General features: G+C 33.0%; 257 protein-coding genes and 9 pseudogenes (2 of these 266 running past the window's edge). 92 read left to right on the forward strand and 174 right to left on the reverse strand.

Annotated features, from left to right (window positions below):
- The 9 genes from ACX9TM_RS13375 to ACX9TM_RS13415 form a co-directional block, all read left to right on the forward strand.
- Window positions 1–107, forward strand: partial view of a serine hydrolase domain-containing protein gene (locus tag ACX9TM_RS13375; protein WP_000598049.1) — the 3' portion only. Its footprint begins 919 nt before the window's first position; the window shows 107 of its 1,026 coding nt (coding positions 920–1,026); the start codon falls outside the window, past its left edge; its stop codon occupies window positions 105–107.
- A 225-nt stretch (window positions 108–332) separates the two neighbouring features.
- Window positions 333–965 (forward strand): VanZ family protein, encoded by a 633-nt coding sequence (locus ACX9TM_RS13380; RefSeq protein WP_000281843.1) that lies wholly within the window; start codon window positions 333–335, stop codon window positions 963–965.
- A gap of 191 nt (window positions 966–1,156) precedes the next feature.
- Window positions 1,157–1,309: a hypothetical protein gene (locus ACX9TM_RS13385; RefSeq protein WP_000353713.1), complete on the forward strand. Its 153-nt coding sequence runs from the start codon at window positions 1,157–1,159 to the stop codon at window positions 1,307–1,309.
- A 58-nt stretch (window positions 1,310–1,367) separates the two neighbouring features.
- Complete coding sequence (locus tag ACX9TM_RS13390; protein ID WP_000639421.1) at window positions 1,368–1,874, forward strand: DUF3189 family protein; 507 nt, start codon at window positions 1,368–1,370, stop codon at window positions 1,872–1,874.
- 199 nt (window positions 1,875–2,073) lie between these two features.
- Window positions 2,074–2,880: a DegV family protein gene (locus ACX9TM_RS13395; RefSeq protein WP_000831929.1), complete on the forward strand. Its 807-nt coding sequence runs from the start codon at window positions 2,074–2,076 to the stop codon at window positions 2,878–2,880.
- Window positions 2,881–3,134: 254 nt separating this feature from the next.
- A complete protein-coding gene (locus tag ACX9TM_RS13400; protein WP_063220386.1) occupies window positions 3,135–3,560 on the forward strand; it encodes an ester cyclase in 426 nt (141 codons plus the stop codon).
- A gap of 508 nt (window positions 3,561–4,068) precedes the next feature.
- The gene (locus ACX9TM_RS13405) at window positions 4,069–4,494 is read left to right on the forward strand and encodes a DUF4879 domain-containing protein (RefSeq protein ID WP_000472916.1); all 426 of its coding nucleotides are present in this window, start codon (window positions 4,069–4,071) and stop codon (window positions 4,492–4,494) included.
- A gap of 504 nt (window positions 4,495–4,998) precedes the next feature.
- A complete protein-coding gene (locus ACX9TM_RS13410) occupies window positions 4,999–6,222 on the forward strand; it encodes a MerR family transcriptional regulator (RefSeq protein WP_063220385.1) in 1,224 nt (407 codons plus the stop codon).
- Window positions 6,223–6,334: 112 nt separating this feature from the next.
- Complete coding sequence (locus ACX9TM_RS13415) at window positions 6,335–7,630, forward strand: MFS transporter (protein ID WP_000535184.1); 1,296 nt, start codon at window positions 6,335–6,337, stop codon at window positions 7,628–7,630.
- Window positions 7,631–7,669: 39 nt separating this feature from the next.
- Here the strand turns inward: ACX9TM_RS13415 and ACX9TM_RS13420 are convergent, their stop codons facing one another.
- Complete coding sequence (locus ACX9TM_RS13420; RefSeq protein WP_000035356.1) at window positions 7,670–8,374, reverse strand: hypothetical protein; 705 nt, start codon at window positions 8,372–8,374, stop codon at window positions 7,670–7,672.
- A gap of 510 nt (window positions 8,375–8,884) precedes the next feature.
- Between ACX9TM_RS13420 and ACX9TM_RS13425 the strand changes: the two genes are divergently transcribed.
- The 3 genes from ACX9TM_RS13425 (at window position 8,885) to ACX9TM_RS13435 (ending at window position 11,740) form a co-directional block, all read left to right on the forward strand.
- A complete protein-coding gene (locus ACX9TM_RS13425) occupies window positions 8,885–9,685 on the forward strand; it encodes a GNAT family N-acetyltransferase (protein WP_072770319.1) in 801 nt (266 codons plus the stop codon).
- A gap of 45 nt (window positions 9,686–9,730) precedes the next feature.
- Window positions 9,731–10,609: a glycerophosphodiester phosphodiesterase gene (locus ACX9TM_RS13430; protein ID WP_065382566.1), complete on the forward strand. Its 879-nt coding sequence runs from the start codon at window positions 9,731–9,733 to the stop codon at window positions 10,607–10,609.
- 285 nt (window positions 10,610–10,894) lie between these two features.
- Complete coding sequence (locus ACX9TM_RS13435) at window positions 10,895–11,740, forward strand: SH3 domain-containing protein (protein ID WP_000873741.1); 846 nt, start codon at window positions 10,895–10,897, stop codon at window positions 11,738–11,740.
- Window positions 11,741–11,873: 133 nt separating this feature from the next.
- On the opposite strand, the gene ACX9TM_RS13440 is transcribed toward ACX9TM_RS13435, so the two are convergent.
- A complete protein-coding gene (locus ACX9TM_RS13440; protein WP_000021743.1) occupies window positions 11,874–12,335 on the reverse strand; it encodes a DUF2306 domain-containing protein in 462 nt (153 codons plus the stop codon).
- Window positions 12,336–12,501: 166 nt separating this feature from the next.
- Here ACX9TM_RS13440 and ACX9TM_RS13445 point away from each other — a divergent pair, with 166 nt between their 5' ends.
- Window positions 12,502–13,032 (forward strand): DUF4269 domain-containing protein, encoded by a 531-nt coding sequence (locus ACX9TM_RS13445; RefSeq protein ID WP_000495197.1) that lies wholly within the window; start codon window positions 12,502–12,504, stop codon window positions 13,030–13,032.
- 44 nt (window positions 13,033–13,076) lie between these two features.
- Here ACX9TM_RS13445 and norG read toward each other — a convergent pair whose 3' ends face one another.
- The gene (norG, locus tag ACX9TM_RS13450; protein WP_065382533.1) at window positions 13,077–14,510 is read right to left on the reverse strand and encodes an efflux pump transcription regulator NorG; all 1,434 of its coding nucleotides are present in this window, start codon (window positions 14,508–14,510) and stop codon (window positions 13,077–13,079) included.
- Between the two features lie 152 nt (window positions 14,511–14,662).
- Between norG and ACX9TM_RS13455 the strand changes: the two genes are divergently transcribed.
- From ACX9TM_RS13455 to ACX9TM_RS13525, 15 genes and pseudogenes are all read left to right on the forward strand, one after another.
- Window positions 14,663–15,577 (forward strand): DMT family transporter, encoded by a 915-nt coding sequence (locus ACX9TM_RS13455; protein WP_000551623.1) that lies wholly within the window; start codon window positions 14,663–14,665, stop codon window positions 15,575–15,577.
- A 138-nt stretch (window positions 15,578–15,715) separates the two neighbouring features.
- Window positions 15,716–17,077, forward strand: a complete 1,362-nt coding sequence (locus tag ACX9TM_RS13460; RefSeq protein ID WP_072770320.1) for a family 8 glycosyl hydrolase — start codon at window positions 15,716–15,718, stop codon at window positions 17,075–17,077.
- A gap of 162 nt (window positions 17,078–17,239) precedes the next feature.
- A pseudogene (locus ACX9TM_RS13465) lies at window positions 17,240–18,164 on the forward strand (nucleoside hydrolase).
- Window positions 18,165–18,240: 76 nt separating this feature from the next.
- On the forward strand, window positions 18,241–18,699 hold the full coding sequence (locus tag ACX9TM_RS13470; protein ID WP_001102671.1) for a GNAT family N-acetyltransferase: 459 nt from the start codon (window positions 18,241–18,243) through the stop codon (window positions 18,697–18,699).
- A 30-nt stretch (window positions 18,700–18,729) separates the two neighbouring features.
- Window positions 18,730–19,077 (forward strand): divalent cation tolerance protein CutA, encoded by a 348-nt coding sequence (gene cutA, locus ACX9TM_RS13475; RefSeq protein ID WP_001160791.1) that lies wholly within the window; start codon window positions 18,730–18,732, stop codon window positions 19,075–19,077.
- A gap of 16 nt (window positions 19,078–19,093) precedes the next feature.
- Window positions 19,094–19,540, forward strand: coding sequence for an NUDIX domain-containing protein (locus ACX9TM_RS13480; RefSeq protein ID WP_000836832.1), 447 nt, complete (start codon window positions 19,094–19,096; stop codon window positions 19,538–19,540).
- Between the two features lie 199 nt (window positions 19,541–19,739).
- Complete coding sequence (locus ACX9TM_RS13485) at window positions 19,740–20,006, forward strand: heterocycloanthracin/sonorensin family bacteriocin (protein ID WP_001071389.1); 267 nt, start codon at window positions 19,740–19,742, stop codon at window positions 20,004–20,006.
- A 101-nt stretch (window positions 20,007–20,107) separates the two neighbouring features.
- Entirely contained in the window at window positions 20,108–21,124 is a 1,017-nt protein-coding gene (locus tag ACX9TM_RS13490) for a serine hydrolase domain-containing protein (protein ID WP_000288895.1), read from the forward strand.
- Window positions 21,125–21,155: 31 nt separating this feature from the next.
- Window positions 21,156–21,299 carry a hypothetical protein gene (locus ACX9TM_RS13495; RefSeq protein WP_000653680.1) on the forward strand — a complete coding sequence of 48 codons (144 nt, stop codon included), beginning with the start codon at window positions 21,156–21,158 and terminating at the stop codon, window positions 21,297–21,299.
- Between the two features lie 279 nt (window positions 21,300–21,578).
- On the forward strand, window positions 21,579–22,787 hold the full coding sequence (locus tag ACX9TM_RS13500; protein WP_000815119.1) for an L-lactate MFS transporter: 1,209 nt from the start codon (window positions 21,579–21,581) through the stop codon (window positions 22,785–22,787).
- 250 nt (window positions 22,788–23,037) lie between these two features.
- Window positions 23,038–23,664, forward strand: a complete 627-nt coding sequence (locus ACX9TM_RS13505; protein WP_000633409.1) for a cadmium resistance transporter — start codon at window positions 23,038–23,040, stop codon at window positions 23,662–23,664.
- Between the two features lie 250 nt (window positions 23,665–23,914).
- Window positions 23,915–24,340, forward strand: a complete 426-nt coding sequence (locus ACX9TM_RS13510) for a GNAT family N-acetyltransferase (RefSeq protein WP_000706722.1) — start codon at window positions 23,915–23,917, stop codon at window positions 24,338–24,340.
- Between the two features lie 278 nt (window positions 24,341–24,618).
- The gene (locus ACX9TM_RS13515) at window positions 24,619–25,062 is read left to right on the forward strand and encodes an NUDIX hydrolase (protein WP_000757601.1); all 444 of its coding nucleotides are present in this window, start codon (window positions 24,619–24,621) and stop codon (window positions 25,060–25,062) included.
- 30 nt (window positions 25,063–25,092) lie between these two features.
- Window positions 25,093–26,223 (forward strand): DNA polymerase III subunit beta, encoded by a 1,131-nt coding sequence (gene dnaN / locus ACX9TM_RS13520; protein ID WP_000394467.1) that lies wholly within the window; start codon window positions 25,093–25,095, stop codon window positions 26,221–26,223.
- 223 nt (window positions 26,224–26,446) lie between these two features.
- Complete coding sequence (locus tag ACX9TM_RS13525) at window positions 26,447–27,370, forward strand: hypothetical protein (protein ID WP_065382409.1); 924 nt, start codon at window positions 26,447–26,449, stop codon at window positions 27,368–27,370.
- Window positions 27,371–27,433: 63 nt separating this feature from the next.
- Here the strand turns inward: ACX9TM_RS13525 and ACX9TM_RS13530 are convergent, their stop codons facing one another.
- A complete protein-coding gene (locus ACX9TM_RS13530) occupies window positions 27,434–28,396 on the reverse strand; it encodes an MBL fold metallo-hydrolase (protein WP_065382410.1) in 963 nt (320 codons plus the stop codon).
- 296 nt (window positions 28,397–28,692) lie between these two features.
- Here ACX9TM_RS13530 and ACX9TM_RS13535 point away from each other — a divergent pair, with 296 nt between their 5' ends.
- Window positions 28,693–29,688, forward strand: coding sequence for an LAGLIDADG family homing endonuclease (locus ACX9TM_RS13535; RefSeq protein WP_065382411.1), 996 nt, complete (start codon window positions 28,693–28,695; stop codon window positions 29,686–29,688).
- 152 nt (window positions 29,689–29,840) lie between these two features.
- Entirely contained in the window at window positions 29,841–30,236 is a 396-nt protein-coding gene (locus tag ACX9TM_RS13540; protein WP_001169716.1) for a RidA family protein, read from the forward strand.
- Window positions 30,237–30,959: 723 nt separating this feature from the next.
- On the opposite strand, the gene ACX9TM_RS13545 is transcribed toward ACX9TM_RS13540, so the two are convergent.
- The 5 genes from ACX9TM_RS13545 to ACX9TM_RS13565 all read right to left on the reverse strand — a co-directional run bounded on the left by ACX9TM_RS13545 (window position 30,960) and on the right by ACX9TM_RS13565 (window position 35,451).
- Window positions 30,960–31,775, reverse strand: coding sequence for a YwqG family protein (locus tag ACX9TM_RS13545; protein ID WP_000799803.1), 816 nt, complete (start codon window positions 31,773–31,775; stop codon window positions 30,960–30,962).
- Window positions 31,776–31,853: 78 nt separating this feature from the next.
- Window positions 31,854–33,479: a DnaJ family domain-containing protein gene (locus ACX9TM_RS13550; RefSeq protein WP_100651690.1), complete on the reverse strand. Its 1,626-nt coding sequence runs from the start codon at window positions 33,477–33,479 to the stop codon at window positions 31,854–31,856.
- Window positions 33,480–33,568: 89 nt separating this feature from the next.
- A complete protein-coding gene (locus ACX9TM_RS13555; RefSeq protein WP_065382398.1) occupies window positions 33,569–33,934 on the reverse strand; it encodes a hypothetical protein in 366 nt (121 codons plus the stop codon).
- Window positions 33,935–34,215: 281 nt separating this feature from the next.
- On the reverse strand, window positions 34,216–34,587 hold the full coding sequence (locus ACX9TM_RS13560; RefSeq protein ID WP_063220379.1) for a YxiJ-like family protein: 372 nt from the start codon (window positions 34,585–34,587) through the stop codon (window positions 34,216–34,218).
- A gap of 12 nt (window positions 34,588–34,599) precedes the next feature.
- Entirely contained in the window at window positions 34,600–35,451 is an 852-nt protein-coding gene (locus tag ACX9TM_RS13565) for a patatin-like phospholipase family protein (protein ID WP_059303764.1), read from the reverse strand.
- 179 nt (window positions 35,452–35,630) lie between these two features.
- Here ACX9TM_RS13565 and ACX9TM_RS13570 point away from each other — a divergent pair, with 179 nt between their 5' ends.
- Complete coding sequence (locus ACX9TM_RS13570) at window positions 35,631–36,008, forward strand: PH domain-containing protein (RefSeq protein WP_000522476.1); 378 nt, start codon at window positions 35,631–35,633, stop codon at window positions 36,006–36,008.
- A gap of 120 nt (window positions 36,009–36,128) precedes the next feature.
- Here ACX9TM_RS13570 and ACX9TM_RS13575 read toward each other — a convergent pair.
- The 5 genes and pseudogenes from ACX9TM_RS13575 to ACX9TM_RS13595 all read right to left on the reverse strand — a co-directional run bounded on the left by ACX9TM_RS13575 (window position 36,129) and on the right by ACX9TM_RS13595 (window position 39,912).
- A pseudogene (locus tag ACX9TM_RS13575) lies at window positions 36,129–36,597 on the reverse strand (GNAT family N-acetyltransferase).
- A 1-nt stretch (window position 36,598) separates the two neighbouring features.
- Complete coding sequence (locus ACX9TM_RS13580; RefSeq protein WP_000999070.1) at window positions 36,599–37,120, reverse strand: YfiT family bacillithiol transferase; 522 nt, start codon at window positions 37,118–37,120, stop codon at window positions 36,599–36,601.
- Window positions 37,121–37,136: 16 nt separating this feature from the next.
- Window positions 37,137–37,664 carry a GNAT family N-acetyltransferase gene (locus ACX9TM_RS13585; RefSeq protein ID WP_063220378.1) on the reverse strand — a complete coding sequence of 176 codons (528 nt, stop codon included), beginning with the start codon at window positions 37,662–37,664 and terminating at the stop codon, window positions 37,137–37,139.
- Window positions 37,665–37,730: 66 nt separating this feature from the next.
- Window positions 37,731–39,050, reverse strand: coding sequence for an FAD-dependent oxidoreductase (locus tag ACX9TM_RS13590; RefSeq protein WP_000482023.1), 1,320 nt, complete (start codon window positions 39,048–39,050; stop codon window positions 37,731–37,733).
- 82 nt (window positions 39,051–39,132) lie between these two features.
- Complete coding sequence (locus ACX9TM_RS13595) at window positions 39,133–39,912, reverse strand: undecaprenyl-diphosphate phosphatase (RefSeq protein ID WP_072770057.1); 780 nt, start codon at window positions 39,910–39,912, stop codon at window positions 39,133–39,135.
- A 132-nt stretch (window positions 39,913–40,044) separates the two neighbouring features.
- Between ACX9TM_RS13595 and ACX9TM_RS13600 the strand changes: the two genes are divergently transcribed.
- Window positions 40,045–40,251, forward strand: coding sequence for a hypothetical protein (locus ACX9TM_RS13600; protein ID WP_000265477.1), 207 nt, complete (start codon window positions 40,045–40,047; stop codon window positions 40,249–40,251).
- Window positions 40,252–40,308: 57 nt separating this feature from the next.
- Here ACX9TM_RS13600 and ACX9TM_RS13605 read toward each other — a convergent pair whose 3' ends face one another.
- The 4 genes from ACX9TM_RS13605 to ACX9TM_RS13620 all read right to left on the reverse strand — a co-directional run bounded on the left by ACX9TM_RS13605 (window position 40,309) and on the right by ACX9TM_RS13620 (window position 43,548).
- A complete protein-coding gene (locus ACX9TM_RS13605; protein ID WP_001048941.1) occupies window positions 40,309–40,689 on the reverse strand; it encodes a nucleotide excision repair endonuclease in 381 nt (126 codons plus the stop codon).
- Between the two features lie 77 nt (window positions 40,690–40,766).
- Window positions 40,767–41,330 (reverse strand): GNAT family N-acetyltransferase, encoded by a 564-nt coding sequence (locus ACX9TM_RS13610; protein ID WP_000185966.1) that lies wholly within the window; start codon window positions 41,328–41,330, stop codon window positions 40,767–40,769.
- 32 nt (window positions 41,331–41,362) lie between these two features.
- Window positions 41,363–41,935, reverse strand: a complete 573-nt coding sequence (locus ACX9TM_RS13615) for a YybS family protein (protein ID WP_001103998.1) — start codon at window positions 41,933–41,935, stop codon at window positions 41,363–41,365.
- A gap of 182 nt (window positions 41,936–42,117) precedes the next feature.
- On the reverse strand, window positions 42,118–43,548 hold the full coding sequence (locus ACX9TM_RS13620; RefSeq protein WP_072770056.1) for a PQQ-dependent sugar dehydrogenase: 1,431 nt from the start codon (window positions 43,546–43,548) through the stop codon (window positions 42,118–42,120).
- A gap of 135 nt (window positions 43,549–43,683) precedes the next feature.
- Between ACX9TM_RS13620 and ACX9TM_RS13625 the strand changes: the two genes are divergently transcribed.
- The 4 genes from ACX9TM_RS13625 to ACX9TM_RS13640 all read left to right on the forward strand — a co-directional run bounded on the left by ACX9TM_RS13625 (window position 43,684) and on the right by ACX9TM_RS13640 (window position 46,402).
- Window positions 43,684–43,941 (forward strand): hypothetical protein, encoded by a 258-nt coding sequence (locus tag ACX9TM_RS13625; RefSeq protein ID WP_000587696.1) that lies wholly within the window; start codon window positions 43,684–43,686, stop codon window positions 43,939–43,941.
- Window positions 43,942–44,032: 91 nt separating this feature from the next.
- Window positions 44,033–44,215, forward strand: a complete 183-nt coding sequence (locus ACX9TM_RS13630; RefSeq protein WP_065382556.1) for a hypothetical protein — start codon at window positions 44,033–44,035, stop codon at window positions 44,213–44,215.
- Window positions 44,216–44,709: 494 nt separating this feature from the next.
- On the forward strand, window positions 44,710–45,660 hold the full coding sequence (locus ACX9TM_RS13635) for an ABC transporter ATP-binding protein (RefSeq protein ID WP_000859759.1): 951 nt from the start codon (window positions 44,710–44,712) through the stop codon (window positions 45,658–45,660).
- Between the two features lies 1 nt (window position 45,661).
- The gene (locus ACX9TM_RS13640; protein ID WP_000964516.1) at window positions 45,662–46,402 is read left to right on the forward strand and encodes an ABC transporter permease; all 741 of its coding nucleotides are present in this window, start codon (window positions 45,662–45,664) and stop codon (window positions 46,400–46,402) included.
- 382 nt (window positions 46,403–46,784) lie between these two features.
- Here ACX9TM_RS13640 and ACX9TM_RS13645 read toward each other — a convergent pair whose 3' ends face one another.
- From ACX9TM_RS13645 to ACX9TM_RS13660, 4 genes are all read right to left on the reverse strand, one after another.
- Window positions 46,785–47,444 carry a protein kinase family protein gene (locus tag ACX9TM_RS13645; RefSeq protein ID WP_000026539.1) on the reverse strand — a complete coding sequence of 220 codons (660 nt, stop codon included), beginning with the start codon at window positions 47,442–47,444 and terminating at the stop codon, window positions 46,785–46,787.
- A gap of 358 nt (window positions 47,445–47,802) precedes the next feature.
- A complete protein-coding gene (locus ACX9TM_RS13650; RefSeq protein ID WP_065382637.1) occupies window positions 47,803–48,243 on the reverse strand; it encodes an NUDIX hydrolase in 441 nt (146 codons plus the stop codon).
- Between the two features lie 216 nt (window positions 48,244–48,459).
- Complete coding sequence (locus ACX9TM_RS13655; protein ID WP_072770054.1) at window positions 48,460–49,575, reverse strand: NAD(P)/FAD-dependent oxidoreductase; 1,116 nt, start codon at window positions 49,573–49,575, stop codon at window positions 48,460–48,462.
- 126 nt (window positions 49,576–49,701) lie between these two features.
- Window positions 49,702–50,355 (reverse strand): YdeI/OmpD-associated family protein, encoded by a 654-nt coding sequence (locus ACX9TM_RS13660; protein ID WP_000110849.1) that lies wholly within the window; start codon window positions 50,353–50,355, stop codon window positions 49,702–49,704.
- Between the two features lie 143 nt (window positions 50,356–50,498).
- Here ACX9TM_RS13660 and ACX9TM_RS13665 point away from each other — a divergent pair, with 143 nt between their 5' ends.
- A complete protein-coding gene (locus ACX9TM_RS13665; protein ID WP_001147158.1) occupies window positions 50,499–50,681 on the forward strand; it encodes a hypothetical protein in 183 nt (60 codons plus the stop codon).
- A 20-nt stretch (window positions 50,682–50,701) separates the two neighbouring features.
- On the opposite strand, the gene ACX9TM_RS13670 is transcribed toward ACX9TM_RS13665, so the two are convergent.
- From ACX9TM_RS13670 to ACX9TM_RS13690, 5 genes and pseudogenes are all read right to left on the reverse strand, one after another.
- Complete coding sequence (locus ACX9TM_RS13670; protein WP_000202747.1) at window positions 50,702–51,469, reverse strand: arylamine N-acetyltransferase family protein; 768 nt, start codon at window positions 51,467–51,469, stop codon at window positions 50,702–50,704.
- A 190-nt stretch (window positions 51,470–51,659) separates the two neighbouring features.
- Window positions 51,660–52,163 (reverse strand): MepB family protein, encoded by a 504-nt coding sequence (locus ACX9TM_RS13675; protein WP_001058786.1) that lies wholly within the window; start codon window positions 52,161–52,163, stop codon window positions 51,660–51,662.
- A gap of 108 nt (window positions 52,164–52,271) precedes the next feature.
- Window positions 52,272–52,640, reverse strand: a complete 369-nt coding sequence (locus ACX9TM_RS13680; RefSeq protein ID WP_072770052.1) for a DUF4180 domain-containing protein — start codon at window positions 52,638–52,640, stop codon at window positions 52,272–52,274.
- 203 nt (window positions 52,641–52,843) lie between these two features.
- Window positions 52,844–54,291: pseudogene (locus ACX9TM_RS13685) on the reverse strand (serine hydrolase domain-containing protein).
- A 498-nt stretch (window positions 54,292–54,789) separates the two neighbouring features.
- Window positions 54,790–55,482, reverse strand: a complete 693-nt coding sequence (locus ACX9TM_RS13690; protein WP_000540712.1) for an HAD family hydrolase — start codon at window positions 55,480–55,482, stop codon at window positions 54,790–54,792.
- 264 nt (window positions 55,483–55,746) lie between these two features.
- Between ACX9TM_RS13690 and ACX9TM_RS13695 the strand changes: the two genes are divergently transcribed.
- The 3 genes from ACX9TM_RS13695 (at window position 55,747) to ACX9TM_RS13705 (ending at window position 58,365) form a co-directional block, all read left to right on the forward strand.
- Window positions 55,747–56,283, forward strand: coding sequence for a DinB family protein (locus ACX9TM_RS13695; protein WP_065382559.1), 537 nt, complete (start codon window positions 55,747–55,749; stop codon window positions 56,281–56,283).
- Window positions 56,284–56,484: 201 nt separating this feature from the next.
- Complete coding sequence (locus ACX9TM_RS13700) at window positions 56,485–56,667, forward strand: hypothetical protein (RefSeq protein ID WP_000273235.1); 183 nt, start codon at window positions 56,485–56,487, stop codon at window positions 56,665–56,667.
- A gap of 696 nt (window positions 56,668–57,363) precedes the next feature.
- Window positions 57,364–58,365, forward strand: coding sequence for an alpha/beta hydrolase (locus ACX9TM_RS13705; RefSeq protein WP_072770051.1), 1,002 nt, complete (start codon window positions 57,364–57,366; stop codon window positions 58,363–58,365).
- A gap of 315 nt (window positions 58,366–58,680) precedes the next feature.
- Here ACX9TM_RS13705 and pulA read toward each other — a convergent pair whose 3' ends face one another.
- The 5 genes from pulA to ACX9TM_RS13730 all read right to left on the reverse strand — a co-directional run bounded on the left by pulA (window position 58,681) and on the right by ACX9TM_RS13730 (window position 67,253).
- Window positions 58,681–61,239, reverse strand: a complete 2,559-nt coding sequence (pulA, locus tag ACX9TM_RS13710; RefSeq protein ID WP_072770050.1) for a type I pullulanase — start codon at window positions 61,237–61,239, stop codon at window positions 58,681–58,683.
- 483 nt (window positions 61,240–61,722) lie between these two features.
- Complete coding sequence (locus tag ACX9TM_RS13715; protein ID WP_000791446.1) at window positions 61,723–63,426, reverse strand: M4 family metallopeptidase; 1,704 nt, start codon at window positions 63,424–63,426, stop codon at window positions 61,723–61,725.
- Between the two features lie 340 nt (window positions 63,427–63,766).
- On the reverse strand, window positions 63,767–65,719 hold the full coding sequence (locus tag ACX9TM_RS13720; protein ID WP_001171090.1) for a bifunctional metallophosphatase/5'-nucleotidase: 1,953 nt from the start codon (window positions 65,717–65,719) through the stop codon (window positions 63,767–63,769).
- Window positions 65,720–66,131: 412 nt separating this feature from the next.
- On the reverse strand, window positions 66,132–66,647 hold the full coding sequence (locus ACX9TM_RS13725) for a DinB family protein (RefSeq protein ID WP_000379366.1): 516 nt from the start codon (window positions 66,645–66,647) through the stop codon (window positions 66,132–66,134).
- A 129-nt stretch (window positions 66,648–66,776) separates the two neighbouring features.
- Entirely contained in the window at window positions 66,777–67,253 is a 477-nt protein-coding gene (locus ACX9TM_RS13730; protein ID WP_000869612.1) for an AraC family transcriptional regulator, read from the reverse strand.
- A 251-nt stretch (window positions 67,254–67,504) separates the two neighbouring features.
- Between ACX9TM_RS13730 and ACX9TM_RS13735 the strand changes: the two genes are divergently transcribed.
- Window positions 67,505–67,972 carry a VOC family protein gene (locus ACX9TM_RS13735; RefSeq protein WP_000589640.1) on the forward strand — a complete coding sequence of 156 codons (468 nt, stop codon included), beginning with the start codon at window positions 67,505–67,507 and terminating at the stop codon, window positions 67,970–67,972.
- Between the two features lie 354 nt (window positions 67,973–68,326).
- Entirely contained in the window at window positions 68,327–69,631 is a 1,305-nt protein-coding gene (secY, locus tag ACX9TM_RS13740) for a preprotein translocase subunit SecY (protein WP_000490135.1), read from the forward strand.
- An 85-nt stretch (window positions 69,632–69,716) separates the two neighbouring features.
- Here the strand turns inward: secY and ACX9TM_RS13745 are convergent, their stop codons facing one another.
- Entirely contained in the window at window positions 69,717–70,634 is a 918-nt protein-coding gene (locus ACX9TM_RS13745; protein WP_000234340.1) for a DMT family transporter, read from the reverse strand.
- Between the two features lie 148 nt (window positions 70,635–70,782).
- Here ACX9TM_RS13745 and pdxR point away from each other — a divergent pair, with 148 nt between their 5' ends.
- Window positions 70,783–72,216, forward strand: coding sequence for a MocR-like pyridoxine biosynthesis transcription factor PdxR (gene pdxR, locus ACX9TM_RS13750; RefSeq protein WP_072770049.1), 1,434 nt, complete (start codon window positions 70,783–70,785; stop codon window positions 72,214–72,216).
- A gap of 425 nt (window positions 72,217–72,641) precedes the next feature.
- Entirely contained in the window at window positions 72,642–73,496 is an 855-nt protein-coding gene (mleBCA, locus tag ACX9TM_RS13755) for a BCA family alpha/beta fold macrolide esterase (RefSeq protein WP_065212646.1), read from the forward strand.
- A gap of 111 nt (window positions 73,497–73,607) precedes the next feature.
- On the opposite strand, the gene ACX9TM_RS13760 is transcribed toward mleBCA, so the two are convergent.
- Window positions 73,608–73,943, reverse strand: a complete 336-nt coding sequence (locus ACX9TM_RS13760) for a hypothetical protein (RefSeq protein ID WP_001257760.1) — start codon at window positions 73,941–73,943, stop codon at window positions 73,608–73,610.
- A gap of 11 nt (window positions 73,944–73,954) precedes the next feature.
- The gene (locus ACX9TM_RS13765) at window positions 73,955–75,124 is read right to left on the reverse strand and encodes a ParM/StbA family protein (RefSeq protein WP_000025622.1); all 1,170 of its coding nucleotides are present in this window, start codon (window positions 75,122–75,124) and stop codon (window positions 73,955–73,957) included.
- Between the two features lie 208 nt (window positions 75,125–75,332).
- Between ACX9TM_RS13765 and ACX9TM_RS13770 the strand changes: the two genes are divergently transcribed.
- Complete coding sequence (locus ACX9TM_RS13770; protein WP_001093141.1) at window positions 75,333–75,737, forward strand: hypothetical protein; 405 nt, start codon at window positions 75,333–75,335, stop codon at window positions 75,735–75,737.
- Between the two features lie 44 nt (window positions 75,738–75,781).
- On the opposite strand, the gene ACX9TM_RS13775 is transcribed toward ACX9TM_RS13770, so the two are convergent.
- The 7 genes from ACX9TM_RS13775 to sleB form a co-directional block, all read right to left on the reverse strand.
- The gene (locus ACX9TM_RS13775) at window positions 75,782–76,318 is read right to left on the reverse strand and encodes a DUF1697 domain-containing protein (protein WP_000145144.1); all 537 of its coding nucleotides are present in this window, start codon (window positions 76,316–76,318) and stop codon (window positions 75,782–75,784) included.
- 29 nt (window positions 76,319–76,347) lie between these two features.
- Window positions 76,348–77,403 carry an aromatic acid exporter family protein gene (locus tag ACX9TM_RS13780; protein ID WP_065382481.1) on the reverse strand — a complete coding sequence of 352 codons (1,056 nt, stop codon included), beginning with the start codon at window positions 77,401–77,403 and terminating at the stop codon, window positions 76,348–76,350.
- A gap of 104 nt (window positions 77,404–77,507) precedes the next feature.
- Window positions 77,508–78,020, reverse strand: coding sequence for a GNAT family N-acetyltransferase (locus ACX9TM_RS13785; RefSeq protein WP_002025890.1), 513 nt, complete (start codon window positions 78,018–78,020; stop codon window positions 77,508–77,510).
- 11 nt (window positions 78,021–78,031) lie between these two features.
- Entirely contained in the window at window positions 78,032–78,388 is a 357-nt protein-coding gene (locus tag ACX9TM_RS13790; RefSeq protein WP_065382480.1) for a hypothetical protein, read from the reverse strand.
- 106 nt (window positions 78,389–78,494) lie between these two features.
- Window positions 78,495–79,091 carry a YhcN/YlaJ family sporulation lipoprotein gene (locus ACX9TM_RS13795; protein WP_000854053.1) on the reverse strand — a complete coding sequence of 199 codons (597 nt, stop codon included), beginning with the start codon at window positions 79,089–79,091 and terminating at the stop codon, window positions 78,495–78,497.
- A gap of 26 nt (window positions 79,092–79,117) precedes the next feature.
- Complete coding sequence (ypeB, locus tag ACX9TM_RS13800; protein WP_000943732.1) at window positions 79,118–80,458, reverse strand: germination protein YpeB; 1,341 nt, start codon at window positions 80,456–80,458, stop codon at window positions 79,118–79,120.
- A 15-nt stretch (window positions 80,459–80,473) separates the two neighbouring features.
- Window positions 80,474–81,253 carry a spore cortex-lytic enzyme gene (sleB, locus tag ACX9TM_RS13805; protein ID WP_001249053.1) on the reverse strand — a complete coding sequence of 260 codons (780 nt, stop codon included), beginning with the start codon at window positions 81,251–81,253 and terminating at the stop codon, window positions 80,474–80,476.
- Between the two features lie 145 nt (window positions 81,254–81,398).
- On the opposite strand from sleB, the gene ACX9TM_RS13810 reads away from it, so the two are divergent.
- Window positions 81,399–81,731 (forward strand): YqzG/YhdC family protein, encoded by a 333-nt coding sequence (locus ACX9TM_RS13810; protein WP_000793370.1) that lies wholly within the window; start codon window positions 81,399–81,401, stop codon window positions 81,729–81,731.
- A 52-nt stretch (window positions 81,732–81,783) separates the two neighbouring features.
- On the opposite strand, the gene ACX9TM_RS13815 is transcribed toward ACX9TM_RS13810, so the two are convergent.
- The 5 genes from ACX9TM_RS13815 to kynU all read right to left on the reverse strand — a co-directional run bounded on the left by ACX9TM_RS13815 (window position 81,784) and on the right by kynU (window position 86,251).
- On the reverse strand, window positions 81,784–82,407 hold the full coding sequence (locus ACX9TM_RS13815) for a Pr6Pr family membrane protein (protein WP_000650955.1): 624 nt from the start codon (window positions 82,405–82,407) through the stop codon (window positions 81,784–81,786).
- A 16-nt stretch (window positions 82,408–82,423) separates the two neighbouring features.
- On the reverse strand, window positions 82,424–83,341 hold the full coding sequence (locus ACX9TM_RS13820; protein ID WP_000346250.1) for a serine hydrolase domain-containing protein: 918 nt from the start codon (window positions 83,339–83,341) through the stop codon (window positions 82,424–82,426).
- Window positions 83,342–83,460: 119 nt separating this feature from the next.
- Entirely contained in the window at window positions 83,461–84,300 is an 840-nt protein-coding gene (kynA, locus tag ACX9TM_RS13825; RefSeq protein WP_000661957.1) for a tryptophan 2,3-dioxygenase, read from the reverse strand.
- A 32-nt stretch (window positions 84,301–84,332) separates the two neighbouring features.
- A complete protein-coding gene (kynB, locus tag ACX9TM_RS13830) occupies window positions 84,333–84,962 on the reverse strand; it encodes an arylformamidase (RefSeq protein ID WP_000858074.1) in 630 nt (209 codons plus the stop codon).
- 2 nt (window positions 84,963–84,964) lie between these two features.
- Complete coding sequence (gene kynU / locus ACX9TM_RS13835) at window positions 84,965–86,251, reverse strand: kynureninase (protein ID WP_016124697.1); 1,287 nt, start codon at window positions 86,249–86,251, stop codon at window positions 84,965–84,967.
- Window positions 86,252–86,410: 159 nt separating this feature from the next.
- Here kynU and ACX9TM_RS13840 point away from each other — a divergent pair, with 159 nt between their 5' ends.
- Entirely contained in the window at window positions 86,411–87,022 is a 612-nt protein-coding gene (locus ACX9TM_RS13840) for a TetR/AcrR family transcriptional regulator (protein WP_000795497.1), read from the forward strand.
- Between the two features lie 35 nt (window positions 87,023–87,057).
- On the opposite strand, the gene ACX9TM_RS13845 is transcribed toward ACX9TM_RS13840, so the two are convergent.
- The 7 genes from ACX9TM_RS13845 to ACX9TM_RS13875 all read right to left on the reverse strand — a co-directional run bounded on the left by ACX9TM_RS13845 (window position 87,058) and on the right by ACX9TM_RS13875 (window position 94,053).
- Entirely contained in the window at window positions 87,058–87,495 is a 438-nt protein-coding gene (locus ACX9TM_RS13845) for an NUDIX hydrolase (protein WP_000062936.1), read from the reverse strand.
- A 515-nt stretch (window positions 87,496–88,010) separates the two neighbouring features.
- Window positions 88,011–89,108, reverse strand: coding sequence for an L-dopachrome tautomerase-related protein (locus ACX9TM_RS13850; protein WP_072770048.1), 1,098 nt, complete (start codon window positions 89,106–89,108; stop codon window positions 88,011–88,013).
- A gap of 719 nt (window positions 89,109–89,827) precedes the next feature.
- Complete coding sequence (locus tag ACX9TM_RS13855) at window positions 89,828–90,085, reverse strand: DUF3977 family protein (RefSeq protein ID WP_000873841.1); 258 nt, start codon at window positions 90,083–90,085, stop codon at window positions 89,828–89,830.
- A 114-nt stretch (window positions 90,086–90,199) separates the two neighbouring features.
- Window positions 90,200–92,050, reverse strand: coding sequence for a sigma-54-dependent Fis family transcriptional regulator (locus tag ACX9TM_RS13860; RefSeq protein ID WP_072770047.1), 1,851 nt, complete (start codon window positions 92,048–92,050; stop codon window positions 90,200–90,202).
- A 313-nt stretch (window positions 92,051–92,363) separates the two neighbouring features.
- Window positions 92,364–92,702 (reverse strand): NIPSNAP family protein, encoded by a 339-nt coding sequence (locus ACX9TM_RS13865; RefSeq protein ID WP_063536560.1) that lies wholly within the window; start codon window positions 92,700–92,702, stop codon window positions 92,364–92,366.
- Window positions 92,675–93,271: a GNAT family N-acetyltransferase gene (locus ACX9TM_RS13870; RefSeq protein WP_072770046.1), complete on the reverse strand. Its 597-nt coding sequence runs from the start codon at window positions 93,269–93,271 to the stop codon at window positions 92,675–92,677. The genes ACX9TM_RS13865 and ACX9TM_RS13870 overlap by 28 nt, the downstream gene beginning before the upstream one ends.
- Window positions 93,268–94,053, reverse strand: coding sequence for a DeoR/GlpR family DNA-binding transcription regulator (locus ACX9TM_RS13875; protein ID WP_072770045.1), 786 nt, complete (start codon window positions 94,051–94,053; stop codon window positions 93,268–93,270). Before ACX9TM_RS13875 ends, ACX9TM_RS13870 begins: the two co-directional genes overlap by 4 nt.
- Before the next feature lie 250 nt (window positions 94,054–94,303).
- Here ACX9TM_RS13875 and ACX9TM_RS13880 point away from each other — a divergent pair, with 250 nt between their 5' ends.
- Window positions 94,304–94,801, forward strand: a complete 498-nt coding sequence (locus tag ACX9TM_RS13880; protein ID WP_000838466.1) for a hypothetical protein — start codon at window positions 94,304–94,306, stop codon at window positions 94,799–94,801.
- A 64-nt stretch (window positions 94,802–94,865) separates the two neighbouring features.
- Here ACX9TM_RS13880 and ACX9TM_RS13885 read toward each other — a convergent pair whose 3' ends face one another.
- From ACX9TM_RS13885 to ACX9TM_RS13895, 3 genes are all read right to left on the reverse strand, one after another.
- Window positions 94,866–95,465, reverse strand: coding sequence for a class I SAM-dependent methyltransferase (locus tag ACX9TM_RS13885; protein ID WP_002041261.1), 600 nt, complete (start codon window positions 95,463–95,465; stop codon window positions 94,866–94,868).
- An 89-nt stretch (window positions 95,466–95,554) separates the two neighbouring features.
- Window positions 95,555–95,956, reverse strand: coding sequence for an Rrf2 family transcriptional regulator (locus ACX9TM_RS13890; protein ID WP_000877642.1), 402 nt, complete (start codon window positions 95,954–95,956; stop codon window positions 95,555–95,557).
- Window positions 95,957–96,041: 85 nt separating this feature from the next.
- Window positions 96,042–96,665 carry a DUF4085 domain-containing protein gene (locus ACX9TM_RS13895; RefSeq protein ID WP_065382545.1) on the reverse strand — a complete coding sequence of 208 codons (624 nt, stop codon included), beginning with the start codon at window positions 96,663–96,665 and terminating at the stop codon, window positions 96,042–96,044.
- A 220-nt stretch (window positions 96,666–96,885) separates the two neighbouring features.
- On the opposite strand from ACX9TM_RS13895, the gene ACX9TM_RS13900 reads away from it, so the two are divergent.
- On the forward strand, window positions 96,886–97,482 hold the full coding sequence (locus ACX9TM_RS13900; RefSeq protein ID WP_072770042.1) for a hypothetical protein: 597 nt from the start codon (window positions 96,886–96,888) through the stop codon (window positions 97,480–97,482).
- A gap of 77 nt (window positions 97,483–97,559) precedes the next feature.
- Here the strand turns inward: ACX9TM_RS13900 and lpdA are convergent, their stop codons facing one another.
- Genes lpdA through ACX9TM_RS13930 form a run of 6 tightly spaced genes read right to left on the reverse strand, consistent with a single transcriptional unit; the run spans window position 97,560 to window position 102,881 of the window.
- Window positions 97,560–98,939 (reverse strand): dihydrolipoyl dehydrogenase, encoded by a 1,380-nt coding sequence (gene lpdA / locus ACX9TM_RS13905; protein ID WP_063220362.1) that lies wholly within the window; start codon window positions 98,937–98,939, stop codon window positions 97,560–97,562.
- A gap of 15 nt (window positions 98,940–98,954) precedes the next feature.
- On the reverse strand, window positions 98,955–100,154 hold the full coding sequence (locus ACX9TM_RS13910; RefSeq protein WP_072770041.1) for a dihydrolipoamide acetyltransferase family protein: 1,200 nt from the start codon (window positions 100,152–100,154) through the stop codon (window positions 98,955–98,957).
- A gap of 27 nt (window positions 100,155–100,181) precedes the next feature.
- Window positions 100,182–101,216 (reverse strand): acetoin:2,6-dichlorophenolindophenol oxidoreductase subunit beta, encoded by a 1,035-nt coding sequence (gene acoB / locus ACX9TM_RS13915; RefSeq protein WP_000198898.1) that lies wholly within the window; start codon window positions 101,214–101,216, stop codon window positions 100,182–100,184.
- A gap of 17 nt (window positions 101,217–101,233) precedes the next feature.
- Window positions 101,234–102,232 carry an acetoin:2,6-dichlorophenolindophenol oxidoreductase subunit alpha gene (acoA, locus tag ACX9TM_RS13920; RefSeq protein WP_000921269.1) on the reverse strand — a complete coding sequence of 333 codons (999 nt, stop codon included), beginning with the start codon at window positions 102,230–102,232 and terminating at the stop codon, window positions 101,234–101,236.
- Window positions 102,233–102,262: 30 nt separating this feature from the next.
- On the reverse strand, window positions 102,263–102,409 hold the full coding sequence (locus ACX9TM_RS13925) for a hypothetical protein (RefSeq protein ID WP_162900592.1): 147 nt from the start codon (window positions 102,407–102,409) through the stop codon (window positions 102,263–102,265).
- Entirely contained in the window at window positions 102,402–102,881 is a 480-nt protein-coding gene (locus ACX9TM_RS13930; RefSeq protein ID WP_000233778.1) for a DinB family protein, read from the reverse strand. Before ACX9TM_RS13930 ends, ACX9TM_RS13925 begins: the two co-directional genes overlap by 8 nt.
- Window positions 102,882–103,046: 165 nt before the next feature.
- Here ACX9TM_RS13930 and ACX9TM_RS13935 point away from each other — a divergent pair, with 165 nt between their 5' ends.
- Window positions 103,047–103,892 (forward strand): oxidoreductase, encoded by an 846-nt coding sequence (locus ACX9TM_RS13935; protein WP_065382587.1) that lies wholly within the window; start codon window positions 103,047–103,049, stop codon window positions 103,890–103,892.
- A 76-nt stretch (window positions 103,893–103,968) separates the two neighbouring features.
- On the opposite strand, the gene ACX9TM_RS13940 is transcribed toward ACX9TM_RS13935, so the two are convergent.
- The 4 genes and pseudogenes from ACX9TM_RS13940 to ACX9TM_RS13955 all read right to left on the reverse strand — a co-directional run bounded on the left by ACX9TM_RS13940 (window position 103,969) and on the right by ACX9TM_RS13955 (window position 106,016).
- Complete coding sequence (locus tag ACX9TM_RS13940) at window positions 103,969–104,352, reverse strand: DUF4181 domain-containing protein (RefSeq protein ID WP_000528448.1); 384 nt, start codon at window positions 104,350–104,352, stop codon at window positions 103,969–103,971.
- Between the two features lie 271 nt (window positions 104,353–104,623).
- Window positions 104,624–105,460, reverse strand: a complete 837-nt coding sequence (locus ACX9TM_RS13945; RefSeq protein ID WP_000556966.1) for a PP2C family serine/threonine-protein phosphatase — start codon at window positions 105,458–105,460, stop codon at window positions 104,624–104,626.
- Window positions 105,444–105,757: pseudogene (locus ACX9TM_RS13950) on the reverse strand (hypothetical protein). The gene ACX9TM_RS13945 and the pseudogene ACX9TM_RS13950 overlap by 17 nt, the downstream one beginning before the upstream one ends.
- A 91-nt stretch (window positions 105,758–105,848) precedes the next feature.
- Window positions 105,849–106,016: a glycine zipper domain-containing protein gene (locus ACX9TM_RS13955; protein WP_000508401.1), complete on the reverse strand. Its 168-nt coding sequence runs from the start codon at window positions 106,014–106,016 to the stop codon at window positions 105,849–105,851.
- 217 nt (window positions 106,017–106,233) lie between these two features.
- Between ACX9TM_RS13955 and ACX9TM_RS13960 the strand changes: the two genes are divergently transcribed.
- Window positions 106,234–106,446, forward strand: coding sequence for a hypothetical protein (locus ACX9TM_RS13960; protein ID WP_065382618.1), 213 nt, complete (start codon window positions 106,234–106,236; stop codon window positions 106,444–106,446).
- 53 nt (window positions 106,447–106,499) lie between these two features.
- Here ACX9TM_RS13960 and ACX9TM_RS13965 read toward each other — a convergent pair whose 3' ends face one another.
- Both ACX9TM_RS13965 and ACX9TM_RS13970 read right to left on the reverse strand, forming a co-directional pair.
- Entirely contained in the window at window positions 106,500–107,336 is an 837-nt protein-coding gene (locus ACX9TM_RS13965; RefSeq protein ID WP_001084765.1) for an ABC transporter permease, read from the reverse strand.
- A complete protein-coding gene (locus ACX9TM_RS13970) occupies window positions 107,329–108,534 on the reverse strand; it encodes a quaternary amine ABC transporter ATP-binding protein (protein ID WP_000370606.1) in 1,206 nt (401 codons plus the stop codon). The genes ACX9TM_RS13965 and ACX9TM_RS13970 overlap by 8 nt, the downstream gene beginning before the upstream one ends.
- Window positions 108,535–108,705: 171 nt before the next feature.
- Here ACX9TM_RS13970 and ACX9TM_RS13975 point away from each other — a divergent pair, with 171 nt between their 5' ends.
- A complete protein-coding gene (locus tag ACX9TM_RS13975) occupies window positions 108,706–109,563 on the forward strand; it encodes a glycine betaine ABC transporter substrate-binding protein (protein ID WP_072770038.1) in 858 nt (285 codons plus the stop codon).
- A 43-nt stretch (window positions 109,564–109,606) separates the two neighbouring features.
- Here the strand turns inward: ACX9TM_RS13975 and clpP are convergent, their stop codons facing one another.
- Window positions 109,607–110,188 (reverse strand): ATP-dependent Clp endopeptidase proteolytic subunit ClpP, encoded by a 582-nt coding sequence (gene clpP, locus ACX9TM_RS13980; RefSeq protein WP_001092372.1) that lies wholly within the window; start codon window positions 110,186–110,188, stop codon window positions 109,607–109,609.
- 21 nt (window positions 110,189–110,209) lie between these two features.
- The gene (locus tag ACX9TM_RS13985) at window positions 110,210–110,896 is read right to left on the reverse strand and encodes an RNA polymerase subunit sigma-70 (RefSeq protein ID WP_072770037.1); all 687 of its coding nucleotides are present in this window, start codon (window positions 110,894–110,896) and stop codon (window positions 110,210–110,212) included.
- A gap of 142 nt (window positions 110,897–111,038) precedes the next feature.
- Between ACX9TM_RS13985 and ACX9TM_RS13990 the strand changes: the two genes are divergently transcribed.
- The 3 genes from ACX9TM_RS13990 (at window position 111,039) to ACX9TM_RS14000 (ending at window position 112,572) form a co-directional block, all read left to right on the forward strand.
- A complete protein-coding gene (locus ACX9TM_RS13990) occupies window positions 111,039–111,359 on the forward strand; it encodes a 2Fe-2S iron-sulfur cluster-binding protein (protein ID WP_001125388.1) in 321 nt (106 codons plus the stop codon).
- A gap of 4 nt (window positions 111,360–111,363) precedes the next feature.
- Window positions 111,364–112,026, forward strand: coding sequence for a ribose 5-phosphate isomerase A (rpiA, locus tag ACX9TM_RS13995; protein WP_001049991.1), 663 nt, complete (start codon window positions 111,364–111,366; stop codon window positions 112,024–112,026).
- Between the two features lie 111 nt (window positions 112,027–112,137).
- Complete coding sequence (locus ACX9TM_RS14000; RefSeq protein WP_065382634.1) at window positions 112,138–112,572, forward strand: GNAT family N-acetyltransferase; 435 nt, start codon at window positions 112,138–112,140, stop codon at window positions 112,570–112,572.
- 126 nt (window positions 112,573–112,698) lie between these two features.
- Here the strand turns inward: ACX9TM_RS14000 and ACX9TM_RS14005 are convergent, their stop codons facing one another.
- From ACX9TM_RS14005 to ACX9TM_RS14075, 15 genes and pseudogenes are all read right to left on the reverse strand, one after another.
- The gene (locus ACX9TM_RS14005) at window positions 112,699–114,066 is read right to left on the reverse strand and encodes a lytic polysaccharide monooxygenase (protein ID WP_072770036.1); all 1,368 of its coding nucleotides are present in this window, start codon (window positions 114,064–114,066) and stop codon (window positions 112,699–112,701) included.
- A 441-nt stretch (window positions 114,067–114,507) separates the two neighbouring features.
- Window positions 114,508–115,701 carry a macrolide family glycosyltransferase gene (locus ACX9TM_RS14010; RefSeq protein WP_065382519.1) on the reverse strand — a complete coding sequence of 398 codons (1,194 nt, stop codon included), beginning with the start codon at window positions 115,699–115,701 and terminating at the stop codon, window positions 114,508–114,510.
- A gap of 91 nt (window positions 115,702–115,792) precedes the next feature.
- Complete coding sequence (locus ACX9TM_RS14015) at window positions 115,793–116,473, reverse strand: formylglycine-generating enzyme family protein (RefSeq protein ID WP_065382518.1); 681 nt, start codon at window positions 116,471–116,473, stop codon at window positions 115,793–115,795.
- A 161-nt stretch (window positions 116,474–116,634) separates the two neighbouring features.
- Window positions 116,635–117,138 carry a DNA topology modulation protein gene (locus tag ACX9TM_RS14020; protein WP_000720556.1) on the reverse strand — a complete coding sequence of 168 codons (504 nt, stop codon included), beginning with the start codon at window positions 117,136–117,138 and terminating at the stop codon, window positions 116,635–116,637.
- Window positions 117,135–118,064 carry a phosphotransferase enzyme family protein gene (locus tag ACX9TM_RS14025; RefSeq protein ID WP_077393154.1) on the reverse strand — a complete coding sequence of 310 codons (930 nt, stop codon included), beginning with the start codon at window positions 118,062–118,064 and terminating at the stop codon, window positions 117,135–117,137. The genes ACX9TM_RS14020 and ACX9TM_RS14025 overlap by 4 nt, the downstream gene beginning before the upstream one ends.
- Before the next feature lie 24 nt (window positions 118,065–118,088).
- Complete coding sequence (locus ACX9TM_RS14030; RefSeq protein ID WP_001093456.1) at window positions 118,089–118,475, reverse strand: ribosomal maturation YjgA family protein; 387 nt, start codon at window positions 118,473–118,475, stop codon at window positions 118,089–118,091.
- A 65-nt stretch (window positions 118,476–118,540) separates the two neighbouring features.
- A complete protein-coding gene (locus ACX9TM_RS14035; RefSeq protein ID WP_000655262.1) occupies window positions 118,541–119,248 on the reverse strand; it encodes a class I SAM-dependent methyltransferase in 708 nt (235 codons plus the stop codon).
- A 21-nt stretch (window positions 119,249–119,269) separates the two neighbouring features.
- Window positions 119,270–119,623: an MmcQ/YjbR family DNA-binding protein gene (locus tag ACX9TM_RS14040; RefSeq protein WP_000994621.1), complete on the reverse strand. Its 354-nt coding sequence runs from the start codon at window positions 119,621–119,623 to the stop codon at window positions 119,270–119,272.
- A 15-nt stretch (window positions 119,624–119,638) separates the two neighbouring features.
- Window positions 119,639–120,043 carry a GNAT family N-acetyltransferase gene (locus tag ACX9TM_RS14045; RefSeq protein ID WP_000288973.1) on the reverse strand — a complete coding sequence of 135 codons (405 nt, stop codon included), beginning with the start codon at window positions 120,041–120,043 and terminating at the stop codon, window positions 119,639–119,641.
- Window positions 120,044–120,078: 35 nt separating this feature from the next.
- Window positions 120,079–120,495 (reverse strand): GNAT family N-acetyltransferase, encoded by a 417-nt coding sequence (locus tag ACX9TM_RS14050; protein ID WP_000680539.1) that lies wholly within the window; start codon window positions 120,493–120,495, stop codon window positions 120,079–120,081.
- 28 nt (window positions 120,496–120,523) lie between these two features.
- Window positions 120,524–120,895: a hypothetical protein gene (locus ACX9TM_RS14055; protein WP_000827997.1), complete on the reverse strand. Its 372-nt coding sequence runs from the start codon at window positions 120,893–120,895 to the stop codon at window positions 120,524–120,526.
- Window positions 120,892–121,056 (reverse strand): annotated as a pseudogene (locus ACX9TM_RS14060) (serine hydrolase); the annotation flags it as partial. The gene ACX9TM_RS14055 and the pseudogene ACX9TM_RS14060, both read right to left, overlap by 4 nt.
- Before the next feature lie 99 nt (window positions 121,057–121,155).
- Complete coding sequence (locus ACX9TM_RS14065) at window positions 121,156–121,668, reverse strand: GNAT family N-acetyltransferase (RefSeq protein ID WP_000617527.1); 513 nt, start codon at window positions 121,666–121,668, stop codon at window positions 121,156–121,158.
- Between the two features lie 79 nt (window positions 121,669–121,747).
- Window positions 121,748–122,749 carry an HAAS signaling domain-containing protein gene (locus ACX9TM_RS14070; protein WP_001048883.1) on the reverse strand — a complete coding sequence of 334 codons (1,002 nt, stop codon included), beginning with the start codon at window positions 122,747–122,749 and terminating at the stop codon, window positions 121,748–121,750.
- Entirely contained in the window at window positions 122,736–123,083 is a 348-nt protein-coding gene (locus tag ACX9TM_RS14075) for a PadR family transcriptional regulator (protein WP_065382288.1), read from the reverse strand. The genes ACX9TM_RS14070 and ACX9TM_RS14075 overlap by 14 nt, the downstream gene beginning before the upstream one ends.
- Window positions 123,084–123,975: 892 nt before the next feature.
- On the opposite strand from ACX9TM_RS14075, the pseudogene ACX9TM_RS14080 reads away from it, so the two are divergent.
- Window positions 123,976–124,703: pseudogene (locus ACX9TM_RS14080) on the forward strand (hypothetical protein).
- A gap of 116 nt (window positions 124,704–124,819) precedes the next feature.
- On the opposite strand, the gene ACX9TM_RS14085 reads toward ACX9TM_RS14080, so the two are convergent.
- Window positions 124,820–126,895: a HelD family protein gene (locus ACX9TM_RS14085; protein WP_065382287.1), complete on the reverse strand. Its 2,076-nt coding sequence runs from the start codon at window positions 126,893–126,895 to the stop codon at window positions 124,820–124,822.
- 319 nt (window positions 126,896–127,214) lie between these two features.
- Between ACX9TM_RS14085 and ACX9TM_RS14090 the strand changes: the two are divergent.
- Window positions 127,215–127,529: pseudogene (locus ACX9TM_RS14090) on the forward strand (CPBP family intramembrane glutamate endopeptidase); the annotation flags it as partial.
- Between the two features lie 54 nt (window positions 127,530–127,583).
- Here the strand turns inward: ACX9TM_RS14090 and ACX9TM_RS14095 are convergent.
- Together ACX9TM_RS14095 and recQ are read right to left on the reverse strand one after the other, a co-directional pair.
- Window positions 127,584–127,964, reverse strand: coding sequence for a gamma-glutamylcyclotransferase family protein (locus ACX9TM_RS14095; RefSeq protein WP_000274908.1), 381 nt, complete (start codon window positions 127,962–127,964; stop codon window positions 127,584–127,586).
- A 25-nt stretch (window positions 127,965–127,989) separates the two neighbouring features.
- Complete coding sequence (gene recQ, locus ACX9TM_RS14100; protein WP_072770035.1) at window positions 127,990–130,107, reverse strand: DNA helicase RecQ; 2,118 nt, start codon at window positions 130,105–130,107, stop codon at window positions 127,990–127,992.
- Between the two features lie 1,078 nt (window positions 130,108–131,185).
- On the opposite strand from recQ, the gene ACX9TM_RS14105 reads away from it, so the two are divergent.
- The 3 genes from ACX9TM_RS14105 to ACX9TM_RS14115 all read left to right on the forward strand — a co-directional run bounded on the left by ACX9TM_RS14105 (window position 131,186) and on the right by ACX9TM_RS14115 (window position 132,931).
- Entirely contained in the window at window positions 131,186–131,809 is a 624-nt protein-coding gene (locus tag ACX9TM_RS14105; RefSeq protein ID WP_000287728.1) for a hypothetical protein, read from the forward strand.
- A 178-nt stretch (window positions 131,810–131,987) separates the two neighbouring features.
- Window positions 131,988–132,344, forward strand: coding sequence for a hypothetical protein (locus ACX9TM_RS14110; RefSeq protein WP_000606231.1), 357 nt, complete (start codon window positions 131,988–131,990; stop codon window positions 132,342–132,344).
- A gap of 134 nt (window positions 132,345–132,478) precedes the next feature.
- Complete coding sequence (locus ACX9TM_RS14115; protein WP_065212623.1) at window positions 132,479–132,931, forward strand: hypothetical protein; 453 nt, start codon at window positions 132,479–132,481, stop codon at window positions 132,929–132,931.
- On the opposite strand, the gene ACX9TM_RS14120 is transcribed toward ACX9TM_RS14115, so the two are convergent.
- The 4 genes from ACX9TM_RS14120 to ACX9TM_RS14135 form a co-directional block, all read right to left on the reverse strand.
- Window positions 132,932–133,105 carry a hypothetical protein gene (locus ACX9TM_RS14120; RefSeq protein ID WP_000503004.1) on the reverse strand — a complete coding sequence of 58 codons (174 nt, stop codon included), beginning with the start codon at window positions 133,103–133,105 and terminating at the stop codon, window positions 132,932–132,934.
- Window positions 133,106–133,322: 217 nt separating this feature from the next.
- Window positions 133,323–134,153: a GH25 family lysozyme gene (locus tag ACX9TM_RS14125; RefSeq protein WP_063220353.1), complete on the reverse strand. Its 831-nt coding sequence runs from the start codon at window positions 134,151–134,153 to the stop codon at window positions 133,323–133,325.
- A 443-nt stretch (window positions 134,154–134,596) separates the two neighbouring features.
- Complete coding sequence (locus ACX9TM_RS14130) at window positions 134,597–135,331, reverse strand: N-acetylmuramoyl-L-alanine amidase (protein ID WP_000135290.1); 735 nt, start codon at window positions 135,329–135,331, stop codon at window positions 134,597–134,599.
- A gap of 289 nt (window positions 135,332–135,620) precedes the next feature.
- Window positions 135,621–136,070 carry a DUF6884 domain-containing protein gene (locus ACX9TM_RS14135; RefSeq protein WP_000820903.1) on the reverse strand — a complete coding sequence of 150 codons (450 nt, stop codon included), beginning with the start codon at window positions 136,068–136,070 and terminating at the stop codon, window positions 135,621–135,623.
- Window positions 136,071–136,313: 243 nt separating this feature from the next.
- Between ACX9TM_RS14135 and ACX9TM_RS14140 the strand changes: the two genes are divergently transcribed.
- Window positions 136,314–136,502, forward strand: coding sequence for a DUF4017 family protein (locus ACX9TM_RS14140; protein WP_000789485.1), 189 nt, complete (start codon window positions 136,314–136,316; stop codon window positions 136,500–136,502).
- 323 nt (window positions 136,503–136,825) lie between these two features.
- Here ACX9TM_RS14140 and ppaC read toward each other — a convergent pair whose 3' ends face one another.
- The 3 genes from ppaC to ACX9TM_RS14155 form a co-directional block, all read right to left on the reverse strand.
- The gene (ppaC, locus tag ACX9TM_RS14145; protein WP_000416873.1) at window positions 136,826–137,755 is read right to left on the reverse strand and encodes a manganese-dependent inorganic pyrophosphatase; all 930 of its coding nucleotides are present in this window, start codon (window positions 137,753–137,755) and stop codon (window positions 136,826–136,828) included.
- A 160-nt stretch (window positions 137,756–137,915) separates the two neighbouring features.
- A complete protein-coding gene (locus ACX9TM_RS14150; RefSeq protein ID WP_063220352.1) occupies window positions 137,916–138,581 on the reverse strand; it encodes a lytic polysaccharide monooxygenase in 666 nt (221 codons plus the stop codon).
- A gap of 246 nt (window positions 138,582–138,827) precedes the next feature.
- Window positions 138,828–139,331 (reverse strand): GNAT family N-acetyltransferase, encoded by a 504-nt coding sequence (locus ACX9TM_RS14155; RefSeq protein WP_001245258.1) that lies wholly within the window; start codon window positions 139,329–139,331, stop codon window positions 138,828–138,830.
- A gap of 105 nt (window positions 139,332–139,436) precedes the next feature.
- On the opposite strand from ACX9TM_RS14155, the gene ACX9TM_RS14160 reads away from it, so the two are divergent.
- Complete coding sequence (locus ACX9TM_RS14160; protein ID WP_000875112.1) at window positions 139,437–140,078, forward strand: HD domain-containing protein; 642 nt, start codon at window positions 139,437–139,439, stop codon at window positions 140,076–140,078.
- A gap of 64 nt (window positions 140,079–140,142) precedes the next feature.
- On the opposite strand, the gene ACX9TM_RS14165 is transcribed toward ACX9TM_RS14160, so the two are convergent.
- From ACX9TM_RS14165 to ACX9TM_RS14195, 7 genes are all read right to left on the reverse strand, one after another.
- Window positions 140,143–140,535, reverse strand: a complete 393-nt coding sequence (locus ACX9TM_RS14165) for a carboxymuconolactone decarboxylase family protein (protein ID WP_001999958.1) — start codon at window positions 140,533–140,535, stop codon at window positions 140,143–140,145.
- A gap of 72 nt (window positions 140,536–140,607) precedes the next feature.
- Window positions 140,608–142,098, reverse strand: coding sequence for an alanine/glycine:cation symporter family protein (locus ACX9TM_RS14170; protein WP_000429526.1), 1,491 nt, complete (start codon window positions 142,096–142,098; stop codon window positions 140,608–140,610).
- 130 nt (window positions 142,099–142,228) lie between these two features.
- Complete coding sequence (locus tag ACX9TM_RS14175; protein WP_000920973.1) at window positions 142,229–143,713, reverse strand: aldehyde dehydrogenase family protein; 1,485 nt, start codon at window positions 143,711–143,713, stop codon at window positions 142,229–142,231.
- Between the two features lie 17 nt (window positions 143,714–143,730).
- Window positions 143,731–144,627: a 4-hydroxy-tetrahydrodipicolinate synthase gene (gene dapA, locus ACX9TM_RS14180; RefSeq protein WP_001169456.1), complete on the reverse strand. Its 897-nt coding sequence runs from the start codon at window positions 144,625–144,627 to the stop codon at window positions 143,731–143,733.
- 22 nt (window positions 144,628–144,649) lie between these two features.
- Window positions 144,650–145,591 carry a proline racemase family protein gene (locus ACX9TM_RS14185; RefSeq protein WP_001025560.1) on the reverse strand — a complete coding sequence of 314 codons (942 nt, stop codon included), beginning with the start codon at window positions 145,589–145,591 and terminating at the stop codon, window positions 144,650–144,652.
- Entirely contained in the window at window positions 145,588–146,625 is a 1,038-nt protein-coding gene (locus tag ACX9TM_RS14190; protein WP_000842048.1) for a proline racemase family protein, read from the reverse strand. Before ACX9TM_RS14190 ends, ACX9TM_RS14185 begins: the two co-directional genes overlap by 4 nt.
- Window positions 146,622–147,797, reverse strand: a complete 1,176-nt coding sequence (locus ACX9TM_RS14195) for an NAD(P)/FAD-dependent oxidoreductase (protein WP_001215236.1) — start codon at window positions 147,795–147,797, stop codon at window positions 146,622–146,624. Before ACX9TM_RS14195 ends, ACX9TM_RS14190 begins: the two co-directional genes overlap by 4 nt.
- Before the next feature lie 180 nt (window positions 147,798–147,977).
- Here ACX9TM_RS14195 and ACX9TM_RS14200 point away from each other — a divergent pair, with 180 nt between their 5' ends.
- The 4 genes from ACX9TM_RS14200 to ACX9TM_RS14215 all read left to right on the forward strand — a co-directional run bounded on the left by ACX9TM_RS14200 (window position 147,978) and on the right by ACX9TM_RS14215 (window position 151,581).
- Entirely contained in the window at window positions 147,978–149,639 is a 1,662-nt protein-coding gene (locus ACX9TM_RS14200; RefSeq protein WP_000885732.1) for a sigma-54 interaction domain-containing protein, read from the forward strand.
- Window positions 149,640–149,747: 108 nt separating this feature from the next.
- Window positions 149,748–150,020 carry a (2Fe-2S)-binding protein gene (locus tag ACX9TM_RS14205; protein WP_000182617.1) on the forward strand — a complete coding sequence of 91 codons (273 nt, stop codon included), beginning with the start codon at window positions 149,748–149,750 and terminating at the stop codon, window positions 150,018–150,020.
- Window positions 150,017–150,349 carry a (2Fe-2S)-binding protein gene (locus tag ACX9TM_RS14210; RefSeq protein ID WP_000087064.1) on the forward strand — a complete coding sequence of 111 codons (333 nt, stop codon included), beginning with the start codon at window positions 150,017–150,019 and terminating at the stop codon, window positions 150,347–150,349. Before ACX9TM_RS14205 ends, ACX9TM_RS14210 begins: the two co-directional genes overlap by 4 nt.
- Window positions 150,346–151,581, forward strand: coding sequence for an NAD(P)/FAD-dependent oxidoreductase (locus ACX9TM_RS14215; RefSeq protein ID WP_001286092.1), 1,236 nt, complete (start codon window positions 150,346–150,348; stop codon window positions 151,579–151,581). Before ACX9TM_RS14210 ends, ACX9TM_RS14215 begins: the two co-directional genes overlap by 4 nt.
- 24 nt (window positions 151,582–151,605) lie before the next feature.
- Here the strand turns inward: ACX9TM_RS14215 and ACX9TM_RS14220 are convergent, their stop codons facing one another.
- Both ACX9TM_RS14220 and ACX9TM_RS14225 read right to left on the reverse strand, forming a co-directional pair.
- Complete coding sequence (locus tag ACX9TM_RS14220; RefSeq protein WP_000447747.1) at window positions 151,606–151,914, reverse strand: YxcD family protein; 309 nt, start codon at window positions 151,912–151,914, stop codon at window positions 151,606–151,608.
- Window positions 151,902–152,351 (reverse strand): hypothetical protein, encoded by a 450-nt coding sequence (locus tag ACX9TM_RS14225; RefSeq protein WP_000914478.1) that lies wholly within the window; start codon window positions 152,349–152,351, stop codon window positions 151,902–151,904. Before ACX9TM_RS14225 ends, ACX9TM_RS14220 begins: the two co-directional genes overlap by 13 nt.
- Before the next feature lie 258 nt (window positions 152,352–152,609).
- Here ACX9TM_RS14225 and ACX9TM_RS14230 point away from each other — a divergent pair, with 258 nt between their 5' ends.
- Window positions 152,610–153,374, forward strand: a complete 765-nt coding sequence (locus ACX9TM_RS14230; RefSeq protein ID WP_000447231.1) for a DUF1836 domain-containing protein — start codon at window positions 152,610–152,612, stop codon at window positions 153,372–153,374.
- Between the two features lie 128 nt (window positions 153,375–153,502).
- Here ACX9TM_RS14230 and ACX9TM_RS14235 read toward each other — a convergent pair whose 3' ends face one another.
- Window positions 153,503–154,618, reverse strand: coding sequence for an HD domain-containing protein (locus tag ACX9TM_RS14235; RefSeq protein ID WP_065382540.1), 1,116 nt, complete (start codon window positions 154,616–154,618; stop codon window positions 153,503–153,505).
- A 277-nt stretch (window positions 154,619–154,895) separates the two neighbouring features.
- On the opposite strand from ACX9TM_RS14235, the gene uptA reads away from it, so the two are divergent.
- Window positions 154,896–155,501 carry an undecaprenyl phosphate transporter UptA gene (uptA, locus tag ACX9TM_RS14240; RefSeq protein ID WP_000952913.1) on the forward strand — a complete coding sequence of 202 codons (606 nt, stop codon included), beginning with the start codon at window positions 154,896–154,898 and terminating at the stop codon, window positions 155,499–155,501.
- Window positions 155,502–155,667: 166 nt separating this feature from the next.
- Window positions 155,668–155,892, forward strand: coding sequence for a hypothetical protein (locus ACX9TM_RS14245; protein ID WP_000558689.1), 225 nt, complete (start codon window positions 155,668–155,670; stop codon window positions 155,890–155,892).
- Window positions 155,893–155,932: 40 nt separating this feature from the next.
- Here ACX9TM_RS14245 and dltD read toward each other — a convergent pair whose 3' ends face one another.
- The 7 genes from dltD to ACX9TM_RS14280 form a co-directional block, all read right to left on the reverse strand.
- The gene (gene dltD, locus ACX9TM_RS14250) at window positions 155,933–157,114 is read right to left on the reverse strand and encodes a D-alanyl-lipoteichoic acid biosynthesis protein DltD (protein ID WP_000782309.1); all 1,182 of its coding nucleotides are present in this window, start codon (window positions 157,112–157,114) and stop codon (window positions 155,933–155,935) included.
- Window positions 157,115–157,382: 268 nt separating this feature from the next.
- Window positions 157,383–157,916 carry a GNAT family N-acetyltransferase gene (locus tag ACX9TM_RS14255; protein ID WP_000061617.1) on the reverse strand — a complete coding sequence of 178 codons (534 nt, stop codon included), beginning with the start codon at window positions 157,914–157,916 and terminating at the stop codon, window positions 157,383–157,385.
- A 114-nt stretch (window positions 157,917–158,030) separates the two neighbouring features.
- Window positions 158,031–159,653, reverse strand: coding sequence for a peptide ABC transporter substrate-binding protein (locus ACX9TM_RS14260; protein ID WP_072770355.1), 1,623 nt, complete (start codon window positions 159,651–159,653; stop codon window positions 158,031–158,033).
- A gap of 20 nt (window positions 159,654–159,673) precedes the next feature.
- Window positions 159,674–160,675 (reverse strand): C40 family peptidase, encoded by a 1,002-nt coding sequence (locus tag ACX9TM_RS14265; RefSeq protein WP_000755417.1) that lies wholly within the window; start codon window positions 160,673–160,675, stop codon window positions 159,674–159,676.
- A gap of 39 nt (window positions 160,676–160,714) precedes the next feature.
- Entirely contained in the window at window positions 160,715–161,776 is a 1,062-nt protein-coding gene (locus ACX9TM_RS14270) for a dipeptide epimerase (protein ID WP_053082644.1), read from the reverse strand.
- 186 nt (window positions 161,777–161,962) lie between these two features.
- Window positions 161,963–162,289 carry a DUF3870 domain-containing protein gene (locus ACX9TM_RS14275; protein ID WP_000271313.1) on the reverse strand — a complete coding sequence of 109 codons (327 nt, stop codon included), beginning with the start codon at window positions 162,287–162,289 and terminating at the stop codon, window positions 161,963–161,965.
- 297 nt (window positions 162,290–162,586) lie between these two features.
- Window positions 162,587–162,943 carry an FtsB family cell division protein gene (locus ACX9TM_RS14280; protein WP_001228738.1) on the reverse strand — a complete coding sequence of 119 codons (357 nt, stop codon included), beginning with the start codon at window positions 162,941–162,943 and terminating at the stop codon, window positions 162,587–162,589.
- Window positions 162,944–163,227: 284 nt separating this feature from the next.
- Between ACX9TM_RS14280 and ACX9TM_RS14285 the strand changes: the two genes are divergently transcribed.
- The gene (locus tag ACX9TM_RS14285) at window positions 163,228–164,154 is read left to right on the forward strand and encodes an aldo/keto reductase (RefSeq protein WP_000559360.1); all 927 of its coding nucleotides are present in this window, start codon (window positions 163,228–163,230) and stop codon (window positions 164,152–164,154) included.
- A 19-nt stretch (window positions 164,155–164,173) separates the two neighbouring features.
- On the opposite strand, the gene ACX9TM_RS14290 is transcribed toward ACX9TM_RS14285, so the two are convergent.
- The 10 genes from ACX9TM_RS14290 to ACX9TM_RS14335 form a co-directional block, all read right to left on the reverse strand.
- Window positions 164,174–164,770, reverse strand: a complete 597-nt coding sequence (locus ACX9TM_RS14290) for a DJ-1/PfpI family protein (protein ID WP_000981423.1) — start codon at window positions 164,768–164,770, stop codon at window positions 164,174–164,176.
- Window positions 164,767–165,258: an ankyrin repeat domain-containing protein gene (locus ACX9TM_RS14295; protein ID WP_000400680.1), complete on the reverse strand. Its 492-nt coding sequence runs from the start codon at window positions 165,256–165,258 to the stop codon at window positions 164,767–164,769. Before ACX9TM_RS14295 ends, ACX9TM_RS14290 begins: the two co-directional genes overlap by 4 nt.
- Before the next feature lie 534 nt (window positions 165,259–165,792).
- Complete coding sequence (locus tag ACX9TM_RS14300) at window positions 165,793–166,023, reverse strand: hypothetical protein (protein WP_000789031.1); 231 nt, start codon at window positions 166,021–166,023, stop codon at window positions 165,793–165,795.
- Between the two features lie 369 nt (window positions 166,024–166,392).
- Window positions 166,393–166,656, reverse strand: coding sequence for a hypothetical protein (locus ACX9TM_RS14305; RefSeq protein WP_000432423.1), 264 nt, complete (start codon window positions 166,654–166,656; stop codon window positions 166,393–166,395).
- A 140-nt stretch (window positions 166,657–166,796) separates the two neighbouring features.
- The gene (locus ACX9TM_RS14310; RefSeq protein WP_065382403.1) at window positions 166,797–167,357 is read right to left on the reverse strand and encodes an AAA family ATPase; all 561 of its coding nucleotides are present in this window, start codon (window positions 167,355–167,357) and stop codon (window positions 166,797–166,799) included.
- Window positions 167,358–167,457: 100 nt separating this feature from the next.
- Entirely contained in the window at window positions 167,458–168,219 is a 762-nt protein-coding gene (locus tag ACX9TM_RS14315; protein WP_000490911.1) for a class I SAM-dependent methyltransferase, read from the reverse strand.
- A 227-nt stretch (window positions 168,220–168,446) separates the two neighbouring features.
- Window positions 168,447–170,186 (reverse strand): Xaa-Pro dipeptidyl-peptidase, encoded by a 1,740-nt coding sequence (locus ACX9TM_RS14320; RefSeq protein WP_000038291.1) that lies wholly within the window; start codon window positions 170,184–170,186, stop codon window positions 168,447–168,449.
- Between the two features lie 322 nt (window positions 170,187–170,508).
- Complete coding sequence (locus ACX9TM_RS14325; RefSeq protein ID WP_065382402.1) at window positions 170,509–171,351, reverse strand: peptidylprolyl isomerase PrsA; 843 nt, start codon at window positions 171,349–171,351, stop codon at window positions 170,509–170,511.
- Between the two features lie 189 nt (window positions 171,352–171,540).
- Complete coding sequence (locus tag ACX9TM_RS14330) at window positions 171,541–172,917, reverse strand: sensor histidine kinase (protein WP_001037254.1); 1,377 nt, start codon at window positions 172,915–172,917, stop codon at window positions 171,541–171,543.
- Window positions 172,910–173,557 carry a response regulator transcription factor gene (locus ACX9TM_RS14335; RefSeq protein ID WP_000865969.1) on the reverse strand — a complete coding sequence of 216 codons (648 nt, stop codon included), beginning with the start codon at window positions 173,555–173,557 and terminating at the stop codon, window positions 172,910–172,912. Before ACX9TM_RS14335 ends, ACX9TM_RS14330 begins: the two co-directional genes overlap by 8 nt.
- Before the next feature lie 121 nt (window positions 173,558–173,678).
- Here ACX9TM_RS14335 and ACX9TM_RS14340 point away from each other — a divergent pair, with 121 nt between their 5' ends.
- Complete coding sequence (locus ACX9TM_RS14340; protein ID WP_000591763.1) at window positions 173,679–174,095, forward strand: hypothetical protein; 417 nt, start codon at window positions 173,679–173,681, stop codon at window positions 174,093–174,095.
- A gap of 44 nt (window positions 174,096–174,139) precedes the next feature.
- Here the strand turns inward: ACX9TM_RS14340 and ACX9TM_RS14345 are convergent, their stop codons facing one another.
- The 11 genes from ACX9TM_RS14345 to ACX9TM_RS14395 form a co-directional block, all read right to left on the reverse strand.
- Window positions 174,140–174,637: a DinB family protein gene (locus tag ACX9TM_RS14345; RefSeq protein ID WP_000504411.1), complete on the reverse strand. Its 498-nt coding sequence runs from the start codon at window positions 174,635–174,637 to the stop codon at window positions 174,140–174,142.
- Window positions 174,638–174,736: 99 nt separating this feature from the next.
- Window positions 174,737–175,195, reverse strand: a complete 459-nt coding sequence (locus ACX9TM_RS14350; RefSeq protein WP_000651656.1) for a GNAT family N-acetyltransferase — start codon at window positions 175,193–175,195, stop codon at window positions 174,737–174,739.
- Between the two features lie 267 nt (window positions 175,196–175,462).
- Window positions 175,463–176,167 (reverse strand): alpha/beta hydrolase, encoded by a 705-nt coding sequence (locus tag ACX9TM_RS14355; RefSeq protein WP_048656226.1) that lies wholly within the window; start codon window positions 176,165–176,167, stop codon window positions 175,463–175,465.
- A 55-nt stretch (window positions 176,168–176,222) separates the two neighbouring features.
- Window positions 176,223–176,882 carry an HAD hydrolase-like protein gene (locus ACX9TM_RS14360; protein WP_061457349.1) on the reverse strand — a complete coding sequence of 220 codons (660 nt, stop codon included), beginning with the start codon at window positions 176,880–176,882 and terminating at the stop codon, window positions 176,223–176,225.
- A 2-nt stretch (window positions 176,883–176,884) separates the two neighbouring features.
- The gene (locus ACX9TM_RS14365; protein ID WP_065382460.1) at window positions 176,885–177,598 is read right to left on the reverse strand and encodes a 5'-methylthioadenosine/adenosylhomocysteine nucleosidase; all 714 of its coding nucleotides are present in this window, start codon (window positions 177,596–177,598) and stop codon (window positions 176,885–176,887) included.
- 17 nt (window positions 177,599–177,615) lie between these two features.
- Window positions 177,616–178,365, reverse strand: coding sequence for a WecB/TagA/CpsF family glycosyltransferase (locus tag ACX9TM_RS14370; RefSeq protein ID WP_000372664.1), 750 nt, complete (start codon window positions 178,363–178,365; stop codon window positions 177,616–177,618).
- A gap of 12 nt (window positions 178,366–178,377) precedes the next feature.
- Complete coding sequence (locus ACX9TM_RS14375) at window positions 178,378–179,961, reverse strand: M3 family metallopeptidase (RefSeq protein WP_001158171.1); 1,584 nt, start codon at window positions 179,959–179,961, stop codon at window positions 178,378–178,380.
- A gap of 290 nt (window positions 179,962–180,251) precedes the next feature.
- Window positions 180,252–181,112: a DegV family protein gene (locus ACX9TM_RS14380; protein WP_065382447.1), complete on the reverse strand. Its 861-nt coding sequence runs from the start codon at window positions 181,110–181,112 to the stop codon at window positions 180,252–180,254.
- Between the two features lie 477 nt (window positions 181,113–181,589).
- Window positions 181,590–182,042: a spore coat protein gene (locus ACX9TM_RS14385; RefSeq protein WP_000361676.1), complete on the reverse strand. Its 453-nt coding sequence runs from the start codon at window positions 182,040–182,042 to the stop codon at window positions 181,590–181,592.
- Between the two features lie 14 nt (window positions 182,043–182,056).
- On the reverse strand, window positions 182,057–182,257 hold the full coding sequence (locus ACX9TM_RS14390) for a spore coat protein W (protein WP_000342253.1): 201 nt from the start codon (window positions 182,255–182,257) through the stop codon (window positions 182,057–182,059).
- Between the two features lie 363 nt (window positions 182,258–182,620).
- Window positions 182,621–183,211: a spore coat protein gene (locus ACX9TM_RS14395; RefSeq protein ID WP_065382446.1), complete on the reverse strand. Its 591-nt coding sequence runs from the start codon at window positions 183,209–183,211 to the stop codon at window positions 182,621–182,623.
- A gap of 850 nt (window positions 183,212–184,061) precedes the next feature.
- Between ACX9TM_RS14395 and ACX9TM_RS14400 the strand changes: the two genes are divergently transcribed.
- A complete protein-coding gene (locus ACX9TM_RS14400) occupies window positions 184,062–184,493 on the forward strand; it encodes a GNAT family N-acetyltransferase (RefSeq protein ID WP_000027166.1) in 432 nt (143 codons plus the stop codon).
- Between the two features lie 314 nt (window positions 184,494–184,807).
- Here the strand turns inward: ACX9TM_RS14400 and ACX9TM_RS14405 are convergent, their stop codons facing one another.
- On the reverse strand, window positions 184,808–185,578 hold the full coding sequence (locus ACX9TM_RS14405; RefSeq protein ID WP_000638727.1) for a GNAT family N-acetyltransferase: 771 nt from the start codon (window positions 185,576–185,578) through the stop codon (window positions 184,808–184,810).
- 310 nt (window positions 185,579–185,888) lie between these two features.
- Window positions 185,889–186,668: a BC_2878 family exosporium-associated protein gene (locus ACX9TM_RS14410; RefSeq protein WP_000501707.1), complete on the reverse strand. Its 780-nt coding sequence runs from the start codon at window positions 186,666–186,668 to the stop codon at window positions 185,889–185,891.
- A gap of 252 nt (window positions 186,669–186,920) precedes the next feature.
- Between ACX9TM_RS14410 and ACX9TM_RS14415 the strand changes: the two genes are divergently transcribed.
- Window positions 186,921–187,241 carry a hypothetical protein gene (locus tag ACX9TM_RS14415; protein ID WP_001062733.1) on the forward strand — a complete coding sequence of 107 codons (321 nt, stop codon included), beginning with the start codon at window positions 186,921–186,923 and terminating at the stop codon, window positions 187,239–187,241.
- Window positions 187,242–187,295: 54 nt separating this feature from the next.
- On the opposite strand, the gene ACX9TM_RS14420 is transcribed toward ACX9TM_RS14415, so the two are convergent.
- The 5 genes from ACX9TM_RS14420 to ACX9TM_RS14440 all read right to left on the reverse strand — a co-directional run bounded on the left by ACX9TM_RS14420 (window position 187,296) and on the right by ACX9TM_RS14440 (window position 192,824).
- A complete protein-coding gene (locus ACX9TM_RS14420; protein ID WP_072769974.1) occupies window positions 187,296–188,831 on the reverse strand; it encodes an MDR family MFS transporter in 1,536 nt (511 codons plus the stop codon).
- Between the two features lie 24 nt (window positions 188,832–188,855).
- The gene (locus ACX9TM_RS14425) at window positions 188,856–189,563 is read right to left on the reverse strand and encodes a cytoplasmic protein (protein WP_065382621.1); all 708 of its coding nucleotides are present in this window, start codon (window positions 189,561–189,563) and stop codon (window positions 188,856–188,858) included.
- Window positions 189,564–189,581: 18 nt separating this feature from the next.
- Window positions 189,582–190,292, reverse strand: a complete 711-nt coding sequence (locus ACX9TM_RS14430) for a bactofilin family protein (RefSeq protein WP_063220341.1) — start codon at window positions 190,290–190,292, stop codon at window positions 189,582–189,584.
- 13 nt (window positions 190,293–190,305) lie between these two features.
- Complete coding sequence (locus ACX9TM_RS14435) at window positions 190,306–190,929, reverse strand: YhbD family protein (protein ID WP_000102257.1); 624 nt, start codon at window positions 190,927–190,929, stop codon at window positions 190,306–190,308.
- A gap of 158 nt (window positions 190,930–191,087) precedes the next feature.
- Window positions 191,088–192,824 (reverse strand): ABC transporter substrate-binding protein, encoded by a 1,737-nt coding sequence (locus ACX9TM_RS14440; protein WP_000470210.1) that lies wholly within the window; start codon window positions 192,822–192,824, stop codon window positions 191,088–191,090.
- 101 nt (window positions 192,825–192,925) lie between these two features.
- Between ACX9TM_RS14440 and ACX9TM_RS14445 the strand changes: the two genes are divergently transcribed.
- Window positions 192,926–194,140, forward strand: a complete 1,215-nt coding sequence (locus ACX9TM_RS14445; protein ID WP_001108464.1) for an MDR family MFS transporter — start codon at window positions 192,926–192,928, stop codon at window positions 194,138–194,140.
- Window positions 194,141–194,310: 170 nt separating this feature from the next.
- On the opposite strand, the gene ACX9TM_RS14450 is transcribed toward ACX9TM_RS14445, so the two are convergent.
- The 8 genes from ACX9TM_RS14450 to ACX9TM_RS14485 form a co-directional block, all read right to left on the reverse strand.
- On the reverse strand, window positions 194,311–194,982 hold the full coding sequence (locus ACX9TM_RS14450; protein WP_011110177.1) for a YjgB family protein: 672 nt from the start codon (window positions 194,980–194,982) through the stop codon (window positions 194,311–194,313).
- A gap of 275 nt (window positions 194,983–195,257) precedes the next feature.
- A complete protein-coding gene (locus ACX9TM_RS14455) occupies window positions 195,258–195,404 on the reverse strand; it encodes a hypothetical protein (RefSeq protein ID WP_000959548.1) in 147 nt (48 codons plus the stop codon).
- 320 nt (window positions 195,405–195,724) lie between these two features.
- Window positions 195,725–196,120 carry a hypothetical protein gene (locus ACX9TM_RS14460; RefSeq protein WP_000834883.1) on the reverse strand — a complete coding sequence of 132 codons (396 nt, stop codon included), beginning with the start codon at window positions 196,118–196,120 and terminating at the stop codon, window positions 195,725–195,727.
- 77 nt (window positions 196,121–196,197) lie between these two features.
- Window positions 196,198–196,440: a GlsB/YeaQ/YmgE family stress response membrane protein gene (locus ACX9TM_RS14465; protein ID WP_000638306.1), complete on the reverse strand. Its 243-nt coding sequence runs from the start codon at window positions 196,438–196,440 to the stop codon at window positions 196,198–196,200.
- Between the two features lie 180 nt (window positions 196,441–196,620).
- Window positions 196,621–197,586, reverse strand: a complete 966-nt coding sequence (locus tag ACX9TM_RS14470; protein ID WP_001223682.1) for a nucleoside hydrolase — start codon at window positions 197,584–197,586, stop codon at window positions 196,621–196,623.
- Between the two features lie 77 nt (window positions 197,587–197,663).
- Window positions 197,664–197,852 carry a DUF3970 family protein gene (locus ACX9TM_RS14475; protein ID WP_000621877.1) on the reverse strand — a complete coding sequence of 63 codons (189 nt, stop codon included), beginning with the start codon at window positions 197,850–197,852 and terminating at the stop codon, window positions 197,664–197,666.
- A 69-nt stretch (window positions 197,853–197,921) separates the two neighbouring features.
- Window positions 197,922–198,707: a class I SAM-dependent methyltransferase gene (locus ACX9TM_RS14480; protein WP_000031317.1), complete on the reverse strand. Its 786-nt coding sequence runs from the start codon at window positions 198,705–198,707 to the stop codon at window positions 197,922–197,924.
- A 195-nt stretch (window positions 198,708–198,902) separates the two neighbouring features.
- Window positions 198,903–199,271 carry a hypothetical protein gene (locus ACX9TM_RS14485; protein ID WP_000071475.1) on the reverse strand — a complete coding sequence of 123 codons (369 nt, stop codon included), beginning with the start codon at window positions 199,269–199,271 and terminating at the stop codon, window positions 198,903–198,905.
- 463 nt (window positions 199,272–199,734) lie between these two features.
- On the opposite strand from ACX9TM_RS14485, the gene ACX9TM_RS14490 reads away from it, so the two are divergent.
- From ACX9TM_RS14490 to coaW, 8 genes are all read left to right on the forward strand, one after another.
- Window positions 199,735–199,887, forward strand: coding sequence for a YqbF domain-containing protein (locus ACX9TM_RS14490; protein WP_000291905.1), 153 nt, complete (start codon window positions 199,735–199,737; stop codon window positions 199,885–199,887).
- A gap of 169 nt (window positions 199,888–200,056) precedes the next feature.
- A complete protein-coding gene (gene exsC / locus ACX9TM_RS14495; RefSeq protein WP_000148808.1) occupies window positions 200,057–200,491 on the forward strand; it encodes an exosporium protein ExsC in 435 nt (144 codons plus the stop codon).
- A gap of 293 nt (window positions 200,492–200,784) precedes the next feature.
- Entirely contained in the window at window positions 200,785–201,987 is a 1,203-nt protein-coding gene (locus ACX9TM_RS14500) for an MFS transporter (RefSeq protein ID WP_000269258.1), read from the forward strand.
- Window positions 201,988–202,140: 153 nt separating this feature from the next.
- Window positions 202,141–202,440, forward strand: a complete 300-nt coding sequence (locus ACX9TM_RS14505; protein WP_001279463.1) for a hypothetical protein — start codon at window positions 202,141–202,143, stop codon at window positions 202,438–202,440.
- Between the two features lie 169 nt (window positions 202,441–202,609).
- A complete protein-coding gene (locus tag ACX9TM_RS14510; protein ID WP_000757022.1) occupies window positions 202,610–202,972 on the forward strand; it encodes a hypothetical protein in 363 nt (120 codons plus the stop codon).
- A 341-nt stretch (window positions 202,973–203,313) separates the two neighbouring features.
- Window positions 203,314–204,513 carry an LL-diaminopimelate aminotransferase gene (locus ACX9TM_RS14515; RefSeq protein ID WP_139256941.1) on the forward strand — a complete coding sequence of 400 codons (1,200 nt, stop codon included), beginning with the start codon at window positions 203,314–203,316 and terminating at the stop codon, window positions 204,511–204,513.
- Between the two features lie 56 nt (window positions 204,514–204,569).
- Window positions 204,570–204,968, forward strand: coding sequence for a 3-hydroxyacyl-ACP dehydratase FabZ family protein (locus tag ACX9TM_RS14520; RefSeq protein WP_000547649.1), 399 nt, complete (start codon window positions 204,570–204,572; stop codon window positions 204,966–204,968).
- Window positions 204,969–205,052: 84 nt separating this feature from the next.
- Entirely contained in the window at window positions 205,053–205,874 is an 822-nt protein-coding gene (gene coaW, locus ACX9TM_RS14525; RefSeq protein ID WP_065382571.1) for a type II pantothenate kinase, read from the forward strand.
- Window positions 205,875–205,888: 14 nt separating this feature from the next.
- On the opposite strand, the gene ACX9TM_RS14530 is transcribed toward coaW, so the two are convergent.
- A complete protein-coding gene (locus ACX9TM_RS14530; protein WP_001259199.1) occupies window positions 205,889–206,398 on the reverse strand; it encodes a 2'-5' RNA ligase family protein in 510 nt (169 codons plus the stop codon).
- A gap of 134 nt (window positions 206,399–206,532) precedes the next feature.
- Window positions 206,533–206,763, reverse strand: a pseudogene (locus ACX9TM_RS14535) (DUF4825 domain-containing protein); the annotation flags it as partial.
- Between the two features lie 441 nt (window positions 206,764–207,204).
- On the opposite strand from ACX9TM_RS14535, the gene ACX9TM_RS14540 reads away from it, so the two are divergent.
- From ACX9TM_RS14540 to ACX9TM_RS14565, 6 genes are read left to right on the forward strand one after another with little or no spacing between them, the layout of a single operon-like run.
- A complete protein-coding gene (locus ACX9TM_RS14540; RefSeq protein ID WP_000156193.1) occupies window positions 207,205–207,345 on the forward strand; it encodes a YrzI family small protein in 141 nt (46 codons plus the stop codon).
- Between the two features lie 27 nt (window positions 207,346–207,372).
- On the forward strand, window positions 207,373–207,516 hold the full coding sequence (locus ACX9TM_RS14545; RefSeq protein ID WP_000142712.1) for a YrzI family small protein: 144 nt from the start codon (window positions 207,373–207,375) through the stop codon (window positions 207,514–207,516).
- Between the two features lie 28 nt (window positions 207,517–207,544).
- Window positions 207,545–207,688 carry a YrzI family small protein gene (locus ACX9TM_RS14550; protein ID WP_000668963.1) on the forward strand — a complete coding sequence of 48 codons (144 nt, stop codon included), beginning with the start codon at window positions 207,545–207,547 and terminating at the stop codon, window positions 207,686–207,688.
- A gap of 26 nt (window positions 207,689–207,714) precedes the next feature.
- The gene (locus tag ACX9TM_RS14555; protein ID WP_000669805.1) at window positions 207,715–207,855 is read left to right on the forward strand and encodes a YrzI family small protein; all 141 of its coding nucleotides are present in this window, start codon (window positions 207,715–207,717) and stop codon (window positions 207,853–207,855) included.
- A gap of 52 nt (window positions 207,856–207,907) precedes the next feature.
- Complete coding sequence (locus tag ACX9TM_RS14560) at window positions 207,908–208,048, forward strand: YrzI family small protein (protein ID WP_000669806.1); 141 nt, start codon at window positions 207,908–207,910, stop codon at window positions 208,046–208,048.
- Between the two features lie 27 nt (window positions 208,049–208,075).
- Window positions 208,076–208,216 (forward strand): YrzI family small protein, encoded by a 141-nt coding sequence (locus ACX9TM_RS14565; protein ID WP_000668498.1) that lies wholly within the window; start codon window positions 208,076–208,078, stop codon window positions 208,214–208,216.
- 238 nt (window positions 208,217–208,454) lie between these two features.
- On the opposite strand, the gene ACX9TM_RS14570 is transcribed toward ACX9TM_RS14565, so the two are convergent.
- The gene (locus tag ACX9TM_RS14570) at window positions 208,455–209,540 is read right to left on the reverse strand and encodes an AI-2E family transporter (RefSeq protein ID WP_000837892.1); all 1,086 of its coding nucleotides are present in this window, start codon (window positions 209,538–209,540) and stop codon (window positions 208,455–208,457) included.
- 149 nt (window positions 209,541–209,689) lie between these two features.
- Here ACX9TM_RS14570 and ACX9TM_RS14575 point away from each other — a divergent pair, with 149 nt between their 5' ends.
- Window positions 209,690–210,511, forward strand: a complete 822-nt coding sequence (locus ACX9TM_RS14575; protein ID WP_000189709.1) for an HNH endonuclease — start codon at window positions 209,690–209,692, stop codon at window positions 210,509–210,511.
- 228 nt (window positions 210,512–210,739) lie between these two features.
- On the opposite strand, the gene ACX9TM_RS14580 is transcribed toward ACX9TM_RS14575, so the two are convergent.
- From ACX9TM_RS14580 to ACX9TM_RS14680, 21 genes and pseudogenes are all read right to left on the reverse strand, one after another.
- On the reverse strand, window positions 210,740–210,832 hold the full coding sequence (locus ACX9TM_RS14580; RefSeq protein ID WP_001289320.1) for a putative holin-like toxin: 93 nt from the start codon (window positions 210,830–210,832) through the stop codon (window positions 210,740–210,742).
- Window positions 210,833–211,027: 195 nt separating this feature from the next.
- Complete coding sequence (gene ssuD / locus ACX9TM_RS14585; RefSeq protein WP_000422255.1) at window positions 211,028–212,140, reverse strand: FMNH2-dependent alkanesulfonate monooxygenase; 1,113 nt, start codon at window positions 212,138–212,140, stop codon at window positions 211,028–211,030.
- A gap of 76 nt (window positions 212,141–212,216) precedes the next feature.
- The gene (locus ACX9TM_RS14590; protein WP_000432128.1) at window positions 212,217–213,065 is read right to left on the reverse strand and encodes an ABC transporter permease; all 849 of its coding nucleotides are present in this window, start codon (window positions 213,063–213,065) and stop codon (window positions 212,217–212,219) included.
- Window positions 213,066–213,081: 16 nt separating this feature from the next.
- Complete coding sequence (locus tag ACX9TM_RS14595) at window positions 213,082–214,068, reverse strand: aliphatic sulfonate ABC transporter substrate-binding protein (RefSeq protein WP_065212606.1); 987 nt, start codon at window positions 214,066–214,068, stop codon at window positions 213,082–213,084.
- 17 nt (window positions 214,069–214,085) lie between these two features.
- Window positions 214,086–214,841, reverse strand: a complete 756-nt coding sequence (locus ACX9TM_RS14600; RefSeq protein ID WP_065212605.1) for an ABC transporter ATP-binding protein — start codon at window positions 214,839–214,841, stop codon at window positions 214,086–214,088.
- 240 nt (window positions 214,842–215,081) lie between these two features.
- A complete protein-coding gene (locus ACX9TM_RS14605) occupies window positions 215,082–215,810 on the reverse strand; it encodes a hypothetical protein (protein WP_000691336.1) in 729 nt (242 codons plus the stop codon).
- Window positions 215,807–216,397 carry a TetR/AcrR family transcriptional regulator gene (locus ACX9TM_RS14610; protein WP_000822620.1) on the reverse strand — a complete coding sequence of 197 codons (591 nt, stop codon included), beginning with the start codon at window positions 216,395–216,397 and terminating at the stop codon, window positions 215,807–215,809. The genes ACX9TM_RS14605 and ACX9TM_RS14610 overlap by 4 nt, the downstream gene beginning before the upstream one ends.
- A 239-nt stretch (window positions 216,398–216,636) precedes the next feature.
- Entirely contained in the window at window positions 216,637–217,146 is a 510-nt protein-coding gene (locus ACX9TM_RS14615; RefSeq protein ID WP_001037883.1) for a ribonuclease FAU-1 family protein, read from the reverse strand.
- Between the two features lie 205 nt (window positions 217,147–217,351).
- Window positions 217,352–218,407: a hypothetical protein gene (locus tag ACX9TM_RS14620; protein ID WP_072769976.1), complete on the reverse strand. Its 1,056-nt coding sequence runs from the start codon at window positions 218,405–218,407 to the stop codon at window positions 217,352–217,354.
- A 12-nt stretch (window positions 218,408–218,419) separates the two neighbouring features.
- Window positions 218,420–218,893, reverse strand: a complete 474-nt coding sequence (locus ACX9TM_RS14625) for a tetratricopeptide repeat protein (RefSeq protein ID WP_000400636.1) — start codon at window positions 218,891–218,893, stop codon at window positions 218,420–218,422.
- Between the two features lie 141 nt (window positions 218,894–219,034).
- Window positions 219,035–219,724 carry a phosphopantothenoylcysteine decarboxylase domain-containing protein gene (locus tag ACX9TM_RS14630; RefSeq protein WP_000676726.1) on the reverse strand — a complete coding sequence of 230 codons (690 nt, stop codon included), beginning with the start codon at window positions 219,722–219,724 and terminating at the stop codon, window positions 219,035–219,037.
- Between the two features lie 15 nt (window positions 219,725–219,739).
- On the reverse strand, window positions 219,740–220,543 hold the full coding sequence (locus ACX9TM_RS14635; protein ID WP_000783346.1) for an AAC(3) family N-acetyltransferase: 804 nt from the start codon (window positions 220,541–220,543) through the stop codon (window positions 219,740–219,742).
- A gap of 230 nt (window positions 220,544–220,773) precedes the next feature.
- Entirely contained in the window at window positions 220,774–221,175 is a 402-nt protein-coding gene (locus ACX9TM_RS14640; protein ID WP_001053116.1) for a GNAT family N-acetyltransferase, read from the reverse strand.
- 56 nt (window positions 221,176–221,231) lie between these two features.
- A complete protein-coding gene (locus ACX9TM_RS14645; RefSeq protein WP_065212603.1) occupies window positions 221,232–222,170 on the reverse strand; it encodes a DMT family transporter in 939 nt (312 codons plus the stop codon).
- A 402-nt stretch (window positions 222,171–222,572) separates the two neighbouring features.
- Window positions 222,573–223,097, reverse strand: coding sequence for a DinB family protein (locus ACX9TM_RS14650; RefSeq protein WP_063220333.1), 525 nt, complete (start codon window positions 223,095–223,097; stop codon window positions 222,573–222,575).
- Window positions 223,098–223,112: 15 nt separating this feature from the next.
- A complete protein-coding gene (locus tag ACX9TM_RS14655) occupies window positions 223,113–223,613 on the reverse strand; it encodes a GNAT family N-acetyltransferase (protein WP_000620314.1) in 501 nt (166 codons plus the stop codon).
- 43 nt (window positions 223,614–223,656) lie between these two features.
- On the reverse strand, window positions 223,657–224,193 hold the full coding sequence (locus ACX9TM_RS14660; protein WP_063220332.1) for a GNAT family N-acetyltransferase: 537 nt from the start codon (window positions 224,191–224,193) through the stop codon (window positions 223,657–223,659).
- A pseudogene (locus ACX9TM_RS14665) lies at window positions 224,150–224,910 on the reverse strand (nucleotidyltransferase domain-containing protein). The gene ACX9TM_RS14660 and the pseudogene ACX9TM_RS14665 overlap by 44 nt, the downstream one beginning before the upstream one ends.
- Window positions 224,911–224,926: 16 nt before the next feature.
- Complete coding sequence (locus ACX9TM_RS14670) at window positions 224,927–225,610, reverse strand: DNA alkylation repair protein (RefSeq protein WP_000923471.1); 684 nt, start codon at window positions 225,608–225,610, stop codon at window positions 224,927–224,929.
- Between the two features lie 450 nt (window positions 225,611–226,060).
- Window positions 226,061–226,450 carry a VOC family protein gene (locus ACX9TM_RS14675; protein ID WP_000800667.1) on the reverse strand — a complete coding sequence of 130 codons (390 nt, stop codon included), beginning with the start codon at window positions 226,448–226,450 and terminating at the stop codon, window positions 226,061–226,063.
- 188 nt (window positions 226,451–226,638) lie between these two features.
- Complete coding sequence (locus tag ACX9TM_RS14680) at window positions 226,639–227,460, reverse strand: MBL fold metallo-hydrolase (protein ID WP_000371021.1); 822 nt, start codon at window positions 227,458–227,460, stop codon at window positions 226,639–226,641.
- A 292-nt stretch (window positions 227,461–227,752) separates the two neighbouring features.
- On the opposite strand from ACX9TM_RS14680, the gene ACX9TM_RS14685 reads away from it, so the two are divergent.
- From ACX9TM_RS14685 to ACX9TM_RS14695, 3 genes are all read left to right on the forward strand, one after another.
- Window positions 227,753–228,580 carry a peptidoglycan-N-acetylglucosamine deacetylase gene (locus ACX9TM_RS14685; protein ID WP_000551452.1) on the forward strand — a complete coding sequence of 276 codons (828 nt, stop codon included), beginning with the start codon at window positions 227,753–227,755 and terminating at the stop codon, window positions 228,578–228,580.
- Window positions 228,581–228,737: 157 nt separating this feature from the next.
- On the forward strand, window positions 228,738–229,400 hold the full coding sequence (locus tag ACX9TM_RS14690; protein WP_000637704.1) for a DUF3841 domain-containing protein: 663 nt from the start codon (window positions 228,738–228,740) through the stop codon (window positions 229,398–229,400).
- A gap of 110 nt (window positions 229,401–229,510) precedes the next feature.
- On the forward strand, window positions 229,511–230,185 hold the full coding sequence (locus ACX9TM_RS14695) for a TerC family protein (RefSeq protein WP_000346930.1): 675 nt from the start codon (window positions 229,511–229,513) through the stop codon (window positions 230,183–230,185).
- Window positions 230,186–230,241: 56 nt separating this feature from the next.
- On the opposite strand, the gene ltaS is transcribed toward ACX9TM_RS14695, so the two are convergent.
- Window positions 230,242–230,686, reverse strand: the final stretch of a protein-coding gene (gene ltaS, locus ACX9TM_RS14700) for a lipoteichoic acid synthase (RefSeq protein WP_000808770.1). The gene runs 1,529 nt beyond the window's last position; 445 of the gene's 1,974 nt are visible here — the last part of the coding sequence; its start codon lies beyond the right edge, outside the window — the gene reads right to left on this strand; the stop codon is at window positions 230,242–230,244.

Genomic DNA, 230,686 nt, shown 5'->3' on the forward strand with positions numbered 1-230,686 from the left:
GTTTTCGCTCGGCCATATATCCAGAATTAGGAATCACTTTAGTTATTCCATCGAATAAAGAGGCAGGACCTGAAAAATTAATGACAGAAATAGAAAGAGCTTTTTAATTATATGGATATAAAAGAAGAGATACGAAAATAATTTAAACGGGTTTATGATTGTTTCTGTTCTGAAAAATATTTTAGTTAACGAGGAACCCTTTATTTATTAAATAAGGGGTTTTTGTAATTCTGCACAATTACATATGTTTATATGGATTTTTAAATTAAAAAATATTACTATATAATTGTAAATTTAAATTATTAATTCATATGAAAGGATGTGTTAACAATTTGTATATGATCAACGGTAGTTTGTTTATTATTTTAGGGGTTATTTGTTATTTAATTGTACGTGGAATATTAATTGGTACCAAAAATAAAAAACATGTGATTTGGTGGAAAGAAATAGTAAGTTTTTTATTCGTGGTTTACATTTGTATGGTTGTTGCAGTAACTTTATTCCCTTTACCAATCGGTTTTCCTTCTAATGTTGAAAATCTGAATCGCTCGGTCAATATAATACCATTTGCATCAATTATTAAAGACATCAATCAAATTGGTAGTGCTTATGATGGAGATGCCCTATTTATGATTGGGCTAATTGTAAGAAATGTAGGCGGGAATATTTTATTATTAATGCCTTTAGGATTTTTAGCACCTATCCTATGGGATAAATATAAGAAATTCAAAAATACAATTTTATTAGGATTTTCTATATCAGCTAGTATTGAATTGCTACAATTAATTGAGTCTTTATTTAGTGGAGTGGGACGTATTACTGATATTGATGATGTGATTTGTAATGTTCTAGGTTCTATTTTTGGATATTGTATTTATAATATCTTTTTAAAAGCCATTAATAAATTTAACATTCGAGTGTTGGGTAAAACTAATTCTAAAGGTGTGGAATTAGTTGATAAATAGGAGTTTAAACGAGTTATTAAAGGCGTACGAGTAAAAAGTACGTCTTTTTTATTTTTATAAATAATGCTTAAGGCTGATGAGAAATCACATTTTCCATCTTACACTTGAAAGTAGCTATCGTATTTCAAGTATGGAGTGAAAAGAGGAGAATATAATCTTTAAAGATAAGCAAGTTTATAGGAGGATTCTAAATGGATATTTTACTTGTTGTTCTTATTATTGTTTTGATGCAAAGTAAAGAACGAAAAGTGAAAATAAACCGTATTTGGCTCATTCCGGCTTTGTTGTGCTTTGTAACAATCCAGTCCATTATTCATATGGGACAAATAACATCCCTTGTTTAACATTGCTAAGAACGGTAATACTAATTAACATTGAACTTTTACAACAAGGGATGATAATATGATATACATTTACACAGATTTTGGTGGAACACATACTACCTCACTAGCTGCAGCGTATCATTTAAATAAACTACCAACGGATCGTAAGTTAACGAAAGAAGAAATTTTGAATGTAGATTACTTTAATAAATTGAAAACAGAAGATATGGGAAAAATTATTTTTCATGGAATCGATGAACATGGTCATCCTGTATATACGATTGGATGCGGCGCATCAAAAGTTGTTGTACCTGCGATGAAGCATTTAGGAGAAATCTTGCAAAAACATTATCAAAGCCATGAAAAGATTATATTTTCTAATACATCACCAACAGTGCCTTTACCGATGACTTTCGGTGGGCTGTTTTCTAGAAGGTTCCATATTGATTTTATTGGCGTACCGTTACTCGTATGGGGAGCAAAAATTTGCTGTGATAATATACAAAGGCTTGTTAGTTATACAAAAGAAGCTGGACGATTAACGAATGATTATGTAGTAATTTTAGATAATGAAACTTTTAAATAGTATATGATAAGAAGAAAATCGAGCAAATTCCTTGATTTTCTTTTTTATTTGTGAAATAGACAAGAAATAGTCACAATTAATATGCATCTACTATAGCCAAAACAATAAAGTCCTGTTACTATTACAGGGATATTCTCTTTTCGTAACATAAATATATAGAAAAGTCAGAAAAGAGGAATTGAATTAAGGGAGGAACAACATGAAGCGTGTTGCTTGGATTACTGATAGTACAACTGCGAGTTTTAAAACAGAAGGAGATAACTTTGTTATCCCAATTGAAGTTATTATTGATGGTGTGTCGTACAAAGATTGTGAAGAAGGTGTGCGTGAGCGCGTTTATAATGCTTTGAATGAAGGTAAAACTGTCACTACATCACAGCCTAACATAGGGGAAATGGTAGATTTATTTTCGAAATGCAAAGAAGAATATGAAGAAGGATTTGCAGTTGCTATTAGCGGAAAAGTAAGTGGAACCTATCAAAATATGAAGCTAGCTGCAGAAATGGCAGGTTTTCCATTAACGGTATTAGACAGTGAAACAACAAGTTATCCAATGGATGAACTAATTAGAAAAGCGAAATCGTTATACAATGATGGTATGACTTTACAAGATATACACAAAACATTAGTAGATGAAAAAAGAAGACCTTTCCACGTATTCCCGAAAAGTTTAAAAGGCCTTTATGCAAGTGGTCGTGTAAAGGGCATTCAATTTTTACTTGGAAGTTTATTAAGTGTTAACTTAATATTAGAAGTAAAAGGTGGAGAGCTTTTACTTGAAAAGAAAGTTCGTAAAATCCAAAAATGTCGAGAATATATTAAAAATGAACTTGAAAAAGAATTACCAAAAGTACTTCACATGTTCCATGCTAATGATAAAGATGGAGCCGAGGAATGGATTGCAGATATTAGACAAGCATTCCCTGAAATGGATTTCAAATTATATCCATTACCAATTTCATTTGCGGTTCATGCAGGTGAAGGTACAATAGCAATTAGTTATTAAAGTAAAACCCGTGAATTATTCACGGGTTTTTTATTTAATTAAAACAAAATGGGATCTCGACATATCTCCATCGAACTTAGTAATATTGCATTTTTAAACCATTGCTCAGCTAACCCTATGCAAATTTACAATTTTTAATGTCAATACTTCAAACTTGACATACTTATTGAGAAAGAGTGAGAATGAAAATATAACACTTATCCGATACATTCAGGGGTTATTAGTATTGGATTTATTTTTAAGGGGGATGTTTAATGAAACCAGAAATAATTATCAGAAATTTCTTTGAAGAAGTGCGTTCAGGGAGTAATCCGGATTTTTCAAATCGATATATGGCAGATAAAGTATTGGCACATCAAGTTATATCTGAAGAGGAACAAACAGTATATAGATCGCCAAAAGATTACGCTGAGCATGTAAGAGAGATGGTTGAAGTATATGGGAATTTCTCTTTAGAAATTCAAGAATTATTAGTACAAGATAGTAAAGTATATGTACGATGGAAACAAGTAGGTACACACATAGGAGAAATAGATGGGTATGAACCTACAGGTCTCCCTATAATTCAAATAGCAAGTGCAGTGTATAGAATAGAAAACGGGAAAATTTCAGAGTATTGGATTCAAATTGATAGATCAGGAATTCAAAATCAATTAGAATACAATAAAAATATTCAATAAATTATCTTTAAGAATAATAGGAAAAAGCATAAAAACAAGATTTTTAAAACGATTATTTCTGTTACATAAAGGATACAAATCAATGTACTTTTTTACTGAAAGATTCATTCAAATTAATAAAAAGAGAGCATGTTTTAATAAATCTTTTAAAATATGCTTTCTTTTATTGTTTCTATGTGTACTTACATCAGTTTGATGTAACATTATTATGCAGTAACAAGAAATATAGGCATCTGTTTATGAACCAAAAAAATAGTGACAATGGTTCATATGGTTCATATGGTTTAAATTCGGTATACGCTAGTTAATAATGAAAATAATAGAATCAATTTGTAATGTGTATTTCGTTTTGCACTGTAAATCATTCATATTGAGTAATAGAATTGTAGAAATATATAATAGAATATTCGCACTAATATTTATACAGCTACAATCTATTTACATATAAGGTTATTAGGATTATATTGAAAATGAAAGAGAAAACAATAGATGGAAGGGGATGTTTTTTATGTTTAAAAAAGCAGCACTAGGGATTTCATCGTTAGCAATCACAGCGTTCGTCGGATTAGGAATGGCAACAGAAGCTTCAGCTGGACCAGCAGCACCACTTACTTCACTAAACGTCGTACAAGTAGAGTCTGAGCTAGGCGGGGTAGAAACAATTAATCAGAACAGCTTCAGCACATCGCGTAACCACGGGGGAAAATACTTATATATTACAACGAAAGAAATGGGCTATGGCCAAAACCCATTTGCTAAAATGAATGGTTCTAATGTAAAAAGTATTGATTCCACTATAATTGGCGGAAGACCAATCGTTGGCTGGTATTATAAATGGGATGCTTCTGGACACCAACAAGGAACTTTTGAGTACCAAAAGACATCTATAAATGCCCCATTTAATACAATGCGTACATCAATTTATATCCAATAATTTTGAAAGCGTTCGCACATGTAGAATAGTAAAAAAGGTACTTCTAGGAGTACCTTTTTTTGATTTGAATCACGTTCATCTATATTTACAATCCTGATTTCACAGCAAGAATACTTACCATAAAACAAAATCCTTAAACGTCTATAAAATTAATATGAACGCGTAGTACAAGTCCGCTACAGTTAAAGTACGTAACTTTACATATTTCAACTCAATGAAAAAGGAAGAAACTGCAGTACTTACGCCGCAGTTTTAAATTCATCCATGAACTCACAGTTTTTAGATATATAGACATAAACGTAATACCTGCGCCTCTTTTTTAAATTCAAGATTAAAAAAGAGAAGCTAAACTTATATAAGCTTAGCTTAATGGGGATGTGGCGGAACTTTAAAATTAATTACATCTTTTTCATAGCATAAATAATTTTGTATAGGGAGATGAAAGGATTTTTTAAAGTAATAAAGAAGTATGTATAAACAAATATATAAATGGTAGTGATTAGGATGAAAATCAGTAAGTTTGCAGAAGTAAATAATGTAAGTGTAGATACGATTAGACATTATATGGATCTCGGACTCGTTATTCCTGAGAAAAAAGGAAGTCACTATTTTTTTGACGAGTATTGTCAAAAGGATATAGAACTTATATTAGAGTACAAATGGATAGGGTTTAGCTTGAATGAAATTAAAGAACTGTTTCTTTATAAAAATTTAGGGAAATCCTTAGACTATGAAAAGGATATTTTTTATCAATCTTTATTTAAAGTAAAATATGAAAAGATTGAACAAGAGATAAAAACCTTAAAGGAACGAAAAGATAAATTAAAGAAAACGTTAAATAATTTATCTATAGAAACTGAAATCTCGAGTTCAATTTTAGGGGTAGATTTAAAAGTACTTCATTTATTTAAATGTGTTAAGTGTAACGGAAATTTAATTCTTGAAGATGGCATTATTAATAAAAATCAAATTGTTGAGGGGAAATTAATTTGTAATTGTGGTGAAGAATACGCGATTACTTCCGGAGTTTTAACAGCTGGAAAATTATTTGAGGTGTATAAGAGGAAATCACTTGAAGATTCTATTTCAGATTATATCCATGAAACGGATACTGCTTTTTTGGAAAATGTTCAAAGAGGAGGAGAATGGGCGAAAAAGAAACTAATGCAATTAGATTTAAATGAAAAAATACTACTTGATTTAGGGTCTGGTATTGGGTTCTTTTTACGAAATATTTATGAAGAACTACCGGAAGAGTGTTTATATATTGCTGTTGATCGAGATTTGAATAAACTTTTACTTTTAAAAGATGTAATTGAGAGAAGAAATGTGAAAAGAAATATTGTATTTATTTGTGCCGACTTTCTAAACATACCTATTCAGAGTAGTTCTATTGATATTGTAATCGATCAATCAGGTACAAGTAATTATAGTTTTGAACATGAGGAGTTCTTATTGCGCGAATTAAATTCCCTTTTTAAACACAATTGTTATTTATTAAGTTCATTTATTTTATTTAATAAATTTAGCATAAATAGCCAAATTGTACCTAGACTCCGAGGGAATTTTACATCTGCAAAAGTAACAAAAGAAATCGAAAATTTACAGTTTCAATCTATTGATGAAAGTACTTCAAATTATTTGATACGAGGGGGAAGGTATGAGGATTTCTTTGTTCAAGGAGAAGAAATTTATACATATTCATTTTTCGGAAAAAGATGGGGTTAACCCCATCTTTTATTTATTTCCCTTTAAAACTTTTCAAATCGTACATATTGCTATTGGGCTGACCCAAGAACTTACAATGTACGTAATACAAAGTTATGCAGGGGGGAAAATGATGGGAAGTTTACGATTACATATAGAAAATAAAAATAGAAACCAAGAACTAAGAAATATTTGTTTATATTCAATTGCAAAAACAGTATCACTATTTGGTAGCTCTATTTATAGTTTCGCATTAGGATTGTATGTATTACAAATAACCGGATCTGCTTTAAATTTCGCGATTACGCTTATTTTAGGAACGATTCCAATGATTGTTATGAATCCATTTGCCGGTGTCATTGCTGATAAGGTTGATAAAAAGAAACTCGTCGTTTGCATGGATGTATTAAGCGGGTGCTTATTAATAACTGTTTATATATTAAGCAACTATTATGGATTAAACTTATTCATTATTTATACTACTACCTTTCTTATGACCGTATTTACAACGTGTTTTGGAATAGGATTAGAGGCCGTAAAACCGAATATGGTTACTAAAGAACGGTTAATGAGTATTAATTCTATAAGTAAAATTATCGATTCTATATCTTTAATTTTAGGGCCTATGTTAGGGGGCATTGTTTTTGCAGTCTTTGATATGAAAACTTTTATAATTATTAACGGTATTTCATTTATCCTTTCGGCTATATCCATATTGTTTATAAACTTTAAATTGTGCGAGCAAAACATAAATGAGGAATGTTCAATTAGAGAAATTAATTTTATTGAAGATATAAAGGAGGGATACTCTTACTTATTGGAGCGGAAAAGCTTAAAAAATACTTTTAGTATTTTAATTTCCCTTAATTTCTTTTTAGGCTTTGCTGTAACCGTTCCGTTGCCATACATTATTAACACAGTTCTCAATCTTAATTCTAAGCAATTTGGTATGATTCAAGGGACTTTTCCGATAGGTATGATAGTTGGTGCAATATTAGTGAAAAAGATAACTGATTGTTATTCTTATTCTTATCTATTGAAAAAAATAAGTTTTATGTTGGCAATTTTTATGATAGTTTTAGGGATACCTGTTTTATTTAAATCTATTGTAGTAAATAATTTGGTATATGTTACTACGTATTGCATGATTATGTTCTTTTTAGGATTTATGATAGCACAAATTGATATTCCTTTAATGTATTTCATGCAAAATGAGATTCCTGAAGAATATAGAGGAAGAGTTCTTAGTATTGGATTAAGCTTAGGTAAAATAATGCAACCAATAGCACTTGCAATATCAGGACTATTATTAAATTTCATTCCAGCCTACACGCTTCCCATTGCAGGGGGGATTGTATTTTTTACTTTGAATAAAATTTTAGCAAATAAGTTTAATTTAGAAATTCATTCAAAAGATTATAGTGTTTAACGTAACTTAAAAAGCGCAGGATCAGCATCCTGCGCTTTTCTATCGTAATTCAGCTGTTTTTCTAATAACGATCTTATCAATTTCATCTTCTTCATCACCAATAAATAATCCTCGTTCTTTTAAATATGCTTCAAAATATAAATCTGCTTCAGCGCGTTCGTCATATGGCTTTACAGAGAGAACGAAACCTAATTTGTTTTGTTCTTCTAAATGAGAAGTGGAGATGTAAGCCGGTACATTATGGCGTAAAAAGAGTTCTTTAACTGGAATAATCATATCTTTCATTAATTTTGTTAGCATACCCATTTCAAACTCGAAATTAAAGCGATCTATACTAGATAAATCAGCGAATACTACACCGATAAAACCTGTATTAAATACTTCTTGATATTCTACATCTTCATCATGGCCGCCATAAAAATTCTTTTCGATTAAATAATTTACAAAATAAGCAACGCCATCACTTTGTTCAAATGGTTTCGTTGAAAGAACAAAGCCAATTTTCTTTTGTTTATGTAAATACACACATGACATGTATGCTGAAATGTTATGTTCTTTAAACAAAGCGCTTGTTGCTCCAGAGAGACCATCTAATACGTGATGAACAATTTGAAGTTTTTTACGAGCGAAATAATAGGATTTCTTTTGTAACTCCAATGTATCAATAAAGACAGAGCCGATAAAGCCTGTATTTGAAATAATAGGTGCTTGCTTTTTTCTTCCTCTGCGCTTTAATGGAGCCATTGTTAAAATCATCCCTTCATGTACGTTTAAAATAAAAAGAACGTTTGTTCGTATATTTATATTTTACTATTAAAACGCTATAAAGTAAAGGGTTTTTGATGAAAATATAACAAAAAAGACACCTTATAAAAGGTGCCTTAAACGCTGTAGGGAATAGGGTTTATCCTAACTATTTATATTATGATACAGAAACAATCTCTTCTGTATCTTCTACATCTAAATGACAGTCCATAGTACGAACATCTTGATCTTCATGACTTCCGAAATAAATAGTAATTTTCATATGTATCGCTCCTTTATTCTAGGAATACCTAAAATAATTACTAGTAATGTTAATATTTATTATATACCACTTTTTTCATTCCGACAACGTTATATCATTTTTAATTATTTTAAACTATAGAGCACAATTTAAAGAGGTACTTTTTATAGAAAATGGTAAATTTCTAATATGTTATATTTAATATAGAAAAATTCGAGTGTTACTTTTTATGAAAAGGAGAACTATTGATGAATTATAAACAACTACTACTAGAAAACTTTGCATTTAAAACTTCATATGTTGCACAATTTGTGCCCGGAATGAGTATAAAAAAAACGAAAGATTATATTGCTGTTGATTGTGGATTACCTGCCGATACATTTAATATCATCACTCTACTAAACAATAATTTAACGGAAGGGATCGAGAAATTATATAAAGAGGTAGAATACTATTATCAAAGAAATTTTCCAATGAGTGTTTGGTTATGGGATGAGGAGCAAGAGCGGGATATAAAAAGTGAGTTAATTAAAATCGGTTTAAAAGAAGTGGAACAGAATATTGCGATGGTAGCAGACTTAAAAACAATTTCCCCAACAATACACATGCCAGTAAGTTTTACTATTCAACAAGCATCTTCACCTGGACAAATAAATAAATTTGGAGAAACGTTAGCTAATCTATTCGGCACATCAGAAGAAGGTATACATGTACAAGCATTCTATAATCAAATTTCTAATCTTGATATATGTAACAGTGAGAATATGAAATTATTTTTAGGGTTATATGAAGGTGAAGTCGTAACTGTTGGTTCATTGATATGTTCAAAAGATAGTATTGGTATTTATGACATAGCAACTAAAGAAGGAATGAGAGGACGAGGGTTTGGATCTGCTATGTTCAATTTCCTGCTGCAAGAAGCACATAAATTTAAAAATACGTATTGTGTATTACAAGCTTCAACCGATGGAATCAATATTTATAAAAAATCGGGATTTCAAGCTATCGGCAAAATGACTGTATTGGAAAATCGACATTTAATTGAGTAAATCATTCAAGTTAAATTGTCTTTATATAGGAGCCTATAAATCGTTATGAAAAAGATATATCTCGTTACAATAATTTGTGCCTTTATAATAATAAGTATCTTTGTTTTTCAGAAAATTAATGAACATAAGTATACTAAAGCTATGAATCAATCAAATCATATAAAAAATATCGCACATAGAGGTGCTTCTGCGTTCGCGCCTGAACATACAATAGCAGCATATCGATTAGGCCAAAAAATGAATGGAGATTATATAGAAATTGATCTCCAAATGACAAAAGATGGACATTTAGTGGCTATGCATGACGAAACCTTAAACCGTACAACAAATGGTACAGGGCTAGTGAAAGAGCATATATTAGAAGAAGTAAAGCAACTAAATGCAGGTTCTTTTTTTAATGAAAAATATCCGAACTTAGCAAAGAAAGAATTTGAAAATGTTAAAGTCCCAACTTTAACAGAAATTATTAAAACGTTTGGGCATAATGCGAACTATTATATCGAAACAAAATCACCTAATGAATATCCAGGAATGGAAGAAAAATTAGTAGAAATTATTAATCATTATGAAATACAGGATAAAGTTATTATTCAATCGTTTAGTGAAGAAAGTCTACAAAAGATTCATGGCTTAAATAGTAATATATCCTTAGTACAATTATTACCTTATAAAAAAGCAGTTCAATTAACAGAATTAGAGATAGAAAAGTATAAAACGTACTGCATAGGTCTTGGTATGAATTACAAATATATTGATTCAGATTACGTAAAGAAAATAAAGAAAAGCGGATTAGAAGTTCATCCATTTACAGTAGATAATGAAAAAGATATGAAAAAGTTACTTTCATGGGGAGTCGATGGGATGTTTACTAATTATCCGGATCGTTTACATTCAATATTATTGGATTTGAAAAGTCATGAATAAGAAGTGTTATTCATAAAGGGAAAATTTACAAAACCTGCATATTAGGATTATCAATGCAAGAAGGCATGTAGCATATAAAAAGAAAATACCAAAAACCGCAACTTGAAGACTTAGGTTGTGGTTTTTTTATTGCTTCGATTTCAACTTACAAAGTTTGAAGCTAGAAGTGAAAACCTTTTTAGCTGAATTGGCTTCCTATGTATTTGTACTTCGTATCGTTCTAGGTATATGTACAACCCGTGAGACGAGTTTTGCATAGGATAATAGAAAAGGAGATGTTGCATATTGAAATACCACAATAGAAATGTAAGTAATCTGAATAAATTAGCGGATAATACGAAAGCTGCAGCTTTTAAGTGGTATCAGTACTGTATCGACAATGGAATTGAAGTATTAATTTATGAAACAATCCGTACAGTCGAGCAACAACGTGAATATGTTCGTAAAGGAGCATCACAAACGATGCGCTCATATCACTTAGTAGGACAGGCATTAGATTTTGTTCCAATTCAGTCGAATGGTACAGAAGATTGGAATGGCTATAATAAAGAACCGTGGGCTTCAGCAATTCGTTATGCTAAACAAATTGGTTTCGAATGGGGCGGTGACTGGAAAGGATTTGTGGATAGCCCGCATTTGCAATATAACTACAAAGGGTATGGAACGGATACTTTTGGAAAAGGTGCTCAAAACGTAGTGACTCCTCCCACGTCGAATGATAGTGTAGGGGTTGCTTATATTAACGGTAGTAATGTAAATTTACGAAAAGGACCTGGTACTGGATATGGCGTTATTCGTCAATTAGGGAAAGGTGAGTCCTACAAAGTATTTGGACAAACAAATGGTTGGTTAAATCTAGGTGGCGATCAGTGGGTTTATAACGATCCATCATACATCCGTTATACGGGAGGAAATGTACCAGCAACTTCACAATCATCAAACGATGGTGTAGGTGTAGTTACTATAATCGCTGATGTATTGCGTGTTCGTACCGGCCCAGGAACAAATTACGGCATTGTGAAAAACGTGTACCAAGGTGAAAAATATCAATCGTTTGGATATAAAGATGGTTGGTATAATGTTGGTGGAAATCAATGGGTTTCTGGTGAATATGTTACGTTTGTAAAGTAAAAATAAGAGCCGTCCTGTTGGGCGGCATTTTATTTTTAATATTCATAGGACGAGCATTCATAATATCATTTGTGATACATAGAGTATAATTTTTCATTCTAATAATCAGAAAGTAATCAAAATGTAATTAATTTCAACTACGCTTTTTATATTTTTTTGATACACTGGCTACGAGGGGGATACCAATTAAGGTCGGTAAAAACCAAAACCATATTGGCGGAAGTAAATTTATAATGGGAATATGGATGCCGATATTTACTAAAAGTGCGGTGACTGCACCTATATAAGAACCTAACATACCTCTAATGTGGTGATGGAGCCAATTTTTCCAACGTTTTTTTCGTGCAAGGTATCCATAAATCGCAAATGAATAAGAGAAGATTGCTACATAAAATAAATATGCGATTTTATCCCAGTTGATAATGGATAATATTATTGCCGTAAGGGTAATGACAACATAGGATGCATGATATATTTCGCCCCATTCGGTATGTTTTCCTTTCTTCTTTTGGGCAACCATCGCTACAATACCAGTGATTAAGCATATTGTTCCAAATAGGATGTGTATGGTTAAAAGAATGTTAAAAATGCTCATAATAATTCCTCCTTTTTTATTTTTATAGTATTGCAGTATAGGAGAAAAGTTGAAAAATATAGTTAGTTCGGCTTAATATATTGAAATAAAGGTACTCCTAGAACAAAACCCAATGATTTAAATATTTAGTGAGATGATTATTATGTTAAATGAAGGAGAGACTTCTATGTTTACATCTATTACATATTTACAATCTGGCAATGAGAAACAACAAAAAATATATGATGTTTTGAATAGCCTAAACATAATGGAGGATTTAGCTTTATATAATCCCGTTCTTTGCGGGACAATCCCTATAAGAATTGATACTCCTCAATCTGACTTAGATATTGTAATGGAAGTATATAATTTTGATGTTTTTGAGCAGGAAATGAGATCTTTATATGGTTCTTATGGAGGGTTCAACATAAAAAAGAAAAAAATTAAAGGTACTGAATCGATAAAGGTGAATTTTGAATTCGAAGGTTTTGAATTTGAATTATTTGCTCAACCGAAGCCAGTGCGTAATCAAAATGCATATAGACACATGATAGTGGAACACATGCTATTAATGCAGCATCCCCATATAAGGGAAGAAGTTATTCGCTTAAAGGAACAAGGTTTAAAAACAGAACCTGCTTTTGCTCAAGTATTAAATATTGACGGAGATCCTTATGAAGAGCTTATTTTATTAGGGCAGGAAATGAAATTGTGGTAAATAAGATACATAAAAAATCCTCCAAAAACAAAAGAGGATTTTTTTTATGCCGTTAACTTCCGAATTAATTCACTGAGCAATTTAATTCCGTTAGTCATTTGTTCTGGAGTAGCATATCCATATGATAAACGAATGTACTGATCTGATTCTTCTTCATAAATACGTCCCGGATTTAAAAGAATTCCTTTTGATAGTGCCTCTGAAAATAGTTTTTTCATCGGAATGTTATGTATAACCTTTAGCCATATAAAAAATCCACCACTAGGAATATCCCATGATGCAATATCTGCACAATATTTATTTAAAGCTCGTATCATTATTTGTCTTCGTTCTTTCAGGTGCATTCTTACGTTTGCTACATGTTCTTCATAAAAACCTTCATTTATCCATTCAGCAGCTACTCTTTGAGATAAAGAGCTGGATCCATAGTCTGTTTGCATTTTTATATCTGACAATCTATCAATAACAGGTTCTGGTCCGATTATCCATCCAATTCTAAGTCCTGGGCTAAGTGTTTTAGAGAGACTACCAATATATAATACATGTCCATGTTTATCCATCGACTTTAAAGGAGCTGGAGGTGATTCATCAAGCCATAACTCTCGGTATATATCATCCTCGATGATAGGCAATTGCTCTTTTTCACATATTTTTAATATTTCTTTTCTTCGCTCTTTGGACATCAATATCCCCGTTGGATTTTGAAAACAAGGGATTGAATATAAAATATTATTCTTTTGACTATATTTAATTCGTTTTAATAAGTCGTTAGGTAAAATACCGTGATGATCCATTGATATACCTGATAAATTTATATTTGCTGATTGAAAAACATGAAGTGAATATAAGTAAGAAGGTTGTTCAAGTAAAACAGTTGATTTTCTATGTAAAAGACCAATCGATATTAATTGTAATGCTTGGAGTGCACCAGAGACTATTAATATAGAATCCGGTGATGCATGTATTCCAAATGATCTTACATATTGGCTTATTGCTTCTCGTAACGGATAAAAACCTTTTTGTTCTTCGTATCCAAAATAATCTAATTCCTCACTGACTTTTTTTATTATAGATTGCATAGTTTCGAGCGGAAAAAGGTGAGGTGCAAGTTCACCTTTACTAAGATGGATAAGCTTTTTATTTGCTTCTGCTTCATTTATTTCTCGAACCATTAACTTACTTGGTTTATGAATACCGGCTTTTACATATTCACTCCAATCGGGCGGAGGATTAGTTGCTAATAATGACCATGTATTATTCATTACAATTGTTCCTGCTCCGATTTGTCCTTGAATTAAACCATCTGCCATAAGTTCACCTAGAGCATTTATTACAGTACTTCGATTTACATGAAATAATTTTGCTAACTGCCGCTGACTAGGGATTTTACTTCCAATTGGCCATTCTCCGTTTTCAATTTTTTCTTTCATATAGTCTATTATCTGCCGATATTTGGGCACTTTTTTATCGGTCGTCATATAAAAAACTCCTTCGTTTATTTAAAAGATTCAAAGTGGTTGGTTTTTCCGATAAATAACTGGTTGAAGACATTGTATCAACTATTAAATATGATGAAAAGAAATAATTGGTAATTTAAAAATGGTTGGTTTTTTAGGGAAGGAGAGAAAATATGCATAATAAAAAATGGGATTTACGCATTATATGTGCTCACGCTTTTACAATTCTTATATGGGGAACTGCTTTTCCAGCAATTCGTATGGGGCTTGAATCTTATACGCCTGAACACCTTACTTTACTACGCTTATTAATCGCCTCATTTATACTTTTGTTATTTTCATTTATATACAAACTACGACTACCGGATTTAAAGGATATCCCAGCAATTTTTATATTTGGTGCTCTAGGATTTACTATTTATCACATCGCATTAAACTACGGCGAAAAAACAGTAAATGCTGGATCTGCAAGTTTAATCATTTCAGTCACTCCAATAGTGACGGCAATTCTTGCTTCTGTTTTTTTGAATGAAAAAATGAAATTAAATGGTTGGCTTGGTGGTGTAATTAGTTTTGCAGGAATTGCCTTAATTTCATTTAGCCAGGGCGATGCTATTCAATTGAATAGCGGGGGATTATTTATATTATTAGCGGCGATTTCAGAAAGTCTATTTTTCGTTTTCCAAACATCTTACTTAAAAAAATACGGCTTCTTACCATTTACCATATATACAATTTTGTCTAGTACTGTATGTATGCTTATTTTCTTACCCGGAGTTTATCAAGAAATACTAGCAGCTCCTCTTGAAGTTAACTTGAGCGTTATATATTTAGGTGTCTTTCCAACAGTACTCCCGTATATTGCATTGGCCTATATTATATCTCGTGCTGGTGCTTCTGAAGCAACAAGTTCTCTATATTTAACGCCAATAACTGCGTGTTTCATTGCTTGGATATGGTTAGGAGAAGTGCCAACTTTGGTTTCGATAATTGGCGGAGGAATTACTATACTTGGAATTGTGATTGCTCATATACCGGTATTAAGAAAAGAAAAACATAGGAATTTAGCAAATAATCAATCCGTATAATGTAATTCAATAATAATTTTATGATACTTTTTTATATAGTTTCTTTCTTATGTTGATAAATATAATATTTTGTATTTCAGTTAAATATTGTATGTTACATTTTATGTAGTAAGCATTTTAAAAGGAGCTGACAACATAATGAATGGAAAAAGAAATATTTTTACATGTATTTCTATTGTAGGAATCGGACTAGCTAGTTTTTCTAATTCTAGTTTCGCAGCAAGTGTAACGGACGATTCAATACAAAATTCTATTCCCGTAGTTAATCAACAAGTAGCTGCTGCAAAGGAAATGAAACCATTTCCCCAGCAAGTTAATTATGCAGGTGTTATAAAACCGAATCATGTTACACAGGAAAGTTTAAATGCTTCTGTAAGAAGTTACTACGATAATTGGAAAAAGAAATATTTGAAAAATGATTTATCTTCTTTACCTGGTGGTTATTACGTAAAAGGAGAGATTACAGGTGATGCGGATGGGTTTAAGCCACTTGGAACTTCAGAAGGTCAAGGGTATGGGATGATAATTACAGTATTAATGGCTGGTTATGATTCGAATGCTCAAAAAATATATGACGGATTATTTAAAACAGCAAGAACTTTTAAAAGCTCTCAAAATCCTAATTTAATGGGATGGGTTGTCGCAGATAGTAAAAAAGCACAAGGTCATTTTGATTCTGCTACTGATGGAGATTTAGATATTGCGTATTCTCTTCTTCTTGCTCATAAGCAGTGGGGATCTAATGGAACAGTTAATTATTTGAAAGAAGCACAAGACATGATTACAAAAGGTATTAAAGCTAGTAATGTTACAAATAATAACCGACTAAATTTAGGAGATTGGGATTCTAAAAGTTCACTTGATACGAGACCATCTGATTGGATGATGTCACACCTTAGAGCATTTTATGAATTTACAGGTGATAAAACTTGGCTTACTGTTATTAATAATTTGTACGATGTTTATACGCAATTTAGTAATAAGTACTCTCCAAATACAGGACTTATTTCAGATTTCGTTGTAAAAAACCCACCACAACCCGCACCTAAAGACTTCTTAGATGAGTCAGAATATACAAATGCATATTATTATAATGCTAGTCGAGTACCTTTAAGAATTGTAATGGACTATGCGATGTACGGCGAGAAGCGAAGTAAAGTCATTTCTGATAAAGTCTCTTCATGGATTCAAAATAAAACGAATGGAAATCCTTCTAAAATTGTGGATGGTTATCAATTAAATGGATCCAATATTGGTAGTTATCCAACTGCTGTATTTGTTTCACCGTTTATTGCTGCAAGTATAACGAGTAGCAATAATCAACAGTGGGTAAATAGTGGTTGGGATTGGATGAAGAATAAGAGAGAAAGTTATTTTAGTGATAGTTATAATTTATTAACTATGTTATTTATTACAGGAAATTGGTGGAAGCCTGTACCTGATGATAAAAAAACACAAAATCTAATAAATGATGCAATTTATGAAGGATACGATAATTAATTAAATTTGAGAATGGTTACTGAAGAAAGGAATTAGCATTCGCTAGTTCCTTTTTAATGTTTTGTAAAACATTATCCATTCTAAAATTCGCATAGATATACTTGCTTTTTTCATATACATAGTTATTGATGACTCTATGTTTTTATGAAGGGAGAGTATTTCTTGGAAAAAGTATTATTTTTCGGAGATCCAGGTATTGATGACTCATTTGCCATTATGTATGGTTTACTGCATCCCGAAATTGAAATTGTCGGTATTGTAACCGGATACGGAAATGTTGAGCATATACATGCTGCACATAATGCAGCGTATATTTTACAGTTAGCAAATAGACAAGACATTCCTGTCATTAGTGGTGCAACAAAACCACTGACAGAAGAAATCACTACGTACTATCCTGAAATTCACGGAGCAGAAGGATTAGGGCCCATCCATGTTCCAGGAAATATATTATCTATTCCAATATATAATTTCGGCAGTATTGCTGCGATTCTTATAAAGTACGGAAAAGATTTAACGATTGTTGATGTAGGAAGATCTACCTCGTTAGCAATTGCTTTTAATTTATGGAATGATTTAATGCTAAATGTAAAAGGAATCTATTTCATGGGTGGTGTTTTTTTAGAAGTAGGAAACGTTACGCCATTAGCAGAGGCAAACGTGTATGGAGATCCGATAGCAAGTAAAATTGTTTTCCATCAAGCAAAGAATTTATTCATATTCCCTTTAAATGTAACAAACAAAGCTGTGTTAACACCAAATGTATTTAACTATATTCAAGCTAATGCAAAGAATCCATTTCATATGATAATGAAACCAATGTATGACTACTATCTATCCGCATACCAAAAACTTAATCCATCTATGGAAGGACCTTTGCTACATGATGTGGTTGCAATAAGCGGATTAGTAAAATCCAAGTTTTTTTGAATTTGTGCATCGTACAGTAAATGTAGATACATACGGAGATACGAAAGGACAAACATTTGCTGATTTTCGCCCTAACTCTAAATCTGAAGGAGCCCGTATAGCTTTAGAAATAGATGCAGAAAAATTCATTCAAGATTTTATAAAAATTATGTTATAAGTTGCTGTCGAAAAAGGGAATTATTTCAATGCGTTGAATATAAAAATACATCCTCTAGATAAAGGAGCTTACAATATTGAATGTCCAGTTAAAGGTTGTTACGAGAGACAATTGGGAAGATGCATTAAAGTTACAAGTTAAAGAAGATCAAAGAAAATTTGTCCCCGCTGTAGCAGTTTCACTTGCTAAAGTATATATAAAACCAGATGGTGACAATGTAGAGTACATACCATTCGCTATATACGATGGTGACCTTATGGTTGGTTTTGTTATGCATGCTGTTGTAATAGAGACATCGGATATGTATTGGATTAACGGATTTATTATTGATCAATCGCAACAAGGTAATGGTTATGGAAAAGCAGCATTACAAGAAAGTATTGATATAATAAAAAATACTTTTAAATCGTGTAAAGAAATAAGATTAACCGTACATAAAGATAATCTCTCTGCAAAGAAATTATATGAACGATATGGTTTCATATCATTAGGACAGGAGTATGATGGTGAGCAAGTATACCGTTTATTTGTTTAACTATTAAGAAGTAAAGGTGTGAAATGAAATATGCAATTTACTGAAGTGAAAATTGAAGTGTTCATTCCTGAAGAATATATTGAAACATTAAGGGATGAATTAAATAAAATTGGAGCATGTAAAACGGGCGAATATGACCATTGTCTTTCCTATAGTTCAGTGAAAGGATATTGGAGACCTTTAGAAGAGGCATCTCCTTTTAATGGAGAAATTGGTCAAATATGCGAAGGACAAGAATGTAAAGTTGAAATAAAGTGTAAACGAGAACTTGTAAAAGATGCTCTTGAAGTTATTAATGATATTCATCCGTATGAAACACCTATGATTTATATTATACCAATACTAAATGACTATTTTGAGAAACTATACATTAAATAACTAGGAGGAATATCAATTGAAAAGTAAATTTCATCATATTGTACGAGCAGTCATGATAAAAGATGAAAAATTATTAGTTGCTGAATATATCGGCCATCATTATTTTTTACCTGGTGGCCATGTTGAAATTGGAGAATCAGCAGAGAATGCATTAAAAAGAGAGTTAAGAGAAGAACTTGGAGTAAACTGTAGTATACAACAATTTTTAGGCGTCATAGAAAATCAATGGCAAGATAAAGAAGTGCTTCATCATGAAATTAACCACATTTTTGAAGTAGAGTCACAAGATTTACATACGGACTTAACACCGAAATCTAGCGAGTCTCATTTAGCATTTCACTGGATAGATTATAATAAAGAAGCCTTAAATCATTATGAAATCATGCCAATGCCTTTAGTGAAGGAATTACTAGAAAGAAAGTTAAGTGATGAACTACTAAATTGTTGGATTAGTAATTTTTAAATCACTTTATTTATAGTAAATACGTCCATCGAATGAATATAAAGAAAATAGGCTGAAAAACAAGGTACATCACCTAGTGTAAGTTCATATTTTGTTGATGTACGCATTTAGTCTATAGTCTTGTTTCTACTTTGTTTAAAAGAATTTATTAACTTTAATATTTGGACGGAATTTACATTTATAAATGGAGGGTTTCATAATGAATCAGTTTCAACAAGAACTACAATCATTAAACCTTAATGATTATCAAACTGGCAATGTTGTGTATTGGGATCAACAACAAAGTCAATATCCATACTATTACATTCAAGACGATGCACGTCGTTGCGGCGGATGTGGCGGTTGTGGTGGACGTTGCGGTGGATGTGGCGGTAGATGTGGTGGTTGTGCAGGTCGTTGCGGCGGATGCATAGGATGCGCAGGATGTTTCAGTTGCTTTAATTGCTGGAACTGGTGGATTATTTAAGTATAGAAAATTCAAGTTATTTTATATGAAAGAAAGGTGTAAAAACTATTTTGCACTTTTCTTTCATGCTGTAATTTTGATGTGTATTAAGGGGGATTTATTTGTATACATATGATAAGTTGATTTCTTGGGTAGAGGATATAAAAGAAAAAAATCATAGTTCTGCTACAGCACTTTGTATTATAAAAGATAATAAAATCGTACTAGAGCATTATAGTGGTTATCACTCAAATACATCTACAACCAAGAGAGTAACAGCATCTTCACAATTTAACGTTGCTTCTGCTAGAAAAAGTTATTTAGGATTAATGATAGCGTATGCGCTTTATGAGGGGAAAATAAACTCTATTGATGATGAAGCGATAAAATATTTTAAAGACTTTGATCCTGCATTGCTTAGTAAAACGACGATAAGACATTTAGTAACACATTCGCATGGATTAGAAGAAACGAATGACAGGACAATTTTTCGTGAATTTGCACCGGGGCAATCATGGGCGTATAGAGATATTAATGTAAGAATGATGACACGTCTTATTTATCAGCTATATAACAAAAGTTTTCCTGAATTGTTAAAGGAGCGTGTGTTTAAGCCTGCTAATTTTCAAGAAACAGGTTGGAGAGTTCAGCGAGATGAAAATTTAGTTGACGTTGTTAATAATCCAAATGAAGACGCAATTAGTGAAATTGGTACGGTAGATGACGGTACTGAAAAAAATTTGTTTGTCTCAGCTAGAGAATTTGCGCAGTGGGGCAATCTTCATTTAAATCAAGGTGGGATAGATGGTAAACAAATTGTTCCAAAAGAAGTTATAAAAATCGCTACGAGTTTGCAGAGTCCAACATATATAAACAAAGAGCTACCACAAAATGGATTGTTTTGGTTCATCCAAAATGAGCCTGCGCAATTAAGCGAACTTGGTGAACGTGTTCCAAAAGGGTCGTATCAAATATTAGGGATTACTGGATCGACCATTTTAGTAATACCTGAATATAATGTAGTTGTTGCAAAAATGTATAATAAAAGATATAACTACGGTGGTGATAATTACTTATATTATTTACGTGAATTTAGTAATTTAGTCGCAGATACATTTAGTAACGGTAATAGGGCATAATTACTCCTATAACGAAAAGGAGTGATTGGAAGTGAAAGATAAAGTGAACAAAAATAAAAAGCAAAATATAAAAGATGTAAATACAGAGCAAAATGCAATTTATAGCGATCCTAAAGATGCAGCTAATATGCAAACTGTACCGCAGCCGAAAGATTTTGATGAAATCGAATATTAATTTTTCATCCGACTATATGATGAATGAAAAATACGTCTTAAGTCTCATAACATTTAAGAAATTATTTGATAACATATATACATAAGCATTTGAAAATGTCTTATCTTAACAAAGCTTTCTTTAGAAATATCTGATATAACCTGCAAAAGGCACTTCTTTATGAAGTGTCTTTTTGTGTATATGAACTTAATTACCATTTTCCGTACAGTATCTTGCAATTTATGATGGATATACTAACTGTGAAAATTCATGTCAAGATAAAAGAAGGGGACAGTTAGCATGAAACAAACTTCTATAAATCCGTTACTAATTGTTCTAGGTACAATCATTGTTCAAATTGGACTTGGAACAATTTATACATGGAGTTTATTTAATCAACCCCTTGTAAGTAAGTTTGGATGGAATCTTAATGCAGTAGCGATAACTTTCTCTATAACAAGTTTTTCTTTATCATTCTCAACTTTATTTGCAGCAAAGTTACAGAAAAAATTAGGACTTCGGAAACTTATTGCTACTGCAGGAATTGTTTTAGGACTCGGCTTAATACTTAGTTCTCAAGTTTCTTCTTTACCACTATTATATTTATTAGCTGGTGTCGTTGTTGGTTATGCGGATGGAACAGCTTATATTACATCACTATCTAATTTAATTAAATGGTTTCCAAATCGGAAAGGGCTTATTTCAGGTATATCTGTATCAGCGTATGGAATGGGCAGCTTAATCTTTAGATATATAAACGGAAATCTTATCGATAACCTTGGTGTATCACAAGCATTCTTATATTGGGGTATTATCGTGTTACTTTTAGTGTTAATCGGATCGTTCTTCTTACGCGAGGCAATTGTAAGTAATGCTGTAACTGAAACATTACACAATGACTATACTCCGCGTGAAATGATGCGAACGAAACAAGTATATCTGCTATTTTTTATGTTATTCACCTCGTGTATGGGTGGTTTGTATTTAATCAGTATGGTAAAAGATATCGGTGTACAACTCGTTGGACTTAGCGCAGCAACCGCTGCAAACGCCGTTGCTATGATTGCGATCTTTAATACAGTAGGTAGAATCATTCTTGGGACGTTATCAGATAAAATCGGGCGAATGAAAATTGTCTCTGCAACGTTTATTATTATAGGTTTGTCAGTCTTTACTTTAAGTTTTATTCCGCTAAATTACGGGATCTATTTTGCTTGTGTAGCAAGTGTCGCCTTTTGCTTCGGCGGTAATATAACTATATTCCCAGCTATTGTCGGAGATTTCTTTGGATTAAAAAACCATAGTACAAATTACGGGATTGTCTACCAAGGTTTCGGATTTGGTGCGCTTGCAGGATCATTCATTGGAGCGATACTTGGAGGATTTCAACCAACTTTCATTATAATTGGTGTTTTAAGTGTTATTTCCTTCATTATTTCAATATTAATCCGTCCACCAACTGCAGAGAAGACAAAGGAACTAAAACATCTACATCGGAAAGTGGCGTAATACTAAAAAGAGTCCTAATATAGGGCTCTTTTTAGTACAAAACATTTTTTGTGTAGAGAGAATAGAGTTATTTAATTTAAAATGAAATGAGTAGCAGATACTTAGAATATTCATATTGTTTTATAAAGGAACTAACATGTTGCTAAAAACATTTAGAAAATTACAGTTAACAAACTTTGTGATGGAACGTGCACTTCATTCATAGACCATTATTTTCTTATCAGTTTACAATGAAAGTAGTTGGCTTTTATTGATTACAACCATAATTTCTTCTGTTGTGGCATTCGCTACAACAAATATTGATGACATTTTTATACTACTTGTTTTATTTTCACAAGTAAGAACAGAAGTAATTAGGAAAGAAGGAAGAGCTGTCCGCGAAAAAGCTACGAGAAAAAAACTTTATATTGTTATTGGACAATATTTAGGATTTAGTATGATTATTTTTCTAAGTATCATTGGGTCTTTAAGCTCTTTTTTCATTCCTGTTTCGTGGATTGGATTATTAGGATTCGTGCCAATTTATATGGGGGTTAAAGGACTATTGTCACTTCGTTCTTATAAAAGTAATGAAGTTATCGATAACGTTACTGTTTCATTATTTAAAGTAGCTTCAATTACATTAGCTAATGGAGCTGACAATATTTCGATTTATATACCAATGTTTGCTAGTCAAACTCTTGAAACAAATATCGTTACATTAGTTATCTTTTTTTCCATGATAGCGATATGGTGTTTTATTAGCTACAAATTGATAAAAGCTCCTATACTAGCTAAAGTACTTGAGGAAAACTGTCATATTATTGTTCCAATTGTTCTAATTGGTTTAGGAATGTTCATTCTTTTTCGTAGTGGTACAATTGGACTATTCTCCTAAGGTGTTGAAATAACGGAAGTTTTCATAAAAAAGAATTGAACAATTTTAATATTTTTTGAGCAATTATATTCATTGAAATTAACTAGATTCTACACAACGTATATAAGTCTTATTACAGATGAAATGTAGTAGGGCTTTTTTTATTTTAGTGAAATGAAACAATTGTATTAGTGATCTACGACTATTATTTAGACAGGACATTAGCATTATGAAGTTGAATAGCTATCGTAAAAGGAGCGTGATAATTAAAATGAAAATAGTAAAACAATGGGTCCAAGAAGATAGTGATTACATAAGAGAAAAAGTAATTGAATATAACCAAAAACATATTTCAGATGAAGAGAAAAAGCCTTCAGAAAAAATTAGTTTTATAGTGAGAAATGAAAAGGGGAAAATTGTAGGTGGAATAACTGCAATTACATTTTGGCACCACGTACATGTTGATTTCCTGTGGGTTTCTGAAGAATATAGACACGAAGGTTATGGAACCAAGTTAATAAAACTTATTGAAGAATTTGCAATTGAAAAAGAGTGCAGGTTAATCAATTTAGATACTTTTAGTTTCCAAGCTCCTGATTTTTATAAGAAGCATGGATATAAAGTAATCGGAGTAAGTGAAGATTATCCGAAAGGACATAATCATTATTATTTAGAAAAACGGCTAAAAAGTATATAGAATTTGTTAACATTAGTATTTGGAATACAAATGCAATAAGGGCGAGGTTATTATTAATTTCAGTATTAATTGGATCAATTTTTATTCTAAAACTGCAAGAACGTACTTTGGATACTCTTCCTAAGGTACGTTCTTTTTTTATATCAGTAGCCTATTCTTATTAACTCCACCAATAGTGGTAAAGGCAAGACTTAACTAACTTATATATATTAAAAGGAGTTAATGGTAGAATGAATAGAAGACAGAAAATTCCTTTTATTAAAATAGAGGAGGTACATATGAAAAAAGTTAATGTTACATACGCGATTTTGTACGATAAAACTAATGAAAAGATTTTAATGGTAAAAAACAAAGGGGAAAATGGTTCTTATTATACATTACCAGGTGGCGCAGTTAAATTAGGAGAAACATTGGAAGAAGCAGTAATTCGAGAAGTAAAAGAAGAAACAGGGTTACATATAAACGTAAAAGGGATTTGTTCTATCAGCGAAGCCTTTTTCGAGGAAAGAGATCATCATGCAATTTTCTTTAATTTTCTAGGTGAAATAATTGGCGGAGAGACATATATATCAAGGCCAAAAGAAATTGAAGAGATTACTTGGATGGAATTACATATAGCAGCTCCATATTTACGCATACCAGAACATTTACTAGATTTATTACAAAAGAAAGAAACAGTACCTTATTTTTTTAACGGAACAATCGTTCATCAATCTTCATAAAAATATTATCTCATGTAAGGCGGGGAAAACATGGAGTTTATCGTTAATCACAAACAATTCACTCAAGCACTTTCAGAAGTCAACAAAGCAATATCAACAAAATTTTTAATTCCTATATTATCTGGTATAAAAATAACTGCAGATCAATCTGGAATTACTTTAATTGCAAGTAACTCGAATATTTTTATTGAAAAATTCATTCCTGTTTTAATTGAAGACGAAAAGATTGCAACTATTTTAAAGGCAGGAACTATTGTTGTACCTGCAAAGTATTTCATTGAAATAATAAAGAAAATGCCAAGTGATATAGCAATAAAAAGTAAGAATGAGCAAATTATTAAGATACAATCAGAAGAAATCACATTAAGTTTAAATGGATTTCCTGCAGATGAGTTTCCGAATGTACCACTTATAGACAATCATGCAGAAATCAAAGTAGAGACAGAGCAATTGATTGAAGTATTTAAACAAACAGTTTTTGCGGTAGCAAAAAATGAATCTAGACCTGTTCTTACTGGGGTGCATATAGAGTTATCTAATAATAAGTTAATTTGTGCTGCAACTGACTCACATAGACTAGCGATACGTGAAACGCTACTTTCCTCAGATGTAAAAGCAAATTGTATTGTACCAAGCGCAACCATTAATGAACTTCTAAAATTAATGAACAGCAATTCGGAATTCGTATATATCTACTTTTCGGAGAGTCATATTATATTTACGTTTGGAACAACTACATTATATTCAAGACTAATTGAAGGGAAATATCCTAATATTTCTAACCTTATTCCAAATGATTTTAAAACGATTATTAACGTAGATAGAAAAAAGATATTACAAGGTGTAGACCGATCAAGTTTATTAGCAAGTGAATGGGCCAATAACAATGTTAACTTAGAAATCATAAACGAATCCACAATTAAAATTTCTTCAAACGCTTCTCAAATTGGGAAAATATCCGAAACGCAACAAATAGATGCGATTCAAGGTGAAAAACAATTAAATATATCTTTCGATGGGCGTTTTATGGTTGATGCTTTACGAGCAATAAAAGAAGAAACGATTACTTTAAGCTTTGGCGGTTCTATGAGACCGATATTGATTGAAGCAGGAGAACAATCTGCAGCAGTACATCTTATATCACCAGTAAGAGCGTATTAGGGATAGAGGAAGGAATTACATTATGTACAAGCAGACTATTGATTTATGAAATCATAAATCAATACATTATAAGAATGATGTATTAGTAAAGCAAACAGTTTACTAAATCCTACATAATATAATTCAATCATAGACAAAGCAGCAATGGTAATCTGAAATACAAAGCAAAATAATAATAACCTCAATATAAAAGCCATAGATTAATCGATATGGGGTGAGTATGATGAAGAAAATAATTGTTTTACTCATTGGTATAGTTTTAATTACTTTTGCTTTTTATCAATACAACAAAAAAGACTATGCAGCTAAAAGTACTAACTTGTATGTAGAAAACTTTAAAGGGGAAAATGATTCAATAAAAATACAATCTGCTATTAATAAAGCAGAATCTAGTAAATTTAAAACGGTATTACTTGATGATAAGAAGTATAAAATTACGTCACCAATCATTGTTAAAAAAGGTGTGAAATTATTATTTGGTTATGGATCCCAATTTGTAGTTGAGGGAAACTTTAGAGTTCTAGAACTGGAGAACAACGCATCCATTGAAGGAGCGTATATAGCTATTGACGATCCTAAATTTAACTCTGAAGTTATTTATTTAGACGGTAAAAATAAATATTATAACACTTGGAACAAAACACAAATAAAAGATATAAATATTATCAATTGGACGGAAACGAATAAAGGTACCGGAATTTCTTTATACTCTGCTGGAAAAGAAAATGAAATTTCGTTTGTTAACTTCGAAAACATTAAAATTGTAGGAATGGAAACCGGACTAAAATTAGTAGCAAAAAAACCGAGCACCGGACAAGCTTGGATAAATGCCAATCGTTTTATGAACTTTTCTTTAGAAGACTGTGTAAATATGATTTATATGGATAGTCAAGTAACTACGCCAAATGAAATTAGTGGGAATCAATTTACAAATCTTCAAATACAGCCTTCAAATAAAACAAAAAGCATTATAAAAGTAAGTGGTCAGTATAATGAATTTCATGGGATGGTGTGGGATTTAAATAAAATAAAACATGAAAACGAACTCATTGAACTAACTGATAAAAGTATGAATACAGTGATTGAAATGTCCAGTGTACCAGCAAATAGAGTTTTAGATAGTGGGAAATCCAATATTGTGAAATAAGTTTAAATACAGAAAAAAGAGCGAATTCTTTATAAGAGGATTCGCTCTTTTTATATTTTAAAATTAAATTTCCTTCCACCAAGCGGATGAAGGATAATTTGTAGATTTTAACGTAATAGATTCACCAATTTGAGGCGTTGTAATTTTAACTCCTAAACGGTTAGCTTCTTTCGTAACACGTTCTATCGGGTCACTCCATTCGTGTAATGCTAACGTAAAGGCCCCCCAATGAATCGGAAGAAGTAATTCTCCTTTAACATCAATATGAGCTTGTACCGTTTCTTCAGGCAACATATGAATAGCAGACCACCTCGGATCATATTGCCCGCATTCCATTAATGTAAGATCGAATGGACCGTATTTATCACCAATTTCCTTAAAGTGAGGGGCATAACCGCTATCACCACTAAAGAAAATTTTAGTCTCTTTACCAAGAATAAGCCATGAACACCATAATGAACGATCTCTATCTGTCATACCACGTCCCGAGAAATGCCTTGCAGGCGCACATACTAACTTAATATTATCAAACGTAATTTCGTCCCACCAATTATGTTCACTAATTTTACTAGGCGAAACACCCCATTTAATAAGATATTGTGCAACTCCAGTTGGAACATAAAAGTGCTTTGCGCGATCTTTTAACTGCATAATACTTTTGTAATTCAAATGATCATAGTGATTATGAGAAATGATAATCGCATCAATTTCTTGAAGGTCATCACGTTCTAAAGAAAAAGTACCACTATAGCGTTTACTATTAAACAAAGGAAATGGGGAAGAGGCATCTCCAAACATAGGGTCTAATAATAGTTTTTTACCTTCTATTTTCAAAAGAGAAGCAGAATGGCCAAACCATGTAACACTCTCTAACGATTCATTATCTTTATTTGATAAAACGATAGGCAAATCCTTTATAGGACGCAGCTTTGATTTTATTTTAAAGTAATCCGTCATTAAACTTATAATATCTTTCGGTTTAAAACTCATATCAGTATGAATTTGATTTGTATATTTCTTATTCATTCGTTCTCCTTTTTACGATTAACAATTTACGTATGTTGTTATTGTAGCTATTTGTAGTTTAAACTATATTATTTTACCTTTCATCTAAATTGCCTTGTATTTCATAAATTCGTCAAATTCATTATTTGTATCTATAAAGTACAAATTGCACAGTGGCAGCTAAAACAAATATTAAGTACATGTAAATTGTTTTTATTTAGTAAATTCCTTCTTATACGCAACAAAGAACATACGTTTCGTTGTATGTTATAGAAGAAAATATGTCTCTAATAAAAGAAAGGAAGGAGAGGACGTAAGTGCAAATAGAGAGAAAAAAGAACTCAAAATGTAAACTATCAAAATCTGAAATCATGCATTTGTATACTGAAGGGAAGAGCACCTCAGAAATCGCCATGCTTGCTAATGTGTCTGCAAGGTATATTCGTATGGTTTTATCAGACAATAACGTACCAAGACGCGCTATAGGGAGTTGGAAGAGAAAGTATGACATAACAGAAGATTATTTTAAAACGTGGTCAAACAATATGGCTTATATTTTAGGGTTTATAGCAGCAGATGGTGTTATACAGAAAGAAAATCAATGTGTCAGTATATCTCAAAAAGAAAGTTATATTTTAGAAGATATAAAAAAAGAACTAAAAACAAACCAGCCACTTTATCAAAACAAAAAAACAGGCGTATATATGCTAAACATTAATAGTAAAGTAATAAAAGACGATCTAATGAATATTCACGGAATCATGCCATGTAAATCTTTTAACATTGAATTTCCTTTAGTACCAGAAGAATATTTACATCATTTTGTTCGTGGATATTTTGATGGGGATGGTTACGTCAAGTATGAAACTTATACAGTTAATTTCGTAGGTGGATCATATAACTTTATGAATTCTTTACATCAAATTCTTCAAAATCGCAATTTACGAGCCGATTTACTAAATCAAAACAAACATTATCGTGTTATTTTATCTGGAAGAAAATCAATACAACTATTTTCAAATTGGATTTATAAAGACAAAGATATTTATTTGCATAGAAAATATGAAGTGTTTCAGAAAGAAAGTCTGAGTTTAGATCAATTACAAGATCGAAAATTAAAACAAACTCAAACTGCTGTTAAGCAAAGAAAACAAAGTTTCCTTGAAGAATATATGAAAAATAAATGTAATGCTATAACTTGTTCAAATTTAGAAATAAGCGAATCGGCTTTCAAACATTGGCTAAAAAATGATAATCAATTTAAAAGAGATTATGAAAAGATTAATTTAACAATGTCCACTAGCGATAACTAAATATAAAATCCTAAAAAACCTTAGAATAGGTATGAAGATAGCTATTCTAAGGTTTTTTATTTTTAAATCATAAAGGATTCTTAATTTTATTGATTGAATATAGTAAATACATAGATTTTACAATTGTCTTGATAAAAAAGGAGAGAGACACCTTGCAAAAGAAATTTATCAATCCAGAAACGATGCCACCAACTTCTGGATATTCACATGTAGTGGAAGTTAGTAACGCTAAACGAACAATTTACATATCTGGACAAGTAGCGATTAACACTGATGGTCAAATAGTTGGCATTGGTGATTTAGCTACACAAACGCGACAAGTTTTCGAAAATATTAAAAGTGCATTAGAAACTTCGGAATTAAGATTTAATGATGTAGTAAAATTAACATTTTTCCTAACAGATATTTCTCAAATGGCCACTGTTAGAGATATACGAGATCAATACATTGATACTAAAAATCCACCAGCAAGTTCAGCTGTAGAAGTTAGAAAGTTAATTAACGATAACTTTTTAATTGAAATCGAAGCAATTGCTGTAGCAAACTAATTTTAAAAACTTATTATGAATCATATCAATGCAATTCGTTTAATGCGTTCAGTTAAAACGAATTGCATTTTTTATTGTCTTAAATATAATTTATATCTGGAGACATTTTCATCAACAACTTATAAAACAAACAACTAAACAATCCATCACACAGAATGATTAAAAAGAACGAGGGGAGGCTAATCACAAAAATCAACTTACCTATAATAAGTTTATTATTTAAAGTTAGTTAACATAATATATATTATAGGCAGTTATAGAAACAAAGCAATACCAGGTATCAAAACCCAAGTAAACTATACTTAATGAGACGAAACAGAGATTTTTGGTGAGATTTACATTAAATCTTATCTAAACAAACTTCTTCAGTTTTTATCGTTTTTATTTGTTATAAATTCATCACAGCAAATCTTAATCAATAATCGCTTAAGATTTAACGAATTAAAAACATTTTTGATTGGCAAGAAATTTTTATACAGAAAAATTATTTCTATACAAAATATAAATTAATAATTTTATTTTATGTTTTACTTAATGAATTAATTGCTATTTGCACATGTTTTACAACTTTACATTATTTGTTGTTATTTCTGTTATTTAGGCTTGACTTTCATTACACTCATTGTTTTTTATTCTAGTTAACATAACGCTTATTTTTAACATAAAAAAATCCTCCTCACCTTCAGGAAGATTTTTTGTTTGCTATTATTTTATTTATATCTTCTAGTAACAATCCCAATTGTAAATGACATTGGAAAAATCTAGATTTAACAAATCTTCCTTACGTATAAAGAAATTAGCAACCCCAGAATCGCCCCACATAATATTTAATGAATCGTCTGTATCGATTTGCATCAATAATATGTCATGTTGCTGGTATTTTTCTTCCCATTCCCTTGGATCTGTCTGTGTGAAAAATGGATAACCACCAATTTTATGTCCTTGATCCTTACATAAATCATCATACAGTTCGCCTAATTCTGTATTATTTTCTTCATCAACAATTTCTTCCCAATCAATGTTATCATTAAAAATCATTTCAAATCGATAATCTCTTGGTGTTACTGGTTGATATGCCAACTCAAACTTTAGTTTTGCTGCTTTGGGTATGATAAAATTCTCTAAATCTAAAGTGTTTAAATAACTAAAATCAGTAATCACCTTAGTTAAATCCGCTGTGATTGTAGAATGATAAACAATTCGAAAGTCTTTTTGGCTTGTGGGATGATCAAAATCTGCTCCAAAAAGATCTTCTTCAGCACTTATGAAAAACTGTAACATTCCATGTTGAGGCATATGTTCAATGTTTGGTATTTCTTCAAGGTTTAACTGCGCAAGTAGCATCATAGGTTGTCCGTTTGAGTCTTTAGGATGCTCTTGATCTATAGGTAAATACGGATATCCACCAAACTTACTTTCAAAAAGCGTTGTCTCTGCTAATGTTCCAGACACTTTAACATACGGTTTCACACTTTCTTCTAAAATACTACGATACTGTTCTAGTTCTTTCGGAATTTGAAGTTGATACGTATTCTTCACTATATTTACCTCCTTTTAGTAATGAATTGAAAATACCTAACTTAATTATATAGTAAGCGATAGCTTAATTGAAAATCGTTAAAAATCCATTTTCACCCTCATTTTTTGCGCGCTTGGTGGACAAAGTAGATTATGTTCTAATACCTTTTTATTAATAGTTCGAATTAAATCCGCTACTTCTGCAGTATTTGTATTTTCTTTTAGCTTTTCTTTTAAATCATCAATTTCTTTTGAAAGCTCAATCCACCTAGGTAAAACGTGATTATTTGCTAAAGTTCTATAAAGTTGCTTTTCAGGATTGTACGAAAGATCTTTATCAAGATTAAGAGGTTTCCCTTTACCAGGTAAATGATCAAAAGCTCCTTTCTGTTCTGCTTGTTTAACGATAGAACTAATATGATCCTCATACGTATAAGACCAAACTTTCTCATCTTTTACTAAAATCTCTTGTTTTTTTAGTTTTTTATCTAGTTCTTCTTGATTCATAGATTCTCTCTCCTTTTTATTTTCTAATGTCGTTTTTGTAAATTCTAATGCCCTTAATCCATCGAATAGCTTTTCTCGCCACCATACGCTATCATGTCCACCTTGAAACTCTTCGTAAGTGGTTTGGTATTTCTTTGCTTCTAAAGCTTTATATAGCCGTCTATTAGCCGTTAAAAGAGGTTCGTTTTCGAGTTCGCCTACTGCTATGTAAGAATGTAGATGAGTCGCATTAGAATTTATTGATGAAATTTGATTTTCAATCCAAGGAATTGTATTTTCATAATTATCCTTTTTCCAATGTACGGATCCAGACATTGACAACACATTTCCGAAAATATGTGGATTTTGAAGTGCTGCATAAAAAGCTGCTAAGCCACCAAGACTGAAACCAGCAATTGTTGTATGATTCTTTTCTTGATAAACGTGATACTTAGCTTGAATCCACGGAAGTAATTCCTTCGTTAAAAATGCATTCATTTTATCGTTATAAGTTAGCTCTTCTAATCGATCGACAGGATCTATAGCAACAGCAATGCAAGATGGGATTTCTTTTTCGTAAATTAAATAATTAAGTGTTTTTTCAATTGAAAGGCTCTGAATGAATGAATTCCCATCAAATACAATGAGAAGTTCTTGAGGATGTGGAGTGTGAGAATAATCATGAGGCGTATAAATATGAATTTTACGTGTGTTATTTAAAATCGAACTATGAAAAGAATATGTTTCAATTCTCCCAGATGGATAATGATTTGAAGGGAAACGACTGCTATACTGCATGTCCATACTTATTTTTAACACAGACGCTTTATTGGTACCTTCTCCAAATGTATTTTTATTAAATGGGTCTAATCGATACTGTTCACTACGCTTTATCCAATTATTTTCGAAAAAATCATTTACTGTAAAATAATAAGTTGAAATAAAACTCTTATTTGTTCTAAACGTAACATACCAAATATCTGTCTGTAACAATCGTTGTAATTGATTTACAGACAAATCCCAACCAGGAAAACTACCGAATACATAAACGTTTTCAGTGTTTTGATCCCCTAACCATATATACGTTATAAGCTTATACTGATTATCTGCAGGGCATTGTTCTATTAGTGGCGTGTGATTTGACTTTATTTCATGCAAAAAAGTATAAAGAGCTTTTTCGTTTCCATTCTTTAATTGATTTTTAAGCTTCTCTAACTTAGGACTGATTATTGTAGTCACCTCTCTTCTTCCTTTGTAGTATTCTATATGTAGTTTTTTTCATTAGAATCCCTATATAAAAGTAGTCGTAAGTTATTTGTTTAGCGAAGTTATTTATTAGAAAAATAATCAATTGCCTGAATAGAAAGTTCTAATGATTTTATTCTTCTTTCTAAAAGCGTTCTTTGAGGACTCCCAAGCTTTGACTTAACGTAAATCTGTTCAATTGATGGAAGCAAACCAATTAGAACATTACGAGCTTCCGCTAAATCTTCCTGAGTATAATGATGAGTTTCTTGCTTCCAAACACTTTCTAACATAGCTAAGCCGATACTAGCTGCTTTGAGTCTTTTTTTCACTAAAGTAGTATTTGATCCTTTTTGAGTCATCTGTGACAAGGCATTTTCAAGTTTACTAATTGTTGACTGTAAAGATTTTATTGATTCTACTTTATCTATATTTGATACGTTTTTCATGTTAATGTTATCCCTTCTACGTTGCTAACTTGTTTTGTTTAATGTTTAATGAAATCCTTAAAAGCTTGATTTCACTCGAAATATTTTAACATAAATAACTAACTGTATTCGAGTTGGACAATAACTTAAAGCAAAACAGCTATTCCTCTCTCCTCCCCTGTAGCATTCTATTATATGTACTTCTTTCTTCTCATTAGAATTCCTATATAAACTAGTTGTTAATATTGAATGTTTTATGAACAAAAAAACGTACAAGTAATGTAACCTGTACGTTTTCGCTTTTATTCAGTAAGGTAATAAAGTAATAGCTTCCTGGTCTTCTCATAATTCATGAAATCTCTATACAAAATAGGATACTTCACAATTTCTGTTTCTATAAAACGATATTGCGGAAACCACTCAAAAAACGATTTTTTTAACCACTTTATTTGTTGAAACGTAATGTTCAGTTCGTTTCCATTTAGTATAGAATTTAAAGTAGCTGCTGTATGCATCCAATAATGATTAAAATCAGCGTTTATACAATCATCTTCGGTAAATTTACTTTTTAAGTCTCGCTGCAATTTTGCTGTAGCACGATAAGGAAACGGTTTATGAAGTGGACTATGCATTTTCTGCAATTCCTTAAAAATAATTTGTTTTCCTAACTTCAACTTTCTCCTCCTTTATTTCTCTATCCAATTTAATAAGTTTTCATAATGATATTGAGCATCGATATACCCAAGATTATATAGATTAACAAGCTTTTCCTTATTTCTTTCTATTCCGCTTATAGGAAGCTGTACACTTGGTTGAATTACATAAAAATTATCTTTTTGTTCTTCTCGATTCATATAAGATATCGTCTCATTATAAAAACGATAATGGTCTACTAAATTCTCTGCGATTTTCGGATATTTTCTATATAAAATTTTAGCCAGGCCTGAAAATTTATTCCGCTGCTTCTCATATCCTTCTGGCTTTGTCATAATTACAACGTTCTTTTCATAACCATCAGTTTGAGCTTTTAAAACTGGTATAGGATCTATAATTCCTCCATCTAGTAATTTTCGATTATCATATTCTACAGCAGGTGCTATAAACGGCACAGAGCTGGATGCACGGATGATTTTTAAAATATCATTTCCGTGTTCTGCTTTATTATAATAAATGGCTTGTCCTGATTCGCAATCAGTCGTCCCTATAACAAACTGTTCATTACAGTTTAAGAAAGTTTGAAAATCAAATGGTACAATTTTATTAGGTACTTCATCAAATAAAAAATCCATTCCGAATAATTCACGTTTTCGAATTAAGTTTCGATAAGATATATACCTGTAATCTGATACTAGCTCTGTATTTACTTTCTTATTTCTACTTTTTTGACGTGACAAATAGGTTGCTCCCATACAGGCTCCAGCTGATACGCCGACTACATACGGAAAGAATAAGTTCTTTTCCATGAAATATTCGAGTACACCTGCAGTATATAAACCTTTCATTCCTCCACCCTCTAATACTAAACCAATATTCTTCATGCTATATCCCTCTGCTTCTTTTTTCTTAATTTCATATTAGCATAAGATTTTAAGATGAGGTTTTATAAACTAATTACAACAATAACCAGAAACTACTAAAGTAATGTCATAATATCTTTGTGAGTAACATGTTACAATATAAGTAATTCATTCCACATATATTAAAGGAGGAATTTAATATGGGTTTATTTAGCGGTATTTTAGGAAATGCATCAAATACGAGTTCTGAAAGTGTAGAACGTGATTTAGAGAAGATTATGCTAGACGATGAAAAAGTAGAGCATGCTTATAAATTAATTCGTGATCTAATCGTATTTACAAATCGTCGTCTTATATTAGTAGATAAACAAGGAGTAACTGGCAAAAAAACAGAATACCATTCTATTCCTTATAAAAGTATTACACAATATAGCATCGAAACGGCTGGGCATTTTGATTTAGATGCAGAACTTAAAATTTGGGTGTCTAGTATGGAGGAACCAATTACGAAAGAATTTAAAGGTGACGATAGTATTTTAAGCATTCAAAAAGCGTTAGTAACCTTTACGACTAAGTAGTGGGTTTTGTATTTTTATTCATTTTTAAAATTACTAACCCGAGTATTTTGGAAGAACATACATTATTTTTGTATATTTAATCTAAAATAACATAAAAAGGTAAAGCGTATTTTATATGCTTTACCTTTCTTTTTTGTAATAAATAAGTGTAGTTCATCATTTAATTTCTTTATAACTTCTGTTCTTTTATAACCCATCTTTTCGTATAAAAAGCAATTTTTCTCTTCTTCTAAAATAGTAGCAAGTTCCCAGCTCGTTGCTTCAGGAAACATTTCCTCAATTAATGTAAGTACCTTTTGGGCAATTCCTTTTCCTTGATAACTCGGGTGAATAAACATTGGACTCAAAATTTAGAGGGTGTTTCTTTTGGTGAAATGCATATCGCTCCAACAAGATTCATTGCCACTATTATTTTATAGAAGCCACCGTCTACATGATTTATTCTACAAATAGTTTTTTCGATAGTTTCATTTGCTGGATTTGTTTCATAGTCTTTATATTTATGTAATAAAGGGCTAAATGAGTCTATTTGCATTTGAAATATAACTTCTGCATCAGTTTCTGTCGCCTTCTCTAATATAATATCCATGTTACCAATTCAGCCGCTTTCTTAAAGAAGTAATATGAGCGGTATGATGACGACCATGCCATGCGTATAGTCCTATTGCAACAGCAAGTTTTGTTTCACCAGTTTCAGGATGGTTAAATGTCTTTTCTAAATCTTCAATTTCTAGAGAATATAAAAGGTTAACCCATCTTTTATGTAATGAATCTAGCATTACTAGTGAAACATCTACCGGTAATTTTGAATCGGGTAACTCTGCCCACTTCTCTTCTTTATACGGCTTAATAGTGGGATTCTTTTCTGTCAGTGCTAATTTAAAGCGTATGTAGCTATTCATATGACTATCAACGACGTGATGAACTACTTGACGTACAGTCCAACCTCCAACGCGATATGGTGTATCTAACTGCTTCTGATCTAAATCTTTAATTGCCTTTGTTAGTTCATTTGGTAAATCTTCAATTTCTTGAATCCATGTATCAATCATTTCTTCAGTTATAGGACGTTTGTATGTAAATTGGCCAATTGGATAACGTAAATCATTCATGAATAAGTCCTCCTTATTATAAGCGTGAAGTATTTCTCCAAATATAGTGTACAAACTTCACATGTTCTCCATGTAATTCTACAGAAGTTGTATCTGATTCGTTTTGATAAGAAGAAAATCCGCTTTTTTCTAGTACAATTTGTGATGCGAGATTATTAGTCGTTGTTTTAGCATGAACTTCAGTAATTTCATTATTTTTCGCTACATCTAAAATTAATTTTACGGCTGCTGTTGCAACTCCTTTTTTAGTAAATTTTTCTCCGACCCGATACCCGAGCGAACTAATTCGAGTTTCCGTATCTATATCTACTAAATTAATTCGCCCTACAATTTCTTTTTCTTCATTACGAATTAAATAAAAATAAGAATCTCCATCTGCTTGTTCTATTAATAAATCGTCTAGTAGTTTTTGGAAATATTCAAATTCAAAATATTTTGAGCCACGATTTGGTACCATTGTTTCAAAAAAAGATTTATTCGTAAGTTCAAACGTAAATAAATCCTTAGCATCTTGTTTCTTTAGTTGCTCTATGTATATTTCCATCCCGTATTCTCCTTCTAGATTTACTAACTGTTATACATTCTTTTTTAATCAATTATATTCCTGCTATTACTTTCGATTAAGTAATACAGATAGTAGCACTTTCGGATGAAAAAGATGAAATGGACTACGAATTAAATTCATAACTCGTACTAACCGAATATAAACATCAGAATTACTTGCGGATAGTCGATATATTTGTTTCGTATACCATAGCTGAAATTTTTGTTTTGTAGTTAATTCTCTCTTTAGTTGCGGATGACGTGATATTTCCGTTGTTGTCATATCCCATGGGGTTTCTATTATAGTAGCTGCCTTTTTATAAAATTGTTGTGTAAATGTTTTATCAAGTTGTTTTCTACCTTGCAGAAGTAATTGCAACTGGTGAGCCTCCATAGCAGCAACTGATACGCCTTGGCCGAAAACGGGATCAAAACGACATTGCGCATCTCCAACAACTAATAAGCCTTCTGGTACATTATTCACTAAATCAAATCGCCGGCGTACTTGATAAGGAATTTTGTATGTCTTTATATCAGTAATTCCCTCAGCCTTGTTTAGGAAGTCTGTAACATTAGAAATTGATAGGTTTTCAGCAAAATCATAAAACTCATCATCTGTTTGTGGTGCTTTCTCGTTTGCGTATCCACTGAAAGTAACAAAATAACGATTATCTTCTATCGTTTGAATAAGAACGCCATAAGGGTTATCAGGGAAACTCGGAGACATTAACATATTACAACAGTCTAATTTCTCATTTTCTTTAAGTTTGAACATTTTCGTTGCGTAAAATAAATCAATACGAACTTTCTCTTCTTGTACTTCAATTTCGTATTCTCGTAACCACTCTATACTTTTTGAGCCAAATCCACTCGCATCAACTACAAGGTCTGCATGAACTTCTTCTTGTATGTCTGTCTCTAAATATTTAACTTTTACTCCACACACTTTGTTAAGCTTTGCATCTACCAATAACCCTTTAACCAATGTTTCATATTTAATAGTAATATTTGAAATTTGATGTATTCGTTTTTGAATATGCCATTCTAGCAAAGGACGACTTTGTTGAATCATATGTACTTCCCCTATGAATGGCTGTTTCCATAAACCAAATTGATGCCATTTTAAATCACGAGTAAAGTTATTTACGATACTACCTGCTTCTATTAATTCATTCGTAATAGTAGGAAACAATTCTTCAATTGCGTTTTCTCCACCTTTTAATAACACGTGAGGATGATTACTTTGTGGAACTCTTTTTCTCGAAGACTTTCCATCCCACCTTTCACCAGCTTCTATAATGATTACTTCTTTAAAAGAAGTTGATAATGCTTTTGCTGCAAACTTTCCTGCTATACTTCCACCAATAACGATAGCCTTATTAAACATATTTTCCCCCTTAATAAAAAGAGATCCTGCCTTGTATGAATGAAACAGGATCTTAAACTAATTAACTTCTTTATCATTATACTTAAAATACATCAGTAAATTGCAACATTAAAATTAAAATACCTAATCCCCATACGTAATACGCGAATACTTTTAAAGAGTGACGTTTTAAATAGTGAATCATCCATGAAACGGCTATGTATCCAAAAAATGCTGCTGATAACGTTCCGACAATTAAAGATGTACTAGAAATAGATTCTGCTTTCCCTTGAAAAACGTCTACAAATTGCAAAATGATAGCTCCAACAATGGCTGGTGTCGAAAGTAAAAAAGAAAAGTAAGCAGCTGTTTCACGATCTAATTTTCTCCATAATGCAGCGACAATTGTCATTCCAGAACGAGAAATGGCTGGAAAAATAGCAGCAGCTTGAAATGAACCGATAATTAATGCGTCTTTATATGTTATGTCATCCATTTTTTTACGACCATTCTTTTGTTTATCTGCCGCGTAAAGAAAGAATCCGGTCACTAAAAACTCCCAACCGATCGTGATTCCTGTTTTTGAAATATCTTCAAAGAAATCTTTAAACAATAAACCAATTACAACTGCGGGTATTGTCCCAACGATAAGTAATAACATGAGCTTTGAAAATGGGTTTTTAATTAAATATATAAATTCTTTTTTGTAATAAATAAAAACCGCAAGTAAAGTCCCAATATGCAGCATCGTATCTAAAAATAAGCCAGCCTCATCTAATCGGAACAAATGCCTTCCTAAATAAAGATGTCCGGTACTACTGATTGGTAAAAATTCTGTTAAACCTTGAATTATACCTAGTATGAAAGCTTCTAACCAATTCATGATGGTCTCCTTTCTCTTTTGCTTGTACCAATATATGAGGGTTAAATTTTCGATATGAAAAAAACTATATTTCTCTATGAATTTACTTTTCATTTATGGATATATATGTAAAGAGGGTTAAGGAGGGTTATTATGTGGAAGCACACAAAATTCGGTAATGTATTACTTTGGGTGGGCCCTATCCTTGTATTTTTAGGACTATGTATGACAAATGTTATTTCAGATATTCCTTTCTTTGAGGGAAAACATAAAACGGTTGGTATTGTACTTATATTTATAGGTGTAATCTGTTTTGTTGCTGCTAATCATTTGAAAAAAGGAGAAAGATATGAAGAATAAATCTAAATAAAAAACAATCCTGGCATATTAGCTAGGATTGCTTTTTATTAATGTTGATTATTTGTAGAATACTTTATCAACGTTATATTTCGCTTTGTATTCATTAATGATATATGTTTCGTAAATTTCTCTTTCTGTTGGATCTTCTACGATACATGCATCAATGCGGTATACTTCATCACGGTGATTTTTAATTGGTGAAACATTATCTTCAAAATGCTTCTTAATACGTTGTCTAATTTTACGAGCTTTACCTACGAAAAGAAGTTCGTCATTAATATTGTAAAACATAAAAATGCCGCCTTTATCTCTAGGGAACAAGTGGAAATCGATAAATCCATTAATTGGAGTAATAATTGGCTCGTCTCCTTTAATAACTTGTTTACGTTCAGTAATTGAAACATCAGCTTCAGGAATATTAATTTTAATCAAGTTCATTCACGTCCTCTTTTATTATAAAGATAAATAATAGCATACATAAGTAAGAAAAGCTATGTTCAGAGGCATATTTCATTTTATAATTCAAATATTATAGGTGTATCATGTAAACTTTTCTTCCAAATCATATGATCGCTGGATTCTCCCCAGTAATCTTTCAATACATAGCTAGGTTTTCCAAACTTTTTCGTCCATATACTTTGCGCATTTTTATATCCACTATCTAAACAATATTCTGTTATCCCTCTGCTAAGTAATGTAAGAAACATTGTATGTAGTAATAAACTCCCTATTCCCTTTCTCTGATACTCCGGAAGTATGAATACAGTTCCTATTTCATACAAATTTTTAAGTACACCACCTGTACAACTATTAATCAATGTACTTGCTGGACCGATTTCGATTGTTCCAATGATTTTATCGTTACTTGTATCAATTGCTAATAAAAAGTAACGACCTTCTCCGTTACTATCAAAATCACTTTTCAAATACTGCTTTTTTGAGTTAATTTCATTTTCTATGTCATCCAATGATTGTGACAATCCTTCATTTTTGTATGTATTCGTAATAACGATACGGAAAAATAAATATAGTTCATCTACATCATTCAAATTCGGTCTTCTAACTGCAACGTTAGTCATGAATTCAATCTCCAATCCTCATTATGCCATTGTCAATACAACACTTTATATAATCTATTCATCATTATTCTGCAAAAACCTGCATAAATCCAACAGTATAGAAAGCTCATTATAGATATTGATAAAATAATTTTTATATCCATAGTTGTATGAACAGCAGGACCAAGTACCGGAAAACGGAAAACATCGAGAACAATCATAATACCAATAATTAGACAAGTTGCTGAAAAGGAAACAATCCAAATTCTCCTCTTTAATTTTAAAAAGGATACTCCTAAGGCTAGACCTAATAAGCCTGTAGTAAAAGGAAAGACAATTAGTTCACTTGGCTCAATAATAAATAATAGAAAAATAGTAAGAATATAAGAAAGTATTCCCTCACGAATAGAATAGAAAATAGCAAAAAAAATCGGTAATGTCGAAAATGGACTAATGAGCAAACCTATACCAGGAACTAGGTTTCCTGCTGCTTGAAACATGGTGGCTAATGTACTCATCAAAGCTGTAAGTACTAACTTATTCGCAAGGGACAATTTTCTTTTATGAACAAAGCTCGTATCATGTTCTATCATCAGTTGATACCAATAACGTACAAACCAATTCATCAATATCTCCCCCTAAAGATGCCTCATTCATTACTTTCTATATTATTCATACACTAGTGGTTTATGAGCTGCTTTCTACTTGTTATGAATTACTATATAATAAAAGGCTTTTAGGGGGATAAATTGTGCGTTTTAAAACAAAATAAATTCCTTGGATTATTAAACTACGAGTGTATATCGTATCAGGGAATAATTTCAAAAATGGTACCTTTGTTAAAATCTGTTACTTTCATAGAACCGTAAACTCCTAAATATAATTTAGTTTGATTCAAATTTGTTCCTAAACTCATATAATAAGCTGCTTGCGTACCAAAATCATAATTGGTTTCAATAGCATGAAAGTCAGCATGTTTACCGTCTGTACCTGCTCTAGTATAGGCTAAAACACCATTAACTGGCGGTCGAGAATCTTCTTTCTTAGCAAGGTCAGTAAACACTACGCTACCTGTTAAATTTGGAATTGCATTTCCCATATATGGCTGAACTCCTGTAAGGGAAGTTCCTCCAAACTTATCGGGTCTGGAATCTTGATGAAAATAACTAAGTAGAGGCAGAATACGCCTCGCTGAAGTTTGTATTGTTTCATCATAATAAGTCATTGTTCTTTCATCCAAAGTCTGATTTTCGGAACAATGCCGTATAAAAGAAGTAGGTAAATCCCCTTCCCATCCTCTCCAACCAAAATTGATAAACCCATCTTGATTGGGAGTGAGCCTCATAAAATGCATTTGAACAAGTTCTGTAACCGGTATAGGTTTATATTGAACAAATGAAAAAATAGACTCTACAATATTTTGTCCGACATTTCCGGCGTATTTGATATATTGATTATAAAACCTTTGAAATGAAATGCCGGTTATATTACGTACTCCTTTTGCAATTACTGTAAGTGTTTCTTGTATAGATAAAGGGAGTTCATTAAAGCGTGTAACTACAGGAGGGTTATTTATAAATGTATTTTTACTTACATCGATTTCAATTATTTTACCTGCTATTTCTAAATCATCTTGGCTTAAATTAAATGGATCATAACCTGATCCGCCATCTCCATTTGTAAAAACAAGTTTTCCAGTCTCAGGTGAAAAGTTTAAACTATTGACTCCGTTATGATTAAAAAATGGTCTTCTTACATTCAGTAATGTTCGTCGCTTTTGAGCTTGACCATTAGATTGTAAAGTCCATTCTTCTACTGTATCAATGTGATCATATTGCGTATTTCTATTAACCCACTTTAAATTTAACGTTTTAGGGTCACAAGGATTCGGTTTAAATTGCTCAGAAAATGCACCTGGTCCTTGAGTTCCAGCTACTGAATAATGAAGATAAAATAACCCATTTTGATAAAATTGTGGATGGAACGCAAGTCCAAGCAATCCGCGTTCATCATAACCGCTACTAGAAACACCTTCTTCAAATGTACCTAATTTAATAATTAGGTGACGAATATCTAAAAATATCTTTATAACTCCATTCCCTATGTAAAAAATCTCTCCTAATTGGGTTGCGATAAATAGTCTTTCGGTCGATTCGCCTGGAAGTATTGTTGTTTTCAATACGGTTGGTAAATTTATATTATGAACAATGGGTCGTAAACTAACTTTAACTTTTGTCAATTAACTGTACACCCCTTTTTCTTCTTTTTATAGAAGAATATGATTAGAGTAGTTTTGTTAGTATCAAATAAGTCGCATTCCTTTTTATTACAATTTTGTATATAATATAATTATAAATAATATGGGGGACGAACTATGATAATCGTACTACAAATCATCTTACCACTAATTTTCGCAGTCTATTTATTTACCCTCTATCATAACGGGACGTATGGATCAGCTTCATTCATTTTAGCAGTCATGATAGGAATTTTCGGTTTAGAGAATATTTTTCAATATGCTAGTCTAACAGATCATGCTATTTATCCATATTGGGGCAGTTTGAAGGCTGTTGTTATCGTTTTATCAGTCGTATTTCTATTTAAAAAAGGTGGTTTAACAGGAAAATATTGATTTGTAATGCGTTACATATTTTCTTGTTAAATTGCTTTTATTTTATAAAAGCAGAAATATTTATGTAAAAACACGAAGGGATGTGTTACATATGTCTATAAATATTATTTCAATAGTATCTATCATAATATGGATTTTGTTAATTACAGAACTTATAAAACCTTCAAAAGAACAGAATGGACGAAAAATAGTAACTTTAGTAACTGCTGGTTCCGCATCAACACTTATTTTGACGGTTTCATTTATTCAAAATATCCCGTTTTGGAATTGGTAGTGATATAACTAACAAAAATATGTATAAATAAAAAGATTAGGATTCACTCCTAATCTTTTTATTTTTTGAGGTAACACCATATGCCCAGTAAGCTAAGATTTTAAGACACCCCCTTAACGAAAACTTTACATTTTCACAATTATTTATGAGAATTCGGCTCGTTTTTCCGTTTTGGGGAAGAATCAATTTCTTAAGTTGATGACGATGTGGATAGTATCCCAGGTATCACAAAATGATGTGAAAAATGACAAAACTGTAAGATAACGAACTATTTTGTAAGGGAAATCACTCGTTTCATTCGCCAATTTTTTCTATAGTAAGGATAAGAAGAAAACAAATAAGATGATATGAAAATGAGTGTTAATGAAGTAAAAGGTTTAACGAAATTTTATCAATCAAAAGGTGCGGTTGCGACAAATCTGATTTTTCTTTACAGGCTGTTCTTAATGAATTCATGAAATGGGATTGTACTTATATTGTAAGGAGTGGGACTATTGAAAACAGTACTATCGGTGCAACACCTAACGAAAGAAATCAAGGGCAAGTTGATTGTACAAGACATATCGTTCGATATGGTAGCGGGAGAAATTATTGGACTACTTGGTGCGAACGGAGCGGGCAAGACAACCACGATGAAGATGATAGTTGGTCTAAGCACAATAAGTGCCGGGGACGTGCAAATTGCAGGTTACAGTATTAAAAGTCAGTTTTCTAAAGCAATCCTCAATGTAGGGGCTGTGATTGAAGCACCTGCATTCTATCCTTATTTGAGTGGGTATGAAAATTTACGACAATATCAGCGTTTGCACAAAAATGCAAGTAAGGACTGGTTGCTGGAGGTAGCCAGTCTAACCGGCATAGAACATGCGCTTGATCAGCGAGTAGGCACGTATTCCATGGGAATGAAACAACGCTTGGGAATTGCACAAGCACTACTGCGAAAGCCAAAGTTGCTTGTGTTAGATGAGCCGATGAATGCACTTGATCCTGCTGGTGTCCGTGAAACCCGGAACTATTTAAATAGAATTGCGACAGATTTGGGCGTAGCAATTGTGATTTCCAGTCATCAACTGTCTGAGATTGAGCAGATGGCACGTCGAGTGGTTATTATGCAGAATGGTTGCTTAGTGACAGAGCAAAGGATTGATGATGGCTTAAATGATGGGAAATTCTGTATCACTCTTCACATTGATAATGTTGAGCTTACAAGCGAAGTTTTGGTTAACTTGTTTGGGGAAGATCATCATGCATTGGATTATATGCAGACAGAGAAATTATCTAACGGTGTGCATACTATAACAGTAGCTATTGATGAAGGGCAAGTTCCAATGTTGATTCGAGCATTGTGTGCTGCCGGGGTGGAAGTTCATCGGGTGTTGTCGACACATACGAGTTTAGAGGATAAGTTTTTAAAATGGACAACTGCGCGTGGTGAGGTGAGTTAAGTTGTTATGGAATGAATGTTTGAAGATAGTGAATAAAAGAATCTTTATTCTTTCACACATTGGTTTTATTGTGATGACGGTACTGTTATCTTGGGCATACACCAGTGATCTCAAGGCTGATGATACGGTGGCTCAAATAGTAAATGCTTTGCTTGGCCTATCGGGAATGCTTGTTATTCTACCTTGGGCGATTGTTTTGTCACCTCTTATTTGGACGGATGAGTATCAATATGGAACTTTGAAACAACTGTTCCTGCATACGTCCTCGCGCTCACGGTTGTATGTTGCAAAAATTGCTGCGATGATTTTGCTCATCATTACGGGTATTGTTAATATATGCATTGTTTCTTTGTTAGCGAATCTTCTGATGGCTCCCCAAAACATACAATGGGGCGACATGACGGATGTTATATATTCTATTGGAGCAATCGCATTGCAATGTTGCCTATATGCAAGTCTAGCATCCTTGATTGGCGTGTGGACGAGATCAGCTGCTATCGCAGTAGGCAGTAGCTTAGTGCTATACTTTTTACAAATGATATTTGGAGGTAGTCTCTTATCTACATCATGGACACACATTCTATTCATTCATCATGATGATTTAAGTGTCTATTGGAGCACGTCACAATATAAATCGGAATTAGTTGGCTTACTTATGTCGTTAGCGATAGATATCACCTATATTTTGTTTTTCTTTGCAATTGGATTATGGATGTTCGTCAAAGAGAGAGGAGCAGACTAAACATAACACGGAGCTAAAAATGAGCAAAATAGAATACAGTTATGTCGCTTATACCAATACTCGGGATAAGGATATGGAAGATAAAATAATGAATGTGAAACAATGATAAGTGATAAGTGATAAGTGATTACGCTAGTCTAGTTAACCAGCAGCAATCTAGTACTTTATTTTTTTGTCAAAGACTACCGCTGATTTTACATTAAAGTCAATAATTGAAAAGTTAGAGAAAAAGAATAAAGAGTTTGAAGAAGAAAATAAAGCCTACTGATTACTTCATGAAGTTATAAAATTAGTACCGTACATATTAGACATATCTGAAATATACGGTACTAATTTTACTATTGATTCACTTATCTAACTTAAAGATAAGTATGTGGTCCTTTTACAATTTGAATTTCTTTTTAAGCTTCTTATATTTTCTATACGAACGTCTAACAATGTTTAACATAAAATACGGTATTTTAACCGGGAAAGGTAATTTATATATGAAAGGAAAATAAAAGGTGAAATATGCCTTTTCTAGGTCTCTCCACTTACTATCTTCTTTTGTTTTTAAGAAATCAGATACATCGACTACATATCCCCTTCCTTTTTCCATCATCACATTTTTCCCGTGAACATCACAAGGAGTTAACCCTTGTTCCCTCGCATACTCTAAAGCCTCATTAATATCAAGTATTACTTGCTTAGGAATTTTAATACCCTTATGAATAGCATCGTATAAGGTAATTTCTTTTAAACGTTTCAATACTATGAAATTTTCTCCTTTATATATAAGCTTTGAATAAGAAGGATGATTTCCAATTCTTCGGTATACTTCTGACTCTTTTTCAATTCCTTCTCCTTCTCGCACGTAAACTTTCACTACCCAATCTTTGTATTCTCTGTGCATGAATACTGCGGCATAATTACCTGTTCCTAAACACTTCCAAAGTCTAGGAATATCTTTAACTACTACAGGCTCGAATTCATCCTCACTTCTGATACTTACCTCTTTTAATAATTCGTCATTTATCAATCCCACAAAACTATTTATACTCATCATTCCCACTCCGGTTTTGCTAAAAGGGGGCCCACCCACATTTTAACGAAAATATACACTAAGCGAATTTTAGCATAAAACGAGTCATCTTTCTTCTTAAAATAAAAAGCTAACTCGTTTTATTTAAACTGTTGAATACTTAATATTTATTCCGTTATTCATAGCCAAAAACCGTACGATATAAAAATATTTCTAATTATTTTTATTTTTTCAGAGTCAACTGTATAGGGCTTTTCTTAGTACAAGTTCTCTTCGTTCATTACCCATGCCAAATCTATAAAACATTGTTTAGAAGTGTAGCAAGGGGTTGTTAATGACTCAATTCTTGTTCCACTACTATTTTTGTTAGCTAACAATTTCATTGTTTTAATAGTCTTTTGTTTAATTCCCACAATGCTGTTTTGTTGCTATCCCATTTCAAAAGCGTTACTGCTTCCTCAAAGCATAACCATTTATAATTGAAGTGTTCTTTAGATAATGATATGTTTTTTGTAGGGACTTTAACTCCAAAAGAAAATTCTTTTATTACATAAACCTCTTCTCCCCAAAGGAATCCTCCAACTACATCTTCTACTGATAGTGAAGACACAGAATCTAATTGTATATATGGACATTCTCTTGTAATACGAGCCTCTTCAAACGCTTCCCGTTTTGCTGATTCAATAGGAACCTCACCGTCTTCTCCGCCGCCAGCTATTCCTTGCCAATAACCATAATCACTTCGGTTAAAAATGGCATATTGAATAGAATCGGCAGTTTTTATATAAGGAAATATCAATACTTGATATGGCGCTCTCATTACTTAACCTCCTCTCGAAAATACGTTTTAAATCAATATGAATAAAGAGCCGCCATCACAATTCTACATTATTAATGCAGGTTTATAATGTCGGCCCTCTATTTTTAAATAATTTTATTTTTCATAAACAGGCTTACTCTTAACAGAGGAAAAACTACTTATTCTCTGTCAAATTTGTTTAGCATGGTTTTTCCTAAATGTTAGCAGTACCCTATATTATTCAATTGCGCCAGCAACATCATAATCATTTAAATCTAATTCAATCGTTTGTCCGAGCGCTAGTTTAGCAAGTTCCGCTCCTAAATATGGACCAGCTGTTAAACCCGAAGCTCCTAATCCATTCGCAACGAGAATTCCTTCAAAGTTAGGTAGCGGTCCGATAACAGGTAAGAATCCTGGTGTAAATGGTCTGAATCCAACTCTCGTTTCAAGCATTGTAGCATTTTCTAAGCCAGGTGCAACTGTTAATGCCTTATGAAATACTTCATGTAAACCACCTGCTGTTACACGATGATCGAAACCAGTATCATTCTCATGTGTTGCACCAATTACGACATGCCCATTGTCAAACGTTAAAATATATTGATCGTTCGGTGGCATAACAACTGGCATATTTTCTGTTGCTGTATTCTCGATTTGCAGATGAACAATTTGTCCTTTTTGGAATGTAACTAAGAAATTAATTCCTAATGGTTTCAAGATTTCATTCGCCCATGCGCCTGCAGTTACAATAACCTTTTCCGCTAAAATTGTTTCATCGTTTACTGTAACTCCCGTAATATGATTTCCTTCACGGACTAATATAGCATCGCCTTTTATGAAAGTTGCACCATGTTTTTTCGCAGCACTTATTAATGCATTGCGTAATAATCTTCCATTTACTCGTGCAGCACCACTAATATGAACAGAACTATATTCGTCTGATAATGCTGGGAATAATTTTTTTGTTTCTTCAGCTGATAAGCGAGTTATTTCACCAATCTCCGGGGTATCTTCACGTCGTTTATAAGCTCGCTCTTCCATTTGATCTAACTTTTTCTCGTCAGTATGTAAACTAATTGCACCTACACGATTATATCCTGTGTCAGTTTCACCGTCTTCTTCTAATTGCTGAATTAACGAAGAATAGTAACGTGCACCACCTTTAACGATTTTATACCATGCTTTATTACGACGCTGTGATAGCCATGGACATACAATACCTGCTCCTGCATCAGTTGCTTGCCCTAATTGTTGGCGATCCACGATAGTAACATTCGCACCTGCCTTAGCAAGATGATAAGCAGTAGACGCTCCTAAAATTCCAGATCCAACTACAATATATGATTTCATTTCAAACACCTTTTCTCTTTTGCTAATTATATAAATATAAGAACATTCCTTAGTATAATGGAAGGAATGCTTTTTTCAATGTACTCATCACAATTAATTGTTGCAGCATTGTGACTTCCTTAATCATTATTTTTTCTTCTTACGGAATAATTCAATTGTTTTATAGCCTTGTGAAAGGATTTCTATCATTTTCTCTAGACGTTTTTCACGAGTTTTTTCTTGTTTCACAGAAAAAAGATTACGTGCCCAATCTTTTTGGTATCCAGGCGTTAAACTTTGATAAAACTTAAGTTCATTCGGATGAGTAGCTAATAATGCTTCAACATCTTTAATTCGATCTGCATAATCGGCAACACATTGACTCATAGCAGATGTTTTTGTTGTTTTTTTCTTTTCACGTTTTAAACCAACAACAGTAAAGACTTCATCCATACTTACCATTCGTGCAAATTTAATATCGCTTTCTCCCACATAACCATCTTCTCCAACGTTTAATGCCGGAAACATCTCATCACGGTGAATAAACGTACTATAACGCGCATTACCTTTTTTCGGATATGCGAAGAATACGTAACCTTTTTCAATTAGTAATTCTTCATTACTAATAATAAAATTCGTTTGTTTCACCATTTCATCAAGCGTTTCTACAAATATAAAGATAGCATCGTGTCCTTTTGAGAATGCAGTTTCTTTACCTGTAAAAATGTCATAATCACTTGGTTCGTTAATAACGACCATATTTGTATACTTATTAAGTTTCAATTTATCAATAACTGACATAATAATCTTCCTTTACATTCAAAATTCATTGTACATACTTTTTCGTACTGTTCTAGTGTATTATATGTATTAAGAAAATCAAACTTTAAATCGTATTATTCTGCTGCAAAAGAACATAATTCTTTACTAGATGGGGTGGTTTTATGCCATATGTAATCCGAGATGAAGGGCTAGTTTTACAAGGGGATGATGGAAAAGAACCAATTTTTCATACATATGAAGAAGCTGAGGAAACATTAAAAACATTAACTATACCGCAGTTTCCGAAACATATTAGAAGAAAACCATTTACACCAAAAATAATAAAGATAGCCGCTTCTGAATAAGAACCGGCTATCTTTATTATTCATAACTTAATAGCAAATAAAGTATATAAAAACTCTTTATATTGATCTTCTGTAATTTCACGCTTAGTTTTTTCCCCATGAATAATTTCGGTTAAACTTGTATTCGTTAATGAAATATGGCCAGAGTTCGTCAACTTTACTGTAATTGGTCCTTTATTAAAAATAGACTTCTCATCTTCTATCACTCTTCTTTGAACATCATTTACTACTATCTCATCAATAATATGTTTATAAAAAGCATGACAAACTTTCCATTCTCCAGCAGCATCTATTCTTTCTAAAACATAATTTCCTTTATTCGTATCTTTCCGTCTCACCCGGTACGAACCATTTTTTGAAGAAACCGACTCGCCAGTAAAAGGTACAGGAACAAGAGGTACTAACGAAGCTATACCTATATCAATTAAATACTGTACATTATCATAAGTTAAAATAATTGTTATATGGCCATCCTCAAGTGCCCATGCATTTATATCGTTTTTATACACCGTACCTAATGCCAGTTGTACATCATAGCCACAGTCTCTTAAGAAATAGTAAAAAAGAGTATTTAATTCGTAGCAAAGTCCACCACGGGAACTAGTTAAAATTTTCTCTCGTAAGTTTTCCAGAGAGATTTGATTCGTATTTCGTGCTATAACATCTAAATTCTCAAATGGTATAGTATGCGCAAACGAAAAGAGTATGGTAGGTAATTCTTCAAACGTTACATCATTACGTTTTTTAAGATTTAATCTTGTGAAAAGCTGATCTTGTAAACTTGTCATATTTAGCACCCCTTAAAAATTTATAAGTTTAAATAATATATGCTGATTGTAAATTTTAAGGGGCACTGTAACAATGTACATTTCATTTAACTGTACCGGTACAAAAATTACGATTCACGAGGTAAATTAATAGAAGGCGTCATTACAAATGTCTTTTCTGTAATTGCTTCTTTTTGTGGCAAATCAAAAGCTACGAATATAAATTTAATAGTTTATCTATAGGCAAATTATTACTATCACTTAAATCAACAAAATATTGAAGTTGCCACGTTTGGCTCTTTTTAGCTTGATTACTAACAGTGGTATCCCAAACAGGATAAATCCTCATTGCCATTTTCCCTGTTTGACTTTGTGTTCTCAATATTTTTTCTTTAAGAAGAATCTCTTTAGGAAAAATAAATTGCCCTAGTTTATTATCAGCAATACAAGTGATTACTAATAAATCAGGAGCAGCTTCATAAGAGAAAGCTCTATTTCGCATATTTTCATCTTTCTCCCAAAAAGAAACAAATTGACCAATTTTATTAGGTGTAACTTTTGATTTTCTAAAACGAATGGTTTTGTTATTTAAGTGGAATAAACATCCGGCATATTCTGCGTTTTGCTTTTCTTCTTTTAGATTCGTAATCATTAAGTTGTTAGGTTTGTAAACTATATTATTTAAATTTTGGATTATAATATTAAAATTGTTCAAAAAAACTCCCCCTTTATTCATCTCTTAGTTTACCACAAACATCAGTTCTTCTATATCGTATATAATTATGAACTAAGTGAAATGGGGGAATTTAGCAGGATATAATTATTACTTTAATGTACTTAGTTTTTCAATTGCTTGTTGTTCAGTTGCTAAGTAAAAAATGTCATTTCCTTTATTACATTCATAAATAAAATCTTTTAAGCTTTTACTAGTATACATAGAGAAACCTCCAACAATGGCAATCTTTACCTTATAGTTTATAAACTTTTGAAGGATATCACCCGCAAGCCGTGTTTTTAGGTCAAAGAAATCTTCACTTATTAAAGATTTATGGATAATAATATGTTTCGCATCTACCTCATTTTGAACTGTTGCCATAGTATCTAATGCAGACTGAACATCCGATATTAATACCTTATCGTTTCTAATGACCGCAATATTGATTCCATCGATTACTACTTTCTTTATTTCCATAGTCCCACCTGTACAGAGATAATAAAGTTGTTTAATTTACAATAAAGTCATTTAAAAAATAATATAGTAGTTTAAAAATCCTTCTTCTACTAACGAGGCAGGTTAGTGGAAGAAATAGCAAGTGGGTTTAACTAGGAGAAGTGTCTTCTGTTTTTTAAATTAAGGATATCGATAAATTAAGATTTATTTACTTAACATTGTACTTATTTTCGGACCGAGGCATCTAATCGGTGAGTATATACAAACCAAGTAATGCTTGCTATTAATAATGTTGACGAAATTAAAGCTGTAAGAACACTATATGTTTGCCAAATAAGTATCGTTGACCAATCGAAGGCAAAAAACATTATACACTGGGCAATCGTAGCGATTAGGAAAATAATTGTTACGATTGTTCTCTTTTTTGTCATTGGCTGCTGCTCATTCGTTTTCTTTTTTTTAATCCTAAGAAAAATAACAGAACGGCTAATAGGCAAAGAATAATTGTGGTAGACGACAAAATGATATCCAACAGCTGTGTGCCGCTTATCTCATATGACTGAGTTAGATTGCCGTTTAATATATTTTTAACTTGTAGTACCAGGTTTATATTGGTATTTGCGCCGTTGCTCAGTAAGCAGATGGCTGTTCTTTCATTTGGCAGTATGGCTACTTTGGTACTAAAATTTGGATTACCCCCAGTGTGTTCTATAAACGTTTGTTCGACGTTTACCGACCAACCTGCCGCATAATACATATCATTGACAGCCGAAACAGACATATCACCCCTATGTGATTTTTCGATGGCCCTGTGAAATATTTCGGGTATGTCCTGCACGATACCCATCTGTATGCCCATCCAACGCGCCATATCTTTTGTATTAGAAATGATATAGCCGGCAGGTTTATTCCCGGTATAATACGGAGCGTTAAATGGAGTTGTTATAAAAAAGGAAGAACGGTAACCCTGTGCTAACTGTCCAGTGGCTTGAGCATCTTCTTTATAAACATACGTCTGGTGAAGACCTAAGGGTAGAAATACTTGCTCCTTCATAAAGTCTTCATAGCTTTGTCGTGATACAATCTCAATAACCAAACCCAATACGTCATAATTAACGGTTCCATAGTTATATTGTTCACCAGGAGAGAACGCCAATTCTGCATCTACCAGCGTTTCCACAGTCTTTTGCAACATATCAGGCGTATTACCTTGTGGAATATTTTGAAGATGTCTAATATTTGTTAGGCCGCTGGTATGGTGAAGAAAGTTATTTAGTGTAAGGTTTTGCATATCAACAGGTTTACCTTGATACTTTAACGTAAACCAAGGTAAATATTTTTGGATAGGGTCAGTCATTGATAGCAGCCCTTGCTCTTCCAATAGCAAAATCCCCATACCAGTAAAAGCTTTACTCACCGAGGCCAACTCATAGAGTGTATTTTCACTTGCAGACAGTCCCTTTTCAAGATCTGCATACCCAGAAGAAAAGTAGAACACTTCACCATCAGCAAGTATTGAGAGTGACATTCCAGGCACACCTGACGTACGACAGGCATCATCTAGCAATGCTTGTATTGCCACAGATTTCGAATCTGACAACGCATAACTTTGTGTTGCGAATCCTGAGAATAATATAAATATCGTTAATACAAAAACAATAGTCTTTTTCATACACTCTCCTTTCTGAAGAATTATAAGGGTATAAATAACTTATTTTTATAACTATAAACTAAATTCTGATTTATATTTCTATTTATCTATATAATATGAAATAATTGTGAAGAGTTACACTTAAACTAACGGGGGCGTTAGTTTAATAAGAAGTAAACAACTTTATTATTCATTTTTTAAGCATTACATAAGCAGATGGATATAATTTGAAACAACTTTAAAGAGCCTTGCTGCATATAGAATGTAGTAAGGCTCTTATCTTTTTTAATCAAAATTCAATAACTTTATTATCACTATACACCACCCCTTTATAATTTACACAGTATGAGTAAAATTGTTTTACAAAACTTCGTATTAATCATAGATTAAATTAGCCACAGCTATTAAAATCGCCTCTATTTTTTGTTGTAAATATCTATTTTTTATTACTAATACGGTCAATGAAATTAATGATAGTTTCTCTTTTTTATATTTTTTAATATATATATGGGATTACTTTTACTTGTTATAAAAATATTGTGGAGTAACATAACTTAACAAACTATCCAAAGTGTTAATCTCGGCATATGGTTGTATTTTGGTAGTATTCTTGATTTTCTGAGGGTTAAACCACACACCTTTTATATTTGCATTTTGAGGACCAGCAATATCCTTTTCTAAGTCATCCCCAACAAATAAAGTATTTTCCGGTTGTAAATTTAACTTATTTAATGCTAGTTCGAATATACGTTTATCAGGTTTACTAAATCCCACTTCTTCAGAAATAATGATTGTTTCAAAATACTTATTTAAATTCGTGTTAAATATTTTAGCTTTTTGCCTCTGAGTTGAGCCATTTGTTATAATTCCAACTTTACAGTGCTTCTTTATTTGATTTAAGAAATGAATAGTATTTTGGTCTATTGAAAAACATCTAGGGAAATTATTATTCCAAAAATCTTGGATGTAATTGCGTGGCAATCTATACCTTGGCGTGAATTCATCAAACAATGATTCTAAAACTGTCGTTTTATTACTTATGCCATATTCTCTTTTATCGTATTCTTTGAATTTCTGTAACATGTTGCTTTTAGCCGCACCATCTACATTTTCATAACACTTTTCTAAAACAATTAAAAATAATGCCTCTACTGCTTTATCCCTATCAAGTAATGTATCATCTAAATCAAACAGCATCGCTTTATAACCCATCAAATCATTTCACAACCTTTCTATATTTCCTAGTAATCATCAAAAGTAATCAAAAAAACAATTCATATCAAAGAACTCGTAATAGAACGATATTCTAAGAGTTAAATCAAAAATCCTTCTTCTGTTTGTTAATTGATGTGAAAGTACACGATTTCAACTAAGGTAGTAGGTGAATTTTTTAATTGTAATTTCTAATTTTCAGATTAATTCGAAGGTATTTTGTGATAAGCTGTACTTAAAGATTAAATATAAAGGATGATTCATATGCAAATAAGACCAAAGGTAAGTGAATATAACTCCTATTATGCAACGTATACCAACTTGGTATCAGACGGAAATATCATATATATTCTAGAACAACAAATGAAGGAAACAAATCTTTTATTAAAGGGAATTTCTGATAGTGAGGGACTTTTTCGATACGCTCCTACTAAATGGAGTATAAAAGAAGTAATCGGCCATATTGCAGATACAGAACGTATTATGACATATCGCTTGTTATCTATTGCTCGAGGCGAGACAGCGGAACTTCCAGGCTATAACGATGATATGTATGTTCTTAAAGCTGCTTTTGATAAGCAATCTATGCAAGATCTTCTTGAGAATTTAATAGTTGTTCGCCAATCTACCCTGTATTTACTTAGAAGCTTAGATAAAGAAGCTTGGTCACAAAGAGGAAATGCGAATAATTCTGAAGTTACAGTTCGTGCATTAGCATACATCATTGCTGGTCATGAGCTTCATCATCTTCAAATTATAAAAGAACGTTACCTTGGTTCTGATGTATATCCAGCAACTTAATGTTTGAAGAAAAAGAGTCCTATTTATGTAGGGCTCTTTTTCAGAATTTATAACGGATTAGCGCTTAGAACCATGGCAATTAAATGTCTTTATTTATAAAATTCACCACATAATATATATGTTATCCCCTCTTATTCTGTACATAATTTTATTTAGGCTGATATACTATAAACACAATAGTTCTGGAAAGGTGATGATATTATGTATGAACAACAAAATAATAGAGATAGAGATCAAAAAATGATGTTTTCTATGCAAGGAGTTCCCACAAATAAAATTAATATGCATCAATTACCTAAATGGATTAGAGTTTTTGGCTATTGTGCGTTTGGTTGGATGATAGTATTTAGTTTAATTATGATTGTAGGTTTAATTCTGCAATAACTATACAGAGTAGGTAAACGGGACGATATTTAGGTCATACATCTAGGTAATGTCCCGTTTTTTATGTGTGATTATCCCATGATATAAGTAACCGATTATAATAAAAAGAACCTGTAGAATATCTTACAAGTTCTTTTTCAAATATTATTAAAACGGGAACAACAAACTATTTTAACATTCAGTACAGGGAGACCATTTTGATTATGGCTTGATTTTATGATAAATCAAATTTCACCTGTTCAAGAAAAGCTAGAAAACAAATTCAAAAACGCAGTCGTTGTTGAATATTGGTAAGAAGTTAGTCAATTTAAGGAACTTATAGAAAAAAGAGAGGTTAAGATTGATTTAATGTATGTAACATAAAAAATATATTTATTATATAATTTCCACACAATAAATATAGAGAACCTATTTGTGAATATCTATATGGGAATTTAAGTTGTTCCTCATAGAAATTACATCTTTTAATACGAAAAGAAGCAAGTTAACATTCTTTTATATGGATAAAAATATTAACTTGCTTCTTAAATTTTAGTATAAATTATTTATTGTAAGCTTTATAATATAATATGCAAATTTATCACCTGTTTTTATAATTCAAGCACCTACTATTAGGAAAAGAGAATATTTCCTAATTAATTTAAAACATAAATTTTGTCTATGTTTTAAACAATATGTACTTTGGAGGAGGTTAATTTGATTTTTTCAAAACTCATTGATCGGTACGCCTTATATGATTTACACAAAAAAAGAAGTGTAGCGTTTCAGTTTACTTCCCTTTCTAACACTTCATTAAATATAAAGGACATAGAATCTTTTTATAAAGTAAAACCATCACATCTTCATTTTGACATTAAGCATTCAAAGCAGGAAAATGAATACATGCTTGGACAATTCAACTATAAAAGCTCGATTCAATCCGGTGATTCACGCAACGACTCTGTAACTGGGGAATTATTCTTACATGAAAATGAAAATGCACCTCATGTTATCTTTGTTCACGGTTGGAGAATGGATTCTAACGAACGTGTGAAAAAAATATTCCACGATCATATGACCAGCCTGAAGTGGAATATGTATTATTTCACTCTACCCTATCATTTTGAAAGAAAACCCGATCAATCCTTATTCAGTGGAGAGTATATGGTAAGTGCAAATATTGAACGAACAGTACAAGCAACTAGACAAGCGGTAGCTGATTTACGAGCTTTGATTAAATGGATTAAAACAAATAAAAATGGGCCCCTGATTCTAATAGGAATTAGTTTAGGCGGATTTATTACTAACTTAACCTCTCTTGTTGAAGAAGAAATTGATGTGTTAGCATCCATTTTCTATGCAAATCGACTTTCTTATTCTATTTGGAATACAATTCCGGGTAAATTTATTAGAGAAGACTTGGAACATCATGGTGTTACGTATGATGATTTAATAGATTATTGGAAAATCACTGAACCGAGTCAAGCATTGCCAAAAGTAAAAAAAGAAAATATTTTATTAATTTCAGGTAAGTATGATTTATATGTGTATTCTGAGGATACAGACTACTTGTGGGAATCTTGGGAAAGACCTACACGATATATTTATACATGTGGGCATGCTGGGATAGTTCTTAAACGTAAAAAAATTGCAGCTGATACTATTAATTTTATTCAAAATCGATTGAACTCCCCGCACTTATCTAATGTCGTGCCTTAAATCGCGAGATTACTAAGCACATAATCTTATACTTGTAATGTTTCATTTTAACCAATTACATATATAAATCATTGTCATGCTAATCCATACACAATAAAAATGAAAGATCCCCTAATGAAACATTAAAAAGGGAAGAACCTTAATGAGTTCTTCTCTTTTTGTTTGTTCTTTATTGAATTGTAATTTAATTACAGTATGTGAAATTATGCTATATTAATTTTAAAAGCGAAGTAAAGGTTGTTTTTACTTCGCTTTTTCATTTGCAATCCTTATTAACTTTGCTCAATTCAGTATTTATTTCTACACTCTTCGCTTTTATTTAATCGTTTTTTCTGATTTTAAAACAATGGAACTTAATGCAGGAACTTTAATTTTATTGTCATGGACAACATAAAGTGGTTTACTTCCCGCCTGCGTGCCATCTACTAGTACTTTCCAAGGCCCTTTCGATGGAAGTGTTATTTCAACCGCTTCTCTATTTGCATTGTGAGCCACTGTAAAGTATTCATGTTTATTCCCCTCTATTATATAAGCTACAGTATTTTTTGGAGCATCAATAAATGATACGTGTGTTTTTATTTGCTCTGCAGATGTCATTCGAAAAGCTGAGTACTTTTTGCGTAATTCTATTAAACCCTTCATATAATCTACTTCATTATTAAACGTTGCACGGCGCAGCCAATCCATCTGGTTAATTGAGTCTGGAGATTTGTAACTATTATGATCACCGTATTTCGTCCGCATAAACTCTTGCCCTGCATGTAAAAATGGAATTCCTTGTGATGTTAATAAAATCGAAGAAGACAATTTGTGCATTTGTGTTCGCACTTCATCGCTGTCACCTGGATTAGTTAACTCAAGTTTATCCCATAATGTATGATTGTCATGTGCTTCCACATAAGTTAGCACCTGCTCTGGATCTTGATAGGTAGACGAATTTGTATCGTAGTCAATACCTGCCGTAATACCTTTTTTAATACGATCTTCCATGTTTTCCTTTCCATTTATAAAACCATTTTCTTTTTCCTCAAATACACTACCTTTTAACCCATCACGTATATTATCGTTAAAATGAGCAATCCCTTTCATTTTCTCTGCATTTTTTTGATTTGCTTTCAGCTCAGCTGCAAGAGGTGTATTTAAATCCCATCCTTCTCCGTGTAGTATAATAGAAGGGTCAATTTGATTAACAGCTTTACGTATTTCATTCATCGTTTCATAATCATGAATACCCATTAAATCAAAACGGAATCCATCTAAATTGTATTCTTTTGCCCAATATGTGACGGAATCTATCATAAATTTCCTCATCATTTTTCTTTCTGAAGCAGTATCATTTCCTACTCCAGTTCCATTTGCAAATGTTCCATCTTCATTGTAACGATAATAATAACCTGGAACTAACTTATGGAAATTAGATTCAGCAGCGTTATACATATGGTTATATACTACATCCATCACCACTCGAAGATTATTATCATGTAGTGTTTGAACCATTTGCTTTAATTCAGTTATTCGCACAGTCGGCTCATAAGGATTTGTAGAATAGGAGCCTTCTGGAACATTGAAATTTTTAGGATCATATCCCCAGTTATATTGTGGTTCATTTAAAGTCTCTTCATTTACAGAAGCATAATCAAATATCGGTAAAAACTGAACGTGAGTAACACCAAGATCCTTTATATGATCAAGTCCTGTTTTTACACCTTCTGGCCCTTTTGTTCCTTTTTCTGTTACACCTAAATACTTCCCTTTCTGTTTAATACCACTTTCAGGTTGAATGGAAAGATCGCGTACATGTAACTCATAAATAATAGCATCTTCCGGATTTTTAAATTTTGGCTTTTTGTTTGCTTTCCATTTTTTCGGATTTGTTTCTTCTAAATTAACGACTGCACCTTTATCCCCATTTACAGAAGCAGCACGCACATATGGATCAACCGCTTCAGTCCACTTATCACCAATTTTGACCTTATACGTATAAAAGAGCCCTTTTTGGTTCCCTTTTAGTTCTGCTGTCCAAGTTCCCTTTTCACCTTGTTGCATGTTTATTTCAGTACCTATTTTATCGTTCCATTTTTTATATGTAACTAACTTCGCTTCGCTTGCAGTAGGAGCCCATAAACGGAACTTTGTATGTTGCGGAGTATATGTATTTCCTAAATCGTTACCACCATAATAAAATAAATTATCAAATTCTTCGCTACGAATGACTTTACCAATTTCAGTATTCGTATCAGCTAAGTTTTCTATTTTAACTTTGTATGTTTGTTTTAAATCAATTTTCTGTTCCGTAATTATTTTGACCTTATTAGTAATATCGCCACTGTTTATATCATAAGGAGTAATATTCTTAATTTTAATGCCTTCAATTTCAATTTTCTTTTCCTTAATATGAAACGGGACATTAGTCGTTACAGTAATTTCATGGAAACTATCAATAGTTGCTTTTTGAATTGAGAGATCCGATGAAGGCTTAGAGTTATATACTTTTTCATCACCCGAAAGGATCCATACTTCAGCACGACCGTCCTTTATATTTTCAATCCAACGATCCCCACCATCTTTTTCCCATTCATTTGTTCGAACTATAAATCCTACACGATTATAGTCACCGTCTATTTTTATCTTAGCGTATTTTCCAAATTCATCTTCACCAGTAAATTGATAAGATGTACCATTTGCATTTTCTCCCCATAACCAAAGATTCCAGTCTTTTGTATTTCCAAGCTTTTCTTTGTAATGAATGATAATTTCAGTTGTTTTCGAATTTGAAACTGCCTTCACACTCTGAAAGGAGAAAACAGATGATAACATAACGATTAAAGTAAGTAATAAAACTGTTTTGTTAATTAATCTTTTTGTAATTTGCATCACATACACCCTTTCTTCAAATATTACTAACGATTTATTATGCTTACACTGAATAACACTGCTTAAATTAATCTAGAAATCTCTTTTACTTCACCTCCATATCGGCTATTTTCACGTATGTATTTCAATGACCTTTTAATACGAAAACGTTTGCATTAGTACTTAAAAAAATAGATTTGTTTATGCCTTCATATATTTGTAAATACTAAAAGATCAGGGAAAACATTTTAAAGCAATCGTTTGTTATCGCTTTCATTTTATAGACTTTCTATCAAGAGGTCAATATATTATTAATTTTCTGTTTTTATATATTTTAAACCTTATTTATTTGTCACAACTTCTTACAGATAAAGTGCCTCATTATTGCTTAGTCAGTTTATTTTCAACGATACATTGCCACGTAAAAAACAGCTAATATCCTTAAAATGACATTAGCTATTTTTCATAATGTATTAATATATGAATGATAACTATATTTCTAAATTACTTAATTTTTGCTGCATCAAATGCTTTTTGAACTGCTTGAACTTCAGCTGTATTTGCACCATATTTATTAGTTGCCACTCGAATACATGCTGATCTCAATTCTTTGAAATTAGAAGTCATGTTTAACTCATCTGTATTTGCATAATAGAAAATATCAAACATTTTATCTTCACCAATTCCTTTAACAGTTACTCCGTTATGAGTTCCGCCTTTTGCAATCAGATACGCAACTTTATTAATAATACTTGAATTAAAATGAACACCGCCTTGATCCCATCCATTAAAATCGTTAAATTCACTGTAATCATCTGGATAAGGCACTCCAAGTGAAGATGGAACAGAAGCTGGGTTTTCCATATCACGGAAAACAGATCCCGTTTGTTCTCCCATTGTCCAGTTAAAGTTTCCATTATTTACGTATTTCTCAATAGATGTTCCCATAATATCAGATAGCGCCTCATTAATCGCACCGGATTCCCCGTAATATTCAAGATTAGATTCGCTAGAAGTAACAGCATGTGTAAATTCATGTCCAGCTACGTCATATGCTTTAACAATAGGATCGCCATATACAAGCATACTTCCATTATTAGCACTTAATGCATTCTGCCAATTTTTCGGATCATTCGTCTCTTCAGAATCCCAAGCGTGTACAACTGAAACTACCTTTTGTCCCTTATTATCAAAGCTATTACGCTTGTATTTATCTTTATAAAAATCAAATACTTTTGTTGCTAAGTAATGAGCACTTACTGCTTTTGGATCGTTAAATGTTGCCGAAGTACTTGTCGCTAATGTACCAGGATAATAGCTTTCTTCTTTAGTAATATCTCTGTAATTCACATCATATGTTTCAATGCCTTGCCCTCTTGTATAATCAGCAAGAGCATATTTGCCATTACTTTGTTTAGAGATACCAAATGAACGATTAATACCTAAATCATCTTTTCCTGTTCCGGTTAATGATGTAAGACTGCTTTGTTTACTTTTCTTTAAAGCTCCAACTAGTTTGTCACTGGCCTTTAAGTTAGATTCTTGTACCATATTTTTTAACATATCACCATTTTGTGCATTTACTAAATAAGTACCAGAAACATAGTTTGGTGTTGCAGCTTCAAATTTAACTTGGTATGCATTTTTAGCTTGTCCATTATTTTCATCAACAAAAATAACCTCTTTAACTTCTGGCTCAGAAATAAACTTGATATCGTTCCCGTATTTCGTATAAATATATTGTTTTGCTTCATCTTTTGATAGATTAATAGGTTTTTTCAATTCTTCTTGTTTTAAATTTTGCGCGCTATCACCTGAAACACTTTTAATAACACCCTTATTATCTACGTGTGCAGTTAATTGATGTCCATATACTTCTTTTCCTTCGTATGTTTGCTGCATACGCACAAGTGTAGTTCCATCATACGAACCACGTTTTTGAAGGACTTTATAATCTACTCCTGCTTCTCCATTGACTTGTTTTTGGGACAGAGCTTGTTCTGTTTTCTCCTTAAGTGCATCCTTTACTACATTTTCTGGTGCCTTTTGTGACGGCTGTGTAAGTTCACCCGAACGGAACGATTCCTCCTGAATTTGAACTTGTAGTTGATCTGTTTCCTCTGCATGACCTACCCCATATGGTGCCACAGCTGTTAAAGCTAATCCTGTTGTTAATGCTACCTTAGTTAATGTCTTTTTGTTTTTCATTATTTCACCTCGTATAATTTTTGAAATAGAAAGCTTGTACAAAGTATACTGTCTATTAATGTCTAAAAAAAGAGAAAATACACAATTTATGTAACATTATGCAAAATTACATAAATTGTGGTCAATATTATAAATAATGAACGGAACACATATGTACATTAATTTGAATAAAAGAGAGTCCTTATAGGTGCTCACCCAATTGGTTAGTTATTAATTATCTATATTCATTGTAATAAAAGTATACTTACCTCTAAATAACAACATAAAAACCCACTCTTTACTATTGTAAGAGTGGGTTTAATGTTATTAAAATAACAATTACTATAAGAAATTTTATAATTTATATTCTTTTAGTAATCCTACTAAGTTTTTTGTAAAATTCACCTTTTGTCTTTACATGATTAAACTGATTTGGATTAATATTTGCTTTTTGTGAGAGTAATATAATCTCTTCTTTTGAAATTGAGTCTTTCGTATTTATAGATGCTATATTTGTGTATTTTCCGTCTTCTGTTTTTGGAATTTCTAAAATCCCTTTATTCACAAGATCAACTACCGCCTTATGCTCTGAAGAATGTAAATCTACACCAGTAATTTTCCAATTATGCATAACTTTTGGTGTGTATACACCGTTCTTTACCTCTTTTAAATATGTAATAGCAAGGTTACGAATGGTTCCGCCTGTTTCTCCAAATGCATTCTCTTGTTTAGATGACCAAATTTGTTCAAACTTACGCCCCTCTAAAGCTCCACCTTTTGCCTGAAGAGCCTCCATTCTATATGCATTCATTCCCAACGTCATAACATCGCTCATTTTGATTGGTTTGTTTGTACGAATAGAGCGTAAATTTGTAATTCTGCTTCCATATGGTTTTGTTAAGTCAATTTCGTATTTTACGCCTCCAAAGAAATCGTTCGTACTGTATTTAGATGCACGGCGGGTTTTATCAAAGCTAACGGTTACATCTCCGGCACGAGATGAGTTAAAATATCCTGCTGCCCATTCCATATAGTCTTTTAAATCTTTTCCAGAAATCTTATATACTGTAATTTCTCCCAAGGCATATTGGTAATTGTACGCAATATCTTTTTTCTTAATAGGGCCTGTATCTAAACGGGCATAATCATTATCAATTTGATGGGCTACTACATCTGCTTTACTGTAGTAGAGCATAACTTCATGAAAGAAATCTGATAAAGGTGTTTCTTGAATCTGAACACTTGGAATACCCTTTATTTCATTTTCAGGAACAAGATTTCTACCCTTTAATTGAGCGACTACAACATTTGCATCTCCTCTCGCATATTCGTGAAAAGGTGTTAATGTTTCTTCAAGTGTAGGATCGGATAATATCGTTGTCCCATCAGCATTTTTTACAGGTATAGCGGTAGCAGTTTTATTTTTTAAAGCCAACTTCCCATCTTGCTTTGTAAAAGTAAGGTCAATACGTGAAATATGTGTTCCATATTTATCTGGTTCTGTAATAATTACGCCATTTACAACTTCTTTTTTTACAAGTTTATGCATGTGAGCCGCAAAAATAGCGCTTAGTTCCGGACAAGCATTTGCAATATCTTGAACACCAGTACCAGGGATACCATTCTCATTTTCTAATCCCATATGCATAACTCCTACCATTACATCTACTTTACCTTCTAATTCCTTAATTGCCTTTTTCGTCTCTTCTACTGGATTTTTCACCACTAAACCATTTAAGTGATCTGTCCCTTTTTCAAAATCACTAATCATTGGTGTATTCATACCAATAATCCCAACTTTAATTCCACCTTTTTCTACAATTGTATATGCAGGAAGAAAGCGCTCTCCATTTTCCTTATAAATATTTCCTGCTAACGTTTTTCCCTTATATTGCTCACTAACTTTTTTCAATGTATCTAATCCAAAGTTGAATTCATGATTTCCAAATGCCCAGGCATCATATCCCATTGTATTCATCGCTACCATCATTGGCGATTGTGGCTTATCGTTGAATAATTCTACTGAGTTTCCTTGAATTGTATCCCCGGCATCTACTAATATGGTATTTGGATTTTCTTGACGGACCTTCTTTATAACCGTATAAAGCTGCGTCAAACTTCCACTCATATTTGCTCCATCAAGCGCATAATCCCAAGGCATAAATCTACCATGAATATCTGCAGTACCTAACAATGTAATATTAACTTCAGATTCCTCAGCCTTAGAGATAGATGGTTTGACTATTACTGCCGTTCCAAGCAGTAATAAAATTACAAAGTAACATACATAGTTCTTCCATTTCATTTTTTGCATAATAATAATATTTCTCCCCTTTTTGTACTTTCATAAAGTTGCTTGAACTTTAAAAATGTAACTTATTATTCAGGAAACTTCAACTACAAAAGATAATTTTGAAGGTGGTTCTGTTGCAAAAATAAAGAGAATAAAGAGAATAAATTGCATACATCCCCTAACAGAATTGTATTTTATCGTTTTCTGACAGAATACTCCTTCCTTAAGCGTGTGAAGTGTACTTTCAAAAAAATAACCCCGCTCTTCATTTAAGACGGGGTTACACTTATACAGAAAATCGGATAGTTTCATATTTTCTTAAGCTTATTGGTCACTTTCAACTAATTTCATTCTATTTTTGTTTTCTTCTGAATCAATATGAATCAACCGTTTCCCCTGTTTATAATACGTATCAATAAATAGGGAATAATTTTTACTTTTCAATTTCACAAAGCAATTTTATCTCTTTTATTTGTGAAATATGACGCTGTTCATGTAAATAGATCAATTCTATCCACTGATCAAGGGATAATTCTCCAAGAGCTGGATGCATCACTGATTTTTTCGCTAATATAGACTCATCTTCTATTGTACTCAGGAAACGCATCAATTCTTTTCTTGATTCGTTTAGCATATTGAGCATTTGCTCCACTTCAAATGGTTCTATACTTGGTTCAATCATTTCTGGAGCTATAAACTTTTTCGTTCTATCTAATAAAATAGTGTGAATTTCTTTACGCTCATTTTGGGTACTATCTAACTTTTTTAACCCTGAGGAAATAACTGTTATCACTCTCTCATCTAATAAAACTAAATGATGACAAACTTGTGCAATACTCCATTTATCCTTATCTGGTTTCCTATTAAATTGAGCATCACTCAACAAAGTAATTTCCTCAAATAATTGATCTCTCGTTTCATAAAACTTGTCATTTACAAATGTATCCATGTGGATTCTCCTTTCATTGCAACCTACATACTTAAATTTCTACGCTAGAGATATTATCTTCAAAAAAAGTTTTTCTTTCACTACTATTCCAATTTTATTTTAAAGCCACAAATGAACTTATTTGTTTTTTTATATCTTTTTAATTGGCACAAATAAATCAACCTTTAACTTTCCGTCTAGATCTTCAGCAACATTATTTAAGCAAAACTCTAAATTATCTCTATCATAATCTGCATCATACTCACTATTTGGTAGCCACTCTACATACATGTATTGATACGCTTCACTTAATTTATGAGGTTCATCATAGAACTGGTATAGACCATATGTACCTCCATCTAATTTTTTAAATTGCACATCATGATACTTTTCTTTATCGAAGTTTTCAGGAATCGTAACACATGCATCATGCCGGCACTTATGACTTGCAACAAGTTCAGGATTATCCAATGATATTCCGATAAATGATTGCTCTGGTGGATACAGTTTATTTTCAATTGACCAATTCAGTAACTTTCCCCAGTGATCTTGCGGTTCAAAGTAGCTACCAGTTCGTCTTATATACGCTACTTCTAATGGTGGTAATTTTTTTATAACAACTTTCATTTATATCTTCTCCCCTATAAATATGTACACAGTTTAATTAGCTTTCTTTAACATTTATTCCTTCTTAAATAAAAAGAATTCTCTAATCATATAAAGTGAAACTTTAATCAGCGGGAGATGAATTTGAATTGAAATATAATTGATTACTATTACTACTAAAGTAGTATGTACTTTCATACTTTTATTTGATTTTACATTCTTTTTAAATCGATATATTAATTGTAAGAAAATAAAAAGGTGGAGGATTTTAATTGATTAAAGGAATATACGAAGCGCATTTACCAGTGAGTAATTTACAACAATCTATCGAATTTTATGAAAAACTAGGGTTGAAGTTAGCCTGGAGCGATGAATCAACAGCATTCTTTTGGATTGAGGAAGGGAAAAGTTGGCTAGGATTATGGGCGGGCTCTGAATACGAAACAAAATATCATCCTTCTTTACGTCATATTGCATTTAGAGTTTCCTATGAGGATTTAAAAGAATCATTACATTGGTTACACTCACTTCAAATTAAAGCTGTTCCGTTTGGGAGTAATGAATCTATTGAACCCTTTGTCCGTCCACATCAAGGTAATGCATCTGTTTATTTTATTGATCCAGATGGTAATAGCTTAGAACTTATTTGTCATATTGTTGTACCTAACGCACTAAAACATATAACTGATAAATTATCCTTTAAAGATTGGGAGACGCTATTAGCTGACACATTTGAATGAATATTAGTTATAAATCATAATGGCTCGCTTTTATTTTTATAACATGTATAACAATCTTGAATAATAATGTCCTATCAATTTATCATTAAATAAATGTAAAAAATGACCCTATTTATTCATTTTTAATGCGTATGTATGTACATTTGTTAATTTATTCGATATATTATGGGTATTGAATGATTACGTAAAGTGTATAGGTCGCTTATATAACACCTTATATTTTTATATCCGTGAAAACTACAAAGTGTATGAAAATCCATTTGTCAAATGAATTTAGTGCGGAAGGAGGTTTGTGGTTACTTCATAGGGTATAATAATCAGTTTTTTACTGATAAAAATATAGGAGGCGACATAATGTTTCGTACGATTTCAAATTTCATGAGAGTAGCTGAGATAAGAAGGAAAATCCTTTTTACACTAGCGATGTTAATCGTTTTTCGAATTGGCACGTTTATTCCAGTTCCTCATACTAACGCAGAGGTATTAAAAGTACAAGATCAAGCTAACGTTCTAGGTATGTTAAACGTATTTGGTGGAGGAGCATTGCAACACTTCTCAATCTTTGCTGTAGGTATTACACCATATATTACAGCTTCCATCATAGTACAGTTACTACAAATGGATGTTATACCTAAATTTTCGGAATGGGCAAAGCAAGGAGAAATGGGCCGTAAGAAATCAGCTCAATTCACTCGATACTTTACAATCATTCTCGCATTCATACAGGCCATCGGAATGTCTTATGGCTTTAATAATATAGCAGGTGGACAATTAATAACAGATCAAAGCTGGACTACATACTTATTTATTGCGACAGTTTTAACTGCAGGTACTGCATTTTTACTTTGGTTAGGCGAACAAATTACCGCTAACGGAGTTGGTAATGGTATTTCGATGATTATCTTCGCAGGTCTCGTTGCCGCGATTCCAAATGTTGCAAATCAAATTTATTTACAACAATTCCAAAATGCTGGCGATCAGCTATTTATGCACATAATAAAAATTGTTTTAATTGGACTCGTAATTTTAGCGATAGTTGTTGGTGTTATTTACATTCAACAAGCTGTACGTAAAATACCGATCCAATATGCAAAAGCTGTTTCAGGAAACAATCAATATCAAGGAGCAAAAAACACTCATTTACCGCTTAAAGTAAATAGTGCTGGTGTTATACCAGTTATCTTTGCTTCTGCATTTTTAATGACGCCGCGTACAATTGCGCAGCTCTTCCCTGATTCAAGCGTATCAAAATGGTTAGTTGCAAATCTTGATTTCGCACATCCAATTGGAATGACACTTTATGTCGGTCTTATCGTTGCTTTCACATACTTCTACGCATTTATTCAAGTAAATCCTGAACAAATGGCTGAGAATTTGAAAAAGCAAAATGGATATGTTCCTGGTATTCGTCCTGGTAAAGCAACTGAACAATATGTAACTAAAATTTTATACCGTTTAACATTTATCGGTGCAATTTTCTTAGGTGCAATTTCTATATTACCGCTCGTATTCACGAAAATTGCTACGTTACCACCTTCTGCTCAAATTGGTGGTACAAGCTTACTTATCATTGTCGGTGTAGCACTAGAAACTATGAAGACGTTAGAAAGCCAGCTTGTAAAACGTCATTATAAAGGCTTTATTAAAAAAGTGAATTAATTATCAAAAACACAGTTGGTTATTTTTCCAACTGTGTTTTTGATTTTATCAGTCCTGTAATATACAGGGCTGTTGCTTTATTAAACTACATCTCCTTCTCTAATAACCGCCCTTTTTTGAAATAAGTCCGTAGTGTTGAACGATTGGCCAAAAATACACCAATCAATATAAGACAAGCCCCCATTCCCATTGTAGGATTTAAAGGCTCTCCTAAAATGATATATCCCACAATTATTGCAATTAATGGTGATACATATAACCACGTCGATGGAAATACTGGATTTGTTTTTGATAAGAGCCAGTAATATAATCCGTGTCCACCAATCGATCCGATAAATATGAGATATAAAATAGGCCATTGCACACTCCATGAAGTTAATACGGTTACATTTGGTTGTTCTACAATAATAGATGCGATGAGTAGTAAAATCCCTCCATAAAACATTTGAATACCGTTAATAAGAAATGGTGATACATTTGATAAATCTGACAGTATTTCTTTCGAACGAATAGAGCCTATTCCGTAAAATAGCTCCCCTATAACTAAAACAATACAAGCAATACTCCATATGAAACTTACTTGTTGATGCATTCCTGGTAAAGAAACAAATATAACACCTATTAGTGCAATAACTAAAGCAACGAGTTGTTCCTTTTGTAATTTCTCCCTATTCCTCTTTGCTTGTATTAATAAAATCATCATTGGTCCCGTAGCAGAAAGAACAGCAGCTAATCCCGAAGAAATATATTGTTCTGACCAATATAAACTTGCGAATGTCATAAATGTTAAACAAAATCCAGCATACATAATACGTTTTGAAAATATATGTGGCATAATTTCTTTTCGCTTTAATTTAAAAAGAATCATAAGGATTATACCCGCTAAAAAGAAACGAATTCCTGCTGAAAACAACGGTGGCGCTCCTGCTTCAATTCCAATTTTAATCGTTAAAAATGTTGTCCCGAAAATAATACATACTAAAATGTAATTAAAAATGACCATTTTACTTCCTCCTTTTTACTCTTAAAATGAGTATAGAGGCTATGGTGTATAACAGTGTATCGGTACATATAACAGTTACTTCAAGTTGTAGTTGATTCCCTATATATTTTTCGCTTTAATTAAATTAAAAAGAAAAATAGGTGAACCTATGAAGATTGTATTGCGTAAAGAATCAAACATACCGTATTACAAGCAAATATATATGCAAATTGTTGAAAGAGTACAAAGTGGTATGCTTTCACATGGTGAATCCCTTCCTTCTTTACGTTGTATGGCCACAGATTTACAAATCAATGTATTAACTGTTCGTAAAGCTTATAAACAGTTAGAAACGAAAGGGTATATACGCATCGAACAAGGAAAAGGTGCTTACATATATAAACGTGTAAAGAAAGATTTCAAACCGATACCGTATAAATGGCAACAATCAAGATCTATTAATGTTATGCGTTCTCAATATGCAATGAATAAACACCGTAAATATTATGATTTTTCACAAGCAATTCTGTATCCCCGTCTGTTACCAAATCCATTTTTGGCAGACGAAATGCATAAATTGCTGGATAAAAATCCGATGTTGTTAGCAACTTATGGGCCAGTTCAAGGCGATTATGAATTGCGAGTTGAAATAGCAAATTACTTAAATGAACACCAGAAATTAGTGACGGACCCATCTCAATTATTAATTACAAGCGGAGCACAACAAGGAATTGATTTAATTGCTCAAACATTATTAAAACCTGGAGATACTGTATTAGTAGAAAGTCCGTGTTACAGTGCCGCGCTTGATGTTTTCATCAATAAAGGTGTTCAAATCATTCCTGTTTCTCTTGATAATCATGGAGTTCGCTCCGACTTAATTGATGATATTTGTCAAAGTAAAAATCCCGTTTTATTGTATACGAATCCGACCTTCCAAAACCCGACAGGTATAGTAATGAGTAAAGAACGAAGAATGGAACTTATAGAACTAGCGGGGCTATATCAATTTTTTATCATTGAAGATGATTCTTTCGGAGAAATATATTTTGAAGATGCTATAATCCCGCCCCCAATCAAAAGTTTTGATAAGGATGGCCACGTAATATATATAAAAGGATTTAGTAAAACGTTAGCACCAGGACTGCGTATCGCGGCGCTTATTGCCGATGGTCCTATTTTTGAATGGCTATATGCAGTAAAAGGTTCAATGGATATCGGTAGTCCTTTATTAACACAAAAGGCACTTCTACCGTTTTTACGTGCAAAACGTATGAAAAACCATTTAGAAAAATTACGTACAGCTTTACAAATGAGACGTGATTTAACAATTGATATATTATCGCCATTAAAAGAACTACACTTTGAAATACCAAATGGAGGTTTTAATTTATGGGTGACACTACCTGATTCGATAGATCCCTTTACCTTATTACAAAAAGCAAATGAAGTAGATGTCTCTTTTTTACCAGGAACAGCTTGTCTATTAAACTACGAAACAAATGATAACCAATTAAGAATTAGCTATTCAATGTTAAACGAGAAAGATATGGAAATTGGATTAGAGAAATTACATGATACAATACGAAAAAGTATTTGTTAGAAGCAATATCACATTAGCCAACAATAAATAATGCCCGCAAATGAAAATGTATAGTATGGGATATTATCTATTGTTGAGCTTTTTCGTTATTCTTAACAACCGGTTTTAAAACTTGTCTTTCTTTTAATTCTTCAACACTGCCATATCGATCAATAACGATTGCTTTCATTTCCTCTCCTCCTTGCTGTTTATTTTAATAACATACAATTATTTCTCAAAATTTTTTGCCTTGAATTACCATATACTTATTTTTGGGGGTAATTATGCAAAAAGCATTATAAAGTGAAACTTTAATCATTCCTCACCAATCGGGCTCTTACTGCCCGGCAAATAGCGGGATGAATTTCAAAAAGAATCTTACACACATCTTAGAATGATTCAAAACTGTATTATTAATTAAATTCAAAAGAAATGGGGCTAACGTTATGAGTGAAAAGATATTTAAAATAAACGGTATTGATATATGTACAGAAAGCTTCGGTAACTCTAATGATCCCGCTATTTTATTAATTATGGGAGCTACTTGTTCAATGATATATTGGGATGAAGAATTTTGTGAACAGTTGGCGAACACAGGAAAATTTGTTATTCGCTTTGATAATCGCGATGTTGGACGCTCTGTTACATATGAACCTGGCACTTCAAATTATTCAGTAACAGATATGGCTGAAGATGCAATCGGGGTATTAGACGCTTATCATATTGATAAAGCCCATCTTTTTGGTATGTCATTAGGTGGTATGATTGCTCAAATTGCCGCTGTAAAACATCCCGAAAGAATTTTGGCGCTAACTTTACTAGCGACTAGTGTAATAGGATCTGATAATAATACTCGCGATTTACCCCCAATGGATGAAAGGATTTTAACACATCATGTAAAGAGCGCAAGTATAGATTGGACAAATAAAAATGATGTGGCAGAGTATTTAGTTTCAGGATCTCGTCTATTATGTGGATCAGAACGAATATTTGATGAAAATAGAGTTTATAAACAAGTAAAACAAGAAATAGAACGCGCAAACAATTTACTAAGTATGTTTAATCACGCTTTACTTCAAGGTGATGATGCATATGAAGGTGTACTTCAATCCATACAAGCACCTACATTAGTTATTCACGGAACAGACGATACAGCACTACCATTTGAACATGGCCTCGCACTAATTGATGAAATTCCAAACTCAGTACTATTAACCCTTAAAGGGGCAGGCCATGAAAACCATCCAGATGACTGGGAAAGCATAATTAACGCTGTTTCTAAACATACATCTAAAATTTAGATAAATAACTAATGGAAGGGGGCACAAATTGTGTCCCCTTCTAGTTACAAACAAAAACCCATCACTGTATTCGTATGTATAGTGATGGGGACTTTTTATATTTTTCTATGTTTAAAAAAATGGACAATCTAATTGATCAACAGATTCCCATAATTTTTTTTTTGCATTTTCGGTGGATGTATTTGTGTCTAGTGTCATGTTTTTAAAAGGGTTTACTTCGACTTTTAATAAGGATGAAGGCTCCACATATAATGAGAAAACATGGCTGCTTGGTAAAGCTTTTGAAACGTCAATATCTCCAACTTGTTTAAATAGTTGCTGCGCAGCAAAAAAGAAGAAATTAGTTGGATTTGATTGTTTATTCAGCCACGCAAGCATTTCAGGTGATACCGATTTATGAATATTGATTTTTACTCGATCACCACGTTTATATCGCCTAGATCGCATACTTCCACCAACTAACTTATCGTTAAGTTTGTAAATCCTAACTCTTTTTGCTTATGCTCTCTATATTTTGGCGAACAAGTATAAACTAATAATCCTCGTGCATTTGTAAATAACGGATTATCTACAAAGATTACATTTTTGAGTCGTCCTTTTTGCTTTAAAATCATTTTTAAACTGTTTTTAATAATTACTGCACCCCCGCCATAAATAAACACGTATGGATCGTCTTTCATATCATCAATTTTATTTATAATATCTGTTGCAACACGTGCTGCTAAACCTAATAGCGCTGGCTGTGATTCCTCAACTAATAAGGTATTTCTCGGATGCTTATCATTTAAATAAATTTGATTGAATTCTGTAATACTATCAATCGTTTTAGTTGGATACTTCCGGTTCCATCTCGTAATGATTTGTAGTAACGTCTCTTTTACACCATAAGATAAACCTTTACTTAGTTGCGGACGGAAATTCACCCCTAATGAAACGACTTCTTCTGTCGTCCCTGCACCAATATCAAAAGAGAGTAGAGTTTTATCTACAAAATCAATTTCAGAAACTTGATTTTGCTCACATTCTATTTTATGTTTCACAACATTTCCTTCTTCATCGTATACAATGCCCCACGTACCAGAAGCGCCCTCAGGCAGGCATTTACAATACTCAATTGAAACATTAATTGTCACATCGCGTCCGTTCGGATAATGGAAAATAACCTTATGATTTCCCATATAACGTTTTGCATTTTCAGCAGCTATTTCTTGTGTAATAAGCTGCATAGGAAGAGCGACAGATAAATCATAACGAATATTAATATGGCTAGAAGTTGGACTTTGACGCATAGCGCTTACCGCCAAACCTGATAGTATTGTAATAACCATTAACTCATCCGTTGACTTATTCGATTTCTTCTCTACCTCAGTACCTTTTAATTGATCTTGAATAACTTTTTCTCCAACGATGTATCGTACATTATTTAGCATTAACGATGGCGAACTTATAGTCACATCAATGTGGTTTTCTAATTCAGATAATGAAACATCTACCTCATCTAAGAGTCCTGTAGGCTCACCTATATATAAAGAATAAATACTCGGAATAAAAATAGGGTCTTGCCCTTTCACCATTAACTTCAAACCGTTGTTTCCTGCATCTGCACCAGCTTTTAAAAGTATAGACATAACTACCCCCTAAATTAATCTGACATCCCTTCCAAATATATGCGAGCCCATTCTTTTACATTCAAATGTATTGTAATTTTTTATTTATCATAAAAACAAAATATTGCATACTTACATATTGTGTGTAAAAAGTATTTGACATGACACTTTTCCAATTTTATACTTATATTTGTAAAGAGTTTTTTACAATCGAGGGGGCAATTATTTATTGAATACTAAAAAAACTATTTTTATAATCATTGTTTTAGCATTAATTGCAATACTAGTACATGGCACATATAAATACATAACTGAAGGTTCTATTTTAGGTGGTACGATTTTTGCTATTTCGTTAATACTTAGTAATTTAATTAATCACATTACTTGGGGAGATCCCCACGGTGTGTCAGAAGAAAGTCAAGATGAGATGGGACAACAAATTACATATAAAAGCTTTAAAATTGCGTATTTTGTGCTTGTAGTTGTAATGTTCCTTTTATTAATCTTCTCCGAAGGATTTTCTATGGGGGCTAATTTAGATGGAGTAAAAAACCTCCCCCTGTTCATCGCAATTTGCTCTTCATTCTTTATTTATCCTATTGTCGAACTCATAGTTGCAAAACAATATAAGTAAAAAGATGAGGTTTTCTACATGTAGAAAACCTCATCTTTTTATATTTACATAATCTCTACAATTGCTTTTAATTTATTCACAGTCCGCCAATTCCTAACTGTAGCTGGTGTATGTAACTTCTGAAACTGGTTCATTAATTTAGAATTTCGAATGCTATTTTTGAAAAATAAATAAACGACCTTCTCATCTATATAGCAATCTTCAAGTTCACTTTTAAATGTAAGCAATTGACTACTCTCTTCTTCAGAAAGTACATTAGCTAAAAAAGCAATATGAACACTTTCTCCTTCTAACAATGAATGAACTTCATATGGACATTGTTTAATAATATTTATAAATTCATCATGTGTTCTTAGCATGACTGGAACATCGAAATCAAATTCTTTTTTTATTTCAGATTGTATTTGGTCCTTTAGAAAGTTTATACCTTCCTCAGATTCGAACACAATATTACCACTTTGTATATATGTTTTCACTTGTTTTAACCCTATTGATTCAAACACTCGTTTTAAATCAGCCATTTTGATTACTTTATGGCCACCGACATTGATTCCTCTTAGTAATGCAATATAAAATGTCATATTATCCCCCCCACAGTAAAATGAACTTATCAATTGAATCGGTTTTCCCACTCATATTTCTCGGATATTTGTTTTAATTCTTCTAACATATCATGAATAGATAATGCCTCAAATAAAATAATAGATTCACTTGAAAAATGGTGATGATAATGATTTGGTTTATAATCTTTTAAATCATTTTTATAACTCCAAAATTGCTTGTCTAATTCAGCAATAAGTTTGAAATGTTCCTCATCAATTTCATTACAACGGTTTCTCAATATAGCAATTATAGAATGAATTGTTCGTTGTAATATTTCTCTTTCACTTTGTGACCAGTCACAAGTCTCAATTGATACCCGAGCTAAATTATCTATATGGTAAATGATTTGCTGTAATATATGAAGTTGCTTCTGCATCGTTAAAAAGCTTCTCATTTCCTTCTTTGTATGTTGATGATATTTCCAATCTTTCTGCTCATATTGAACAAATTGTATCGCCTTATGCAATAATAAAGTCAATTTAGATAAATCCTGAGCAGTCTCCTTTTTCACACCTTTTCCTGCAACTAATGCAGTAATCCATTCTTCCATAATATTTGCTGTTTTAGCAAATAGATCCTCTGTACATCCAAAAATCATTTTCGTGTAGTGGGGTGGAAAAATGAAAAAATTCACTAAAGTAGATACTATAATACCAGTAGATGTAGTAGCTAAACGAATTAAAAATGCAGTAAAATAATGATTTGCCGTAATTGGAATCATTGCTACGGCAGTTAAAGTTGCAACTAAAGTTCCCGCATGTAACCTTAGTTTTTGACATGTAACGATCGTAAACATTGCAGCTAATGCATAAGAAATTGCTTGGTGGCCTAGGAAAAATGTGAAAGTCATGGCATATGCCGATCCAATTGTTGAGGCCGGAAAGCGAATAAGTCCTTTTTTTATTGAGTCTGTTGCAGTTGGTTCAATTGTAACAATTGCTGTTATTACAGCAAAAATAGTTGGGATGTTAAAAAAATCACAAACTAACACTGTAAGAAAAACTGCAATCCCAGTTTTAATCACTCTTCCTCCAACGATATTCCATTTTCTATCTTGATTCATTTTTTATATCCTTCATTCCTGTTTCATTTTATATACATATATTATATATTGTTAAAATAAAAAAACCTACTACTTGAATATTCAAGAGTAAGTTTTCTATCTCATTATTTCATTATAGGTAAATGCATTATTATTTGTTGGCCAATTGGTCCCATTCTTCTAAAACCTTTATCTTGGAAACCAACTTTTGCATATAAATTTTGTGCAGGAATATTTCTTTCATTCACAGCAAGTACAACTTCATTTTTTATTGGAAAATAACGTTTTACAAACTCTTCTAATAATAACAATGACTTTTTAGCGAATCCTTTTCTTTGTCTATTGTGATTAATAGAAAATGACGTTAAAAGTAAAGCATCCTCATTATCTGTGAACTCCTTTACTCTATCTCCCGTTTCCAATGCGAAAAGACCCACCGGTACCCCATTGTGATCTAAAATAACAATCACATTTTTTGTATAATCACTTTTTGCTTTCTCCAGTAATGCGCTTGGATCTGATGTAAACTGAACTTGTTCACTTGGTAAAGTAAATGTTTGTATAACTTCTTTATATTTCTCCTTATACGGAGCTAATTGAATTTCCCCTGTGTGTATGTTCATGCTAAACTCTCCCATTTTTCAGCTTATTAACTTATACCTTGCTGTGCTTTTGAATGCACTCTTCCATCTAAAAAGGTAATTTCAACAAATGAATTTGGATCGTTCCCTTTCCAAGCAAAAATTTGTTTAATTTGTGTAGAATGCTCTACCCCTTCTTCTATAAGTAAATCTCCTTCAAAACCAATTAAATCTTTCACTTCTGTATAAGTCATTCCTTCATTTATACTCGAGAAATGATTTATATTGATAGACTCTTTCTGTTCCCTTTCCATCACAGTAGAAGAAGTTGCTGTTTGGTTTTTCACTTCTTTTCTCTGTTCACACGCTGTCATACTGAAACCTAAGCATAAACTAAACAATATACATGCGCTTTTTTTCATCATAACAGTTGTCCCTCCCATGATAATTAAACCATATATTCCCTTAAAAATAAACTGAATATTTAATATTATATTTAAAAACCTCGTACAATTAAGTACGAGGCTAATTTCATTTATTCAAATGATTATTTGATTGATCATCCTGTTCTTTTCTTAACTCTTGTTCTTCATCTTTTGGTAATTGTTTATCATTATCTTTAATTGGATTCGTTTCTCTATTTTCTATCATATCATTTGGAACTTGTGGCATTACTCGGCCCACAATAGCGGCTAATTCATCTAGTATACCTTCACCTGTTTTTCCTTTTTTAATTTGCTTTCCGATTTGTTTGAGGCGTTCATACGTATCAACATCTGCTACAACGACTGCATTAGCACCGTCAGGGTCATTTTTTAAACTTTCTGCAACAGAGTATTTAATTGATTCAACTCGAGTTCGATCAAGTTTTGCTTTTACATCAATACCTACAATAGCATATTTTCCAACAACGACCGCTGTTGCATCATTCACACCTGGCACACTTGCTGCTAAAGATGCTAAATGATCTGCTGCTTTTTCATTTGGCTTATTTGATTTATTCGTATAATTAACATTTTTCATTGAAACATTTTTTTGTTCCGGCTTTTCGTTTGGATTGTCTTTTTTTCCAATACTGCATCCAGTTATAACGAAGCAAAGCATCAATATATATATTAGAGTTTTCATTATTTTCACCACTTCACTATTAAGGTTTAATCATAAATTTTTTCAACAGCTTGCATTTTCTTTACCTTTTCCTCGGCCCCGCTATTAGCATTAATGAATATTTGGTACGTATCTTTTCCTAAAGTGCCTACAAATTCATAGCAAAGCACTTCATTATGCAAATCATTGACTACTAAAGCTTTACGTTCTTCCATGACTTTTACATCCGGATTGATTTTCTTTCTTGCTTCTGCTGCAGTTAGCTTTGCCGATGGAACTGTTCGCTTTTGATGTGACGCTAAATATTCTTTTGCGGAGAACCCAACGATAGAACCATCATCTAAAGCAATTTTCATTTGGATTGCTTCTGGATAAATTCGTACTCCATTTTCATTTACTACATACGTAAATACACCAACATTATCATATTGAGAGCTATCATAAAGCTCCATATTATTAAACTTATGGTCCTTTAAAAATTTCAAACCTTTACTACCTGCATCGTTTAAACTAACTTTCTGTTCTTTAATTTCGCGGTTATTCATAACCCAAATTGGATATCCGCCTTTTCCGGTAATATCCATATAGAACTCATTGTTCGTTGCTTCATCTTTAATTTTCACACTATAGAAGGATTCTTTCGCACCTTTTCCGCTTTTCTCAACATCTACTTTTTCATTTCCTTTTAAATTCAAAAACGATTTGGCAATTTTCGCCGCTTCATCTCTAGAAATTGCCTTTCCTTCCGCTTCAAATCCACCTTTTTTATTTTTTTGCGCACTTGTAAAGGTCGGTCCGAAGTTTGTAGAAGAATATGATGTTACGTTTTTCTCTACAGTTTTCAATCCATCAATAATTGTGTTATCTGCTGGATCGCGATTTGATGCAAGTGCCATTTCTACATCCATCCAGCGTAAATTATTTTTCAAAACAAGATGTTGTACTTTTCTTAGTTCATCTTGTATATTTCCTGCATTTGAATATAAAGTTTGTAGCGTTTTATATTCTTGCTCATTTAACGGCTCTTTTTCTAAATCACGAATGGCTGCACGGTAACTGAAATCACCGATATTCGCTAAAAATTCTTCCGTTTTATTAAATGGCATTAATGTTAAAGGTAGTTGTCCTACATCTGAGCGAGCTTCAGATGTTAAACGCCATACATCCGCTAATGCAGGTGATAAAGATGATCGTGAATTCATCGCAAGTGTTGTGCCAATTTTATCGTGTAATAAATCGACTTCGTATGCTAAATCATGGAATGCACGTTGATAGCTATTTTCCGCTCGAATTAAAACCGCATTTTTCTCTTGGTGCTCTTTATAGCCCCAATAGCCTGTTCCTACTACACCGACTGTTAATAATACAATGATAATACCTCGTAACATTGTCCCACCTCCGCTCTATTTACAGAAAATATGTTTACCGATTTTTTTAATTTGTGGACGAGTCCAAATCCATTTACTAGTCGCAGTATCTGGATTGAAATAATATAAAGCATTTCCTGTTGGATCCCATCCGTTAATCGCATCTAAAACTGCTTTTTTTGCTGTTTCATTTGGTGTTAAATATATTTGTCCATCGGCTACCGCTGTAAATGCTCTAGGTTCAAAGATTACACCTGAAACAGTATTTGGGAATGACGCACTTGTAACACGGTTCAAAATAACAGCAGCTACTGCAACTTGTCCTAAATATGGTTCACCGCGTGATTCTCCGTATACTGCGTTTGCCATAAGCTGAATATCATTTTGAGAATAACCATTCGGAACATTTGTCCCTTTATTTTGAGGTGGTTTATTCTCTTGTGCAGTGCCACCACTATTTCCTTTATTCGTTGTCGTCCCTTTATTAGCAGTTGACTTGTCATACTTCGTTGCTTTCACGAGCATTTGCTTCGTTTTAGCTCCAGCTAAACCATCAACGGGTAATCCAAATTTCTCTTGAAAATTCCGAAGTGCCCAATATGTACCCCATCCGAAAACACCATCTACTTTTCCCGTATAAAATCCGTTATATTTTAAACGAGATTGCAGTTCAATGACATCTTCGCCCGATGCTCCTCTTTGAATGACTTGATTAGAAAATGCTTCTACATTCTTTAGTTGTATACTACTGACCATTAAAGACAGTCCTATGAACGCAAGTAAAACCGCTATTTTAAAAATAGCTTTTTGGCGCATAATTTTCCCTCCTTAATTATGTAAATGATTTCTTGGTTATGTTTTGTAAAAGCCTCGCTTTTATGTAAAGAAGACAAAAAAATCCAAACTAATATCGTAGAAAGAAAATGTAAACAATATAAAAAAAGGATAAAAGGAGTTCATCATGAAGAATTTGTTAAAGCGTGTCGCACTCGTCCTTCTGTTCCTAACAACATGTTCAAATGTATATACAGGCTCATCAATTGTTCATGCGCAGCCGCCGTATGCAAAATGGGGTAAGCTTGCTGTAGAGAAAACGAAAGAAAAGTACCCAAAAGCAGAGATTATTGATTACCTTCATATAGGTAGAAAACCAAAAACCGTTCAAATAACAGTTGAAAAATTCAAATTGTGGCTACGTGAAGACGGAAAAGAATATGGTGTTTTTGTTGATGTGGAATTTGAAACGAAGACGGAGAAATTTATTAAAATGTCGTTTCAGAAGATGAGTAGATAAAATGAAAGAAACCCGGCTATTTAGATTCATAACAGCCGGGTTTCTTTCATTTCTAAAATTCTTTTCTAAAATATCGATTCCCTAAAAATCTTACCAATATACAAATAGTGCCAATTACAACTGCTATCCCTATACTGTATAAAAGTACTCTACCATATCCACCTATTCTCGGATCTAAAAATGGATAAGGATACCAATTCACGATTGGACCACGAATTAAGCTATATACAACGTAAAAAAACGGGAATAAGAGCCAACTTGAAGCTTGTTTCCAAGTGATTTTCTTATTTGGTGGATTTAATATCCAATCTAAAAGCATAGCAATTGGCATGATATAATGTAACACCGTATTTACCCATGGTATTGCCGTTTGAAGTGATTCTTCTAACCCTCTTAATAATAAAAAATAAATGAGTCCAGTCGTAAGTATGTATACCGTTGCTGCACCACGAAGTATACCAAACTGTTCTGATCGACCAAATGTAGCTGTTCCGATACTACTTAAAAGGAGAATACATGCAACTAAAATGTTACTTTCGATCGTGAAGAAACTAAAAAAGTTAACTGGATTGAACGGTTTCACTTGTGCCCGTATTATAAATTGCGTAATGATTGCACTAAATGCTAGAAGGCTTAAACATAGTCTAAATAAAGATAAAATTTTTTCATCTTTCATACATTCCCTCCTTTTCTTATATATAATTAGAATTTCCCTGTACATGCTCAATAAATAAATTTAACGGAACGAGCCCACGTTTTGGCATATGACTACTTATAATAGATACTACTTCTAATTGAGGAATGATAACGATGTATTGTCCGCCGTATCCCATAGCGAAATATATACAATACGGTATGTGAAATCTTTCATTATGTAATACCCACCAGTGATATCCATATGCGCCGACATGTTCATATGTTTCAAATTGCGCCCTACTTGACTCTTCTAACCATTTCGCTGATACAATTTCTTTTTCATTCCAATATCCATTTTGCAAACATAATTTTCCTAATTTTAATAAATCGGTAGATTTCATTTTCATACCGAAGCCACCTACATATATACCCTGCGGATCTTGTTGCCACTCGTATTCGTTAATTTTTAATGGATCAAATAAATATTTCTTTGCAAACCGCTCTGTCGACATTCCAGTAGCTTCTTGAATAATATAGCTCAGTAAATGAGAAGAACCTGAATTATAATTCATTTTTGTAGCAGGTTCTTCAATTATTGGCTTTTCTAATATGTACTGTACCCAGTTCTCTGATTCTACAAAGTCATTTGGGAATACTACTCCATTCCCAAACTCTTTCCAGTCCTCACCAGTAGTCATTGTTAATAAGTGATATAGCGTTAAATCATGTTTTTCCCCAGGTACATTTTCAATCCACTCTGTAATTGATGTATGTATATCATTTATATAGCCCTTATCAATTGCAATACCAATTAATAAAGATACGATACTTTTTGTAATCGAATTTATTTTATATAAGTTATTTGCACATTCGGGTGTTTTATAATACTCCGTTGTTAATTCCCCTTTTTGATAAACAAGAAATGTATTCACTTTTTTCTTTTCGAATTTATTTTCTAGTTGCTTGAAATCCAAAAACTTTACCTCCATTTAAATAGTTACTCCATTTATTATATCTTGTTCCTTCATTTTAAACATAATTGCGCTCAAATAAAAATAAACCTGTCAGCTATAATGAACTGACAGGTTTATTTTTATAATTTCGTACGAACATTCCAAAGCTCTGGGAAGAATTGTTGATCAAGTACTCGCTTTAAATAAGAAACACCGGAGGATCCACCTGTACCCATTTTATGTCCAATAATTCTTTCTACTGTTTTCATATGACGGAAACGCCATTGTTGTAGCCAGTCTTCAATATCAATCAATTTTTCAGCAAGCTGATATAAATTCCAATATTTTTTCACATCCGCATACACTTCAAGCCATGCCGCTTCTACTGTTGCATCTTCTTCATAAGGCTGCGTAATATCACGGTTTAATACATCTTTATGAATAGGGAATCCTTCTTTTACTAATGCTTGAATCGCGACATCATATAGACTTGGTGCATGTAGCGCTTTATGAAGTCGTGCATGTAATTCTGGATCCTTTTCATAAATTTTTAATGCGTGTGGCGTTTTATAGCCAAGTGCATACTCAATCATACGATATTGATACGATTGAAAACCTGAAGCTTGACCGAGTGAATCACGAAACTCAATATATTCTGATGGTGTTAATGTCGCAAGAATATCCCAAGATTGAATAATTTGAGACTGAATTTTTGATACACGTGCTAACATTTTAAAAGCTGGTTGTAATTTATCTTGTTTAATAGATTCAATCGCCGCATTTAGCTCATGTAAAATGAGCTTCATCCAAAGCTCACTTGCTTGGTGAATAACGATAAATAACATTTCATCATGATGGTCCGATAATCTTTTTTGAGAAGATAGTAAACTATCTAATTGTAAATACTCCCCATACGTCATATTCTCTTTAAAATCCGTATGAATCCCTTTTTCCATAATTACTTTTTCATTTTCTTTCATATTAGCCAAACGCCCCTTTTATATGATTCTACTTATATTGGTCTAATAACGGCTCGAACTGGACTTCCATCTGCATCAGTTAATGCAAGTGGTAATGCAATAAGTTCATAATCACCGTCTGCTACGTGATCTAGTACGACATTTTCTAAAATATGAATTCCATGTTTAAATAATTGATGATGCGCTGCTAATTCTTTATCATCTAGCGGATCAACTGATGGTACATCTACTCCGATTAAACGAATACCTTTCTCTGAAAGAAACGACGCTATGTCTGCACGTAAATGAGGGATCACCTCTGGAAATTCTTCAGCTTTCCCATGTGAAGATGTACGTAATAATAATCGTTCTACACCTTCTAAATGAAAGCTTTCTAATTCCTTTTTCCCGATGCTTTCAAGATTAGAAACGTCAATAATCCGTGCTGGGCCAACATAAACTTGAACATCTAAATCCAATACTTTCTTTCCATCATTATCAAAATGAAATGGTGCATCAATATGAGTGCCTGTATGAATACTCATCGTTAACTTTCCGACATTTACTGAGCCACTTTCTTCTTTTGACCATGAAACTTCATACGAGAACGGTGTGTCTCCTGGCCACGTTGCAATATTATTATTTAGCGGTTGTGAAATATCAATCCACTCTGATGTTTTCATATTTATGCCACAACCTCTCGCTTATTTTCAAACTGCTTATACTCTTCATTTTTCATAATTTTCTTTAATATTTGTACAGATTTCCACACTTCTTCGTATGTGTTATATAAAGCGACCGGCGCAAGTCTCACCCCATTTGGCGCTCTAAAATCTGGAATTACTCCATTTGCTTTTAGTGCTTTACATATACGTGCTGCTTCTGCATGCTCTAAATAAATGTGCCCGCCTCGTTTTTCATCCTCTAATGGATTTCCAATTGTAAATTCGAAATCTTTTAATTCATGTCCAATTAAATTCAGCATGTATCTCGTAATATGTAAAGATTTCTCACGTAAACGTTCAATACCAGCATCTTTGAAAATTTCAAGTGAACCAATTAATGGTGCTGTACTTAAAACGTGCGGTGTACCAATTTGATAAGCACCTGCATGATCAGCAGCTGTTAATGTATGCTCCATATCAAACTGCTTATCTTTTCTAGAACTAAACCATCCAGACAACCCTGGCAGTCTATTAAAATGTTTATTATTCACATAAATTCCTGCAACGCCACCCGGTCCTGCATTTAAATATTTATAATTGCACCAAACAGCAAAATCGACATCCCAATCTTTGAAATGATGCGGAATAGATCCTATTGAATGGCATAAATCAAATCCGATATGAATGCCGCGTTTATGAGCTTCCGTTGTTAAACGTTTCATATCAAGAATTTGACCACTTCTATATAAAACAGAAGGTAATAAAATTAAAGCGATATCATCTTCCATCGCATGGATAATATCTTCTTCAGAAAGTGTTCTACCATCTCGGCTTTTCACTCTTACTAAATGCTCCTCTGGATCTAATCCTTTTAAACGAATTTGACTTTGAAGTGCATAAATATCTGATGGGAAAGTTAATTCATCCGCAAGTATTTTTGTACGTATTCCTTTTGGTTCGTAAAACGTCGCAATAACTTGGTGTATATTTGTAGTTGTAGAACCGGTTACAATAGTTTCTTCCGGTAAAGCACCAATAAGAGGGGCTGTAAGTTTACCTAATTTCTCTGAAAGGAAAAACCACGGGTGCTCACCTTCTGTCCAGCCGTCAATGCCATAATCTTTCCACGAATCTAGCAACGTAAGTAATGATTTCTCTGCTCTTTTTGAAAGTAGCCCTAATGAGTTTCCATCTAAATATATAGTACCTTCTTTTTTATAGAATTCAGTTTGAAAATCTTTCAGTTCATCATGTTTATCACATTCAAGCGCATACTCATAAGTTGGTTGAAATGGTTCTTTATACATGGTGTCACCTTCTCTTAATTTTCTTTTTATTCTAACTAATTGAAATATATCACCTTAATTGATACAACGTCAATGATATTATGTCAGTTGACTTTATATATGAACTTCTTTTACAATACAGTTATATTTTCAGATATTTCAGTATAAAGAGGTGATTCTTTGAAAAACCCTACTCTTTCATCAAGAAAACACCGCTCCTTAGAAACGAAGAAGAAACTATTACACTCTGGTTACACTATTTTTATAAATAATGGATTTCAAAAAACGACAATTACACAAATTATTAAACATGCAGAAACTGGTTACGGAACAGCATATGTATACTTCAAAAACAAAGATGATCTCCTAATTAGTTTAATGGAAGATGTTATGAATCGTTTTTATAATATCGCTGAGCGCTCTTTTTCTCCACAAACAAAAGAGGAAGCACGTATAATGATCCAAAATCAAGTTAGAGCATTCCTGCAATTAGCAGATGAAGAACGCGCTATTTTGCAAGTTGTAGAGGAAGCGATAGGATTATCAAGAGAAATACGGCAAAAATGGGATGAGATTCGGGAACGTTTTATAACAAGTATTAAACAGGATATTACTCACTCTCAAGAAAGTGGATTAGCACAACCTAATTTAAATAAAGAGATTGTAGCACGCAGTTGGTTCGCGATGAATGAATCGTTTCTTTGGACTATTACGCAAAATGATAAAAAGATTAACTTAGAGGAAATTGTGTATACGTTAACGGAGATGTATACGACCGGGTTATATAAATAGCACACCTTCAATAAGGAAGGTGTGTTATTTTACATCTATAAAAATATATTATCTGGGTATGGTAGCGCTAAAGTAGGCTTTTCAGAAAATGAGAAATATTGTAGTTTTAAAGATTCACCATCTATCGATTTCAGTTTTCCACTAGTAATTTCACATTCAAACACAACAACAATATATTCTACTTGATCGCCATTCGGATATATATGACGGAACCTTTCCCCTCCAAATACCCCTTTTTGTTTTTTTACTCGTACTTTCAATCCTGTTTCTTCCCATACTTCCCGAATTACTGCTTCTTCTGGAGTTTCCCCAGGTTCAATCGCTCCAGCTGGCAAACTCCAGTATTCCCCGCCAGGATATTGAAACAAAATATCTCCCTGCCCATTCTTTATAACAGCAGCTACACTCGGTATTAGAATTAGTTCATGGCCTAATTGCTCACGGATTTTTTTATAATATAGCGACATCGACATATAATTCTCTCCCACTCCAATAATAAACAACTGTATTTTCTGACACCTATTGTATAATAATACCAATAGCAATTTCTATATAGAAAGGATAAGAAAATTACTCCCCTTTATATCTGCTACACTAGATAATTTATACAGTTCTAAACCTCGCGTTTTCCATTCTTGTGAATCTTGTTTAATTATCTTTTTAAAATATTTTAGTAGTGGCCATAAAGCATACTCCTTATGATCTACATAACTAACAACATCCCATTTTAACTTTTCATTAATTTCACTCATAAGTTCGGGTATTACTACTTCACCATATTTTTTAAAACATTCATGAGTTTCTTCGTAATTTTAAAATAAAGTTTGATTAAAAATATCGTGTTAACCCGTATTCTATGGTAAATAAAAAGAATCCATTTTGAAAAAGATTGATCAAAATGGATTCTTATCCAGCAGGTTTATGTTTTGGTTTTATAAAAAAGTTTGATCATTTTCTATCAATGAAAACAATTAATTGACTATTTTTATTATGAAAAGGTCGGAGCAGGAAATTCATCAATTTTGATACGAAGTAAACTATAAGGTTTCTGTCGTAAGTCTTTTCCATAATGAAATCTAGGCTGTCGATGTAATTGGTTCACAATGACATACAAATATTGATCCGGACCAATTGAAAAAGTATCCGGCCACAAAATTCTCGGATCATGTGCGATAGTTTCCAATATGCCATTTGGCAATATCTTACGGATACTGTTGTTTTCATAATCTCCAGCATAAACAGTTCCCTTTGCATCAGTGATCATTCCATCAGACGCACCTTTTTCTCCCCAATACTCCACATGATAAGGTAAATTCATGTCCGGTATCGTTCTGTTTCTCAGGGCTTCTGTTGAGATCGAGAACAAATGCCGACTGGTTAGTGGAGCAAAAAATAATATCTTTCCATCGGGAGAAATCGCAAGACTATCAGACGCCAACCTAAATGGAGAAGTTGAACCGTCTTTGTTTCGATTCATTAAAATTTGACCTTCTACTTTCGGTAAAAAATAGGGATCGGGTGAAGTTGAATTTGCTCCATTTAACCGTCTAAACGCGTTTCCATTTGATAAATCTACGACGATAATAGCTCCTGGTCCTCTCGAAGAAGAATCCGTTATATAGGCATAACCTGCTTTTCCAACACGAAAATCAAAACGGACATCATTCAGATAAGTTGTAGGCAGGACAATATCTTCTGTAAAGGTATATACTTTTCTTATTGTATTGGTTTCTAAATCAACAGCGACTAATTTTGCTCCCCCTTTAATAGGTTCAGAAAAATTGGGTGCCGCTGTATCTAATATCCAAAGCGTTCCCCTTCCATCAGCAACTACACTTTGGACACTGATGAAAGTCATTGGGATATTCTCGGGGTTAGCCAAATTGGTTTGTAAATTAGGATAAGGCTGCAATTTATCCTCAAAAATTTCCGCCACCGTAAATTTAACATCGTCTCCCCATTTCGGAAAGCAAATGAAAATACGACCGGTTTCTGAAACAGTAACACCTGTAGGCATAGCCCCATAAAATGCATAAACTAGTTCTAAATTACCGAAATATTTTTCACTAGGTAACATAGGTTTCATAATATCCTCCTCAAGCGTTCAAACGGGATATCTCCTATATATGATTTATATTTTTTCTAGTGCATGTTTCTTAATAAGTTTTTCTATACGAAAAGATGATTGAATTGATTGTTTTCGAAATTTAATAAGTCTGTCAGAAGAAAGGAAGCATTTTAATTTAAAGGTCTCCAGATGAAGTAGAATTCAATTAGCAGGTAGCGAAGTTCAATATTCCCGAATCAACGTTAAGCTGGTATAAAAAATGGGGAAATTTCCCCATTTAAATTTGTGAAAAAATGTACTTAAGCTAAACTGCCCGTTAGTTTAAGTGTAACACTTCACAAACAATATTTTGAGTATTCTTATTATTCCTGTTTCCTCAACAATCTGGCCCTTTAATTGAACAATACAACTGAAATTTAAGGGGCAAAAGAAAAACCTTATATTAATACAGGGTTTTATCAATCTTTTTTATAAATTATCAAACTTTATTTTAAATCAATACCACACTTTATTCCATGTTCCATGAGTGACTAACGGGGGCTTTGAACAATAAAATAAAGGTGAGTACATATTAGTCATGTATAATATGCGCTCACCTTTATTTTTTTAGGATTTTTAGCTTTTAGGTCTTGATAATAATTTTTAGTGGTTTTATTAACAATTTATATTTAGTAAATGTGCTTTTCATGAATTTGATATAAGTCAAAAGAATTTCCTGTCCAATATAACTACGTATGTTAGCCCACTTCTTCTTTATCCAGTCTACTGACAATTCCAACTATAAATTTATATTCAACCCTCCTCTTCTTATCTTTCTTAAACCCCTCTTTCGTATCAAAAATAAAACAAGTTTTCCGAAACCAAATACGTATGTATAAAGACTCAAAATAAATAGGTTTTATAATTCCTCGTTCTTCAAATTCAGTTCCATCTTTATTTTCAGTTTCCGTTCGAACGAACCACCTATTCCCGATTCCAATTTCAATGTACTTCACACACTAACCCCCATTAGGAAATTTCCCTTCTAACAATTCTATTATTTCCCCGGTAAGCGCACATTCCGACAGAACATGAGCCCACAAAGAAAAAGTAGATTACAAAAATCTACTTTATAACTTATATTTTTGCATTCGTTTATAAAATGTACTACGGGGTACATCTAATAGTTTTGCAGCTAATGAAACATTTCCGTTTGTCTTTTGTAATGCTTCAATCATGCTATCACGCTGTATTTTTTCGCGAAAATTCAATGTATGTTCGGTTTTATTTTCAACTTGTAACTCAAGTTGTTGTTGATTTCCCATCATTGTTTGTATCAAAAAAGCGACTTGTTTTTCGCATATTTCCCGTCCTTGCGACAAAATGTAAATGCGTTCTAATGCATTTACTAGTTCTCGAATATTTCCGGGCCATGTATGTTGTAAAAATTGATTACAAATACTCTTCGGAAATACAACATTCCAATTCTTCCGTTCGCAAAAGTGTTGTATAAAATATGGAATATCCTCTTTTCTTTCTATTAACGATGGAACATATAGTGGATAAACATGTAAACGATAATATAAATCTTGACGGAATTTCCCTTCTTCTACTAACCTTAGTAAATCTTTATGTGTGGCAGTAATAATACGAATATTTACTGGTACCTCTTTTGAACTTCCTATTGGAGTTATTGTGCGTTCTTGTAAAACACGCAATAAGGCTACTTGCATCTCTGGTGGTACTTCACCAATTTCATCTAAAAATAATGTTCCTCCATTCGCTTGTTCAAATTTCCCTTTATACCCTTGACGTCGCGCACCTGTAAACGCACCTTCAGCATAACCGAACAATTCACTTTCCATTAATTCTTTAGGCAAAGAACCACAATTAACAGCTATAAAGGGCCCGTCTTTTCTTGGACTATTTTCATGAATCGCTCTCGCGACATATTCCTTTCCTACTCCTGTCTCACCACATACATACACACTAGCATCAGTCGGTGAAACAAGCTTAATTTCTTCTAGTGTGTGTTGAAATGCTTTGCTTGTCCCGGTAACTCCTGGAAAAGTAATTCCTTTTATAAATGTGAAAGCAGAATATGTATTCATTTGTTTGTTTTCCTTTAAATACATACATTTCCCGATCATTCTTTCATTACTATATACCGGTATCTCTAATTTAGTTTCCAATCCATGGTGCACTAAATCTTCAAGTTTCATTCTTGACCAATTAGTTACTCGTTCCCGAACGCTCTTACTCGCAGAAACGATAACATCACGATGATTACAAATAACTACTTGTTCATCACTATCAATGACATCTAAAAAACGATGGATTAAGTGTAATTCATTTTGATGAACTCTTATGCTACATTCACGTTCAATCGCATGTGCAATTGAAGTTACCATACCGAGCATATATGGATGTGAAAATTCAATTGGACAGGAGAAATCTAGAATACCAATTAATTTCCCGTCATCGTTATGAATGGGAGCAGCCGCACAACTCCAGCTATGAGATGCCACGGAGTAATGTTCAGTACCACTTATCATAATAGCTTCTTCAATTTCTAGCGCTGTTCCTATTGCGTTTGTCCCCACAGTTGCTTCCGTCCATTTTACACCTTCAATAAAATTAATATGTTTCGCTCGCTTTAACGTTTGTTTATTTCCACTTAAGGATAGAACATAACCATCTGGATCGATTAATAATGCCATCATTTGTAGTTCATCAATGGTTTTTCTCAAATTTTGTATTTGGGGTAATGCTATATCAAGGAAAATTTCACTCTTTTTCTTTTGTTCTCGAAAAATATTAGAAGACAAAACTTTCTGACCTTTATTCATGTGAGGATTAACATTAGCCTGTTTACATCGATGCCACGATTCTGAAATTCTTTGATTTATGCGATTTGAATCAAGAACACCTTCATTAACAAACTTTTTCCATGCATGTAAGTAAAACGGTGAAGCTAACATTGTATCATCTCCCTTTTAATTGTTTTGGAGATTTATAAAACATACTTTTATTATAAAACTGAATAAAAGCGTTTTCAATACAACTAGCAATACGACACAAATATGTTAATAATTTGAATATCCTAATGCACTTCTTTATTCTTTTTTAGTAGCACTATATTTTGTATAATGGACGCAAACAAAATACATAACCAAAACCACTTTTGTGGATTACCATTTATAAAGAAAACAATCACGGCTATTGCAAATAAAATAGCGGATGCTAAACTAAAATATAATTTTGTTTTAATTTCTATTATCCCTCACCCCTCTGTTACTTTACAGTACATACTAACTCTTCATTTTTCATCTCTACTATGTACTCCTGTAAAACATATTCTTTCCCGCCATGGTTTTCATACCATTCATGTATTCCTTTAATATGCCTCTCGTCACTTCTAATTTTCGATTCTATTTCTTTATACTGTTCATAACTATCATATTCCCATATGGCAAATACTTCAGACGTACCATTCTTATTATCTTTCATCCAGCGTCCTATTAGCTTAGAACCATGCTTTAATTGATTAGGTAAGTTCGTGTTATTGAAATGATCATTAAATACTTCTATGAATTCATTTTTCACTACATAGTACTTCCTTCTGTAAAACATACTTCTTCACCTCTTTTATGAAAAGTATCAGTAAACCTTCCCATCACTACCGTATTATAATACTTTCCGTCCGATAGTCTTTTGTCATTTTTCAAAACGCCTTCTACTTCAAAACCTAATTTTTTATAAAGATGAATAGCTTTCTCGTTTGTCTCTAATACTTGTAAAGATATTTTATTTACTGCATTTTCGTCAGCCCATTTAATAGATTGTTGTAATAGGCTCTTACCCATTTTATATCCCCAAAACTCTTTTAAAATGCAAACGCCAAACTCCACTTTATGAGATAATCTCTTAAAATTTGATCCTTCACACCTTGAAAATCCAACGATTCGATTGTGCACTTCTGCAACTAAAAAGAGATTCTTCGTCTCTTCACTATCTGTTTTTATTATTTTTTGAAACCCTAGGTCATCTATAAATCCCTCTCCAGCATCTCTATCCATATTTTCAGTTTCTCCATCAATCTGAACTCTAATTTTCGATAACTGGTCAGCATCTTTCTCAGCTGCAGAACGAATTGTATAAGTTAATCCATTTATATGAAACTCTTGCTCTTTTACAATCATGTCAAACTCCTTTCAAATGAATATAATGGCGCTATTACAACTTGTTTACCTTGTTTCTCAAAGTCCTGAACAGTTTCTTTACTAGCCTCTTCGTCAGTTATAATAATGTCAATTTCTTTTAGAGACTCTCCTCTTATAAAACAATCTATTCCAAGTTTATTATGCGGAACTAAACAAATATTTCTTCTAGCAATTTCACTTACTCTTTTACTAAAATAAGCAACTTCAGGTGTTGCGGTACTAATACCTTGTAATGAAATGCCTCCACCTGTAGAGAAATACAGATCAATAGAAAATCTACTTATCAATTCAGAGGCAAGTGTATCAGTAATATTCCCTGAAGGTTTTACTTTTCCGCCAATTAAATACGTATCAATATTCTTATATTCTCGTAGATAACCAGCTATTTCTATAGAATTCGTAATAACCGTAAATGTTACTTCCGGTAAATATTTCAGCATCGCATTATGAACGGGAGCCCCGCCAATAAAAATTGAATCACCTTCTTGTATATAAGATACCGCAACTCTTGCAATTGTGTCCTCATATATTGAGCTATCACTATAACGTTTAGCTGGTTCCGCGGCTAAATTTCTCACTCGCGTAAGTTCAATTGCACCTCCGTGCGTTCTTTTTAATAAACCATCCTTTTCCATAATAGACAAATCTCTTCTTATAGAATCAATAGACATATCAAATCTTTCCGCAAGATCCTTTGCGATTACTCTTCCAGCTGTATTAAGTAGTTCTAAAATTTTCTCTCGACGCTCTTCAGTAAACATGTTATCACCACCGTTATTGAAGATTCAGAAACTTAAACTTTATTTTAATTATATGCATGCCTCTTCTGTTTTACAATATTTTCAATTCTTATTTATTCCGTTTTATACAGTCTTCTCCCTCTTTCTATCCTGTTAACTTGACAACCAAATAAATGTATATCTGTATATTACGCAAAAATACTTCCATTCACCTTCCTATTGATGTAAAATTATTCCTATGTTTTACTTTTTAATACAGAAAGGGATTACTATGAAATCATTAATCAAAACGACATGTACAGCATTATTATTTACTGGAATATTAACAGGATGTAATAGCAATACTACATCAAAACAAGAAAAGAGCGCTCTCGAAAAGAATGCAATGCACTATGGAGAAATAGTTAAAAACGAATACTATAGAGCGACAGTTGAGAATGCAAAGTTTGAAAAAATAGACAAAGAGCGGCGCCTTACTACTCGTGTTATGATTAATAATGTTCGAGACGATGGACAAACTATTGATCTTTCGGAAATAAAATATTTCATACAAGATGAAAAAACTGGTGAGAAATATGAAGGTGAAGCTCATCCGATAGATGACGAGCACTATAAAAATGTTCCACACGAGTTCTCTTTAACTACTGACGTTGTATTTGAACTGAAAACTTCACCAAAAGATTTAAATAATATGTATTTATACATAGATAGCAAAGCAGCGCCGTTAACAGATACATATTGGAAGCTTGATAATTTAGTATCTAAATAGAAAGACCAGTCTTACATGACTGGTCTTTTACATTCATACATTTAACTTTCATTAACACTTATATTCATTTTCTAATAACAACTTGAATAACATCAGCTAAACCAGTGTGCCCTTTCCCTTCAATTCGCTCTTGTTCGCCATTAAAGAAATGAATTACCTTATGTTCTTCACACCAAGTAAGGATATCAATTGGATCATACAGCATATCAACATCTTTTGGTCCACCAGTACCATAGTTTATTTGTTTTTTTGAGTAAACTTCAAACATAATTAAACCACCAGGCTTTATCGTTTGTATCATTTTACCTAATATCATTTTTTTATAATCATCATGAAAATGTCCAAATACCATAATTGCTGCATCATATTCATTTTCTGGCAAACTATCAGCTAATAAATCTACTTTTTTTGTATGCACGTTTACGTTATGCTTCTCTGCCAATTTTTTTGTCTTCTCTAATCCATCTTCCGAATAATCAATAGCTGTTACTTCGTTCCCTTGTCTTGCTAGAAATACAGCATTTCTACCTTCTCCTTCCGCGAAAGCTATTACTTTATTGTGATTTGCTAAACGAAATGCTTGTTCTTTAATAAATGTATTAGGTTCTTCCCCGTAAAAATATTCATCTGATTTATATCGATCATTCCAAAATTTAGTCATCATCTTCTCTCCTTCTTCATATCATTTTCTAACTACAATTAAAGATATCAAAGAGTCTTTTTATCCTTAATTAATTTAAAAATAAAAGTAGATTAAAAATCCACTTTTATTTTTTTCGCAAGATCTACGATTTTTTGATTTCTTAACTCTTCTTCCATTTTCTCTTCTGCTGCAAGCATTACTTCATTAATTAAACATCCCGGTTTGTCATGTAAACAACATTCAAACAATGATGTTTTACCTTCAATTGCATGTATAATATCTAAAAATGAAATATCTTCCCAATTCTTACTAAGCGAGTAACCGCCTTTTGGACCAGATGATGAGTGTATCATCCCTTCCTTCGTCAACTTAGTTAGTATTTTAGACAAGTACGTTGGTGAAACATTTTGCATTTCTGCTAATTGGTGAACACTAACTAACTTATTTGGTGTAGCCTTTGCCAGAAAAAGTATTGTATGAAGAGCATAATTTGTAGCTTTAGAATATTTCATAGTACAGCCCCTATTGTAGACTTCATGTATCTACAATAACTTTATTTTTTTATTATGTCAAACGTTTGTAATGCTCCATAAAAAATTATTTATTCACAAGTAATACATCTGTCGCACAAATCGTCACTTCTCTAAATGGACAGTCAAATAAAACACCTAGTTCAAAACCATCTTCAGTAAGAGCTATTTCATGATATAACCACCAAGCATTTTCAAAGTTTTCCGGCATAGCACAATTTGTTACTCCTATAAAGGTTACTTCAAGTTTATCAAATTCACTAAAAGTACCACTGCAATCTAATACGATAGACAAAGTATCTTCTGATTCTCTCTTTATTACTTTAATTACACTATCGTGTAGTGATGTCTTGTGTAACTGAGCGACATTTGACGGAAGTTTTTTCTCAATGGAATTAAAATATTCTACGTATGATTGATCTAATTGTGCCATTCTTTTCTCATAATCTGTTGTCCACTCTTGCATACGTTTTTTCAGTTCACCTGATGGATATTCTGAATTAATTGTGATGTTTTGTATAATTGAGTATATCGATTCAGGAAGGAATTTTAATAAATCTATTTTCCTTTCCTCTATTTCTTCCTTTAAACTTTGTATATCCATTTCCGACCATTCTTTTATAGACTCTATAAAACTTACAAATTCTAAAACTTGCATTTTTTTATACCATTCTCTTGTAAAATATTTCAATGACACCTCTCCTAAAATATCTTTACATCCAGTAAAAGCAATACATCCACTTATTATATCATTCCAATAACCATTTTTTCTAAAGAAATAATGTAAAAATGTAAATATTCCGCCTATTATTTCTAAAACTTCAGAATATTTACAAAAGTATAAAATTAGAATACATTTTAGCTGTACAAGATTCACCTGTACAAAAATTCAAACAAAAAGGGATGGTTATATGTTGAAGAAATTAGTAGCAGGGACATTAGTAGCGGGTTTTGCATTAACTGGAGGACTAGGTGCGGTAAGTGCTGAAGAAAAAAGTAACACAATTAAGTCATTTGATTATTTAAAAGTGGATGAACAAAATGTTAATTCCTTTGCAAAATTAAGTGATCAGGATAAGAAAGATATCCAAATTACTATGGTATTACCTAAGCAAAATGAAAATGGAGATTGGCTAGCTTATGGTTTTACTAGCCGTGAAACATTAGATGCGTATATTGAAAAGGATAAAAAAGCAATTAAAAATAAAATTAATCCTTTAGGTAGCGGTGCTGGTAGTACTGATTTTTACGAACATAAAGATAAAGGTGGCCAATATATTTACTGGAGCAGCGGCTTTAAAAACTTACCATCTAGCTGGAATGACAGAATTTCTTCTGTAAGTACAGCTGCACCTTCTGCAAGTTATTCAACGACACTTTGGGAGCACACTTCAACACAAGGATATGGAAAAGGTGTTATATTTAAACACGCTGATTGGTATGGTAAAACTGCTAATTTAGCTCCTGATTGGAACGATATTACTTCAGCGATTGAAATTAAAAAATAATAAGATATTCTATTAATAAAAAATCAAACCACTATTCTCTTATTTGTTTAGAGAATAGTGGTTTATTATATTTCCATTTAAGCATGTACAGCATGTCCTACCGCTTGCATTAACGCTTCATGAATTGCTTCTGATAAAGTAGGGTGTGCTGCAATATAATCTCTCATTATATCAGCGGTAACTTCTGTATGAATCATTACGGTTCCTTGACCAATAAGTTCAGTTGCATGAGGACCGATAATAGAAATCCCTACAATTTCTTGGTATTTAGGTTCTACAATGACTTTTACTTTCCCTACTTGTTCTCCTAAAATAAGAGCTTTTCCGTTCGCTGTAAAAGGAAATTCTCCGATGAGAATATCACCATATTGTTCTCTTGCACCTTTTTCACTTAACCCGACACTAGCTATTTCTGGAGCTGTGTATATACAACGGGGCACAGCGTGATAATTTACTTTCACGTCTTCTCCGCTTGCGTGTAATGCTGCTGTCGTTCCTTCATGGAAGGCAACGTGAGCAAGCTGAATTCCACCAATCACATCACCAGCTGCGTAAATATGCGATACGTTCGTTTGCATATGTTCATTCACAGCAATCCCTTTATTTGAAAACTGAACCCCTGCCTTTTCTAATCCTAATTGTTGCACTCGTGGTTTTCTTCCTACAGAAACAAGAACAAATTCTGGAGTTACTTCGTGAGTAATTCCCTCGTATTCAAATGAAGCTTGCTTCTTATAGTTATTTAATCCTTTTAAAACTGCTCCCGTAAAAATTTTCACCCCATCTTTTTCTAATTTCTCTCTTAAAGTATTCGCGATATCTTCATCTTCACCAGGTAGTAATTGCGGTGCCATTTCAACTATCGATACTTTTGTGCCAAGTCTACTATAAATGCTTGCAAACTCGCATCCTATTACACCACCACCAACGATTAACAATGAAGATGGTACACTCTCAAGAGACATGGCATGGCTACTATTTAAAATCCATTTTCCATCAAACGGAGCGAATGGTAATTCTGTAGGTTCGGAACCAGCTGCGATAATAAAGCTCTCTCCATCAACTACTTCTTCTTTATTTCCTTGTACAACTCGCATACGATGATCCGTTTCGAATTTCGCTTTTCCTTTTACAACTTTAATTTTATTTTTCTTCATTAAATATTGTATTCCTTGGACGAGTTGCATTACGATTTGTGATTTCCTCGCCTGTATTTGATCCCAATCAATTGATATACTTCCTGTATTAAGCGTAACCCCATAATCATTCGCTTTTCTCACAATGTCAAGTACTTCAGCACTTTCTAACAGTGATTTCGTCGGCATACACCCAACATTTAAACATGTTCCGCCAAGGTCAGCTTCATCAATAAGAGTGACATCTTTGCCATTTTGAGCCGCGGTAATTGCTGCTACATAGCCAGCAGGTCCGCCCCCAATAACAACTAATTTACTCATTCTCTCACCTTCTCTTTATAAAAGAATTGTTATAGGTTCTTCTAAATAATGTTTAATTGTGCGTAAAAATGCAGCTGCTGGTGCACCGTCTAATACACGATGATCGAATGTTAAACTTAAAGGTAACATACTTCCTTTTCTTAATTTTTTCCCTTTAAATACAGGAACATGTTCAATTGCACCTACACCTAAAATACCAGTTTCAGGTGTATTTAATACCGGTGTGAAATATTCAATACCAAAGCTACCTAAATTACTAATTGTAAATGTCGTTCCGTGCATATCATCACTACTTAAGCTACCTGCTCGTGCCTTTTGTGCCACATTCTTAATCTCTTTAGACAACTCTACTAAAGATAAATTATTTGCAAAGCGAATAGCTGGAACGACTAACCCTTTTTCTAATGCGACTGCCATGCCTAAATGCACATGTTCAAATTGATGAATTGCATCATCTATATAAGCGCTGTTCATTTCTTTATGCTCTCCAAGTGCTAATACAACAGCATGCGAGACGAAATCCGTAATAGTTAATTTATTATCATCTCTTTTTTGTACAACTTGCGCTATTTCTTTATGTAAAGCAACTAAATCTGTTACATCTACTTTCATCGTTAACGTTAATTGTGCGCTATTTTGTAAGCTTGCGTGCATACGATTTGCGATTGCTTTACGCATACCAGTAACAGGAATCGCTTTACTTTCTTCTCGTTCAGATATTTCCGGAACGATTCCTCTTACCTCAAGTACTTTTAATACATCTGCCTTTGTAATCCTTCCGCCAGGACCTGTACCAACTAATGCCTTGATATCCAGATTTTCAGACTTTGCAATTTTCTTGGCTACAGGTGAAATTTTAATTCTTTGCTTCGATACTTCTTTCCCATTTGCTTCTTGATTTTGTACATTTTGTACTTCTATATTAGATGTTTTTTCTTCTACAACATGTGTGCTTTCCTGCATTTCTACCTTTTCATTCGGTTTACCGATGTAGCAAATTACAGTACCAGGCGGCACTCCTTCATCTTCACTTACAGCTATATCAAGTACTGTACCATCAGCTGGCGCTTCAATTTCCGTTTCAATTTTTTCTGAATTAATACTAGCAATTAGTTCTCCTTTTGCTACATTATCGCCTGCTTTAATATTCCAGCTCGTAATAATACCTTCTTTCATCGCCATACCTAACTTCGGCATTACAACTTCTACAGCCATGTCTCTCTCTCCCTTCTCATCGTTTTATTACACATGTAATAAAGATTGGTCTCCGATCATTTCTGATACAGTTTCAATTACTTTTTCTGGTGTTGGCAAATACAACTTTTCAAGTGGTGGTGAGAACGGAACGGGTGTATGTGGTGCTGTAATTCGTTTAATAGGTGCATCTAACAAATCAAAACCTTTATCCGCTACAATTGCCGCAATATCTGTTGCAATACTACATCTAGGATTCGCTTCGTCAATGACGATAAGACGATTTGTTTTTTCAACAGATGATAAAATAGTATCTTCATCAAGTGGTGATAAAGATCGTGGATCAATTACTTCTACTTCAAGCCCCTTTTTCGATAATTGCTTTGCAGCTGCAAGCGCTGTATGAACTTGCTTTCCGATTGCGACAATTGTTACATCAGAACCTTCCCGTTTAATATCTGCTTTTCCTAATGGAATTGTATAGTATCCTTCTGGCACTTCACCTTTCATATTGTAAAGTGTTTTATCCTCAAAGAAGATTACTGGATCATCATCTTCAATTGCCGCTAATAATAAGCCTTTTGCATCATACGGTGTGGAAGGAACAACAACTTTAATACCTGGTATGCTCGTAAATAATGCGTACAAACTTTGTGAATGTTGAGCTGCTGCACTAAAACCAGCGCCATGCATCGTACGTACTGTAACGGGTACTTTTGCTTTACCTCCAAACATATAACGGAATTTCGCACCTTGGTTTAATACTTGGTCAAGACAACTACCGATAAAATCATTAAACATTAACTCAGCTATCGGACGTAACCCAGTTGCAGCAGCTGCCATCGCAGCTCCCATATAACCCGCTTCAGAAATTGGTGTATCCAATATACGATTTCGGCCAAACTCTTGTACAAGTCCTTTCGTAACACCAAGAACACCACCCCAAGCTTCATCATCTTGCAGGTGATCAACTTGTGCACCTCCTGCAACATCTTCACCTATTAAAATTACATTTTCATCACGACGCATTGAGATTTTCATCGCTTCATTAATTGCAGTTGACATACTTACTGTTCTAGTCATAATTTTTCACCCTCCTCTTATTTGTAAGAAACGTATACATCTTTTAATAATTCTTCATCGTCTGGGTATGGACTATTTTCACTAAATTCAATGGATCTTTGTACTGCATCATCTACTGCTTTTTCCATATCAACAAGTTCAGATTCTGTTAATAAACCTTCATGAATTAAATGCTTACGGAAATTCACAATTGCATCTTTTTCATTTAAATGTTCTTCTTTTTCTTCTGATGTTTTATATGTTTGTGCTTCACCTTCGAAATGACCATAATTACGATATGTCATACATTCAATAATTGTTGGACCATCACCATTACGCGCACGTTCCACTGCTTCTGCAGCAGCTTTATATACAGCTAGAAGATCTTTTCCATCTACTTGAACACCTGGAATATTATAAGCTTTTGCGCGATCAGCGATAGAATCACAACTTGAAGCATATTCAAATGTAGTTGCTTCACCGTAACCGTTATTTTCTGCAATAAAAATAACTGGTAACTTCCAAATCGCCGCTAAATTAACCCCTTCATGGAATGTTCCTTCATTATTTGCTCCGTCACCGAAGAAGCAAACACTTACATCTTTTGTTCCTTTATATTTAGCTGTTAATGCTGAACCGCAAGCAAGTGGGAACCCCCCGCCTACAATGCCATTCGCACCAAGCATTCCTTTATCTAAATCGGCAATATGCATGGAACCGCCTTTTCCTTTACATAATCCTGTCGCTTTCCCGAAAAGTTCAGCCATCATACCATTTAAATCACAACCTTTTGCGATACAATGTCCATGACCTCTATGTGTACTTGTAATATTGTCACTATCCGTTAAGTGGGCACATACACCAACTGCTACCGCTTCTTCACCTGCGTATAAATGAACGAAACCTGGCAAAACGCCTTGCGCGAACAATTCATGCACCTTATCTTCAAACTTACGAATTTCTAACATTTTTTCGTACATCCAACGAGCTTGTTCTTTCGTAATTTCATTCCCTTTACTTTCAGTTGTTTTTAACATGTCCAGCCCTCCTATTTTCTTGTTCGTCTTTTATATTGCAAGTATTGTGCCAATTTCGAATCCTTGTTTTAATAGGTTTTCTCTATCTTTTAACAATAAAAAAGTGGACAAAATGAGACGTTTGTCTCGTTTTGTCCACTTTTGTTCCCTTAATAAGAGAATTGTTACTTTATTCATTATCAAAGCTCTTCTGTAATTTTCGGATGTAAATAATTTGACCAATATGATATGCATTATGAGTTGTTACATTCGCTAACACTTCCCACCACTTTGCAGAAACAGGAAATCCCACTACATCACTTTCAACCTTTTCTTCATTTATGAGATTTTGCCATTGTAACAGTTTTTCTAGTAGTTTTTCCCGTAATTCATCGAAAGTTTGATTATCTGAGAGCATAAAACTTTTGTTATTATCTCCTATAGCGGGTACTGCATTCACATTTGATTCTTTATACCTAGTTTGCCACGTAGAGTTCCAATACAGTAAATGTTGTACGATTTCAGCTATACTATTACTCTCTTCATTCGGTTTCCAGAAAGCTTCCCTCTCAGATAAATCCTTAACTGCATCTGAAAATGGCATATACCAACTGGGATCATTTGCATTCGCTAATAGCTGATCTGCTAATACAGCTTTTACATGGACCATTTTTCTTCCCTCATTTCATTATCATATTATATACACTACTCTATATACGCTGATTCCCTATAATCCCCTTTTTTTACATACAAATTGATTTCATACTAAATGTAAGAATAATAGATTTTCTTATCATAACTCGTTATGATAAAAGAAAAAGAAAGCTGGCGAAAAATGAATAAAAAAATCGCAATAATTACTGGAGCCTCAAGTGGATTTGGACTATTAACTACACTCGAACTCGCAAAAAAAGATTATTTAGTTATCGCTACAATGCGAAACCTTGAAAAACAAGGAACCTTACTATCCCAAGTTACTCAACTTAACTTACAGCAAAATATAAAAGTTCAACAATTAGATGTAACAGATCAAAATTCTATACATAATTTCCAATTATTTTTAAAAGAAATTAATAGAATAGATCTCCTTATAAATAATGCAGGATATGCAAATGGGGGCTTTGTAGAAGAAATCCAAGTAGACGAATATCGAAAGCAATTTGAAACGAACCTTTTTGGAGCTATATCAATTACCCAGCTTGTTTTACCATATATGAGAAAACAAAGAAGTGGAAAAATCATTAATATAAGCAGCATTAGCGGCCAAGTTGGATTCCCTGGTTTATCTCCTTATGTATCTTCAAAATATGCATTAGAAGGCTGGAGTGAATCGCTTCGCTTAGAATTAAAACCTTTCGGAATAGATGTCGCTTTAATTGAACCTGGTTCTTACAACACAAATATATGGGAGGTTGGTAAACAACTAGCTACAAACCAATCTGATACTACTTCTCCTTACAAAGAATATATGGACAAAATACAAAAACATATTAATAGCGGCAGTGATACATTTGGTAATCCAATAGATGTTGCTAATAAAATCGTTGAAATTGCTGAAACAAAGCGTACTACTTTACGATATCCTCTTGGAAAAGGTGTAAAATTTATGATCTTTACGAAGAAGATTCTTCCTTGGAGATTGTGGGAATACCTTGTTTTGAGAAGCTTTAAGAAGATGTAAATATAAAGAGTAACTATCAAGATAAATAATGGTAGCTACTCTTTTTAAATATTCATCATGAAAAACCAAAACGACATTAGTATGTAGAAAGAGGATCAAAATAAAGTAACATTGAAACCATAAAAACAAATGCAAAGAATCCAATTATAGAAAGAATATATTCCTTTGTCTCTCTGCTATACTTCCATTCCATCCATACGCGTAATAAGGAAATTGCTCCAAAATAAGTAAGTACAGCAATTCCTATATTAGCATTTTCTACTTTGAACAGATAAATAAAACTTACTATAAGATATACGATAAAAAGACCTATTTCTAATTTTACATGTAAACTATTTACATGCTTATATATCCAAGCATTGCCCTTTGGCATATTTAGTTTTTTTCTTAAAAACTTTTCTAAAAAATATCCTCCAATTATCATAATAATAACTATAATCCAAATAGTAGAGTTGCCCATTGCATTCCCTCCTATTAAATTAATTATGTTTTCGTAACAAAATGGATTATATATTTTTTAATATGTAGATAATGTATTCATTTTCTTTATCTTCTTTAGTAGTAGTTTTATCAAGACATGTTTTATGTATTGTATAACAACAATCTATTTCCCATCCCTTTTGTTTCGGGATGTTTAATCCTTTTTCTTTCTATTTTTTCAAAAACGAATATAGATAGTACCGATAAAATTAATAGAGTTATTTTTATAATTGACAGAAAACCCTATCCTTTTATTTTCTTACTTGCATTTTCTCCGGCTGATCACTCGGATACGTGGCATTCCTTTTATTTTCTACGTCCCAACTAATAATTGTCGCACTATCACGTCCCAACTGATGATGCACGTGTTCTAAAACATTGTGAATATTTTCTTTAAGTGTTTTATCATTTCTGTTCATAGCATTATACAAATTTACAGGTGTTTCATATCGGCGTTCCCCGCATTCTAATACTCCATCTGTCACCATCACAATTCGGTTCTTTCCAGTACGTAATTCACGAATACCTGATGAATAGCAAGGCACAGGTAAATCAAATGTGTTTACATTTCCAATCCATTCGTAAAAATGACGTTGATTTAATGCATATTGTCCTAACTTATGTAACTCTTCATGAAATACATACACTAAACAATCACCGATAGAAAGCCACCATATATAATTTTCTTTCCTTACACATAGTAAGCAAGCTGTTTCACCTTTAATTTTTTTACACTTTTCCTTAAATGAAGATGACTGAAAAATTGTAAGTATATGATTTTCAACAGACTGAAATACTGAATTAATTGGTTCATTCAAAATTACTTTTATATTTTCATATTCTTTTTCGATTGTATTTACTACTAAATCAACACTTTCTGCACTATTATGTCCATCTAATATAGCTGCAAATTCCCACTCACCATTTGACCAAACTAATGCACCATCTTCATTCTTTTTCGCTCCGGCACTAATATTCCCACCATATGCACCGAGCACGATATCACCATATTGCTTTACCGAAATTTCGTCTAAACACATTTCTCTACTTCCAACCCATGAATGTTGTCTATTATTTTTTGTATGCATATTCACTCACCATATACTCTCGTATTCTTTCGCATAGTTTTTTGATTTTCGCTGCGTCACCATATGGTGCGCCAGTCCATTTCGCTATCTCGCTTGGTGACCAAAACTCTTTTGGTGTATTCGGATAACGCGGAATTATGTTTCTTCACTATCCCAGTGGACATGTCCAACGTAAACGAGTTCATCTTCGTAAATAGCTCCACCTGGAACTATAATATTTCCTTTATGCTTTTTGCAAATGAAGCAGTTTTGTTCTACTTGATTGTTTGTTGACATGTCCATCACCTTCCTTTTCATATATAATATCACAAAAAAAGGAAAAATAGGTTTTGTATTCCGAATTTTCATTCTTTTGATACAGCAATTTTTGAAATGAATTTACACCTCATTATTTCTTCAAAAACGCAATCCCAATTATAATCCCAATCACAATTCCGATTACTAAATTATTTGTAAAGTGCCCTTGAAATACACCAATTACAACCCCTATACCGACACCTATTGCCAAAGCATCATTTCTTTTTTTATTTTTAGCCAAAATTGCATCTCCTCCCATCATTTCTCCCTAAACAACATGCATTCACTTAAATGTATTAATATACGCACTATCTCGCTTGAATCTTTTCAAAAAATGCACTTTAACTTCATATATAATATTTTCCATTTTCTGTACATACTCCTTTTATAATGAAAAAATTTCAAGTAACCATTAAATATATATAGGCATTTACTATAAGAAAGATCCGTAATTTATTGAAGGGGGAACGATTCAAATGCATCCTCATTGGAATCGTTCCCCCCATCCTGTAAGGAATACATTGCATCATGATTCACAATATATGATGCAATGTATCGCAAGTCTTGAAAATCAATTAACTAAATTAATCTCATTAATCGAGGAAAATAATCAATTCATCAAATCAATGGAACAACAACAAAACCAAGTTTGCGCACCAGCTGGAGGTTCTGTTATCGTTCGTATGTGATCTGGATGCAATAAAAAACACACTTTGTATTATAAAAGTGTGTCTTTTGGTCATTATTTTCTTTTCGTATGGAACCCTTGTGTAATACGGTCTAATATAATTGCGATTACTACGATAGCTAATCCAGCTTCAAAGCCCATTCCGATATTAACTTGTGTTACAGAGCGATATACATCAACTCCAAGTCCTGGAGCTCCTACAAGTGATGCTGTTACTACCATAGATAAAGAAAGCATAATGCTTTGATTCACACCAGCCATGATTGTTCCAGTTGCGAGTGGTAATTGTACTTTAAATAATTTTTGTGATGCGGTTGAGCCAAATGCATTCGCTGCTTCAATTAAATCTTCTGGAACTTGTCTAATTCCTAAGTCAGTAAAACGAATTGTCGGTGGCATTGCAAAGATTACTGATGCAATAATCCCGGGTACTACACCTACTCCGAAAAATGTAATCGCGGGAATAAGATATACGAAAGCCGGCATTGTTTGCATAAAATCTAACGTTGGTTTTAAAAATTTTGAGAAACGCTCATTTTGAGATGCTAATATCCCAATTGGAATTCCGACAATAATTGAAATAATAACGGAAGTAAGTACGAGTGATAATGTTTGCATCGTTTGTGCCCAGTAGTTAATATTTAAAATAAATAATAACCCGATCAGTGTAAAAATGACTAAAGATACTTTTCTCGTTGTGTACCAAATAAGGAAACAAAGGATGATAATCATCAATATGGCTGGTATTATTGTTAAAAAATTAGTGAGTAAATCAACGAATCCGCCGATAATATAAGAGAACCCTCGGAATAAGCCTTCAAAGTGCTCATATAAACTTGCAACAAATGAGTCGACCCATTCCCCTAATGGAATACGTGGTATACTATTCATCGTCTTTCACCTCTTCCTCAATGTTTCCTGCAAGAGCTTGAATGACACTTTCACGTTTAATAATTCCTCTTAGCCTTTTCTTCTCATCGATTACTGGTAAGGGATATTTCATCTCTGCCATTTTTGCATATGTCTCTTCCAGTAAAGTATCCAAATACACATGCGGAATATCATTAAGTAATAAATCAGCAATCGGCCACTGTTTTTGTACTGCTTTACTCGCATCATCCGCAGTTAATATACCTAAAAACTCATACTTTTTGTTTACAACATATACAGTTGAGACGCCTGCATTCCTCATAATTTGAAGAGCCACACGAGGTCCACGATCAATTAATAAAGTTTCTGGTCGTTTTAAAATAGACTCAGCCGTAATTACTTTTCCTAAATTCACGTCCGCAACAAACTTTTCTACAAATTCATTTGCGGGGCTCATCATAATTTCTTCTGGCGTTCCAATTTGGACGATTTCTCCATCTTTCATTAATGCAATACGATCTCCAATTCGAAGCGCTTCATCTAAATCATGCGTAATAAATATAATCGTTTTTTCCATTTTATCTTGTAACTCTAACAATTCATCTTGCATTTCTTTTCGAATAAGTGGATCTAATGCACTAAATGACTCGTCCATTAGTAATACATCTGGATTATTCGTTAGTGCCCTTGCGATTCCAACGCGCTGCTGCATACCACCACTAAGTTGACTTGGATAATTATCTTTATGATGATCGAGTCCTACTAACTGTAGCGATTCTAACGCTTTTTTCTCTCGCTCTTCAACCGGAACTCCTTGTATTTCTAAACCATATGCAACATTTTGTATAACTGTACGATGCGGAAATAGAGCAAATTTCTGAAATACCATACTCATTTTCGTTCTTCTTACTCTCCGTAACTCTTCTTTTCCCATCGTTGCGATGTCTTCACCATCTATGTATATATGACCTGCAGTTGGTTTAATCAATTGATTTAACATACGAACTAGCGTAGATTTCCCGCTGCCAGACAACCCCATAATAACGAAAATCTCTCCAGAGTAAACTTCAAACGTTGCTTTTTTCACCCCAACGTTCATTCCTGTCTCTTTTAAAATTTCCGATTTACTTTTTCCTTCTTTTAATAAGGAAAGGGCTCTTTGCGGATGTTTCCCGAATACTTTTGTTACGTTTTCAACACGCACCTTTGTATTATCCATGTCACTACTCCTTTTCTACCCATCTATTCACATAGTGTTGCGATTTTACAAAGAAATATTACATAAAAATGACATTCATAAGATTTCTTTAAAATTCTCGTTTCCGTTCATAATAAGAATGCTTACTTATACATTTATTTTATAAGGCAAACGTTACTTAGGAGGTTTTCGATGCGAAAGAAAATTTGGTTTATATGCCTTGCATTATTTATTACTATGATTTTCACTTCATGTAATGCAACAAATGCAAATTCGAAAGGAAAAATTAAACTTGGTGTAACAAGTTGGAAAGAAAATATTGCAACTGCAAACATGTGGAAAGTTTTATTAGAAGAAAAAGGCTACAAAGTTGAGCTCATGTATTTAGAAAAAGCCGCAATTTGGACTGGTGTCGCTCGTGGCGATGTTGATGCGAATTTAGAAGTATGGCTACCAGTTACAGATAAACCGCTAAACGATCGTTATAAAGATGATATTGTCTTAAAATCAACATGGTACGAAGGTACTGGACTAGGTTTAGTCGTCCCTTCTTATATGAAAAACATAAACAGTATCGAAGATTTAAATGCTCATAAAGATGAACTAGATAATAAAATTGTCGGTATCGAACCCGGTAGTAGTCTTATGAATTTAACGAATAAAGCAATGAAAGAATATGATATAAAACTAAAACTTGTCCAATCTTCTGAAGCTGCGATGATGAGTGAACTAAAGAAAGCATATACAAAAAAGAAACCAATCGCTGTTACGCTTTGGAATCCGCATTGGGGTTTTTCAGAATTTGACTTAAAATATTTAAAAGACCCTAAGAAAGTATATGGTGAAAAAGATGACATTTATTACTCCGTTCGTAAAGGTTTCGAAAAAGATCACCCAGATGTTATAAAATACTTTGATAAATGGAAAATGAACGATGAACAGCTCGGTACGTTAATGGTCATGTTAAATAAAACAAAAGATCCTGAAGAGGCTGCGCGAAAATGGATTAAAAAAAATCAAGCATTAGTTGATGAATGGGTAAAGGATTAATAAAAAGGCTAGAGAATTAACATATCCTCTAGCCTTTTTCATCTTATTTTTTCGTAACAACGTCATCTACAATCCCATATGCCTTCGCTTCTTCTGCAGTCATAAAATAATCTCTTTCTGTATCATGTGCTACTCTTTCAATCGGTTGGCCTGTTTTTTCTGCAATCATTTTATTAATATCATGCTTTAACTTCAATATTCTTTTCGCAGTTATTTCAATTTCTGTTGCTTGCCCTTGTGCACCACCAAGCGGCTGATGAATCATAATTTCACTGTTAGGGAGCGCAAACCGTTTTCCTTTTGCACCTGATAATAATAACAATGCACCGAATGATGCCGCAAAGCCCATGCATAGCGTTTGCACATCTGGTTTAATTAAATTCATCGTATCTAATATTGCAAAACCTGCTGTCGTTGAACCTCCTGGGCTATTGATGTATAAATATATATCTTTTTCTGCATCTTCTGCTTCTAAAAATAATAATTGCGCTACGACACTACTCGCTACTTGATCGTTAATTTCTGAGCCGATAATAATAATGCGGTCTTTTAATAACCTTGAATATATATCATAGGAACGTTCTCCTAATTTTGTTTGTTCTACTACATATGGAATTGTATTCATTTTAAATTCCTCCAATACTTGTTATGCTGCGCAAAGCATACAACTGTAGGAAGAAGGGTTTTTCACATTAAATAATAACACTGGCTGTTTAGATGGTAACTTAGTAAAATCTATTGACGGAAGCAGTTTCGTTAATAATTCCGGTCTCTCTTCTCGAATAGACGTTACTACAACTTCCATATCATCTGTGAATTCGACTATCTCAATCCCTTCTTCACTTACAGTTTTCAGCCTATTTCTACTCCGAAATAAAGAAGCCTTTACTGCACCTTCTGATACAGAACACACTTTAGCAATATCAGCGATACTATATTGAAAAACATCTTTTAATAATAAAATTGCGGATTGCTGTACATTTAATGAAGACAATACTTTCCCTACCATTTCATGCAAATCTGCAATGTTCTCATGTGGTTCTTCAAAAGTGATTTGTTCTCTTATTTTTTCATGAACAGACTTAGACTTTATCTGATCTAACCAACGATTTCTTGCTATTTTATAGACGAGTGTCATACAAATATCTTTATTTCTATATTTTTGAAGCACTTTACACACTGTTTCTTGGGCGAGATCTTCCCCATCCCATTTGTTTTTCGTTAAAAAAGTACAGTATCTTTTTAACTCTCCATATTGTTCAATTAAAAAGTTTATATTTGAATGATTCATATCGATATGGTTCTTTAAAACATGAGTTACTTTTGTGCACAAAATAACCACTCCTTTTCAGCGCTTACTTAATAAACGATTCAACATTAAAAAAAGTTACGGGGATATAAAAAAATAATGTTTATGTTCAATAATTCGCGGTCATAAATATGTTATGTACAATTTTACGTGAGGAGGAACAAATTTGCCAAAATTAACAATTGAAGGTGCGGGAACTTTTGATGTGAAAGAAGGAACAAAGTTAGTATTAGCAATTGAAGATAGCGGTGTCAACATTCTTCATCGTTGCGGCGGGAATGCACGTTGCACAACTTGTAGAGTAGAAATACTAGCAGGTGATTTCTGTGAAGCGAGTGCGAATGAGAAACATGCAATGACGGAAAAAGGAATTGAAGATCATTTACGATTATCTTGTCAAATGCGTGTACATAAAGATATAGTCGTTCGTCCGGTACTTACAGTTGAAAATTCAGGTCTTGATGCTGGGCCACGTCCGGCGGAGTAAAGCGATGAATTTAAAACAGCTCGCTGGCGAATATGCTGCTAACTTTGTAAACGATGGCATGAAAATTGGGCTTGGTACAGGTTCTACTGTATATTGGACAATACAAAAATTAGGTGAGCGTGTAAAAGAAGGATTATCATTTCAAGCTGTACCAACATCAAAGGAAACTGAAGCATTAGCACAGCAACTAAATATCCCCCTAATTTCGTTAAACGACGTACAAAGTCTTGATCTTACAATTGATGGAGCGGATGAAATTGATTCAAATTTACAACTTATAAAAGGCGGTGGCGGTGCATTACTTCGTGAAAAAATCGTTGCCTCTTCCTCTAAAAAACTAATTATCATTGCTGATGAATCGAAACTTGTAACACATTTAGGTACTTTTCCATTACCTATTGAAATCATCCCTTTTTCATGGAAACAAACCGAAAATAAAATTCAGTCTTTAGGATGTCAAACAACATTACGTTTGAAAAACAATGAAACCTATATAACCGATAACAATAACATGATTATCGATTGTATATTCCCTAATCATATTTCTAATCCTGCCCATTTACACACTCAATTAAAAATGATTACTGGTGTAGTTGAAACAGGGTTATTTATAAGTATGACGAGTAAAGTAATTATCGGCGCTAAAAATGGGATAAAGGAATTGTAATAAAAGCTAACTTTTTAAAGTTGGCTTTTTAGTATGTTCTTCTCTTTATAGCGCTTTATTATGATATACTATGAAAACACAAGCTGATTACATTAGAAAGGACTGAATATTTTGCAATCCAAACTTATAACAGAACTTGCTGATTTAGAAACTGCCTTTCATATTCGAAAAGAAGTATTTGTAAAAGAACAAGGTGTCCCTCTTGCAGATGAATTCGATACATTCGATGAAATCGGAGAGCAATGTAAACATATTTTAGTTTATTATCATGAGCTTCCTGTAGGTACAGGGCGTATACGATTTGTTGATGGCGTCGGAAAATTAGAACGTATTTGCATTTTAAAAGATTATCGTACATACGGATTAGGTAAAGTCATCATTCAAACGTTAGAAGAAATTGCTCGTAACGAACAAGCTACAAAAGTGAAACTACACGGGCAAACACAAGCTGAAGGATTTTATAAAAAATTAGGTTATGAAACTTCTTCTGATATATTTATGGAAGATGGCATTCCGCATATACTTATGACGAAAGTGTTATCATAATAAAAAGGGTAGTATATGAATCTTATGTATTCATATACTACCCTTTTTTATAAATAGAAAAGTGAATTCTCAAGATTCCCTTTTGCATCAAAGCCCATCATCTCTTAGTTCATATCTCGGTAAAGCTTACACTGTTTTCCATAATGATAATGCATAAATCCAGTTCGGATCACCATTTCCTTGATAACTCTGGACTGCTTCATATACTTTTCCTTCGTGTAGAACTCTATCTCCCTTTTTATATGCTTTTTTTGCATCCCACGCTTCATATGAAGCGCTTTCGGTTTTTGTAGTAATTGTGAATATATCACTCTGTACGGATTCATTTCCAGCTACATCAACAGCTTTTACTACATATTTATAAGTAGTATTAGCGAGCAGATTTTTATCCATATAAGAAGCTGTATTGGATGTTGCAATCTTTTTCATTGATCCTTCTGTTTCTCTATAAATATCGTAATGGTCTACACCAATATTATCGTCAGATGGACTCCACATTAAATCCACACTTGACGCTGTCGTTCCCATACTATGTAATCCTTTTGGTTGTGTTGGTGCTTCTGTATCTGGAATCTCAACTGTTGTTTTTACTGTAAGCGCTGTACTTTCCTTCGATACATTGCCAGCTGCGTCAATTGCTTTTACAGTATAAGAGTATTCTGTGCTTGGTTGTAATTTCTTATCAATAAAATGAGTGCCTATTACTGTATCAATCATCTCTCCGTTACGGAAGATTTGATATCCTTTTACCCCTACATTATCCGTAGAAGCGTTCCATGTTAGTTCTACACTATTTGCTGTTACTTTTTGCGTCTGAAGTCCATTTGGAATACTTGGCGCTTCTATGTCTGGTTTCACATCATTAATAAGATTAACATCAATTACATTATAGAATGCATTTGCTGTATCAGCTACATCCCATACTGCTAAAATCACATGATATCCACTACGATCAGTAGGTACATTGATTTTATGAGTTAAATTATTTGAAGCTGCAGAACCATCATGTTGTACTGTTCCAATTGGTTCAAAATCTGCTCTTGTTAGCGCTTTATTTGGATTCCATCCTTTTTTAGTAATATAGTAATGCCACTTACTCGTTAAGTGAGGCGCAGTATACTTCCAAGTAAATGTATTTTCCCCACCAGTGATTGTATTTTTAAACCAACGATTTGCTGTTTGTTGATCTAAAATACTACCAAATTTTCCGCCTGCTGAAGCAATTTGTCCATCTACTGGACCACCTTGTGGGAACCCTTTTGGAGCTTCTAAACTTTGTGGTTCATACATAACACTTCCACAGTTTACATTTAGCGCACCATAAGTTGGACTACATAAAGCAGATCGGCTACCAGGCTTTTCAACAAAACCGTGCGCATAAGCATTTTGAGGAATAAGTGTCGTACTAATAATTCCAGCTGTTAATGCTACAGCTCCTAAACTTTTTTTGTTCATTTTCATATTTTGTAGTTGTTTTAAAAATCGATTATTCATGTTCATGTCTCCTTCTTGTTATACTTTGTAGTGGAATGTGGGCTTTGATGTAAAAGAATAACAAGAGACAAACTTGTACCGATGTATGTGTTAATTATGCATACACCGCAGTGAAATTATATTTTTCTTGTGAAATATTTCACTTTATGAATATATCATGACATAGAAATTACCTGAGTATGTGCAGAAGTTATGCAGAAACAGTGAAATTATTACTAACATGTAAAACTAAGTCCTAACATTTTAAAATAAAATTCGAATATATTTATCTATCATCTTTACTTCATAATTGACAATACATTTAACTGGTTAACTTTTATTCTTATACTTATATCTCTCAGTGCCTTAGTTTTAACCATACTAGATATTAAAAATAAGAATTATAAAGTTAAATAAAAAGCATCCTATTTAGATGCTTTTCTAATGTATAATTTCATTTTTTCACTGACCTACAAATATAAAAATTTCATCAACAGCTTCCTTATATCCACCTGATTTTTGGAAAGATTTCTTCAAATTCAAAGCAACTTCTTTAAATGACGGATTATTTAATACCATTTCTACACTTTCACTTAGTTGATCCGCAGTTAATCCTTTCATTTGTAATTTTATTCCTGCTCCAAGACTCTCCACTTGCTTTGCGACTACTGGCTGATCTGCACTTTGCGGTATTACAACGAGCGGAACCCCGTTATACAGTCCTTCATGCGCACTGTTCATCCCGCCGTGTGTAATAAATAGTTTCGTATATGTAAGCAGCTCAGTTTGGGGTACATAGTTTTTCACAATGAAGTTTTTAGGAATTTCGCCTAGATCACTTATTTTTGTTTTACTACCAATAGACATAACAATTGTATGCTCACTATTCTCAAAGGCCTTCATACACAGTTTATAAAAGTCAATCGCTTCATTAAAAACAGTACCTAATGAAATATAAATCGGACTTTTTTCTTCAATTGAAGTAAAATCAACGTCTCTGTTTTTCATTTGTGCAGAGATAGATGGTCCTACAAATTTATATGTTTCATCAAACGTATCACCAAAAGGCTGGAACTCCTTAATTGTATATACAATAGTAAGGGGTGCAGGATTACAGAAAACTTCATACGATGATTTTATTTCAACACCATATTTTTCAGTAATTCCCTTCGTTAAGTTTTGAAAATCATTCTGTATTTTATCATGAATTTCTACTGGGATATTTTTTGACAGATGACCTAACATTTGCTCAAAAGATTTTTCATCCTGCGCAAAAGATGTACATGAATTTATGGATGGCAATTTAAGAATTTGAGCAATTAAGTGCCCACAGCCAAACATAGAATCATGAATTATGTAATCAAAATGTTCACCTTCAATTTGTTCTAGAACACTAGGTATAACAACATCTGCTGTATGTAGAAGACCGTTTATTCTTTCCTGTAAATAATTTCTGCCTCCAGATAGAAACGCTTTTATAAATTTTTGATCGTCAATCGTTCGTACAGTAGCACCTGTCTTCTCAATTCGTTCCCTGAAAGCTTCTATTGAAAAATAAACGACCTCTTCACCGCGAGAAATCAACTCTTCTACAACTGGCAAAGTTGGATTTATATGTCCTTCTGATCCAGCGTTAATAAATAAAACACGCGCCATTATAAACACTCCTTACGTTAAATCATTTCTATGTTGGAAAAGTACGGATTCTCTCCATACTCTTTTCTTAGTTGTTCGTATCATATTCCTGCTAAATTGATCTAGCAAGTCTAAAACCGAGATCATCTATATGAAATGTAGGATGGCTTCGACGACGACAAGTAGCGCCGCACCCTCTCGCTGTTTCAGCCCAACTACCTCCACGAAAAATGCGGTATGATCCATACACTTTTTCATCATACAAATCATAGCACCATTCCCAAACGTTCCCTAGCATATCATAAAGTCCCCATGCATTCGGTTCTTTTTGGCCAACGTCATGAATCTCTCCATTTGAATTTTCATTATACCACGCTATATCATGAAGTTTTCCGTATGTATATCCGGTTGTACTTGCTTTACATGCATATTGCCACTCCGCCTCAGATGGTAATCGGTAGCCATTTGAATCTAAATTACATTTCACAATTTGACCACCATCACTAATAGAATAATATTCTTTTAATCCCGCTTTTTTTGAAAGTACATTACAAAACGCAATGGCATCGTTCCATGAAATATTGACAACTGGTTTATGATTTTTATCAAAATTATTTAATGTACTATTTGTAATAGCATCATATAGTTCCATTGTTACAGCATACTTTGCAAGAAGAAATGGTTGAATTTGTACTAGCCATTCTTTTTTTATTCGATCATCTCTTAATACTACCTCTCCAGCTGGAATATTGACCATTAATGAATAGATTAGTTGAATTAAATCGTTAGTCATTTTCTATTCCTCCAAACGTTCATTTTATATGAACTTAAAGTCATATATTCATTACAAAATACAATTTTCAAAAAGTGTTAAATTTTTCATAATAAAAAACGATTAGTTTTATTAAACTAATCGGTAAGATTCACAAAGAATTTTTGTGTTACATTCTATAATTATATGTGCTCTAAAAATTTCCGAACCTCATTTGGAGATTTTAAAACAATAACCTTTTTCTCTTCCGGCAATTGCTCTAACCCTTTTAAAATTGTAGGTCGTTTAGCATTAGGATATTCCCATATCCATTTAAAAAATTGCAAATCAAATCTTTCTTCACATCCCGCGCCCATATCTGGTCTTGTTTTATTCCGGTATTTTACAATTCTTTTAAAAGCACGATAAATACAAATTGTTCTATGAATATCAAGGAAGATAATTGTATCAGCTGCATTCAGTCTTATACCCATCGTCCCGCCATAATTCCCATCAATAATCCACTTCTCATCTTTAATTAAGTTATTTTGAACTGCTATTTGTTCTTCTCTCGGAACACCTTCCCAATTCGGTTTCCAAAATAATGCATCAAGATGATGCACCTTAATATTTAATTTATTTCCTAACTGCCTTGCTAATGTAGATTTTCCTGAACCACCAGAACCAATTAATATTATTTTTTTCATACCTTTACGATACCTTCTATAACTTCTTCAATAGTTTCCTTATTAGCTAAAATCCAGAAGAACATTTCTTCATTTAACTTTAATGAATCTGGTAACTGGACAAAATAAGCAATAAAGATAATTTGAATTGAAAGCATAACATACCAAATGGCTTTTAGTTCTTCTTTCGTTAAATCATTTTGTTTATAATAACCTTCAAAGACTTTGCTAACGATATGTAACCATTTCCCTCTTAATCTTTCATCACTAAATAGCTCGCTTAATATACTTGTACAGCAATAACATAAATCAAATATTTTTACATTATTTTCTAAAATCTCAAAATCTATAAACCCTTCCAGTTTATCATCTTTAAAGATTACATTTGATAGATGCATATCACGATGAATAATTTGTCTCGGTAATGGATGGACCGTTTCCTTGAAAGCTGCGTGCATTCGCTCCATCTTTTGAATTACCTCTCGATGAACATACTCATTCTTTTCTAAAATCGGTATAGCCCATTCAAATACCATCCTATATAAATCTCTTTTTATTAACTCATGGTCACTATTCACCGAATGTAATGCTTTGTGCAGATTAGCTATTTCTTCTCCAATTGTACTTGCTAGCCTTTCCAGCTTATTCGTATCTTTTATTTCTAAAACACTTCCGGCAACATACTCATATAAGCAATAATATTTTTCTTTATATAATACATATTGTTCATCATTTTCTGTCTTTACTACTCTCTGTACTTTAATTCCCTTTTCATACAGTTGCTTCAAAACATCGAATTCAACTAGAAGTTGCTTTATTGATCCTGTTTTCTTTAAAATATACTCTTTATTCTTGCATATAACCTTCGCTACTTTTTGTTGAATTACAGTAGCTGTGACATGTTCATTTTGAAACCAAAACTTTGCAATTTCCAGTGCTTGTTCCATTTACAAATACCCCTTTTACAATTCTTATGTCTTCCGAAAAATAACCTCACACAGTACTCCCACTCCAACACCAATTGTATAGGCCACTAAATCACTCCACAAAAAACCGTATCCCAACACGAGTCCGCCCAAAGTCGTTGCACGCATGCTATCTATCCATTCCGCATGATACAATTGGCTCGCTTCAATCCCGTAGCAAAACATTAAACTAATAAAAGCCAACTTCTTCGTCTCTGTTTTAGGAAACAAAAATCCAAAGCCAGTGAAAATCATTAATGCCCATAAAGCATCGCCTAAGTAATCATTTAATAGATGTGGTAGTGCAAAAGAAAACTTTCTTGAGCTAAGACCTAAAATAATAATAACTATAGTAAATAGTGCATATACTACTCTATTTCGTTTCGTATTCATTTTAAAGTCCCCTAATATGTAATGTAAAACTGTAAATAGCTAGTAAAACAAAGTTATTTTACTAGCTATTTATTAGTTGCTTTAATGATAAGAAAATGTGGATTCGTATTTAGATAATAATATGATTTTTCGTCTACTTCTTTCATTTTTTCAATTGCCTTCGGTTCTACTATCTCTTCTAATACAAAATAATTTGTAGTTTCATTTAGTATGTCTTGTAATGATCTTCTAAAAAACTTGACTTCAATAGTAATATTCGGTTTAACCCAAGTATCTATTAATAACTGTTTTTCAAAATAATTTTCACATGGAAACTTTGTGAAATCCATAAAAGGATGATGAATAGAATATATAAGTTCTCCACCTGGCTTCAATACACGACGAAATTCTTGAAATACTTGATTCCAATTTTCTATATAATGAAGAGTTAATGAACTTACAATCACATCATATGTATTATCTTTAAATGGCAATGTTTCTTGCAGATCATGACAAAGGAACGTTGCTTCTTCTCCTATATTTTCTTTTGCTGCTTTTACCATTTCAGGACTTACATCAATTGCTGTAACATTTGCTCCTCTTTTTATGAATTGAGAAGTATACCATCCAGCTGCACATCCAGCATCTAGTATCTTTTTTCCTTCTAGTTCCTTTGGAATAAGCTCCATCATCGCCGGTCTTTCATAATAACTGTTATATGGATTTGCGAAATCTAGATTTTCTTTATATGTACTCGCTAATTTATCATACGTATCTTTAATCGAATCTTTCATTACACACACTCCTAATACATATTAATCCATTAACTCCTGCTGCTTTTTCTTTGAAAATGATTGTAGTACTAAATCATACGACCAATCAATCATTTTATTAATTTGCTCCTGCACTATATCCTTATGAATATAAACAGTATTCCAATGTTTTTTATTCATATGATACCCTGGAATAATGGTTTCTGGATAATCTTCTCTTATTCTTAATGCGACTTCTGGATCACACTTCAATGTAATCGCAGCTTTTTCGCCTTCTTCATGATTTACTATCGCAAATATTTTATTATTAAGCCTCATACATGTTGCACTCCAACCATCTGGAGAATCTTCTGTCGCTTTTCTTTTCGATAAACAGTATGCTCTTGTTGCATTCATTTTAATTGGCACCTCTTATTCTTTCCCTGTTTGATTACGATGCATCACAATTTGCTTCGTTGCTTGAAATTGCTGCTCACCGTAAAACTTTATTAGCTTCTCTCCGCAAAATAGACTAACAATATGAATATGAGATATTTCTCGAAGTAATATTGTAAGCATCTTCTCTCCAATACCTTTATTTCTTACACTCTCATGTACGACAACATCTTCAATGTATGCTCGAAAAACACCATCAGAAACGACTCTAGCAAATCCAACTAATTCATTTTCTTCCCATACTCCAATGGCTATACTATTCTTTAACATTTTTTCAATATCGACTTCTTTTCTTTCTGGCCACCAACCGACAGAATCATAAAGCTTCTTTATTTTTTCTGCACAGATTGGTTGTTCTTGTTGCAATTTATACGTGTACATATTCGTTCTCCTATCAATCAGTATACATAATATTATTATAATCTCTTTTCAAAAAAGTGCTGACTATAACCTTTCGGATGATCTTCAACGACACCATACTCCCTGTAACCGTGCTTTTTATAAAATTCTGGTGCTTGAAAACTAAATGAATCTAGCAATATTAATCTACACCCTTTCTCCTTCGCAATCCCTTCAATTTCATGTAAAAGTTGGCTGCCATAACCGTCATGACGAACTGATTCATCAACCCATAAAAAGTCGATATGAAGGTGATAAAAATACATCGTACCTGTTACGCCACCAAAAATTTTTCCTTCTTCATTTTTTACTACGAGGCTTACTTCTTCCATCGTCTGTCTTGCCTCATCTGTTAAGATGGACATATTATATTGAATAACTTTATTTTTAATATATTCTCCTTCAGTACGTGTACCGTTCTTTATATGTTTCATTTATATTGCTCCCTTTCAGCTTAGTAATCTACATTTTATTTTTTCTCTTTAAAATACTAATACATACGAATCCACCATATGTAACAAAACATGAAAAGCCAATTATACCTGGTACAGAGACATATCCTACCCTTATGTAACTTATAACCGCAAAACAAACGATAGACAATAAAATAGATGGCCAAAATATAAGAGCTGTTTTTCTTCTTCCTCGTTGCGATGTACTTTCTTTCTCTCCAGAAACACGTGTGCCAAAAAGCAATACAATACAAATAAGGATCGCTGCAAAGTAAATTGTATCTAATGACAAATTGTGATCATATAGTGCGATTCCAACTTCAAGAGCAATAATCGTTAAAATTAAAATAATGATTGTTGAAGTCTTTAAGTTTCTTTTCAATCGCTCACTCCTAGCATGCTTTCACTATATTCTTTGTATATGTACTTTAAAACTGCTGCAAAAGCTTCATCTACCTCTTTATTTTCACGTCGATTCGGTAAATCTTTTCCCCCCATCACATAAAGAAGCGGAAATTCGTTAAACATTCCTATTATACCAATAAATTCAATATCGAATATAAAAAAACTTTTCGGCAGCTCATATCAGCTATTTAAATAAGAAAAAGGTAGCATGAATTTTTTCTTGCTACCGAAAAATATTTATTCTTCTATAGGATTTTCAGGACCGTTAAGTTCCAGCTGATAAAAAGCTAAATCTAGCCATTTATTAAACTTATAACCAGCTTTTTTTATTGTCCCTGCATGAACAAATCCATAGTTTTGATGCAAGGCAATACTTTTCTCATTCTCTGCATCAATTCCAGCAATTAAGGTCATATACTCTCTTTCCTTCGCAATTCTGATTAATTCTTTCATTAATGAAGACCCAATGCCATTTTTTCTATATGCCTTATCTACATACACAGAATGTTCAACTGAATATTTATAAGCAGGCCACGCTCTAAATGGGCCGAATGTCGCAAATCCTACTACTTTATTATCTAATTCATATACGAAAATGGGATACCCTTCAGCCTTTTTTTGTTCATACCAATCTACTCTATTTTCAAGGGTTACAGGTTTATACGCATATACAGCTGTTGTATAAAGTATCGCATCGTTATAAATATCTAAAATGTATGCTAAATCTCTTTTCGTTGCTTCCCTTATCATTATTTTCTTCCTTTCATCATGTTCATCTTATTTCACTATTTTTTAATAGTTTTATTTTATCGAAATTTCCGTTTTTTATCTACATACGAATACTAGCTTTTCGGAAACCATCAAATATATTTATTGCAGCAGATAACATATAAAAGAAAATTCCTCCCCCAATGAGCCACGTTTTAAACTCCTCTGGGGAAATAGTAAATGCATTTGCCAAATACGTAATAAATCCTGCGTTAAATAAATGTGGATTTACTACAATTACAATGAATACTATCGTCCCAGCTACTTGAAGAATAGCATTTCCAATCGCCAATCTTTGCGTCCATTTTCCTTGTACTAATTTATAAAGGGATATACCTATTTCAAAAACGATCATAATTACAACGATTGGCCAGTACTGCAGTAAAATATCTTGATTAAAAGTTGGCGAGACAAACTTCAGTCCATTTGCCGTACCATGATATACGCCAACAAGATGATTCGCATAAAAGTAAAGTGTAGCCCAAACTGCTGTCCACATTAAACCTCCAAAAACTTCAAACTTCGAGATTGCTTTTTTCTTTGGGATATACGAGATGTTTTTCAAATCATCTGGTGTCCATTTTTTAAAACTTGTCGTCAACGGCTGAATACCTTTGTCTTTATCTGTTCTTTCTAAAATAACAAACACAAGTGTCAACCAGAAAAATACATGAAGACCCACTTCAAAAATTTCCCCAATACCTTTACCTATCAATTGTAAAATAACATTTAATACTGCTTGATCACCACTATAGCCTATAAAATTTTCTGCAACCATTGATATGAGTGCAATGATTGCCGCGATTGGTATAATCATTTTTAACAATGTCGTATATACATCAAAATAACGTGGTCCAATTAAATGCATCGGTCTATCCAAATAACCATTAGCCAATGAAACCGGACTCCCCAATTTTTCGAGAACGCTCTTTACATCTTCTTCATTATAATCTTCAGGTAACATATCCTCTATAGTTGACCTTAGTTCAAGTGTAATATCTTCACGATTTTTTTCAGGTAATCTCTTCGCAACTTCCTGGATATAGAGATCAATTAAATTCATTCTCTTCCTCCTCCTTTAATAAGTTATAAAGTTCTTTCGAATCCTTTATCCATTCCTTTTTTAACTGCAAAAATATTTTTAATCCATATTCACTTAAAACATAATATTTACGAGGTCTACTCTCCGTTTTATCCCAACTACTCGTCACTAACTCCTGCTTTTCTAATCGGCGAAGTAGTGGATATAAAGTACTTTGATCAATTGTAATCCCTGATTGCTCCAATAACTGGACAAGTGAATATCCGTACTGCGGCGTTCTTAATTGACTTAAAACAGCTAACGTTAATGTCCCTCTTCTTAACTCAGTAATTAACGAGTTTAATAAAGTATCCATTCACTCACCTCATTTCCATTACTATATGTCATACAGTATGTGTTTTATACTATGTATCGTACAGTATTAATGTGACAAAAACTATAATCATTTACCAAAAAACGGATAATAAAAAGCGCAAATTATATGATTTTTGCTTTTTAGCTAAGTTATATATATCTATAGCACTCTAAAAGGTAGCAACCTTAACTACTAATTTTGAAGTTCCAGTAATGCTATATTAAGTTACAAATATCGTATACATATGATGTGAACATAACATTTCACTATAGGAAGCTATAAAAATGGCGAATTACCATGCTTGAATGATTCCCGTTTTGAGCACCTAATCAACGTTATTTCCTTCATAAACTTCATCTTGTTCAAAATCTTTATTTTTGTTTGGTTTATTAGAGAAAAATAAAAAAACAATTAAATTAGGTTAATTGTTTTTCAAATGCAAAATCTTTATTTTTTTAAATAATCTATGATATTCGAAAAGACAAACTCTCCAAATGCAAGTGGTATATAAATAAACCATAACTTTAATATTGCCTTTGTTTCTTTGTGATCAGAATCCCCCATTAAAACCAACCCTATCCTTTTTCTTCTAATATTTTCATTTTAATTCCAATAACAAGGAAATTATACCATTTATTAATGTTGTAGTCTATGTTTTCTAAAAATTAAATAAATACTAATATTGTATTATATTAATATCCAGATAAACATAATAACTTTTTTTACGTTTCATCTTCAAAGTCTATAATGAGTCCTGTTAGAACTGCTACATTACCAATCAATTGGATCCCGCGACCAATAAAATCCATCTTAAATTCTTCCCACTTTAATTTATGTAATGATATAATAACACTAAATTTTCAACACGTGCTTAATAGATTGGGGACTTATAATGGATAAACCTCTCACTGCATTACAAACTATTATTATACATATGAATACAAATGAACATTGGCATGATTTTATTTGTTACTGTCAGCATCGCGAAGCGGGACTTCGAAAATTAGCTTATAAACATTTAGAGACATTTATTTCAAATGCAAAGAAATGGGAATCAAAAGATTAAGAAGAGTTTGCCATTTCGTTGTTTACTATTTTAGATGCATTAAACGAAAAAGATGAGGTCTTAACTTTCTCACTAAATAGTTTTCTAATTGACATTCTATATAGATGGACAGAAAACAACCCGATTGATTCAAGACCTTTTAGATGGATAGGAATTTATATGGACTCTAGCAATAAAGATGACGATTTAGAAAAATTCCTTCGAAAAGCGATTGAATTAGGTGGTGATACCGAACAAGAAGCTATGATATACCTAGTTTCTAATTACATCCATACTTTAGAATTTGGTACACATGAATTCCCTTCAGGTTATTGCGGAGATTTAAGCGAATGTATAGAAAAACTTCCCTATATGCTTCAATTAATTAATAGAATTCAGAATAAGAACATAAAGGAGCAAAACATTGATCAAATACAAGAACAACTACACTTAATTCTAGATTGGTTAAAACATACACAAATTCCAGTAGATGCTGTTCGTACATGGGAAAAGAACAAACTAAGGAATTAGAAAAAAGCATCGTATATCATTTAAACAACAGTTCAAGTCATTAATTCGTCTACCATTTTAATATAAAAAAGAGGATCTTCATACTGTACTAGAAAATCCTCTTTTTATATTTATCCCACATTAGCTTGCAGTAAAACTCCCCACTGATTATAGTTCCACTTTATTTTAATCCTTTAATTAAAGGTGACGCTTCCCCACTATGGAAAATCCATAAGTCATGAAGTGATCTCGTACATCCGACATATAGTAATTTTGCATCATGTTTTGTGTTTTTGTAATGTTCTTCATCCACATCAATTAAAAGCACCGCATCAAATTCTAAACCTTTCGCTAAATAGACAGGTATTACTGATATACCACCTTCATATTTACTTTGGTTTGCTTCAATTACGTTGACCGTTAATCCTGCATTTGTTAATTTCACATATATATCACGGCATTCATCTTCTGTTCTTCCGATTACCGCAATTGTTTTCACATCTGCATTTTGCAAATGTTTTACCGTCTTCACAATTTCAGTAAATTGATTTTCTGCATGAATTACTTTCACATCTTCTCCACTGCGGAAGACTGGTGTTGCGAGTCCTACTGGGATTTCTGCATTTTTAATTATTTCATTTGCAAATTCAATAATTTCTTTTGTAGAACGATAACTTCTTGTCAATTCATAATAACCGGTTTCTTGGAATACTTCCTTAAAAGCATTCCAATCTTCAATTCCTTGGTAATCATAAATCGCTTGCGATAAATCACCTAATATAGTGAAAGAATTACCTAATGTAATTTCTTTTAATACATAAACTTGGAAAGGCGAAAAATCTTGCGCTTCATCAATAACAACGTGATGAAACTTCTGCCCGATTTCAATCCCTGTTATACGATGATGTATGTATATTAAAGCTGATAAATCTTCTACATACACTTCTTTTTTACGACAACTCTTTTCTGTTTCTTTAACAAGTTCTTCAGGTAATGCCTCAAGTATTTCTTTACTTTTTACTATTGAACTATACAGTGAAAGAGCACTCATTTTCGGCCAAAACTTCATATATGCGTTCAGTCTCTTAGTCGCTTCTTTTTTTAGTAATTTTTTCTCGTTTGTTTCCCCGAATTTTTTAAGCTCAATTTCAATCCAGCGCTTCATTCGTCCTACTAATCGTTCTCTTCTTTTCTGTAAAGGATAATGTTTATATTCAACTTGCATCCATTTTTTAATATCTTCTACTGGAATAATCGCTCTATCCCACGCCTCAAAATCTTTTGTCGGAACTAACTCATTTTCAAATTGGATCATTCTCTCTTGAATAAACGTCTTAAATTCCAACGTACCCTTTAATTTACCTAGCATTACCTTCTTTTCATCACGATTAATTGAAAATGCTTCTTTCAATTTTTCTTCTGTCTGCTTTAGTTTCACTGAATCATCTAACGTACGTAATGCCCAATCCGGAAACGTTGTTTGATTAATATTCCCTACACCTAATTCAGGAAGTACACTCGAAATATAGTCTAAAAACAGACTATTCGGCGCAAATACGATCATTCTTTCTGCTTCTAGTTGTTCACGATATTCATAAATTAAAAAAGCAAGGCGATGTAAAGCAATTGTTGTCTTTCCACTCCCTGCAACCCCTTGAATAAGTAATGGTAAATTTCTTTCCGCTCGAATAATATCATTTTGTTCCGATTGAATCGTTGAAACGATATCCTTTAGCTTATTATCTTTATTCTCACCTAATCGATATAGAAGAAAATCATCGGCATGCGATACATCTTCATTTCCTTTTACATATGTATCAACAACACGTTCAAGTTCTCTTTTTCGAATGGAAATGTTTCGTTTTAAATACACATCACCTTCTACTAACCCATCTGGTGATTGATAAAATGCTAATTCGTCTCCACCGGTAAATGAATAAAACATACTTGCGACAGGTGCCCGCCAATCGATAATGATTGGCTTCATCGTGTCCATATCCGAAACTCCTACTTTTCCGATATAAATCGGCATAACTTCTTCTTTTCCATCTTCCTGAAAATCTAACCTTCCAAAGTACGGCTCTTGCACACCAATACGTAAGTTTTGTCTATTAGACTCCCTCATACTTTCAAGAATTTGCTCTTTAAAATCTTCTCCATAATAAACTGGGATTTTTTCAAGCTTATCCAATTGCTCATCCATCGTATGTAAAGTATCCTTCATTTTTTGTAACTCATCTTCAAATATATTGCTCATTTCGACGATTCCCTCCTGTCCGTTCTAATTTTTCAGTCGAAGTATCATTGTATTAAAAATCCAATCATAAAGTCAATAGTTTCTATTTAAATTTTCCGAAAAAACTTACTTTTCATCTTTCTAATTTAAAAAGAATATGCAACATCTAAATCACACAAATACACATATAGTATAATGATGCATGCAAAAGATATTACTTTCTATTTGTCTCCTATTTAATTTATCTATTAAAAAACATTGTAAAAATTAAAGAATTTAATCAATGGGCGTTTTACTGCCCATAAATAGTAGGATAAATAAAAGTAAAGGAGGCTCTTCAAATGAATATTTTGAATCTATCTCAAGATTAAATATGCTTTTATCTGGCTGTATCCTTATGGTTTGTTGGTCCATTATGTATGTTGAAATATATAGACTTACAAAATCCGTCTGGCCATGCGTTATCATGCATGCGATTGAGGATGCTGTTCCTACTGTTTTAGTTACCATAACAGGGATTATTACCCTTACAAACAGTAGTGATTTTTGGTTAAATCCTATTAGCGGGGTCGCTGCTACTGTTTTATTTCTCGGAATTGGAATCGTACTAAGAACTATAAGAATAAAAAGAGAACGACAATTATTCACACAATAAAAAGCAGATAATGAATTCGTCATTATCTGCTTTCCAATTTTTAAAACTACCTTATTATATTTTTTGATACATAAGCCAGTCACCAGAGTCTATCACTTTCTTTAACATCTTTTTATCTTGAGCGATATACACATATGCCTCAATTTCCCTATCAGCAACATATACTGTTTGCGTGATTCGATCATATAAATCAGTCTCCGCATTACCTGTATATTCTTCTAGTTCATCTAACTTACACAATATCTCATCATTTACTACATAAACTTCTCCATACACCTGTTCTTCAATCGAATAAGTCATGGCCGGATATCCTTCGTTCGTATCAAATAATTTGCCATATGTCCAAGCTCTGTCTGCGATGCATGTTGCACCTAGCATATAATGAGCATTCGTTTGTCCTCTTCTTAACGTGCCATAAACGAAAACATGATACATAAATTCTTATCCCCTTTATATGCCTCTACTTTCTTATTTGTAAATAAGCACGAATCATAAAGTAACTCACTTCATTCGGAAGCTGTTCTTTAATAGATTTCAGACCACCATCTGCATTTTGAACGGCAGTTTCAATAAGAGATTCATACTCTGCTGGAACAAAGCTTTTCCAATCTACTTCCATTCCATCCTCATAGCAGCGAATTAAATGGTTTTCGATTGTTTGTCTTGATAAGTTACGTTCTTTTGCAATCTCATTCAAATCAATACCTTGTTTATACATTTCATACGTTTCTAAATGAGAATTTGCGGACGCTTTTCCTGACTTTTTACGCTCTGAAACTACTTCTGTCTTAATCGTTTCAGCATAATTTGGATTTTCCTCAATAAAATGCTGAACTGCTTGTAAGAAGTGCGAGCCATATTTCACAAGTTTGTGTTCTCCGATACCTTTTACCGTCAACAATTCGGAATCACTTTGCGGCATTTTCACACACATATCTTTTAATGTTTGGTCAGAGAAAATAACGAACGGAGGTACACCTTCTCCTTGCGCAATTTCTTTACGTACTTCACGAAGCACTTCAAATAAAGGATGGTCTTGAACAATTTGTCTTGTCTCTACTCGTTCTTTTCGTAAAACATTCTCTTTACCAAGTAATACTTCTTTCCCTTTTTCAGTTACTTTTAACGTCGGATAAGTGCCATGCTCAACTGCAATTAACTCGTCTGAAATTAAAAACTCAATAAACTCACTGACCTCTTTTACACTACGGTTCGATAAAAGCCCATACGTTGGTAAAGTATGAAAATTAAATTCAATAACTTTCTTATTCTTCGACCCAGTTAATACTTGCGCTATCATTTGCTTTCCAAAGCGTTGGTTCGTTCTAATCATGCATGATAAAACCATTTGTGATTCCCTTGTCACATCGATGCTCTCGCGATTGTCTGTACAATTACCACAGCGTCCACAATCTTCTTTCGGTTCTTCTCCAAAGTATTGCAAAATGAATGATTGTAAACATTGTTCTGTATGACAGTAATCGGTCATATTTTGCAATTTTTCAAGTTCATTTGAAAAACGTGATTCTCCAGTTGATTGATCAATTAAAAAACGCTGTACTTGTACATCTTGAGAAGAATATAACAATATACATGTACTATCTAATCCGTCACGACCAGCACGTCCTGCTTCTTGATAGTAACTTTCCATATTTTTTGGAAGCTGATAATGAATTACGTAACGAATATTCGATTTATCAATACCCATCCCGAATGCAGATGTTGCTACCATTACACTTACTTCATCTCGTAAAAAGAGTTCTTGTTGCTCATTTCGATCACTATCACTCATACCAGCGTGATATTTTGATACAGAAACTCCTGCCTTCATTAAATCTTCATATAACTGATCGACTACTTTTCTAGTAGCTGCATATATAATCCCAGATTCCTTTTGATTTTGACGAATATAATCCGCCAAATATGCATTTCGATCTTGCCCTTTAATGACAGAAAACGATAAGTTCTCACGCTCAAACGTTGTCATAATTGTATTTTCTTTATTAATTTCAAGTGTATTACAAATATCATCACGTACTTGCGGTGTTGCTGTTGCTGTTAATGCTAATACGAGCGGCTTTTCTGGAAGATAATCTAATATGCGATGTATATGTAAATAACTTGGACGGAAATCATGTCCCCACTGTGAAATACAGTGTGCTTCATCAATCGCAATCATAGGGATTTTCATATCGATAAGTTGGTCAACAAACTCCATCGAATCAAGACGCTCAGGCGCGACATAAAGTAATTTGTAATGTCCTTGTTTCGCTAATTGAATTCGTTGATTCGCTTCCGCAATCGAAATAGAACTATTAATATAGGTAGCTGAAATACCGTTTTGTACTAATGTATCTACTTGGTCTTTCATAAGTGATATTAAAGGCGATATAACTAACGTTGTTCCTTCAAATACTAATGCGGGAATTTGATAACAAATTGACTTACCACCACCTGTAGGCATAATACAGACAGTATCTTTCCCATCTAATACATTTTTAATTGTTTCATCTTGTCCTCTTCGGAATGACGAATAACCGAAATAAGACGCTAAAAGTTCTTGTGCTTTTGTAAACAAAAAAGAGTCACCTGCTTTTCTTTATCTTTCATCTACTCCTATTATATCATCTCTTATGCATCATGAAAGTGATGAATACATGACTAACAGCCTGCTTTTTCATTATTTTATGCTTCTTTACATTTTTGAGAATGATTAGCAATTATAACGAATTTCAAAATAAATACACATTTTATTAATTCTCCTTGAATACTACTAATCTTATACATATGAATTCAGGGGGTTACTATATGAAGCACCGTAATATTAGTTCCATCAAACAGAAAACGGTATCGAACCAACTCCAATTCTCAAATAATGAAGCGTGGAAATATGAATCATACTATAAGTACCAGCCATTACTCTCTTATAAAAAGCTTTTACATTTTCTTTCTCAACTTTTTAGACGTTAATATATGCGCAAAAAATGTATCATTCACAGAATTTTTCTCAATATTAAATGTATAGACTTACTACAATTCAGTTGTTACCATATATAATAATCTGTTGGATAAACCCCTTAAGTTGACCTGCTTATATTAGCAGGTCTTTTTCATGATTACATACTTCTGTGTACCTCGATCTCACTTCCAAGTCTTTTCTCCATTTTATAACCATATTTAACTCCCAACAATTCATGATAATCATGAATTGTTGGGAGTTAAATTGTTCACATATAATTATGCAATTCTTCTTTCTCAATACACAAAAGACATTTTACTTGCTACTATAAAAGTACTCCAGATGAGTTTTTTGCTCATCGACATTATCTAGTTATTGGGGCCTGCCGCGGGAAGCAGGTCCCTTTGACTGTATGAAGGTCCTAATTTCATTTGGACACATTTACCAGGGTTTTTCAAAAGAATTTTATGATAACATTACGTAGTCGAGTCCGACATCTCGGCAATACCCTTTTGAGGGTCTGCAACTTCCCTTGCAGACCCTCTTTTACTTTATATTCAATTTATTCATATATACCACAACATCATTCATTGAATTTCTCCATTTCAAATTCCCTAAAAATAATCTAGGACACGTAACTAAAAATAAATCTTCATCATACTTTGAGTTATACATGTTCAAAGGAGTGTTACTATTTATGTATTCTTATTGGCAATCGTATTACTCCCCCTACCATAACCCTTATGTAAACTATGATTTATCCGTACGGAACTACCGAATTAGTAAAAATGAGAATTTTTTAAAAGGGTATATGCGTTCTTTATGGGAACAACACGTCGCTTGGACGAGATTGGCTATTATAAGTATAGTCTTTAATTTACCAGATGTTAACGTTACTGTTGGACGACTTCTACAAAACGCAACACATATGGGACTATCACTTGAACCATTTTACGGTGAGGATGCAGTGAAAAAATATAGTGCATTAATTAAAGATCACTTAGTAATTGCAGCGGATCTTGTTAAAGCCGCAAAAGCTGGTAATCAAAATGCAGCGGCCGCTATAGAGAAAAAATGGTACGCTAATGGTGATGAAATTATTGAATTTCTTAACAGTATCAACCCATATATAGATAAAGAAGAATTTAGAAAAATGTTTTATGAACATTTAGCACTAACGAAAGCAGAAGCACTTGCCTTCCTAAATAAAGATTATGAAGCAGGAGTAAAACTTTACGATAAAATTGAAAAAGAAGCATTAGAAATGGCCGACATGATAACAAACGCAATCGTAAAACAATTCCCGCAAGTATTTCAATAAAGTGAAACTTTAATCAGAGTAGGTATTACTACTAAGTAATACTTGATAAAAATAAGTCGGTTTCCAAACATAAATCGGCTTATTTAGTTTTCTCTCCATGATATTTCACCTCTCCTCTTTACATTTAGCTTATATCGATATATTTTATTAATATCCGTTTTTTATAGGAGGAAATAGTTTGATTAACGCGATTGGTCTCGTTTTTATACTTACAAATAAACACGAGAAAAAAAAGAAAGTTTACTTAAATGAAAAATTTGCACTAATAGATATTATTGATTCTAAAGAAGTATTTGATGATGAAGGGAATCCTTTAGTAGAACTAACATGTAAATACAGTATATATTTAGATGAAAAATATTACTGTAAATCTCTCGATGATTATACCGGACAAGTATTTCCTTTCTTAAGTGCAAAAATAGGAAAAGGTCTTCTAAGAAACTTAAACTACTACTTTTCTTACGTTGATGCCTATGATAAGAAACCACCAGTTAAAGAAATAAGACCACTTATGAAACAAGTAACGAACAGATAGCCAAAAATACAAAAAAAGAAAGCATCTAACTCTGGATGTTTTCTTTTTTATTGAAAACTCATTAACTTTCATCCTCTTCTAAAAGTATGTATCCAAGCATATTTTAAATTAAAAACATTGGAGGATTAGAGTGAATGAAATACTCAGAAACAATTTTAAGCAAACGACTTCGAATACTTAAAATGACGGGTATGTTTTTCATGCTAGTGTTAATAGCATGGATTGGCTATACAAAATTACTTTATGAAAACGGCTTTCTTCAAGAAAAAAAGAATTCAGTAGAAGTAATGAACACTAGCATTACAGGAGAAATAGAGCAGCTTTTTCATATAAACTTGCAAGGTTATCGAAAAACAAGCCTTGATGCTGTTATAGAAGCAAGCAAAACCGATCCAAGTGAACTATCCCTAATTGAACTGGTCAACAAATCCTGCTCGCGAGATTGCATAGGCGAACCAGTAACATATGTAAACTCAAACAATGGATATATCTTTTATAAGGAATCTAATGGAACTAATGTAGCTATAACGGTTAAAAAGAAAGACACATGGGTAATTGTAAAGAAATCTGTTCAAGATGGAATATAATCACCCAAAAAAAGAGTACGTATCGTACTCTTTTTTATTATTAATACCCTTCCTCTTCATGAATACAATGGCATTTCGGTTTTGTTTTACAATGACATTTTTCACACTCACATTTCGGTTTCTCTTTGCAACAACATTCGTGAAAATCATTGCGTTTACATCTACATCTCCCAAACATTAAATTATCCCAAAATGTATTACAATTTCGGGAATGCCCACAATGACAAGTATTCCCCATGAATCTGCTTCCTCCTTAATAGAATTCATCATATTCTATGTTTGAAAGTATACAAAGGCTTGTTTATTAGTCTATTTTCTCCATATTATAAGTAGAGTTAAAAGATTACATAAAAATAAAAAACCGTCACATGACGGCTTTTTATTTAGCAAACTACTCTTTTGTATAAAAATATTTAATTCCTTTCGTATCTAACCAAGCAGTTGCTTTGTCCAGTTCGTTCCCTTGACGATAATCTGTTTCGAAATACACAAGCCCTTGGTTATCTCCACGAGATATTATTTTAGAAGTATATCCAAGCTTATCCATCATTTGAATCATGTCAGGAACTAAATTTACACCAAATTCATAAGTAACTACTTTGTTATATTTATTCACTATAATTCCAACCCCTTCTTGTTTTTTTATCGGCTCAACAATTTGATTTGTAAACCAAGCTAACGGCTTATTTCCAATCAGCTTATTTAAATCACACTTGCCGATACCAGCCACATTGCCTGTTTCTGTGTATTGCCAAATATCACATGGATATGCCGGTTTGTTACCACCATAACGAGGAATCCATACAAAATCAGAATTGACATTTGCCATTCCAAATGGAGCATACATATGATGAGCAATATATAAACCAGCCTTCTTAGCTCCTAATCTGCGTAATTCATCAATAAAAGCTTGTGTACCTGCTCTCATATCGTTCATTGTTCTTACTTCTACGTCAGCTACCCAAACTGTTGCATTTTTATCACCACGGTTCCAAAAGTCTCTTGCTTCTATCCGTGCATCCTCTACTGAAACGAAACGACAGAACGCATAATTACCAAACGGAATATTTCTTGCTTTCATTGCTTGTACATAATTTTTATATAAAGGATCTACATAATTTGAACCATCTTGCACACGTGCAATTACAAAATCTAATTGTGGTGCTGCGATATCCCAGTTAATGTCGCCATTCCATTTCGAAATATCTACAATATAACCCATTATTTAACATCTCCTTTTTCATTATTATATTCAAAGCTTGTTTTTTTGCTATTATCAACTAATAAATAGTATGAGAGGTATTATATTATTGGGTAATAATTTAAAATTCGGCTTATGTATTGAGAAAACAAAATATTATTACGGGTTGAATAAGTAGGGGTTTACAAAACTCTAAACTATATAAAGTGAAACTATAATTAGTAGGAGGCTACGAGCAGTGGAATTCCCACCTAATTTCTTAGCTTCATCCGAATTTTGAGGTGAGAATTTTACTACCCACAAATAGCTTGATAAATAAAACCACCTTTCTGACAGGTGGTTTTGTGTACTAATTTACATATACATTGTCCATATTTTTATAGTTACATAATTATTGGTTACTTAATATACTTGTTAACTAAAAATAAGACAATTTTTAGTTTTTAATCAAACTAATTTTCATTTTATCTCACGTACTCATAGTACCATTTTCGTGCATCTAACCAAGCTGTAAATTTATCGATATTTCCAGACGGATAGCCATTCGTTATAGCATAACCAATGCCATCTTTCTGAACGACAATTTGTCCATCAATACCCGCATCTACCATAGCTTGAGCCAAAGCTTGTAAATTACTAAATGCTACACCACCAGTTTTTACTTTGAGCAAATCCGCTGCACCTCCTCCAGTTTGTCCTGTAAGAGCAAATACAACAGAATTAGCGATTTTATCAACATTCCATTTTGCCATATCAGATTCATTGTCAATAAATCCTAATTCTATAAGAATAGCAGGTGCTTTCGTCCCATTTAATACCGCTAAATCTGTACGCTGTTTCGCACCTCGATCACGCCATCCAATATCTTTTGCTAGTTGAGCTGAGATTTTAGCCGCCAAATCTTTCTGATCATAATACAAAACCTCAACACCCTGTCCATTTCCATCACTTGCATTAAGATGAAAAGAAATAACTAAATCCACAGCATGGGAATTGCTATTCCGAATGATATTATTTAAATTTTGTGATTGAGTTGCCCCTACCTCGTCCGTATCGTCATAAACCGTGTGTCCTAGGGATCTTAACTTAGCCGCCACAGCATCTTTAACTTGCCTATCTAAAACGTGTTCTTTCCGATTCCCAAAATTAGCACCTTGAACAATACTATTGTGTCCTCCGTGCAAACTATATCTGGCCATTATTTATCAACATCTCCTTTCTTAATATCCTATTCAAAACTTGTCTTATTGCTATTCCCACTTACAATTTTAACTGTACCCATATGTCCTACATTTTCTAGAAGTGAAGCAATTTGTTTTCGATATAAAAAAGCTATCGCTTCATAAATCGAATGATTTATTCTCTAAATTACTTTTACATGAATGACGACACGAACAAAAAAGCATCACCCTTTCGGCGATGCCTAAAAACTCTATTTTACTTTTCAGCTCCCTAAATAAATAGAGTTTAAAATCACTGAAACTACACCTATATTTCCTCCCCTTCCTTCACAGCTTCTTTCAACCTCTGCAACATATATCCAATCCCTTTACACCCCTCTAGCGGATATGTAATCATTTCTTCTGGATATAACTTTGTCACTACTTTTTTATGCTTCTTCCCTGCTAGTAAGACGATTTCGTCAAACTGTAATAAACTTTTATCTACCATCTGTTTTTGTAATTGCTCTATATTTATTACCTCATCGCTTTTTGAATCAAATGCAAGATCATAGTTTTCTAATACAATATCATTTGGTCTTAAAAATCCATGTTTCGCCGATAATATAACCCAGTTTTCGAAAAACATAGTTGCGTACGCCTGACATGCTTTTCCGAACGGACTAATATACACATCTTTTGCTTCCATCGGTCCGTAGTCTGAATGTTTATCCCAAATTTTCTTTTTTCCACATGGAATTATACATATCCTTTTCATATATATTTCTACTCCCTTTACTTTGGTAAATAAAATTCGTTATTTTGTACATTTTTCTCTCAAAATACTATATAATAATTCTGAAAAGTTTAAATTACACATTTTACCATATATGTACTATGGATCACTCTCATTGCAAATATTATAATACCATAAAAATTTTTGCATTTTTTTCTTCAAATTTTTATAATTAAATTGAAATATTATGATTTATAAATTAAATTAGGAAGGAGGTCCATAAAAATGAAAAATATTATCCCTGCACTATTAGTCTATTTTATTGTTTGCGTTATTTCCGTTATCATCCCAGCATCTGAAGGCTATAATTATGTCGGCTGGAAGTTATTTGTTGGGCAAGTGTATGCGATACCTATTTTCTTCATTACTGCTATAATTACATTTTATATAAACAAGAAAAAATCTTACGAATAAACGATTATAAGGATAGCTAACGCTATCCTTATTTTAATTCGTTAATCAAATTTAGAATGACCCTTGCAGTACTTTATATCCTTTCTTCTAAAAAGTCAAACGCAACTTCTGTATTTCAGCGTTTAAAGGTAGCTCCTCCGAGAGCCAGCTCTCTAATTCTGAAACCGACGTAATATTTCGTTCTAAAAGTGACTGTAATTTACTCTCCAAATCATTAAACATACACAATCCTCCCGTTTTTAATTTTCTGTTTTTTAGAGGTAAAAAAGGACAAGTAGCCAATCTGACTACTTGTCCTTACTGTTCATCTGTACGCAATACGATTAAGCTTGGAATGCTTCTGTTAATACTGGTACGATTTGTTTTTTACGAGATACAACACCTTTTAAAGTAGCTGTGTTGTTTTCTAGTGATACGTTGTATGCTTTCTCAACAACGTTTGCTGCTTTACCGATCGCAAGACCGACAGAATCATTAGTTAAGATATCAGTTACAACGAATAAGAATAGGTCTAAACCTTTTTCTTCTACTACTGCAGAGATTACTTTTTCAAGTTCCGCTTGGTGTACAAGAACGTCGTTTGTATCAACAGCGTTTACTTGTGCGATTTCAACTTTCGCATTACCCATTTGGAATTCTTTAGCGTCAAGAGAGATTAATTGCTCCATTGTTTTTCCGCTTAAGTCAGCACCAGCTTTTAACATTTCTAAGCCGTAGTTATCTGCATCTACACCAGCGATTTGCGCTAATTCACGAGCAGCTGCTACGTCTTGTTCTGTGCAAGTTGGAGATTTGAATAGTAAAGAATCTGAAATGATTGCAGATAACATTAAACCTGCAACTTCTTTACGAATTGTTACGCCATTTTCTTTGTACATTTTGTTTAAGATTGTAGCTGTACAGCCAACTGGCTCACAACGATAGTATATAGGATCGCTTGTTTCAAAGTTAGCAATACGGTGATGGTCAATAACTTCTAACACACGAACTGATTCGATATCGTTAGCACTTTGTTGACGCTCGTTATGGTCAACTAAAATAACGTTGTCCACTTCGCTTGCTACTGTCTCAACAAAACGCGGTCCTTCTACTTTAAAATAGTCTAACGCAAATTGAGTTTCACCGCTGATTTCGCCTAAACGTACAGGCTCAGCATTCATTCCTAATTCTTTTTTCAATTCTGCATAAGCAATTGCAGAACAAATTGCATCTGTATCTGGGTTTTTATGCCCGAAAACTAGTACTTTTTCCATGTTTTCCACCTCTTCATGAAAAGGATATCTTAAAGAAGCAAATATGACAATATTTAAAGCATATTTTTTTATAAATAATTGCACTTTCTTCTATATTTTTCATCATTTTCATAAAAAAAATCATCTAAAATGAATTAGATGATCGAAATGTATGTTTCAATTAAAATAGTGTAGGAGCTTGCACTACATTGTTAAAAGCGAAATTTGAGGATAAACCATTATTCAAAAGGTTTACATCTATAACTTGATAAAACGCATTTCCAGTGTCTGCAATTTCCCAAACAGCTAAAATAAGATGGTATCCACTACGGTCAGTTGGTACATTTGCTTCGTGCGTTACTGTTGTCCCTGGTCTAGCTCCACCGTCATTTTTCACATAGAATGGCACTAAATCTAAATCTGATCGCGTTAAAGGTTTATTTGGATTCCAACCTTTTTTCGTAATATAATATTTCCACTCTTTTGTACTATGAGGAGCCGTTAGTTTCCACTTGAATATATTCGTCCCGCCATTTAACGTAACTTTCTTCCACCTATCTACAGTTTGAACATCTAAAGCGGGAAAATGACCAGCCCCTGCAATTTGTCCATCAGAAGGTCCTAGTTGCGGAAATCCACCTATCCCTTCTACGCTTTGTGGTTCATATTGAATCGGTCCACAATTTACATTTACCCCTTGCTTACATAAATAAGATCGGCTCGCTGGTGATTCTACATATCCATGAGCTGAAGCCTTTTCTGAAAATCCAAATGTTAATAATCCCGTAAGTAATACTCCACCACTTAAAATAACTTTCTTCATCTTTTGTAAACTATTCTTTTTCATACTTTCATCCCCTTCCGATAATAAAGCGAAAATAACTATAGTTGGCTAGTCATCTTCTCTACATTTATTATAAGACGAGAATCATTACTAAAAGAACCCTCTAAAAAATTTCTCAAATTCATTTAGTGCGTTAATTAGATTATAATTAACTATTTTAACACCGCCAGAAAAATATAGACGGTGTTAAAAATAGTCGTTTATTATTCACTTACTAATAATTAAGCACTCTCCCCGTTTGATTATACCTTAAATGTTTTTATAATAAATAACCGTAGCATCTAACTTACCATTCGGGGAAATTGCATACCCTGGTATTGTTCCAACTTCTTGGTAGTCTAGTGATTTGTACAGTTTATTGGAAGGATCTCCTTCTCTAGTATCTAATACTAAAAGAGACCTGTTTTCTTGCTTTGCTCGTTCCTCTGCTTTTTGCATAAGTGATCGTCCAATACCGTTACGTCTAAAGTTTGGATGAGTCATTAATTTGCAAATCTCGGCTCTATGAATTCCGTTAGGCTTAGTAACTAATTGTAATTGAATACTCCCTGCTACTTCGTTGTTTATTTTAGCCACATACAATATCACTTCTGGCGCTAATACTGTTTGCCAATACTTTGTTGCGTCTTTTTGTTCCAGTGGAGGCAAAAAACCAATTGATGCCCCATCGTTTACAACCATTTTCAAAAGTTTCGAAAGTTCTTCCATATCATTTTCTAGTTGCTTTATTTCTTCAATTACTAAATTTCGCATTACTTTTCCCCCTTTTGTTTCATTGTAACAATTTTTAAAGAAGGAATAATGAAATAATAAGATGAATTTATAGAAAGATATGACTTTTTGTGAAAGGATAACGATATGAAATATATATTAGATAGAACGTACGCAAAAGAATTACTCGAATGGGCATATGAACAAAACCCGGGCCCTTGGTTTGAACATTCACTACATGTTGCTCATGCAACTGAAAACATAATTATAGAACTTATTAAAAATGGGTATAACCTAGATGCTGACATAGCATATAACGCTGCCCTTTTGCATGATATCGGAAGATACAAAGGTTTTACCAAATCGGTCATTCATTCCTATGATGGTTATATGTATATGAATGATTTAGGGTATACAGGAAACGCTGTTATTTGTGTGACACACTCATTCCCATGCAAAAATGAACATATAGATATCGCAGCGGAATGGAGTCTCGTTCCTGACCATATGAGAAGCCGGTTAGTTGAAATATTAAATGAACATTGTAACTACGACTTATACAATAAAGTAATTACTCTTTGTGACGCTCTTGCTGATGCGGGTGGCTTTACTACGCTGGAAAGAAGATTAATTTCTGTTGGTTTGCGTCATGGTACAACATCTCATACATCTTTACATTGGAAAGGGTTTTATGCGATTAAGAAAGAATTAGAAGCTTTAATCGGTAAGAGTATATACACAGTTCTTCCTGATGTAGAAAAATCTATTTATGAAGATATAGAATATTAAATTGAATACAAATTTAATTTCAAATAAAAAACGTTTTAAACATAAAGTTTAAAACGTTTTTTATTCAATGCTTTTGATTTTTCAGTTCTGTTAAACACTCTTGCACTAAAGTTACCGCTTGACTCATCGCAGCTCCGCCAGCAAATGCTGCTGAAACACCACATGCTTCCAGAATCTCTTTATCTGAACATCCTTGATCAAGACAACCTTTTGTATGATAAATTGTACAATACTCATCTTGCGTTGCTAAACTAATTCCTAATGCAATAAGTTGCTTTTCTCTTTTTGTTAAAGCACCCTCTTGAAAACAAGCTTGCGTGAACGCATTATATGTCTCAGCGATTTCAGGAATTTGATTTGTAAAACTACCTATACCTTCTTTATAATGATGTAGAATATCATTTATCGAACTATGTTGCTCATGTTCCATCTTATTCCCTCCAGTCATATTATCCATACCTATTGTAGTATGTGATGAAATGGAGGCAATATACCTTCTTTTAAATTAAGAATTTTCAGTTAATTTACGTTATAATTTTAAATTATCATCTACAATAACTTTTTCTCTAGAACTTTTTCTTTCAACCTCTTTACTTCTTTCTTCCCAAAATGTTAATCCTTCAATCTCCACATTTTTAGGATTAAATACTGGATCTTTCCCTTCTTTTTTCTGCCTTTCATAGTCTTTTAACACTTTTAATGCGATTTTACTTAATAATAGAATCGCGATTAAGTTTAACCATGCCATACTACCGATTCCTAAATCTCCGAGATTCCATAAAAGCGACGCTGATTCAACACTACCGATGTAAACCATAATTAAAAATCCAAATTTTAAAACTGGTTTTAACCAGCCATACTTCAATTGACGATCTAAATAAGTAAGTGTCGTTTCAGCGATATAGTAATAAGCGAGTAACGTTGTAAATGCAAAAAAGAAAATCGCAATTGAAATAAATATTGGACCAAACCCTGTTATCACAGTTTCAACTGCTTGTTGTGTATAAATTGGACCAGCTTCCACATTTCCTATATTTTGTACAATAGCGGTTTTCCCTTCAGGTATAACATTATACATACCTGTTATTAAAATCATAAGAGCTGTCGCTGTACATACGACAATTGTATCGATATATACGGAAAACGCTTGAACTAATCCTTGTTTTGCAGGATGCGATACTTCAGCAGCCGCCGAACTATACGTCGCTTCTCCGACACCAGCAACGTTTGAAAATACAGCGCGTTTTACGCCCCATGCAATAGCTGCACCAACAATTCCACCAAACATTTCATTTACACCAAATGCACTAGAGAAAATTAAAGCAAACATACTTGGAATCTCCGTTACATTCGCAATTAATATGATACATGTAACAATTACATAACCAATTGCCATAAATGGCACAAGCATTTGAGAAACACCGGCAATTCTCTTTACACCACCAAAAATAATTGCTGCTAGTAACACGACTAAAAATATACCAGTTATATATTTGCTAATACCATTAGAGTTTTCGAATCCAACTGCGATACTACTAGATTGAATACCTGGTAATAACACGCCATATGAAAGTGTTACAACTACCGCTACAATGACTGCAAACCATTTCATTTTTAAACCTCTCTCAATGAAATATGGAGTACCGCCGCGATATTCATTCCCTACTTTACTTTTGTATACTTGAGATAATGTTGATTCTACAAACGCGCTCGCTGCCCCTAACAAAGCCATTACCCACATCCAAAATACAGCTCCAGGCCCGCCGAAAGCGATCGCTGTCGCTACCCCTGCAATATTACCAATTCCAACTCTTCCTGATAAGGCTAAACAAAATGCCTGAAAAGATGATATTCCCGTCTCGGAACTCTTTCCTTCAAATAATAGTTTAATCATCTCTTTAAAATAACGAATTTGCAAAAAACGTGTTGCAATCGTGAAATATACGCCTGCCCCTAATGCAAAAACAACTAAACCGATACTCCACACTTGCCCTACTAACCATTCTACTAAATTCTCCATCCAAATCCCCCTTATCATTCTTTGGAAAAGCAATTTTGTATATAAGAAAACGGACAACTATTATCAAACTTTCTAGTTGTCCGCATCTTTCATTATTTCATCCCTCAATTTTTGTCAGTAAAACACCCTATTACTTTATATTTACCCAAACACTTTTCACTTCTGTATAATTATCAAGCGCATATGAACCTAATTCGCGGCCAATACCAGATTGTTTGTATCCACCAAATGGTGCAGCTGCATTTTCTAAGTTATAATCATTAATCCACACTGTTCCTGCTTTTAATTTATTTGCCACTTGATGACCCGTTTTGATATTTTGCGTCCATACACCCGCAGCAAGGCCATAGGATGAGTTGTTCGCTCGTTCAATTACTTCTTCTGTCGAATCAAATGGCAGAACAACAACAACTGGTCCAAATATTTCTTCCTTAACGATTGTCATATCGTCTGTAACATCTGTGAATACAGTTGGCTTAACGAAATAACCCTTTTCAAGTGCACGTTCACCACCAGCCGCAACTGTAGCGCCTTCTTTCTTCCCTTGCTCAATGTAATGTAACACACGCTCTTGTTGTTTCTTAGATACGAGTGGACCCATTTCCGTTCCTTTCTCCATACCTGCTCCAAGTTTTACGTTGTTCGCCATTTTCACAAGTGCATCTACTACAGTTTCATAATGTTTACGATGAACAAATACACGTGATCCTGCGCTACAATTTTGACCGTGATTATACATAATACCTTGGAATGCACCATTAATTGCTTCTTCCAAGTCCGCATCTTCTAAAATGATATTTGGTGATTTGCCGCCAAGCTCTAACGTTACATGCTTAATCATTTCTGCAGACTGACGCATAATATACTTTCCTGTAACAGTAGATCCTGTAAAAGCAACTTTATCAATGTCATGATGATTTACAATTGCTGCTCCTGCTTCAGGACCAAAGCCTGGTACAAAGTTTACAACACCGTTTGGAAATCCAGCCTCTTTAAAAAGTTTTGCTGTATATAGTAAAGATAAAGGCGTTTGCTCTGCTGGCTTTAATACGATCGTACAACCTGTCGCCAGTGCAGCTCCCATTTTCCAAGAAGACATAACGAGCGGAAAATTCCACGGAATAATCTGACCTACAACACCTACAGGTTCATGTCTCGTGTAATTTAAGTAATCTTTTGAAATTGGGATTGTTTGCCCAATAATTTTTGTAGCCCATCCTGCGTAATAACGATAATTTTCTACAGTTGCTGAAATATCATCATCAAGTGCTACTTGATATGGCTTTCCATTATCTAAAGCTTCTAGTTGCGCTAATTCTTCTCTATGTTCTTCAATTAAATCTGCTAATTTATAAATAAGATGCGCTCTTTCAGCAGTAGTCATTTCTGCCCACGGACCGGATTCAAATGCAGATCTTGCCGCTTTTACTGCAGCATCAATATCCTCTTCTTGCGCTTCACATACGACAGCTAGAACATCTTCTGTAGCTGGATTATACGTTTCAAACGTCTTTCCCCCAATAGCAGCAACAAATTCGCCATTAATAAACATTTTAATTTCTTCATTTAAAAACGCTTCCACTTTTGGTTTCAGCTCAATATTTGTCTTTAACATTATGTTCTCCTCCTTATTTAAACAGCTACATGAGCTGCAATATTTGATAAAATCGTTTGAAGCTTTTGATCTTCGTCAACAGTTAATCCTAGTCTTGGATAGCGAGAAGGTCCTCCCGCTTGCCCATGTAATTCCATGGAACGTTTAACGATTTGAACATATTTCCCTGATCCTTCAAGAAACTCGCAAAGTGGTAAAATAGCATCGTTTATTTCCCACGCCTTTTCTAATTCACCATTTTGAAAATGCTCATACATTTTTGTAACGAGACCGGGAACGATATTTCCTGCTACTGAAACCCATCCCGAAGCACCAACTAAATATGATTCCATAACTAAATCTTCAGAACCACAGAAGACTTGGAAAGCCCCTTCACTTTGTCTTACTAAATCTCTCGCTTTTCGAATATCTCCGCTAGATTCTTTAATATGTGTAACATTTTCACACTCTTTTCCAATACGGAGCATTAGCTTTGTACTCATATCAACACCAGAAGTAAATGGGTTATTGTATAGCATAATTGGTATATTTACAGAATTTGAGATTTCTTTAAAATGAAAATAAATCTCCTCTTCCTTCGGTTTACAATAGTAAGAGTTTATAATTAATGCACAATCCGCTCCGTGCGCTTCTGCATGTTTCGTATATTCAATTGTTTCTTTCGTCGTCTCTGCTGCAGTTCCAACAATGACTGGAATACGGCCATCAATTTCTTTCAACACGGTTTCTACCATTTTAAATCGTTCTTCTTTTGATAAACTTACAAACTCTCCTGTACTTCCATTAATGATGACACCTGCAACCTTTTGTTCGATAAAGTAATTTACATTTTGTTTTACCCCATCCCAATTAATTTCCTGAAATTCATCCATCGGTGTTATTAATACTGGAAATGCCCCTTTAATTTTTTGCATATTTATCTCTCCTTATCACATTTTATTTTAATAAGAAACCTGCCGGAAATGGATCCGTAGGGTCTAATAGAAACGTCTGCATTCCTGTAATAAATCCTCTACTTTCAAAACGGAAAATGTATCCTAGTTCCTCCTTCTTCACTTTTTCCACAGTTATAAAACTATTAAATATACTTTCATTTTTAAAAGGTTTATCCGCCATATAATCATTTTTAAATAACGCATGAACATAGGAAACGATAGTAGAAACAAAACCTGGCGAACGTACGATAAAGTTATCTTCATGAAATGTAATCGACTTTATATGGTTCTTTTCTTTTTGCGAAGGATCTACTAAAATAAGCCTTTTTATTAGCGACTGTTTTTGTATAGCCTGCAGTGTAGCTTCTCCCCATCTTTTCAATTCTGAAATGTTTTCAACACGAATTTCTGGCGAATACGCACCTTTTTCTACAACTGCATATACTTTATCTGCTTGTATGAGAGAATAACTTACATTACCAACCTGTAAATTTTCCTCAATCAAATAGCATAGTTTGCTTTCAAACGAAACCGATATAACTTCATCATTCTCTACATACGCATGAACTAAAAATATTCCAGATAACGTTTCAATTTTGTATTGATTGGACTCTCTCTTTTTTAAATACCCACTTTCGAGTAACATCGTTATTACTGCAACAATGCCTCCATAATGAAGCGGAATCGAACCTTCATGATTAAAAAATAATACAGCTGCATCCACTTCATTATGGATAGATGGAACGACAATACACCCATTCAAACCGATAAAACCACGTGGTTCATTTAATAAAAGCTTCATCTCTTCTGCTAATTCACCTGAAAATTGTTCATTTAATTGCTCCAAACTGTAGTAGTATTTGCATGGTACGTCTTTCATTACACGAAATGCCTCGCCATTTACATGTACGTCTACTGCTGTATACATTTTTTGAATGTTCATTTTATATCCTCCGTTTCATGTTCCATCGGCGGAATTAGCAAAAATCCTTCTTTAAGTGGATCCATTTCATTGTAAAAAAATCTATGCATACCCATAAGCCAAGCTGATCCCGTAATTTTCGTTATGACAGCTTCAATATTTTCAACATGTGTCGTATTCATGACATATCCTTTAAATAAAGAACCAACGATACTCTCATGAATGAACTCTTCACCAATTTCGATTTCTTTCTGAGCGTATAATACAGCTAGCTTCGCAGATGTTCCTGTACCGCATGGAGATCGATCTATTCCGCCTGGTGGTACAACAACTGTATTTTTCACATGCGCACATTCATGAGTAGGATCTGTATAAAATTCAACATGTGTTAATCCTCTTATAAACGAATACTCTGGATGAGTGATTTCAAACTTCTCATTAATTGTGTTTCTTATATGAATCGCCTTATCGATGATTGTAGATGCATTTTCTGGTACTAATTCTAGATCTACTGATTTCGCATCAATAATGGCATAAAAATTCCCTCCATACGCAATATCAGCTTCTATAGTTCCAATGTCTTTCACTTGTACAGTAATATTTTTTAATAAAAAAGCTGGTATGTTACAGAAAGATACTTCTTTTGCTTTTCCATCTTGAACAGCAATATCTACTTCAACTAAGCCAGCCGGTGTATCTAGTTTTAAAGAAGTAATTGGTTCAACTACCGGAATTAAACCTGATTCAACTAACGCTGTACATACACCGATTGTATCGTGACCACACATCGGTAAATATCCACCTGTCTCTATGTATATAACACCTATATCAGCCTCAGGATGACACGGGTCTGTTAATAATGCCCCTGACATTACATCATGACCACGCGGTTCATTCATTAACAATTTTCGAATCCAATCATACTCCTTTTTCATATGTAACATCTTCTCTGCCATCGTCTCTCCAATCAACTTTGGAAGTCCACTAATTAATGTCCTCGTTGGATTCCCACCCGTATGTGTATCAATTGTCGTAAAGACTCTTTGTGACTTCATCCGTTTAACACCCTTTCTGTAAAACGACTCAAACGAAGTGGTTCAATAGGAATAATTGTCTCTTTTTCATTTAATAACTCTTCAATTACTTTCCCAGTAACTGCTGCAAGACTAATCCCATCCCCTTCATGCCCAGCGGCAATGAAATAATTTGGAATATGTTCCACTCGTGAAATAATCGGTAAATGATCTTCTGTCCACGGACGTAAACCAGCGTAAGAACGAATTACCATCATATCTGCCATTTTCGGATAAAAGCGAATCGCTCTATTTGCAATACATTTAATGACTTCATTGTTTATTCTCGTATGAAACCCTACAAATTCACGGCTACTTCCAATTAAGAAATTTTGACTTTCAGTAGGCTCAAATACGAGCGCAACCCCGTATTTTTCAGTTAAAGCATCTACTTTTCGTTTTCCGCCAAATTTAGAAATTAAATAACCGAATTCCATTACTTTACGGCACCCTACGTGTTGTTGTCTTGATGCTACAATAATATGCCCTTTTCTCGGTTCAATTGGTATATTTACATTTAACATCTGACCAATCTTAGGAGCCCACACACCCGCTGCATTTACAACTTGTTGTGCTGTAAAAGTTCCATTCGTAGTTTCTACAACAAATGAACCATTCGTATCTATGTTTATACTCTTTACTTCGGTCTGTTTAAAAGCTTTTGCGCCAAACTTTTGTGCCTCTGACAGAAGCGAGAATGCAAGGAGATATGGATTCACAGTTGAATCCGTCGCACATTCTAAACCGCCTAATAAATCATCAGCAAAAAAAGGCGACTCTTCTCTTATATCTTGCCTATCAAGCATTCGAAACGGTAATCCAGCTTCTTTTTGCCGATTTACCCATTGCTGCGCAGCTTCCATCTCTTCGTCTGACTCACATACGAGAATACTTCCTGGTGCCCTATATTCAAATGCATGCTCTAATTCTTCACTTAAATCAGTTACTAATTTTTGACTTACTAAAGACATTTGACTATCAAACCCTGGGTCTTTATCAATGGCCAAAATATTCCCATCACACCGTGAAGACGTCCCGCTGACAAATTCTCCTTTTTCAATGATTGTTACGTCTCTTCCGTATTTTGAAGTGTAATAAGCGATAGAACACCCTATTATTCCACCACCTATAATTAAAACGTCGCAGTGCCTCACACTATACTCCTCCTTTCCCTAAACCTCTCACTTTCTTTTATGCAATTGACGTGCCAATTCTGTACATATACAATTTTTATAAATAATATTTTTATTTGTAAAAATATTTTAAATTTATAGTAAATAGGTGTATTATTTTTTTATCACTGTCAAAATTTTTATACATAACAGGAGGACATTATGGCATTTTCATTTCCGACTATACAAGAATTTTTGGAAAGCGCTTTAATCAATCATACATGTAGCCTTGATCGCATTAAGAAAATAAACGAAAGGTTTTATTATCTCCCTTCTACTACAGAAGAATATAATTGCGCAATTATTTATGTAGATGACTCATTCACTGCATTAATTGACGCTTTTTCTTATGAATTAGCTGTTATCATCCTTAACGAAAACGATGAGCCGCTATGCTGTATAACTTCTCAGCAAATGATTCCATTTCTTTATAAGTCCTACAATGAACTACAGTCATTTTATGACACTGTAATACAAACAACTGACTCTTCTGTTACAGTCATTGATAGTAAAGAATACGTTCGAACTTGGACAGATGGCGCTGAAAAAATATTTTCAGTCAATCATAATGAGATTATTGGGCAACCGATTACTCGTTTTTTTGATTATAAAGACTTGGAAATTTTACAATCTTTACATGATGGAAAAAGCATAGTCGCTCAGTTCCATCAGCCTCGTCCCGATTTATTCGTATTAATTAATTCAAATCCAGTTTATTGTAATGATGAAATTATAGGAGCAGTCGTTTCAGAAACAGATGTTACAAATCAAGTCGCTTTAAATGAAAAACTATTTAATATGTCACATGAAATGCACCGTTTAGAACAAGAAGTGGCAAAGTATAAAGATGAATCCGATCCATTCCTTGCGATGAATGGGAAAAGTCCTGTTATACAAAGAACGATACAATTAGCTAGAAAAGTTTGTTCGGTAAAATCAACTGTTTTAATACTTGGGGAAAGCGGAGTTGGAAAAGAAGTATTTGCGAAAGCAATTCATGAAGCAAGTGAGGCAGCGAAGGCGCCTTTCATTTCGATTAACTGCGGGGCAATTCCAGAAGCGTTATTTGAAAGTGAATTATTTGGTTACGAGCGTGGGGCGTTTTCTGGAGCAAATAGTAAAGGAAAAAAAGGGAAAATTGAACTCGCGCAAGGCGGTACTTTATTTCTTGATGAAATAGGTGAAATGCCACTTGATATGCAAGTAAAACTGTTACGTGTACTGCAAGAGCGAAAGTATTACCGAGTTGGTGGTGAAAAAGAAATTAATATTGATTTCCGCATTATCGCTGCTACAAATCGTGATTTACAAGAAGAAATGAGAAAAGGAACTTTCCGAGAAGATTTATATTACCGCTTAAATGTAGTTAGCTTGCATATTCCACCGCTGCGCGAAAGACGCGAGGATATTATTGAATTAACTTATTCTTTCTTAAATGATTTTTCAATCAACTATAACCGACCAATTCGTGACCTACCTTCAAGCATTATGCATGAACTGCTTCATTACAATTGGCCAGGTAATATTCGCGAACTTCGAAACGTTGTTGAACGGCTTGTGGTATTCGCAACAGACGGAATTATAAAACAAGAATATCTACCATTTCATACGACTGAAACTTTAGACAACCATACAGCTCATTCCCTATTACTCAGCAACAATAATACAATCCTTTCTTTACAAGAAGAGATGGATGAGCATGAGAAAAAAGTTATTGAAAGGGCTTTACGAATTTTAAATGGGAATAAATTAGAATGCGCAAAACAACTTGGCGTAACAAGGGCTACTTTATATAACCGTTTAAAGAAACTTGGACTTCAATAAAGAATCATTATGCACCAATCAGGCGTTTACAGGTAGCCACCTCCTCTCTATATTGGCATGATTTTTGCTTATATAATTTGTGAAAATCGAACTAGAGGAGGAATACACATGACAAATAAAAACAACTTAATCGTTTGTCGTTGTGAAGAGGTTACATATGGGCAACTTCAATCGACAATTGCTGAATATAACTGCTCGGCAAGAGAATTAAAACTAAGAACACGTGCTGGCATGGGATTTTGCGGTGGGCGCACATGCAGAATAATGATAGATCGAATGATTGAAAATGCGAATCCTGACGTAAATCTTAATGAACTACCGTTAAAATATCAACCACCAATACGTGCAGTTACTTTTGGATCAGTAGGTGAAAGTAAATGAGTAGAATTACACATCACCCTATTTTAGGTACTTTACAAAGTAGTGAGCGTATTACCTTTCAATTTAACGGTCATCAATACGAAGCATATGAACATGAAACGATAGCTGCTGCCCTGTTAGCAAATGGAATACGAACATTAAGAGTTCATGAAGATAGCGGAACACCGCGAGGTATTTATTGTAATATCGGGCACTGTTCCGAATGCCGCGTGACAGTAAATAATCAAACAAATGTACGCGCATGCTTAACTGTTGTAGAAGAAAACATGATTGTTGAAAGCGGGAAACAGCATCCGAATATCGTGAGAGAGATGGTGAAAAAGCGATGAGTGATGTAATTATTATAGGTGCAGGGCCAGCGGGATTATCTGCTTCTATCTCTTGTGCTCGTTTCGGACTAAAAGTGCTCGTTATTGATGAATTTATGAAGCCGGGCGGGAGATTGTTAGGACAGTTGCATCAAGAGCCTACTGGAGAATGGTGGAACGGAATAGAAGAATCGAAGCGACTTCATGAAGAAGCAGAATCACTTTCAGTACATATCAGGTGCGGTGTTTCGGTCTATAATTTAGATAGAGATGAAAACAATTGGTTTGTACATACTAATATCGGTACGTTAGAAGCACCTTTCGTACTACTTGCTACTGGAGCTGCGGAATATTCTATTCCCCTTCCTGGCTGGACACTTCCAGGAGTGATGTCAATTGGAGCAGCTCAAGTTATGACAAATGTTCATCGCGTGCAAGTTGGAAAAAAAGGAATTATTATTGGTGCTAACATTTTGTCTTTCGCCATTTTAAGTGAATTGCAATTAGCGGGAATTACAGTGGATCATATTGTACTCCCTGAGAAAAGCGAGTTAAGTCAAAAAGCTGGTGAACCTGAAGAAGTTTTAAACTCTCTTTTAAATGCAGCTCACCTCGCTCCTTCTGCTTTCTTGCGAATAGGTAGCCACTTTATGAAATTTGATTGGATTCGAAAAGCTGGATTAACATTCTATCCAAACAACGGAATGAAAATAAACGGAACGCCACTTCACCTTCGGAAAGCAGCTCTTGAAATTATCGGAACAGATCAAGTTGAAGGTGTACGTATTGCTAATATTGACTCTAAAGGAAATGTTATTAATGGAACAGAGAAAATATATGAAGCAGATTTTGTATGTATTGCCGGGGGATTATACCCACTTGCCGAACTTGCAGCTGTAGCCGGTTGTCCCTTCCATTACATTTCAGAATTAGGCGGACACGTTCCTCTCCATTCCGAAACAATGGAAACTCCTCTTCCTGGTTTATTTGTAGCTGGCAATATTACAGGCATTGAAAGCGGAAAAATTGCGATGGCGCAAGGAACAGTTGCAGGTCTATCTATCGCAAAATATGCAAGTAAAAAACGTGATATAGTCGACCAACAATTATCTCACGCCATGCAAAACGTTCACTTTGTTCGTCAGAAAGCTGCAATTCAGTTTAATCCGATGGTAGATATCGGTAGACGAAAAATGAATGAAATTTGGCGTGATTATTCTTCTACATATGCACATACTAAAAAGAGCTGCTGAGATTATTCTCAACAGCTCTTTTCTCTACTCATCTGAGTTATTAAATTTCGCTAATGCGTAAATTCCTTCTTCATCATCTAATTCAAGTTGCAATCTCGCTGCGAATGGATTGACATTATATTCTCTGTCAAGCAATAAGCGTAAAGCTTCGATTAAGTTTGCTTGAATTAAAATTTGCTGGCGACCATTTACCTCTACTTCCGCAGAGAAACCGTAGTCATCATCATACATAAGTTCAACTAATACTTCTTCTGGACCCACTTGTCTTTTTTCAGCGATATATATACAAAGCGCATTTATAAGCTCTTGTTCAGAAATTTTTATTGTTTCCATGCTACTTCATCTGCCTTCTTCTTACGTTGGTCTTTGAAGTATTTAAATGCACGAACCGCTAACATTACGATACCAGCCATTACTAACATATTTACCATAAACGCTAATACAGAACCAAGAGCTCCCATATTTGCAAATAAGCTACCCATTAGTAAACCACCAAGACCACCTAGTAATAAACCTTTCATAAAGCTTCCTTTATTACTTTTTGGTGCTGTATTTGTTGCTTTCGTTTTTGAATCTGGAGTCGTTTTTTGAGAATTTACATTTGAGTCTTTTTTGTTTAAATCAACTTTTGACTTTTGACCTGAACTTGGTGTAAATGATTTTTTACCAGATTTGTAACTTTTCGCTGCCGCATGATCTACGAACATAAAGCTGCTAGCCCCAAAGATAACCATGAATGCTGTCATTACTGCTACAAGTTTTTTCAACATATTATATCCATTCTCCTTTTATATAGATATATGTGAAATCTATCTTTCTAGTAAATTCAGAATGATAGATTTGTTTTTAAGAACATTTTAAAGGTTCTTATGAACTTATTATATGAACTTTTGTCGAAATATGCAAGTATTATTTACTTCCGACAGTTTGGTGACAAAGGAAAAATTAAGCAAAACAGAATTGACTTTAAATGAAACAAAACATATTATAAGTTCATAAGAACTTTTTATTATTTTGGAGGTGAAAAGATGGAAACATTTCATCTCACACGAAACGAAATGGCTACCCTTCTTCTATCACTAAGAGGATGGAATACGAAAAAGCCTCTCGGTATTTTACAAGAAGCTTGGGCAAAGTCACATAAAAAAGATATTGAAAGCGGACAAAGCGTTACAGCTTTTATTACTACCGCACTTTCACCTATTTTTGAAAAGCTAATTAAAATTGACGATACTGATGTCGGTTTTTCTTTAAATGAAATAGTTGCGCTTGGCAATCAGATTGAAAACACAAGTTTCTCTGTAACTGCTATGCAAAACTGGGTGAAACGAGATATAAAAGAAATGATTGGCTCTCCTCAAAAGGGGAAAAAATATTCAATTGAACAAGCAGCCTTACTATTTATTGTCGAAGATTTAAAAACAGCACTTGATTTTGAATCCATTCGTAAGCTATTACGCCTTATTGTAAATGACCCAGCCGATCGAAGTGATGATTTAATCAATCCTGTTCATTTATATGTAGCATACTCTTCTCTATTTGAAGAACTCAATCAAGGGAATTGCTTACAATTAAATGCAACAGATACCGTTCATACAATTGAAAACATCGTAAAAGAAAAAGCTGATAAAATCGCAAGCAAGTTCGATCAAATTAATAACGAACAACGCGAAGCAATTCGTAACGCTATTATTATTGCGACCCTTTCTGTACATACCGCATATGTACAAATGTTAGCAAAACGTTACGTAACAGCAACTTTATTTTTACAGAACTTAGATGTGAAGCCTTAAAAAACAAGCATCCCCCGTCATATACGTAGTACAGGGGGATGCTTGTTTTCAATCAATATAAAATACAAAAATCATTTTACATCTAAATTTACGTTTCCATCTCATTCATTTTTTATTTTCGAACCAAATCAAATTGAATAGGCATATTCTTTTTTAGGCAATTTTACTATCTCTTGAATGAAATTTGATTTCTCTAAAATTTCCTCTAACTGCCCCTCACTATAGACGTAAATACCACCTACATATGAACTGTACGCCTTTTTCTCAGTTATTACTGCTAAGGTGCTATTTTCCTTTTTAAAATCACCCTCTAGTCCTTTTTCAAAAGATAAACTTTTGGCTTCTGAAAAATAAAGGTGAATTAACGTCGCTAATTGTACGTCCTCTGATTTTGCAAAGTACTTTATTTCATTTAAAATCATTTCATCTTGTAACGGAAGAAAGTCTTCTACTTCTAACTTCTCTCCTTTATGAAAGAAGTTTTGAAGTTCAGGAGTATAGAACGAAAGATTTTTCTCCTCTATCATTTTTAAAATTGTTTGCAGCAATATGTCTTTTCCTATCACAAACGGATGGCCAAATCCATTATTGTAAAGCTCTTCTTTCATTTTCATTAATTGTTCGATGAAGGGGATTCCTGATTCTTCAATAACAAGTTTATCGTCAATTAAACGCATGTTAGCAATCAATTCTTCTATCTGTAAACCTTCTAATTCAAGCGATGAGTAATATAAATCTCTATTCCAAAAATCTAATTGATCCATTCCTAATGAATTAAATAAGAGCTCATCTATAATTGGAAAAACTCCATCTTCTGTTAAAGCTTTCGTTACATCATCTAATAATCTATGTGTTTGATTTAAAATCGTACGTATTTCTTCGTCCTCTTGAATGATTCGTACCGTCCACTCACCATGATCTTCACCCGATATTTGCTGAAAACAATGTGAATATGGCCCATGTCCAACATCGTGTAGAAGGGCTACAGTAGATACTAGCTTTCGTTCATATTTCGATAAATGTATGTCACCAATCTCAGTAAGATGTTCTATCACTTTATTTACTAGCACATATACACCTATCGAATGTTCTTCCCTCGTATGTATTGCGTTCTCATGTAAAAAATAAGTATGTCCTTGTTGTTTAATATTCGCCAACCTTTGAAATGCTTTTGTATCTATCAATCGAAGGATATCTCTATCACGAATAGAGATTGGTCCATAAATCGGATCTGTAATATACATACGTTCTCCTCCTATTTTTGTAAATGAAAGACCTATACCATTATACTTAATTTTCAGTCTATTATCATTGATATATGAGAAATTTTTAATAATCTTTTCATTAACCCTTCATGAAAACGTGGCTTATATCTTTTACTATAATAATTATGAGAGACATAAAAGAATTGAAATAGCAATCCCCTATGTAAATAAGGTATAATCTACATATAGTGAACCTTTTACGTCATTAAATAAAAGGTTCTTATACTCAAAAATTCATAAACTAGAAGGTGCAACAATGTTAAGTAGTTTTATTCATTCAGTATTAACGTTTTTTGAAGGATTAGGTTATTGGGGCATTATGCTTGGACTTATGATTGAAATTATCCCAAGTGAAATTGTCCTTGCTTATGCAGGATACTTAGTATTCAATGGAAGTATCTCATTTATAGGCGCTGTTGTATTCGGTACAATTGGCGGTGTTATTGCTCAAATCTTTATTTATTGGCTTGGACGATACGGCGGACGCCCTATATTAGAACGTTACGGAAAATATATTTTCATACATAAAAAACAAATAGATGCTGCAGAAGATTGGTTTAATCGTTACGGAACTGGCGTCATTTTTACAGCACGCTTCATTCCAGTAGTGCGTCATGCGATTTCAATTCCTGCTGGTATTACAAAAATGCCATTACTACGTTTCACTACATTAACAGCACTTGCGATTATCCCTTGGTCTATTATTTTCATTTATTTAGGTGAAAAACTAGGTGAAAATTGGGAGAATATAAACGATATTGCTGGTCCGTATGTGAAATCATTCGCAATTGGTGGCGTCGTACTTATACTTTTATACTTCGTTATAAAAAAATGGACAAAAAAGCGTAAAAATCTCGCTTAAGAATATAATAAAAACCGCTATAAATTCATTCGGAATTATAGCGGTTTTTATTATATATGAATTAATCTTCAGGAATTATATAATACCTTTCCATCTACATTTACATGGATAAGCAACCATTTGATCATTTCTTTCGTATATTATCTCAAAAAGGAGTGATTCCCCTATGCATTGGCAGCAAAAAATACCGTACTTAATCGGACGCCCTATCGGCATTTCCTTCATAAATGGGCAAGGAACTTCTGGTGTATTATGTTCAGCGCATGATGGTCAATTATATGTGTATGAATACCTTTATCAAGCTCAGTTTGCAATGAAACATTATGATTATAGACAGATTCAAGATATACATGCATTCCCAAATTGTCCTCACCAAAATCCTCTATACTAAAAAAATCGGAACGGCTCATAGCCATTCCGATTTCTATACTTTATTTCTCAGAATAAAATTTCTGCACTGCTTCATCAAAATAAATCCAACCTTTCCAGCCCAAATGAATCGTATCTTTTAAGAAATACTTATCATATTCATGACCAGAGAAATCAATTACTGGATATCCTGCTTTCTCAACCTGTTCTCGAACTTTTTTATAATACACTTCACGGCGTTCTTTCGGGAAGCCAGTATAATCATACCAAGGCCCATTTACAGGTACAGAAATAAAGAGTGGTTTGACATTTTTCTCTTTAAATAACTCTAAAATAATTTGTAAATCATCGTATTCTGGTGATTCATCATATGTTTCATTTGCTCTAAAGTTTTTTAAACCTTTTAGTTTTTTCTTCAGATTATTCTTATGATAATACGGATTTTCAATTCCGAATGTATTTGTAGTAGACTCAGCTTTCCCTTCTTGTTCTGCGTGTTTACGTGCGTCTTCCCAAGAAATTGAACGAAGTCCGATATTTGTTTTCTCCTTCATCGGTTCGATTTTAAATAAAGAGTTAAATATATCTCTATGATCTAAAATATTTCGATGCATATAAGCAAGTGGTTTAACTAAACCTGCTTTTATGTTATGTTTCGTATCATTATATACAATACCTTCTAATGAATTTTTTAATATATCATCTTCTTGAACAACTTTATAATCTAATAGCCGTTTCGCGATTTGCTTTTTCATTTCTGGATTTATCTTATCATTAAAAATAAAATGATATGCTTGTTGTTTGGAGAAATTATTAGTGAAATCCCCTTGTGAGACACCAGTCTTTGTAAACCATTGTGGTGAAAGAACAAAGACTACTTTTTTACCTTCTAATTCATCCATAGTAGATGTCATATTTAAAATATGAGCTAAACTTTGTGTACCGCCAGTTCCAATTAAAAACGGTGTAAAACCAGCTGGATTTACTTTGAAATAATTAGACGGATGATATGCATCCATTCGTAAAAATTCTGATGAACCGTACATCGGTAAATACTGTGAATTCTCTAACATTTTTTGCTGTAAGAAAACACTTTGTAATTTCTCTTTTTGTAAAGAAGTTGCCGCATCTTCTACCTTCTTATCACTAATAAGCGATACTAAACTTTTCGATGGGATTAGAATGATAATGAAAAAAAGCACACATGCTAAAATTATAGGACCAAAAGCATGCTTCATTTTCATCTTCTGTCCCTCTTTCTATCGTTATTAAATTGTAACCCTTGTTTTTGACACGTCATCTTTTCTCTCCTTTGTCTCTATACATGTTCCATTCTATTTATCTATTATATACATGTATGTATTTCCTTCCTTGTTCTATTAAGCCCTATATAAATAGCGCAAGAAAATGTTTCCATAGAAACATTTTAATTATACAAGATTCTACATAAATTTCACACTGGAATTTTAGTAATAATTTTATTTTTTAACAATAAAAAAACATATGAAATGTCTAGAATTCTTCGGATGATGTATGAAGTTCAAAATATGATAATAAACGCCCGCTATGATTAACTTCATGAGTATATATAAACCCGAGCTTTCGTAAAAGTTTTTTCGAGCTCTCATTTGCTACTTTAACTCTAGCAATTATTCTTGTTACATTCAAAGTCTCTATTGCATATTTAATGGAAGCCTCTGCTGCTTCTAATGCATACCCATTCCTCCAATGTTCTGGGTCAAGGAGATACATAATTTCTATTGCACCTGTTTCATCTACCTTTCTTAAACCACAATGTCCTAAAAGCTTTCCTGTTTCACTATTAAATAACAACCATACCCCGAAGTCATACTGTTCCCAATGTAAGATAAGTTGCCCAATATAATCATTTGTTTCTTCCTTCGACATTCCTCTTGATTTAGCCAACCATTTGCCAACAGTATCTTTTTTTAATATGTTATAAAACTGATTAATATCTTCTACAATTGGTTTCCTCATAAATAATCTTTTTGTATAAATTACTTTCTCTTCTTCAAACATAGACATCATTTCCCCTCCAAATACTGTTTACAGACTAATAAATTATACCATGAACTATTTTTCTAACTTTAAATAAGAAAAACAGACTATCACATACATGAAGTCTGTTTCTCCATTCTTTTATTTTTGTACATCTGCCCATTTTAAACTTGTAGCTGGACCAAATTGATGTACATATAAATCTTTCACATATGGTTTTTGTAAGTAAGATAATCCGCGCTGGAATACCGGTGCAATTACTGCATCATCAAGTAGCATTTTTTCAGCTTCTTGCATTGCTTTCCAGCGAGCCTTTTCATCATTACCTAATTCTGTTTTAATCTTCTTAATTAACGCATCATATTCTGGGTTTGCATATTCTGTATTATTGACGCTACTTCCAGAAAGGAATACTTCTAAGTAAGTCATTGGATCTGGATAATCTGGTAACCAGCGTGATAACGACATTTCATATTCTTTCTTCTTCTCAAGTGCTAATTTTTGCGTATGTGGTTGTAATTTCACATTCACTTTTAATCCTGGTAAGTTTTTCTCAAGCTGCTCTTTAATGTACTCTCCAACTTTTTTAAAGTTTTCCAAGTCATAATTTAATAGTTCTAACGTCACTTCATCTGTACCTGTTTCTTGCTTTGCCTTTTCCCAATATTCTTTCGCTTTTTTTACATCAGTTTTATTAAACTCACCTGCCGTACTTCTAAAATCTTTTTTATCTGGCCCCTTTAAAAATCCTTTTGGTACGTAATAGTTTGCTGCAACCGATCCATCATTTAAAAATGAATCTGCGAGTCCCTTCTTATCAAAAACTGTACTTAGCGCAAGACGTGCATTTTTATTTTTAAGAATCGGTACATTTTCATTAAATCGGAAGAAGTACATAACTGGATCTGTATATTGTTTTAGCTCTTTATTATTTTTATATTTATCTACGAATTCTGTAGAAATAACAGCTCTATCAACTTTATCTGTTTCATATAAATTTACCGCAGTTGAAATTTCTTTTACAATTTGATAGTTTACTTCATCTAACTTCACTTCTTTTTTATCCCAATACTTATCGTTTTTCTTCATTGTAAAGCTAGCTTCATGCTTCCACTCTGATAATGTAAACGGTCCATTATATACCGCTTTATTTGCTTCTAATCCATATTTATCACCTTGCTCTTTCGCATATTTTTCGTTAATTGGATAGAAGGATGGTAAAATTAATAATTTCGTAAAATACGGTACAGGATGTTCTAGCTCTACGACGAATGTTTTATCATCCTTCGCTTTTACTCCTAATTCATCTAGACCTAGTTGTTTTTTATTTATCTTCTCAGCATTTTTTACATCGTACGCAATGTATGCATATTGAGAAGCAGTATCTGGATTTATCAATTGCTTCCAAGCGTATACGTAATCATGAGCGGTTACTGGCTCTCCGTTAGACCATTTCGCATCACGTAATTGGAATGTATATGTTTTTCCATCTTTACTCACTCCATATTTTTGTGCGCCGGCTTCAATTACTTCATCATTTTTCGATAGACGGAATAGTCCTTCCATTACGTTATTCAAAACGTTAAACGAGACTGCATCTGTTACTCTCCCTGAATTTAACGACGGAATTTCACCTGTTTCTAGTAACTGTAATACTTTCTTCTCATCTTTCGGCTTTGTTGCAGTTTTTTCTTTTGCGCAACCAACTAAAAATAAAGAAACTAATAGAGTACTAACTAATGAGTAACGAATAACTTTTTTCATTTAAAAACCCCCTTCTATTTTTAAGGTAAGTAACGACGAGCACCAGCGTATTCTTCTATATATCCTGGTGTATTTAGCGGTATAATCTCTACCGACCTTTCAGCTCTTGGTGAGTGAATCATATTGCCATCACCAATATACATTGCAACGTGATGGACACTACCTTTCCCTTGATCATGTGCAAAGAAAATTAAATCTCCTTTTTGTAGATTTTCTTTATCAACTGCAACCCCTGCTCTTGATTGCGGTCCAGAATCTCGCGGAATTGTAATGCCGTGCGATTTATAGATCGTATGTGTGAAGCCAGAGCAATCAAATCCAAAACCACTTGTACCAGCCCATATATACGGTAAGCCTAAAAACATTTTCCCTGTGTTAATTAAATCATTGGCCGCCGGAGTTGGAATATCAGTTTGAGATCGGTAAACTGTTCCATCATTTTTTCGTAGCCATGCTTTCTGACCGTTTGGCAACAATACACGGTATGAAATTGTGTCTTCACTTAATAGCGGCAGTCTTGTATTATAACTGACTTCAAGTGATTTATGTTTTTCAGAAGGATTTATATATAAAATCGCTGTTGGTTTAGTTATTAAGACAAAAGGTTCATTTGTTTTATCTGCAAATTCTTGATTATATGTTAATTGTTTTTCAGGCATCCAGCCCGGATAACCTTCTTCATTTCGTGGTGTTGGCTGTCCATGCACTAATACCTTCACCCATTCACCTTTCTTATCAATAACAGTTACTTCTTGACCGAGTAAAGCTTGTGTTTCTAATTTATTTGCATTTGTTAACCATAGTTTCTCGTCAAGTGTCATTGATTTCGTCCATTTCCATAGATCCACTGGATTTGTTGCACTCGGTGTATCGATTGGTCTTAATGAATCAGGTGCTGTCCATAACGTTGCAGCAGATACATCTATAAATGCTTTATTATCCTTCTTTTCTTCAGCATTTGCCGATGTAAACGATGAAAATATAAATAAAGTTGTTAAAAATGCAGTTCCTACTTTTTTCATATATATCCCCCTTAAAAGATAGTTTACTTGTCTCTTCTCCTAAGATTTACTATTCACTGTCGATTGAAGGTTTACCTTTGATCCAGAATAAGTCATTCCTTCTGGCTCTTCCATTAACCAAAGCGGTGCATCAAGATCAAAATAATGAATATTAGGATGCGCTGCCGCTAAATGCGCAACAGCACTAACGGAAAGTGAAGACTCCATCATGCTGCCCACCATACACTTCACACCAGCTGTTTCTGCGATATCAGCAATACGCCATGCTTCACGTATGCCACCACATTTCATTAATTTAATATTAATGAAATCTGCATATCTTCCTTGAACGAGCTTTAATGCGTCACTTGCTGAAAATATACTTTCATCGGCCATAATTGGCGTTTGCACACGATCTTTGACGTACTTTAACCCATCCCAATCTTTCGCGTGTACTGGTTGTTCAATAAATTCTATATTTAAATTACGATTTTCCATCTCTTGAATGATAGAAACCGCTTCTTTTGGACTCCAACCTTGATTCGCATCTAAACGTAATGTCGTATTTCTTGGTACCACATTTCGAATTGCCTCAATACGTTCCAAATCTAAATGCGCCTCTTTACCCACTTTAATCTTTAATATTTGAAATCCTTTTTCTATATGTTTCTTCGCTTCTTTTGCCATTAATACAGGCTCATCCACACTCACTGTAATATCGGTATGAATTTCTTTCTTCCCGCCTAACAATGCATATAACGGCACATTTTGATATTGGCAATATACATCATATAAAGCGATATCTACCGCTGCTTTCGCACTTGAATTTCCAATACAACTCATTTGAATGCGCTGTAGTAACTGCTGAAATTGAATGATATTTTGACCAATTAAACATGAACGCATCGGCCCTAAAATCGCTTCTTCCATTCCGCTGGTGAAATCCCCCGTAATAACTGGCGTTGCGGCTGCAGCCCCCTTACCAATCACTCCTTCGTCTGTATGAATATAAACATCTATACTTTCAATTTCGGTTACAGTACGAAGCGCGGTTTTAAACGGTGTATGCAGTTTTACACGTCTACGATTTACTTTTACATCTGTAATTTTCATTTTGTTCATCCTTTCGTTCTCCAATGAAGTGAAATTTTAATCCACCGGAGATTTATACCCACGGATTATTAGGTAAACCCATTGGGCATTTACTCTCCTATCTCTCTACTTTATTTTCGTTTACTTTTAATGTAGGACGATAATGTGAAATAAAAAAATCCAGCCATAAGAATGATTCTTACGGCTGGATTTTGTCTATGATTGAGTAGACAAAGCAGCAAGCTGATTATATTTTTTCTGTGCATCTTTTAGCGCTACAAGTAACGCTTTTTGAGAAGAACCGAAATATCGGTTCTTTACTTCCATTACTAACGCCGGGTCATTTATATTTTTATGTAGAAATAAATATTTAACAAATTGAGATGTTAATGCAATTGTCGCTGAGCAGTCTGCATCTACAATTTCCCCTGTATCCTTAACAAGGATAAATGCTACGAAATAGCTTTTAAACTTTTCAGTAATGGGATTATTTTGAGGTGCTTTCGCATCCCCTACGATATAAATTGTATTTGAAGCGTACACAGCTATCTTCCTTTCTTATACGAGGATAACGGGTTTCTTAATAGTCGTATGAGCGAGGAACTCAACGTTGATTAAAAAATGTATCCGCTTACCTTGTATTATAATATAATTGACAGAATTTTAACAACATTTATTTTAGTGTATATTCCATATTTATGAAAACAGCTTAAACTCTTCATTTTTACAATATGTGATTGTTCCTTGTACCATGACATTCATACATAAAAAACTGCACCTCCAATTGTTAGACGCTGCCTAACAATTGGAGGTGCAGTTCAATGGCTAACTGTTTTTTTATTACTTTGGCATCACAAATATAGTTTCATTTGACTTAGAAAATTGATACTCTTTTCTCGCTAACTTCAAAATTTCTTCCTCATCGTCTGTTAAATTTTCTATGTTAGTCTTTAAAGAATCTTTATCTTTCTTTAAAGATACTAATTGTTTCTTTTGATCCGTAATCGTATCTTTCTTTTTATCAATTACTTCTTGTTGTTTCGTTAAAATATATTGAACGTACAGAGTAGTTGCTGCAATAAAAAGGACCATTAAAATAAGACGCCTTAACTTCTTTTTATTTATCTTACGCTTGTCACTAGGTTGTGATGATTGTTCTGGTATATTAGGAACATTTACTCGTTTGAGTTTCCTCATTCAAATCCCCCTAACCCATATTTTTCACTACCATCGGCACGTTTTCTTACTAAACTAAATTCTATTCTTATAAAATAAACTCCTTCACAAAAATATCCCATAAATTAACCAATTAAAGATAGCATTCGACGACATTTCTACATTTACACCGTTTTTTTTTATACATGCTGCTATAAAATAGTAGTTTCTGTAATTCTTTTTCTACTATTGTAGAAGAGTTTTTTCACACACAAAATTCTTACCCCACATATCCATGTTATAACATGCTTACAAGGAGGAGAAATATGCATTACCGCACATTAGGTAAAACTGGAATAACTGTTTCTGAAATAGGTTTTGGGGCATGGGCAATCGGTGGTGATGAATGGGGACCTGTTAACGATAAACAATCTATAACTGCTATAAAAAAAGCAATTGAGTGTGGTGTGAATTTTATTGATACTGCGGATGTGTATGGTTTAGGACATAGTGAAAAGTTGGTGGCTACCGCGATTAAAGGACATCGTAATGATATTATCCTATCAACGAAAGGTGGTTTAATCGGACACCACTACGACCCTAATGGAGTTCCTGTATATGATACTCCCGAAAAAATCATCGCCGTATTTGAAACAAGTTTACAACGTCTTCAAACAGATTATATTGATCTTTATTTTTGTCATATTTGGTGGCATAATCGTAGAGAAACAGAAGCATTTCTACGTGCATTTGACATATTAAAACGTGATGGAAAAGTAAGGGCAGTCGGTGTTTCGACTCATGATTTACAATACATTCATCATTTCAATAACAACAACGAAATTGATATCGTACAGCTTGATTACAATATATTAAATCGAAAACCAGAAAAAGATATATTACCATTTTTACAAGAGAAAAATTTAGGAGCTGTTATTCGTGGTCCATTAAAAATGGGCATTTTAACTGGAAAATTCACAAATAAAACAATTTTTCCGGATGGAGATTTACGCAAAGATTGGCCAAATGAAACTTGGTTTCAAGAAGACTTACAAACTGTAAAGAAACTTCGGTTGCTCTCAAATAAAAATCAGACCTTAGGGCAACTTGCACTTCGCTATGTACTCTCTCATCCGGCAGTAAGTGTTGTAATTCCTGGTGCCAAAACAGGAATACAAGCACAAGAAAATGCAAATGCATCTGTTCGCCCTATGTTGAGTGATGAAGAGCTTAACTATATTCATTCAATATAAAAAGCCCAATTCGGGCTTTTTAATTTGGGAAACTAATATCATACTCCATTCGCTTCGCTGTGTCCTCCGCAACATGCACACCTAACAAGTTTTTCACAATATGAAATGCCATATTAATTCCAGCTGAAATTCCGGCAGATGTTATAATATGTCCTTCATCTACAAACTTTACATTTTCTATAACTTCAACATTTTGAAACTCATTTTTAAACTTTTCAATACTAGCCCAATGTGTTGTTGCTTTTAAACCTTCCAGTAAACCTGCTTTCGCCAGTAATAGCGCTCCTGTACAAACTGAAGTCATCAGCTTTACTTCTTTCATTTGTTGGCGAATCCATTTTATTACTATTTCATTTTTTATTTCATATTCTCTAGCACCTAGCCCACCCGGAATTATTAAAATATCCACTGGTGGTAAATTTTCAATACTATAATCTGGCTGTACCTTCAATCCGTTCCTTGCTGTAATCATTTCCCCATTCTCGCTAACTGTATAAACAGTAAATGGTTTTTCCTCATTCACCTCAGTTACAGAAAAAACTTCAAATGGCCCTGCAAAGTCTAACACTTCTACTTCATTAAATAAAAATATACCAACACTCCATTTATTCATCATAAGTTCACTTCCTGTTTCAAATGATGTAATAGATGATCATATCCTTTTTCTAATGCAATATCATACGCTGTTTTCCCATCATTTTTCTTTATCATCTTATTAGCTCCATTTTTAAGGAGTAACATAATTATTTCTTCATTTCCTAATAATGCCGCTTCGTGAAGTCCTGTCCAGCCACCACTTTGCATAATATTTACATCTAATCCTTTTTCAATTAAGAAAGCAACAAGTTCACTTTGCTTGTTCGCAATTGCTGCTTGCAAAGGCGTATTTTCATTTTCGTTTTTCGCTCTACTATGTATATCTGCACCACTTTCTAAAAGAAAACTCGCTATTTCTTTCTGTCCAAAATAAGCTGCTAAATGAAGTGGTGTCCATCCATCTTCACTACATTCGTTAACAATACTTGGACTCGCCTTTATAAACTTCACTACTTTTTCCTTATTACCACTTATAACAGCTTGTGCTATTGATTGTAAATGCTCCATAATAATCTCCCATCCTTCAAAATATTTAAGCATCTCCTTCTACATGTTCTATTCATTATTATATTTTCCTTTTAAAACCTTAAGTTTACATAATAATATTATATATCACTTTTTTTGTGCTTAATGCTGAATAGCAATAATGTTAAAAATACTGCCTTTAAACAATGAAGACCATGATTTCATTAGAGTGACTGAAAAAGCAAGCAAAAAACTATACACATAGTTTTCATCATATTTGTTCAGTTGCATGAACTAAAACAGGTAATGTTTATTCTGCTATTTATGCTTTCAACATATCAAATAATATTATTCCAATAAAAAACAATCCATTTTAAAAATGGATTGTTTTTTTATTTCTGTTTTATGCGGTTTATTTTATTTTTGTGTTTTCAATGATAGAATAATTATATTTACAAAAATGAAACACTACTATCTTAGCCCCTCTTATAGTAAGTTTTTCGTTCGAAAACAAAAATACAATTTCACCTTACAATTGAAAAAACATATGTAAAAGTTTCTAAAACAGCTGCCTTATCATACTAATCTATAGCAATTCTGTCTTCTTCCCTTACCTGTTTCCTTTAACACATACGATTTTAAAACTAGCGCCGTTAATGAATCTGTTAATGTTTTATATGATAAATTTGATAATGCCAATAGATCGTTCGTATATAACATTCTATGCTTCTCTAATAATAATAGTACTAATCGTTCAGACGGTTTTAATGCTTCGTCACTTTCTAGTATAAAGTCTATATTTTTCATTTCTCTAATTACTACTCCTTATATAAAAAAATACTTTAGGTGCTAATTTAATATGAAAATAATACATAACAAAATTATAGATATATTAAAATAGTACCATCTAAAAACACTATTATACTATAACATAGAAGTAGTGTTTCCCCAAATAGGAAATGCTTTTTTATATCGCTGTAAGATTCTTGCAAATGTACATAATATTTTGTACCATTACCCGCCAAGTTTTCTTCTAATTTCGCTGCTCATCCTGATGTATTTGTAATCAATGAAGTTCTTCTAAAATTATAAACAAATAAAAAACGGTTCGTCTATCATGCCCTAAACATGAATGACAACCGTTTTCTAGTTTCTTCTTAATTAACATGCTCTATCTTAAATATTTCTTGCAATATGCGGCTTACTGTAATGACTTGTTCCACCGCCACCTACAACTACTTTACCGCCTTTTTCGAAAATTAATAATTTACTTGAACCATCTGCAAGAAGCACTATTACTTCAGCATTATTACTTGTTGCTACATAAATTACATAACCACTCTTTGATATACAAGTTTCCCAATTCGCATCAAATTCTGATCTTACTACACGATTTGAATACACTTGATTTTCAATTCTATCTTGTTCTACGTTTTCCAAATTTATTCTCCCCTCTTCCCTGCATAGTTATATATATTAAAATAGCACCATCTAAAATAGTGACCGATTTTAACATAAATAGTATATGTAATTAGTAGGAGAATGCTTGGACAATAGAAACGAAATAGACTTCGGGAATTTTACAATTGAAACTTCTCTTTAATCATTTCCGCTACTTCTTTTGCACTCAAATACGTGTTATTAATTTTTATATACTCTTCTTTTTCAATTTCACCATGAAGAGAGTTTAATCTATGCATTTTCATCGTTTCTTTCAAATTATTTTCAGACCACTCAATATCTCTTTTTTTCGGTTTATGTTCTAATCTATTCGGGCTTTTATTTCGTTCTAATCTTTCATCTAATTCCGCTTCCAGCTCTACAAAATACACTGTCCCACCTTTTGATTCAAAAATATTTTCTACATGATGTATATAATCCCAATCCTCTTGGAGGTCAAATGCCCATATATACGTAAAAATTATTCCAGATAAATCACTTTTAGATACTTCTTCAAATATTTCATTACGAAATAAACTTACTAGTCTTTTTGCTTCTTTCGTACTGTAATCAAAAATTGGACTTACTAAATCAATTGTCATGTGGTTATGAAAAAGTTTTAAACCGGTTAATGTTGCTAATTCTTGCCCCACTGTCATTTTTCCAACTGCTTGTGGGCCAAATATTAATATAAGTTTCATTTATTTCCCCCAATCTTTCTCTATAAACCATTACATAAAATAAAAAATAAGACAGCCGATTTTAAAACGATTGCCTTATTTTTTATTCATAGTTTTAGTTCTATTCTTTTCGCACAGCTTCAAAAGTAATCGTTTGATTTGCATTTGACGGTTCTTTTTCATAAACATATTCAGTAGAGCGAGTAATGTTTGAGAAACCTATACTTTCTAAAAGAAGTATAAACTCTTCTATTCCATACCAGCGCAGCGCAAAGCGTTGCAATTCTGTTTGTACTAACTGTCCTTTACTCCACTTTTCATATTTCAAATATGATACAGTAACTTGGTTCAGCCAATCTATTTCAATTGATTTATTTTCTAATGTGATTCCGTCTCCGCTTGGCAAAGAGAAAGTCGATGTATGAATTTCCCCAGTCTTCCATTTATGCGGGAGCATAATATCTACAATTAATCGTCCACCTGGATTAAGATGTTCATAAAAACATTTTAATGCATTTATAGAATCCACACGATTTTCAATTAAACAAAAAGATCCAGTAGGAATGATAATTGCGTCATATTTATGCGGAAGTGAAAATTGTTGCAAGCTTCCTTCATACAAATTAGGATGTAAGCCTCTCTCTTTACAGCGCTTACGGCAAGAATCTAGCATTTCAGGTGAATAATCTATCCCATCCACTTTAAAACCAGCCTCTAGAAGCGGAATGATGACACGCCCTGAACCTACTGCAGCTTCGAGGATTCTTCCTCTACAATCTTTTAAACGTTCTTTGTAATACTCAATATCACCATTTAAAGAATAACCGACTGGTTTTGTGTAATCATACAGTTCCGTACAAAGTGTACTATAAAAGCTAAACATTTATTTTCTCCTCCGTTTTTACGTACGGAAGATTTCAATTCAACTAATCTTCCTGTACCTCTAATTTTAATGAGATTTCGAAAGAGCTGACTGTCATAATATATCACTCACTTTCCATAGAATATAATGATATTGTATTACATAACCTTCCAATTTGAAATATAAAAATTTAAAATTCAGACTACAAATTAAAGAGCTTACTTTAGTAAGCTCTTTAGAAAAAATATTTATTTCACAATCGGCAATGTCACTTCACTTAATTTCACAGTAAGTTTTGTACCAGCTTTCGGTCTAATTGTATAATCATAATCACTTGCAATTAAAACAACTCCGATTTGATGCCCCGCTTTAAATACATAATCATCTGGCTGCATGTCCCATGTGAATGTATAATCTTTGCCCGGTTGAATCGCTGTTGAATTTTCTATACTCTTTACGTTTTGTGGGTCCATCCAGCCTCTCGTTACGATTTCCGGCTTCGCTCCTCCATAGTCAACAAGTAACGCTGTTAAATTTGATACAGATCGATCAATATTTCCTGTAATTGAAATCTTTGGTGTACCACTTATACGCGTATCTTTTTGCAGTACAGGCATTGTATATACTAATCGATTTGCTACTTCTAATTCTGGGTTTGCTACTAATTGGTTTGATTTTATTTGTGCATCATCTAAGAATGAGAAAACTTTATTAGCCGATCCCATACTTAGTGGCAAATTGACTGATTTATTGCTTAAATACATACGGATTTTTGAAGGTACAGCTGCTGGATCTGGCCAATTTTTTATCTTTTGCCACGTTTTATTTTCTCTTTGCACATCAACCATTGGTTCATCCATAATTCCATTTTCAATTCCGTACAACCAATAATCTAACCATTTATTTTGTGTTTGCTGCCAGTTATTACTTGATGTCCCACCATGACCACCTTGGTGTAGCCACATTTTACGCGGAACATTATTTTCTCCAAGTGCTTCCCACCATTGCGCGAACTGTTTCGTTTTAACATTCCAATCGTTTAAACCATGAACAACAAATACACTCGCTTTTACATTTTTAGCATCTTTTACATAGTTACGTTTATCCCAAAAATCATTATAATTACCTGTTTTTCGGTCTTGTCCAGCCGTTAACTCTTTTATAACTTGTCCGCAAACTTCAGGGTTTTCCCTTGTCAGTACTGCTTCTGCCATATTATCTGTATCTTCTCCTTGATATCCGCCTGGAGCAATGACTGCACCATTTGCACGATAATAATCATACCAACTACTAATTGCTGCGATTGGAATAATTGTTTTTAAACCTTCAACTCCAGTAGTCGCAACAGCATTTGGTAATGTACCATTATAAGAAACTCCAGTCATACCTACATTGCCTGTAGACCAATTTGCCTGAACTTCCTCACCCTGTTCTGTAAATGCTTTCGCGCGACCGTTTACCCAATCAATAACAGATTTTGTCCCGAGTATCTCTTGTTCATCTCCAGTTGTAGGGCATCCATCTGATTTTCCAGTACCGATACTTTCGCCTAAAATAACTGCATAACCTCTTGGCACGTAATAGTTCCCATACGAACCAAGATTAATCGCTCCATACGGTTTTCCTTCATACGCATACAATTCTTCATCTACATTATATACAGGAACATCTTTTAATCCAGATCGATATGGACTCATTTCATAAATAACAGGAACTTTCACATTCGGATCTGTCTTTGGACGCATAACTTTTATCGATACTCTGTCTTTCTTACCGTCTTGATCACTATCAACTTCTGTCTCTACATATAAATTTTCGATAATAGCTTCATCGAGAGAATAAATCGGTTTTGTCATCCCATTTTCTAATTCAATTTTCGTATTTTTAGTCTCTTCCTTCTTCTCTGCATGCACATCCATAGTAAAGCTAGGTATAATTGTTGCAGATAGCATTGCTGACAGTGTAATTGCCATTTTCTTTTTACTCAAAATATTCCCTCCCCTTATTCGTTCTCTTTTACTATATAACAAAATAACTGAAAATTCAGTTTTATTTTTATATAAAAGTTGAGAAACTCAAAGATTTCTTATTAAGTAAAATTTAATGGAGGTGTGAAATTATTTTCCCACTCCCACCTTCTTTATAAAGTGAAACTTTAATCAACCCTCACCAATTGGACGTTTACGATCAGCAGGGCCACTTCTTTGCTTTCGCTGAATTTTGAGGTGGGGTCTTACTGCCCGGCAAATAGCGGGATAAATAGAGAAAAAGACAACCAATATTTCTATCGATTGCCTTACATTCCATTTATTATTTTTCTAACTCTTTAAAGGTATCTTTCAAGTCTTTATCAGATACCTTTATATCTGCATTTTTAAGCAGATCTCTAGTAACTTGTTGATGGAATTGAGGATCTTGTATACGTTGCTGTTCTAATTCTTTACGAATATTCTCTTTCTCTTCCTCATACGGTTTAAGCTCTTTTTTATCCGTTAGCTTAATAATATGATATCCGAAAGAAGATTTAACAGGTTCACTCAATTGACCAACTTCTAACTTATACGCAGCATCCTCAAATTCTTTCACCATCATACCAGGTCCAAATTCAGATAGTTCCCCACCTTTTTCTTTAGAACCTGGATCCTCTGAATATTGTTTAGCCAATGCCGCGAAATCTTCGCCACTATTTAATTTTTCTTTAATTTCTTTTGCTGTCTTTTCATCTTTTACTAAAATATGGCTAACTTGAAGCTTTGGCTTATAATGATCTTTAATATCTTTTTCCGTTACGGTTGCTTTAATAGCTTTTTCAAAAGCAAAAGTAAGTTTTAATTTCTCTTTCAACTGATCTTCATTTTTCACACCATTGGATTCCATATATGTATTAAAATTATCGCCCATCTTGTCTTTTAATTCTTTTAGTTGTTTCGTTACCTCTTCATCCGTAACTTTATATTTATCATGTAATACTTTCTCTACTACCATTTCAGATAAATTCTGTTTACCGTAGTTTTCTTTTAATTTTTTGTTAAAATCACTTTCTGAAATGCTTCCTGATTTTGTCGTTACAATATTATCTGATGAACCACATGCAGATAAAGATAACGTCATACCCATTAAAATGCTACCAATTACTAATTTCTTTCTGTTCAAATCTGAATACCTCACTTCATTAAATTCAAATATAACTATGTAAATATAACGTTTTCCTGTGAACTTCACGTGAATTTAATGAAAGTAGAACATTTGCTAATTCTCCATTTAATACATCAATTTTGAAAATTATGGTGATTCGTCCTATATCGCTAATCTCTAAAGCTGCAAAAAGGACTAATATTTTCATTAGTCCTTTTTCACATTTATATAAAATTGAATTTCTCCATCTATAGAGGAAACTCCATATTCAAAACCATGCCTTTCTAAAATACTTTTCACTATCGCTAAACCTAATCCTGTACCTGATTTTTCTTTACTACGAGAAGATTCTAGTACATAAAAAGGCTCCCAAATTTTCTCGATATCCTTAATTTTATCCGTAGGAATGCCATTTTTTATTTGGAAATATATACTTTTATTTCTATCTTCTAATGTAATTATTATGTTTTGATTTGCTGTATATTTTATCGCATTAGAAATTAAATTTTGAAACACCATTCTCATTTTATTTAAATCTGCATAAACGATTGTATTGCCCGCATTACAATTTACTTGCAAGTTAATTTCTTTCGAATCCAGTTCAATCTGATGCTTATCTAATATACTCTGGACCAGTGGTTCAATGGGGAATTCTTCTTTTTGTAAAATATCTCTTTCTAGTTTAGAAAATCGTAATAGTTCTTCAATTAAGTTTGATATTTGATCTGTTTGTTTAATAATTGTATCTACGTAAGTCCCATCATCTAATCCATCTTTAATCCCCATAGAGTATGCTTTTACTAATGCGATCGGTGTCTTTAATTCATGCGTTACATCACCCATAAATCGTTTTAAATGTTCATTACGATCAGTTAAGTCTTGATGTGCTTCATGTAGTTTTTCACTCATGATATTAATACTATTGGCCAACTCTCCTATTTCATCATTCGTTTTCACTTTCGTTCTTTTAAACTGCAAATGTGAAATATCCTGAGCCACATCACTTAACTCTTTCAGTGGTGTCGTTATTATTTTTGAAAGTATCCACACAAGTAAAATAATAAGAAGGAGCGAGAAACATAGGATATATAAGTAAAATGTATTTAACGTATTTATAATTTCATTTGAATTCGCAATGGAAGTCCCAATTAAAATTATCGTATCATCTTTCGCAATATATTTAGCAAAAAAACTCGCTTTTACCTTTCCTTGATCGTACAGTTTATTCGATTGCCCTTCCGTCTTCACTTTCATAACTTCGTCTTTCGTAATCCAAAGCTTATTTAACGTTACTTTCTTTTTCGTAAGTTGCATGCGTAACGCGTCGTTCATAGCATCTTCTGACTGATTAATTGGCGTATACGCAATTGTAACATTATTTTCACTTTCAATTGTATGAATAACATCTTCTAAATCATTGACTGGCGCATTTTGTATTTGAGTTGTAAATTCATTTAAGTTTTCACGTGTTTTATAAATATTATATTTCGGCAGGAGAAAGTTAATTAATAATAAAGAAATTGTAAATATAAGAATAACGGTTAAAGAAATGCTGAGAAATAGCTTTTTCCCAAGTTTATTCACTTTGTTCCTCCAAACTATAACCCAGCCCACGATGCGTTTTAATAATATCTTCTCCAATTTTTTTACGCAGCCTTCTTACATGTGTATCAACCGTTCTCTCTTCTCCAAAATAGTCAAATCCCCATACAATGTCTAACAATTTTTTACGAGTTAAAATAGTTCCTTTATGATTTAAAAAGCATTTTATTAATTCGAGCTCTGTTTTTGTAATTTCTAACTCTATATCATTTTTATATACTTTATTTTTGGCGAAATTTATCTTTACATCTTGTACTTGAATAATATCATCGTGCTGAATAAGTTTTTTCGCTCGCGTAATTAGTACTCCTGGATGAAATGGTTTTTTCACGTACTCATCTGCCCCACTTTGAAGCGCTGCTAATTCATCTTCGCTTTCACTTTTCGCCGTAAGCATTAATACTTTCACGCTTGAATTCTTTTTTATTTCCTGACAGACAGTAATACCACTATGTTTTGGCATCATCCAATCCAAAATAGCTAAATCAATTTTTTCATCATAAAATATTTGAAGTGCTTCCTCTCCGTCTTTTGCTAAAAAAACTTCGAATCCTTCTTTTTCAAAATAAGCTTTTAAAATCCTTAACATATCTTGTTCGTCATCTGCAATTAATACTTTCATATTTTTTCCTCCATTGCTTTTAAACAAAAACCAATTGTATCATACAACATCTTTGTTACATGAATGTGACAGAAAAATATTTAAAGCTTTTGAGGGGATAGTAATGGTGAGGTGTTGTACTATGATAAAAAAAATCGGGGTCATTTCTCTTCTTCTATTTCTATTATCAACAAATGCGTTCGCAAATACAAATCAACAAATTGAAGTATTTGATTGTCAAAAAGAAATGGTCATTCAAAAACAATCTTTAGATCCAGTAATCCAAAAAGAAGCAGTTCAATACGCTAAAGCAATAACTGGTCCATTTAAAAACTTAAATGTCGTTCCAAAAGATGGCTATATGATAAAAATCCCTTTATCTAAGCCGGTTTCTATTACTAATCAATGGTTACACACTACAATAGACGAAGTACTTATACTGCTCCCACTAAATGAAAAGCCTTATATTATGCTTTATGATGATGAAAATAATCCGCATTTTTATTATGTAAAAGGTAAACCAGGATTATTATTGAAACACATGAAGGTTAAGTTATAATGTAAGAAAGATCCCACAAATATGATTTGCGGGATCTTTCTTTATCAATTAACAATTTGATTTTCATTTAAAAAATGAATAACCTGTCTTTTATGATGGTTATCATGATCTACAAATTCTTTAATAATATATATAAGAGAATATGGCGTTCCGGTATGAGGACAATGTGATACTCCATTGGCCGTTAAAGGTTTCTTTAGATTTCCAGCAGATAGTAATCTAAGTTCTTTTACGAGTAACTCTCTTTTAGATTTTGCTTCTTCAAGAAGTTTCATCTTAGATATACCGGATTTGGCATAACTAGATGCTAGTTTATTATATGTATCAAAATCAGGGAACTCCATTCCCTTCCCATCTCTCACTGATGATAATGTCTCACGTAATAGATAGTCATCCCAGTTCATAATATGAGATATTATTTCGCCAATAGTCCATTTCCCCTCTGATATTGGTGCCACCCACAATTCCTCTTTCATACCTTTCAATGTATTTATCCAAATTGAATATTCATTGAAATCATTAATAATTTTATTTTCTCCCATCATCCAATTCTCCATTCTAATATTAGATTCTTATAAATTATAACATCAATCTACACGAAACAGAACAAAAGTTCTACTGGAGAAGTAAACAATAATTCACTATATCCTTTTATATAAGTTCAAATAATGGCTCACTCCCATATATTTTGTCCCTTTCAGAAATCCACTCGAAGTATAAAATTTGTCACCCTGTACTGTATCTGTATTTAAAACAACAATATTAAAATGTTTTTTCGCATCGTTTATAATTCTCGCTAATAATAACCTCCCTAATCCTTTCCTTCGGTATTTTTTTGCAATATAAAATCTCCTTATCCTACCAATCTTATTGTTTATTGTATATGGATCCTCATTTAACCCTCCTATTCCAATTAACTTTTCCCCTTGAAAAATCCCATATAAGCATTCACCAGTTTTATTAAACGTGTTTATTTTATTTTCATATTCACTTATTAGTTTTATTAGGAAATAAAATCCTTCGTCTTTGCTTTCCTGAACAAGATAATCGTGTTCGTATATCATTAAATCTTCAATTTGTTGAATATGTATATCTTTCAAGTAAATCTCCCCTTACTATGAAAATACATAAAAATGCTCTAGAATTTTTGATTCTGAGCATTTTTATGATTGTTATCTTATTCAATTCGTAGTATGTGTATTCTTCACTTTAGATATAAATCGATAATATAGTTGTTTAATTCTTATTTAACTAAAGCATCTGTTTGTTTAAGTGTATACATTCACATTTATATTTTCTCTCAAATATACTATCAGTTTATATATTCCCCATTCTTCTCTAACAGGTTCAAGATAAATTGTAATTTGTTAATCAATATGTTTGTGTAACCACTGTTCAAATATTTTTAACTGTTCTTCAGTATGAAGGTAATGTTCACCCGTCTCCATAACTTCTAATTCACAACAATGTTTTTTTGTAAAATAGTTAATAGTTTCAAATTCGCACAGTTCATCCTTAGCTCCGTACATAATATATGTATCTGTATTCCATGTACTAATAGGATGCTCTTTTACATAGCATAAATAATCCCAATATAACTTTTGACCAATAGGTGTCTCTATAGTCATTTCTTTTTGTAAAAGCTCCGGTGTTACATTAAACCATTTCATCATATTTTCTATAATTCGTTCCATATTAACTACTGGTGATAAAAATAATGCCTTTTCTATCACATCATTTTGAAAAGCTAAAAGGCTAAAATATGCTCCCATACTACATGCAAACACGTTTATTTCTTTCCAATGTTCTTTTGCGTAGTTCATAATTATAGATAATTCATTAACACAAAACTGTACTTTACAAGGAGTGTTATCATTCTTTCTTTCTCCATGCTCAGGTAAATCAAAGCTTAATACTTGATAACCTTTTCGATCGGCTTCTTCAGCTAATATTTGAATAACTGCATCTTCCTTATTTGACATATTTCCATGTACTGCAATAAAAATTTTTTCACTCTTATCTCCCCACAAAACCGCAGGAATATTACTAATTTTAAAATTATTTTTAAGCATATTCCCCTCCATAAAATAAGACATATAGGACTCGAAAAAAATTCACACACTTTATTTATCTCTGTACAGCAGGCAGTATCCGCTTTAAATCTATTAAATCATCTATTACTATATCAGCCTGAGCAAGTTCCTCTTCTTGCGCAAAATCAAAATTGCATCCAATTGCAAGTAAACTGTTGTCTTTCGCTGCATTTATATCAGATAGCCGGTCACCGACTACCGCTGCCTCTTTTATATCATATTTGTTCATAATACTTTTAACTAAGTCACCTTTATTTAGCGATTGTATTTGTTCAATACTAAACGTTTCAGTCACCCACTTGTCTAAAGCATAATACGTTACGATTGCTCGTAAATATTCTTTCAAACCATTACTAGCAATGTAAATTGAACAATTATTTTCTTTTATATATGTAAATATTTCTTTTACATTTGGATATAAAGCGCCTTTTCCGCTTTTTATGTTTTCAATTAGTCTATCTAAAAAATATGCATCTGTTTGTTCTCTTATTTCAATAGAATGTTCCGGTAATAAAGCTTCCCAAACTTTCGGTAGCGGCACACCCATAATTTCACGGTATTTTTCAATCGGTGTTACCGTATCCCATAATTGAAGTGATCTTAAGTGATCAAAAGTATCATCTAACGATAATTCTAAAATTTTATCTGTTTGAAATAATGTTCCATCCATATCAAAAATTAATGCTTGTAACATTCTTATCTCTCCTTTTGGACTATAGTTTTACCAGATATATTTTTAAGAATCTCAATAATAATTTCTGAGCAATAATTTGCAGCAGTTTTCGCGAAATCATCATAAGAAACTTGAGCTTCATCATCTGCACTGTCAGAAATACATCGTATAACAAGAAACGGTATATCATTTATGTAGGCAACATGTCCAATTGCTGCACCTTCCATTTCTGTACAATGAGGTGCGTATTCGTCTATTAATTTTGCCTTTAACTTTGAATCTTCAACAAAACATTCACCACTTACAATTCTTCCTTCGTGAGCTTGAATATTTGAACTATTACTGTTACATGCTTTACGTGCTAACTCTATCAATTCCTTACTTGCAATAAACTCCTCTTGAAACGGGAATAATTTTTTCATTTGATTTTTACTTACATCATGATGGGTAACATTCGTTGAAATAACTACATCACCAACTTTTACATCTGGATGTAATCCACCAGCAACGCCCGTATTGATGATAGAGTCTACATTAAATTTATGAATTAATGTTTGCGCACATGCAGCTGCATTTACTTTCCCTACACCAGAACGTGCAATAATTACTTCTGTTCCCATGAATTCTCCAATATAAAATGGCATTCCCGCTATTGTCTGTTCTTCTTGTATTACTAGCTTTTCTAAAAGTAAATCTATTTCAATTTGCATTGCTCCGATAATGCCGGTTCTGTTCATGTATGTAGTCCCCTTTATTAATTAATCCCTTTAATCCTCTCTGACATAACCGACAATAAAAATTTCGGAAGTACAAGTTGTCTCTTTAATCTTTTCGGCTGTGAGAGTAACCTATACAGCCATTCAGTTCCAGTATCCCTCATTATTTTCGGTGCTCTTTTTACAGTACCAGATATTATATCAATCATTCCTCCGATACCAATAGATAGCGGAACGTTTAATGTTTGTATGTTTTCATAAATGAACTCTTCTTGTTTTGGTGAACCTAGTCCTACAAGTAATAAATGCGGTTTGAATTGCTTAATTTTCATTTTTATTTCTTCTATTTCTTCACCATTTACAAATCCATGCTGTCCTTTAAATTGTGCTCCTGGGAACTGCTCATTTAATTTTTCTAATGCCTTTTTATTACTTTCTGGCGCAGCTCCAAAAAGAAAGACACGATATTCATTGTCGTTACAATATTTTATTAAATCGTGAGTTAAATCCGCCCCAGTAACACGTTCTTTCAAAGTTCCTTTTAATATTTTCGAGCCAATTATGACACCAATCCCATCCGCTGTTATTAAATCCGCAGATAGTAACATCTTTTTAAACTCCTTTGATTTTTCCGTATTTTCCTTTGCAGACATAACAATTTCAGGATTTGCAGTTACTACAAACCTTGGTTTCTCTTGTTGTTCATATAACCAACCTTTTAATAAACTTATAGCTTTTGCATATTCTAAAGTTGAAAAAGGTATACCTTTTATAAATTGCTGATCCACTGTACTCTCCCCTTATATAAGCTGCAAATATTCATCAATGTCTTTAGAAATTTGAATAAAAGCTTTATTCCAAAATTCATAATTTCTTATATCTATTTCAAAATGTTTTTTCATAAGCTCCTCTACTGAAGCCTTTCCTGTTTCTCGTAAGAACTCTTTATATTTCGAATGAAAAGTACTTTTACCTTCTTGAGCTATTTCTAATAAGCTAAAACTTACTAAATATCCAAACGTGTATGGATAATTGTAAAAAGGAACATCTGCTATATAAAATTGAATATATTTCATCCATACAAACGGCTGGTATTCACTTAAAGCATTTCCATAAGCTTCTTTTTGTGCAATTATAGATAATTTCTCAATTTCATCAGCACTTAAAGGACCCTCTTTACATTTTTCATAAAATGTTTTTTCAAACTGATACGATGCTCGTATTGCCATTACATAATTAAAACTATTTCTTATTTTCCAGCTAAGTAATGACTTTTTCGTATCTTTACTATCCGTTGTTTCAATTAGATAATTTAAGAGTACCGTTTCAAAGAAAATAGATGCTGATTCAGCCGTACTCATTGGCAAATAATCATCTAAAAAAGATGTAGATTGTTCAAAACTCATATTATAAAAATGCCAAGCATGTCCTAATTCATGAGCGAGCACTCTTACACTATTTATACTCCCATCATAACGAATGGAAATTCGCGATTCTTTCTCACTGAAAAATGGAGCACAAAACCCGCCTGGTGGTTTATTCTCTCTCGGTTCAGCATCTACCCAACCACTTTCTATCGCATTACGTGCAAATTCTGCTAATTCTTCATCAATATTCTTCCATGCATCATAAACGTTTTGTATTGCTACTGAAAAAGGAATCATGACCTCATTACTTTCCTTTACTGTCATAAGTTCATGCCATGTAATCGAAGCTTTCCCTTTCTTATACACGTTTAAAGCACTTACTAATTTATCAAGGTTTTCTTCTGTCGCATTCCACATTTGGAATAATACAGTTTCTGAAATGCCATTCGCATGAAAAGATTGTGTTAAAATCTCTCTATCTTCTATTTCATCACTCTTTGCATTACGCAATCTCCCTACTTGATTTAATACAGTAGCAAAGATTTCTTTTTCCTTATGTAAAGCACATGTTAATGAATCGAATACTTCTAATCTTTCCTTTTCATTATCACTATTCATTGCAATAGTATTTGCTTGTCCAAAGGATAATAGTTTATTATTGTGCTCTATTTCTATCCTATCCCGTAATTGTATGTACATATTTTCCCACGCATTAAGTTCATCTTTTATTAACTTAGTATTATCTGAAGTTTCCACTTCATTATGTTTTATTACTTGCTGTAATTCACTTTTTAGTTCCTTCACTTTCACGGTCAATTTAGTAAGGTCAGATGGAACACTTTCTTCAACCGATCGACAGTACAAATAGTATTCTGCTTTTTCAATAACTTGTATAAGCTTTGAAAGAATCTCTACATCTTTTGTTACAAAATATTGCTCTTTCAACTCCAAAATCGGAAATAGAATATCCTCATTCAAATACAAGCGATTTAAATCCCATCTAGCACTTTCTTGCATTTTTATAGCCACCTCCTATTTTTACAAATAGTTACAGATATTTCTCCACACACAATTATATATGAAATGGAAAAATTTTGATATATTCAAATATTTAAATTCCTATAAATATATTCTTATTTATACTCTTTTCTTCTACCATTAAGTATCATTACACATATAAAAAATAATCCCTCTACAAGATTGCATTTGATATAGGAAAACTTCAAAGATTTTATCTTCATCAATACCATATCGACCGATTATCACAGATTAAAAAATAAAAAAGGATTGATCAAAAGATCAATCCTTTACTCTACTTCATTTAAGAAAAATAACGTTATAACGCCAGGTCCTGTATGTGCACCGATTGCTGCACCAATTGTATTTACGATAAATACTTCACAGCCAAATCTTTCCGTAATTAATGATTTTAATGCTTCCGCTGTTTCTAAATCGTCACCGTGAGTCATACCGATTGTTTGACCTTTAAGGTCTTTACCACGTTCTTCCATAATATCAACAATACGGCTTAATACTTTCTTTTTCCCTCGTACCTTTTCAAGTGGTACAAGTTTTCCTTCTTCCACGTTTAAGATCGGTTTAATGTTTAGTAAACCACCGATAAATCCTGCGACTTTACTTAAACGTCCACCTCTCACTAAGTACTGTAAGTCAGCTACAGTGAAGATATGTTCCATATGGCTCATTAGAAAATCAACACGCTTTAAAATATCTTCTTTTGATGCGCCGTCTTTTGCCATTTTAGCAGCTTCTAAAACGACAAGACCTTGACCAAGCGAAGCACATTTCGTATCAATAATTTCTAAATCTAAGTTAGCATATGTTTCTTTTACTTCCTCTTTAATGACAACTGATGATTGATATGTACCAGACAGTTCAGATGAAAAAGCTAAATATATACAAGGATTACCGTCTTTTGCATAAGAAACAAATTTTTCTTGGAACGTTTCAAGTGAAGGCAATGACGTTCTATAAACAGCGCCTTCTCTCATTTTTTGCAATAATGTAACTGACTCTAATGTTACTCCATCTAAATACTCTGTTTCTGCTTCATCATATACACGGAGTGGAATTAAATCAATATCATATGCTTGCAGCAATTCTACTGGTAAATCCGCCGCACTATCCGTAATGATTTTAACACCCATTTTTAAACCTCTATTCTGTTATAAATATAAAATAATAAAATAAAAATAGTACTTTTAAATTATATACGTAAAACTTAAATGAAGAAAGGAAAACACTTTATATTGTATGCACTATTCTTCAAAACTTGAACTGTTAATGAAAATGATTCTATTTTAAACACCTTTTTCTTATTATTTTTCTAAAACACGAATAATTTTATAAGTATTTTGTATCATTATATTTTAATTCTTTATCTTAATATAATCTTTTCAAATTCATACTGTTTAAAATTGAAAAGCCAAATCCAATAAAGGAAATGGCTTTTACATTTTCATAAAATAACCAAACTTTATTTTCCATCAAATTGTTTGTTTACATTCATACTTTGGTGATGTTGAATATTAGTCCAGTTATGATAAATATTTATAGCCTGTACTATAATTAAAACAGTGAATATTCACCTGTAAGAATCACTAGATAAAAACAAGTTAAACATTTTATAAAATATTTAATTTTACTAGTAAAGCTAATAAAATTTGGAGAAGAATTTGAACATTTACTGCTATGTCTGTATCCGTAGTCGTAACTGTAACATTTCTAGAATTTCTAATAACAGTTTCTTGTTTATTAATTTGTTTAATAGATGATTTTTGAAACAATTCTTGTGCTACACGGTCAGCTTTTTCACTATCTGCTATAGAAATACTTATTATAACCACGATAGCTGCTTGTAATGCTGCTTGAATAGATAAAGCAGCTTTTGTATCTGTAGTAGTAACTTCTACATCTGCTGAATCTACAATTGTAATAGATTCTTCAGAAATTTGATACGTTTTACTTTCTTGCGCAGCTGCTTCTGAAACGCTAGCATTTTTAAAAGATGGATGAGGATTCGAGGAATCTAATGCACTCCACTTTTTATTTTCATCTGAATGACATGTTTTGTCCATGCGTTCACCCCCTTTCAATCTAAATAATTATTAACTTGTGATTGTATTTCAGAAACAATACTTTTAATTTGCTGCTTTTTTTCTGGTGATAAATTTTTTAATTTTTCTTCATTTATCCCATGCCTATTAAAAATATCTGAGAGTAAAAGGTCTATAATTATATTCTTTTGATCCTTATCAAACTTAAAGGAAGAAAATTTGTTTAAATCATCCATTTACAATATTCACTCCAATCAATTTTCTATAAAAATTTTAAATATCTACGAGCATTATATGTAATGAAATAAAAATTGCTTGGACAAGTAACTTAATCTTCTATTTTCACTTCTTTTTGCTAATAAAATCAAAAGCTGACTTCTAATAAGAAGACAGCTTTCCTTCACTTCACATAAATATAAGTTTCATTACTGTTAAATCATGTATTTTATCTTTATTTGTAGTTTTCCACACTTGCTTTACCATTAATCTTGAATATTAATTCAGTCATAATAAAAAGTCCAAGCTTGTACCACGTATTACAACAAAAAACATTTACTTAGATTGAAAACTTATAGCTAAATATCAATAGGATAGACACTTTATAAAATGTTTAGTTTAACTAATAAAGCTAATAAAATTTGAAGGAGAATTTGAATATTCACTGCAATATCTGTATCAGTAGTTGTTACGGTTACGTTTCTAGAATTTTTAATAAATGTTTTTTGTCTATTAATTTGTTTAATAGCTGATTTTTGAAATAATTCTTGTGTTATTTTATCTGCCTTTTCACTATCTGCTATAGAAATACTTACTACAACTACGATAGCTGCTTGTAATGCCGCTTGGATAGATAGCGCAGCTTTTGTATCTGTAGTAGTAACTTGTACATCTGCTGAATCAACTATTTCAATATATTCCTCAGAAATTTGATCGATTTCATCTGTTTGTATAGCTTCCTCTAAAAAATTTGCATTTTTACTAAACGAATAATCATTTAATGATTCGCAATCTTCTTTTTTCGGATCGCAATCTTCTTTTTTCGGATCGCAATCCTCTTTTTTTAGCTCACAATCCTCTTTTTTTGGCTCACAATCCTCTTTTTTTGGCTCAGGAACTCGTTTTTTCGGCTCAAACTCCCGGTTTAATGGATCCCGATTTTTCTTTCGTCTACAAACTTCACATTCACACATAAAATCACCCCTTTTAGTCTTAAAAATTAGCAATATTAAAATATTGACTAACTAATAGCATTTTATGTATTTTTTAAAAATTTGTTTGGACAAGTAACTTAATCTTCTACTTCTTTTTCTAATAAAAAAAGCTGCCTTCTAATAAGAAGACAACTTTCTTTGTGACTACTCTAGAATAGATTTCATACAATATAATTGTTCCTTCCTTATAACCTGAGTTCGTCACTTTAGTTATAAAAATGTGGGTATATCCTATACCTTTTTTAGGGACCATCCATAATTTATTTCATAAAAAGTGCTTTGTTTTACTGAAAGGTGGTTGCGGAAACAACCGCCTTTTTATTCGGAACAAAATAAAACTTTTATATAAAAGCCCCATACTTAAATATACTAAACTTCATATAATATATTGCATCCTTTCTTTTTAGAATAAGTAGTCGTTTACTGAAGGGCACTTTTCGAAGTGCTCTTATCTTTAATCCCCCTCTTTTTCAGGAAGAGTTTTTTTACTAAACCCTAATATGATTTGTATCACTAAGGCTAGGGATTACGACATTTCCTTAATAACTTCAATGAATATAGTAGCTACTAATTAAAATACCCCTATGATCTTCTCTACACTTAAACCATCGTGCATTACCGAACACATGAATTAATTTTTATTTTGACTATGTAACACTAAATTCACAAGATTATTATCCTATGTTTGATGAAGCCATCATTTCAATGCCAGCAACCCCACACTTTTAACTAATAACTTAAACAAATGGGCTACCTCAAGGTTCCTTTGATATAGTATGTTATGTTCTATATAATGAAGAGAGCGCTAGTATTCCGAAGGAGGATATATATGAGTATTCAATTGGCCACATCTAACGATTTAAAATGGATTAATAGTCAATATGACTCAATAGGATTTGTACGAAGTGATTTAAAGAGAGATAAAGTTGCAATTATTACATATAACAACGAGTATGCAGGTGTTGGCCGATTAGTCCAAATAGATGAAGATACTTTAGAAATGGGCGGGATTTTTATTCTGCCTCAATTTAGAGGGCTTCAATTAGCTGGTGAGCTTGTTTCATTTTTAGTAGAAACTGCGAAAAAATCACAAATACAAAATGTATATTGTCTTCCTTTTGAGGAATTAGAAAACTTTTATAAGAAATATGGATATACTGAAGTCGATACTACGACAGAAGCAGTCCATCCAATTATTCTAAAAAAATATAATTGGTGTTTGGAGAACTACGATAAACACGTTCTACTATTTAAATTGTAAATGTAATAAAGTGAAACTTTAATCAGTGGGAGTTTTAATCAAATCTCTCACCAATCGGGCTTTGATTAAAACTCTATGTTCCGTCAATACTATAGATAATATGATTGTATTTCTCCATTCCCCCTTGGAGAGGAGCAGTTGGCTTTTGCTAGCTGCTCTTTTATTTTTTCAAAAAGTCACATAAATATCTTTAATTCCAAACATTCAAAAGATAAAATATGATATGATTGTTATGAAGATATTTACCAACTAATAAATGCGCCCTAGACTTACGTACTAGGGCGCATTTATTTTTTAGTATGTAACTCCTTCACTCATCTATTATCCACAAAATAAGTATCATATGCCTTATCAAATTCATATCCTAACTTTTCTGCTAGTTTAGCAGATGTAGTATTCGCTGCGTCCCAGTTTGGATACTTTCCATTTTCTAAGCAATCCAATATAAGAGCTGCACTTACTACAGTTGCCAAGCCCTCTCTTCTATGATTGTGATCAGTCGCAACTTCAATTTCAATCCCATCATTATAAATACTATACGAGGATGCACCGCATACAACTTCTCCGTTATATAAAATGCTATAACCTATACCACGGTTTATATAATCTTCTACCGAATGAAATTGACTTGTGAAATCTTCAGATATCTTATGTAATGTAGGGCTATTTGCGATATGCTCGTCTATTCTTCTTAACTCATATTCTTTTGGAAGTGCTGATATAAAAGATTTTAATTTTGAACGATTAAAAACTTCTGGATTTCGTTTGAATTTATAACGTAAAAACTTATCTATTTTTCTTTCATGGAATGTTTCTAAGCGTTGTTTCCACTCTTCACTATTCACGATAACTAAAATTCTTTCTGGAATATTACGTAATAACTCTTCTGTTTCTTTCGTATTTGGGTCTCCAGCGTAAAATGTAAAAATCCCTACCGTAACTTGTGCTACTTTTGGATTTTCAAGATCATTTACCCAAGCAGTACCCATATGCCCTTGTAAATAAGAAAGTAAAACAACGTTATTGAAATCCTCAAACATAGAAACTAGTTTTTTTCTTGTATGTATATTCGCTTCATATATCATTTACATTCCCGCCTTCTTTAGAATCAACTACTCTTAACATTTTCATGAGCGCTCCATAATTCGTATTCATATACATACCCACCTGTTCATCATAAAAGCAATTGACTATTAAATTAAAACTTTGAATATTTATAAAATATCAGTAAACATAAAATGATTATAACATCTACTAACTATGAAATGATCAACATATAAAATAAGTCAACAATAAATATATTTCTTACCCGTTAACAAACGGTTTGAAGGACCAACATAATTAATTATGTAACAACCCTCAACAATAGTTTGAGGGTGCATTTAAATACATGTGTTATAACTCATTTTTATAAATAAAAGATTCCGTCTCACCGTTCTTATATACTTTAGTCAATTTAACAACTGATTTGTACGTGTTAACGTCATCCTCTATCATTTTTTTCATCTCTTCTATTTCGGCATCACCAGTTCCGCCCTCTATTTTTAAACAGTTCGAAATGGAAAGGTATCCGCTTGATGCCAATATAAAAATAAAAATCGTATCAGGAAAATTAATAAATAATAATCCGTAGTTTAAAGGGTCTCCAGCTAGATGTGATAAAAGTAATCGAAAACCTACCAGTTCAGGTACTTGAACAAAATCTCTAGAAACTTTCGCCTCACCTACTATAGTAATTTGCTTTACTACATTCCCGAGATCATCTGTAAATTCAGTACATCTAGGTGGATTAATTGTTGTTGCTTGGAAAGACACATTTAATTCAGGATTGTTAAAATCGAAAAAGATTGTACTCCCCTCCGTTAAACAATGCGGGCAAACATTTCCTAGCAAGCTAAAGTCCTCTTCAATATATTTAACTTTTGTTTTGCAACTACATACTTTCCCTATTCGAATTGCATCAATCTTTGAACAATCGACAAATATAACCTCATTGTCTTCTTGTACGAATGATACGATACCTGTTTTCTTATTAAATGAAAGAAAATAAGATACAGCAATTTCGTTTCCTGCTATTATGATACTTTCAACTTTTGTATACGGTTCTAGACTCTGTAAAAACTCACATATACTATTTTGGCAACACCCACAATCACGTTTCGGTTCACACCCCACTTACACTCCATCCCTTCTCTATATAGAATTGCTACTACATATATATGAGAAGAAAATAAGAAAAGCTTGGACAATATAACGTTAACGTAGCAATATCGTTACCTAATCGTACATTTATATGGAAATCACACCATTTTTGAGTAAGGACACATAAATTTTACTATAAATACATATAACAATTTCATCTTTCATGAAAAAAACGTTATAATAAGGTGTAGCCTCTACGATTACGTTATAAAGGAGATTAAAACAATGGCTAAAATTAAAGTATACCAAGCAAAAGAGGAAAATATGGAAGCAGTAAAAAACATCATTGATGTTGAGGAACAAAACCCAACTGCTGAAAACTTACAAAATCTATACGCATGTGTATTAGATACTGAAGATATGGCATTGCCTGAATCATACATTGAAGAAGATATCTTAATTGATTCTATTGAAGTTATGGTTAACGCTTCTCAAAGCAAAGTAAGAGACTTAGGTGCTTACGATGTAATCGAAGTTCAAAACAAAGGTAAGAAAACACAAATTTTACTATTAGCAGACGAAGAATACGAAATTATCGAAGGCTAATCTAAATCCGTACATACGAAAAAGCTCCTTTCCAATTAGAAAGGAGCTTTTTCATTACGCTTTTGATGTTTCACTCTTTTTATTCGTTTGTTGTTTCTTAATTACCATGCGCTCATTTCCCATAAAGAAAATGAATATGAATGCTAATCCAGCTGGTACCAATGCCCACATGAATGTTTGAACAATTGAACTAGAAAGAGCGTCAATAATCTTATCTAATATTTGCGGAGGGATTTGAGATCTTGCCGATTCTGATAGAATAGCTCTTGAATCCCCTAAAGCGTTTGTATTCATTCCCCCGCTCATCCCTTTAAATGCTTCTTCTAATTGATCTTGGAAACCTGTTCTTTGGATCATTCCGAAGATTGTAATGCCTAGTGTCATTCCTAACGAACGAATGAAGTTACTCATTGAAGTCGCAGACCCGCGCTGTTCCATACCGAAGTTGTGAATAGCTGCCATACTTAGTACAGAGAATGAGAAACCGACTCCAAATCCGATAATAATCATATAAACTGTTAATAATACACGACTTGTTTCTGGTGTTAACGTGCTTAATAAGAATAGTCCAATTAGCATAATAACCGCAGAAATAATCATAATGTTTCGGTAGCTAAGTTTAGTTGTTAAAAATCCGCCTAACTGCGCTGTTACGACTGATCCTAACATCATCGGTAAAAGTAATAATCCTGAGTTTGTTGCGGTACCACCGTATACACCTTGAATAAATAACGGAATGTACACAGTTGCTGACATAAATGCAGCACCGTAACATAAAGCAATAATTGTACTCATTCCGAATAAGCGCTGCTTAAACATCTCAAATGAAATAATTGGTTCTTCTACTTTTCGTTCAATAAAAATGAATGCGATGATTAAAATAGCGAATCCACCAAATAAGCTTAAAATAAAGCTAGAATCCCAATCATATTTTTGTCCGCCTAGTTCAAGCGCAAACATTAAAGAAACTACTGCACCAACTAAAGTAATTGCACCAAACCAATCAATCTTTTGCTTCCTATGAACGCGTGATTCTTTATAAAAGAATGTAATAAAAATAAGTGCTAAAATGCCAAGTGGTAAGTTAATATAAAATACCCAGTGCCAGCTAATGTAGTCGGTAATATATGCGCCAAGTAATGGCCCGAAAATACTAGATAATCCAAATACCGCTCCGAATAAACCACCCATTTTCCCGCGTTTTTCAGGTGGGAAAATATCAAAAACGATAGTAAACGCGATTGGCACTAATGCCCCGCCGCCAATACCTTGAATGGCACGATAAATACCTAACTGTGTAATATTTTCAGCAGTACCACAAAGTGCCGAACCAATCATAAAGACAATTAAACCGAAAATAAAGAATCTCTTTCTACCATACATATCTGATAGCTTACCGAAAATCGGCATGCCTGCCATTTCTGCGACCATATAGGCAGAAACGACCCATACAAAGTTTTCGAGGCCTCCTAAGTCACCAACGATTGTTCCCATCGCCGTTACGACAATGGTATTATCCATCGATGCCATTAAAATACCTAGCAATAAGCCCGCCACAACAAAGCCGAGCTTATTATTCTTCTCAACCATATCTCTTGCTCTCCCTCATACTACTTATATTTGTTTATGTTCTTTTACGACTGCATTACCTTTTTGATTAAAACTAGTATGATATTCTACAACACTAATTTCACATCCAGGACCAATTGTGACGTTGTTCCCTCTTACAACTTCAGCAATCGTATGTTCTAAATAGATATCATCTCCTTCAACAATCGAAGTTTGGAGGTTTCCAGCATGACTAGTAAAAGGAATAAATCTCGTTTTTTTACGAACAGTAATCTTTTTGCCACCAATTTCTCTTACCTTACTGCCTTCATAACGAAGTGAGATTTGAATATTTTCAGCATTAAGTAATCCAGCACTTTCAAGACCACCAGTTAATGATAAATCTTCTACTTCAATATCTCCTTTTACATTTAAAGCACCTTTTACATCTACGAAATCACCTGAAAACTTTCCTGCAATATCTATCATACCTCTAACTTTTGTTTTTTCAATATGAGCATCACCATGAATTTGTGTATTACCATATACTTTTACATATTCCGCATCTACATTTCCTTGTACTTCGTTATCTCCATATACGACATAATTTTTCACTTTCACATTACCGCGTACATCACTCGTTCCGTACGTTTTAAACTCATTGCAACTCATATCATTCGTAATTGTTCCTTCACCGCGAATCTTCACTTTATTATAATCTCCGCCTGCTGAATTACCAGAACCATTTACTGTGAGACTATGTGGATGTTCCATATTGATTTCTCCCTTCCGTTAAACTTGCTTAATTTCTTTTACATTTGCATTTTTATCAACAGTAAGAACACCGGTATATTCAATCAGTTCAATCTCACAGTTTGCTCCTACTGTAACATTGTTTCCTCTTACCGTTCTTATGTGAGCATAATCAATATCGATATTGTCACCTTCTAATAGTTCAGCTTCTAACTGCAAGCCAAATACTGTTTTAAATAGCCTACTAAATGTACCTGATCTATGTCTTACTTTAATCGTTTGACCACCAATTTCTTTCGCTTGACATGTACCGTGAATATTTATATTAATTTCATCTGCGCTTAATAAACCACCGATTGTAAATTGTCCTTCTGAAGAAAAAGTATCCACTTCACAATTACCGTCAATTGTAGCTTGACCATTGACTTTAAATTCTTCACCAGTGACATTTCCACCTATCGTACCTTTTCCTGCAATTTTCAAACTGTTTGCTTTTACATTTTGCGTAATTGTTGCTTTTCCATCAATTCGCATCGTTTCAGCATGAACTGTGCCATCAACTTTACCAGATCCGCTAATTCGTGCACTGCTACTTTTCAAATCGCCAGTAACTGCACCGTAACCGTTACATTCAAATTGCTCACATTCAACATTTCCATTCACAGTTCCTTTTCCGTTTAATTGCACTTTATGAAACTCGCCACCATTCGATGAACCGTAACCATTTATAATCAAATTATCTGTACGCATACTTTCTCCTCCACTACAACAATTTAGTTTTTAATGCTTCGGTATATTTCATAATCGCTTCGCGTAAAACGATTTTGGTGCCTTTTTCAAAAATTAAATCGTCCACGTTTGAAACTAATAAACATGTAGAAATACCTAACTTTCGGACAATGATTAAGTCACAAGTTTTATGTTTCATTGCTTCATAATTTTCACGTAAAACTTGCAAGACCATTTTTCCTTCTTCTAAACTAATCTCTCCTGATTGTAGTAATTCTTCTAACATGTACACATAAAGAATGTCTACAAATTGAAACTCTGCTGTTTTATTCGTTTGTTCTATGAAAAATTGTAAAACTGGTTCTGATGCAATCCCCTTGCGTAAAATCTCTTCCTTTGTTAAAAGAATTTCTCTCACACTCGGTGAAAACATGTTCGCTAGTTCATCAAGTGATAAATCCTCTTTCATCGTTTGGATTTTATCGATACGCTCTAATATCTTTTCTTTCGGAAAAAATGTCTCTTGACCTGTAAACGTTGATTTTCGTACAAACCAATCTTCCGGAATTAAATTTTTTCTTTTCCACCTATATAACTGTCCGTATGAAATACCAGTTAGTTCTAATAAATCTTTTTTTGAAATTAAATCTGTACTCAACTGTATAACACTCCTTCCTGATAACAATGTAACATAACACTGTTACGCTGTAAATAGACTTTTATCACAAGTAGCGTAACAATGTGTAAAACAAACCTATTCTCACATACAAAAAGGCTCTTACACATCTTATGAAAATGTGCAAAAGCCCTTATATATCAAGATTTAAACCAAATATTATAAAAATCAATCCAACCTTGTGAATTAATCATTATATTTTGAACTTTTTCATGTGTACTTACCTCTTGTTTATTACGATATAAAGGAATAATATGAATTTGACGTAACAAAGTATCCTCGATATCGCGTAACAGTGTAACTCTTTTCTCTAATTCTTCTTGTCTAAAATAAGGAGACAACTTTTCATGAAAGTCCATGCTGCTTTGTCCATGAATAAAACTATTTTTTGTAAGAAACATATATAATAAACTATCTTCTATTCGTTCACTTATTGTGGCACTATCATGCATCATATCGGCCTTTTGTATCGTACTTACTTCCAATAGCTCTTCTATCTCAAGAAAATTATTTTCTACACGAATCCCGTACTTCGCACACTCTTTTTGTATCCATTGTGCATCTTCAACATGATCTCGTCCTGTAAATGTGTAGAGTTGTAGCACTTCACTATGATAAGTACTCCTTTTAATTAAACTTTCGATATCTTCGTCAATATCTACTATGCTTTCATTTGCTAATATTAGTTTCTTTGCCACTTCTCCACGTTCTCCGCCGAGTTCTTGAACGATTGTATAACCATGAATGATTTGATATAACGCTTTCCGAAATAACGCATCTTGCATTGGTCCTTCTTTCGTAAGATTACATGTTATATATGTCACGTTCGACTCAAGCCGGGACAATTCTTTATTATGTTTTTCTTTATCTTTATACTGCGCCTTTACTAAAACATCGTATGTACTTACACCTTGTTCTACATTCCACAACTCAATACGATCTAAAAAAGGTCTTTCACGAAAATATAAAGGATGTCCTTCTAAAATGAACAGATTTTCATTACTTTTATATAATTGAAAAGGCCCTGTTCCAATTAACCCTCCTGCTTCATCTTCATTCACGATAGAACACTGTTCTGCACTTAGCATATGTAAAAACATTCGATTTTCCGTATGTAATTGAATTTCGAAAACGTAGTCATCCACTGAACGGATATTTTCAACGTGTTGTAACATCCATGCGTGTGCATTATTTTCCAGCTTCATAAATCGATTCAACGAGTATATAACATCATGTGCAGTAAGTTGTTTTCCATTATGAAAGTGAACTCCTTTTCGTAAGTAAAACGTCCATATTTTTTCAGCGTCATTATATTCCCAGTGAAATGCAAGTCTTGGCTCTATAATGTTTGTATTACCGTCTACATACACGAGTGTGTCGAATATATGTTTTACCATATGGCATTCCGAACGCATTGTAGCGTATACAGGATCTAATGTGATATCTAAATTCATTTGTACTTGCAACCGGAGTACATCTCTTCTCCCTTCAGATGTCATTTCAACCTTATGACCAAATATTGAATCCACCCAGGAGTGATATTCTCCCTTTACCGATGGAAAATGTGAGCTATAGCGTTCCACAAATATGCTTCCGCTTTTCACATCCCCTTTTTTCGTTATTTCTTTTCCTCTATCTAAAATTAAAGACATCGGGTGCTTTTGAAATATTAACTTAGAACGATTTCCTCTGCCGCGACCTGGAAACCACTTAATCCAATTTAACTCATCTAATTTTTTTATAATTAATTTACTATTACGCTCTGTACAAAATAGTGTTCTAGATATATTTTGCACTGTTACTTCCAATCGTTCTCCCTCTTTTTTCCCTTTTCCATAAGCAATCCATAGTTCAATGTATTGATCTAAAATAAACATCATACTCCCCCTAAAAGGTGAAAAATACTCCCTATTGTTTCTACCCTTTTTCCAACTCTCCTTTCATCTTATCATTTCAATATAGAAAGGAGGAATTAATATTGAATTATCTCTTACTTCGTTACAATAAACCTATTTTCATTAGACTGTGCGGTGAATTATTAACCCGAACGACTGAATCTATGTTAGCTCTCATTATGATTATTTACGTCAATAAAATGTTAAACGGCAATGTAATAATAACTATGCTGATTTTCGGACTGCAGCCACTTTCAGACATTTTATTTACACTTATTGCTGGAGGAATTACTGATAAATATGGCCGAAAAAAGATTATGTTACTCGGATTATTACTACAAGGTGTTGCAATCGGTAGTTTCGTTTTCGCTCAATCCGTTTTTATATTTGCACTGTTATATGTTATTAATGGTATTGGCCGTTCCTTATACATTCCAGCTCAGCGTGCACAAATTGCTGATTTAACAAAACAAGAGCAGCAAGCAGAGATTTTTGCTCTCCTACAAACGATGGGAGCAATCGGATCCGTAGTCGGCCCTTTAATCGGTGCAAGTTTTTATAATACTCACCCAGAATATTTATTTATCGTGCAAAGTGTAACTCTTACGATATATGCTGTTGTTGTTTGGACCCAGCTCCCAGAAACTGTTCCACCTATAAGTAAGTCGAAACAAACAGTTGAGGCAAGTTCACCAAAGCAATTTGTTTTTAAACATTACGCCATATTCGGTCTTATGGTTTCTACACTTCCTATTAGCTTTTTTTATGCACAAACTGAGACGAATTATCGTATTTTTGCAGAACATGTATTTCCTAATCTCGTATTCATACTCGCATTTATTTCAACATGCAAAGCCATTTTGGAAATCATTCTACAAATCTTCCTCGTAAAATGGTCTGAACGATTTTCTATGGCGAAAATCATCCTTATTTCTTACGCCTGCTATACAATAGCTGCAGTTGGCTTTAGTTATTCAACGACGATATTGTCGTTATTCTTCACCTTACTCTTTTTAGTCATTGGAGAAAGTATTGCTCTAAACCATTTATTACGATTCGTTTCAGAAATTGCACCTCATGATAAACGTGGTTTATATTTTTCAATTTACGGTATACACTGGGATATATCTCGAACGTGTGGACCAGTTATTGGCGCAGTTATATTAAGTAAGTTAAATGGAAGTATGCTGTTTTATATTTGTGCTAGCTTCTTATTAGTTGGAGGTATTGTTCAAGCGCTATTTGTTCAAAGTTTGGAACGTAAAAAAATCGTGAACCATCCTACACATAATTTATAGGTTACTACTTTTTCAGTAGATCAACATTTCTTATTGGATAAATGCTAAAAAATAAAAGTGAAGTATTTCGCATATGAAAGTATGTTTTATATGACAGGAGACATTCCTTGTTTACAACTAAAAACACCTCACTTCAAGAAAGTGAGGTGTTTTTGAAATCACTTAATTTCTTATCCTGCCATTTTATTAATACTATCCTCTGGCGAAAATACGGAAATATGATCGACCTTACCAGTCGATTTTGGAATGACAAATTTCAATTCATACTGGTTATTTACTTTGTATACATATATTTTATCTTCACCATTCTCTTTAACTGAAGATGGTTTTCCTAATGCTTTTTCAATTTCTTGTAATGTAATCAATTTTAGTTCCGCATGATATGAGCGTACATCAAAAACTTGTGACCCTTTATTAAATCCGAAAACAACATTTTTATTTGTAAAAGTTGCGTACATTCCATTCCCTGTATATTCGGTTTTATTTGCTTTCCCCCACGCTTTTTCAATTTCTTCAATATCCCCTGTATGGGCTCCAAATGGCACATTAGGTACCTTTCCTTCTTTTGCTAGTTCAAACAAATCTTTAACGTGGTTAATTGATTTTTGATTAAGTATTCTATCTTTCGAATCTTGCTCAGCTGATGGTTTTGTTGTCTTTTCATTACTTGGTTTTGCTTCAAGATTTTTCTTTTCTTCTGAAGAATTACTTTGTTCATTTTTATGATTTTCCGAGGCTGGATTTGCTTCCTTTTTTTCGTCTGTCCCTTTACATGCTGCTAATGCAAATGTGCATGTAAAAGCAAGAAATAACATAACTATTTTGAAATATACTTTCATCATTTTTACCCCCTATTGTATTTTATTCATTTCGATAATCAACCGGATGCGAAGTATAGTATTAATTAAGGACTTCTAATTCTAAATCGTCACTTTCCCATAATTTAAAAAAACTTGGAATTATATTGTTAATCATCGTATTCATCTCCTTCTTTAAACCTTCTCTTCTCGATGATAATATCCTCTATCTATAACTTAAAACATGCTGTCACAACAGCTCCTTGAAACAAAAAAAACAGTAGGAAGTGATTACTCTTTTCCTACTGGTTGAAATGAAATTAAACGGTAAATCTTAGCTTCTTAAAAAATGTAGCGATAGTGTTTTTTACTGTTTCAAAATTATAAGCAAACGTGTTATCTCCACTTAATGATGAAATACATGTTAAACCTGCAGCTTTAATAAAAGCTTTTACATCTACAAGCATAGAATTAGCCTCCAAGAATTTAATTACAATCATTATAACAGGTGTTTTACGACGCTAACATGAAAGTAATAAATAAATTTCTATTATTAATTTATCCCGCTATTTGCTGGGCAGTAAGATCCCCACCTCAAAATTCAGCGGAAACAAAGAAGTTAGGTGGGGGCCCTGCTGCCCGTAAAAGCTAAATTGGTGAGGGCTGATAATCAGTGGGAATGAACAAAACCCCCACTGATTAAAATTTCACCTTATTTAGCTTACAGTACACCATTTCAATGTCATATAAAAAAGCTGCCCAAAAAGAGCAGCTTCAAATATGTATATTACACTTCAATTGATTTACCATCTTCAACAATATGATAAAGTAAATGCGCTAAATGATGAATTGGACCGTATTCTTCCTCTTCCTCATCTGTTTCGCCTTGGAATTCAAGATCGTTTAAGTATAGTGCTAAAAATTGATAGTATAGTTTTAAATCAAATCCGTAGCATGCAGTTGGTTCTTCATGATCCCCTTCATATTGTAACATTAAGTATTGATCATTTCCTTCTGCATCTTCTGCATCAAAGAATACGAAGAAGCCAACGTTTGTATCTAAATCAAATAAATGACGAGTACCTTTTTCAGTTGCTTTATTGAAGTCCTCTTCACTTAATTTATGTACTGTTGTCGCTTTTGCATTATCTTCTTGATGGAAATTTACTGTAAATGATTTCAATGCTGACACCTCCTGATTGTATAATACTAGCATAACATATAAAAAGGACTGCTTACAAATGTAAACAGTCCTTACATTCATTTTCGCATTGCTCGTAATAAGAAGCTTACGATGAAAATTAAAATGATCGCACCGATTAAAGCTGGAATAATTGCATATCCGCCAATGACTGGACCAAAACTACCAAGTAATTTCGAACCAACCCAAGAACCGATAATACCAGCAATAATATTACCAATTACACCACCAGGTACGTCCTTTCCAGTAATTAAGCTCGCAAGCCATCCTAATATACCACCGACGATTAAAGACCAAATCATATAATAACCTCCTTTACATTTCACCAATCAAAATATAATTAGAAACAATTGCTTACCATTAGTTATGTGACATTTTTCATAAGTTATTCATGTTGTTCAACTTTAAGATTTTTGAGAATAATACACACAGATTAAACCTTTTTTTGAACTAACGATTTATCCGACTTGTTATTACACACATTAAGAACAATCTGGCTTCAATATTGTTCGCATAAACTCTTCTTTAAAAGCTGCATAGTTAAAACCAACAGCAATTCTTTGAATCGGCCGATCATCAAACCTTGTTGGCTCAGCTATTTTTCTAAAGTCTGCTACACTTTGGCCCCTAGTCACATCATTTGTCGTACTAATCCACACTGCCGATTTTTTATATTCGAAAATACTGTCATTTATAAACGAGATAAACGGTAGTAAATCGTGTATAGGACTTCCACCAATACCCGGATATTCTTTTTTATAGAAATTCTCATAATAAAAATCAATCATTGGTTTAATGAGTTTCGCCTGTCCAGTTCCTTGTTTATCTATTATATTCGCCATTTCAGGCGTAATAAGCGCGCCCTGTGTTACATTTAACGGGTATATGCTAGCGTTTTTCGCATATTTCATAACAATATTTGCTGCAATTGGATCACCATAAAAATTCGCTTCAGATACTGGTGTAACATTACCTGGAAATAGGAAAGCGCCGCCCATTATATAATACGAACAAATACGATCCATTATATTTGGATACAATAAAAATAACGTAGCAAGCGTCGTTAGTCTCCCTGTCGCCACAATTATAATATCTTCTGGACAAGGTTCGATTAATTTGATTAATTCACAAAAATTTTCTCGTTTACAAATTCTCATCTCAGGTGGAATAATAGGACCTAAACCGTGATCCCCGTGGATTTCAGGGAAAAACAAAGGCTCTTCAGCTGTCATCGGTCTACTCGCACCTTCAATAATTTTCACTTGTGTAGCATAGTACCTTTCTAAAAAATAAACATTTTCCGTAACGATATCTCGTGATACATTCCCGTACTCAGCAACAATACCTAGAATATCTAATTTACATGTTTTATTTGCATAAATTAACGCTACGGCGTCATCAATACCAAAGTCTCCAAAAAAGATAATTTTCTTATTAACTATTCTCACCCCTCTTAAGCATAATCTACTATTATTATTATGTGAAAAAGACAAGGCGGTGAAACAGCGCAAACTAAAAAAGCCGCCTATTTATTGGCGACTTCAATCTTTTTATAAGACAAATATGCAAGTACATTTTTACTTGAATCGTATTTCGGGTTATTTCCTTTTCTCGGCTCTCTCAAATGTATCTTTTCAAATCCAGGAATGTCCGGCATTTTCTCCATAAATTCAAGCATTTCTTCCTCAGTACCTTCAATGCGTACACGAATCATTATATCTATTCCTCAATTCTCAGTTTCTCTGTACTAAGTATATCGTACTTCAGAAAGACTGCAACACATTTATCTTTTTAATGTTGTACTTTTTTTACATATAAACATAGCCATTTCAGTATAGAACGACTCTACTTTATTATTTTTAAATTGAATATTAAAATATCCCTTCATTTCGTTTGGTGCTTTCATCATACATTCTGTTAATTTTTCACGCTTTTGTAAAGGGACATCCATCATATTACACCACCAGTCAAAATCAAATTTCTTATCAAAAGTAAGACATGACTGCATTTGCAAACCGTTTTTTTCTAATAAAGTAAGCCATTCTGTCTTTTTTAGAGCTCGTTCATGACTTGGGTCTCGCTTTTTTTCTATAAAATTATAAAATGTATCATATTCATTATTTTCTGGCGAAACATTATCTATTAAGATGAATAATCCATTATCCTTCAATGTACGATTTACTTCATAAATAAATTGAGCCGGATTCGTAAAATGATGGGCTGCAATCCGGCATGTGATTGTATCAAAAAAATGGTCTGCAAATGGTAAATCCTCTGCGTTTCCTGCTACAAAAGATACATTTTCATGCCCATTCTGCTTTATAAAAACTTTTGCTTTTTCTAACATCTGTTCTGTTAAATCAAGTGCAACTACTTCTTCAAACATAGGTGCTAACATATTTGCCACATGTCCACCACCAGTAGCAACATCAAGAAGACGATTATTATGACGAGACTCAACTTGTTGAACTACATATTGTAAATCCAGTCCTTTAGCATGTACTTTACTATTTACATATTTATCTGCATTACTGCCAAACTGTTTTTTCACAAGCTCTTCTTTACTCATATTATCATCTTCTTTCTATTGTTATTTACATATACGACTCATATAATTATTACAATTCTCTTCATGTATTTTCAAATCCTCTTTTCATCTCACTTCTCATCACATTCCCTTATAATCAAAATAATATGATTATACGTTATTGCATTAAACAAAAAAGGCTACGGGAACTTTCCCCCTAACCTGACTAAATATTTACTACATTTTTATTTCTTCGTATATATCTATATAATATAAATCCTCTTTCAACTTCATAATAACATCTACTTCGTTATAAGTAGCCTCACGAGCATGTAAACCAAATTGATCCATACCAATCCATATCCACCCAGGTGTAAGATATAAAACATCTATATTAAAATAATCTAACTTAGTAAGCTCCGATGTAATAAATTTATCTTTATTAGCGATTTGTTTATCTATTAAACCATATTCTTTTCCATTTTCAAATAGCGATATAAATTTCCCTACAATCGGATGTTCACGAACAATAAAATGATATTCTTTTTCCTCTATATTTACCACAATCAAACGAGAAACAGATAAATCAAGCCCTGAATTCGACATATTTGTTTATTCACCTCCTTATATAGGCTTCTTAAATATGATAACAAACGAATATTCAAATTAAGTTAATATAATGTAAAAAATAAAAAAGCTGAATTCCCTTTAGAAATCAGCCTTTATAATTCGATCAACTTTATACTTTTACAAATTATTATAATGTTTCTTTTTCCTCATCATTTCCGGAAACTAAACTTCCTATAGCATCCGCTGTTACTTCCACTACAAACTCATAAATACCAGCTACAACTTCTCCAATTATTTCATCCATCTTTTTACCCCCTTATTTTATATAACTATTTGTAGTATAGAAGAAATTGGTAAATACAAACTATCGAAAAAGGTGACATAAACCTTACAGAATTGTAAGCTCTTTCCCCCCTTTGAAACTCGAAGTATTTTTAGCAGACAAATAGGCCATCATAATATGGGACAACTAATAATCCTGTCAAAGGAGGTGTTTAAAATGTACTATGTGAAATTAATTAAAGGTCAATCATTCTATGCTTTTGATCATCGTTTCTTAGTGTCTGAAGAAGAAGAAGTTTCCGAGAAAATTTATAATTACTTACGACGTAATGAATTTTTTGAAGTACGTAAAGAAGAATATTCTGCTTAATTACAAAAAGCATTAAGAAAAATATCATCTTATTTTGATATATTCTTGATGCTTTTATGTGAATTTCTTCTTTTCAATAATTGTTGTTGACTCTATTAAATAATCTAGTATTTGTCCAAGCTAATTCTTAACTATTTTTATATTCTAGTATATGAAAATAGTTAAGAATATGACTCATATCATTGATTACCAAGCTACTCAACCTATTAGTAAAACTGGTGAAACAACTTTTGCAATCCCCTCTTCTCCAAATAAAGCAATTTTAGCAAATTTGAAATTGAGAATTTCAAGTAGAGATTCACGTAATAATCGAGTAGAATTAATCGCTACAATTGGTGTAGAAGGAATAACTGGGACTTCACAAGTTTTATTCCGAATTTTCCGTGATAATATTGAAGTTTTTAATGCACAAGTAGGTATTGAATCTACAGATTCTGAACAATTTTACGTACAAACATTTCAAGCTATAGATCAAAACGTTAGCAGTGGAACACACGAATATTCATTAACTGTAGAAAACCTTACTAGTGGTGCTAGTGCAGAAGTTGTTGGTCCTCTATCTTTTAGCGCTTTAGCTATTGGAAAAGAGCAAAAATGTTGCTAAGTGAATCTAATATTTAATTTTGTACTTGAGAAAAGCGAGGCGTAGTTATACGTTCTTGCTTTTATATATATTCTTACTTTCTATTAGCTTTAATCATAAAATTTTTACGTTTTGATTCACTTATTTCAGCACTTAACACATCAAATTTTTGACAAATCAAAAAGATTGAAATCCACTTATGAAACACGTAATATAGACTCTGACTCTAAAAAAGTTCGTATAAAAACACTACATAAATAAGGAGGTTTTATATACGAGTTTTTCATTTTAAAAGACGGAGAGGTTTTAATGTTATGTGGCGTAATAAAAACGTTTGGATTGTTTTAATTGGGGAGTTTATTGCAGGTCTAGGATTATGGCTTGGTATTCTTGGGAACCTTGAATTTATGCAAAAATATGTCCCTTCTGATTTCATGAAATCAGTTATATTATTTATCGGACTATTAGCCGGTGTTCTAGTTGGACCTATGGCTGGCCGTGTCATCGATCAGTATGAAAAGAAAAAAGTTCTTCTTTACGCTGGGTTTGGTCGAGTTTTAAGTGTTATTTTCATGTTTTTTGCTATTCAATTTGAAAGTATCGCATTTATGATTGCATTTATGGTTGCTCTTCAAATTTCAGCAGCATTTTATTTCCCTGCATTACAATCTGTAATTCCACTCATCGTACGTGAGCATGAGTTATTACAAATGAACGGTGTACATATGAATGTTGGTACAATTGCTCGTATTGCAGGTACTTCACTAGGTGGAATTCTTTTAGTTGTGATGAGTTTACAGTACATGTATGCCTTCTCAATGGCAGCATACGCCTTATTATTCCTCTCGACTTTCTTCCTACAATTCGAAGACAAGAAATCAACAACACCAAGTAAACAAGCTGCAAAAGATAATAGCTTTATGGAAGTATTTCGTATTTTAAAAGGAATTCCTATTGCTTTTACAGCACTTATATTAAGTATCATCCCTCTATTATTTATAGCTGGGTTTAATTTAATGGTTATTAACATTAGCGAAATGCAACATGATCCTACGATTAAAGGGTTCATATATACAATTGAAGGTGTCGCATTTATGATAGGTGCCTTCGTAATTAAACGTCTATCTGATCATTTCAAACCTGAAAAATTACTATATTTCTTTGCAGTTTGTACTGCTTTTGCACATCTGTCATTGTTCTTTAGCGATATAAAATGGATGGCTCTTACATCATTTGGGTTGTTTGGGTTTAGTGTTGGCTGCTTCTTCCCTATTATGTCGACGATTTTCCAAACGAAAGTGGAAAAAAGTTATCACGGTCGCCTCTTCTCATTCCGTAATATGTTTGAGAGGGTTATGTTCCAAATCGTCTTACTTGGCACAGGCTTCTTCTTAGATACAATTGGGTTACAATATATGGTTCTCATCTTCGGAGTCGTTTCATTATTGATTATTTCTATTTCCCTCTCTAAGCAGAAACATTATGAAAAACAGCATTCGCAATCTGCGAATTTATAAAATAAACAAAGAAGTATGGATCTAATATTGGATCCATACTTCTTTGTTTTATAATACGCCTATTTATTACGTTTATTGAAATTACCTAAAGGAGTATCCTCCTTTAATTTCGAATAGATTATAAAAAGTACTCTTTATAAAAGGAGTGGTAAAATGTCTGATGGCATCGAAGTATTTATTGTCCTTCTCTTTGCAATTGCTCTGTTTAGCATCCTAAACTTTTTAGCCATTTCCTTATCTGGACATAGTTTTAAAAAAAGAATCGTGGCAGGTTTCATATTTTTACTACTGACTCCCATTATCTTTTTGACTATCGCAACATTTGCTTCTATATTCGATAAAGCAGGATTTGGCGCAGGTACGTTAGCCTTTATGATCGCAAGCGTATATATATTAAATGGAATAGTGATTCTGCTTTCCTCTTTATTTATGCTCAAAAAAGACATAACATAGGCTATGGTACTAGCATGAATCTGACTTTACACTAGATTCATGCTTATTTAATTTCTCCTAAATTTTTATATGAAATTAAATAATTCTTTAAAAAAATTTAAACTTTATTTATTATAATATCCCTATCGTATTCGCACGTTTATTCAAATTTAAAAGAAAGGAGCACAAAATGAAAAAGGTTCTACTTACAATTCCTATACTAATCATCCTACTTAGTGGATGCAGCAATAACGATATATACGGTTCTTGGGAAGTCGTTGACAATAAAAATGGTGAATGCCCTGTATATTATAAATTTGAAACAGTTGTCAAAAAAGAAAATAAAGAGGAAATTGTGCAAAATTTAGTAGAAATGCAAACAACAAAGAATAAAGACGATTTATATAAAGGCTCATTTGTCAAAAATTCTAATGTATATCACATTGATTATGGTAATTCATTTACATCGGACCAAACTTTAAAAGTTGCCGACGGTACACTAAATGTATACTTTTTGACAGCCGAAAAATTATGCACATATAAAAAGAAATGATTACATTTCAGAGGAGACGCAGAAAATATTTTCTGCGTTATTTCACTTTAGAAATCGGCCACAAAAATAGCCCTTGTTTTCGTATTCTTTTTCATTCAAAACATGAGAAATATACTTAATAAAAACTAGAGAATACCTTAAGTTATATAAAATGAATCCTATAATAGACATTTCAATTAACGCATCTACGCTATTTACATCGATACTTTTCAAAATAGGCTAATCCTTCCTCTAAATTTGTCAATCATTTTAATTTTCATAAAAAAATGATAAAATATAAACATGTGTTTTCAGAATAATTAAAAATGCAGAATGAAAGCACTGTTTTAGGAGGGGTTTTGATGACTTACACGTTAGCAACTAGAATGAAAGCATTCCAATCTTCTATATTTAGTCAATTAGGAGCCTATAAAAAAGAAAAAATTGCAGCAGGTCATAACATGATTGATTTGAGCATCGGAAATCCTGATATGCCGCCCGCTGATTTTGTAAGAGAAACAATGGTACATACAGCGAGTGAGAAAGAGAGCTACGGGTATACATTATCAGGTATTCAAGAATTTCACGAAGCTGTAACTGAATATTACAACAATACTCATAACGTTTTATTAAATGCGGATAAAGAAGTTTTATTATTAATGGGTTCACAAGACGGGCTCGTTCATTTACCTATGGTTTATGCAAATCCAGGTGATATTATATTAGTTCCTGATCCAGGATATACAGCTTATGAAACAGGTATTCAAATGGCTGGTGCAATATCTTACTACATGCCTTTAAAGAAAGAGAATGATTTCTTACCAGAATTAGAAGTCATCCCTGAAGAAATTGCCGATCAAGCGAAGATGATGATTTTAAACTTCCCAGGGAATCCCGTTCCAGCAATGGCTCATGAAGATTTCTTTAAAGAAGTAATCGCATTCGCGAAAAAGCATAATATTATCGTTGTCCATGATTTTGCTTATGCCGAATTTTATTTTGATGGTAATAAGCCAATTAGCTTCCTCTCTGTACCTGGTGCTAAAGAAGTTGGCGTAGAAATCAATTCTTTGTCAAAAAGTTATAGTTTAGCAGGTAGCCGTATTGGATATATGATTGGAAACGAAGAAATTGTTCGTGCACTTACTCAATTTAAATCTAATACCGATTACGGTGTATTTTTACCAATTCAAAAAGCGGCATGTGCTGCACTAAGAAACGGTGCTACGTTTTGTGAGAAAAACCGTGAAATTTATCAAGAACGTAGAGATACACTAATCGATGGATTCCGAACATTTGGCTGGAATGTCGATAAGCCAGCTGGTAGTATGTTTGTCTGGGCAGAAATTCCACAAGGATGGACTTCTCTAGACTTCGCTTATGCATTAATGGATCGTGCGAATGTCGTTGTTACACCTGGTCATGCATTTGGACCTCACGGAGAAGGCTTCGTACGTATTGCACTCGTTCAAGATAAAGAAGTGTTGCAACAAGTTGTTGAAAACATTAGAAATAGCGGCATTTTCGTCCTTGAAAAAGTAAATGAATTAGTTAAAAATTAATTCCGGCTCCCCTGCTTAACTTTAGCAGGGGTATTATTAATTGGAGGTACTTTCATATGCATATTAAAGACACACTTCCCCATCGTTATCCATTTTTAATGATTGATAAAGTAACAAATGTAAAACAAGATGAATTCGTTACAGGATATAAACTCATTACAAATAACGAATGGTTTATAAATGATAGTCACAAACATATGCCTCATATGTTAATTGTAGAAGCACTTGCTCAGCTTAGTGCATTTGTACATACAAGTGATTCTGAAGGACTAGGATTCCTCTCCTCTTTAGATGGAGTTGAATTCCACGGAAAAGCATATCCCGGTGATAAACTTGATTTACATTATGAGCTAACGCGCAATCGCCGAGGTTTTGTTCTTGGTAAAGGTATTGCAACTGTAAACGACCAGCCTATTGTAACTATAGAAAAACTATTAATATATCAAGCAGATTAAAGTGTTCCTTATATCAGTTGGAAATATCTATTCTCAACCGATTAAGTAAATAGGAAAACATATTACGTAGTTAGGAGCAGGAAAATGGGACGTACTATCGGTATCGATGCTGGAGGCACATTAACGAAAATAGCTTATTTTAACAAAAAAAAGCTATTAACTTTTGAAAAATTTTATTCGCATGAACAACATAAAATAATAGATTGGATTAAAAACAACAATGGCATAAAACAAATATGTATTACGGGGGGTAAATCGAAACTATTACAGCAACTGCTTACAGGTTCATATAAAATAATAGAGCTAAGCGAATTTGAAGCTACTCTTGCAGGTGTCCAATTCATATTAAAAGAAGAACAACATACTATAAACAATTTTATTTTAACCAATATCGGTACAGGTACTTCTATCCATTATGTTTATAATGAACAATATATTCGCGCTGGTGGAACCGGAGTTGGCGGTGGGACTATTATGGGACTTTCAAAATTGTTAACAAATATAGATCATTTTGAAGATGTAATCCCTCTAACAAAGGTAGGATCTAGAAAAGAACTAGATATTACGGTTGGAGATATTTATGGTGGTATTCTTTCCCCTATCGATAATAACTTAACTGCTAGTAACTTCGGAAAAGCAGCCATTACAGAATCAAATAATAGTAGCTCCGATATACTAGCTACTGTACAAGGACTTGTTGGTGAAGTCGTTACTGCATTAAGCCTTCAATTCGCTGAAACAAAAAACATTGAACATATTATTTATATTGGTTCGACTTTATGTAATAACGTACAACTTCAACATATTATTAGTAGCTACACCGAATATCAAAATAAAACACCAATCTTTTTACAAGATGGTGGTAATAGCGGTGCAATTGGTGCATTACTTCATGCTACGAAATAAAAAGCTGACTTTTGTCAGCTTTTTAGAAATGGCACTTCAAATTCAATAATTGATTCCCCGTTCTCTCCAATTCGCTCCACGCTTATTCTATCAATCACACAATTTAACTTCCCATGAAAACTAGGAATCTCCTTCACTACTTCAGCAGCTAATTCGGCACTTTCTTTTCTTCCGACTGTTACATGCGGGATGTACGGAATGTCTTCTTTCAAAAATTGTAATAAAGGTCCTGTATATAGAATATTATGTAGTTCCTCTATTTGTTCTTTCCCCTTTTCAACTCGTAAAAACAAATATTCTCTTTCACTTGTAATTTGATTCGTAAATTCAATTTCTATATTCTGTATCGGTTTTGATACATTTATAATATGTAATTTCAGCTCATCATTTGAAATCGAACTTTCAAATGGGAATACAATTGTAATATGCGGTGAAATTAATCCAAATAAAGGATCATGTTTTTGCCTAATGTCCTCGATTTCGCTAATGAACATGTTGTTTAGAAAAAGTAAAATTGTACGCATTTTTATCCCCTCAACTTTTCCTCATTATAATATGTATCATATTCTATGACAGCCTGCCCTTCAACAACTTGTTTTGCTTACCTCTAAAAATAAAAAAACTTCTCAAATGAGAAGTTTTCATATAGCATGATTATTATTTTCCCGCCAAACTTTTCTAAACTTATACTTTGAACTGTTCCACCACCGGGTAAATGATTAACAATTGCAACCACATCTGAATTATTACCAACGTATGTCCCAGTATATTTCTTAAAATCATCTGACCTAACATCATATATATCTTTTATTCTTTCCCCGTTAGAACAAGCCGTAATGAATAAAAAAATTGTTAGCATAACGATTATGTTATGATGCATATATTTCATTTAGCATCCCCCATTTTTATCGATATTTCGTTAATTACAATATTTACTTTCAAATCCCTTTTTAAATATACGCATTTTAATCAAAATTAAAAATTTTCATTTTTTATGTTTACAATTATCCATTAATTGTATATACTTACTAACGTAAGAAAAAAATTCTAAAAGGAGGTCGAAGGAAATGATGAAATTACAATTACATGCATTAACTTTAGCGTTAACTGCACCTGTGTTTTCTGGACAATTAAATATGAATTCGACCACCCTAATGGAGAATTGAAAATCGTAATTTATTTCATTTAATTCATAAATTCGCCACAGGAGGTCGTATACTTTCCTGTGGCTTTTTCACGCCCAGCCATAGGAGAACTGTATCTTCCTGTGGTTTTTTTGCGCGATTTTTTAGTCTCTTACATTATTTTTCTAAGAAAGGAGCAACATTCAATGACTATTAGCGTATTGTTTTTAAGTATTACGATTCAAAGAAATACAATTTCCAAAGATGAAATTCTTCATAATGAGCAAATTGAAAAAGCTATGAATGATGTTAAGGAGCGCCAAGCACTTTACTGTGATCACCTGTAATTCCTTTTCGAAAGGAGGAATTCATTTATGACTTTTCATATTTTCTTTTTTACGACTGTACTTCAAAAACATACTTTATCTGAAACTGAAATCAATCGTAAACAACAGTTAAAACAACTGACTGATAAAATAACTGACATTAAAAGTTCATACTACACTCAAATGTATTAAAAATATATTTTAAAGGGGTAATATATTCATGAAATTTAAAGCATTCTTTTTAACAATCACCATTCAAAAACGTAAGCTTTCACAGAAAGAGATTTTACGTGAACAACACATTCAAAACATTATGGACGAAGTAAAAGAGCGCCAATCTTCTTATTACACTCGTCTTTTCTAAATCACTTATAAAGGGGTAATTATTTTATGAAATTTAAAGTATTCTTTTTAACCATTACCATTCAAAAAAATAAATTTTCCGAGTCTGAAATGCTTCATGAGCGACAAATTAATCAGGCTATGGATTCTGTAAAAGAAAGACAAAGTCATTACTGTAGTCACCTGTAATTTCTTATTACACTCGTTTTTTCTAAATCACTTATAAAGGGGCAATTATTTTATGAAATTTAAAGTATTCTTTTTAACCATTACCATTCAAAAAAATAAATTTTCTGAGTCTGAAATGCTTCATGAACGTCAAATTAATCAGGCTATGAATTCTGTAAAAGAAAGACAAAGTCATTACTGTAGTCATCTGTAATTCCAATTCGAAAGGAGGAATTCACATATGAAGTTTCACCTTTTCTTTTTAACGATTACGATTCAAAAAGAAACAATATCTCAAAATGAATTAAAACAAGAAAGACAATATAAACAAGTTATTAATGAAATTCGAGATCGTAGAAGCAAATACTACACTCACCTTTAATCGTTTAACTATATGGAATTGAAAGGAGTCGATTATGATGTTGATAGCACGCTGTAAGGAAATGATTTGGATAGTTCAGAGGGATTCCACATAGTTTTATAGAGCTTATACCACACAAGTTTATCACTGAATTTGATGTATAAAAAATATATAATAAAATCAAATCAACCCACTTTTAATTATTTATAAACAAAAGAGATACACCACTTAAAAAGCGGTGTATCTTCCTCAGTTTTTACTATTTTCGGTTACTTCTCTTCGTCTTAAACAATCTCACTAAGTTCGAAACAACTGTTTTTGTTACTGCATAAACTGGTACTGCTAAAATCATTCCGATAATTCCCGCAAAGTTACCTACCCCTAAAATTAAAATAATAATTGTTAGTGGATGAATATTTAATTTCGAGCTCATAATACGTGGTGAAATAATATTACTTTCAAACTGTTGTACAATTGTTACGATAATAATTACGTATAAGGCTTGCATCGGAGATACGAACAGTCCTACAATAACAGCTGGTGCTGCCCCGATAAATGGACCTAAGTTAGGAATGATGTTTGTAAATGCTGCGATAATTCCTAAAACGAAAGCGTACGGTAAATCGATAATTAAATAACCGATAAAAGTAAACGCACCTACAAATATACAAACGAGCGCTTGCCCTTGAATATATGCAGATAATGTTTCGTTCGTTTCCTTAATGATACGAAGCCCCTCTTCACGGTAAGACTCTGGTAATAAACTTACCGCTTTTCCTGGAAAGGCATGTCCATCTTTAAACATGTAAAATAAAATGAACGGTACAGTAAATACAACTAATGCAACGTTCGTGATAATACCAAATAAAGCCGTTGCACTCGACGTAATTGTATTTGGTATATCTTTTAAGTATTCAATCGCATTTTTTTCAATTGTTTCAATGGAAACGTAGTTTTGTGTAGATAACCATTCAAACAACCTATGATGTGATAATTCTTGTATGTATACTTTTCCCTCTTTTATGTAGCCTGGCATATTTTTTACTAAGTCCATTAGCTGTTGTGAAATCGTAGGAACAACTACTCCAACGCCAACCGCAGTTAATGTTATGATAAAAAGATATAACAGCAATATCGCTAAATTTCTAGGTACTTTTTTATTCTCCAAAAAGATTAATACAGGATTAAATATGAAGTATAAAAAAAGCGCTATTAAGATTGGGAAAAATAATGTTGATATGAAGATACCAATCGGTTGAAATAAAAATGATATTTTTGTGCAAATAAATATGATTCCTACAACCATTAGCACTTCTAATGTCCAAAAGTGCACTTTTGATTTCAAAAAAACGGCCTCCTTTAAACTAGCACTTCTCTTCATTGTACCAAAATAAGTATGAATTTCACATAATATTTTCCTTTACAATATTCCAAAATACCGATAAATACACTACAATGAGATTACATACAAATTTGCAGGTAAAGGTGATAAAAATGACACAATGCATCATATGCAGAAAAGATACGAAAGAACTTAGTGAACAATATGTCATTCCAGAAATATTATGTGGATATTATTTCACAAACTCAATTTGTGATACTTGTCATGAACAAATGACAACAAATATTGATCGTCCTTTAATTAGGCATAAATTGAGTCAATTTAAGATTGAACAAATGAAAAGACAAATTGATTCCCCACTCTATACGAATGAGCACGGTGAGGAACTTGCGGCTGCTGAGACTGATGTTGTCGAAGTAAGCGACGAAATTCTTTATTCTAATGCATTAATTATGAAACTATGTAAAAAGCACGATATTTCCTTACATAATGAAATTTGGAAAGAGGAACGTGTAACGAAAGTAGCGAGTTCTATTCAACGGGAATTACTATTAGATAACCGTAAATATAAAATGAGTATATTAAAAATGGCTTATACATTCGCTGTACAAGCAGTTGATGGCTACTTTGAAGATCAAGATGCGATTGATATTTCTACCATTCTCTCAAATGCAGATTTCGTGGAACTAAAAGAAAAAAGTATTGTACGTGATTTAAGCAAAAGTTCTTTATGGAATACGTTAAATACAAGTAGTGAAAATCATTACTTTATTTTACTTAGCGATAAAGACGGTCTGTTTTGCTTCATTCGTTTGTTTGACATCTTTGATGTTGTCGTTCATTTATCAGAAAAAAGATTTGACCTTCCATCACCCATTGTCGGTGTAAATAATGTGAATACACAGAAATTTTATGTCCAAAGTTTAAAACAGTATATGGATGGGCTGTTCAAAGAAAAAGCACCTACTATATAATAGATGCCAGAACATACGGTCTCCTTTCTTGATGAAAAGACACTGTGTTATAATGAGTATGAAAAGAACAATACAATCACATAAACCAATTATAAATTGTATATAAATAAAAAAGACTAGTGTGCGGCTACACACTAGTCCATGTAACTTAGCAGATTGGATTGTTCATTTATCCTATTTGTTTCTTACAAACAAAACAACCCACATTCTATAGGCATAGGTGGGTTGTTATTTTTTGAGCTTGTCTATTAAAACGACGACGAACGTTAACAATGCAACGAGAAACAGTCCACCCTGCAGTAGCAACGCTATTTCACTCACGTATTATCACCCCCCTCCTACTCGGAGAAGTGATAATTGAACAACCAACCGCACCTTAAGTTACCCTTTGATTTTACCATATTTTCTAATAATTTACGATGAAAACCCGCAAGCGAATAACTTGCGGATTTTTTATACCCTATTAACAGGCAGTAAACAAAATGAAGCAATAAATAAGTGAAACTTTATTTCTCACTATTTTTTTAATGCATATGCATCAGCAATCATTTCACCAACAATTTTATTTTCTTCTTTCTTCTTGTCTTTCAATAATGGGAATAACAATTCTGCCACTTCATACGCTTCTTCTAAATGCGGATATCCTGATAAAACAAACGTATCAATTCCTAACGATTCATATTCTTTTATCCTTTCTGCTACTGTATGCGGATCGCCTACAAGTGCAGTACCTGCCCCACCTCTTACAAGTCCGATACCAGCCCATAAATTAGGGCTTATCTCTAACGACTCTCTCGTACCTTTATTTAAATGTGTCATCCGTTTTTGACCAACCGAATCATATCTTGCAAATGTCTTTTGAGCAAGCTCAATTGTTTCATTATCCACATATTGAATTAAACGTTCGGCCTCTTCCCATGCTTCTTCTTCTGTCTCTCTTACAATTACGTGTAATCTAATGCCAAATCGGACTGTACGCCCCTTCTCTTCTGCAAGTTTTCTTACTTCTTCTACTTTTTCTTTTACTTGCTCTGGCGGCTCTCCCCACGTTAAATATACATCACTATGTTCAGCTGCTACTTCTTTTCCAGCAGCTGATGATCCTCCGAAATATATAGGAGGATATGGCGTTTGAACTGGTGGGAATACAACTTTACTATCTGTAACTTGAATATGTTTTCCTTCTAAAGAGATCGTTTCACCTTGCAATGTCGATTTCCAAACTTTTAAAAATTCATCCGCTGCTTCATACCTTTCATCATGATTAAGATATAATCCATCTCCTTGTAGTTCAACTGGATCTCCTCCAGCTACTACATTAATAAGCAGTCTCCCATCTGAAATTCTATCAAATGTAGATGCCATCCTCGCTGCAACTGTAGGGGACATTAGTCCTGGTCTTACTGCTACTAAAAATTTTAGTTTTTCTGTTTCAGCAGCAAGAGCTGAAGCTAACACCCAAGGGTCTTCACATCCTTGACCAGTTGGAAGTAAAACACCCGTATATCCTAAATAATCAGCTGCCGCAGCAACTTGCTTATAATAACCATATTCAGCTGCTCTTCCTCGTTTTGTCGTTCCTAAATATCGACCATCTCCATAAGCCGGAATAAACCATAATAATTCCATGCCTTTACACACCCCTTATTTATTTTGAATCGTATACTAACACATTCTATATAAATTACCCCTAATAATTTATATGTTAATTCCCAGTCTCACCTTTAAAATTATCTCGCCATCTTAAAAACTTCGCTTCTAGTAAACGTACTAGAGAGTCAGAAAACTTCCCAACAAATGCAAAGATAATTATGCCGACAAATACGATATCTGTATTTGAAAATTGCCTTGCATCCATAATCATATAACCAATACCTTCTGTAGATCCCATAAGTTCTGCTACTACTAAACTCACCCATGCAACACCTAACGATAACCTTGCTCCTAGTAAAAGGTTAGGCAATGCAGATGGTAAAATGAGTTTCGTAATTAGTTTTCTTTTGCTAAACTCTAACACTCTCGCAACATCAAATAACTTTGAATCCACACCTCTAATACCTAAAAATGCGTTTACGTATAAAGGAAAAAATGCACCATCTGCAATTAATAACACTTTCGATGTTTCACCAAAACCGAACCATAATACGAAAAGTGGCGCAACAGCTAGATGAGGTACAGTTCTTAACATTTGCACAGATGGATCTAAATATTGCTCACTTCTCGTTGAAAATCCAACAATCGTTCCTAAAATGATTCCTAAGCCCCCACCAATAAAGAAACCAGCCGCAGCCCTGAATACACTAATACTTAAATGGCCGAATAACTCTCCTGTTTTAATAAGCTCTTGGAAAGCTAAAAAAATATCTAATGGTGTTGGTAAAACTGTTTTAGAAACAAGGCCGAATACGCCAGCTAACTGCCAAATTATTAATATAATAACCGGTATAGTAATCGCCCTTACTAAAACTTTTACATTTAACTTTCGCACATTCTTAACTCTGTTTTTCTCAATCGTTATACTCGCTGGTTTCATAACAGCTTTCGTATTTTCCACTTTACAAAACCTCTTTTCACTTCGCTTTCAATGCTTTTTCTACGAAAAAATTATCTACAACTTTTTCCGCCTTAATTTCTTTCTTTATAGAACCGAGCTTATATTGAAAATCCGCTGTCTTTTGTTGTTCTGCTATTATTTCCTTCGTTACCGGAACTAAAATTGGTTTGTCGTGATTAAACACTTCTTTTACGATCTCCGCATCTATCTTTTTTACAGAAGTATATACTTTTATTGCTTCATCTAAGTTAGCATCTTGCCATACACGTGCTTTCTCATAAACTTTGAGGAATTTCTCAACTAATTCTGGATGTTCTTTCGCAAATTTTGTTCTCGTAATTAAAAATTCTGGTGAAGAGACATTTAATGTTTCACCGTCTGCAATCACCTTCGCACCTTTATTTAACGTATGTAATGATATGAAAGGGTCCCAAATCGCCCATGCATCTACTGATCCTGATTCGAATGCAGGCTGCGCTTCATCTGGTTGTAATTGAATGACATTTACCTCTTTTGCATCAATCCCTTCTTTATCAAGTGCTCGATACAATAAATTAAAGGCACTACTTCCTTTTGCTACTGCAATTTTTTTACCTTTTAACTCTTTTACACTCGCAATCTTGCTATCTTTTTGAACGAGAATTCCAGTTCCTTTTCTCGCATAACTTGTATTGGCGATTTCGGTAAATCCAATACCTGCTGCTTGCGCTGAAATGACTGGAGAATTCCCTACTTCACCAAAGTCTAATCGGTTTGATGCGATTGCTTCAAAATAAGGAGGTCCACTTTGGAACTCTATCCATTTCACTTTAACTCCTTCTTTTTTAAACTCCTCTTCAAACCACCCCTTTTTCTTTGCTAGTAATAGCGGGCTTAACCCTTGCTGTATACCAATTTGTATTGTTACATCTTCTTTCTTACTACTTGCTGTACTTTTTTCACATCCTAATAAACATACTGATATAGCTAAAGCAAAAGAAAGAATTTTTAATTTTTTATACATATAAAATCACCCTTTTCCTATATACTTGTTTGAATCAACCCTCCATATTCAAACTGCTGTAATACTTTCGTTCGAAGTTGTTGGAACGATTGAGAAGTTTTATTTCGCGGATAAGGCAAATTATTTTCAATCACTTTATGTATTTTCCCTGGTTTTGCACTCATAATGATGATTCGGTTTGAAAGATATATCGCTTCGTCTATATCATGTGTAACGAATATCATTGTTGTTTTCTTCTGCTCCCAAATATTTAGCAATACTTCTTGTAAATGACTTCGAGTAAAAGCATCCAGCGCTCCAAAAGGTTCATCAAGTAATAATACATTTGGATCTCTTAATAACGCTCTCGCTATCGCAACACGTTGTGACATCCCGCCTGAAATTTCTTTCGGATACGATTTTTCAAAGCCATCTAACCGAACGATTTCAACCCATTCTCTCACCTTATCTTTCACATACTTATCTTTTAACGACAAATCTGCCGCTATATTTTCTTCAACTGTTAACCATGGAAAAAGCCTATGTTCTTGAAAAATAAAACCTTGTTTCTTGCTCGTTTTTAAGATAGGCTCCCCGTCAATAACAACTTCACCTTCAAAATCATTATCTAGACCTGCAACAATTTTTAGTAATGTACTTTTTCCGCACCCACTCGGACCAATTACTGTAACAAAATCCCCTTCCTCTAATTGAAAATTAATATTCTCTAGCACTTGAACCATACCAGTTTGTTTCAAAAAATATTTTGATACCCCATCAATTGAAACAGTCATTTCTTCCCCTCCTTAAAATGATTCATATAAATGAACAGATTCAGTATTTGTGCAATAAAAAAACCAAAGGCATTTTATCTGTTGATAAAATGCCTTTGGTTTCTCCAATCAGCAATACGTTATGGAATTAAGTACATATTATACAAATATTTCCGATAAGTCAACTAGGTTTTATTAAAACATACATATGATTTGTTTGAACATTTTACTTTTGTTTATTTAAACGATATCGTTTACTTACTATTTTTTCTGATCTTTAATCCACTGTAACCAATAAGAAAACTCACACGCTAAATGCATTTGATGGGATTTAATTAGACTATTAGGACAAAGGGCTGGGAACTCAACAACTAGACTTACTTCTATCCCTGTATCAGTATCTTTAAATTGATGTCGAACTCCACCAATAGTAGTACCATCTTTCATACGTGCAACACCTGTTGATTGGTATTGATAAGATTTATCTCTCGGTGTTTTCAATCCGGTTTCGTCACCAAAAACAATGAAAAATTGAACTGGAAACGGAGAATTACCAGTAGTTTCGATAACCTCTAATTCATTTTCCCCAAAGGGTCTTAGTACATAGTGATCAGGACAAGCAGATAAATTCACTTTGTTATTTTCACGTGATTGTTCAAGCATCAAACTATCAATTCCATGTATAGCTACTTCTGCTGTAATCCCGTCTAAATAAATACTAGTTTTTGAAAATTTTCGTCTATCGCCAGATAAAAGAGTACAGATACGCATACCTAATGCACTTAATCTAAGTTTTGATTTCAACTTTTCGTACATTTCATTGTATGTATATCGCAACTTTATTTCCGTTAGCTGTTTTATCATGACGTCTGTATCATTTATTTCAAGCTCTTTATGTCCTAATGTATATAATACTTTTTTTATCCGTTCTCTTTTCCATTTTATAAGTTGCTCTTGTGAGATATTATTTCCATCGATAATAATTTTCATAAACTTTCTCCTTCCTTTTGATTGTATCGTAGTGTAGTTAATACTAAATTAACCATTTCATGTTTTGTATCTAGATTCAACTTTACTTCTGAATGAGCAATACTGTTAAGACCGTATAAAATAAATCCAGAAGCTAATAATGAGTTATCAGTATAAAAAATCCCTGTTTTCACTCCCTCTTCAATTACTTGTCTAATTAACGGTTGCATACGTGCGAATAATTTCTGTTCCAGTTGAAAATGTTGTTCCGTCTGAAACGAACTCACATTTTTATAAGGTGCTAACTTTTCAATAAATGTCCAAAATATATCTAGTGAATCTTTCATCTTTTGCATGACAGACCGTTCATTTGAAACAAGTATTTCTTCAATTAACTCCATATTTTTCACAATACAGTCATTTAAAACTTCATCAACAAAATTCTCTTTAGACTTGAAGTAATAATAAAATAAGCCCGTTGCTACACCTGCATGATTCACAACATCTTTTATGCCAAATCCTTTCATACCATTTTTCATATATAGTTCAAAACCAATATCCATTAACTCTTGGCGTCTTACATCTGGTTCTTTTGATATTCTTTTCATACGTCATCTCCTACACTGTTTTCACCACGACTGAATCTGATTCAATCATAAACGACTGAACTTGATTCAGTCAATATTGTTTCATAAATTTAAAATCGATTTAATAACTAAGCGACGAAATTTCTACAAAAAAAGAGTAATCTCAAGAGATATGCTACTAACCTTAGATTGATCAAAAAAGTTAGATCATATAACTTGAGACTACTCATTTCCATTCAAAATATTTATGTAATTAAATTTTATTTCCTCCGCACCCTGGCTGTCTCCAAAACTATTGGTGGAAGCTCTTTTTGAATGATTTCTTTTAATTCATAAAGAGCTTTCTTCACATAACCACCTTCGAAATTTCCTAATGGTTCTGGTAATTCATCCTCATCCAATATGAAGTATTCTCCATTTGGAAGTACCATAATATCGATGATTAAATCTTCAAAGGAAACCACTTCATCTTTTATTTGTGTGTTTTTTACGATATTAAAATAGGAACCTAAATACTTTCCTTTTATATCTCTCCATACGTATAAATTGTACGGACGATCTCTCCAGTAATATGCGATTGTATAACTCCCTTTTGGGATTGTTAACTTAGTATCATTTGCAGTCATTGTAAATGAATACTGCACCTCGTGAAATAAAACGATACTTTGTGATTGCTTTTCAAGTAATAAGCAATTGTGATCTACTATTGTTGAGTTATACCGGATTTTTCTTTCTATAATTTCAATTTTCGATGTAAGTAACTTATTCATTATTTTGTTTCCCCTTATGCTAGTTCTATCCTCAATTATATCTATTTATGTAGTGATAAAGAAGTGTATAGTTTTTTATATAATGATTTATACAAGTACATAATAAAAACTCCTTCTTATTTAGAAAGAGTTTTTCACTATCCATGTTTCATATTTTTTCACTTCTAACGGAAACTCATTTGTTTTCATGCAACTAACAGTACTATTACTCATGTTTTAACTTTTCCTTAACCGCATCATAAAATTTTCGTTCTTCATCAACATTTAAGTAAACACGACTTACTGTTTTAGAAAAGCCGTATAACAACTGCGCTTTCACTGGCTCTTTTAATGTTATTTCAAAAGTAGCAGGTTCTTTTATGAACCCCATAACAGTTGCATCCAATACCTGCTTCCCTTCTTTTGCCGTTAGCAATTCACCCTTGTAGAACGCAATATTATCAATTTGTGTAAATGGCATAACAATTTTCTTTCCTAATCCGATTTGAATGATTACTTGTTCTTCTGTTACGACAAGTGGATTTTTGCGCATCGCTTGTATTTCAGCTATAAAATAAATCATCGCGTATATATTTAAAATAAGTAAAATCCATGCTATTACTGGATTCCACTGATGTAGTAAATAATGAAAACCAATGCTTTCAATTGCTGTTGCGTGAATAATCATGATATACACACCTATAGCACCAGTCTTTTTATGATATGAGTATACAGATTTACCTGTTGGTACTTTTTCACGCCACGATAAAAACGCATAATAGATTAACTTACACTCTGTTAGAATGACATCTATTAACTTACCTCTTTTCATAGTAGTGTCAAACGCTGCATCAATTGCATAAGAAAAGGAATAATTTTCTCTTCTATATTCTTTATATTTTTTTATTATTTTAGGAAGCACTCTAACAATTTTATAGAGAAGGAATAATTCTAGACCTACAAATGCAATTTCAGCCGCAACAATAATATAAGAGATGAATGAAAAAGCTTGTAAATAATCACTTGGAATAATAAATCTTGCAAAAATATAACCAGCTATTACAACAGGAACTATATATGTTAACGAGTATCTTTTTCGAATAATGAAGAAATATGTGATGATTGGAATGACAAACAAGCAATCTAATAATGACCCAAGCACAACTTCTTTCGGCGCAACTGGTACAATTGGAAGGGCATACAATAAATAGTTTGATAGCATAATTAAAGAGACGAGTCCAATCCAAATACCTTTTCGCCTTCGTGATAGTGTAACCTTCATACGTTCACTCCTTTATTTAAAAACCTCATTTAAATGGTCTTTATAAAATGAAATGGCACGTTCAAATTCTTTTACTTCCTCTACTTTCACGACAGTTTCAAGTAATAATTTCATCGCTGATTCGTGATCGTTTACGTTATATTTTGCTAATGATAAAAATACTTTCATCGGAGCGTTCTCTGGAAATTTTTTCACCCCAGCTTCTAATACTGTAATTGCCTTTTCATATTCCCCTATACAACGATATGTACTTCCTAAACCAATATAAGCACCGCAAAGCGATTCGCCATCAAGTCCATTTGCGATTGCCTGCTCATAATACGGAACTGCTTCTGTTTCTAGCCCCATTACATCATGTATCCACGCACACTGATACAGTACTTCTGCATCCTTTGTAAAGTTTGTTAATCCTATAAGCATCTCTTTAGACTGCGCATATTTCTTTTCATTTCTAAGTTTAATAGCTTGCTTTAATAAATGTTCCATAGAATCCACTCCTCACCAATTATTCTGTGTATAGCTCTTGATTGGTATACGCTTCACATTCGTGTAAAAGTAAAATTCCCACCAATTAAAGTTTCGCTTACTTATTACTATGCGGATTCATTCTCATCTAAAAACTTAATTTTAAAAAGCAGTGACACGATTACATAATACCTCTAAGCTTTTGACAATTTCTTTCGCTGTTTCATCTTTCCCATTACACAACTTCCCTTTACCATCCTGTCCAATTACATAATGCACAGCCCCGCGCGAATATAAAGAATGTGGTGAATTCGCAATCATTACATTCGCCCTTGCTTCTTTCATTCTATTTTTTGCTCTTTCAAACAGTTCTTCTTCATTTAAATCACTTTCAAGTTTAAAACCAACAAGTACTGTTTCTGGGTCCCATTCTTTTATTTGTTTTAATACCTTTGGAGCCTTTTGAAAGTGAATAATCGGTGCTATATCACTTGAAATTTTTCCGTTCATATTAAGAACATTACCATCTTGATCACAAATTTTCTCTACAATCCAATCTGATCCAGCCGCTGCCATAATGACTGCATCAACCTTTTCATGTGATATGATACTTTTCATTTTATCTTGTAAATCAACGATTCCTTCAAATGGATGTAATTCTAACCCTCTATGTACATCACTCGGTTTCTCCGCAAAATAACCGTGTAAATATATAACATGTGCCCCTTTAGCTAGAAGTTCTTCTGCGATTATCCTTCCGATTGTACCTTTGGCCATATTCGTATGCCCGCGTACTTGATCCCATTTTTCTAGACAACCACCGCTCGTAATTAATACCTTTTTCCCCTTCATTGTAACCATCCCTTACTAATTTTTCTTACGAAACCATTCTGTTCCAAAGTCAACTATATCACGCTGTTTCATTAGACGACACGTTGCATTCCCTATCTTCCCATTTTTTACAGTTCCTTTTCGCTCAAACTCCACACCAATTTCTACAAACTTCTCAGATTCGTAATCCATTTCAACAAACTCTTTCCACACTCTTTCACCGTTTTCTATAATAGGTGCTCCTACTTGTATTAACTCACATGCACCAGAACGCACCTCGGATAAATGAACAGACGTATTGGAATCATATCCAACACCAATTAATAATACGTACCCGTCTAAATCATATATTTTTCTTAATGGAGATTCTTCTCCAAAGCTCATTGATAACGAATGGTTCATTGTTATTTCTACTGCATGTTTTCCCCATGCAGCAAAACTTCCTAACGGATGATTACTACGTACTACATTCGGATATGTACGAAAACATTCAACTATTTCACCCATTCCCCTTGTTGGGGTTATACGTGAATCAAATGCTGGGACGTTATCTCGGATAATTTGCCACCAGTCTTCCGGTACAGGTGGTCTTGACCAATGTTTCGGATCGGACAAATCCGAAGATTGCGTTGGCATTATTATCGTTCCTTCTTCCGTAACAACTTTCATTAATGCTTCTACTACAGCAACGGCACCACCAGATATCCACCCGATAGAACTTAGTGATGAATGAACGATAATTGTCATTCCTTTTTCGACTCCTAATGCTTTTAAATCTTTTGTTATTGTTTCGATTGTATTTGGAAATTGTGTACTTGCTACTATTTCATTCATTTTCATATTGGTTCCCCCACTAGCCACGTAAATTTAAACTTTTATATAAATATATTATCATATTTTTCTTAATTTTTAACTTAATCATATTCATTACTACAAAAATATGTATATTATTATACTGAAGCCTCAAAACTCTATTAAAATCGTAGATAATGATGAGCGAGAGTTTTTTTGAAATGAAGAAAAATGTAAATCCTATTTTTTCAAACTATACTCCATATGCATATTTTATACTATTTTTCCATGTAACAATGAAGTCTTTCTATCCCTGGATATTTTTCTCCTAAACTTTTAACTTGAAAACCAATTCTTTTATAAAATTCTACCGCCCCATCGTCTGTCTCCGCTTCTATATAAGTCAATTGATATATCCTTACCACTTCTTTAATCATTTGCAGTGCAATTCCTTTTTGACGATAATCTGGAGCCACTGCTATATGACATATGCGTGCTTTAGTTTCTCCGATTATTTCAATACCTAGACAAGCTTTTTCTTCATATTTGTACAAAGTCCCTTTATTACTTTGATAAAATATTACTGCCTTCTTTAAGCTTATTTCATTTGGACCGACGGCATATTGTAGCACATTTAATATTGAATCTTTCTCAATTTGTTTAACACACTGTAAATTCATACTTTCATCCCTTTCTATGAAAAAAGACTAGCTCTTAATAAAAAGAGCTAATCTCATTACGCCGTTATTTTTTCTTCTTTTTTTACAACGACAGCCACATAACTATGAAGTATCATTCCAATAATAACGAGACTCATACCAATCCAAGATAATGATGATGGGATTGGTGCAGATAACCAGATCAACTCTCCTACTAGCGCAAATAAAACTTCACCAGACTGCGTCGCTTCCACTGTTGCTAATTTTTGCGGATCATCTTTCACAAGATCTGTTGCAAAGAAAAATAATACTGTCGCGATTAACCCAGAGCTAACTGCTACAATAAAACATTGAAAAACTTGGCTATTTGACGGTAATCCGCCTGTTGATACTTCGTAACCAGATAATAAAAACCAAAATGGTAAACTTGCTAATGTCATACCGAGTACTCGCTGAAATACATCTAATTCCCCTTTACAAACTTGCATCATTTTTCTATTTCCAAGAGGATATGCAAATGCTGCAATAAGTACAGGAACTACACATAAAACGGTTTCACGAATACCTAATGAAGAAGCATGTTCTACTTGCATGAGAACGACACCGAATAAAATAATGCCCGACATTACTAATTCCTTCATCGGAAGTTTTTTATGTAGTGGATCCACCGCAAAAAATGGTGTTAACAAAATCCCTGCAACGATTGTAATTTGCCATGTTGATGCAACGAGCCAACCTGGTCCGAACGCTCCAGCAAAACTAAGCGGTGCATAAAAGAGACCAAATCCAACGATACTCCACACTAACCATTCTTTCGGATTGTTTTTCATATATTGAAAGAGTTGCTTTAAGTTCCCTCTATACATAACAATAAGTAATAGCATTGGAACCATAAAATAATACCGTAATGATGCACTCCAAATCCAGCTTCCACCTTCTAAGTCCATTGCCCTGTTTAAAACAAAAGTAAAGGCAAAGAAAAATGATGCCAGTATCCCTATAACAATTGCTTTCATTGTAAAACCCCTTGTATTTAATTTTTTATCTCTATGACCTATATTTTAGTATACGCGATGAAAAATCTACATTCAAACTTACATTTCACTTTAGGATGATGAAGGAATTGTAGTAGATTTACATGGGAATAAAGTGCATTGGTATGAAATCGAGGCCATTACATATCAAAACTTTCAAGGGTCAAAATCTACTTTAATCTCGACCCACTATACTCACCATGAAAATATACGCATCCGCTATAAAAGATGGCTACCAACTATTTCACATTCAATTTACTGGTTTTCTATTGAGAAACCAAAAGATTATCATAAAAATTTAATGCTAGCTTGGGAAGAAAAGCGAACGAATAAAAACAAACGCCTCCTTTAATTATTATTTAGGGGCGTTCGTTCATTCAAAAATTAAAGAATATGTAGTTTATATTCTCTGTATAATTTCCTCAATCGACTTATATGAGCTTGATGATACCGATTATGATCTGCTATATGCCATATTCCCCATCTTATTGTCGCGTTTTCCCCTTTTTCATACAAAACTTCCCGCGTTAAATCAGTTTCTGTTAGTTTCATACATTCTTCATAAAACAATTTTTGCACTGCTTCATAATCTTGCATTAACTCTTGCAATGTGTTTTTTCTTAAACTTGGTAATTCTCCTACTTCATTTAACATAGGACCATATTTATTTTCAAATGCTGGCGGAACATCTTCTCCCTTGAAACGATACACCCAATGTAAATCAACAACTGCTAAATGCTGAAGTAACTGCCCAATACTATTTTCATTATTTTCAGACCCTTTATAGGATAGTTCGTTCTCTTCAGTACCTTCGACTAACCTTTGCAATCTATTAAACGTATCAGCAACCGTCGCATACAAAATCGCTACTTGAGGGTCCATTTTACTTTCTAAATGGAGATCTTTCATACAAAACTTCCTCTCTTAAAAGAACAACACCATATGTTCATCATCACTATACACACCATTCATTTTTATAGCCCTTTTTTCAATTCCGTATGTTTTAAATCCCATTGACTCATATAATCGTTTGGCTGGTTCGTTCGTTGACACAACCCCTAAATTCAATTGCTCTAGCTTCATCTCTTTTGCCCTTTCAATTGCTTTACGTATTAAATCACGTGCAAGACCACTTCTTCGATTTTCAGTATCCACATACATTGCAACGATATGTCCTTTATGCTTATATGCGTCTTTTTCTTCTGTTAATAAAGTAACAACCCCAACTAAACGATTTTCATTATTAAAAGCACCAAATGTAAAACTACTGTTGGATGAAAGATTACTAGCAACTCGTTCAAGAGGGTTTTCTTGACGTACTGCTTCTTCATAAGTCGTTATAAATGCTTCTGGATTTACTTGTAGTGCTTGTAAACGCAACTCCCAATATTTTTTTGCATCCGCTTTTGTAAGTAATCGAATCATTTTATTTTCCCCTTTTTAATTTACATAATATTTTTATAGGTTATTATTTTTTTGATTCATACTCTTCTTTTAATATACTGTAACGATAGCGATGAATGAACTTTCCCTGTCTCAATCGATCATTTCTCATTAACCCTTCGCATACAAATCCGGCACTTTCATAACTCTTTTTAGCTTTTGTATTATCTTCATCTACACGTAACCAAATTTTCTCCAATTCAAACTGAGAAAAACCTATTTGTAACATGCTGTTTAGAGCTGCCATTCCAAATCCTTTACCCCAATAGTCTTTATTTCCAATCGCAATTCCTAGTTCAGCATTTTTATTTGTTTTATCAAAATTTTTAAGGTCTACCCATCCAATATGTATACCTGTCTCAGTAACGATTGCCCTTTGTTCATAACCATTTTTTCGGCTTATACAAGCTTCAATCCAGTTTCTCGTATCTCCACGAGTGAACGGAGGATATTGATCTGGTACGACTAAATGCTTTGTTACATCTCTATCTAATGACCATTGATAGCGATCTTCTACATCATCTAGTGTCAATTCTCTTAATTGAACATATGGTACATTCATTTTTTTCTCCTCTCTTTATTTACCAATAGAAAATCCTTCGAACACTCTTCCACCATACTGTTCTAACGTCTTTTCTATAAAATGAATTAATTCATTTTTCCCTCCCGTTTTATAAAAATGATCAAAAGCGGCTACAAATTTGTTTGCATATTGCTCATCATATCTTTTTAGCACTCTAATAAACCATTTTGAACTCCCAAGCCACTTACCATTTACTCTTAATACATATTCATGTACTAAATCGGCTAATAAATTAGCGATAAACAATTCTTCTTCTCTTTTTGTTGCACCAATAAAGTCATCTAAAGTATCCGTAATAAAATATCGCTTCTGCTTAATCGTTTCTTCGGTCCATTTAGCTGGTCCTTTATGTAGTAAATCATTCGCTTCTTTTTTTAATTTCTCAACAATTTCCTGTTCCCCTTTTAAGGCAATCCCTTCTGAAACTAATTGTGGTAACGACGGCCTCCCTCGATCACAATCCATTTTGAAAAAGGTTTTATATGTTTCGAAATTATGAACAAACACCTCAACAGGCCATCCATTACTATAGAAAGATTCTCTATAGCAAGAAGTTAAACTTTGATCGACTATTACAATGTCAAGGTCAGATGTTTTCGTCGCTTCTCCTCGTGCAACGCTTCCGCCGAGTAAAGCTACATCACAATTCGGAAATTGTAATGTAATTATGTTTTGTGCTGCTTCAATTGGTTTCATAACCGATCCTCTTTTCTTATTTCACTTTCTTTTTTTCAGCTCTTTCTCTCGCTTTTTTTATATAGCTTTCTGCATCTGGTGTTTTACATGATGTTGCACCATGATCAACCTCTATTTTTCCAATTTCACTTGCAATTTCAATCGCTTGTCGCTCTAAGTCTTCATTACGAATTCCTATTGCGATTAAAGCACTATTCATCGCTTCTTTTTTTCGATTTTTTTCATTATGTATATTTTCTTTAATCTCTTCTAAGTACGGAGAGAAGAAATCATCATGTAACGTTTTATTTTTAATCGCTATATTTGCTAATAAAGACCAGCCAGCTCTTCCAATCCATTCATCATTAGACTTTGTCCACTCTTCCATTCTTTCTATTGCAATTGGCGAAGTACATATAGATGTCATCAGAACATCCATTAAACAGTAATAATCAACATCCTGAATCCAACTATTAAGCTGTTCTGTCGTTATTTTTTTCGGGTCTAAAATATAAGTTGCTAATGTCATTGCGTCCATATTTTTCGTTTCCCACAATTCAACTGCTAAATCGTGATCTTTTTTTATCTTCTTTTTTAACAATTTTAAATTCGCAAAACTAACTCCAAATAACGGCTCTTTCGCTCCGTGGTTTTTATACGTTTTTCGATTTTGTTCTGTTCCATATTCCTCTAGTTGCCGCATTACTTCCTCAAGTAACATATACCCACCTCTTTATCTTTTATGTTGACTGTATATATGTATGTACGATATATTCTACATTACTTTTTGGTTTTCCTATATTTATTTTTAAAATACGGTATGTGAAATTTTTAAACATTGCACAGCTATACCATTAAAAAACTGTACATGTTAAACATACAGTTTTTTGATGGTATCAATTTTGCGTAGAATAAGATATAAACTACGAAAGAACTTTTAATAAGATGTGTATTTCCAACATGTTTAGAAAACGCTTCAAAATGGTTTACTATCATACTTTTATACCTCCTTCATAAATTATGTTTACTACATTTGTTCTTAGCCAAAATACTTTCTACATTTTAATAACTCTCTCAATAAAAATTTCTTATATAAAAATCCCTACAAACACTGTAGGGATTTATGTCTAAATCATTTTGTTACACTCTATTTCATATGAAAATAGTTTTCTTATTCAGATGCATTCATAAGCACAATTCTCCAACCGTCTGGATCCTCTATTGTGGTTCCTTTCTCTATCCAATACGGGTTTTCAGGTTCTACCTCATGATAGCCCATATTACTTAATCGATTCACTATCTTTTCAATTTCATCTTTAATAGGCATATAAAAAACTAGTAAATTATCTTTTGTCGGTGCCGGACATGGACTTCCATTAACATGTGTAGTAAACTCCAAATGATACTCTTCATCTGGTAAGCCAAACATAACCCCATCATATCCTTCATGATTGTGAAATTCCCCTATACGTTTTAAACCTAATCCTGTTTCATAAAAACTTATCACTTCTTCAAATTTATCTGTTGGTCTTGCAATTCTAAATTGAACCCAATTCTTCATGCAAATCTCCTCCTTTTCATTTTCCAAAGCTTTATAGTAATTAGTATAGGTTACATATATTCCTTTTAACATCCCTCATTAGTGTGAACTTCCTAAGTTGAAAGACCTATTAGTTAATAAACAATAGGACTTTAGTATAAAATTCATATAAAATTAGTTATATAAATATAGAGATGAATTACAAGCTATTACGTATGAAATAGTTCTCCTTGCAGGGCCTTTATATACCGATCAGCAGATCTTTGTACAGCTTTATTCGCATCTTCCACCACACCATGAAATGCATTATATAGTCGACTAAATTGGATATCTTTTACCTTCTCTGCCATATCTCTAACTTTATTCGCTGGTAATGGAATGAGATTGGGATAACTATACATAAAACTTACCCATTTCCGATCCGAAACTACTTGTATAATATCACCTGATAACAAAATACCTTTCCCTTCATTACCGTCTTTCCAATGTATAACAGTTCCACCCTTAAAATGGCCTCCTAAGCGATGCAATGTAAGTTCTTCCGATAATATCAGATGCTCCCCAGACCAAAATTTAATTTGCTTACTCGGACGAACCACCCACTCTTTATCATCTTCATGAATATAAATAGGTACATTGAATGTTTCCGCCCATTTAACTTGTGTAGAGTAATAATGTGGATGAGAAAGTGCTATTGCTTGAATACCACCTAAATCATATATACGTTGTATCGTTTTATCATCTAAATAACTAATGCAATCCCACATAACATTTAGAGTTTTACTTTGTATTAAAAATGCTGTTTGTCCAATCGCAAATTTAGGTTTAGTAGTAATGCTATACAAACCGCTTTCTTCTTTTATTATTTCGTTTTTGTATAAATTGCTATTTTGCATCGTTTCTAATGTTGTCCATGACTGCCCAATTGGATTAACATATTGTCTTTCCTCATTACAAATTTTACAGCGAGAAGGTGCTTCTTCATTTTCGGGATACTGTACTCCACATGTAGTGCAAATATAATTATCCATATTCCCACTCCTTTTTTCATGTAATTGTTTCTTTACCAATATTTTAATAAAAAACAAAAATATTCGAATCAATAATTGGAACGAAAATGAAATGATACGAAAGTATGATTTGGTGATTGAAAGTTTAAATAATAAAGTTTAAATTCATCCTATTTTTCAAAACTGCAATTGATATAAAATCTTGCATACTTTTGAATAAACTTTTTTACACTTGTAAAAAAGTTTTTTTGCATTTCCCTACCTATAATTGCTAATATAGTAGAGTAGAACTTTTATAGAGAGAAGGAAAATTATGCACAATGGAATTCGAATGACAACTTTAGTAAAAAGGGCTATGTTAGTTTGTGCGGGGGTATTATTCACATACGAAGTGGCTTTTGGATCAGTACATACTGCTCTAGCTAGTACAGAGGATGAAGCAAAATCTGTTCAACTTGTAAGTGAGATTCAAACATCTCTTGCTCCGAAAGAAGCTCCAAAACATTATAACGGGCAAGTTAGAAAAGTCGCTTATTTAACATTTGATGACGGTCCTGGAAAATACACAGCTGAGCTTTTAGATATGTTAAAGAAAGAAAATGCAAAAGCAACATTCTTCCTAATTGGTTCAAACGTAAAAGCTTTCCCTGATCTTGTAAAACGCGAAGATGCTGAAGGTCACTACGTTGGGATGCACAGTATGACTCATAACTACAAGAAACTTTACACTGAAGGTCATTACGTAGATGAAATGAAGGAAGACCAAGGCTTAATCGCTGGTGTTTTAGGTAAATCACCAGTATTAACTCGTCCATCTTACGGCTCTATGCCAGGATTAAACGAAGCTCTTCGCAACAAAGTTGTAGAAAATGGCTTAAAAGTTTGGGATTGGACAATTGATTCTTTAGACTGGAAATATAACAAAATGCAAGTTGATGCTGCATCTGCTAAAATTGTAGAAAACGTGTTACATGGTGCTACAAATCCAACAGAAGTTATCCTTATGCATGATATTCATCCACAATCAGTAAAAGCAGTTCCTGGAATTATTAAAGGACTGAAAGAAAAAGGATATGAATTAGAAGCATATAATGAGAACGAACACTTCCCATTAAACTTCTGGCATGATAATCGTATGTAATGAAAAGACTTGATTTCCTTTAGCTGGGAATCAAGTCTTTTTATCATTTTGGGAATTACTCCTCGTATATTCGACTCAAACTCCCCCTTCTCTAATATCAATAAAAATTCAAAATCACATGTTATACTATAATTTAGTTTAAATAAGTAGGTGCCATATGATCGTATATACAGTACAAACTGAAGAAGCATGGAAACAATTTAAGAAACTTGGTTATTTAGAGGGTAATAAAGAATTCATCGATCCAGACGATGTATATTCATATGACTGGATGGTGCGCGTCGCTAAAACAAGATTGCCTCATTACGAAGGTAACTATCCTATTTGGGTCTGGGAAGCAAATAATTACCCAAATCGAAATCATAAAGCTTGGGGTAGAACAAATTCAAAAATGGTAATTTTAACACTAGATGTACCGAAAGAATGGGTACTATGGAGTTATTTTGACTATTGGTGCTGTGCTATGACTGATGGATCAACATATTTACATACAAAAAATAAGTGTACTTTAGATGAATGGTATACATATATGGATAAAGAATACGGGATAATATTTGATTTCGACTATTTATTATCTCATCCTGATTGGTGTCTAGGTAAAGAGGATTCGTTAGAAAAACAAGGTGTTATCGGCAAAATACCCCTTTCCTTCGTGAAAAAAGTAAGACGTTTTCGTGCTAAGACAGATAAGTCTATTAGTAAAATCCGAAGTGATAACTGGGATAATAGAAAAGAAAACCGCATTAAAAAGATGAATCGAAAATTAAGAAAGCGAAACGATAAACAAAAAAGAATACAAAAGCGACTTATACGAAATTAAAACATATATCAAAATACAGTAAGAAATTATAGATTGAATATACAAATTCAATCCTATTTTTTATATTATCAACACTTTAGCACATATTACTCTTAAGGAGTGATGTGTATATGGATTTTCTTTCAGCCGAATATTTGTCCGCCCTACTTGCCATCATTGTAATTGATTTAGTGTTAGCCGGTGATAATGCCATTGTAATTGGATTAGCAGCAAGAAGATTACCGAAAGATCAGCAAAAGAAAGTTATTATATGGGGAACTATCGGGGCAATCGCAATTAGAGCCCTCGCTACCTTAGTTGTTGTTTGGTTGTTAAAAATACCAGGTCTACTTCTAATTGGTGGTGTACTCCTTATATGGATTGCTTATAAATTAATTGCTGAAGGCAAAGATCATGATATTAAGGCCGAAGAAGGATTTTGGTCTGCTATTAAAACCATTATTATTGCTGATGCGTTAATGGGCATCGATAATGTACTCGCTGTTGCAGGAGCTGCCCATGGTAACTTTTCTTTAGTAATCATCGGATTATTAGTGTCTATTCCAGTAGTCGTATGGGGCAGTACATTGATTTTAAAATGGGTAGATCGTTTTCCTGTCATCATTACGATTGGAGCAGCCGTTTTAGCTTATACTGCCGCGAAAATGATTGTAGATGAGAAATGGTTCGCTGGATTTTTCGAAAGTAACCCTTTCGTTAAATGGGCATTTATCATTATTATCATCATCGGTGTAGTTTTCTTCGGAAAGGCTAAACAAAAAGCAACAGCTGGCTCTGTCTCATAATGATGGTATATTTACAAATAAAAGGCGCTATTCATATGAATAGCGCCTTTTATTATTTATTTAGCTTCCCCTTCCGGAGTCGTTTTTACCTTCGTTTTGTTTTTATCGCGGTTGTTATAGTTATACTTCGAACGATCTACTGGAGTGAATCCTTCCGGTGTGTAGAATCGTAATAAGTCACCATTCACTACTTGGTCAGAGTATTTTAGTGAGTTTTGAACCATTTGTTCATTTTTCTTTATTTCATCTGTAAATTCTACAGGTTTTCCAGTAGTTGTATCATAGTATTTGCCGTTTAGTGCAGTAACTGTTGGGCTTACGTAGTTACCGTTACGGAACGCAACGACTTGTTTATGATCTGGTGATAATAAATCAGAGCCGAATTGAACATAATTCTTTGTATCTGTACCTAGTAAGTGTAATAGCGTTGGAAGAACGTCAATTTCACCACCGTATTGATGTTGTACGCCACCTTTCACTCCTGGTACACGAACGATTAAT

The organism is Bacillus sp. LH1 (assembly GCF_057924895.1).

Excerpts from the sequence above, each read along its gene's own strand:
- ACX9TM_RS14375 (WP_001158171.1), bottom strand. The coding sequence starts at position 179,961 with ATGCAAGAAAGTGCTAGATGGGATTTAAATCGCTTGTATTTGAATGAG.
- ACX9TM_RS14315 (WP_000490911.1), bottom strand. The coding sequence starts at position 168,219 with ATGTTTAGCTTTTATAGTACACTTTGTACGGAACTGTATGATTACACA.
- ACX9TM_RS13845 (WP_000062936.1), bottom strand. The coding sequence starts at position 87,495 with ATGTCGATGTCGCTATATTATAAAAAAATCCGTGAGCAATTAGGCCAT.
- ACX9TM_RS13695 (WP_065382559.1), top strand. The coding sequence starts at position 55,747 with ATGCAAATAAGACCAAAGGTAAGTGAATATAACTCCTATTATGCAACG.
- ACX9TM_RS14295 (WP_000400680.1), bottom strand. The coding sequence starts at position 165,258 with ATGGAGCATTTACAATCAATAGCACAAGCTGTTATAAGTGGTAATAAG.
- ACX9TM_RS13930 (WP_000233778.1), bottom strand. The coding sequence starts at position 102,881 with ATGGTCCATGTAAAAGCTGTATTAGCAGATCAGCTATTAGCGAATGCA.
- ACX9TM_RS13870 (WP_072770046.1), bottom strand. The coding sequence starts at position 93,271 with ATGATTGTAAAAGAGCAAGAGTTTCATATAAATGGATTAACTTATACA.
- ACX9TM_RS14615 (WP_001037883.1), bottom strand. The coding sequence starts at position 217,146 with ATGAATAAGTTACTTACATCGAAAATTGAAATTATAGAAAGAAAAATC.
- ACX9TM_RS13715 (WP_000791446.1), bottom strand. The coding sequence starts at position 63,426 with ATGAAAAACAAAAAGACATTAACTAAGGTAGCATTAACAACAGGATTA.
- lpdA (WP_063220362.1), bottom strand. The coding sequence starts at position 98,939 with ATGAGTAAATTAGTTGTTATTGGGGGCGGACCTGCTGGCTATGTAGCA.
- ACX9TM_RS13510 (WP_000706722.1), top strand. The coding sequence starts at position 23,915 with ATGAAAATAGTAAAACAATGGGTCCAAGAAGATAGTGATTACATAAGA.
- ACX9TM_RS14690 (WP_000637704.1), top strand. The coding sequence starts at position 228,738 with ATGATCGTATATACAGTACAAACTGAAGAAGCATGGAAACAATTTAAG.
- uptA (WP_000952913.1), top strand. The coding sequence starts at position 154,896 with ATGTTAAGTAGTTTTATTCATTCAGTATTAACGTTTTTTGAAGGATTA.
- ACX9TM_RS14655 (WP_000620314.1), bottom strand. The coding sequence starts at position 223,613 with ATGATTCGATTACTTACAAAAGCGGATGCAAAAAAATATTGGGAGTTG.
- ACX9TM_RS14235 (WP_065382540.1), bottom strand. The coding sequence starts at position 154,618 with ATGTATATTACAGATCCGATTTATGGACCAATCTCTATTCGTGATAGA.
- ACX9TM_RS14255 (WP_000061617.1), bottom strand. The coding sequence starts at position 157,916 with ATGTCTATGTTTGAAGAAGAGAAAGTAATTTATACAAAAAGATTATTT.
- ACX9TM_RS14390 (WP_000342253.1), bottom strand. The coding sequence starts at position 182,257 with ATGGATGATTTAAACAAATTTTCTTCCTTTAAGTTTGATAAGGATCAA.
- ACX9TM_RS13935 (WP_065382587.1), top strand. The coding sequence starts at position 103,047 with ATGAATAAAAAAATCGCAATAATTACTGGAGCCTCAAGTGGATTTGGA.
- ACX9TM_RS13555 (WP_065382398.1), bottom strand. The coding sequence starts at position 33,934 with ATGAAAAACGTATCAAATATAGATAAAGTAGAATCAATAAAATCTTTA.
- ACX9TM_RS13975 (WP_072770038.1), top strand. The coding sequence starts at position 108,706 with ATGCGAAAGAAAATTTGGTTTATATGCCTTGCATTATTTATTACTATG.
- ACX9TM_RS14490 (WP_000291905.1), top strand. The coding sequence starts at position 199,735 with ATGTACTATGTGAAATTAATTAAAGGTCAATCATTCTATGCTTTTGAT.
- ACX9TM_RS14605 (WP_000691336.1), bottom strand. The coding sequence starts at position 215,810 with ATGAAAATTATTATCGATGGAAATAATATCTCACAAGAGCAACTTATA.
- ACX9TM_RS14440 (WP_000470210.1), bottom strand. The coding sequence starts at position 192,824 with ATGTTTATTTTAGATCAATACATTGAACTATGGATTGCTTATGGAAAA.
- ACX9TM_RS14270 (WP_053082644.1), bottom strand. The coding sequence starts at position 161,776 with ATGAACAAAATGAAAATTACAGATGTAAAAGTAAATCGTAGACGTGTA.
- ACX9TM_RS14360 (WP_061457349.1), bottom strand. The coding sequence starts at position 176,882 with ATGTTACAAGCATTAATTTTTGATATGGATGGAACATTATTTCAAACA.
- ACX9TM_RS13945 (WP_000556966.1), bottom strand. The coding sequence starts at position 105,460 with ATGCATACAAAAAATAATAGACAACATTCATGGGTTGGAAGTAGAGAA.
- ACX9TM_RS14135 (WP_000820903.1), bottom strand. The coding sequence starts at position 136,070 with ATGAAAAGGATATGTATAATTCCATGTGGAAAAAAGAAAATTTGGGAT.
- ACX9TM_RS13415 (WP_000535184.1), top strand. The coding sequence starts at position 6,335 with ATGGGAAGTTTACGATTACATATAGAAAATAAAAATAGAAACCAAGAA.
- clpP (WP_001092372.1), bottom strand. The coding sequence starts at position 110,188 with ATGAATACAATTCCATATGTAGTAGAACAAACAAAATTAGGAGAACGT.
- ACX9TM_RS14245 (WP_000558689.1), top strand. The coding sequence starts at position 155,668 with ATGCATTGGCAGCAAAAAATACCGTACTTAATCGGACGCCCTATCGGC.
- ACX9TM_RS14220 (WP_000447747.1), bottom strand. The coding sequence starts at position 151,914 with ATGGAAACAATAAAAATTTCTGAACAAGAGCTTATAAATGCGCTTTGT.
- ACX9TM_RS14340 (WP_000591763.1), top strand. The coding sequence starts at position 173,679 with ATGATAAAAAAAATCGGGGTCATTTCTCTTCTTCTATTTCTATTATCA.
- ACX9TM_RS14050 (WP_000680539.1), bottom strand. The coding sequence starts at position 120,495 with ATGAAACATATAAAGAACGGTACACGTACTGAAGGAGAATATATTAAA.
- ACX9TM_RS14155 (WP_001245258.1), bottom strand. The coding sequence starts at position 139,331 with ATGCGAAATTTAGTAATTGAAGAAATAAAGCAACTAGAAAATGATATG.
- ACX9TM_RS14095 (WP_000274908.1), bottom strand. The coding sequence starts at position 127,964 with ATGTATCATGTTTTCGTTTATGGCACGTTAAGAAGAGGACAAACGAAT.
- ACX9TM_RS14355 (WP_048656226.1), bottom strand. The coding sequence starts at position 176,167 with ATGCTTAAAAATAATTTTAAAATTAGTAATATTCCTGCGGTTTTGTGG.
- ACX9TM_RS13850 (WP_072770048.1), bottom strand. The coding sequence starts at position 89,108 with ATGAAACCTATGTTACCTAGTGAAAAATATTTCGGTAATTTAGAACTA.
- ACX9TM_RS13385 (WP_000353713.1), top strand. The coding sequence starts at position 1,157 with ATGGATATTTTACTTGTTGTTCTTATTATTGTTTTGATGCAAAGTAAA.
- ACX9TM_RS13590 (WP_000482023.1), bottom strand. The coding sequence starts at position 39,050 with ATGTTTAATAAGGCTATCGTTATTGGTGGAAGTATAGCAGGAAAGTTT.
- ACX9TM_RS14395 (WP_065382446.1), bottom strand. The coding sequence starts at position 183,211 with ATGTGTGAATGTGAAGTTTGTAGACGAAAGAAAAATCGGGATCCATTA.
- ACX9TM_RS14560 (WP_000669806.1), top strand. The coding sequence starts at position 207,908 with ATGAAATTTAAAGTATTCTTTTTAACCATTACCATTCAAAAAAATAAA.
- ACX9TM_RS13760 (WP_001257760.1), bottom strand. The coding sequence starts at position 73,943 with ATGCGATCTAGGCGATATAAACGTGGTGATCGAGTAAAAATCAATATT.
- ACX9TM_RS14450 (WP_011110177.1), bottom strand. The coding sequence starts at position 194,982 with ATGATGAAAGTATATTTCAAAATAGTTATGTTATTTCTTGCTTTTACA.
- ACX9TM_RS14520 (WP_000547649.1), top strand. The coding sequence starts at position 204,570 with ATGCATATTAAAGACACACTTCCCCATCGTTATCCATTTTTAATGATT.
- ACX9TM_RS14165 (WP_001999958.1), bottom strand. The coding sequence starts at position 140,535 with ATGGATAATATGACTGGAGGGAATAAGATGGAACATGAGCAACATAGT.
- ACX9TM_RS13420 (WP_000035356.1), bottom strand. The coding sequence starts at position 8,374 with ATGGCTCCATTAAAGCGCAGAGGAAGAAAAAAGCAAGCACCTATTATT.
- ACX9TM_RS14635 (WP_000783346.1), bottom strand. The coding sequence starts at position 220,543 with ATGAAAATGAATGAAATAGTAGCAAGTACACAATTTCCAAATACAATC.
- ACX9TM_RS14550 (WP_000668963.1), top strand. The coding sequence starts at position 207,545 with ATGAAATTTAAAGCATTCTTTTTAACAATCACCATTCAAAAACGTAAG.
- ACX9TM_RS14045 (WP_000288973.1), bottom strand. The coding sequence starts at position 120,043 with ATGTACACGTATAAATTGCAACAAGAACAACCAATCTGTGCAGAAAAA.
- ACX9TM_RS13730 (WP_000869612.1), bottom strand. The coding sequence starts at position 67,253 with ATGAAAGTTGTTATAAAAAAATTACCACCATTAGAAGTAGCGTATATA.
- ACX9TM_RS14685 (WP_000551452.1), top strand. The coding sequence starts at position 227,753 with ATGCACAATGGAATTCGAATGACAACTTTAGTAAAAAGGGCTATGTTA.
- ACX9TM_RS13565 (WP_059303764.1), bottom strand. The coding sequence starts at position 35,451 with ATGAAGAATATTGGTTTAGTATTAGAGGGTGGAGGAATGAAAGGTTTA.
- ACX9TM_RS14300 (WP_000789031.1), bottom strand. The coding sequence starts at position 166,023 with ATGAAAAATATAGACTTTATACTAGAAAGTGACGAAGCATTAAAACCG.
- ACX9TM_RS14105 (WP_000287728.1), top strand. The coding sequence starts at position 131,186 with ATGTATTCTTATTGGCAATCGTATTACTCCCCCTACCATAACCCTTAT.
- ACX9TM_RS14160 (WP_000875112.1), top strand. The coding sequence starts at position 139,437 with ATGAAATATATATTAGATAGAACGTACGCAAAAGAATTACTCGAATGG.
- kynB (WP_000858074.1), bottom strand. The coding sequence starts at position 84,962 with ATGAAAACATCAGAGTGGATTGATATTTCACAACCGCTAAATAATAAT.
- ACX9TM_RS14485 (WP_000071475.1), bottom strand. The coding sequence starts at position 199,271 with ATGTCGAATTCAGGGCTTGATTTATCTGTTTCTCGTTTGATTGTGGTA.
- ACX9TM_RS14015 (WP_065382518.1), bottom strand. The coding sequence starts at position 116,473 with ATGACTAACGATTTAATTCAACTAATCTATTCATTAATGGTCAATATT.
- ACX9TM_RS14030 (WP_001093456.1), bottom strand. The coding sequence starts at position 118,475 with ATGAATACGAAACGAAATAGAGTAGTATATGCACTATTTACTATAGTT.
- ACX9TM_RS13745 (WP_000234340.1), bottom strand. The coding sequence starts at position 70,634 with ATGGTCATTTTTAATTACATTTTAGTATGTATTATTTTCGGGACAACA.
- ACX9TM_RS13860 (WP_072770047.1), bottom strand. The coding sequence starts at position 92,050 with ATGTTAGCTTCACCGTTTTACTTACATGCATGGAAAAAGTTTGTTAAT.
- ACX9TM_RS14675 (WP_000800667.1), bottom strand. The coding sequence starts at position 226,450 with ATGAAGAATTGGGTTCAATTTAGAATTGCAAGACCAACAGATAAATTT.
- ACX9TM_RS14620 (WP_072769976.1), bottom strand. The coding sequence starts at position 218,407 with ATGAAGGTTACACTATCACGAAGGCGAAAAGGTATTTGGATTGGACTC.
- ACX9TM_RS14290 (WP_000981423.1), bottom strand. The coding sequence starts at position 164,770 with ATGATGAATAAATGGAGTGTTGGTATATTTTTATTTAATGAAGTAGAA.
- ACX9TM_RS14020 (WP_000720556.1), bottom strand. The coding sequence starts at position 117,138 with ATGAAAAAAATAATATTAATTGGTTCTGGTGGTTCAGGAAAATCTACA.
- ppaC (WP_000416873.1), bottom strand. The coding sequence starts at position 137,755 with ATGGAAAAAGTACTAGTTTTCGGGCATAAAAACCCAGATACAGATGCA.
- ACX9TM_RS13765 (WP_000025622.1), bottom strand. The coding sequence starts at position 75,124 with ATGTCTATACTTTTAAAAGCTGGTGCAGATGCAGGAAACAACGGTTTG.
- ACX9TM_RS13970 (WP_000370606.1), bottom strand. The coding sequence starts at position 108,534 with ATGGATAATACAAAGGTGCGTGTTGAAAACGTAACAAAAGTATTCGGG.
- ACX9TM_RS13425 (WP_072770319.1), top strand. The coding sequence starts at position 8,885 with ATGAATTATAAACAACTACTACTAGAAAACTTTGCATTTAAAACTTCA.
- ACX9TM_RS13725 (WP_000379366.1), bottom strand. The coding sequence starts at position 66,647 with ATGGATACATTTGTAAATGACAAGTTTTATGAAACGAGAGATCAATTA.
- ACX9TM_RS13625 (WP_000587696.1), top strand. The coding sequence starts at position 43,684 with ATGATAATCGTACTACAAATCATCTTACCACTAATTTTCGCAGTCTAT.
- ACX9TM_RS14600 (WP_065212605.1), bottom strand. The coding sequence starts at position 214,841 with ATGACTGTTTCAATTGATGGGGTATCAAAATATTTTTTGAAACAAACT.
- ACX9TM_RS14680 (WP_000371021.1), bottom strand. The coding sequence starts at position 227,460 with ATGGATAATTATATTTGCACTACATGTGGAGTACAGTATCCCGAAAAT.
- ACX9TM_RS14660 (WP_063220332.1), bottom strand. The coding sequence starts at position 224,193 with ATGAATGTACCATATGTTCAATTAAGAGAATTGACACTAGATGATGTA.
- kynU (WP_016124697.1), bottom strand. The coding sequence starts at position 86,251 with ATGTATAAAGAACCATTTCAACCAACTTATGAGTATGCGCTTGAATGT.
- ACX9TM_RS13595 (WP_072770057.1), bottom strand. The coding sequence starts at position 39,912 with ATGAATTGGTTAGAAGCTTTCATACTAGGTATAATTCAAGGTTTAACA.
- ACX9TM_RS13630 (WP_065382556.1), top strand. The coding sequence starts at position 44,033 with ATGTCTATAAATATTATTTCAATAGTATCTATCATAATATGGATTTTG.
- ACX9TM_RS14010 (WP_065382519.1), bottom strand. The coding sequence starts at position 115,701 with ATGGCGCGTGTTTTATTTATTAACGCTGGATCAGAAGGACATATAAAT.
- ACX9TM_RS14645 (WP_065212603.1), bottom strand. The coding sequence starts at position 222,170 with ATGAAAGCAATTGTTATAGGGATACTGGCATCATTTTTCTTTGCCTTT.
- ACX9TM_RS14210 (WP_000087064.1), top strand. The coding sequence starts at position 150,017 with ATGAGTAGAATTACACATCACCCTATTTTAGGTACTTTACAAAGTAGT.
- ACX9TM_RS13580 (WP_000999070.1), bottom strand. The coding sequence starts at position 37,120 with ATGAATGATTTACGTTATCCAATTGGCCAATTTACATACAAACGTCCT.
- ACX9TM_RS13780 (WP_065382481.1), bottom strand. The coding sequence starts at position 77,403 with ATGAATCAAGATAGAAAATGGAATATCGTTGGAGGAAGAGTGATTAAA.
- ssuD (WP_000422255.1), bottom strand. The coding sequence starts at position 212,140 with ATGGAATTATTATGGTTTATTCCGGCTTATGGAGATGGTCGATATTTA.
- ACX9TM_RS14225 (WP_000914478.1), bottom strand. The coding sequence starts at position 152,351 with ATGTTGAAAAAACTTGTAGCAGTAATGACAGCATTCATGGTTATCTTT.
- ACX9TM_RS13570 (WP_000522476.1), top strand. The coding sequence starts at position 35,631 with ATGGGTTTATTTAGCGGTATTTTAGGAAATGCATCAAATACGAGTTCT.
- dapA (WP_001169456.1), bottom strand. The coding sequence starts at position 144,627 with ATGCAAAAAATTAAAGGGGCATTTCCAGTATTAATAACACCGATGGAT.
- ACX9TM_RS13720 (WP_001171090.1), bottom strand. The coding sequence starts at position 65,719 with ATGCAAAAAATGAAATGGAAGAACTATGTATGTTACTTTGTAATTTTA.
- ACX9TM_RS14405 (WP_000638727.1), bottom strand. The coding sequence starts at position 185,578 with ATGATATATGAAGCGAATATACATACAAGAAAAAAACTAGTTTCTATG.
- ACX9TM_RS13585 (WP_063220378.1), bottom strand. The coding sequence starts at position 37,664 with ATGGAAATATACATAGAGCAACTAAAGAAACAAGATGCTAAGGATTTA.
- ACX9TM_RS14565 (WP_000668498.1), top strand. The coding sequence starts at position 208,076 with ATGAAGTTTCACCTTTTCTTTTTAACGATTACGATTCAAAAAGAAACA.
- ACX9TM_RS14530 (WP_001259199.1), bottom strand. The coding sequence starts at position 206,398 with ATGCGTACAATTTTACTTTTTCTAAACAACATGTTCATTAGCGAAATC.
- ypeB (WP_000943732.1), bottom strand. The coding sequence starts at position 80,458 with ATGTTACGAGGTATTATCATTGTATTATTAACAGTCGGTGTAGTAGGA.
- ACX9TM_RS14670 (WP_000923471.1), bottom strand. The coding sequence starts at position 225,610 with ATGTTACTTGAGGAAGTAATGCGGCAACTAGAGGAATATGGAACAGAA.
- ACX9TM_RS14265 (WP_000755417.1), bottom strand. The coding sequence starts at position 160,675 with ATGAAAAAAGTAGGAACTGCATTTTTAACAACTTTATTTATATTTTCA.
- ACX9TM_RS13815 (WP_000650955.1), bottom strand. The coding sequence starts at position 82,407 with ATGAAAGATGAAAAAATTTTATCTTTATTTAGACTATGTTTAAGCCTT.
- ACX9TM_RS14075 (WP_065382288.1), bottom strand. The coding sequence starts at position 123,083 with ATGGATACTTTATTAAACTCGTTAATTACTGAGTTAAGAAGAGGGACA.
- ACX9TM_RS13460 (WP_072770320.1), top strand. The coding sequence starts at position 15,716 with ATGAATGGAAAAAGAAATATTTTTACATGTATTTCTATTGTAGGAATC.
- ACX9TM_RS13960 (WP_065382618.1), top strand. The coding sequence starts at position 106,234 with ATGCATCCTCATTGGAATCGTTCCCCCCATCCTGTAAGGAATACATTG.
- ACX9TM_RS14545 (WP_000142712.1), top strand. The coding sequence starts at position 207,373 with ATGACTTTTCATATTTTCTTTTTTACGACTGTACTTCAAAAACATACT.
- ACX9TM_RS14065 (WP_000617527.1), bottom strand. The coding sequence starts at position 121,668 with ATGATAAGGGAAGCAACGAAAAGAGATTTAGCATACATTTTAGATATT.
- ACX9TM_RS13775 (WP_000145144.1), bottom strand. The coding sequence starts at position 76,318 with ATGACATTTTATATTGCATTACTAAGAGGAATCAATGTCGGTGGCCAT.
- ACX9TM_RS13680 (WP_072770052.1), bottom strand. The coding sequence starts at position 52,640 with ATGGAAATAAAGAAAGTAGTAATCGATGGAATCAATATTGCGGTCATT.
- ACX9TM_RS14385 (WP_000361676.1), bottom strand. The coding sequence starts at position 182,042 with ATGGACAAAACATGTCATTCAGATGAAAATAAAAAGTGGAGTGCATTA.
- acoA (WP_000921269.1), bottom strand. The coding sequence starts at position 102,232 with ATGTTAAAAACAACTGAAAGTAAAGGGAATGAAATTACGAAAGAACAA.
- ACX9TM_RS14310 (WP_065382403.1), bottom strand. The coding sequence starts at position 167,357 with ATGAAACTTATATTAATATTTGGCCCACAAGCAGTTGGAAAAATGACA.
- ACX9TM_RS13880 (WP_000838466.1), top strand. The coding sequence starts at position 94,304 with ATGAAATCATTAATCAAAACGACATGTACAGCATTATTATTTACTGGA.
- ACX9TM_RS13925 (WP_162900592.1), bottom strand. The coding sequence starts at position 102,409 with ATGAATAAAGTAACAATTCTCTTATTAAGGGAACAAAAGTGGACAAAA.
- ACX9TM_RS13790 (WP_065382480.1), bottom strand. The coding sequence starts at position 78,388 with ATGATGAAAAAAAGCGCATGTATATTGTTTAGTTTATGCTTAGGTTTC.
- ACX9TM_RS13795 (WP_000854053.1), bottom strand. The coding sequence starts at position 79,091 with ATGAAAACTCTAATATATATATTGATGCTTTGCTTCGTTATAACTGGA.
- ACX9TM_RS14170 (WP_000429526.1), bottom strand. The coding sequence starts at position 142,098 with ATGGAGAATTTAGTAGAATGGTTAGTAGGGCAAGTGTGGAGTATCGGT.
- ACX9TM_RS14085 (WP_065382287.1), bottom strand. The coding sequence starts at position 126,895 with ATGAGCAATATATTTGAAGATGAGTTACAAAAAATGAAGGATACTTTA.
- ACX9TM_RS13650 (WP_065382637.1), bottom strand. The coding sequence starts at position 48,243 with ATGAGAGCGCCATATCAAGTATTGATATTTCCTTATATAAAAACTGCC.
- ACX9TM_RS13670 (WP_000202747.1), bottom strand. The coding sequence starts at position 51,469 with ATGACAAGTTTACAAGATCAGCTTTTCACAAGATTAAATCTTAAAAAA.
- ACX9TM_RS14650 (WP_063220333.1), bottom strand. The coding sequence starts at position 223,097 with ATGAAAGATCTCCATTTAGAAAGTAAAATGGACCCTCAAGTAGCGATT.
- ACX9TM_RS13405 (WP_000472916.1), top strand. The coding sequence starts at position 4,069 with ATGTTTAAAAAAGCAGCACTAGGGATTTCATCGTTAGCAATCACAGCG.
- ACX9TM_RS13615 (WP_001103998.1), bottom strand. The coding sequence starts at position 41,935 with ATGAATTGGTTTGTACGTTATTGGTATCAACTGATGATAGAACATGAT.
- ACX9TM_RS14540 (WP_000156193.1), top strand. The coding sequence starts at position 207,205 with ATGACTATTAGCGTATTGTTTTTAAGTATTACGATTCAAAGAAATACA.
- ACX9TM_RS13910 (WP_072770041.1), bottom strand. The coding sequence starts at position 100,154 with ATGGCTGTAGAAGTTGTAATGCCGAAGTTAGGTATGGCGATGAAAGAA.
- ACX9TM_RS14630 (WP_000676726.1), bottom strand. The coding sequence starts at position 219,724 with ATGAAGGGGAAAAAGGTATTAATTACGAGCGGTGGTTGTCTAGAAAAA.
- ACX9TM_RS14575 (WP_000189709.1), top strand. The coding sequence starts at position 209,690 with ATGACACAATGCATCATATGCAGAAAAGATACGAAAGAACTTAGTGAA.
- ACX9TM_RS13900 (WP_072770042.1), top strand. The coding sequence starts at position 96,886 with ATGTTGAAGAAATTAGTAGCAGGGACATTAGTAGCGGGTTTTGCATTA.
- ACX9TM_RS13525 (WP_065382409.1), top strand. The coding sequence starts at position 26,447 with ATGAAGAAAATAATTGTTTTACTCATTGGTATAGTTTTAATTACTTTT.
- exsC (WP_000148808.1), top strand. The coding sequence starts at position 200,057 with ATGACTCATATCATTGATTACCAAGCTACTCAACCTATTAGTAAAACT.
- ACX9TM_RS13400 (WP_063220386.1), top strand. The coding sequence starts at position 3,135 with ATGAAACCAGAAATAATTATCAGAAATTTCTTTGAAGAAGTGCGTTCA.
- ACX9TM_RS14125 (WP_063220353.1), bottom strand. The coding sequence starts at position 134,153 with ATGGGTTATATTGTAGATATTTCGAAATGGAATGGCGACATTAACTGG.
- ACX9TM_RS13600 (WP_000265477.1), top strand. The coding sequence starts at position 40,045 with ATGTGGAAGCACACAAAATTCGGTAATGTATTACTTTGGGTGGGCCCT.
- ACX9TM_RS14430 (WP_063220341.1), bottom strand. The coding sequence starts at position 190,292 with ATGCGTACAGATAATTTGATTATAAATGGTTACGGTTCATCGAATGGT.
- ACX9TM_RS13785 (WP_002025890.1), bottom strand. The coding sequence starts at position 78,020 with ATGGGAGAGTTTAGCATGAACATACACACAGGGGAAATTCAATTAGCT.
- ACX9TM_RS14365 (WP_065382460.1), bottom strand. The coding sequence starts at position 177,598 with ATGAACAGAACCGGCATTATCGGAGCAATGCAAATTGAAATAGATTTA.
- ACX9TM_RS13610 (WP_000185966.1), bottom strand. The coding sequence starts at position 41,330 with ATGACTAACGTTGCAGTTAGAAGACCGAATTTGAATGATGTAGATGAA.
- ACX9TM_RS14480 (WP_000031317.1), bottom strand. The coding sequence starts at position 198,707 with ATGAGTAAAGAAGAGCTTGTGAAAAAACAGTTTGGCAGTAATGCAGAT.
- ACX9TM_RS14335 (WP_000865969.1), bottom strand. The coding sequence starts at position 173,557 with ATGAAAGTATTAATTGCAGATGACGAACAAGATATGTTAAGGATTTTA.
- ACX9TM_RS14230 (WP_000447231.1), top strand. The coding sequence starts at position 152,610 with ATGGAAACATTTCATCTCACACGAAACGAAATGGCTACCCTTCTTCTA.
- ACX9TM_RS14415 (WP_001062733.1), top strand. The coding sequence starts at position 186,921 with ATGGCTAAAATTAAAGTATACCAAGCAAAAGAGGAAAATATGGAAGCA.
- ACX9TM_RS14505 (WP_001279463.1), top strand. The coding sequence starts at position 202,141 with ATGTCTGATGGCATCGAAGTATTTATTGTCCTTCTCTTTGCAATTGCT.
- ACX9TM_RS13645 (WP_000026539.1), bottom strand. The coding sequence starts at position 47,444 with ATGAGTATAAATAGTTTTGTGGGATTGATAAATGACGAATTATTAAAA.
- ACX9TM_RS13690 (WP_000540712.1), bottom strand. The coding sequence starts at position 55,482 with ATGGGTTATAAAGCGATGCTGTTTGATTTAGATGATACATTACTTGAT.
- ACX9TM_RS14455 (WP_000959548.1), bottom strand. The coding sequence starts at position 195,404 with ATGCTTGTAGATGTAAAAGCTTTTATTAAAGCTGCAGGTTTAACATGT.
- ACX9TM_RS14595 (WP_065212606.1), bottom strand. The coding sequence starts at position 214,068 with ATGTATAAAAAATTAAAAATTCTTTCTTTTGCTTTAGCTATATCAGTA.
- ACX9TM_RS13395 (WP_000831929.1), top strand. The coding sequence starts at position 2,074 with ATGAAGCGTGTTGCTTGGATTACTGATAGTACAACTGCGAGTTTTAAA.
- ACX9TM_RS14625 (WP_000400636.1), bottom strand. The coding sequence starts at position 218,893 with ATGGAACATTTATTAAAGCAAGCTATTAAACTTAGAAATGAAAAGAAA.
- ACX9TM_RS14555 (WP_000669805.1), top strand. The coding sequence starts at position 207,715 with ATGAAATTTAAAGTATTCTTTTTAACCATTACCATTCAAAAAAATAAA.
- ACX9TM_RS13810 (WP_000793370.1), top strand. The coding sequence starts at position 81,399 with ATGAAGAATTTGTTAAAGCGTGTCGCACTCGTCCTTCTGTTCCTAACA.
- ACX9TM_RS14260 (WP_072770355.1), bottom strand. The coding sequence starts at position 159,653 with ATGAAAAAAGTTATTCGTTACTCATTAGTTAGTACTCTATTAGTTTCT.
- ACX9TM_RS14475 (WP_000621877.1), bottom strand. The coding sequence starts at position 197,852 with ATGATTCGTGTACGCATTGAAGGTACTGAGGAAGAAATGCTTGAATTT.
- ACX9TM_RS14400 (WP_000027166.1), top strand. The coding sequence starts at position 184,062 with ATGAGTATTCAATTGGCCACATCTAACGATTTAAAATGGATTAATAGT.
- ACX9TM_RS13445 (WP_000495197.1), top strand. The coding sequence starts at position 12,502 with ATGTTTACATCTATTACATATTTACAATCTGGCAATGAGAAACAACAA.
- rpiA (WP_001049991.1), top strand. The coding sequence starts at position 111,364 with ATGAATTTAAAACAGCTCGCTGGCGAATATGCTGCTAACTTTGTAAAC.
- ACX9TM_RS14205 (WP_000182617.1), top strand. The coding sequence starts at position 149,748 with ATGACAAATAAAAACAACTTAATCGTTTGTCGTTGTGAAGAGGTTACA.
- ACX9TM_RS14070 (WP_001048883.1), bottom strand. The coding sequence starts at position 122,749 with ATGAATTTAATTGATCTCTATATCCAGGAAGTTGCGAAGAGATTACCT.
- ACX9TM_RS13515 (WP_000757601.1), top strand. The coding sequence starts at position 24,619 with ATGAAAAAAGTTAATGTTACATACGCGATTTTGTACGATAAAACTAAT.
- ACX9TM_RS14345 (WP_000504411.1), bottom strand. The coding sequence starts at position 174,637 with ATGGGAGAAAATAAAATTATTAATGATTTCAATGAATATTCAATTTGG.
- ACX9TM_RS14150 (WP_063220352.1), bottom strand. The coding sequence starts at position 138,581 with ATGAAAAAGAATAGTTTACAAAAGATGAAGAAAGTTATTTTAAGTGGT.
- ACX9TM_RS14130 (WP_000135290.1), bottom strand. The coding sequence starts at position 135,331 with ATGGCCAGATATAGTTTGCACGGAGGACACAATAGTATTGTTCAAGGT.
- ACX9TM_RS13655 (WP_072770054.1), bottom strand. The coding sequence starts at position 49,575 with ATGAAATCATATATTGTAGTTGGATCTGGAATTTTAGGAGCGTCTACT.
- ACX9TM_RS14115 (WP_065212623.1), top strand. The coding sequence starts at position 132,479 with ATGAAATACTCAGAAACAATTTTAAGCAAACGACTTCGAATACTTAAA.
- ACX9TM_RS13430 (WP_065382566.1), top strand. The coding sequence starts at position 9,731 with ATGAAAAAGATATATCTCGTTACAATAATTTGTGCCTTTATAATAATA.
- ACX9TM_RS14140 (WP_000789485.1), top strand. The coding sequence starts at position 136,314 with ATGAAAAATATTATCCCTGCACTATTAGTCTATTTTATTGTTTGCGTT.
- ACX9TM_RS14425 (WP_065382621.1), bottom strand. The coding sequence starts at position 189,563 with ATGGAACATCCACATAGTCTCACAGTAAATGGTTCTGGTAATTCAGCA.
- pulA (WP_072770050.1), bottom strand. The coding sequence starts at position 61,239 with ATGCAAATTACAAAAAGATTAATTAACAAAACAGTTTTATTACTTACT.
- ACX9TM_RS14215 (WP_001286092.1), top strand. The coding sequence starts at position 150,346 with ATGAGTGATGTAATTATTATAGGTGCAGGGCCAGCGGGATTATCTGCT.
- ACX9TM_RS13865 (WP_063536560.1), bottom strand. The coding sequence starts at position 92,702 with ATGTTTTACAGAAGGAAGTACTATGTAGTGAAAAATGAATTCATAGAA.
- ACX9TM_RS13390 (WP_000639421.1), top strand. The coding sequence starts at position 1,368 with ATGATATACATTTACACAGATTTTGGTGGAACACATACTACCTCACTA.
- ACX9TM_RS14285 (WP_000559360.1), top strand. The coding sequence starts at position 163,228 with ATGCATTACCGCACATTAGGTAAAACTGGAATAACTGTTTCTGAAATA.
- coaW (WP_065382571.1), top strand. The coding sequence starts at position 205,053 with ATGGGACGTACTATCGGTATCGATGCTGGAGGCACATTAACGAAAATA.
- ACX9TM_RS13955 (WP_000508401.1), bottom strand. The coding sequence starts at position 106,016 with ATGGGAGGAGATGCAATTTTGGCTAAAAATAAAAAAAGAAATGATGCT.
- ACX9TM_RS14640 (WP_001053116.1), bottom strand. The coding sequence starts at position 221,175 with ATGAATTTACAGTGTGTTAAACAAATTGAGAAAGATTCAATATTAAAT.
- ACX9TM_RS14040 (WP_000994621.1), bottom strand. The coding sequence starts at position 119,623 with ATGAATGCAACAAGAGCATACTGTTTATCGAAAAGAAAAGCGACAGAA.
- dnaN (WP_000394467.1), top strand. The coding sequence starts at position 25,093 with ATGGAGTTTATCGTTAATCACAAACAATTCACTCAAGCACTTTCAGAA.
- ACX9TM_RS14510 (WP_000757022.1), top strand. The coding sequence starts at position 202,610 with ATGAAAAAGGTTCTACTTACAATTCCTATACTAATCATCCTACTTAGT.
- ACX9TM_RS13530 (WP_065382410.1), bottom strand. The coding sequence starts at position 28,396 with ATGAATAAGAAATATACAAATCAAATTCATACTGATATGAGTTTTAAA.
- cutA (WP_001160791.1), top strand. The coding sequence starts at position 18,730 with ATGCAATTTACTGAAGTGAAAATTGAAGTGTTCATTCCTGAAGAATAT.
- pdxR (WP_072770049.1), top strand. The coding sequence starts at position 70,783 with ATGAAGATTGTATTGCGTAAAGAATCAAACATACCGTATTACAAGCAA.
- ACX9TM_RS14185 (WP_001025560.1), bottom strand. The coding sequence starts at position 145,591 with ATGAACATTCAAAAAATGTATACAGCAGTAGACGTACATGTAAATGGC.
- mleBCA (WP_065212646.1), top strand. The coding sequence starts at position 72,642 with ATGAGTGAAAAGATATTTAAAATAAACGGTATTGATATATGTACAGAA.
- sleB (WP_001249053.1), bottom strand. The coding sequence starts at position 81,253 with ATGCGCCAAAAAGCTATTTTTAAAATAGCGGTTTTACTTGCGTTCATA.
- ACX9TM_RS13660 (WP_000110849.1), bottom strand. The coding sequence starts at position 50,355 with ATGTCAGTTATTGATAAATTGAAACTTAATAAGTATACAAATATGGTC.
- dltD (WP_000782309.1), bottom strand. The coding sequence starts at position 157,114 with ATGAAAATGAAGCATGCTTTTGGTCCTATAATTTTAGCATGTGTGCTT.
- secY (WP_000490135.1), top strand. The coding sequence starts at position 68,327 with ATGTTTCGTACGATTTCAAATTTCATGAGAGTAGCTGAGATAAGAAGG.
- acoB (WP_000198898.1), bottom strand. The coding sequence starts at position 101,216 with ATGACTAGAACAGTAAGTATGTCAACTGCAATTAATGAAGCGATGAAA.
- ACX9TM_RS14280 (WP_001228738.1), bottom strand. The coding sequence starts at position 162,943 with ATGAGGAAACTCAAACGAGTAAATGTTCCTAATATACCAGAACAATCA.
- ACX9TM_RS13410 (WP_063220385.1), top strand. The coding sequence starts at position 4,999 with ATGAAAATCAGTAAGTTTGCAGAAGTAAATAATGTAAGTGTAGATACG.
- ACX9TM_RS13665 (WP_001147158.1), top strand. The coding sequence starts at position 50,499 with ATGCCATATGTAATCCGAGATGAAGGGCTAGTTTTACAAGGGGATGAT.
- ACX9TM_RS14515 (WP_139256941.1), top strand. The coding sequence starts at position 203,314 with ATGACTTACACGTTAGCAACTAGAATGAAAGCATTCCAATCTTCTATA.
- ACX9TM_RS13605 (WP_001048941.1), bottom strand. The coding sequence starts at position 40,689 with ATGAACTTGATTAAAATTAATATTCCTGAAGCTGATGTTTCAATTACT.
- ACX9TM_RS14465 (WP_000638306.1), bottom strand. The coding sequence starts at position 196,440 with ATGATTTGGTCTTTAATCGTCGGTGGTATATTAGGATGGCTTGCGAGC.
- ACX9TM_RS13440 (WP_000021743.1), bottom strand. The coding sequence starts at position 12,335 with ATGAGCATTTTTAACATTCTTTTAACCATACACATCCTATTTGGAACA.
- ACX9TM_RS14380 (WP_065382447.1), bottom strand. The coding sequence starts at position 181,112 with ATGGGTGTTAAAATCATTACGGATAGTGCGGCGGATTTACCAGTAGAA.
- ACX9TM_RS14190 (WP_000842048.1), bottom strand. The coding sequence starts at position 146,625 with ATGAAGTCACAAAGAGTCTTTACGACAATTGATACACATACGGGTGGG.
- ACX9TM_RS13700 (WP_000273235.1), top strand. The coding sequence starts at position 56,485 with ATGTATGAACAACAAAATAATAGAGATAGAGATCAAAAAATGATGTTT.
- ACX9TM_RS14025 (WP_077393154.1), bottom strand. The coding sequence starts at position 118,064 with ATGGAACAAGCACTGGAAATTGCAAAGTTTTGGTTTCAAAATGAACAT.
- ACX9TM_RS14200 (WP_000885732.1), top strand. The coding sequence starts at position 147,978 with ATGGCATTTTCATTTCCGACTATACAAGAATTTTTGGAAAGCGCTTTA.
- ACX9TM_RS14695 (WP_000346930.1), top strand. The coding sequence starts at position 229,511 with ATGGATTTTCTTTCAGCCGAATATTTGTCCGCCCTACTTGCCATCATT.
- ACX9TM_RS14175 (WP_000920973.1), bottom strand. The coding sequence starts at position 143,713 with ATGTTAAAGACAAATATTGAGCTGAAACCAAAAGTGGAAGCGTTTTTA.
- ACX9TM_RS14005 (WP_072770036.1), bottom strand. The coding sequence starts at position 114,066 with ATGAATAATCGATTTTTAAAACAACTACAAAATATGAAAATGAACAAA.
- ACX9TM_RS13940 (WP_000528448.1), bottom strand. The coding sequence starts at position 104,352 with ATGGGCAACTCTACTATTTGGATTATAGTTATTATTATGATAATTGGA.
- ACX9TM_RS13885 (WP_002041261.1), bottom strand. The coding sequence starts at position 95,465 with ATGATGACTAAATTTTGGAATGATCGATATAAATCAGATGAATATTTT.
- ACX9TM_RS14610 (WP_000822620.1), bottom strand. The coding sequence starts at position 216,397 with ATGAAAAGAATATCAAAAGAACCAGATGTAAGACGCCAAGAGTTAATG.
- ACX9TM_RS14500 (WP_000269258.1), top strand. The coding sequence starts at position 200,785 with ATGTGGCGTAATAAAAACGTTTGGATTGTTTTAATTGGGGAGTTTATT.
- ACX9TM_RS13875 (WP_072770045.1), bottom strand. The coding sequence starts at position 94,053 with ATGTTTACTGAAGAGCGTCGAGAGAAAATTTTAGAACTACTTAATACA.
- ACX9TM_RS13500 (WP_000815119.1), top strand. The coding sequence starts at position 21,579 with ATGAAACAAACTTCTATAAATCCGTTACTAATTGTTCTAGGTACAATC.
- ACX9TM_RS13485 (WP_001071389.1), top strand. The coding sequence starts at position 19,740 with ATGAATCAGTTTCAACAAGAACTACAATCATTAAACCTTAATGATTAT.
- ACX9TM_RS13890 (WP_000877642.1), bottom strand. The coding sequence starts at position 95,956 with ATGAAATATTCTAAAGCTACAAATTATGCTCTTCATACAATACTTTTT.
- ACX9TM_RS13455 (WP_000551623.1), top strand. The coding sequence starts at position 14,663 with ATGCATAATAAAAAATGGGATTTACGCATTATATGTGCTCACGCTTTT.
- ACX9TM_RS14420 (WP_072769974.1), bottom strand. The coding sequence starts at position 188,831 with ATGGTTGAGAAGAATAATAAGCTCGGCTTTGTTGTGGCGGGCTTATTG.
- kynA (WP_000661957.1), bottom strand. The coding sequence starts at position 84,300 with ATGAAAGAAAATGAAAAAGTAATTATGGAAAAAGGGATTCATACGGAT.
- ACX9TM_RS13965 (WP_001084765.1), bottom strand. The coding sequence starts at position 107,336 with ATGAATAGTATACCACGTATTCCATTAGGGGAATGGGTCGACTCATTT.
- ACX9TM_RS14035 (WP_000655262.1), bottom strand. The coding sequence starts at position 119,248 with ATGAAAGATTCGATTAAAGATACGTATGATAAATTAGCGAGTACATAT.
- norG (WP_065382533.1), bottom strand. The coding sequence starts at position 14,510 with ATGACGACCGATAAAAAAGTGCCCAAATATCGGCAGATAATAGACTAT.